We start from the raw sequence: 230,686 nt of genomic DNA on the forward strand, positions 1-230,686 counted from the left end.
TTGGCGACCATAGAGAGTTGGAACCACCTGATCCCTTGCCGAACTCAGAAGTGAAACGACTCATCGCCGATGGTAGTGTGGGGCTTCCCCATGTGAGAGTAGGTCATCGCCAAGCGCTTATTTAAAAAAGCTCACTATTTAGTGAGCTTTTTTTTTACGTTTTAATTATAAAAAGTTTATCCATACAAGCATTTGTTTGTATAATCCCACACCTCTAAATTTACTGGTTAATAAGATGAAAAAAATTATTGTTATTTTGGCTTTACTAATTCAAGCTGCCATTATCTCTGGTTGTTCAGTAGTTCAAGCAACGTCAGGCGAAACCAAAAAAGATCTATCCGTATTAGAAGTAGGTACTGACAGGTTTAAAGTTGTTTCTGAGCTGGGTTCTCCTGTATTTACAGAAAAGAATGAAGATGGAAAGACAACTGACCTATTCAAATTTATCCAAGGTAATAGTGCTGGTTCAAAAGCTGGTAAAGGTTTCTTATACGCGTTAGCAGCTGTTGGAACTTTAGGTTTGTCCGAACTTGTAACAAGCCCATTGGAAGGTGCTATTGGCGAAGGTGGCGAGATGCAAGTTAAAGTCAGCTATGATGAAAATAATAAGGTAGATGATGTATTAGTTTTAAGTGACGGTCGCTGGGTTAAAACAGGCGATTTAAAACAAGCTGACGAAGAAGAGAATAAATAACAGCATTGTTAATTTATAGCTAAGTGCTTCTTCTATAAAAAGGGCTCATCGAAAGGTGAGCCCTTTTTTATATTTATTACATTATAACTTTAGCTAGTTAGCATACTGTTGAAGATAATGTTATTTTATAGCTATTCAAAAATTAAAAAATAACCAAACATGGTAAAGCAAATTACTTCCGAAATTAGTTGGGAAGAGTCGGAGTTAGCCAAGCTTCCTACAGAAGATGGTTTTCGTATGCGAGGGTTAGAAACCACTCGATTAGACACTTTAATAGATGCTGGTTTTGCTTTTGTGTTAACGTTTCTGGCAATTTCGCAGGATACTCTTCCAACCTCTTTTACTGAGCTTAAAGAGAGCCTTAATTCGGTCCCTGCTTTATTTCTTAGTTTTTTAATCTTAATGATTTTTTGGTTAGATCATCGCCGTTGGAGCAGACGTTATGGGATTGAAACTAAAACCAGCATATATCTAAGTACGAGCCTGCTTTTTGCACTTTTAATTTATATTTTTCCTTTAAGAATGATATTCGAAAGTATGTTTGACTTCTTAACTGACGGAGCCTTGTCCTTCAACTTTACTATTGAAACAGATATGGATGCACGGCACTTTTTTGCTCTATACGCAGCAGGGTTTTTATTAATGTCTATAATTGTAGCGGCTTTGTATCGAGTAGCTATTGGAAGAAAGGACGCTTTAAGACTCAGTCAGAAAGAATTGCATGATACAAAGGGGATTTACCATCGGTGGTTGTTAGGGTGCCTATTTGCAATCATTTCATTAACTCTATCCTATACTTTGCCAATGCAATATATCAGTTTAGCAGGATTTATATTGCTAGGTTTATTTATAGCTCAATACATTTACACTGTTGTTCACCGTAAAATGGAACCAAGTTAATGATTCACTATCAGATCAAAGCGATCAATCCAAATGCTCACTTATTTGAAGTAACTCTCACCATTTCAAGTCCTACTCCCAGCGGTCAGGTTTGTCATTTGCCCAATTGGATACCTGGTAGTTACATGATCCGTGATTTTGCTAAACATCTTCAGTGGATTAGTGCGGAAGGAAATGGTAAAAAAATCCCCTATAAACAACTGGATAAGTCAACTTGGGAATTTGAGCCATGCGATGGGGAGTTAATCATCACTTATCAAGTGTATGCATGGGACTTGTCGGTTCGCGGTGCGCACTTGGATCAAACGCATGGATTTTTTAATGGCACTAGTGTTTTCTTAGCTGTTAAGGGGCAAGAAGAATCCGTCCATCAAGTTGAGATTATTAAACCGGATGGTGAGCAGTTTAAAAACTGGCGCGTGGCTACTGGTTTAGAAATCACAGGTGGTACTAAAGAATTCCAATTCGGAGTTTATCAAGCTAATAGTTATGATGAACTAATTGACTGTCCTGTAGAGATGGCTGACTTTGAAGTTATCAATTTTGATGCTTGTGGCGTTCCGCATCACATGGTGTTAACTGGACGTTTTGGGAAGCTCGATTCTGAACGATTAAAAAATGATCTGATCAAAATTTGCGAGCATCATATTCGATTTTTTGCTGAACCTGCGCCCATGAATCGGTATGTTTTTATGACTTATGTTTTAGGTAATGGTTTTGGTGGTTTGGAGCATCGAAACTCAACCGCTTTGCACTGTAGTCGTGAAGATTTGCCTTTGCTATTCGATAACCCGGATAAAGTTAAAAAAAATTATCAGACGTTTTTAGATTTATGTTCCCATGAATATTTCCATACTTGGAATATTAAGCGCATAAAACCAAGTGCTTTTGTGCCCTACGTTACAGAACAAGAATCCTATACAGATCTGCTATGGGCTTTTGAAGGGATCACTTCTTATTACGATAGCTTGGCTTGCGTACAAGCAGGTGTTATTAGCCCTGAAAATTATTTAACGGCACTCGCTAAGACTATAACTTCTGTAAGGCGTTCAAAAGGACGGTTGATCCAATCAGTTACAGACTCAAGTTTTAATGCCTGGACTAAGTATTATAAGCAAGATGAGAATGCGCCAAATGCCGTAATTAGTTATTACACTAAAGGCGCCTTAATTGCTTTTTGTTTGGACTTTTTAATTCGGCAGAAAACTGCTCACAAACAAACACTGCAAGATGTAATGCAGTATCTATGGTTTAACTTTGGGGCCAAAGGCATAGGTATTGAAAATGATACTATTCAAAATTATGTTCTAGAGCTTTGTGGTGCAGAAAACCAAAAAGGTATCATGGAATTTTTTGATAAAGCTTTATATTCTACCGAAGAGTTAGACCTTGAAACTCCACTTGCTGCGCTTGGTCTTAAGCTTAATTATCAAGCCAGAACAAAAAAAACTGACCGAGGTGGTTTTTCAGAAGAGTTTAAGGCCGCAAAAACAAAAGTAGGGTTAGGGATTGAGTACACTAGTGCAGCGCTGGGGATAAAGGTGAAAAATGTTTACCTAAATAGCTCTGCAAGCGATTCTGGTATCTCAGCGGGAGATCAGCTGATCAGTTTTCATGGTTTAAAAATTAACTCTTCGAATATTGAGCAAAATTTAAGCATGATGCAAGCTGGTGAAACAGTTGAGATTTTGGGCTTTAGGCGAGATGAATTGATGAAATATAATCTAAAGCTTGCGAAAGCAGAAGATGATACTGCCTATATCAGTTATAGTAACGGCAGTCCTAACGAATTATTAAAAAGCTGGTTAAATATAGATTCATGAAAATAGTAACCTTTAACATTAATAGTGTAAGAACTCGCGTTCATCAAATTGAAGCCTTAGTAGAAAAACATGATCCTGATATTATTTGTTTACAGGAAACTAAAGTACATGATGATATGTTTCCATTTGACGACTACAAACATCTGGGGTACCACATGGATATACATGGCGGCAAAGCACACTATGGAGTAGCAACTTTTAGTAAGCAAAAGCCGATTCAGGTTGAGAAGGGCTTCCCAAACGATCCAGATGATGCGCAGCGTAGAATGATCATTACAAGCTACCAATACGGTGACGAAAAATTAAAAGTTCTTAATGGTTATTTTCCACAAGGAGAGAATCGCTCCCACCCAACAAAATTTCCTTACAAAGAAAAGTTTTATGCGGATTTAAATCAATATTTAGATCAACATGATTTTAATACTCGTACTATCGTATTAGGCGATATCAATATTTCACCGACGGACATGGACATAGGAATTGGTGAGCCCAACCGAAAGCGTTGGCTAAGAGAAGGCAAGTCGAGTTTCTTACCTGAGGAAAGAGAGTGGTTGGCAACTATGATGTCAAAAGGTTTGATTGATACTTACCGCACCATTAATCCTGAGGTTGATGACAAATTTAGCTGGTTTGATTATCGTTCGAAAGGTTTTGATAGAGAGCCAAAACGGGGATTACGAATTGATTCTGTATTTGCTTGCGAATGGCTAAATCAAAGAGTTGTAGCATCTGATATAGATTACGAAATACGTGGAATGGAGCGTCCTTCTGATCATGCTCCTGTTTGGACCGAGTTCAAACTTTAGGCAATATTAGGCGCTAGCAATAGCGCCTTTATCAACACCCTCAAAGGCTTTAACTGTTATTTCTGAGTTAGGTTCTAAAAGTTTTATTTGTTTTGCAATATGATTGGCAATTAACTCAACCGTGGAATCATTCTTCATCAAGTGACAATTATCTTTGGCAATGGTCAAAGCAAAGAAGCCTTGTTCGCTATGGTAATCAAAGTGGTAGTAGTCTTTCCCTTCAATAGTTATTTCTTTAGTTAAATCTTCTTCCGTAGCAATATAAATATCAGTCCATTTCTCTGCCCAGATTTTTTCTAAATCAGCACTTCTGATATTGTCTTTGAATATTTGAATTTGCGAACGATGGCCATGAGCAATACGCTGACAGTCGCCCAAATGCTTCTTTAATCCATGAGCATAGTGGTAATAGGCACCATCAATAGCTTCAGTGGATAGATTAAGTTCAATCTTAGTGACATTTGTTGGAACTACTTCTTTACAAGCTTCAATTAAAACTTCCGAAACAGCATCCATGGTTACCGTTTGAGTATCAAGCAAAACTACAGCTTCCGGAGGAGACTGGTGTCTATACCAGCGATTATTTTGATCTTTAATTTCAAGAAGTAGTGAATCGCTTTCTTGGCTTCTATTGAAATTTTCATAATTTGCTGGCACTACGAATTTGTGATCAACGGAATTATCGATAGCGATCTTGATTTGCTTTTTGACATCGCCAAAATCAAAAACCATTCCTTGTTCATCCAGGTCGCCATGCAGCACTATATCGACGATCCAGCTTTCTCCAACAATACCCCGTTCAATATCAAAGTAGGCGAAGTCAATCACCGTTAATTGATCCACAAATAAAGCTGCCATAGTAAAAAGTTTGGCTAATGATTCATAATTGGCGATAATTATAGCATAATCGCTTTAAACCAAACGATGTTTATCGGACAGAAAAAAGCATGAATCAAAAATACCACGTTTTCTCTTTAGGCAATGCCTTAGTGGATGTTGAAATTGAAATTACTGCTAAAGAATTAGATCGCCTTTCAATAGAAAAAGGAGTGATGACCCTTGTTGAAGAAGAACGACATGACTATTTGTTGTCAGAACTTCATGGCAAAGCTCATCACAGAGCATCAGGAGGCTCGGCCGCTAATAGTATTTTTGCTTTAGCTCAATTAGGCGGCAAGGGTTATCACTGTTGTAAAGTTGCAAATGATGAGGCTGGGCAGTTTTATGCATCAGACCTAAATCAAGCAGGCGTTGATAATAATATTGCCACTTTAAAAGATAACACTGGTATTACCGGCAAATGTTTAGTGATGGTGACCCCGGATGCCGATAGAACTATGAATACTTATTTGGGTATTAGTAGCGAGCAGCAAGCTGATGATCTTGATACAGAGGCTCTAGCTAATAGTGAATTTTTATATATTGAAGGCTATTTAGTTACCAGTGAATCAAATCATAAAACGGCTCTTAAAGCTAAAGAAATTGCGCGAGAAAAAGGCGCTAAGATTGCTTACACCTTGTCGGATCCTAATATGGTTAAGTTCTTTAAGCCGCAAATTGAGCAGGTTTTAGATGGCGGTGTTGAGCTCCTATTCTGTAATGAGGATGAAGCGTTAGAATTCACTCAAACGAGTAGTTATTCTGAAGCTCTAGAGCAGCTTAAGAGTTTAGCCCAGCAAGTAGTGATTACTTTAGGAGAGCGTGGTGCAGTTTATTTTGATGGTAAAGAGTTACATCAAATTGATGCTTTTGAGGTTAAAGCAATTGATAGTAACGGCGCTGGTGATATGTTTGCAGGGGCTTTTTTGTATGCTTTAACTCAAGGCTATTCTGCAGCAAATTGCGGTAAACTAGCTAGCTTTTGCTCTTCTTATTTAGTAACTCAATTTGGTCCAAGATTAAAAGGCGGTGCTATTGAAACTATCCAAAACTTTAATCAAGAGTTACAAGCTAGTTAATGATTATAAGAATCATGCGTCATGGTGATGCCCCATTGATCAGTGGGCAAAGGCAACTGTCAGATACAGGTATAGCAGAAGCTGGTGCTATGGCGCAATGGTTAAGTTCGAGGCAGTCTTTTCAGGCAATGCTGGTCAGTCCATTATTAAGAGCGCAACAAACAGCCAATGAAATAGAGAGCGTTACTAAGTCTCAATACATAAGATTAGATGAAAATCTTTTAAAGCCAGAATCTGATCCTAGAATAGCTACCAGTTACTTCGAGGCCTTAGAGTATTCATCGATTTTATTGGTTAGTCATATGCCATTGGTGGTTAATTTATTAGAAGCTTGGCTGCCAGGGCAAGGTCGTTATTTCCCAACAGCTGCCGTCGCAGAATTAGAAATATCTGAACGAGGCGTTAAGCTATTGTCGTTTACCAGTCCTGCGAACATCGATAGTTCGCTTTAGACACTGGATATTTTTAGTTATTGAAGTTAGCATGATGCATCAAGAATAAAAGAATAAACCTTTTGCAAAAGCCAGTATTAAATCCTTCCGCTTCAAAATTTAGAATAATTCCAATTTTGATTTATTCATTCTGGGTTACCTTTGTAGGTTCTATCAAAACTGTATTTCATGGTGTTTTTCTTCATAGGAATAATATAACAAAATCTCGCCAGAAGATTGATGGAGTTACTACTCAGTGGGGAACTAGAATCATTAATTCTGCAAAAGTTGATTGGGAACTTATAGGCGATTTAGAATCACAAATTCCAAAGGATAGAGCTGTAATTTTGATGTGTAACCATGCTTGTGCCTATGATATTCCATTAGCTTTTGCATCCATTCCAGGTTCAATTCGGATGATTGCAAAAAAAGAGCTATTTAAAATCCCTATTTTATCAAGAGCTTTAAAATCTGGCGAATTTCTCTCCATCGATAGACAAAATCGATCTCAAGCGATTGAAGATTTGAAGTTTGCCCATGAAAAAATGAAAAGTGGCATTAGGATATGGATGTTTCCTGAAGGGACTCGTTCTGAAGATGGTTCTTTAAAACCTCTGAAAAAGGGTGGTATTCGATTAGCCATTGATACTAACGCAATTATTATTCCCATTGTAATGCAGGACATACAACATATATTACCTAATAAAAAATGGTTAAAAATGCGGCTTGGGCAAAAGGTTAAGATTAAGATTGGTGAAGCGATTGATTGTAAAGAATATAGCTCTGCCGATCGTCATAACTTGACCGAACTGGTGTATAATCGAATGAAACAACTGCTTGATGAGCGCTCTTAGTGTATTTAGCGGAGTCGCAAATACCTGAGTCAATGAGAAGCCGATGGATAAATATCAAAACGCCGCAAAAAATTTAAAAACCATTACAGACTTTATCCGCTTTGCTGCAAGTGAATTTGAAAAGTCAGAGCTATTTTTTGGTCATGGTACTGATAATGCTTGGGATGAGGCAGTAGCAATAGTATTACAAATGTTAGAACTGCCCAATGATTATCCCGTGGTTATGTTCGAAGCAAGGCTATTACAAGAAGAAAGAGAACATATAGCAAGCGCGATTAAGTCTAGAATAGAAGAGCGCAAGCCGCTGGCCTACATTACCAACAAAGGCTATTTTGCCGGCATTGAGTTTTATGTTGATGAGCGGGTATTAGTGCCGCGTTCTCCTATCGCTGAATTAGTAGAAGCTCAGTTTAACCCATGGTTGATTTCTGACGAACCTCGAATATTGGATCTGTGTTGTGGTAGCGGTTGTATTGGAATAGCTTGCGCCGCTTATATGCCTGATTCAGAAGTGGTTGTTTCAGACATTTCAGTTGATGCTTTGCAAGTGGCCCAGCAAAATATCGATCAGGCAGGTTTTTATCCTAGAGTTCAAGCACTTGAGTCAGATATATTCTCAGCTATGCGAGACATGAAGTTTGATTTAATTGTTTCTAACCCACCTTATGTTGATGAAGACGATTTATCAGATATGCCTGCTGAGTTTTTTCATGAACCAGAAATTGGTTTAGGTTCTGGCAGTGATGGTTTAGAACTTACTCGTAAGATCCTTCAGCAAGCTGCGGAGTTCTTAACTGAGCATGGTGTATTAATTGTAGAAGTCGGTAACAGTTGGCCGGCTCTGCAAGAACAGTTTTCTCAAGTTCCCTTTACTTGGTTAGAGTTTGAACGCGGTGGCGATGGTGTTTTTCTACTAACTAAACAACAATTGGAAGAGCATTTCAGTTAGCGATGTCAGAGCCTTGCGTCTATCAGTTAGCAGATGCCTTTAACGAGGAGTTTAGTTCGATACAGGTAGAGTTATCGCCCGGCGCTAACGAACCCTTTTATCGTGCTCCTATTAATAATAAAAATCAAACCAAGGCGACCATTTTTTCCAATCAAGATTTTTTTTCAAGTGCTCTGCACGAAATCGCTCATTGGTGTGTTGCAGGTGAAAAGAGGCGTTTGTTAGATGATTATGGTTACTGGTATGCTCCCGACGGTAGGAATGATGAGCAGCAAGCCGAATTCTTCGCGGTTGAAGTTAAACCGCAAGCATTAGAGTGGGCTTTTCATTTGGCGGCAAAGAAACCTTTTCAATTTAGTTTAGATAATTTAAATTCGACAGTATGTGAGCAACAAATTGTACAATTTAAACAAAATGTTCATGCTCAACTATCATGGTATTTTCAGAATCAATTTCCAACAAGAGCGTTGCAAATGATTCAATTGTTATGTCAAAAATATAATTCGAACCAACCCATAGTGTTACCAAAACAAATTCCAAATGGATAAAAGCACAAAACTAAGATTCGGTCTCCTTATCAATCCTTTTGCCGGTATTGGCGGTAAAGTGGGGTTAAAAGGCAGTGATGGAGATGCTATTCGTCAAGAAGCTTTTGATAAAGGTGCTGTTCCCCAGGCTGCTAATCGAGCAAAGTTAGCTTTAGAGTCAGTCACCAAATATAGTCATTTAATTGAATGGTTTACGGTTGATGGCGCTATGGGGGGGCTCACATTAGAGGCTCTAGGCTTCGAGTATACCAGCGTGCATCATGCCAATTTAATTTCCGAAGCCGCAGATACCCTTCAAGCAGTTACTGAGTTTAACCAATTGGACCTAGACTTGATTCTTTTTGCTGGAGGAGATGGTACTGCCAGAAATATATGCTCTGTGGTAAAAACCGAACAGGTGGTACTTGGTATACCTGCCGGTGTGAAAATTCACTCAGGTGTTTATGCGATTACCCCTAAAGCTGCAGCCATAGTCGTAGAAAGAATGATTAGGAACCAGCTGGTTTCTTTAATCGAGGCATCGGTGATGGATATTGATGAAGACGAATTTCGCGCGGGGACTGTTAAGGCCAAAAAGTATGGAGAAATGTTGGTGCCTGCTGAATATCAGTTTATTCAGTCAACCAAAATATCGTCATCCCAGTTAGCCAGTCAGAATGATCAACAGCAAGAAGTAAATCTGCAAAATGACATAGCTGAATATCTAGTGGAACATATGGAGGAGGATATTCATTACTTGATTGGTTCGGGAACCAGTTGTGCAGCTGTTATGAATGCGTTGGATTTGCCTAATTCCTTGCTTGGTATCGACTGGGTGCATCAAGAGCAATTGAAGCAATCAGATCTAACCGAATCGGATATCCTAAAAATTATAGAAGAGCATCCTACGAAAGTAAAAATCGTTATTACTATCATTGGCGGTCAAGGGCATATTCTTGGACGTGGTAATCATCAAATTAGCGCTAACGTCATGAGTCGACTTAAAAAAACGGATCTTATAATTATTGCCACTAAGAATAAAATCAGCCAACTCAATAATAAGCCATTAGTGGTAGACACAGATGACCCTTTAATTAACCAGAAACTTTCAGGGCTGGCACGAGTGATTTGCGGTTATGAGGATGAAATTTACTACCGAATAGGCTTAGAAGCTTAAGACATTGTCTTGTTTATTTGTGAGAAATCTCTTACAAACGATAGGGTTAATCTCCCTAATATTTGTTTGATAAAAGCTCACAATTAGCCATCCTGCTTTTAAGTCATTGATTTATATATTTTCCTTGTTCTATGGCTTTATCCTTTCTTTATATTGCCGGCCTAGGGGCTCTTGTTCTTAATCTCTATATTGTTACATTATCCACAGCAGATGGAGTCTGCTTTCTACTACTACTTATGGATTAATAATAACGGACAGAGCTGGGAAGGCCATTACAAAGGGAAGAGTGAGAAGGAGCAACGGTAACAGACTTGGATGGATTCTAAATAAGCGGCATTAGCCGCTTTTATTTTGCCAAATAACCGCTCCAGCATTTTATATTACAATAATTTCAAAGGCTTAGCTGTAATCTGCAACAAGCTGGTGTAAACTCAAATCAAGGTTACGAATCATTTGGAGCAAAGATAAAGAATGGCTAATCGAATATTAGTTAATTTTGCTCATCCTAGATTTGAATCTTCGGTAACTAATCGAGTGATGGTTTCCGCCATTAAAGATATCGAAGGCATTACTTTCAACGATTTGTATGAAGAATACCCTGATTTTCTGATTGATATTAAAAAAGAACAAAAACTCCTGCTTGAACATGATGTTGTTATTTTTCAGCATCCCTTTTATTGGTACAGCGTGCCAGCATTACTTAAAGAGTGGCAAGACGTAGTCCTAGAGTCAGGTTTTGCTTATGGTGAAGGCGGCTTCCAATTAAAAGGTAAATATTGGCTTAATGCCATGACAGTCGGAGGTACTGATGATAGTTATAGTAAGCGAGGCTATAACGGCTATCCATTTGATCAGTTTCTTAAACCTTTCGAACAAACCGCTGTTTTCTGCGGAATGAAGTTTTTTCAACCATTCGTTGTCTATGATGCTATTCGCATATCTAAAGAAGCTACCATTGATGCAGCTGAAAACTATCGAAAACTTATTATTGATCTGCAAAATCATCTGAACCTACGAACAGGAAAAATTCGCTGATGGATACAGAGAGCTTTTTATTCAAAGCCTTTATATTTTTAGTGGCAGCGGTGATAGGAGTGCCTATAGCAAAACGTTTGGGGCTTGGCTCAGTGCTAGGCTATTTAATCGCAGGAGTTTTAATTGGGCCTTTTGTTTTTGGTTTGGTTGGCCGTGATGTTGAAGATATCATGCATTTTGCCGAGTTTGGTGTGGTGATGATGCTATTTCTCGTTGGCCTCGAATTAGAACCGAAAAAATTATGGCGAATGCGTATGCCAATTCTTGGTCTTGGTGGTTTGCAGGTTTTGTTTACCGGCTTTTTATTTACCATTATAGCCATGCTTTTTGATCAAACATGGCAAGCAGCTTTGGCTATTGGCATGGTTTTGGCTTTGTCATCGACAGCTATTGTGCTGCAAACTTTAACAGAAAAGGGGTTGATGAAAACTGATTCAGGTCGTTCTTCGTTCTCCGTATTGCTGTTTCAAGATATTGCCATTATTCCAATGTTAGCTTTAATGCCATTATTGGCTAGCGCGCCAGTAGAAATTATTAATGATGATCATGGTTTAACTCAGTTGCAGGGTTGGCAGCAAACTCTAGCCGTTGTTGGTTCCATCGTATTTATCATCTTATTAGGTCGTTTTCTGATCCAGCCAATTTTTAATTTAATCGCACGTACTGGGTTAAAAGAAATTTTTATCGCCACTTCTTTGCTATTAGTCATCGGAATTACTTTAGTCATGCAATGGGTTGGTTTGTCGCCTGCATTAGGTGCTTTTTTAGCAGGTGTGGTATTAGCCGAAAGTGAATACCGACATGAATTGGAAGTTGGTTTAGGACCTTTTAAAAGCTTGCTCTTAGGTTTGTTCTTTATCACTGTTGGTGCCAGTATTAATCTAGATCTATTGATGCAAGACACTGCCAGTATTATCAGTCTAGTATTAGGTTTAATTATTATAAAAGTGATTGTTTTATTTCTATTAGCTAAGTTTTTTAAAATGCCGTTAATGGAAAACTTAATTTTTAGTTTTGCATTAGCCCAAGGTGGTGAGTTTGCTTTTGTTCTCTTTAGCTTTGCAGCTCAAAATGGCGTCTTAACAGAGCATATGATTTCGACCTTAACAGTTGTGGTAGCCTTAAGTATGGCCCTCACACCATTACTAATGATATTAAGTGAAAAGGTTTTGCAGCCGTTGTTTGATCGGCAGGAATTAAGTCGCGATTATGATGAAATAGATGATGGTGAAACGCCTGTTATCGTCGCTGGTTATGGGCGATTCGGACAAATCGTTTCAAGATTATTACGTTCACAAGGATTTCAAACTACTTTACTAGAATATGACGCAGTACAAATTGACTTGGTTAGAAAGTTTGGCACCAAAGCCTTCTATGGAGATGTGACTAATCTTGATTTATTAAAAGCAGCTGGCGCTGAAAACGCCAAGATGATTGTTTTATCAGTGGATAATGTTGATAAGGCTATAATTGTCACAGAGTTATGCAGAAAGAATTTTCCTGAACTGAAAATATTTGCCCGAGCCAAAGGCCGGCGTGAGGCCTATGAAATAAAAAAGGCTGGCGCACATTGTGTCATACGAGAAACCTTAGGCTCAGCATTATTGTTAGGTCGCGAGGCGTTAGTCGAGTTAGGTTATCGTAAGTACCAAGCTCAACGAGCAGCACAGACGTTCTTACACTATGACAATATGCATATGGAAGAGCTTACCGAATTATGGGGTGACGAAAAACAGTATATTTTAGCGGCAACCGAGAAAGCAGAGCTCTTGGAAGCTGTACTGAAGTCGGATATACAAGATAGAGCTCAAATCCAAAACCAAAGCTGGGATACTGATTCCAGAAGTCAAATAAACGATAATATAGATATAAAACAATCGCCCAATGAAGACTAGTTCAAACTTACCAAGCATCAGCTACTTTGAATTGATTTATCTTGTAATCCCGATTGTTGTGATTGGATTAATCATGCATTCTTGGAAAATTCAAACTAAGGACTATTGGATTGCAAATATAAGAATGTTTGTTCAATTAAGCTTAGTTGGCTTTATTTTGATTTACTTGTTTAAAGATAATAACTTATGGTTTGGCACTTTAGTAATGTCGCTGATGCTTTTATTTTCAGCGTGGATTTCCTTAAGACCATTAGCCAATAAGAATATACTCCACTTTTCTTATATTGTTCTAGGGATATTGATGGGGACCGGCTTGAGTATGTTATTAATTATTGGCTTCATTCTAAAGCCTAATCCGACCTATCAAGCGCAGCTTATTATTCCTTTAGTGGGCTTATTGCTCGGCAATACCATGAATACTATTAGTATTGCAGGGGAAAGGTTCAAGCATGAGGTAGATAATCATCATGATAAAATTAAAGCTCGAAATAGTGCATTCAATACTGCAATGATACCCAGAATAAATAGTTTGTTAGCGATGGGGTTAGTTGCTCTTCCAGGCACTATGACAGGGCAAATTATTTCTGGAGTTGAGCCTTCTGTAGCCGCTCGTTATCAAATCATGATCATGGCTGCTATACTAATTTCGAGTGCAATATCGATGATCGTTTATTTAACATTAAGAATGCAAAAAGACTAAAGTTATTATTTGAAATTATTAATCGGAGTTATCAATGAAAACCCGCGCCGCAGTTGCTTTTGAAGCAGGAAAACCTTTAGAAATCGTTGAAGTTGATCTACAGCCACCGCAGTACGGTGAAGTATTAATCGAGATGAAAGCAACCGGGGTATGTCATACCGATGCATTTACTTTATCTGGCGATGATCCTGAGGGAGCCTTTCCTGCAATTTTAGGGCATGAAGGTGCTGGAGTTGTGGTTGGACTCGGTGAAGGTGTTAAAAATCTAAAAGTTGGGGATCATGTTATTCCACTTTATACGCCAGAATGTCGAGAATGCGATTTTTGTTTAAATCCTAAAACAAACTTATGTCAGGCTATTCGTGAAACTCAAGGTCAAGGTTTCATGCCTGATGGCACTAGTCGTTTTTCTTATCAAGGCAAACCTATACTTCACTATATGGGCTGTTCTACTTTTGCAAATCATACGGTAATGCCCGAAATCGCTTTAGCTAAAATTCGCTCTGATGCGCCCTTCGACAAAGTTTGTTATATAGGTTGCGGTGTGACAACTGGCATTGGTGCTGTTATTTATACTATGAAAGTTGAGCAAGGCTCTACCGTGGCCGTTTTTGGTCTGGGCGGTATTGGTCTAAACGTTATTCAAGGAGCCAAGATGGCTGGGGCTGATAGGATTATTGGTGTTGATATCAATGCAGATAAAGTTGAACTGGCAAAGCAGTTTGGTATGACTGATTTTATCAATCCAGCTGAAATAAAAGATGTGACTAATGCCATTATTGAAATGACCAATGGCGGTGTCGATTACAGTTTTGAATGTATCGGTAATGTTAATACTATGCGTCAAGCCTTGGAATGCTGTCACAAAGGCTGGGGAGAGTCTTGTATTGTGGGTGTCGCAGGAGCGGGGCAAGAAATATCTACCAGGCCTTTTCAATTAGTGACTGGAAGAGTTTGGAAGGGTACTGCTTTTGGTGGTGCACGAGGCCGCACAGATGTGCCTAAAATTGTTGATTGGTATATGGATGGGAAAATAAATATTGACGATCTGATCACTCATAAGATGCCGCTTGAAGATATCAATAAGGCGTTTGATTTAATGCATGAAGGAAAGTCGATTCGTTCGGTTATCGAATTTTAAAGCGGAATCATTATGACACTCGAATTATTAAGTTCAGCAAAATGTTTTGCCGGTAAGCAACAGCGCTATCGGCATTATGCTGACAGTTTAAACTGCGCAATGAACTTTTCTATTTTTATGCCTGCTGAGGCTGAAAGTGAAAAAGTGCCAGTTTTATATTGGTTATCGGGTCTTACCTGTACCGACGAAAACTTCGTACAAAAAGCAGGTGCCCAGCAATTCGCCTCAAAATATAAAATTGCGATTGTGGCACCCGATACTAGTCCTCGTGGGAATAATGTAGCAGACGACCCTGCTGGACATTGGGATTTTGGACTGGGCGCAGGTTTTTATCTAAACGCAACGCAAGAGCCCTATAAAAAGCACTATCAAATGTACGATTACATCTTGGAACTTTTTGAGTTGATTTCGAGCAATTTCGCAATAGATGCAAAGCGTGCTGCTATTTCCGGTCACTCAATGGGTGGTCATGGCGCTATAACCATAGGTTTAAAGAACCAGGATAAGTTTAAATCAATCTCTGCATTCTCTCCAATAGTTGCGCCAATGCAGGTTCCTTGGGGCAAGAAAGCTTTTGCTTTATATCTTGGTGATAATCAGGACGAGTGGCGGCAATATGATTCATTATCGCTCTTAAATAAATCGAATAAAATTACGCCGATACTAATTGAGCAAGGCTTAGATGATGATTTTTTATCGGAACAACTGAGACCTGAATTATTAGAAGAGTTAATAAAAAATAAAAAGCATCAAAAAGAAGAGCTAGATATTCATCTCAATTTACGTGAAGGTTATGACCACAGTTATTTCTTTATCGCTAGCTTTATTGAGTCTCACATTAAATTTCATTGCGATAAGTTGAGTTAACGTTTTACTAAGAGCTTAAGCGTTTTGGGGTGAGCCGCTTAAGTAAGTTTTTGCTGATAGGTAAGGTTTGATTAATTAAGCTGGCTTTAATAATTTGCGCGCCCAGTAATGACAAGTTTAGACCGCGCGTACCATAACCATAATTTAACCAGATCGATTGCTGTTGCGTTTCACTGAACAAACCACAATAGGGGAAGCGATCATAAGTAGAAGCTCTTATTCCTGCGTAAGAACTTTTAATATTTGATGCTTCTATATCAATATCAAGCTTTTCCTTAGCTTGCCGAATATTATCTAAATCATCTTGAGCTCGTATCGAGTCATCTGTACGGGCATCAAAGGTTGCACCTATGTACCAAGAATGTTGATCTTGAAATAAATGACCTTCATGATTAATTGGCCTTTCGATTGAATAAAGTTTTTTGGTTTCTGTTAATTGACCTCGTAAGGGCATAATGCTTGGAAATAAGCTGCTATATACGTCGTTTAATAAAGTGCAATGTCCAGTGCAGATTATCACAGAATCATAATCTTTGAGCTGTTCTAGGGAATTAATTTCTGTATTGAAATGCATTTTCTTTGGAGGGATTTTGCTTAATAAATAATCACAATAACTGGGACCATTCAATTGGACTGCTGGAACAATCAGGCTTAGCTTTTTTGTAAAGTTAGTATCAATTGCCTTTTTTATGTTAGTGCCAAGTCTACTTTTATAAATTGAATAATATTGTTCTATATGAAATTCTGAGTACTTGTCGTTAGTAGTTACTAGTGCTTGCCATGCTTCAACTAGGTGCTCTTTTTGTCCCAATAAGTTTGTTAATGACTGCATGCCGGCAAAAGTTAACTGGCTAAAGGCATTATGATCTATAGAACAGTTCGGGGTCGCCAACATAGCTGGCATTTTTGACGCGCCTGAAGCAGGAGCAGTACTCTTATCATAGACATCTACTTCTAGCCCAGCTTTATTAAGCTCATAAGCACAAGCAGCTCCAGCCAATCCTGCACCAATGATGGCTATGCGTTTAGGAGTGTTTCTGGCAACGATATAATCGGTAAATAAATCGGGTTTAGGATTTGAAAGTTTTTTTTCCTCAAAACGAGCAGTTAGCATTTCACGCTTATAACCATAGCCTTTACGCTTTATCACTTCAAAACCATAATGTTGTAGCATTTTCCTAACCTCTGAGGCTGCGGTAAAGGTGGCTACGGTAGTTTTTTGTTTGGTATTATTAACTGCCTTCAGTGCCATGAAATGCCACAGGCCTTTGTGCCACATAGTCGGATTTTTGCTGGGCGCAAATCCATCTAAAAACCAGGCATCAATTTTTTCAGATTGGTTAATAGCAATTTCTTTCAGCCCTTTATCTAGAGGATAAAAAATTAAATACAAAGTAATGCATTCGCTTATTATCACTGGATGAATGCCTGGCAATATTGAAGGGTATTGTTCTAAAAGTGAATCGATCAAGGGGTTGTCTAGATTTAACTCCTTATAAATTTTTCGTAGATCTACAGGGGTTATTGGAAACTGCTCAACCGAGTAATAGTTCAGATGACCATTTGGATTGGTTTGTTGCCATAGCTTTGCGGCTAACAAGAAGTTTAAGCCGCTGCCAAAGCCAGTTTCAAAAATTGAAAATTGGCAAGGTTGTTGTAAAAAACGTTGCTCTAAATCATTACCTCGCAGAAATACATATTGTGATTCAGCAATGCCATCTTGAGTATTGAAATAAATATCATCGAAATTGGGGGAGTAGGGCGCGGAATAAGTCTTGCCATTTTTCTCTATTTCGCGCCATTCAATATTTGCCGGCTCTACCCCTAAGAAAGCCTGATGCATATTACTTACTGATCAGACTAATAAACTCGTTGCGGGTTTTTTCATCTTTACGAAATTGTCCTAACATCGTAGAGCTTGTCATGATCGAGTTTTGTTTTTCAACACCGCGCATCATCATACACATATGTTTGGCCTCAACAATAACGCCAACTCCGGATGCATCTGTGACTTCTTGTACCGCTTCCGCAATCTGTTTAGTTAGGTTCTCTTGAATTTGTAAGCGGCGAGCAAACATGTCCGTAATACGTGCTAGTTTTGAGAGCCCTAGAACTTTACCTGTAGGCAGGTAACCAATATGAACCTTGCCTACAAAAGGTAGCATATGATGTTCACACATTGAATAAAGCTCAATATCTTTGACGATAACCATAGAGTCATTATCAGATTCAAAAATGGCGTTATTTACCACTTCCTCTAAAGACTGCTCATAGCCCTTGGTCAAAAACTTCATGGCTTTAGCTGCTCGCTTTGGAGTATCTAAAATGCCATCTCTTTGGGTATCTTCGCCAATTTCTTCTAAGATATTGTGGTATAAACCGGCTAATTTGTCGCTCATGCGGATCCTTATTAATAATAACTAGCTTAAGTTTAAAGGAAGACGCTAAAATACCCAAATAAATATCCGCAAAATTTACTAATTGAGACTTATTTATGCTGACATTGCTTGCTGATGAAAATATGCCAATGGTTGATGAACTATTTGCAGACTTCTGTTGGATTGAGCGCAAGGCAGGTAGAGCTATTACGAATACTGACCTTCAAGATGTGGATATATTATTGGTTCGCTCTATTACTCAAGTTAATCAAGCTCTTTTGCAAAAGACGCCAGTTAAATTTGTTGGAACAGCAACAATTGGTACTGATCATATTGATCTAGATTATTTGCAACAATCTGAAATTGAATTTTCAGATGCCGCAGGCTGTAACGCTCAAGCGGTAGCTGAATACGTATTAGCCGCTATTGCTTATTGGTCGAATAATAAAAGATTAGATTTGTCTCAAGTGACAGTGGGGATTATTGGAGCAGGGAATGTAGGCACTAAGCTTAGCCGTCTGCTTGATCATATTGGCATAGATTATCTGCTGAATGATCCTTTGTTAGAAAGTACAGATGATGAGCGAGATTTCGTCTCGTTAGACACAGTCTCGCAATGCCAGATTGTGACTTGCCATGTACCTTTAAGTAAAGCTGGTGAACATCCTACTTATCATCTAATTGACAAAAGCTTTTTAGCAAAAATGCAGGATGATTCCTTATTGATTAACTCATCAAGAGGTGCTGTTCTCGATAATCTTGCGGCCTTAGAAACTGCAAGGAGTGAGAAATCCGTTGAGTTTGTATTAGATGTTTGGGAACAGGAACCTCGACTAAACCCTCAGTTGTTGGAAAAGTGCTTAATTGGTACTTCACATATCGCAGGCTATAGCTTAGAGGGTAAAATCCGCGGAACCTATTATTTGTATCAAGCGACAAGGAACTGGCTAGCTAAGGACTCTAGTGTTTCCTTAGAGTCATTGTTGCCCAATACTTTACTATGGCAAAAACCAAATCATTTGGCAGATTTACATGATTCCTTGAAGCCTTTTTATGATATTAAAGAAGATGACTTAGCTTTACGAAATATCTCCAGATTTGATAGTGAGCGGATAGCTAAAGAGTTTGATTTATTGAGAAAAAATTATAAAAATCGGTTAGAGTATTACCGTTAATAAAAATATTCAGTGGTATAAATTTTAAGGAGTGACTTATGGGCGCAGGCGGTACAAGAGGTGGTGAATGGCAATTTTTTGTGGGTTTAACCATGATGGTGATTGGTTTTTATTTGCTGCTTAATTCAATCCATATCTATTCACAATTTGGTTTTGGCACCCGCTTATACAGCTTTTCAGCCTTCGGTGGTTTTGGCGTCACTTCAGGCATGATTATGATCCCATTTGTTGCTGGTATTGTGGTGTTATTTTATAACCATCGAAACTATTTTGGCTGGTTTTTAACCGTAGGTTCTATATTAGCCTTAATATTTGGCGTTATCGCTTCAACCCAGTTTAGCTTTAGACCAATGAGCGCGTTTGATTTGATTGTGATCTTGGTGCTTTGCTTTGGTGGAATAGGCCTGTTTTTGAGATCGTTATTCCCCACTAAAGGTTAAGTGTAAAGTTAAAAACCGCCACCCGTTTTAAAGCCGCCACCGCCGCCAGAAGAAGAACCTCCGCCACCCCATCCAGAGGGAAAACGGATGCCGCGTGGAAACTTTATGCTTGGGCCGCGGTTATTGCTAGGGAAGTTAATGCCACCGGGAAGGCCAATACCACCATGCCTTTGGGTATAGCGACGTTTTTCAAATCTTTGGCTACGCTTAAAAATACGCCAAAGCTCTTTAGCGTTCACTTGATCACCAATAAACTGAGCTAAAATTCCCGATAAAATAACGCCGTCTTTAAATTTTGAATTATAAGCGTCGTAGTCAGAACGCTTAAACTTCCTACGAACTTCTTTCAAGTCTTCTAGTTTTCTATTCACGCTTTTATGAGCTAATTGAAGGGAAGAGATATTCTCTTCTAGTTGGGATTTATCTTCTTTTAATGATAACAGTTGATTAGTTAAATGATCATCTCTGGGGCTTTCAGTTTGCCTGGCTTCATACTGTAATTGGGAAATCGGCTCAGCTTTAAAGCTTTCCATAAGAATGCTAATGGCTTTAGCAATATATTTATCAGTTTCTAGGTTAAATGACTCGCGCTTTTTAATTAGGTTTTGGTAGGTTTCTTCTTCTGCAGTGAGCTTTTGATCAATAGCGGATAGTTTTTTTCTTTCTAGACCGACAGTGCTTTCTAATTGCTCTGCGCCTGCATCAATTTCAAAATCTCTTTGCATCTGCTGTAATTCTGCAAGCTCGTTCTGCGCTTGTTGCTGTAGATTTTCAGTATGCTCTGCTAGCTTCTTAGGTATATTGGTTAAGGTGAAATAATTGACTCGAGCTTTATCATAATCGATATGCTTAGCTAATTTTTTATCAAAAAACCGTGTGATGAAACCTGCATTATATTGACTGGTGCCATATTGGCGCTGCCATAAATACATGAAGATTTTATCAGCTCGATAAGGCGCACCTTTATCTTCTAATTCTTGTTCTGCTTGAGCGGTTTTATCATTGGCATTAGATGCCATATCTACTAAATCTTGCGCCGTTAGTTGCTGTTGTAAAAAGCTCTTATCTGATTCAAGTTTGCCATCAACCTTAGCTAAAAGATCTTCCAAAGCTTCCACAGCTTTATCGAGTTCAATCGCTTGTTGATTACGCTCTTGATCAAATTGTAATTGATTAGTTTGCGAGGTCTCTATTTTGTTAGCAATAATTTCGATTTGATCATTACGCTGAATTAATAACTGCGCAGCTTGTCGTTCGGCATAGTCGAGCTGTTCGGACAACTGGTTAGCTTGAATAGCATCAAGGCGCATCTTCGCCAATTGGCGGTAACTCTCGGATTCTTTTTGACGTATGCCTAATAGCTTTTGACCATAGCGTTCTAATTCATAGTCCGTTTGTGATAATTCTGAACGAATTTTTTGCAGACTTTGATCAATTTCATTTAATGCTTGACGACCGGAATACATAATTATGAGTTATCCTCTGGATGTATCGTCTGAATCTTCTTCATATTATTCACCATTGAGTAATTGCTTTGCCGTTCGTGGGAAAGCGATAATTTACCTCGAGCTCCCCATAAGCTTTATTCCCAAAAATATTGTTTTGCACGATACCGTCGTCTTGCTTGTCACGAGCAACTTGGTCATAGATAGGCTTTTCTACGCGCACTCCCCATTTGCTGACCCGTTGAACAGTACCGGTTTCTTCATTGATGACAGGAACTTGAATGGTTCTGTTATCTTTGCTGTGGGCTTCAACAATAATGTAGTAATTTCTAGCATTTCGATTAATTTCAGGCTGTCTCCAAACACCAGTGCGCTCACCATGTCTATAAACAATTTTTAATTGGTAATTAAGCTGCAAGTCATCAATTAGCTCCTTCAAATCGGTTGTAGCACCATTCGCGCTGGCGATATCCAACCCTTGAATTGCAGCTAATCCTTGCCGATAGAATTCTTTAGCTAGGCTTTTTGCTTTAGCAACTTTAGCAATCTCTATTGCTTGATTGCGCAAGTTTAATAATTCGTTTGGCAACAGATTTAACTGATGTAATTGCTTAATGCTAAGTTCGGCTTCGTTGAGTTTGTTTTCGGCTTTGGATAATTCCTGCTGCTGCCTTTCTAAAATCTGCAAAGAACCGCTCATTTTCGGATCAATTTCTTTAAAGTTTTGAGGGACAAAATTAGGTGCTAATCGAAGAGTACGAGCAGCATCAATATGAGTAGCAGAAGTTTTTAATAATTGAAACGCTGTTTGCTTTTGTCGATCAAACAAAGCAGTTAATTGAGGATCTTTTGGTTTTGTAGCGCGGTTAAGCTCTGCTACCAGCGAGTCTAAACGAGACTGTAAAGTTTCTTTATTCGTATTGGCCGTGACAATCGATTGATTAAAAGCCTGAGCTTTCTCATCTAGCTCTCTTTGCTGGGGCAGGGTAAATATAGCCCATGTGGCTGCCCAAGCTAAGCCCACAATTCCCCCAATAAAAGCTAAGCCTTTTCCCCATTTCTTTCTATTGATATAAGCGTGAGCAAACTTAGTAAACAAAGAGGTTTTAGGCGGTTTGTAAGCGAAGCGCTCATCTTCTATAGCTTCTATTGCCTCTTTAATAGTTGCGTCGCTAACTGCTATTCCTTGACTGGCATAGGTTGCTTTGACTTTTTCAAATAACGCTTTTTCACGTTCTTCGGCGGATAATTCTTTCTCAACGATCCGCTCTCGATGTCGAATGGTATCGGCAATATCCATCGCCAACATGACATCCGATAAAGGGATATCATGCTGTGGTTTAGTGTTTTTTGTCATTCAGTAACTTGTTGAATTAGGCATTAATAACTAAAGCATTACCGCGGCTAGCCAATTCTGCCAGACGACGTTTACCATCTTCAGCGGCCAAACGAACTTCCTCTGCATTACGAGTTGCTTGGTCACGCATTTCTTCTATTAAGCTCACTGAACGCTCTTGGAAGTTTACAATAGAGTCTACCAATTTTTTCACTGATTCAGCTTTAATTGTAGCGCCATAGCCTTCACGTAACGCTTCTTCTTGAACTTTATCACCAACTTCGCCTAATATTTCTAAGCTTTGATTGATGCCTTCTTTCATGCTTTTTAAGGTTTCTGTCGCTTCATGTAAACCATGCAAGCCAGTAAATGAGGCTGATAAAGCAGTAAAGACTGTTTCATTAGTGCCAAAGAAAGTAACTGATTGAGAATAAACGCGTTCTTTAGCATTGGTGGTCTGTAATAAACGGGCCATGACGGCTTCAGAGGTGTTATAGGATATAGTTAAGTTATCAGATAAGTCTTTGGTAATTTGGTAGCGGTCATCGGAATTTTGCAACTCGCGTAAACGCTCATCACGAGCTAACTCTAATCGTGCTATTTGTTCGCGATCTTCGCTAGTATTAGTTTCAATATCCTTTGCCGCATTACTCAAATTAGTTTTTGCTTGCTCAAGTTCTGCGTCGGCTTTCTTTAAAACATTTAAAGCTAAAACTTCAGATTCTTTTAAAGCGCCTCTAAAATCACGATAAGCATCCAGAATAATTTGTTCACGCTCAATTTGGTCTTTAGTATCTGCTGCAACTTCTAAATAAGTTTCGCGAATCTTTTGGAAGCGAGTAGGAATGTCACCACGAGTGACTTTCATCCATACATTACCAATGCGCTCCATGACGTCAATTTTGCCATCCTCTAACTGATCGACCATTTCTTTAGCATCATCACGTATAGAGTTAAATCGTTCGGTAATGCCTTCATAGCGCTCGCCAATACGCATAGCTTGAATTTGCTCGCGTACTACTTCGTTAAACAGCGAAGCTTGGTTTAACGTTCTTGCAATGGCGATAGTTTTTTCTTCATCTAAGTCAGAAATTTTATTGATCAGACTGATGACAGGAGCCTCATCTGTTTTTTCAGGCATCAATCCCAAGTCGCGTAACTTGTTCATTGCTTGATCCAAATATTTTAAAGGCATAGCGGTAATAGAAGTGCTAGACATGATTTTCTCCTGTGATCCATTTTAACGAACTGTAATTGTTTTGCGTTCTTACCTTTATATTATGATAAATAGCTTGGAATTCAAGGATTTATCTAACAGCAAGCGTTAAATCTTTGTTAAATCAGTATATTAGAGTAGGTTATTCAACGAATAGAGGCTAAATACTTATCAAGGTGATTGGCAAAAGACTGCCTGTCCGACTGAGATAGAGGCGGTGGCCCGCCACGGTTTTGACCCGAAGCCTCAAGGGTTTCTCGCATTGAGTCCATAAAATCACGCATATTAAGCCGCTGCCTAATATTCGATTTATCAAATAACTCTCCTCGAGCGCTCAATGCTATAGCGCCTTTATCGATAGCCTCTGCGGCTAACGGGATATCTGAAGTTATAACCAAGTCGTTTGCTTCGACTCGTTTAACAATCTCATCATCTGCCACATCAAATCCTTTTGGAACTTGTAATGACTTTATATTTTCGATTTTTGGGACAGGAACATAGTGATTAGCAATAAAAGTAAGACTTACCTTAGTTCGGATAGCGGCTTTTATTAGAATATCTCTAATCACAACAGGGCATGCATCAGCATCTACAAAAATCTGCATAGGGATAAAGTTTTATTTAGTTCTTAAAGGCTTAATTGGGCCGTCACTTAAACCGCCAAACTTCTTCTTTGGTTTGCTATTTGAAATGGTATCTTCTGGTTCCATTTTAGGCGTATTTTTCTTAGCTTGTTTTTTTTCTAAGCGTTTCTTTTCTCTGGCAGTTAGCTTTTTGCCACCGGAGCGCTTGCCTTTAGTTGCAGCTTTACCATTCGATTTGAGATTTTTTGGTCCTGTGTATTTTCCTAATAAAGATTGGATTAGGCGTTTTTCAAATTTGGTTTTAAGAAAATTCTCAATGGTCGCCATTAAATTCCATTCACGCGAGCTTATCAATGAAATGGCGGTTCCTGATTCTCCTGCACGGCCAGTCCTACCTATACGGTGAATATAGTCATCACCGTTTTGTGCCATATCAAAATTAATGACTAAATCTACTTCCTTGACATCCAACCCGCGAGCTGCGACGTCGGAAGCCACTAAAATATTAAATTTATTATCACGGAATTGCATCATGACTTGATTGCGAATTTCTTGCGAGTTATCACCATGCAAAGTACCAGTAGCATGCTTATGATACTTCAATAATCCCCCCAAACGATCTACCTGAGTTTTGGTGTTGCAAAAAATAATAGCCTTACGGTATTTTTCGTTTTTAAGTAGCCAATTGACTAGCTTTTCTTTGTGCTTTAAATCATCGGCGGGAATGATTTGCTGTTGGATCTGTTTCTGTTGCTCTTCAAAGCTGTTAAGTACCAGGTAACTCGGCTGATTAAGCATTTTCTCAATGACTGGTTTTACACCACGAGCATTTAAAGTCGCAGAGAATAATAATGTTTGACGTTGGTTATTACAAAACTCTGAAATGGCGGTAACGTCATCACTAAAGCCTAGGTCGAGCATTTTATCGGCTTCGTCTAATACTAAATACTCGAGATTTTTTAATTCAGTAGCACCGCCTTGACTATGATCTAAGATTCTTCCAGGAGTGGCTATCAACACTTCTGGATCTTTGCGTAGCATTGAGCGCTGAAATTGCATTGAAGCGCCACCAGTTAAAACACCTGCGGTTAAGCTAGTGAGATTAGCCAATTGTTCAAATTGTTTTTCTACTTGTCTAGCCAACTCGCGGGTCGGCACCAATATCAAGCAACGAGTTCCTGAGGTTTTAACGGGTTTGTTTAATAGCTTATCTAAAATAGGAAGCAAATAAGCTGCAGTTTTGCCTGAACCCGTTTCGGCACTAGCAGCTAAATCTTTACCGTCTAGGATTAATGGTAGAGCTTTGGCCTGAATTTCAGTTTCTTGTGTAAATTCAAGTTTCAGCAAAGTTTTTTGAAGCTTTTGGTGTAATAAATTAAACAAAGGATGTCACAGCTGTGATTTTATAGCTCAATTTTATCAATTATTAATAGCTATGTCTTAATTATGTCTTAATTTGAACTAGTTATTAGCCCTAGAGCTAAGCAGTGGCATAAATAAAGATTCTAGCCCATTGAGCTTAATTTCATAGATAAGTGCTAACTGTCGCCCGAGGCTGTTATTTGGAAAGCCTTCTTTGTTGAACCAAACCAAGTAGGGTTCTGGTAGTTCTAACAGCCTGCGTCCTTGGTACTTACCAAAGGGCATCACTTGGTTAATGGCTTTGATAATTTCATGTTGCTCTGCTGCTAGCATATGGTAATTCGTTTTAGATAATTCTATGATGATGTCAATTGTTCGATCTTAATGGGAATCTTGGCATATGAAAACATCTTTTACCACCAATCTATTAGCCGCTTCGATGATTTTAACTTTATTCGCTTGTCAACAGGAAGAAAAATCTAATGCGGCTCCTGCTAAAGAGTCGGTGAAAGTTATCGACAATATTGAAGCAAAGGTTAATAAAGCAATCGGCATAACTTCTTTGGCAGAAAAGGCTGAAAAAATTAGTAAAAAGTACATCATTGCTGATCTGCATGTCGACGTTCCTTATCGTTTAGAAAATAAATATGATGATATTTCTAAAGCTACCGACGGTGGAGACTTTGATTATCCTCGGGCAAAAGCTGGTGGTTTGTCAGCACCATTTATGTCAATTTATGTACCTGCATCGCTCGAATTTGAAGGTGGTGATAGTACGGCACTTGCTGATAAATTGATTGATAGTGTTGAAGCGATTGTTAGCAATGCTCCAGATAAATTTGCTTTGGCTTATTCTGTGGATCAAATGCAGGAAAATTTTAAACAAGGATTGATTTCTCTACCGATGGGAATGGAGAATGGATCGCCGATAGCGGGAAGCATCGAAAATCTTCAGCATTTTTATAAACGAGGTATTCGTTATATCACCTTGTCTCACTCTTTGAGCAATCATATTTCTGACTCTTCTTATGATGAAAAGCGTCCGAATAATGGGCTAAGCGATTTTGGTAAAGAGCTAGTAACCGCTATGAATGAGCTAGGCGTTATGATTGATGTATCTCATGTCTCCGACAAGGCTTTTTACGACGTAATGGAAGTTTCAAAAGTGCCTGCAATAGCATCTCACTCTTCAGCTCGACATTTTACGCCTGGCTTTGAGCGTAATATGTCAGACGATATGATAAAAAAGCTTGCAGAAAATGGTGGCGTTATTTTTATTAACTTTGGTTCAACTTTTGTTCACCAAGCATCGCGTGATAGTTATGGTGCTATTTCGGCTGCGGTATCTGAATTTATGCAGTCTGTAGAAATCGATGATTCTAATGACCCTAAAGTGGTTGAATGGCGTAAAAACTATATAAAAGAGAATCCATTCGTATTTGCTGATCTGGAAATTGTATTGGACCATTTCGATCATGTGATCAAACTGGTTGGAGTGGAACATGTAGGTATTGGCTCTGACTATGATGGGGTGGGTGACACATTACCAAACGGTTTGAAAGATGCAGCTAGCTTTCCAACACTTATCGAAGGATTCTTAAAGCGTGGCTATTCAGAGTCAGATATAGAGAAAATCATGTCTGGTAATTTGATTCGAGTTTGGAAGCAAGTTGAAGAATATTCCAAGAAATGATGCTTGATCCATTTTCTGCAATATCTAGCGGTAAATTAAAGCTCATAAGAAATAATAGCCATAGTCTAGTTTTAAGTCGCTCAAAAGTTGGAGCAGCCATTGGTGCGAGTCTTTCAATTATCGCTTTGATCTTTGTATTGCTGATGTTTAAGAAAGCACAAGCTCAAGATAAAACTTTTGTTTTTATTATGCTATTGGCTATAGCTTTGGCAACTGTCCCTTCTATTTATTTAAGTTTTGTTGCTATGATGAAAGGTGAGCAATATAAATTTCAGAAAAAACGTAGGCGTATCTATAAAAACAGAGAGAAGTGGTTTAAATTTTCTGAAATTGTTGGTATCCAAATAGTTCACCAATACGATAATGAAGACCATAAATGGAAATATGAGCTTTTATTGATTTCAATCGGAAAGCATAAATATAAATTAGATGCTCAGTATGATTTGGGTGAAATTAAGTTGTTAGCAGAGGCTATTGGTGAAGCTATGAATATAAGAGTTTTAAATGAATATGAATAAAAAAGCCTACTTAAAGTAGGCTTTTATAATGCCGGAAAACGATTAAGAGCCAGAACCACCAATCATCTTCTTAACGAAGCCTACGATACCAGCTACGATGCCACCGCCAGCAACACCGCCACCAATATTAGATAAGATACCAGTTAAATCCATCGCTGAAGCAGGGTCTGCTCCTGTAGCGCCTAGGATTAAACCAGAAAGGGTGGTACCGCCTAACCAGCCGCCTACAGCACCTGATATAGTGTTAATAAGACCACCAGCATTTAAGTTTTTCATTAGTTTTGGAATTAAGTTACCGCCTGCCGCGCCACTTACAACACTAATTATCATTGGAAGATATTCCATCATTTTGAGCCCCCTCGAGTCTTTTTATATGGTTTATTTATAAATAGTTATTATCACTATCGGAATTTAATATGCCATTAAACTCGTCTAAAATCTAATAAAAGCTCACGATTTTACAATTCGATACTTTGCTCTTTAATAAAAGTTTTTATACGTTTCTCTAGCTCTTTTTCGGGATCTAATGTTGGTATTAACTGAAACTGGGCAATAGAAGACTCTTTGTCATTCAGTTTCCACAAGATTTGACCCAATCTAAACCTTATCCAAGCTTCGGGAATTTGTGTTTGCTCAGAATCCATAAATGCATACAAATTCTTTTTGCCTTGCTCTAGTTTTATAGCTTTTTCAGCTGAGATTTTTGCTGATTGATATAAAGCCATCTCAGCCCAGTCTTTTTGTTGTTCGCTGGAATCTTCTTCTAGAGGTAATGATTGGATAGAATCCAACAGAGCAAAAGCTTTTGCGAATTGTTCCATATTTACTAAACGCATACCTTTAACATAAGTGAGGTCGATTGACTTGGGGTTTTTCTCAATGCCTTTGTCTAGTATGGTTAAACCTTTTTCGATGTCCTCATTGGCGAAAGCTTGTTGCGCAGATATAATTGAGTACCATTCAGAGTTCACAGTTTCTAATCGTTGCATTAATTGGGGGATTTGGTCTTCATCGCCACCAGCAATTCCAGGCGCCGCTCGATGAAATTGAATTAAGCCGATAATACCATCACGACTGTTAGGATAGTCTTTTAGTAATGACTCTAAAGATTTCTTGGCTTTTTTGGCGTAACCAAGTTTGCTAAAGATGCTCGACTCTTGGGCTTGAACGCCGTAAACCGAAGCGGCTAAAAGCCAGTGTTGTTCACTTAAACCTTTCATCTCAATTAAATCCTCAATGGCTTCTTCAGCATCATCATACCGTTTGTCACTAAGCAGTATTTGAGCCAGTTTAGACTGGTACTCCATTTGCTGTTCTTTTGTTTTAGCAGATTGGAGTAGGTTTTTAACTAATGACTCTGCCTCTTTAAGTTGCTCGTTTTTGATTAAGCTTTCTAACTCTTGATTTTTTTCAGCTGCTGTTAGTGTTGGAGATATAAACCATAAACTGAGACTGATAATAATGAACTTCAACATACCAAAGAACCTTGTAAATAATTGATGGGATTTAGCTTATCTGATAAAAGATGAATAATAGCTGACTTGTGAAAAAATATATCAGCAATAAGCGGCCTTAAGTTAATTAAAATGTAACATTTTAATTACTGCTGCTCTCAGCTTGAATTCAATATTATTGAAGTATAAATAGATCTATAATCCATTTAATATTAATTACTTGAAAGACTGAGTAGGCAGGTTTAGACTCAGTTTTTACTTATATACGAACCTTTTTATAATGCATAAAATAGTTAAAATCTTTGGGATAGTTTTCTTAGTCACTTTGCTCTCTTTCTTTTTTCATGAGCTTTTTCACTGGGTAGCTTATGAATTGCTTGGTTATAAAGCAGGTTTTTCTTTAAATTATGCAGCTGTAAAAGATAAAGAATTAATTTTATCTTATGGAGAAAAGCTAGTTTCTTCTGCGGCCGGACCTATATTCACTATATTGCAAGCTGTTATATGCTATTACTTATTAAAGAGCAAAGACTCTATAGTCTTATACATAATAATGTTTGCGGCATTTGTTCAAAGACTGATGGCAGGAATATTTAATATCTTTCAACCAAATGATGAAGGAAGAATCAGTTTAGCTTTGGGCTTGCCCTTATTTACCATTTCAACAGTTGTTGTATGCTTTTTATTCTATTTGGTTTATAAAACATCTAAAGAAAAGAAATATACGGTTAAAGATAACGCCTTATTTTTTATATATTCGATAGTGGCAATAACCACTATTGTATTTGTCGATAATCAATTTACCATCCAATTTGTTTAATTTAAGCGGTAACTTGTGATTTGGGGTTAAGCAAATCAATAAAAGCTCTAGCTGCATTGGATAGAGTTTTATTATTGCGATGTATGATTCCCATTTGACGAAGTGTTGTAGACTTTATATTTAATGCTATTAAAGGATCCTTAATAGCCGCAGCAGGTAAAATGGTCCAGCCCATTTTGCACTCTACAAGTTTAGCAATCACTTCTAAATAATTTGCAGTTTTAACTCTACCATGTTTAACATCCAGCTCTTTTAAATTGCGCTCAAACAATTCTCTTGGAAAGGTCTGTGCTGGCGGTAGTATAGCGTCATATTTGTTTAAAAAATTAAGAGGCTCTGCTACTTTAGTTAAAGCGTGATCTTTGTGGCAAGCGAGCAGCATTGATTCTTGCCATATGGGTATGTGATTAACTCTTTGGTCTTGATTGTACGGAAAAGTGACTAAAGCCAATTCGATGGCTCCTGATAATACTTGATTGTAGGCCATACCAGAATCGATGAAGTCGATTTGCAAATCGACGCTTGGATATTGGTCAATAAAACTTTTTAGATATTCAGGTAAGTAATTAAGGCCCAGATAGTGACTGGTTGCAAAGAGCAATTGGCCTGAAATTTTGCCTGAAAGATCGCGAATTTCTTGAATTGAATTATTTATGTCGCTGATGATTTGAGGGGCTTTATCTGATAGCAATGCCCCTGCAGGGGTTAAGGCTAGCTGGTTACCATCTCTATCGATTAAAGCTGAGCCAACAATAGACTCTAAACGTTTGATACGTTTAGTCAGTGCTGGTTGCGTTATCTCTAGCTCCTTTGCCGCAAGGGTAAAGGATTTTAACCGAACCAAAGCCAAGAAACTTCTTAATAAATCTAGATCCATACAATGATTCCTAGTTACAACCACTCATTCCTAAGAGGAATTGACATTATAAAAATAATGAATTTGAGTAATTCTAATCATAGGAGTAGCATAACGCCATTATTTTATTAGAAGTATTTGATACTTACTTTGTGAAAGACTTCTAATTTATTGTTTTTATTAATAATAAAGAGATTAATATGGCTAAAACCCTTTACGATAAATTATGGGATGATCATTTGGTTGCAGAGAATTCTGATGGTTCTGCGCTAATTTATATTGATCGTCAATTACTGCATGAAGTTACCTCACCGCAAGCATTTGAAGGCTTAAAAATTGCCGGCCGCCAACCTCGTCGTTTGGAAGCTAATTTGGCAACGCCTGATCACAATGTACCAACTACCAATAAGGAGCGTGAACAGGGGATTGATGGAATCGAGGATCCCATTTCCTTAATTCAGGTTAAGACCTTAGATGAAAATTGCGATGAGTTTGGCGTAACTCAATTTAATATTGATGATATTCGTCAAGGTATTGTTCACGTAGTAGGCCCAGAGCAAGGTTACACATTGCCAGGTTTAACCATGGTCTGCGGCGATTCACATACCGCAACCCACGGTGCTTTTGGTGCTATGGCCTTTGGCGTGGGTACTTCTGAAGTAGAACACGTATTAGCGACTCAATGTCTTCGCCAAAAGAAGATGAAGAATATGTTAGTTAAAGTTGACGGCAAGCTAGGTTATGGCGTTACTGCTAAAGATGTGGTTCTTGCTGTGATTGGCGAAATTGGTACCGCTGGCGGTAATGGTCATGCTATTGAATTTGCGGGTACTGCCATCGAAAGTTTATCGATGGAAGGTCGTATGACAATTTGTAATATGGCGATTGAAGCGGGAGCGCGTGTAGGACTAGTCGCTGTAGATGATAAAACGATTGAATATGTCAAAGGTCGACCTTTTGCACCACAGGGGGAGCATTGGGATTTAGCCGTTAAAGCTTGGAATGATTTACATTCTGATGCTGACGCTCATTTCGACACAGTGGTTGAGTTGAAAGCTGAAGATATTGCGCCGCAAGTTACTTGGGGCACTTCGCCAGAAATGGTCAAGCCAGTGACTGGTACTATTCCAAATCCTGCGCATGAAGATAATCCTGTGAAGAAAGAAGGTATTGAGCGTGCACTGGAATATATGGATTTAAAAGCGGATTCTGCGATTTCGTCAATTCCAGTGGATAAAGTATTTATTGGTTCTTGTACTAACTCGCGTATTGAAGATATGCGTGAAGCGGCGGAAGTGGCTAAAGGGCGTAAAGTCGCTGCCAGCGTTAAGTTGGCCATGGTGGTTCCTGGTTCTGGTTTGGTAAAAGAGCAAGCGGAAGCCGAAGGTCTAGATAAGATTTTTGTCGACGCTGGTTTTGAATGGCGCGAGCCGGGTTGTTCCATGTGTTTGGCTATGAACGCTGATCGTTTAGAGTCGGGTGAACACTGTGCTTCAACCTCAAATCGAAACTTTGAAGGTCGTCAAGGTCAAGGTGGACGTACCCATTTAGTCAGTCCTGCAATGGCTGCTGCTGCCGCAGTGTATGGGCATTTCACTGATGTTCGTGATATTGAGATTTCAAGGCTTTCTAGCACAGAGAATGGAGGAGATGCCTAATGGATGCTTTTACTCAACATAAAGGTTTAGTAGTACCTCTTGATCGCGCTAATGTGGATACTGATGCGATTATTCCGAAGCAATTTTTAAAGTCTATTAAGCGCAGCGGTTTTGGCCCTAACTTATTTGATGAATGGCGTTATATGGATCATGGTGAACCGGGCGTGGATAATTCAAAGCGCCCACTGAACCCTGATTTCGTCCTGAACTTCCCAAGATATGAAGGTGCTTCGGTATTATTAGCACGTGAAAACTTTGGTTGTGGTTCCAGCCGTGAGCACGCTCCATGGGCGTTAGAAGATTACGGATTTAAAGCAGTCATTGCGCCAAGTTATGCAGATATCTTCTTCAATAATTGCTTTAAAAATGGCATTTTACCCATCGTTTTAGATAACCAAACGATGGATGTTTTGTTTGCAGAAGCTGAAAGCCAAGAGGGTTACCAACTTTCGATTGATTTAGATTCACAAACTATCACTAGACCAAACGGCGAAACCATTAGTTTTGATGTAGAACCCGATCGTAAGCACTGTTTATACAATGGGCTTGATGATATTGGTATTACACTGCAGCAAGAAGCATCGATTACCGAATATGAAACAGCGCGTAAGCAAAGAGCGCCTTGGTTGTTTAATTAATTTAGAGAAAGACAATGACAAAGAAAATTTTAGTATTACCGGGTGACGGTATTGGTCCAGAAATCGTAGAGCAAGCGACCAAGGTTTTAGATGTATTAATCGCGCAAGGCTTAGATGTATCCTATGACAGCGCTTTAGTGGGTGGCTCTTCTTTTGATGCGCATCAGGTGCCATTAACTGATGAAGTGTTACAACAAGCGCGTGAAGCCGATGCGATTTTATTAGGTGCTGTCGGTGGTCCTAAGTGGGAAGGTTTTGATATTGCGGTCCGTCCAGAAAAAGCATTATTGAAATTGCGCTCAGAATTGGAACTGTTTGGAAACTTACGCCCAGCAATTTTATATCCGCAATTAGCCGATGCTTCAAGTTTAAAGCCAGAGCTGGTGGAAAACTTAGATTTAATGATTATTCGTGAATTAACGGGTGGTATTTATTTCGGCCAACCACGCGGTATCCGCACTTTAGATAATGGCGAGAAAGAAGGTTTTAACACTTACGTTTATTCGGAAAGCGAAGTAGAGCGGATTGCTCACGTTGCATTTCGTACCGCAATGATGCGTGATAAGCGCGTTTGTTCGGTGGATAAAGCTAACGTTTTAGAAGCGACTGAATTATGGCGTGAAGTGATGGAGCGCGTAGCTAAAGAATATCCAGAAGTCGAACTGACCCATATGTATGTGGATAACGCGGCGATGCAACTCGTTCGCGCACCAAAGCAATTTGATGTGATGGTAACGGGTAATATGTTTGGCGATATTTTATCCGATTGTGCTGCAATGCTTACCGGTTCTATTGGTATGTTGCCGTCAGCTAGTTTTGATATTAATGGCAAAGGTATGTACGAGCCAATTCATGGTAGTGCGCCTGATATTGCTGGTGAAAACAAAGCTAATCCGATTGCCACTATTTTGTCAGTATCGATGATGCTCCGCTATACCTTTGGAGAACAAGCTATTGCTGATAAAATCGATGCAGCTGTTAGTCACGTTTTAGATCAAGGATTACGTACCGCAGACATCCATACTGAAGGTGATAAATTGTTATCTACTTCGGAAATGGGTGATGCTATAATTTCTGCATTAAAATAAATCGATATATCAAAAGGTTAGTACTTTGAGTTCAAAACAATCTGAACCAAGTTCTTATAGCTCTTCTTGTTTAGAAGTCAAAGGGCTAACCATTTCCCGTAACGAGCAAGTCTTGCTCGAAAATATCGATTTAAGTTTTACATCTGGCAGCATTACTCACTTATTTGGTGAAAATGGTGCGGGTAAAACAAGCCTTATGCGAGCTTTGGCTGGCCTTTTAAACCACGACTCAGGTCAAATTTGTTGGCGTGGTTTTAAAACTAGCCATCCTGAAGCTAACTTTTCTCAAGACTTATTATTTTTGGCTCATAACTTAGCGATGAAGAGTGAATTAACCATTGCTGAGAATTTACAGTTTTACACAGACCTGCGTGGCAAGTCAGTGTCGCGAAGTGAGATTCAAACTGTCGCTTCCGAGCTTAGAATTGAAAGCTTGCTCGAAAGGCACTTTGCTGAACTTTCTGCAGGCCAGCAACATAAGGTTTCTTTATCTCGGTTGGTATTAGAAAGCGCTAAGTTATGGGTTTTGGATGAACCATTTGTCAACTTAGATGCACGAACCCGAGATTGGCTTTCTGACAAAATGATGAATTTCGCTAAAAAGGGTGGAGTAGTGATCTTTACTTCTCACCAAGCCATTGATGGTTTAAAGATCCATCAAAAGGTATCTTTGACTCATAAAGATAGGAATGAGCAAAGCGAGGCAGCCGCTTAATGTTTATAACCTTGCTCAAGCGTGAACTAATGTTGGCTCGTCGTAATTGGGTGGCAGTCTTAATACCATTATTTTTCTTTATCATGGTGGTGTCATTATTCCCATTTGCGGTTAGCCCTGAAGCCGAGTTTCTAAGACAAATAGCGCCAGGCGTGATTTGGGTGTCCGCTCTTTTAGCAACACTGCTATCGCTTGATTTTTTCTACCGTGGTGACTATCAAGATGGCTCTTTAGAGCAGTTATTGATTATGAGCAGTCCAACCCAAGTGGCATTGTCAAAAGTAGTAGCTCATTGGCTAGTCACAGGCTTGCCATTAGTCTTGGTTTCGCCTTTGTTGGCCGGCTTAATGCACTTAAATTATAGCCCGGATGGCATACTGCTTGAGCGTGGGCATACTCCAATCATGATGTTCTCCTTACTACTAGGAACTCCAAGTTTATGTTTACTAGGTGCAATAGGCATGAGCTTATCTTTAGGTGCGTCTCGTAATGGTATGTTAGTAGCGGTAATGATTTTACCGTTGTACGTACCAATTTTAATCTTTGGAAGTGCAGTTATTACAGCATCTTTAGGAAATAGTGGGTATAATGCGCAGCTGGCGATTTTAGCTGCAATTTTGCTCTTTGCGTTGACGCTGACACCCTTTGCAATAGGGCGAGCACTGAAAGTCGCGGTAAGCTAAATATTATCAATTTGCACAGAATTAAGAGATAAACAGTTAGATGGCAAACTCTTCTATGAGCTCCTGGCGCTGGTTTCATCAGTTAGGTTCTCCAAAATGGTTCTACCAAAAGTCGGCTAAATGGCTTCCTTGGTTATGGGCCATTACTACAATGCTATTAGCATTTGGCCTGTATTATTCTCTATATGCTTCGCCTGTAGATTATCAGCAGGGTAATAGCGTTCGTATTATGTATATTCATGTTCCTGCAGCAGCCTTATCCATGGTCGGTTATTTATCCATGGCGGTTTGTGCGGTTATTGGATTGGTTTGGAAAATGAAGATGTCATTTATGGCCATGCGAGCCATCGCACCTATTGGCGCTTTATTTACTCTAATCACCTTGTTTACAGGTTCCTTGTGGGGACTTCCAACTTGGGGTACTTGGTGGGAGTGGGATGCTCGCATGACTTCAGAGTTGGTTTTGCTTTTCTTATATTTAGGTTTTATTGCACTTCATAGTTCATTTTCTGACAGGAATAAAGCTGATCGCTCGGCTGCAATCTTGGCTATTGTCGGTGCTATAAATGTGCCAATTATTTATGGCTCGGTGAAATGGTGGAATACATTGCACCAAGCTTATTCGGTGACTAAAAAAGGAGCTATTGCTCCTGAAATGCAAACGCCACTATTTATTATGATCGGCGCTTTTTATTTGCTATTTGCCATTATGGTCATCGTTCGTTTGCGTCTTGAAATTATCAATCGTGAAGCTAAATCAAAGTGGTTGCAAGCGGAGATTACATTATGACTTTACAAGAGTTTTTTGCTATGGGAAATCATGGCTTTTACGTTTGGTGGAGTTATGGCTTAACTTTGTTAGTAATTGTTTTATTATTTATAGGCTTTGCTTGGTATAAAAAGCAGTTACTCAACAAGATTAAAAGTTTTAAGCGCGAAATTGGACAAAAGGCAAGAAGTGTTAAAACCGAAAAAATTTCTGACTAATTATCGGGTATAGATAGTCCTATGAAAGCTCATCGAAAGAAAAAATTGATAACTATTTTATCCTCGCTAGTACTGCTTAGTACTGCGGTGGGATTATTGCTATATGCCATTGGCGATTATGCCGATGCTTTTTACGAGCCTTCGCGTGTAGTGAATGGTGATGCTCCGCTGAATAAGACTATTCGGGTGGGCGGTTTGGTTACAACAGGCTCGGTTAAACGCGCAAAAGATAGTCTTTATGTTGAGTTTGACATCACTGATAATCAAGAAGTCATCACCATCACTTTTGATAAAAGCTTGCCAGATTTATTTCGCGAAGGGCAAGGCATTATGGCTGAGGGTAAGTTGGTCGATAGTAAAACGCTTAAAGCGACTAAAGTCTTAGCCAAGCATGATGAAAAATATATGCCACCTGAAATTGCTGAAACGCTTAAGAAAAGTCATAAAGATGGCGTCAAAAAAATGGAGCAGCAAGGCGAAAAGCAAAAGGGCAGTTATTAATGATCCCAGAGCTTGGTCACTTCTTTCTAATTTTAGCCTTAGTTAATGCAGTCATTTTAGGCACTTTGCCATTTTATGGTGCCCATACCCAGCACAATGGTTTAATGCGCTTAGCATCAAAGGCTGCCATAGGGCAATTTATCTTATTGTTAGCCAGCTATATCTGTTTAACGATTGCATTTGTACAAGATGATTTTTCAGTAGCCTATGTTGCCAATCATTCGAATACTTTATTGCCGCTACGCTATAAAGTAACCGCTGTTTGGGGTTCTCACGAAGGCTCTTTATTGCTTTGGATCATGATCCTAGCTGCTTGGATGGCGGCAGTGGCACTATTTAGTAAAGCTTTAACTTCGGTAATTAGAGCTAGAGTATTAGCAACTCTAGGGCTTATCTCCGTTGGCTTTGTAAGTTTTGCTTTATTTACATCAAACCCCTTTGAGCGGGTATTACCTTTTATCCCAATTGATGGCGCCGACTTAAACCCTTTATTACAAGATTTTGGCATGATCGTTCACCCGCCAATGTTGTATATGGGGTTTGTTGGTTTTTCGGTGGTGTTTGCTTTTGCCATCGCAGGATTATTACAAGGTGACTTAGATCAAAAGTGGGCAAAGTGGGCGCGCCCCTGGACCACGGTTGCTTGGATATTCTTAACCATTGGCATTGCACTTGGTAGCTGGTGGGCTTATTACGAATTAGGCTGGGGAGGCTGGTGGTTTTGGGATCCAGTTGAAAATGCTTCATTTATGCCTTGGCTTGCAGGAACTGCCTTATTGCATTCGTTGGCAGCAACAGAAAAACGCGGTGCTTATAAATCTTGGACGGTGTTACTGGCTATTCTGACTTTTTCACTGAGTTTATTAGGTACTTTTTTAGTTCGCTCAGGGGTGTTAACTTCAGTTCACGCCTTTGCTACTGATCCTGAAAGAGGTCTGTTTATTTTAACTTTCCTTGGCTTGGCCGTGGGCGGTGCTTTAGCGCTTTATGCATGGCAGTTTGATAAATTAAAGTCGAATAATAACTACACTTTGATTTCTAAAGAAATTGCTATTGTCTTAAACAATGTACTATTGTTTTCGAGCTTATTAGTAGTTTTACTTGGAACCTTATATCCATTATTAGCCGATTATTTGTGGGAACAGAAAGTTTCAATTGGCCCTCCATTTTTTGATCCTTACTTTTCTTTCTTTTTTGCATTTATTTTGTTCTTGATTCCCTTTGGGCAGCAAATGAATTGGAAGCAAGATAAACTATCTAAAATACTATTGCTACAGCTAGCATTACTAGGTTTAGCCGTCATACTATCTAGCTTGCTATTATCCTGGCTAGCCAGCGAATTATTGTTGTGGCCGCTAGTCGGGGTAAGCCTATCTTTATGGTTGACGCTGGCGTGCCTAGCTTACGTTGTCAAGTTATCGAAGAACGCTTCTTCTTTCTTGCAAGGCATTAAAAAAATTCGTAGAAGTTATTGGGGTATGTTATTAGCTCATACCGGACTTGCGGTGACGACCATTGGCGCTATTGTTACCACTTTTTATTCAATTGAAAAAGATGTGCGTATTGAACCGCAACAAACGGTAGCAGTTGGTGATTTAAATATCTATTTTGAAAAGTTTGATAATTTTACTTTTGAAAATTACATCAGTTCGCAAGCAACTTTGAAAGTATCTGAAGATGGTGATCACCTGGTGACTTTGAAGCCCGAGAAAAGACGCTATCGAGTTTCAGGTCAGTTGATGACTGAAGCGGCGATCCATCCTGGCTTATTTTCAGATTTGTATATTTCGCTGGCTCAGCCTTTAGAGCAGGGTGCTTGGGCTATTAAAGTCTATTATAAGCCTTTTGTACGCTGGGTATGGCTTGGGGCGCTTTTAATGGCATTAGGTGGGCTTCTAGCTGTATCTGATAAACGTTATAGGCAAAAGAAATTTACTAAGGCTAAAGGTGAGCGTAATGAAAGCTAAAAAAATAATCATTGCTGTAACCCCTTTGTTGATTTTCTTGGTGCTGGTTTTAGTCTTTAAATCATCCTTAAGCAATGACCCTCGTAAATTAGAAACCAAGTTGGTTGGCCAGAAGGTTCCTAGCTTTAAATTAGGTTCGGTAACAAATCCTGAGCAAGTTATTACCGATGCAGATTTACCTAAAGAAATATATCTGCTGAATGTTTGGGGCACCTGGTGTGTTTCTTGTTATGCCGAGCATCCTTATTTAATGGAGTTTTCAAAGACCTATCCTATTAAATGGGTTGGTATGAATTATAAAGATCAGCCAAAAGACGCTATTGATTATTTACAAAAATATGGCGATCCCTTTATTTATTCCATTGCTGATATTAGTGGTCAACTAGGCATTGATTTAGGCGTTTATGGGGCACCTGAAACTTTTATTGTCGATGCCGAAGGTTATATTAGAGATCGTCATGTGGGTGTGATCGATAACAGAGTGTGGAATAAGGTAATAGTCCCTAAGTTAGAAGCAATTGGCTGGGAGAATAAATTATGAAAACTTTTTTGATAACCCTTTGCTTATTAGTTTCCTTTACTAACTTAGCTAATGAAACTTATCAATTTGATAGTCCTGAACAAGAACGATTGTATCGAGAGATTGCCAACGAATTACGTTGTCCTAAATGCCAAAATCAATCGATAGCGGACTCTGATGCGCCTTTATCTGAAGATTTAAGATACCTTGTTTACCAAAAGTTGAAAGCAGGGGAAAATAAACAGCAAATTCTTCAGTATATGCAAGATCGTTATGGTGATTTTGTTTTATACGATCCTCCTATCTCGCCGAAAAATTATGTTCTTTGGTTTATGCCTTTGCTGGTATTTATCATTATCATTATTGCTTTGATAGCTAGAGTCGGACGTCGCGAGTTACAACCAGAAGATGAGGCTGAAGAGTAAGTGATAGTATCAGCAATCTTTATTTTAGTGGCGCTAAGTTGGGCCTTTTGGCTTTTTAGTAATACATTTCAAAATGGCAATTCGAAAGTTGTATTTCTGCTATTCAGCATGATAACAGTAATGACTAGTTATGGGATTTATCATCAATTAGGTGCCAATAAAGAAATCCAAGCACTTGCCGCACAGCATCAAGAATTAAAAAGCCGCTCGATTGAAGAGTTAGCGCAAATGGTAACCGATAAGAAAATTACCGTTAATCAATTGCTACATGAATTACGTTTAAGGCAAGAAGCAAATCCAGAGGATTCCGGGGCTTGGATGAAATTAGGCGAGCTGTTAACCTTAAGCGCCGCGGGTTCTACTAGCCCCCAAGAACCGCAAGCTGAGACTGACTCTATGCGTCAGTTGGCTAAGCAAGCATTTAATCGGGCTAGTCAAGTTGGTAACCAAGAACAACAAATTAATACCAGAATTGAGGTAGCCAAAACTTATTTAACTTACCGTGAATTTGATAGTGCATTAGAGCAGTTAAGTTTAGTTTTATTAAAGAATAATACTCATGAGGGCGCTTTAATGATGAAGGGCTTGACTGAATCTCGTTTAGAGAAACATCAAGCTGCCATTGATACTTGGAAGTTCTTAGCCAGTCGCCGCCAACAAGATAGTGAGTCCGCTCAGCTAATAAACAACCTTATAGAAAATGAACTAGAGCGTTTAGAATTCACTCAGTCACAATTTATTGAAATCACTATAAACAACTTTGCTAACCTAGATTTACAGAGTTTTACAAAAGCATTTGCTATTGTTCGACCGGTAGCTGGTGGAGCACCAATTGCAGTAAAATCGATAGATATTTCGGAACTAGAAGAAACCATTAAAGTGACCCCTGAAAACTTAATGTTTAGCACCGCAGATTTTTGGCAAGCTATTGATTTAAAAGTGGAAATTAGATTTTCTCAAACTGGTCTTGCTAAACCAGAAACTGGCGATATCTTCGGGCAGCTCTCACCAATTCAAGGACTTACCCCTACCCAAAATTACTCCCTGACTATTGATCAAGTTGTGAACTAGACTGCATTAATATTGCTACTATTTCTTTGACTTATATTTTCAGCGCAATTAATCTCGAATTATTAAGTGTTAGATGTAACAAACTTGCTGGACGTATGTCTAACTGCTTGATTATATTGTAAACATATTTAGGAGTAATCTAATGTTAAAGAAAGATAAAGCAAAGTTAGCCGTATTAGTATCAGCATCATTATCTGCATCTGTAGCAATGACTAGCGCAACTGCTAGCCCATTCTCAGTTAGCGATCTATCACAAGGCTATAACCTTGCTCAATTCGATGGCGAAGGCAAATGCGGTGAAGGCAAATGCGGCGAGTCTAAGAAAGATGGAAAAGAAGGCAAATGCGGCGAAGGTAAATGTGGCGAGTCTAAAGGCAAGAAAGGCAAAGAAGGCAAATGCGGCGAAGGTAAATGCGGCGAGTCTAAAGGCAAGAAAGGCAAAGAAGGCAAGTGCGGTGAAGGTAAATGCGGCGAGTCTAAAGGCAAGAAAGGCAAAGAAGGCAAGTGCGGCGAAGGTAAATGCGGCGAGTCTAAAGGCAAGAAAGGCAAAGAAGGCAAATGCGGCGAAGGTAAGTGCGGCGAGTCTAAAAAAGGTAAAGAAGGTAAATGCGGCGAAGGTAAGTGCGGCGGATAATTCTTTAGCTTGAAGAATAAAAAGTGGTAGCTTGCTGCCACTTTTTTATTTAAACATGTTGCAAATTAACATTAATTCATAAATTCGTTAGTAAAGGTTTTTTCAAATGAACCAGTTAGTTACAGGAGCAGGTCTAGGTTTAAGACGAGATTTTTCTGATCAGTTTGAAACTGTCAGCCAGTCTTGTGTTGATTTTATGGAAGTGGCGCCTGAAAATTGGATTCCATTTGGAGGGAAATTTACTAAACAATTTGAACAATACGCCGAGCGATTTCCGTTTGTCATTCATGGATTATCCTTGTCTATTGGTGGTCCAACCCCGTTAGATACCGACTTCGTTAAGCAGGTTGCTCAGTTCATTAAAAAATACAACATTAAGAGTTACAGTGAGCATTTAAGCTATTGCAGTGATGATGGGCATTTATATGATTTAATGCCAATTCCGTTTACTGAAGAAGCGGTGCATTATGTTGCCGATCGAATTAAGCAAGTGCAGGACATAATTGGTATGAAGCTGGCGATGGAAAATGTGTCTTATTATGCCGCTCCAGGTCAAGAGATGTCTGAACTAGAATTTTTATTGGCGGTGTTAGAAGAAGCTGATTGTGATTTACTGTTGGATATTAACAATATCTACGTTAATTCTATTAACCATAAGTATAATGCTGAAGAGTTTTTAAAGGCTTTACCTAAAGAGCGGATCGCCTATGCCCATATAGCTGGGCACTATGATGAAGCAGATGATTTAAAGGTGGATACTCATGGCGCCGACGTAAAATCTGATGTTTGGGCTTTATTAGAAACTGCTTACCAAGAGTTTGGTGTTTTCCCAACTTTGCTTGAGCGTGACTTTAACATTCCGCCACTCGCTGAATTATTCTCAGAAGTAGCACAGATCAAAACCATCCAGCAAAAGTATCTTGATAAAGATTTGTCTGGTAAAGCCATTGCTTAAGATAGCAGACTGGAGACTAATGAGTAGCCTACCTAAGTTTCAACAAGTACAGTTCGATTTTGCCGGGCATTTGCGTAACCCTGAACAGGTAAAGAAACCAACCAGCATTGAAGATAGACGTATGAAAGTCTATAGAGACTTGTTTTATAACAATGTTGAAAACTTTTGTAGTAATAGCTTTCCAATTTTACGTGAACTGACTAGCGATAAAAAATGGCACCAGATGGTTCGACAGTTTTTTATCGACTATCGGGCTCATAGCCCTTATTTTAGGGATATCTCTAAAGCCTTTCTGGATTACTTGAACGAGCATCGTCAACCAGAGGACGACGATTACCCCTTTATGACTGAATTGGCTCATTGGGAATGGATGGAGCTTAACGCGCTTTCTGATACCGGCGACATACGCCAGTTTCCTCACGACCGTAATGGCGATCTTTATTCACAAAAAGTAGTAATTTCGCCATTAGCTTGGCCATTGGTTTACCAATACCCTGTACATAGAATTGGTGATGCTTTTGTGCCAACTGAAAGCCCAGAACAGCCAACCTTTTTAATTATTTCTCGCAATCGTGAGCATCAAGTAGATTTTATGGAAACGAATGCAATTACTTATCGACTGCTTGAAATCTTCCAAGAATCTGAAGAAGAGGAAGGAAGCCAGTTGACTGGTTCTGAAGCTATTCAAAAGCTACAACAGGAAATTCAATTTCCAAATCCTGAACAGTTGATCGAAGGCGGCAAGAAAATTCTGCAGGACTTTTTAGAGCGAGATGTAATTCTTGGAGTAAATCTGTAACTCAGCTACACTTATTGCTACAATCATCAGTAGTTTCAATCATAAAAGTATTACTAAAGGTTTTGGGATGAAATCAAAATTACTTTCCATCATATTGCTTACGATCCTTCTTGCGGGCTGTGCATCTACAGGTAATAACCCTAAAGATCCTTACGAAGGGTTTAATCGTTCAGTTTGGAAATTCAATAAGGGGTTAGATACGGTTATTCTGAAGCCAGTAGCAAAAGGTTACAAAGCGGTAACCCCCGATGTGGTAGAAACGGGAGTATCTAATTTCTTTCAAAATATTGGCGAAGTACCAACTATCCTGAATGATATTTTGCAGTTTAAATTGGGCAAGGCGCTTAAAGATACCGGTCGCTTTTTAATAAATACGACCTTAGGAATTGGTGGACTATTCGATCCTGCCACCGAGTTTGGAATTGAACACCAACCAGAAGATTTCGGTCAAACATTGGCTGAGTGGGGCGTAGGGGACGGTTCTTACTTAATGCTGCCTTTCTTAGGACCCTCAACGACACGCGATGCCTTTGGCCAAGGTGTGGACAGTGTGGTTTTGTATAATCTCTATGATGAATTAGAAAACGATAGCCAAACGGAAATTGCTTTGCGTATCTTTGATATAGTGCAAACTCGAGCAGGCTTATTAAGTTTAGATGACCAATTAAATTCTGCACCTGATGACTATTCGTTAGTGCGTGACGTTTATTTGCAAAGAAGACAATTCTTAATTCACGACGGCAACCCGCCAATTGAAGATGAAGAATGCGAATTTGAAGAAGATTGTGAGGATTTTTAAAACTCCTCATGCCGATTGAGTTTAACGATACTCTAGTTATAGCAATTTCTTCGACCGCACTTTTTGATTTAGCGGACAGTCATCGTATTTATCTTGAAAAGGGTGTCGATAGTTATGCTCAATATCAAATCGATCATGAAGATGAATTATTAAAGCCTGGTGCAGCTTTTGGCTTAGTCAAAAAACTATTAGCTCTTAATGAAGGTGGGCTAGATAAGGTCCGAGTTGAAGTGATTCTGCTTTCTCGCAATAGCGCAGATACGGGGCTTAGAGTTTTTAACTCGATTGAAAATCATCAATTACAAATTACTCGAGCTGCTTTTACTTCCGGCAACAGCCCTTATCTGTATGCCTCAGCTTTTGGCGCACATTTGTTTTTATCGACCAATCCCTACGACGTTAAACAAGCCATTGATAATGGTATTGCTGCAGCAACTATTGTCGCGCCTAATAAAGCTCATAATGACGTAAATCATATTAAATTTGCCTTTGATGGTGACGCGGTGCTTTTTTCAGATGAAGCGGAAAAGGTATATCAACAAAGTGGTTTGGATGAGTTTACTAAACATGAAAAAGCGTCAGCTCAAAAACCATTAGAAGGTGGTCCTTTTAAAACCTTCTTAGCAGCCTTACATAAGATCCAAAAAGAATTCGGCACTGATGAATGCCCAATTCGAACCGCTTTAGTGACTGCGCGCTCTGCACCGGCTCATGAACGAGTTATTCGCACCCTGCGTTACTGGGATATCCGGATTGATGAAGCTTTATTTTTAGGCGGAATGGATAAAACTCAATTTTTAAAAGCTTTTGGCGCGGATGTGTTTTTCGATGATCAAGAAGGCCATATTGATCGGGCTAAAGATCATATCGCCAGTGGCCATGTCCCTAGTGGCGTGGTAAATAATTAATAGAAACATTTTGAAACAATAGCTATTTGATCTCTAAAGCTATTTGCATCAAGGTTTAGAAAACTTTCTCAGGGGTGAGCATGAAGCTAAATACTATTCTCTTACTATCCTTGGTTTTATTACCTTCGTATGCCAAGGCTTCTTATTTTCAGTTGAAACCCTCCGATAATGCTTATCAGCAGGTTAAACAGCTATTGCCATTGATTGGTTCCTGGTCTTGCCAAAGTAGTTCGCTCCAACCTGATGGTAACTGGCAGAAAACTTCCAACCGTTCTCAATGGGACTGGAAGTACATTTTAAATGGTCATGCTATTCAAGATTTTTGGTATCCAAATGAGTCTAATTTAGAAGCTCCTGGCGCAGGAACTAATTTGCGAACGTATGACCCTGTTAAAGATGCTTGGGAGATGGTTTGGACGTTTGATAAATACAGCCGTTTCCAAACGTTTAATGCAAGTTTCAAAGATAATAAATGGGTAATGCAAGGAGAATATCCTGCCAGTAAAACTAGGCCTGCTCATATGGCTCGAATAACTTTTTACAATATTTCAAATAAGTACTTCGATTGGTATTATGAATCATCAAACATTGGAGACGGAAAGAATTGGATGAAAGTAGCAAAAATAGCGTGTGATAAAAAACCATGATCAGACTATATATCTTAATAACACTGTTTCTTTTTGCAGATATTGTTAGTGCGCAAAGAACCTTTGATGCTCCTATTGTTTCTGAAGGTCAAGGTCCTTTTAATCGTTTAATTTTGAGAGGCGGAATTCTTATTAATGGTGAAGGTGCTCCGCCTACCGGTCCGGTTGACATTATCATTCAAGGTAACAAAATCTTATCAGTTCGTTCGGTGGGCGCGCCTGGAGTGCCTATTAAAGATTCTGCAAGGCCGCAAGCGAATAAAACAGATAAAGTAATAGATATCACAGGTCATTATGTGCTTCCTGGCTTTGTTGATTTACATGGACATATCGCAGGTAGTGTCGATGGCTTACCCGCGGAATACCCTTTTAAGCTGTGGCTAGCTCATGGTATTACTACGGTTCGTGAGCCAGGTAGCTTTAATGGTTTAGAGTGGACTCTTAAACAAAAAAAATTGAGTGATCAGAATAAAATTACTGCACCAAGAATTATCCCTTATATTGGTTTTGGTATGGGCTGGGATAAGCCCATAACGACTGTTGAGGAAACTCGACAATGGGTGCGCCATATGGCAAAAAAAGGGGCGAAAGGGATTAAGTTTTTTGGCATGCCAAAAGTTATGATGCAAGCTGCTTTAGATGAAGCAAAAAAACAAAAGCTAGGTACAGCCATGCATCACGCTCAACTGAATGTAGTAGGAACAAATGCTTTAGACTCTGCACGTTTAGGTTTAACCACTATGGAGCACTGGTATGGGTTACCAGAAGCCATGTTTGAAGATAAGGTGATTCAAGACTACCCCTTAAACTATAACTACAACGACGAATCGCATCGATTTACTGAAGCGGGCCGACTATGGCAGCAAGCCGCTGAAGAGGGCAGTGACACATGGAATGCTGTACGCGACGAATTAATTGAACTCGACTTCACCATTAATCCTACCATGACTATCTATGAAGCGAGTCGCGATGTGATGCGAGAGCGAAATGCCGAATGGCATCAAGATTATACTCACCCAAAGTTAAAAGCATTTTTTGAGCCTAATCGTGAATCTCATGGTTCATATTTTTTCGACTGGACGACTCAAAATGAAATTGACTGGAAAGCTAATTTTAATAAGTGGATGGCTTTTTTAAATGATTATAAAAATCATGGTGGAAGGGTCACTGTAGGCTCAGATGCGGGTTATATTTATAAAATTTTTGGTTTTGGTTATATACGAGAACTTGAGTTGCTTCAAGAAGCAGGTTTTCATCCGCTAGAAGTTATTCAGTCTGCAACATTAAACGGGGCGGAAGCTTTGGGAATGCAGGATAAAATTGGTTCTATATTACCTGGTAAACTTGCTGACTTAGTTATCGTAGAAGAAAATCCTATTGCTAACTTTAAAGTATTATATGGAACTGGCCATTACCGTTTAGGCTTAAATAACATTGCTAAAAGAGTTGGGGGTGTTAAATACACCATCAAAGATGGCATTCTTTATGATGCTAAGCAATTACGCGAAGACGTTAAAGCTATCGTTAAAAACGCAAAATAGAGCAAAGAGTTAAATTGGTAATTAGCGTGAATTCACTAAGTCGTTAAGTGCTTCAGTGAGGGTGGGGAACTTAAATTCAAATCCTGAATCTTGAAGCGCTTGGGGTATGACTTTCTGGCCTGTTAGTAACAAATCCGAAAACTGACCCACGGCTAGTTTTAAAGCAAAGCCAGGCACAGTAAATGGAGCTTTTTTACTTAATTTATTAGCTATATCATCGGTTAACTGTTTATTGGTAACTGGATTCGGGCTGGTTAGATTAAACACCCCAGACAAGGCTTCGTTGTTTACTAGGTGCATAATTCCTCTAACCTGATCTTGAATATGAATCCAAGAAAACCATTGATTACCAGTTCCGAGTTTGCCACCGACACCAAATTTAAAAGGTGTTAGCATTTTTGGTAAAGCACCATCGTCACCTAACACTACCCCAGTCCGGATATAGCAACTTCTAATACCTAGCTCTTCAGCTTTTTGCGCAGCCTGTTCCCACTTTTGACAGAGCTTGACTTGAAATTCGTTTTTTCCAGCTTGTGATGACTCGGTAATTATTTCGTCTTTTCGGTCGCCATAAAAACCAATCGCTGAGCCAGAAATAAAAGCTTTTGGTCGAACTTCTGAAGTTGCCATCCATTCAACTAATTCATTGGTTTGATCAATTCGGCTTTGATATATTTTTCTTTTCTGATTAACTGTCCATCGTTTATTAGCTAGATTTTCACCACAAAGGTTAATAACCAAATCGACCTCAGGAACTTCTTCTAATGAGCTGCAAAGGTTAGTGCTACGGAAAAAGAATTCTTCTTTATATTGTTCTGGGTTTCTTGATTTGATCCATACATCAAAGCTAGAACGCTCAAGATGGGATATAAGGTTTCGGCCAATAAAGCCGGTTCCACCAGTGATTAACGCTTTTTTTCGCATCATAAAATCCGTTTAGGGAATAACTAACTCAGCGAGTATACACATATCAATGAATTATTCCTATATTGATAAAGTTACAATATGTTTGCAAATTGGGGATATATACTTAGCATTCGATAATGTGAACGGCTAAACCGCCGCGAGCTGTTTCTTTATATTTTTTTCGCATGTCCATACCCGTATCCCACATGGTTTTGATGACCTTATCCAATGAAACCTTATGTTCACCGTCACCTCTTAAGGCTAAGCGACAAGCATTAATCGCTTTGATAGATGCCATAGCGTTGCGTTCAATACAAGGAACTTGAACTAAGCCACCTACGGGATCGCAAGTTAATCCTAAGTTGTGTTCCATGCCGATTTCAGCGGCATTTTCAACTTGCTGTGGAGTTCCACCTAAAACTTCCGTTAAAGCGCCTGCAGCCATCGAGCAAGCAACTCCAACTTCCCCCTGACAGCCAACCTCAGCGCCGGAAATAGAAGCATTTAATTTGTATAAAATTCCAATTGCTGCTGCGGTCAAAAGAAAGTCGATAATACCTTCTTCATCCGCACCTGCTTTAAATTTCATGTAATAGAATAACACTGCAGGGATAATTCCAGCTGCGCCATTGGTTGGTGCAGTAACCACCTGGCCACCAGCAGCGTTTTCTTCATTAACGGCTAATGCATACAAGTCAACCCAGTCCATCGCCGACAAAGTATCTGTTGTGCTGTGCGGGTCGGATTTTAGTTTCATATAAATGCCATGAGCGCGACGCTTTACTTTTAAACCGCCTGGTAAGATACCTTCTCGATCGCAGCCACGCTTGATACATTTTTTCATGACGTGCCAAATGTCTAATAATTTAGTTCTTACTTCTTCCTCACTGCGCCAAGCTTTTTCATTCTCCATCATTAAAGTGGAAATTTTTATGCCATTATTTTTACAATGTTCAATTAATTCTGCTGCGCTTGAGAATGGATATTTAACTTGAGTAGTATCTTCCATAATAGGGCTGTCAGCATCTAAATCATCATTGACTACGAAACCGCCACCTACCGAGTAATAGGTTTTTGAAACTAACAATTCGCCATTGTGATCGTAAGCGTTAAATATCATGCCATTAGCATGTTTAGGCAAACTCTTTCTCTTATAAAGAATGAGATCATCTTTTTCATTAAAATTTATTTGATGTGACCCGTTGAGCTTAATTGAAAAGTTTGTGCGTATCGCTTCTAAACGTTGCGGAATAATGTCAGGATCAACCTTATCTGGGCGCTCACCTTCAAGCCCTAAAAGAACGGCTTTATCAGAGCCGTGCCCCTTACCAGTAGCTCCAAGAGACCCGTATAACTCGCTGGTTACTCGACTAACGTTTAAGAGCTGGCTACTTTTTTCCAAACCATCTACAAAGCGTCGTGCCGCGCGCATGGGTCCAACGGTATGTGAACTAGAAGGTCCAATACCGATACTAAACATATCAAAAACACTAATGGCCAATGGGTAATTCTCTTTATTTTGTAATTGCTTGAATTGTACTTAGAAAATACGGGTGATACTAGCTATAGCTAATCTGACCAGATGCTAAATTAGCTTAATAATTTTGAAAAGCTCACAATGATTTGAGCAGTAGCTCCCCAAATATTACGGCCTTGATAAGGCATAGAATAAAGTGGGAATTTTATTCCTTGGAACTCGCGATATGATTTTTTTCGATTGGTAGGGTCAAAAAGAAAATCTAGCGGCACTTCAAATGCTTCATCAACCTCATCAGTGTTAACCGTAAATTGATAGTCATTCTTTACAATACCAACAACTGGCTGAATCATAAATTGAGTAATGGTCGGTTGTAAAGCAAGCTTACCGATGACTTCTATTTGATGTTCATAGATACCAACTTCTTCTTCCGTTTCACGTATTGCGGTATGAATAAGGTTTTTATCAGAATCATCCATACGACCACCTGGAAAACTAATTTGCCCAGGATGGTGTTTGAGGTGTTGCGCTCTCTGTGTAAGAATCAGCTGCAAACCATTTGCTCGCTCAACAAGCGGTACTAACACGGCGCTAGGTTGCAGCTGAGTGACCTTGGGAGCTCTATGATTGGCATTATCTAAAGCTGTTTGAATGGCTTTAATAGTAACCATTAATGTTTACCAGCTAAAATGGGCAATATGCGACTAAGCTTATGATAAGTTTCTTGGTATTCGCTAGCTGCTTCTGAATCAGCGACCAAGCCACCGCCACCCCAAGTATGAATCAGACCATCTTCGGTCACCAATGTTCTAATGGTAATACTCGAGTCCAGGATTCCTCGATAGTCCAAATACATAAAAGAACCACAATAAATACTGCGTCTATGTGGTTCTAGTTCTTCAATAATTTCCATCGCGCGAATTTTAGGCGCTCCTGTAATAGAGCCCCCAGGGAAACAATTTTCGAGTAAATCAAAAGCATCTTTATCTTCAGCTAAATCAGCTTCAACGGTACTCACCAGGTGATGAACAGAAATAAAACTTTGTAGTTCAAATAACTTAGATACAGTGACTGAGCCATACTCAGCGGTCCGGCCAATATCATTTCTCAATAGATCAACAATCATTAAATTTTCGGCGCGATCTTTTTCGCTGGATAACAACTCATCAGAGAAAGCTTTGTCTTCGAGTGGATCTTTACTGCGAGGACGAGTCCCTTTTATTGGTTGGGTTACAACATGACTTTTGCCATCTTGCTGCTTTATTTGTATAAAGCGCTCTGGCGATAGAGACAAAATCTGCTGTTGCCCCAAATTCATATAAGCAGAAAAAGGTGCTTGATTGTGCTCGGTTAATTCTAAATAAGCATCCCAAGCATGCCCATTAAATTCAGCACTAAATCTTTGCGCCAAATTGACTTGGTAACAGTCGCCGGCATGAATGTATTCATGAACTTGCTTGAACTTTGCTTTATAAGTTTGTTCGTCCATGTTGGATTGCCAGGGACTTGTTAGTGTAAAACTTGGGTAACTAGCAGTTTGCTTAGCAGAGGCATACTGTTTGAACTCTTCTATTAAAGATGCCCAAGTGCTTTCTTCCATGGCATTGAACTGTAGAAGGTAGGATTTTTGATGAGCATGATCACTTATAAAAGCCCACTCATAAAGTCCAAAAGCCATCTCAGGCAAATGAATGTCCACTTCAGCCACCTCAGGAATCTCTTCAATTGATCGACCTAGATCGTAACTGCAATAGCCAGCGATGCCTCCATGGAAGGGTATATGTGATAGCTCTTGAGGAAGCGGTGCGTAGTTCTTAAGACCTGACTGGTAGAAGGTTCTTAAATCTTCAAATGGGTTATGGCTTAAAGAGAAATCAAAACCATTTAGGTAGCTCTTGTCGTTTGAATAGCTTATATAAGCTTTTGGACGGGCAAATATTAAATCGAATTTGGCAGCTTTGTGAATAGTCTTGCCGCTATCGAGTAGCATTGCCCATTTTTCATCTGCAAAATATCCAAATAATTGGCGGATTCCTGCCGGATCTCGGTAAGGGAACTCAACATATGCTTGAATAGATTTGTTCATTTACACCTAAAATGCTCAAAAAATCGACAAAAACAACTGATCATCAATTAATTGGCGTCTAAAATTTGGGAAACGCCTGATCGAGCAGTTATACTAATGAGCTGATTTTAGAGTTTTATTGCCAGGTTGTATAGAAACAATCTTTGGCCTTTTGATTAGCAATTTGGAGTTTCATTTCCATGAGTGAGATAAAAGCGGAAGACTTTATTGAAAGTGTAGCAGATGCTTTCCAATACATTTCCTACTACCACCCGAAAGATTTTGTGCAAGCCATGACTGCGGCCTATGAAAAAGAAGAAAGTCCAGCGGCTAAAGATGCAATGAAGCAAATTTTAGTTAACTCGCGCATGTCTGCTATGGGACATCGTCCAGTTTGCCAAGATACGGGCATTGCTATGGCGATTGTGGAAATTGGTATGGATGCCCGGTTTGATACTGGCGATAGTGACATGACGGTTCAGGAGATGGTCGATGAAGGAGTCAGACGGGCTTATTTGAATCCTGAAAACCCTTTAAGAGCTTCTGTCTTATTAGATCCTGCTGGCAAGCGAACCAATTCAAAAGATAATACACCGTCTGTTGTGCATATTAAGATGGTAAAAGGCGATAAGGTTGATGTGACCGTTGCAGCAAAAGGCGGTGGCTCAGAAAATAAATCTAAGTTTGTGATGTTAAACCCATCAGACTCTATTGTAGATTGGGTGGTGGAAACAGTACCTAAAATGGGTGCAGGCTGGTGCCCGCCAGGAATTTTAGGTATAGGTGTTGGTGGTACTGCGGAAAAAGCCATGTTGCTTGCTAAGGAATCCTTAATGGATCCGATTGATATGCAAGAGCTATTAAAACGTGGCCCACAAAACCGCGTAGAAGAATTGCGTATCGAAATTTATGAAGCCGTTAATAAACTAGGTATTGGCGCGCAAGGTCTTGGTGGAATAACAACGGTTATGGATGTAAAAATTAACGACTGGCCAACACACGCAGCTTCAAAGCCAGTGGCTATGATCCCAAACTGTGCTGCTACGCGTCATATACATTTCACATTAGACGGCAATGGTCCTGCTAAGCTAACGCCACCATCGATTGAAGATTGGCCAGCTATGGATTATGAAGCTTCTGAAGAGGCAAAACGCGTTGATATTAACAATATCAGCAAAGAAGAAGTTGCCAGCTGGAAACCAGGTGATGTGTTATTACTTAATGGTAAGATTTTAACAGGTCGCGATGCAGCGCATAAGCGAATTAAAGACTTGCTTGATTCGGGTGAAGGTTTACCTGAGGGGTTAGATTTTAAAAATCGCTTTATCTACTACGTTGGCCCTGTTGATGCAGTCGGCGATGAAGCGGTGGGTCCTGCAGGCCCTACAACCGCTACTCGGATGGATAAGTTTACTGACATGATGTTAGAGCAAACAGGATTGCTTGGCATGATTGGTAAAGCCGAACGTGGGGACGTTGCGATTGAGTCAATTAAAAAACATCAGTCAACTTATTTGATGGCCGTAGGTGGAGCTGCTTATCTAGTATCAAAAGCGATTAAGAATTCGGAAGTTGTAGCTTTCCCAGAGTTAGGTATGGAAGCTGTGTACGAATTTGATGTAGTGGATATGCCGGTAACGGTTGCAGTCGACTCGAAAGGTGAGTCAGTTCATAAGACCGGTCCAGCTATTTGGAAAGTAAAACTTAATAGTTAATTTCAGGAGACTAAAGTGTTTAATAAGAGCTTAAGAATATCGTATTGGTGGACTGTTGTAGTTTCTATTTTCCTCGGTGTTGCCTTAGCTCAAATTTTGTTGAGCGATCCCATTAATTTCATCAGTGTTAATGGTTTGGTCTTGTTAGTGGCAGTTGGATTAGTAGCTTTAGCTGTTCATACGTTTTATAGAAAAGCAAAAGATAAATAAAACAATAAAGTTAAGGAAAATCATGATAAATAGCCAAAAAGCTGTAAATACAATTGGAATAATTATTTGTTTGTTGGGAATTGGAACATTAATCCCTGGCTATCTTGAAAAAGGTTTTGAAGGTATTAATTTGCCAGCGTTATCCGTTTTTGTCGTCTTAGGACTAGGGTTCGCTACAGGTATTTTTACAAAAGGTAATAAAGAATGAGTGCAGGTTTAAAATTTCGTCAAGCGGTTGCAGAAAATCATCCGCTACAATTAATGGGTACTATTACAGCTTATGCAGCACGTATGGCTGAAGCAGTCGGGCACAAAGCAGTTTATCTTTCAGGTGGCGGCGTTGCCGCTAACTCGTTGGGTATGCCAGATTTAGGTATTTCCACTGCTGAAGATTTATTAGTAGATATTCGTCGTATTACTGATGTGTGTTCTTTGCCTTTAATCGTAGATATCGATACAGGTTTTGGTGGCACCTTTAATATTGCTAGGACTACGCGAGCGCTAATTAAATCTGGCGCTGCAGGTTTTCACATGGAAGATCAAGTCGCCACTAAACGTTGCGGTCATAGACCGGGTAAAGAAATTGTGTCGTTACAAGAAATGGTTGATCGTATTAAGTCGGCGGTTGATGCACGTACCGATGAGAACTTTGTGATTATGGCGCGGACTGATGCACTGCAAGCTGAAGGAATGAATTCGGCTATCGACCGAGCTAATGCTTGTATTGAAGCTGGCGCAGATATGATATTCCCTGAAGCCGTTCAAACGCTTGAACAGTACAAAGAAATTCGTTCAAAAGTAGATGCACCTATTTTAGCGAACATTACTGAGTTTGGTGCTACGCCGTTATTCTCGTGTGAAGAGTTAGGCGATGTCGGCGTGGACATCGTTTTATATTGTTGTGGTGCATATCGTGCAATGAATCGTGCAGCAGAAACTTTTTATAAATCAGTATTAGCCAATGGGCATCAACGCGATGTTGTCGACATTATGCAAACTCGTGAAGAGTTATATGCGCACTTGGGCTACCACGATTATGAACAAAAATTAGATAACTTATTTTCCGAAGGCAAAGAGAAATAAACTAAAGAAAATAGGTCAAAAAAATTAGTAAAGAATTTTATTTTAGGAGTTAATAATGTCTGAGAGCAAATTACCAAAACCAAAAAAGTCAGTAGCACTTTCTGGTGTAGCAGCAGGTAACACAGAACTTTGTACAGTGGGTCGTACGGGTAACGATTTAAGCTATCGCGGTTACGATATTTTAGATTTAGCTGCAAACGCTGAGTTTGAAGAAGTCGCACACCTATTAATTCACGGTAAATTACCAAACGCTGCTGAATTAAAAAATTATAAGCGTAAATTAAAAGCGCTTCGTGGTTTACCAGCATTAGTTCAAGACGCATTAGAATTGATTCCTGCAAACGCACACCCAATGGATGTCTTGCGTACAGGTTGTTCAATGTTAGGCACTGTTCTTCCTGAAAGAGAAAGCCAGCCAATGAACGAAGCGAAAGATATTTCTGATCGCTTAATGGCTTCATTCCCATCAATGTTATTGTACTGGTACCACTTCTCGCACAATGGCGTTTGCATTGATTTAGAAACTGACGAAGACTCAATCGCTGGTCACTTCCTACACTTATTGCATGGTGAGAAATGTCCTGACTCTTGGGTTCGTGCGATGCAGATTTCATTGAACTTATATGCAGAGCATGAGTTCAACGCTTCGACTTTCACAAGCCGCGTAATCACGGGCACAGGTTCAGATATGTACTCAGCCATTTGTGGTGGTATTGGCGCACTTCGTGGTCCTAAGCACGGTGGTGCGAACGAAGTCGCTTTAGATATCCAAATGCGTTATGACTCAGCGGATCACGCTGAAGCTGATATTAAAGAACGTTTAGCGCGTAAAGAAATTGTGATTGGTTTCGGTCATCCAGTCTATACGGTTTCTGATCCACGTAATGAAGTGATTAAAGAAGTTGCTAAAGAACTTTCTGAAGAACAAGGTGACATGAAGTTATATGATGTTGCCGAGCGTTTAGAAACGATTATGTGGGACGAAAAGAAAATGTTCCCGAACTTAGATTGGTTCTCAGCAGTTTCGTACAACAAAATGGGTATTCCCACTTCAATGTTTACACCTATTTTTGTTTGCTCACGTATTACTGGTTGGGCAGCTCACGTTATGGAGCAAAGAGTTGATGGCAAGATTATCCGTCCTTCAGCAAATTACCATGGTCCTGATGACCAAGAATTTGTTCCTTTATCTGACAGATAATAATTTAACCCGCGGCTTGCCCGCGGGTTTTGTTTTAAACAGCAAAAGAATTTAAAAGTTAATTTATGAACACCAATTTCCGTAAAGCATTACCAAATAGTAATTTAGATTATTTCGATACCCGTGAAGCGATTGAAGCAATCGAGCCAGGCTCCTATGACAAGCTGCCTTATACATCTAAGGTGCTGGCTGAAAACTTAGTACGTCGTTGCAGTCCTGAGACTTTAACTGACTCACTTAAGCAAATTATTTATCGCAAAACCGATTTGGATTTTCCATGGTTTCCAGCGCGGGTAGTTTGTCATGATATTTTAGGCCAAACCGCTTTTGTAGATTTAGCCGGTTTACGTGATGCGATTGCGGAGAAGGGTGGTGACCCTGCGCAGATTAACCCTGTAGTCCCAACGCAATTGATTGTGGATCATTCATTAGCAGTTGAACACGCAGGTTACGAAGAAAATGCTTTCGAGAAAAACCGTGCGATTGAAGATCGCCGTAATGAAGATCGTTTCCACTTTATTAACTGGTGTAAAACAGCGTTTAAGAACGTTAACGTAGTTCCACCAGGTAACGGCATCATGCACCAAATTAATTTAGAGCGCATGTCGCCAGTAGTTCAGATAAAAGACAATGTGGCTTTTCCAGACACTTTAGTTGGCACTGATAGTCATACCCCAATGGTTGATGCGTTAGGTGTTATCTCAGTAGGTGTTGGTGGCCTTGAAGCAGAAAGCGTGATGCTAGGTCGTGCTTCTTATATGCGCCTTCCAGATATTATTGGTGTTGAGATGAAAGGCAAGCCACAACCGGGTATTACTTCGACCGATATCGTTTTAGCCTTAACCGAATTTTTACGAAACGAAAAAGTGGTATCGAGTTATTTAGAGTTCTTTGGCGAAGGTGCCAATGCTTTAACATTAGGCGACCGCGCAACCATTTCCAACATGACTCCAGAATTTGGCGCAACCGCCGCCATGTTCTATATCGATCAGCAAACCATTGATTACTTAACGCTAACCGGTCGCGATGCCGATCAAGTTAAGCTAGTAGAAAACTATGCTAAAGAAACAGGCCTTTGGGCTGATGATATGATTAAGGCTGAATACGAACGCGTATTAACTTTTGATTTAGGCGCTGTGGGTATGAATATTGCAGGCCCATCAAATCCGCATGCACGTGTTGCAGTAAAAGATTTAGCAGATAAAGGTATTGCTCTTGAAAATGGTGACGGCGTTTACTCTTCAGAAGATGGTCTAATGCCTGACGGCGCTTGTATTATTGCAGCCATTACCAGTTGTACCAATACTTCAAATCCACGCAACATGATCGCCGCTGGATTAATAGCGCGTAACGCAAATAAACATGGCCTAACTCGTAAGCCATGGGTTAAGACTTCTTTAGCACCAGGCTCTAAAGCGGTAACTCTATATTTAGAAGAAGCCAATTTATTACCAGAACTTGAGCAGTTAGGTTTTGGCGTTGTAGCTTATGCCTGTACTTCTTGTAACGGTATGAGTGGTGCGCTGGATCCAAAAATTAAGCAAGAAATTATCGACCGCGATTTATATTCGACGGCGGTGCTTTCTGGTAACCGCAACTTTGATGGTCGTATACATCCGCATGCTGACCAAGCTTTCTTAGCCTCGCCGCCATTAGTGGTGGCTTATGCCATCGCGGGTTCGATTCGTTTTGATATTGAAAAAGATCCACTAGGTCATGACGCCAATGGTAAGCCAGTAACCTTAAAAGATATTTGGCCTACCGATGAAGAAATTAACGCAGTAATTAAGCAAAGCGTTAAGCCAGAACATTTCGCCAAAGTCTATGAGCCAATGTTTAATGTTGAAGTGGATATGGGTGAGAAGTCGAATCCATTATACGACTGGCGCGAAATGAGTACCTACATTCGTCGTCCGCCTTATTGGGAAGGTGCACTAGCAGGCGAGCGAACTATGAAAGGTATGCGCCCGTTAGCAGTATTAGGTGACAACATCACCACGGATCATTTATCACCATCGAACGCTATTCAAAAAGCCAGTGCCGCAGGTGCTTACTTGGATAAGATGGGCTTGCCAGAAGAAGACTATAATTCTTATGCAACCCACCGGGGCGATCACTTAACAGCTCAGCGTGCGACTTTTGCTAACCCGAAACTACTAAACGAAATGGTTTTAGATGATGAAGGGAATATCAAACAAGGTTCACTTGCACGTCTTGAGCCAGAAGGTACTGAAGGTCGCATGTGGGAAACCATTGAGACCTATATGGAACGTAAACAGCCGCTAATCATTGTTGCGGGCGCAGACTATGGTCAAGGCTCTTCACGCGACTGGGCAGCCAAAGGCGTGCGTCTAGCAGGGGTAGAAGTGATTGTCGCTGAAGGCTTTGAACGTATCCACCGTACTAACCTAATCGGTATGGGTGTTTTACCACTTGAGTTTACTAATGGCGAGACTCGTAAAGATTACGGCATTGACGGCACTGAAACTTTCGACGTAGAAGGCGAAATCAGCCCAGGCTCTGAAATGACTGTGGTAGTTACGCGTAAGAACGGTGAGCAAGTTAAGATCCCTGTGAAGTCACGTTTAGATACAGCAGAAGAAGTATCTATTTATGACGCTGGTGGTGTTTTACAGCGCTTTGCTAATGATTTCTTAGCGTCTAACGGTTAAGGAGTAAGACAATGAGTTTTGCTCCTCAAATCAAAGTCCCTGCCACCTATATGCGTGGTGGTACTTCTAAAGGTGTTTTCTTTAAGTTAACGGATTTGCCAGAAGCAGCGCAGGTCGCTGGCGAAGCGCGCGATAGATTGTTGCTTCGTGTGATTGGTAGTCCTGATCCTTATGGTAAGCAAACCGATGGTATGGGCGGGGCGACTTCCAGTACCAGTAAAACGGTGATTGTTTCTAAAGCTTCGGTTGCCGATCACGATGTGGATTATTTATTCGGTCAGGTGTCGATTGATAAGCCTTTTGTGGATTGGAGCGGTAACTGCGGTAACTTAACCGCGGCAGTTGGCTCTTTTGCTATTAGTAGTGGTTTAGTGGATGCGACACGTATTCCTGAGAATGGCATTTGCGTGGTGCGTATTTGGCAAGCCAATATCAAGAAAACCATTATTGCTCATGTGCCTATAACAAACGGTGAAGTCCAAGAGACAGGTGATTTTGAGCTCGACGGCGTAACTTTCCCCGCAGCGGAAGTGAAAATTGAATTCGTTGAGCCAGTATCAGGCGATACGCCCATGTTCCCAACGGGCAATTTAGTGGATGATTTAGAAGTTCCTGGTGTAGGTACTTTTAAAGCCACCATGATTACAGCAGGTATTCCAACCATTTTCTTAAATGCTGATGAAATCCCAAACATGCAAGGCAATGGTACTGACGGCGCTTTTAATGGCACTGAACTACAAAGCAATATTAATGGCGATGAAAAAGCACTCGCCATGTTCGAAACCATTCGAGCTTATGGCGCTATCAAGATGGGCTTGATTACTGATATTGAAGAAGCAAAAACACGCCAACACACGCCTAAAGTGGCCTTTGTTGCGCCAGCAAAGTCTTATACTTCCTCTAGCGGTAAAGACATTGCTGAAAACGATATCGACTTAAACGTACGCGCACTTTCTATGGGCTTACTACACCACGCCATGATGGGTACAGCCGCAGTCGCTATAGCAACCGCTTCAGCAATTCCTGGAACGCTGGTTAATTTAGCAGCAGGCGGCGGCAATAGAAATGAAGTCAGATTTGGCCATCCATCGGGTACGCTAAAAGTTGGCGCAGAAGTTGCGCAAGTCGAAGGCCAGTGGAAAGCTAAAAAGGTGATTATGAGCAGAAGCGCAAGAGTCTTAATGGAAGGTAATGTTCGAGTTCCATTTGAATAAATGCTTATAACAATATGATTTTAATGCAAATTTGCATTGTAAAAGCCGCTTGAATAGCGGCTTTTTTTATGGGATAAATATATTAGGAATTAAATATATATTAGGGATGAAATGGCAGAAATAAATGAAAGGCAGCGAAAAGAAAAAATATCACTTTATTTAATTAGAGATAACACCCTTGATGATGAAAAGTTCATAAAATTTGAAAAAGTTCAGGTGCCAGCTGCAAATTTAGAAATGCCCGATGATGTTAAAGCAACGCTCTATATCAAGAAAAACCCAAGAGATACTTTACCTAGTTGGACAAAGTTTCTCACTAATGATCAAAACCTAAGTAATACTGTTTTTTATCCTCCTAAAAGCTTATCAGCAGTTGTAGTGGTAAGAGCAAATAAAAATATTTTTGTATTAAGTTTTGGGATGGGGTTTCATCTCTTCAAAAGTCATTATATAGAAAGAGATTTCGGATTAAGGGTTACTTTGAACTCTGTTGAGCCAGAGCAATTAAGAAGTATAGATAAATCTAATTTTAGTGAAAACCCGCTACACTCCAGGACGCAAAGTACGAAGGCTGTTGATGCGTTTGAATTGTTGATTGATAGTGAAAGCGATCTAATGTATGCAATTACGGGCACCTCAAAAATTAAAGAATTTGGAAGTATCGTCACAGGAAGGGATGCACTAGTATTTAATACTAATAAAGAGTTTAAACAGATAGTTCCTATTCTTACAAAGGCAATAACATTATATAAATCAAAGCTTCCAAAAGAGTTTTCTTGGTTTGATGATATCAAAAGAGTGAAGTCGCCAGATTTAGTAAATAGTCTTGTGACAGAGTTAATTCAAAAACTCAATAAGAATAAGCTTTCTGATGTTTGGCTTGGAGAGCAAGGCATCGTAGACTGGGAAGAGCAGGTAGGATATTCCTTCTATTTGCGTGGGAATTTCGTTATTCATGAAACTTTAAATATAGAAGATCTATTAAAGTATTTAAAAGACTGTGGTAGAGATATATCTTACGAAAATTTAGAAAAACAAAACATACATATTATTGGGCCTGATCATAAGTCTGTTCAATCTTGGCGTGCTTATAATTGCTTATATGCAGAATTGAAATACGAAGATAAAATTTATATTTTAAGGGCTGGAGTTTGGTATGAAATAGAAACTAATTTCTTAAAAGTAATAAATGAATATATAGCCAAGATCCCTCTATACAATAAAAAGCTACCAATTTATGACTGTATGACAGAGAAAGAATACAATAATAAATTTAAAAAAATAGTTGGTTATGAGCATATGGATGCTAAAAATATTTCTTACGGAGGAGGCCAAAGTAAAATAGAGTTTTGTGATGTTATTTATAATAAATCTGAATGGATTCACGTTAAATATTATAGAGGGTCTTCTTGCTTGAGCCATCTTTTTTCTCAAGGGCAAGTAGCGTCAGAAACATTTATTAAAGAAGAGGCTTTTAGGGAAAAACTAAATGATAAACTCCCCCCGAAACTTCAGATTAAGGATGTAACTATCAAACCTAATGCTTCAAATTATACTATCATTTTTGCAATTGCGACTAATAAAAACATCCCTGAAGAACTCCCTTTCTTTTCAAAAATAACATTAAAAAATGCTTTTAAAAATTTAGATGCTCTTGGTTTTAAAGTAAACTTGTTAAGTATTGACATTGATCCTATTATCTTAACGAAGAAAAAAAATAAGCCATCTAAGAATAAAAAACAAACTACCGCAAGACCGTAAGTAAGAAAGTTTGTAATGATTGGGTTAGAGTTACTATTTAACGATTAATAATAGGATTTATTACTGTAATGGAAAATACCAAAGCTAGCTTGAAAGCTACTATTCTTAAATCATTAGATATTAAAACTAGTTTGGCAATATTAGTGGGTGTTATTGCCCCCTTTTTTTATTTTGTGGGTTGGCAGTATTCTAATGCATTTTATTTTGGTTTTGGCTCTAGTTATACAAAGGGTAGCCGTTCATTTCCTGAGTATATTGCTTTAGGAGTGCAAAAGTTTTTTGAGGCCTTTTTAGTGGGGTTTGCCTGGCTAAAGGGTTTTGTTTTAAGTTATGGATGGTGGTTACTTCTTGGCTTAGTAATTTTCACAATGGTGCAGTTGTTGTTACTGAATACCTTTGAGGATAAAGATGGAAAGGGAGCTTGGAAGAACTTAAGGAAATGGCTTGGAAAAGCATTCAATAATAAATGGCTCCACTATACTATTATTCCAGTTTTAACTTCCGGAGTAATGACCACTGCTTTAGCAGCCATCCTATTTATTGGTTTGTTTTTAGCTTCTGTTTTCTTTTTTGGTTACCAGTTTGGTACTTATAGCGTTAAAGAAGCAAAAGCTAATTATCAACCCTGTGTTGAGTCTATGCCTAACTCTAACCAAAACTGTACTTTTCTCTATAAGGATAAAAAGTTAATTCTAGCTGGCTTGTTCGTTGGTCAGTCGGATTCTCACATCAGTATTTATAACGGTAAGACTGAAACTATCGAGTTGGAAGGGATTAGGATAGTGCATCAGTTTAAATCTGAATAAGTTTTTTGTAAAAGAGTAGAGCAAATTTGTTTGCTCTACTAATTGATATTTTTTTATATTATAAATATTGATCTATATTCACTTTTCGACTTTTATTATTCGCCTCTTTAACTGCTTCTAACATGGCATCCAGTTTTTGACGATTAAAAGTTTTGCCATTAAGAATTACCGTGTCAATGGTTTGAGTATTTTTAATATCCATCAGTGGATTTTTATTTAGAATTACTAAGTCTGCACGTTTTCCTGCTTCGATGATTCCTGCGTCACTTTTCATTAACTCTGCTGGGTTGCTTGTAGCTGTTGCTAGCGCTTGTGTTGGAGTCATACCGCCATTGTTTAGTGACTGGATTTCTTTGTGTAGGGCAAAACCTGGTACTACAAGGAAACCGCCTGTATCTGAGCCTGCAACGATTTTTACGTTACGTTCTATCATGGCTTCTAATAGAATATGGTGCGCTTTTTCGCGAGCTGTCCAATAGACGTCGTATTCTTTGTAGTCTTGTTCATGCGAATGACTGGTGGCTTCGAATTGGTTGAAACCTGGTAACCAGCCGACCTTAAATCCAGGGATTAAATTAGTGCCTTCTACCAGCGCTGGGTTTACATACTCAATCGGTACACTTCTTAGCTTGCCTTCTAAATCGCTGAATTGGTCATGGATATTTTCCATATAAAGCAACACTGAGTTTACAGTTATATCTTTTGCTAATATATCGTCGATAATTTCTTGGCTACGATCTTGAACGTGCTTGTAGAAATTATCGCTACCTTTTTTGTTGATGGAACCAAACTCACGAATTAATACGCTGACGATTTCTTCTAGGTGAGCTAATTCGCGTTGCTGTGTCACCTTTAGTTCATCCAAGGTAAAGTCTAATGGGAAGTGACCAACGGTATGGGCTCCGAGCTCGGCAGCTAACTTGTTCACCGCACGGTAGCTTGGCATATCTAAATGATAAGTTTTAATAGCGTCATAACCGGCATCGACATAGTCTCGGATCTTGTCTTCGGCTTGCTCTAGGGTTTGAACTGCTTCATGGTGCGAGAAAAATTCAAATCCCTTGCCTTCGATATAGTCTTTGATATTAATCGGCGGAGAGGCGACGTACAATTTTGGGCCGATACGACCTTGTTCGATTTCCTCACGATAGTCTAGGCTTTCTGGGAAGCCGCCCATTTCTCGAATATGAGTGACTCCATTAGCAACGTATAGCAAGAGATCGTTAGGGCTTTTGTGCAAGTGGATATGCGAATCCACTAAGCCAGGAATAACGTATTTACCTTGGCCATCAATCATTTTGGCATTGGCTGGTATCTCAGCGTTATTGCCAACTGAGATAATCTTGCCCTTATCAAGGACGATGGTTTGATTAAGCAGCATGCTTTGGCCATCAGGTGATAGCACGTTGGCATTGGTAATGGCGGTTAGCTGTTGCGGTGTGGCAAAGGCCTTGTGATCGACTAATTCAGTATCTTCGCCATAGGTAGCGTTAATAGCGCCTTTGTACCAGATTAAGAAGCTTATGGTTAGAACTGTTAAGCCAGCTAGGATGTATAGGAACCATTTAGTGATTGTTTTTAACATTGTGAAACTCCATCAGTTGTTTTGATGGGTTAATTTCAACAGTTCGGCAGAGAGAGGGCGTCCAATAGGTTAATATTGGACGTCCAAGATTATAATTTGGGAGTGCGATATTTATTAAGCTATTGATTTTATTGCTTATTCGTCATTCCCACGAAAGTGGAAATCTTCTAGAGTTTAGTGCAATACTCCGCAGGATTCCCGTTTGCACGGGAATGACGGCAGTAACTTTTAGGCTATTTCTTGACGATAAACGCTTGGTGTCTTGCCAGTGAGCTTCTTAAAAGTTGCGTTAAAGCTACTTTTTGAGGAAAAACCAGCATCTAAGGCTAGGTCAATCAGCTTACGATCGCTTTGTTGCTTGAGCCAGTCACACACTTCAGCAACTCGGTATTCATTAATAAACTGATTAAAGTTTTTACCGCCTTGCTGATTGATGGTTTCTGAAAGGTGATGAATGCTAACCCCAACTTCTTCTGCCAAGCTTGCCAAAGTCAATTCGCTATTACGGTACAAAGACTGCTCTTTGACTTGTTGTTGAACCGTTTGCAAGATGCTTGAACGTATCTCTTGATCCAATAAGCCTTCGGAAGCGTCTTGGCTGGCTTTTATTTCGGGTTGCTTTTCCAACTTTTTGATATGGAATATGCCCGGGTTTCGCCATTGAACAAAGCCAATGAAATACACCATTAAGACCATGGTAGCGTAGGTTATTACGTTAATACTTGGAATTCTGCTGATGTAATTAAAGAAGATTGAGAGCCCCCAAGAAAAAACGGCAAATGCCATCAGGCTCCAAAGCCATTTGAATATGTCAGGATTGTAGGAAGACAAAGTTTGCTTTGCTTTCTTTTGGTAATAGACAATCATACTGATTGTAAGAATTATATAGACTACAATTTGAGCGAAAATAATTGCTGCTGTAATAGCTTTGATTAAAGTGGCATCATTAGGCATTGCCAAGAACTCTAACGCTTTTTCAGTCGAAAACAATATTTCATAATTCAACAGATAACAAATGACTAAAGGAATCAAATGGAGTAAGTCTAATAGCTTTAGAGGTGAGCCTGTAATAGCGGTTCGACAGTACAAATAGGTAACGCCACCATAGCAAGCCGGCAAAAAGACCATTGGTGCAATTAGCCAAGCTAAAGGACCATTCCCTGCATCAAAAATCAAAGGCAGGGCAAAGGTGCTCGCAATCATTAGACAGAATACGCCTAAAAGTTTACTGGCGTAATTAACTCGCTTATCGCTTATTAGAAGTACGAATAGTACTAGTCCCTGAAAAGCGCCAATGGCAAAGATGAAGGTTAGTAGTTGTGACATCTTGGTTTTTTTCTACGGCTTTTGTATGTCCTAATCTATGGGTAGGAAGAGTAGCAAGGACTTGTGGCAAAGTCGACTTAGCTTTATTCTTTTATAGGTAGCAAGATTGGTTAATAATCAAGCATAAAGCTTTTGGATAGCACTTGGATAGAGAAATCATATATGAATATAAAAACGTTATTACTCCTTTTGCTGGTAGCCTTTATTGCGTCGGCCAGCGACCTGAAAGCGCAAGAAAATCCGTGCCTACATAAAGAACATAATCTTTATGGCAAAGTGCGGTTTGTTGAATATGCATCCAGTGCGGATATAAAAATTAAAGTGGTGGAAGCGCATGAAGACTTAAGGGTCAAGTTAGTTGAAAGCTTCGCAAATAAATGTGGCTTATGGCAAGCGGTTGATAGCTTTCCAGATTTGAAAGTCTATATCACACCTTTTGAAGCGGATTTAAAAGTGAAGTTTGTCAGTAGTTTTCCAGGGCTAAGAAAATAAGCGTTTCATAGCAGCTTTTTCCAGCTATTCACTCTTACAGATATGAGCTATATTTTTCCTTAGGTTAGGAGGAGTTTTTATTATAAAAGTTCAAATTTATTTGTTTTTTATTTTAAGTAAATGACTGAACTAAATAAAAGTGACTCGCTCCAATCTGCTAACTTAAATAGTTAGACAGGTTTTATGAAAAAAGTAATTAACATTTCCGCATTAGCATTGGTTTTAATCTCTCTTCCTTCGAAATCTAAGGATATTAGTTATGATTATTTTGAGTTTGGTTATGAATTTATTAGTGTTGGTGAGTTTGAGTCAGCTAGTGGTGAGGTAAGACTTAAATTTCCTGATAGATCGAGTCAAGGGTTAGTTCTTGAGTGGTCCAATTCTTTAGATGACAACTATTTTATCTATGCTGATTTCGACTTTACGAACCTGAATTTAGGTACTGATATCGCTAACTTTCTGGCGGACTTAGGTAATGTCTCTAGTATTAGTCCTGATGTAACTATTAATACTCAAGTCTTTGGTCTTGGCTTTCATACCCAAGGCGACATGCAGTTTGTCTCTAAACTTGGTGTCTTAAGACAAAAAATAGACTCTGATTTTGTCAAAGAGGGCACCTTTGGCTATGAGCTAGAGTTAGGTGGCCGTGGCTTATTCACTAATAACCTAGAATGGGAAGCCAACTTGGTTTATTTTGATCCTGATTTAAATATGGGCGCTAGCGGTAAGTTAGGCGCTAATGCCAGTCTTCGTTATCATTTCAATAGTAATTTCTCTACAGATGTTACTACTTCATTTAAAGAGAATGAAACGACCTATGGTTTGAACTTTAGGTATAATTTTGATTAGGAAAAAATAAATTAAACCATTTGGGCCTTCTCAGCGTCTTAATTATAAAGAACACATTTCATATAATTATAATGCTTGAGAAGGAATCATTATGTTTAAAAACCTTGTTATATCCCTAGTTGCTCTATATTCATTCACGTCTTCATCAATTTCTTATGCTGATAAATCAGAATCTGTAAAATCTGATCAGCCTATTCAAGTCATGATTATTGGCACGGAACATTTCGCTAACCCTGGTCAGGATTTGATTAATAAAAAAGTGGATAGTGTTTTAACTCCAAAGAAGCAACAGGAGTTACAGGATATATCTAATAGCCTAATGCGCTTTAAACCCACCTTGGTGGCGGTAGAAGAACAAGCTCTTGAACCTGCGTATGTAAGCAAAGACTACTATCAATTTACTAAGGCTGATTTGTTAAAAGAACCAAATGAAACTGTACAAGTAGGCTATCGATTGGCAAAGATGGCTAACTTAAAACATGTTTATGGAATTGATGAGCAGCCTTCAGACGGTGAGCCTGATTATTTTCCTGCTGATAAATTTTTTAAACACCTAGCTGATACAAAACAGCAAGAAGCGTTTAACCTTGCATTCGCCAATATCAAAAATGAACTAGATGGTTTCTTCGCTAAGCATAAAAAAGAGCATTTGGGAAATTACTTGGCTCAGTTAAATTCTAAAGGTAGCCCCGTCATTTCATTATCCTTTTATCTTGAGATGCTGAAATACGATCAAGGTGAGAAACAACCGGGTGCCGAGGTCTTTGCTTATTATATGATGCGAAATACCAAGATTGCTTCTAAATTACTGGATGTGGCAAAACCAGGTGATAGGGTCGTAGTGGTTTATGGTGCAGGTCATAAAGCATGGCTCGATTTTATCTTTAATAATATGCAGGGCGTTGAACTAGTTGATCCAGTTCCGTATTTAGCTATTCAATAAAGGTTTTTAGACCTAAAGAGTAGACAACGGCTTTATTGAGCTTTTTAATAGGCAAAAACAAATTTTATCTACAATGACAAATCCTATTTTAAAGCTCATGCTCGATCCCACTGGGCAGATCAATAAGTTCTACTATCTCATTGGTATTATTTTATTGACGGTTTTAATAGGGCTGAGCAGCTCTTTAATGATGACTTTTTTCATCGTCAACTTTGCAGCTGGAGAGCTGGGGGCTGAAAAACTAGCTGAGATAGCTGTCTTAAGAAATTTGTTATCAGGGTTCCTACCGACTTTAATACCACTACAGTTTTTAATGTTATGGTGCAGCATTAGCTTAACCAAGAAGCGCGTCAAGGCTTTGGAATTCAACAAAGTGGCATTGTTTGTGTGTATTTTGATTAACTTTATGTTTTTCAATATATTGGCGAATGGCGTCACGGTGTTTAGTTATATGCAAGGGGCATTTGATCATTCCTATTCGCGCTATCTTATTGAGCCAGAGTCCGTAAAGTGGTTTGTATCAACCTTTATGGTCCTTGGATTATTAGTCAACGGATATTTCCTGGTCGCTCAAGCCTCTCAAGAAGATCGCCTTGCTAATAAGCCTTTAAAAAGCACTAATGGCTTTAATCAATACGATTTTAGTTTGTATATAGGTAAGTTAATATTGGTTAACTTCATAATCATGTTAACACTAGCTGTGTTGGCTTACTTTGCCTTAAAAGATCTAGCTTATATTATTCGTTCTGATTGGTTTTTAATCGCTGCAATTATCTATCAGTTAATAGTCTTAGGTTTTTATCTTTACGGCGTACATCAACGCGTTAAAGATTCCGGCTTTAGCAGCTTATATTGGATAGTTGCCGTACTTTTTGTTATTGGATTATTTACTTCAGCCGTCTATTTGATACAACTCAATAATGATTATTCCCTCTATGTATTGGCATTTCTTCCTTTTCTTGTCAGTATTTCCGGCGTATTACACTTGTGTCCATTTAGTTTAAAAAGCCGAGAGAAAACGAGAATTATAACTAGCTAGCTATATATCAGATTAGGCTGTTCTCCTGGCTTATCTTAATCGATGTAATTTGAGTTTTAGTGTGCAGTTTTTATACTTATATGGCATAATCCGCGCCAATTTTAGCCTGATTTATGAGTTTCGCTCAGTCGGGCTTTTTATATTTCGTTAATTTATCTCTAAATCGGACATTCACAGTGCTTTCTACTTCTAATATCACCATGCAGTTTGGCGAGAAGCCATTATTTGAAAACGTATCGGTTAAATTCGGTAACGGTAATCGTTATGGCTTAATAGGTGCCAATGGTTGCGGTAAGTCGACCTTTATGAAAATTTTAGGCGGTGAGTTAGAGCCTTCTTCCGGTAACGTGTCGCTGGATCAGAACGTACGTATTGGTCGTTTGAAGCAGGATCAGTTTGCTTACGAAGAATATAGCGTTTTAGATACGGTTATTATGGGGCATGAAGAATTGTGGGCGGTTAAATCTGAACGCGATGCGATATACGCCAAAGCTGAGATGAGCGAAGAAGATGGCATGCGAGCTGGTGATTTAGAGGCTCAGTTCGCAGAAATGGATGGTTATACGGCTGAAGCCCGTGCTGGTGAATTGCTATTAGGTGTTGGAATTCCTATCGAGCAACATTGGGGACCTATGAGCGAAGTTGCACCAGGCTGGAAGCTGCGTGTCTTATTAACTCAAGTATTGTTCTCTGAGCCAGATATCATGCTTCTAGATGAGCCAACCAATAACTTGGATATTAATACTATTCGTTGGTTGGAAGAGGTTTTAAACGCGCGTAACTGCACTATGATTATTATTTCGCACGATAGACACTTCTTAAATAGTGTTTGTAGTCATATGGCGGATTTAGATTACGGAGAGATTAAAATCTTCCCAGGTAACTATGATCAGTACATGACCGCGGCGACTATGATCCAAGAGCGTATGCAGTCAGAAAATGCAAAAAAGAAAGCGCAAATTGCTGAATTGAAATCTTTTGTTAGTCGTTTCTCAGCAAATGCATCTAAGTCGAAACAAGCAACTTCACGCGCTAAACAGATCGATAAAATTGTTTTAGATGATATTAAGCCTTCGACTAGACAAAACCCTTTTATTCGATTTGAGCAATCAAAAAAGCTTTATCGTTTAGCATTAGAAGTGGAAAACTTAAGCAAGAGTTTTGAAACTGAATTATTTAGTGATTTCAACATTAACTTAGAGGTTGGCGAGCGATTAGCCATTATTGGCCAAAGTGGCATTGGTAAAACGAGTATGTTGCGCTGTTTGTTAAATGAATATCAGCCAGAAACTGGAATGGTTAAATGGTCAGAAAATTCGCAAATTGGTTACTACGCGCAAGATCATGCTGCTGACTTTGAACAAACCATGGACTTATTCCAATGGATGGATCAATGGGGCAAAGAGACTGACGACGATTTAGCTATTCGCGGTATTTTAGGACGCTTATTATTCAGCCAACATGACATTAAGAAAAAAGTTCAAGTGTTATCGGGTGGAGAGAAAGGCCGCATGCTGTTTGGTAAACTTATGTTGCAACAGCCTAATATCATTATTATGGATGAACCTACTAATCACATGGATATGGAATCCATTGAATCTCTAAACTTAGCTTTGGCTAACTATCCTGGCACTTTGATTTTTGTCAGCCATGATCGTGAATTTGTGTCTTCATTGGCGACTCGTATTATTGATATGACCCCAAATGGTGTTGTTGATTTTCGTGGAACCTATGATGAGTATTTAGCTAAGCAAGACGGCTAAATCAAGTGTTAACTCGCTTTTGAATGTTAGTGGTTTATTAGTGATAGGATCATTAAAGCTCAGTTCATTAGCGAGTAACTGTAAGGGGTTTTTATAATCTTCTTCAGTTTTGGCTCGCAGCTCTGGGTAAAATTTATCATTCAAAATGGGATAACCAATCGACTGCATATGGATTCTTAACTGATGAGTTTTGCCAGTGATGGGTTTTAATTCAAATAAAGAATGGCTTGAGTATTGTTTAGCGCACTTGATTATAGAGAGAGAATTAAATTCGCTAGCTTGAGCCTTTGAGTCGATTTGCATTAAAAAGCTGGGTTTTGCTTTAATCATCTTATTTTTCACAGTCCATTCCTTATCTTGCAATTCCGCTTTTGAAGATGTCTCGGCAATCGCCAAATAAGTTTTTGTAATTTTTTTCTCTGCAAAGAGGGCATGGTACTGTGAGCGAGATTCAGGATTAACCGAAAACATAACAAGCCCTGCAGTTTCTCTATCAAGTCTGTGTAAAGCTTGTAACTGCTCTATGCCCGTTGCTTTCCGCAAGCGATGTTGCAAACATTCATTAACGTATTGGCCTCCTGGGGTTACCGGAAGAAAGTGCGGTTTATCAGTTACAAGTATGTGTTCATTTTGAAAAAGAATAGAGTGTTGAAATGGTATTTCAGGTTCTTTCGGTACCTCTCGATAATAAAATACACTTCTTTGTGCTTGATAAGGTGTGTCATGATGAATTAAGCTTTTGTCAGCCCAGTGAACTTTGCCTTCATTTATCCTTTGTAGCCAAATAGATTTGTCGATAGCAGAAAAATGCTCTGCTAAAAAATCTAATACAGTTGTCCAGCCTTGGTTAACTTGCGGCAAGCTGACTTTAGAAGGGTATTTAGAGATCGACATTCAAGTTAAAGGACGGGTAAAAGTAATAAAAGTATAATTCAATCGCAGCGGTTACTCTATACTCAATGACAACTAAGTAAATCTTTTAAGCACAAACATGAAAATTATTATTAACAATAATCTGTTTATCAACTCAGAAGAGATTGAGCTTGCAGCTATTCGAGCGCAGGGCGCAGGTGGTCAGAATGTTAATAAAGTATCGAGTGCCATACATTTAAGGTGGAACATCAAAGATTCATCAATCCCTGATGTTTTTAAAAGTAAGCTTCTATCAGTTAAAGATAGCCGCCTAACCTCTGATGGCGAGTTGATTATTAAAGCTCAAAACCATAGGACACAGCAGCGTAATAAAGATGATGCCATAGAGCGTTTGAAGCGCTTTGTTTTAGCGGCCATAAAAGAGAAAAAGGCGCGTCTTAAGACGCGCCCAACTCTAGGTTCAAAGAAACGTCGCTTAGATAATAAAAAGCGTAACCAGCAAAAAAAGTCTCTCCGAGGAAAGATTTCCTACTGAGTCACTTATCGATTAATACGCCAAGTACACTTAGCTTCTTTAGTAATTAACCAATGACTCTTTTTATCACTATCATTACACAAGTATTGCTTGGGCTTGTATTCGCTACGAATGTTCACTTTATCGCCATAGCGAATATAGTTGTCAGCACATTTTTTAGGGCATACTTTGGTAAAGACCCAGTTTTGTTTGGAGCTTTTGTCAGAAGCCAGATAGGAGGCGTACTTCTTACCGGACCAAGCACCAAGGATAGTTTTCTTGTCTAAGTTTTTCCCTCCAGCTTTTGTTTCTGTTGTGCTAAACCGGATATTAGTCCCGCTAGTGAGAGCTTGTTTATTGCCTCTCAACAAAAGTTTAACAGGACTAAGTTGTAGCGTAGGGTAGGGTCTTTTACCTTCTAACCCTACTTGGAACCACTCGGCTTTAGACAAGTAACGGTTATCACCGCCGCCAACATATTGTAAGGTAAACTTAGCATTTTTAGTGATTGCTGGAGTTTCAGCTTTCTTGCAATTTTTTTCTGAATAACTGGTAGTTTCTGCAACTGCAGCTTGCACGTCTCTAGCGAGCGTTTTAAGTTGATAACTGATAGGCACAGCGGTTGTTAGTGGCGCAGCATCATCTGAAAAGTAGTCTTTGATTGAAGCACTTCGAATTAAGCGAGCGGCATCTTGCCAAGCTCCGCCATATGGCACTATGTTAATCTCAGCAGAAGAAAGTATTTTATCGTATTTAGCTTTGACTTTTGCATCTACCTCTGCGGCACCTTTATAGGCGTAATCAAGGGATGCTTGTATATCGCTTGACGAAGCATTAGAGGTGAAGGTAAACAACAATAAACGCCCGTAGGTGATGCTAGAGACATATAGCGGAGGGTTTTCTGGAGATATTTTACCTAACTGTTGTTGATCCTTTAAATACTCTAGACTGATGTCACTAAAGTAATTGCTAGGGGTCGTAGGCGAAGGGACACTAACCGTAAACATATTCTGGACAAAGTATGCAGAGATAGTTTTAGTTTCAGTCTTTTTATCAATGCTTAATGCAGCCTTGGCTGTTTGACCAGCGTATTTTGCGGATAAATTAAAGTCTAGTAATAGCTGTTCTGTAGAATAGGCTTCCTTAAAATTATAAGAAGCTTTCGCCGGTAAAGGAGTGCCTTGCGCTCTATTGACTAAGGTACTGATTGCTTTTTGAATAGATGCATTACTTGGGTTATCAACCAATACGGAAGGCTCTGCGATAGAAAGGTTTATTGTTACATCCATTGCTGCTAATTTAGCCGGAAGTTGTTGAAACTTTCCGTCAAGATAAGGTTGTGATTGTAAAAGAGAACCTAGCCATAAATCTCCAGCAGAGTCACCAAGCAAAACAATTGAGTCTGGAGTTTTAGTCAAGCTGTAGTCTTGGGTGGTGCAAATATAATCGCCTTCTTTTATAGGTTTGGAAGGATCTCCTTGTTTTGTTCCTGGATCGTCAGGCTTTACTGGAGAAATATTTTTCCATTCGTTTAAGCATAAAAAATATTCATCAACTGGTGATAACTTCATACGACCATTTTTCTGGTACTCAATATTACACTCTGATGTGACGATAGGGGTGGGTTCTTGCTCTTCTTCTTTATTACAACTAACGATACTAATAGTTATTAATAATGAAAAAAAGAAATAGATTTTTTTTGTGTCCATTTAACTGCTCCTTGTAAAATAACTGAGACCAAAGCTAACATAAATTACAAGTTATATATATTTAGCAAGTCGCAACTTTATAACTTTACATAAGTCATATTTGCATTGAACAAAGTCACACTTAAAGTTAAATGGATTTGATATATTGGTGATTATTAATATTTTCAAAGGACGAAAGTATGTACTTTATTACCAACCGACAAATGGAATCCTCTAAGAAAGGTTTCAATAAATTTTCGAAGCACACGAATCATTTAGGACCAAATGAATTGACGGCTGTTGAAGTTGTTGGCGTTAGAAAGCCTAAGGTAACGATTTTACAGGATCAGGTGTCACCTAAGTCTGTTAAACATCTAAAAATTAAATTTAGCTTAGATATCGATGATTCTGAACCTCACTATGTTCCCTTGCAAATAGCATGCGATACTTTTGCAGAAGCTAGAAAAGAGTGTAAAAACATACTGATTTTTGTGCATGGTTATAACAATGATGTTAAAGATGTTTATAACACAGCTCGTGAATTAGAACGACTTTATAATCTTATTGTGATCCCTTTTACATGGCCGGCTAATGGCGGTGGCGCCTTATCCGGCAGTATGTCCTACCTCGCTGATAAGCGTGATGCTAGAGCCTCTGAGGATGCATTAAATCGGTTTATTGACAGTGTAGGTCATTATTATCAATTGTTAACAGAGGCCGCTCGTCGCGAGTTATCTGTTAAAGCAGCAAAGCGCCACCCGGATAATCCCACCAAACAACGTGAGTTATTAGCTAAGTTACTTGAGAAAGAGTGCAATTTAAATGTTTCGCTTTTATGCCATAGCATGGGGAATTATGTGTTTAAACATGCACTAACTAGTAGTTTAGCTGAGTCACGAAAGTTAATTTTCGATAATGTTATTTTGGCTGCAGCTGATACCAATAATTTAGATCATCGCTTGTGGGTAGAGTCCATTAGAGCACGCAAAGGCGTTTATGTGTTAATTAACGAAAAAGATTATGCGCTGTCTTGGTCACGCCGAAAACCAGGCGAAGAACAGCGCGCGAGACTGGGCCATTATCTAAGGAAATTAAATGCTGGGAATGCCCATTATATCAATTTCACCGATATAAAAGGTGTAGGTACTAGTCATTCGTATTTTAATGCAATATCGGCTAATAAAAATGCTACTTTAAAACGTTTTTTCAAGAAGGTTTTTGCAGCAGAATATCTATTACCTTATTTAGAATATTTTCCACATAACAACACCTATAAGCCTAAATAAAACTATTTTGGCATCATAAAATATGATACTTATGATTGAGTTTTAGTATTTAATCTCTAGTATGGTAGTGAAGACTATTTAGTTAAGGATACATTATGTCAATCGATGTTAAATATACCACTTCCGCAATTGCTACTGGTGGTCGTGATGGTACTGCAAGAACTTTAGATGACTCTTTTTCAATCATTATGTCTACGCCGAAAGAATTAGGCGGTGCAGGTGGCGAAGGTAATAACCCAGAACAACTTTTTGCTGCAGGTTACGCTGCTTGCTTTATAGGTGCTATGAAATTTGTGCAATCTCAAAACCCCGAATTAAAAGTTTCTAGCGATGCGACAGTTACTGCTAAGGTTGGTATCGGTCCGCGAGCTGCAGGTGGCTTTGGCTTAACGGTCGCCTTAATTGTCAGCGTGCCAGGTTTAGATAGAGAACAAGCGAAAGAGTTAGTTCATAAGGCGCATGAAGTTTGTCCTTATTCAAATGCTACAAGAAACAATATTGATGTAAAATTAGATGTTGTTTAATTTAACGTTATTGTTTTAAAAAAAGCACCTCAAGGTGCTTTTTTTAATGTGTGGTTTTCATGAATTCGAAAGGTATTACTGTTTCAATGTCAACGCTTAGCAATTCTAAACTTGGGAAACGTTGACTAATTTTACGAGTGTAAGCTTCAACGTCATATTCTTTTAAATCAATCATCAATAAATGGTTTCCATTATCAATTTTTCCATGAAATGGTTTTAATTTATGGTTAATAGATTCGAGTCCCAGTAGGCCTCCCATCCAAGTGCCAAAGCCAGTAAGAACTATGGCCGTACAGATAAAACCAAAAGCTCCGTATAAGCCATCTAGCGCCTGCATTTTCAATAAAGAATAAGATACCATAAGTCCTAGCAATAACCCTATAGAAAAGCCTTTCAGGGCGCCGTTGAGAACATTGGTCTTGTACCAAAAGTTAGCAGAATTTAAGCCTCGCCTGAGAATTTTGCCTTGTTTGTTACTAACCACGTGTAAGTGCTTTTCTTTTAACCCTTGCTGCTTTAAGTAATCATAACAACCCTGCAAGCTAGCAAAGTCTTTAACTTTGAATAATATTCTACTCATGATTATGCTCCTAGCTGATATGTCACTCTAAGCTAGCAAAAGTGCTGTGAAAATGCTGTTAGGCTACTACCATTGAATAGTTGATCCATCCCAAGCATAAAAGGAGCCAGAATTTTCTGGTTGAATAGTCTCTATTATGTTTAGTAAACACTTCGCGACAAATCTCGCTGTGAATAATTTCTTCGGTGGAATGTTCTTTTGAAAAGGCTTTGACAAATTAGAATCGGTTGTGCCTGGATGTAGAGCAACAAATACGGCGTTAGGTTTTTTAAATTTGAATTCAATCGACAAGGTTTTTAAGATCTGGTTTAAAGCTGCTTTGCTAGCACGATAAGAATACCAACCGCCTAGTTGGTTATCAGAAATACTTCCTATGCGGGCGGACAAAACTGCAAATACGGACTTAGTATTCTTGTTAAATAATGGTAGCAAATGTTTAGCAATTAATGCAGTCAGTAGGGTATTAGCCTTGATGATTTCGACAAATGCATTTGGATTCAGTTGAATGATTGTTTTTTCAGGTGAAATATCTTTTGTATGAAGAATGCCTGCACAGTTAATGATACGGTTAATCTGATACTCTTTTAAGAGAGTGGCTAGTTGAAGTAGCTCTTGTTCTTTGTAAACATCTAAATAATATTTATGACAATTAGGAGTGGTGGCTTCGTGTTTAAAGTTGTTGCTCCTAAAAATTTGGTGCACTTGATGTCCATTAATTAGGCATTGATTTGTTATAGCCTGACCGATTGCACCACTGGCACCAAATATCAAATAGTTATTCATAGCATCAAGTTAAGAGTATTCCTTCAAAGCTCCTTAAAAAACAAGCGCCATAAAGGCGCTTTACAATTACAACAGTTGGGGCATGTCATCATCCATGAAAACAACATAAGCAAACGTCGGGGTATTGACTGAATTGTTTGCTTAGAAAGAAATATAGAACTGGTGATGTGAAAAAGGTGTGATTTTATTTTTCTGCGAGTTAGGTTCTTTTAAATTCAATGCCTTATGGTTATTATATCCAGCATAGCATGATGAGGCTCATCTTCAGCAATACAGTTAACTACCAAGGAATATAATGATTGAACGGTTAAAATTTAGCGGAGTACTGGCATTTTTTGTTTGCTTAACCGCATGTACAACGGGTATCAAGTCTGGGAATGATACCTTAAATCAATTAACGGATTGGATGTCTGGCAGTTTTAATAGCAATAAACAATCAATCGTGGATGAAGAATATTTCGACATTAATCTAGAGATGCATCCCATATGGCAAGATAGAAAAGATGGGGTATGGCTTTACGTAGAGCAGGCTGTATCTAAATCTTTAGATAAACCTTATAGACAAAGGGTTTATCAGGTGACTCAAATAACTACTAATAATTTTGAGAGTAAAGTCTACAGCTTAAAAGAGCCCAAAAAGTTTATCGGTGGGCAAAACAATAAGCAATTATTTAATTCCATTGGTCCGGATGATTTAGTGGAACGAGAAGGTTGCTCTGTATTTTTAAAGTACGACGGTAATCAATTTTCAGGCTCTACTGACAACAAATCCTGTAAGAGTAATCTGCGCGGTGCAGCTTATGCAACTTCAATTGTTACTGTGACGGGAGATAAGATTGAAAGTTGGGACCAAGGTTTTGATGCTAATGATAAACAAGTATGGGGAGCTGTGAAGGGCGCTTATATTTTTGATAGAAAGTAAACGCAGATTTATTATGACCATTCAAACTAAAATTCGACTAAAAAAGTATTCATTCATTCTGTTTTATTCTACTTTGCTAGTGCCGTTCATTTCTTTTTGGCTGGCGGGCTTTGATGGTTTTAAAGAGCTGGCGCCTTATTTTGCTTTGCTTTATTTTTTTGTGTTGATCCCTGTTTTAGATGCAGCGCTAGGTAAAGACTCTTTAAATATTCCAGTCGACGATACCAAGCATGTTTCGGAACAAATCTTTTATAAGGTTATCAGCTTAAGCTGTTTCCCCTTGATGGTTTTGATTGTCTATTTTGGTGCGCAACAGTTTGTCAATGAGGAGTTGGGAATAGTAGGGAAAATTGGCTGGATTATTAATACGGGTATTATTGGGGGGGTTATTTCAATCAATGTCGCCCATGAACTTATTCATAAAAATGAATCTATTGAAAAAAACAGTGGTGGATTATTACTGAGTTTAGTGACTTATGGCGGCTTTAAAATTGAACACGTCAGAGGCCATCATGTTGATGTCTCCACTCCGAAAGATGCCTCTTCGGCGAAATACAATCAATCGCTCTATCATTTTTTACCAAGAGCATACTTCCATAATCTAGTGAATGCTTGGCGCCTTGAGAAAAAAGTTTTGAATCGTGATGGTAAAACTGCTTGGCATTATTCTAATGAGCTTTTTATTTGGTATGGCTTTAGTTTGTTGTGGTTATTGATATTAACCTTGCTTTTTGGATGGCTGGGCGCTGTTTTTTTTATTGGTCAAAGTTTTGTCGCCTTTACGTTATTAGAAATTATTAATTACATCGAGCACTATGGATTGCGCAGAAATCAACAATCCAATGGTCGTTATGAAAGAGTGACCCATCATCATTCTTGGAATTCTAATTATTTTTTAACGAATATTTTATTGCTTCATTTGCAAAGGCACTCGGATCATCACGCTTTTCCTAGAAGGCGATACCAAGTCTTGAGGCATTATGATGATAGCCCACAGCTACCTGCTGGCTATGCGACTATGGTTTTATTGGCTTTGTTTCCGCCTTTATGGAAAAAGATCATGAACCCTATAGTGGATAAATATTATTTGAAGTCAGAAAATGGGAACGGCGAGGTAGACGCTGGCTAATCAATAGCCAGCAGCCTGTCCATCTTTACGAGATTCGGATGCACCATAATACACTTTGTTCTTTTGATCCCACATAATGGCCTGGTAGCCGCCGAAGCCGCCATTACCTGCACGTATGTCATGCCCTAATTGTTTTAAAGCTCTGACCGTTGCTTGTGGGACGGTTGACTCCAATTCGACATGGCCGCCATCAACTAAATACTTAGCTTGCGACTCTGTGGGTTCAGTTGAGCCAAGATGTTGCCAACGGGCAACATCGCCAGCTTCTTGCAAGCCCATGCCATAGTCCAACATATTAACTAATACTTGCACGTGACCTTGTGGCTGCATTGCGCCACCCATAACGCCGTAACTCATAAAAGGCTTGCCATCTTTAGTGATAAATGCCGGGATAATGGTTTGGAACGGTCTTTTTCCTGGTTCATAAGCATTGGCATGAGTTTTATCCATGGAGAAAAGTTGCCCACGATCTTGAAAGCCAAAGCCTAGGCCCGGAACAACTACGCCTGAACCCATGCCGCGGTAATTACTTTGAATGAGAGAAACCATATTACCTTCAGAATCGGCAGTGGTCAGATAGATGGTATCGCCTTCTAACAGGTTTTTATTGCCGGCCTCTACACGTCTAGCAGCGCGCATGCCAATCAATTTGGCACGCTCTTTACCATACTTTTTTGAGATGAGTTGCTTGATTGGTTGTTCAGAGAAATCCATATCAGCATAAAACTTTGCTCTGTCTTCAAACGCTAACTTTTTTGCTTCGATCATAGTGTGCAAAGACTCAGGCGAATTAAAGCCCATAGATTTCAAATCAAAGTTTTTTAATATTTGTAGCATTTGTAATGCTGCTATTCCTTGACCATTAGGAGGTAGTTCCCAAAGAGTATGGCCTTTGTATTCAACACCAAGTGGTTCAACCCAAGTAGAAGTGTGTGTAGCCATATCTTCATAACGTAAATAACCGCCATTGGTTTGCATGAACTTGTCAATTTGATTGGCGATTAATCCTTTATAAAAAATATCCCGTCCTTTTTCAGCTAATAATTTATAGGTGTTAGCAAGTTCAGGGTTTTTGAAGATTTGTCCTTTTTGGGGAGCTTTACCATTTAAGGTAAAAGTGTTTTTAAAAGAGCCGACTTGTGGACTCAAGCGAGGGACACTGAGATTCCAGTAGTAAGCAATTAACTCAGAGACCGGGAAACCGTTCTCTGCGTAGGATATGGATGGTTGCAAAATTTTTTCCATGGGCAACTTGCCAAATTTATTATGCAGTTCAAACCAGCCATCTACTGCGCCAGGAACAGAGATGGGTAATAGCCCGTAAGGAGGAATATCTTCTCTGCCCAATTCAGCAATTTCTTTAGACAGCTGCGCATGACTTAAGCCCATCGGCGATCGACCGGAAGCATTTAATCCGTGTAGTTTTTGAGATTTTGCGTCCCAGACAATGGCATATAAATCGCCACCAATACCACAGCCTGTGGGCTCCATTAATCCTAACGCTGCATTTGCAGCGATAGCAGCATCAATGGCATTACCGCCAGCTTTCATGATGTCTAAGGCAATTTGTGTTGCCAAGGGTTGGCTGGTGGCCGCCATAGCATTGGCCGCTATGACTTCAGAGCGAGTTGCTTCTGGGTGTCCAGTAATTCGATCGGCGGCAATAGCAGATAAGCTGAACATACTGATTGCGCTGACACCGATTGCTCTAACAAGGAGTGGTTTTATGATTTTATGCATGATTATCCCCATTGATTTTTAAATTACTCTAGCAAATTGAGCTGTTCTTTGTACAATCAAAAATAATCTATCGACTGTGAGTATAGTATGAAAAAAATAATTTTAATCTTTTCACTCTTTTTTAGCCTTAATTTAAGTGCAAAAGAATTGCCACATAATGCTGCTGATTTTTTATATCGAGTGGATCTGGTAAGAGCGACACCTGGAAAGCTTGAATCTGTGATTTCTAGCGCTAAAAGTTATCAAGATGAAAAATCTAGATCGCCTTATTTGATGAGGCATAGCCAAGGTGATCATTGGGATCTGATGATCGTATGGCCAGTGATTTCTTATCAAAAACTACACAGTGATAACAATTACTCTAGGCTTAATAAATTCTATAAAGATTTAGCGGAAGATATTAATTTTTTAGAATCTACTTATATGCACGGCCCTGACAATAGTCTTTTTGCAAAGTGGTATAAGGCCAATAAATTATTCCATATTGAAATGTTTGTAGCCTTACCAGAACAAAAAGAAGCTTTGCTAACTGAAAGGAAAATGGAGAGTCAGTATTTAATCAATATTGATAGAAAACCAAATTTACTTTTTAGAAAAGAGCAGGGCGCGAATTGGGATGCTATGACCATCGGTTTTTATGGCTCACTTAAAGAATTTGCTACTATGGGCGATATTCCGTTAGCAGTTGATGATAAGGCTGCGATTGATGCTGGCTTTAAAGGCGTCGGTGATATTGGCTATTATTTAAGAAGTTTATTGCAACGTCATAACGATACATTGGCCAAGAAGCCTTAACTAGCATGCATTAATCAAAAAGCGCTAAATTGTTAGCGCTTTTATATAGATTTATCTTGTATGTTAGTTTTAATGACTGGTTTGAAATGTCTCAAAAGGAACGAGAGTGTCAATATCTGCTGAAAGGAATTTTAGTTGATGATGATTAACTCTAATACTTTGCTTAATATTATCTACATCTTTACCGCGAGCATCGATTAGCAATAAGTATTTTCCGTCATCCACATACTGGTAGTATTTCTTTAACTGATGATTCCTTGATTGCAGTCCTAAAAAACCACCTAACCAAGCTCCAAATCCAATACCTAAGAGCATGGTTAGAATAAAGCCACTGGTTCCATAGTTACCTTCAAAAAAGTTGCTATAAGTCAGGACAACAGATAAAAGCAGTCCTGCAAGAATACCAATATAAAGGCCGTTGATAGCACCATGCACTAAATTAGTCTTATACCAAAAGTTAGCCGCATTCAAGCCGTGCCTGAGGACTTTGCCTTGTTGTTTTGCAAAAACATGCAAATCTTTATCTTCGATACCATGCCTTTTCAGATCATTATAAGTTTCTTCTAAGTGAATAAATTCATCCGATTCGTAGAGTAATTGTCCCATACCTGTGCCCTCCAAATGGCTCAAAACGTATAATTAGTAGACAACGAAACTTCAATATAATTCAATATTTAATCAACTATTACAACTAGTTAAGCTCTTCATCTTGCCAGAATTTAGTACCATCAATGGTTGCCTCGACGGATAATCCAGCTTGCGTGATTTGGTAAGTCTTAATATCAAAATCTATGGATTTGGAAGCATTAACATGTCCTCCTTGATCCGATGATTGCGCTGAAGCTCCTGCCTGACCAGACAGATCCCAGCCATTATCAATAAAATTCTCCAAATCATGGGCTTTATTGAAAATCATAATCAAGCGCATATCCCTGACTCCCGCTCCTAACCCAACGCCAAAACCAGCCATTTTCATAAAGGTTTGATGTCGACTAGCGTTATTAGTGGCAATGCCATATCCGCCACTGGTAGTTATAAAAATAATGTTGGTATTAATATTACTAAAGATCGCATAACCTGCTGATCCAGTAATTTCTGAGCGCGCTTCCGGATGTTTTTGATAAAGTTGAGCGAGCGTTTCCTGCTGCATGTTAGTGACGTAGCTTCTCTTTTCAGCAACGGTGGAGCCTTTTATAGTGGAGCAGGCTGACAAGATAGATGCTAGAGAAACCAGTAATAGCAGATTGATAATTTTTTTCACAATGTTCCCCTTATTTGCGAATCTCTAATCGTTTATATACTTTGTTGAAAGTAAATTGAACCCTGTTTTAGTAATAATTAGCTTAATCGACTTCACATTTTGGTTAATTTCCTATCAGAGTTACAAATATTTACAAAAGTTATAGAACTTGGAAATATTATCTGTGTCATATTTCTATAAGTTAGTGAAAGCTAACAGCTTAAAGTGATATGGAAAATAATGGGATGGGTGGCAATATATGACAGAACGAGCAAACGAGGGGCATGCTGGTAAAGGAGCTAGTGACGAAGCAAATAAGCAAGCAGCGGAAGAATCTGCACAATCGGAAAATAAAGCAGAACAAAACGATTCACTTTTTTTCAAAATCATTTCATTCTTGTCTCTTACCGATTCTCAGGTATTAGCTGATTGTGGGAAATACGATCGTATGTTGGCGTATGCCATGGTGGGGCGCCAATTAGTAACTTTCGCTTTTACCTTTATGCTTTTTTCCTACGGTGTTTCTTTATTTTTAGGAACAACTGCCGCCATAGTTATAGGCTTTATTTTTGCGCTAACTTTATTTTTCCTTGACCAAGCTATTATTGGTTCTGATTGGGCTTTACGTAATCCTTTTAAAAATGGATTGCCAGTAAGAACTCTAGTGGGGCTAATTCCTAGAATTATTTATTCTTTAATTATTGCTATTGGATTGGCAACTTTAGCGGAAATCAGCCTGCAGTCGACCGCTATTGACGAGCAAATTCAAAAAGATTCTAATCAAAATAATCGAGAATATTTTTCCCGGCTTAATGACTATGAAAAAGAGCTCGATACTGCCATAGATGTGGATAAAAGAAGAATAGCTGACTTACAAATTCAGATTGAACAGTTACGTAATAATATTAATAATTATAAAGCTACTGAACAATCATCTGATCCTGATGTACTTAAGAACAACTTAAATGTAAAGCAGACCAATTTAAGCGAGCTACAGAAATCTCAACAAGTATTAATTTCAGAAATCGCAGCCCTTAACCAAAGGATTGCAGACTCGCGCAAAGAATATGATTATTGGTTTAATGAAGCTTTATTAGAAAGAACAGGAAAAGATGGCCGTGCACCTACAGAAGGCCCTAAGTATCAAAGAGCAGTTAAAACCTATACCGACCTAGAGCAGCAAATAGTTATTTTAGAAACACGTTTAACTGATTCAAAGTCAAGGTTGGATGCTTTATCTCCGCAGGTTGTTGCCGCCACAGATGGTGTTAATGAAGTTCAAAAAGAGTCTAACTTAGTCGCTCGGGGGGCTGTACTGTTTGAATCTAATAGCACTACATTAGCAAACCTTGAAACGAGTATATTAGAAGCCAAAACACAGTTGGACCAACAGATTGAGAAAAAACAGCAAAAATTAGAAGAGTATAGAGTTACGCTAGTTAATGATGGTTTATTCTATGAGGTGAAGACAGGCTTTCTTCGACGTTATTTAGGATTACAAAGTATTCACAATGATCCTGAGATTGGTCAAGCGGCTATCCTATTTAGCTGGTTACTCAAAATATTCTTTATTGCTATAGAGTTAATGCCTGTGATAATTAAGTTGTTTTTCAGTCCTTTTAGTTTTTATTCATTGAAGATGTATCGAAAAATGAACATTGCACTAATGGAAGAAAAAACCTTAATGGAAGTTGCAGAAGAAGAGCATCGTCAATCGCGAGAGGAGCGCTTATCCAAAGCTCGCGAGATGGAAACGGTATCATTCTAGTGAACTATAGTATTTAACAATTTGCTCCTGAATAGATGACAATGAATAGACGACAATTTACTAAATCAATTTCATTGCTAACCGCTGCCACTATGGCGCCGTTGGCTTTTTCTAACACAAAATCTAAGAAAGATTTAGCAGCAGGAGCGGTTCTTGGAAAAGGAAATATCTTAACTAATAAGATACCTTCTTCCGGTCAATCTATTCCGCTGATTGGTTTTGGTACCAGTCGTAATATCAGCCTGGATTTAACTCCAGAAAACATAACAAAGTGTACCGCCTTGATTGAAACCTTTTTTAAGCTTGGCGGAACTATGATTGATTCTTCCCCCATGTATGGAACCTCTGAGCAAATGATCGGACATTGCTTGAAGAATTTAGATTATCCTAAGGAACTCTTTTCAACCACTAAGGTTTGGACTCGTGGAAAGCAAGAAGGCATAGAGCAGATGCGCCAGTCCATGAAACTTTGGGGAATAAAAAAATTCGACTTAATGCAAATCCACAATCTTGTGGACTGGCAACTACATCTAGATACTTTAAGAAACTGGCAAGAAGAGGGCATTGTTAAACATATAGGTATTACTACTTCTCATGGCCGAAGTCATGCTGAACTGGAAAAGATACTAGCCACTGTCCCATTAGACTTTGTCCAATTAACTTATAATGTTAAAGACAGAGCTGTTGAGAATCGACTACTGCCATTAGCACTAGATAGAGGGATCGCAGTAATCGTAAACCGTCCTTTTAATGGCTTGTTTGGCTATAGTAAAAATCAAGAGTTGCCTGAGTACATGCAAGAATTAGGCTGTAAGTCATGGGCGCAGTTTTATCTAAAGTTCGTTATATCTCATCCAGCAGTCACTTGCGCTATTCCTGCTACCAGCAAAGCAAAGCACCTGAAAGATAATATGCTTGCTGGCTATGGTGAACTCCCAGATAAAAAAACACGCCAATTGATGGTAGAATCCTTTAAAAAATTAATATAATTTTCTTTTATGGATTCGGGACATCGTGTTCGCGTTTTTTCAAACGCAGATACGCAAGCTAAACCTGCTCAAAACCCATCGGCACTGCTCGAAGGAACTTGTGCGGATGTCTATGTCTTATCAAAGCCTTTAGATGATAGGCAAATGCAATGTGTAGCAGCTGAAAGCTCTGCCAATGCGACGGTTTTCCACCTTATCAATAACATCAGTACAGATAAAACCTGTAATACAAGGATATTTAACCAGACTCATGAAATCCAAGTTTGTGGTCATGGATTATTAGCTCTGCTGAATATTTTAAAAATAAAGCGGTTGTTAACGATAGGATATCACCTGGAACTACCATCAATGCAGGTTGATTTTAATATTTCTGAACAAATCTGGTTAGGGTTTGCTCCTGTGCCTATTTCAAATGGTGTTGATAATAGAGTAGAGCTAGATTGCAAATACCCTTGGTTGAAAAATGCCTTTAGCGAAATTCCAAATAAAGTCACAGTAGTGGGAGATAGTAATGGCTATTTAATAGCGGAGTGGCCAGTGGCTAAAGATTTGAAAGGGCTTGAAGTTAATTTAGAGCGATTACAAAAAAATACTTCTCGAGCTTTAATTGCTACTCAAGGAGCTAATGCCCACAGTGATTTTAATTTACGTTATTTCGCCCCACAGCACGGTGTAGATGAAGATCCTGCAACAGGCTCTGCGGTTCGTGTTTTAACTAGCTATTGGCATCCTAAACTTAAAAAATCAAGTTATAAGGCCTTGCAGTTATCAAATCAAGGTGGACTTATTTATTCAAAAGCTGCCGAGAATAAAATTTGGATAAGTGGTAACCTTGAAATAATGTCTGAATTAGGAGTTTTGTTTGAGTTCTGAAGTACGTTTTAGTCTTGCTAATAAGCAGCAGTTAATCGCGCAATTTTTAAAAGTAAGGCAGCATAGTGAAATTTATTGTCAGCCCCTAGAAATAGAAGACTATGGTCTGCAAGCTATCGCAGATACTAGTCCTGTAAAGTGGCATTTAGCCCATACCAGTTGGTTTTTTGAAACCTTTATTTTAAAAACCACTGAAATAAATTTTATACCTTTTAATAAGCACTATGAGTATTTATTTAACTCTTATTACAACGGTGTTGGTGAGCAATTTTTAAGAGCTAAGCGCTCTTTACTATCTCGCCCTACGGTTAAAGAGGTGTATGAATATCGAGCAAATATCAATACTCGTATCGTGAAGTTGATCGAGTCTTTTGATCAAGTGCCTGATGAAGTAGCATCTTTGCTGATTTTAGGCATTAACCATGAGCAGCAGCACCAAGAGCTATTTTTTACAGATCTTTTATACAATTGGTATCAAAACCCTTTGTTACCGTCATACCAAGCTCAGACTGCCGATAAAATTAACCAAGGAAGAAGCCCACAAATTGCTCCTATAAAGTGGATTGCGTATCCGGAACAAATGACCACTCTTGGGGTAAATAATACAGACAAATTTTTTGTTTTTGATAATGAAACCCCGCAGCACAAGGTCTATCTACAAGCATTCGAAATTGCTGATCGACTGGTAACTAATGCAGACTTTTTACAGTTTATTGAAGCTAATGGCTATGTCTCGTCCGACTATTGGTTAAGTGATGGCTGGACTACAGTAAAATCTAATGGCTGGAAATGTCCTTTGTATTGGTTTAAGCGTGATGGTGATTGGTATCAATACGGACTCAATGGTGTGCAGCCATTAAATTTGGGTGCTCCAGTATCACATGTTAGTGCTTACGAAGCTGACGCTTTTGCAAGGTGGAGTAACGCTCGTTTGCCCACTGAAGCGGAGTGGGAGCATGTCGCGAGTAAATTTGAGATTAAAGGTAACTTTGTTGAGTCTGGACGTTTGCAGACTGAGAAGAATGAACAGCCTTTGGAAGTAAAACAGTTGTATGGTGATGTCTGGGAGTGGACTTCTACAGCATACGGCCCTCATCCAGGTTTTAATCCTGCAAAAGGTGCAGTCGGAGAATATAACGGTAAATTTATGTGTAATCAGCAGGTATTAAAAGGAGGTTCTTGTGTAACATCTAGCGAGCATATTCGTTCTAGTTACAGAAACTTTTTTTATCCGGACGCTAGATGGCAATTCTCCGGGATACGATTAGCAAGAGATTTATAAAATACAATGAAAACAACTGAACTAGAATTAAACCTTGAAGAGCTAGAGCTCTTGAATGGGTTAACCAAAAAGCAAAAAAGTCTTAACCCAAAGTATTTCTATGACAAGAAAGGTTCTCAGCTTTTTGAAAAAATCACTGCTGTAGAAGAGTATTATCCGACTCGTACTGAAATAGAAATTTTAAAAAACAACACCGCTGAAATTGCTTCTTATTTAGGGCAAGGTATTGTTTTAATTGAGCCAGGGGCGGGCAATTGCTCAAAAGTACGCTTAATATTGGATGAGTTAAAACCTAAGGCTTTTTTCCCTCAAGATGTATCTAGGCGTTTTTTGAATCAAGCAGCAGATGAACTAAAGCAAGATTTTCCATGGCTCAATGTCCAGCCTATCGTTAGCGACTTCTCAAAACCGATAGTGTTACCGGAAAACATGGCTAATGAACCTAAGTTTGTTTTTTATCCAGGTTCTACCATTGGGAATTTTGAACCAGAAAACGCCATTAAATTTTTAAAAAATATGCGTAAGTTAGTTGGCGATGATGGAGGTATCTTAATTGGTATGGATTTACATAAAGCTAAGTCAATTTTAGAGCCTGCCTATAATGATTCTAGGCAAATCACCGCCGCATTTAACTTGAATATGTTATTTAATTTAAATGAAAAGTTTAATGCTGACTTTGATATAAGTGAATTTTCACATAGAGCATTTTATAATGATTCGCTAAGGCGGATTGAAATGCATTTAATCAGTAACAGCCCGCAAACTGTGAGGTTATTGGGGCAAACCATTAGATTCGAGCAAAGTGAAACGATTCATACCGAGAACTCTTATAAATTTACTGAAGAAGATATTATCAATATGGCTAACAAATCTGGTTTTAAATTGATAAAATCTTGGTTCGATAAAGATCGACTTTTTAGCGTAAATTATTTTAAATCGATAAACGACTAGTCAACGCAATAAAACTTATCTAAAAAAACAGGGAGCTTATGGGGCCAAAAAAAGCCAGATTAGTGCTTGCCAGTGTGATGGTCATATCCTTACTGGGCACTGCAGGTATTGCTATGCCATACCCTGTGTTGGCACCATACTTCCTAGATCAAATTCCAAATGATCTTACTAACTTTCTAGGGATCCACCCCAAGGTATTACTTGGTTTTTCATTAGCGATTTACCCACTAGGTTTACTTATAGGAAGTATTTTTGTTGGAGCCTTGTCAGATCATTATGGCCGTCGCAAAGTTTTATTACTTACTTTATTTGGTAGTTTTATTGGCTATTTACTAACAGCCCTAGCGGTCATTTATGAGTCCTTTATAGCCTTTACCTTAGCAAGGTTAGTCACGGGCATTTGCGAGGGTAATATTTCTATCGCTCGAGCTATTGGTGCCGAATTGCACCCTCATATAGAACGTACTAAAGCAATATCGCTTGTTTATGCATCGACCTATGCAGGTTGGTTGATTGGACCACTCATCGGTGGTTTCTTAATGATTTATGGGGTTGCCAATGTATTTAATATTGCTGCCGTGGGTATTGGCATTGCTTTTGTTATGGTCTACTTCACCATTGAAGCTCGCCAGAAAAGTACTAAAAAACCAGCTAGTCAAGACAAGCTTGAGTTTTGGCAGCTGATCCGAAAAAACAATTCGTTAACAGTATTAAAGCATAAAGAAGTATTGCCAATATTCTGGTTTTATTTTTTGTATTCGATGGGCCTAAATGCTTTTTATGATTTTTATCCCGTTTGGTTTGTCGATAACTTGCAGTTTGATAGTCGGGGTATTGCTTGGGCAACCGTCGCTTTGACTGCCTGCATGATTCTTGTCAGTAGTTTTGTAGTTGATAAAGTCAATTTCAAATATGGCGAAATCAAGTCAATGATTATAGGTGGTGCCGCTTTGGTTATCCTGTTTGCTATTCAGCCATTTTCTAATGAAGTGTATATCTATCCAATTTTCTTCTTAATCGGAGGTTGGATTGCTATTGCTAACGGTATGGTGCCAACTTACTTGTCAAAGTACTTTGGTCATTTAGGCCAGGGAAAGGTTATGGGTTTGCAAACTTCAGTTTTTTGCATCACCAACGTCATTATATCAATTGTCGGCGGTCCTCTGAGCGTAATCAGTGCTACTCTAGTTATTCTAATCGGAGCAGTTTTAGTTATGGCCTCGGTTATCTTGATGCTAGCTACTAGAAAGCAACAAGCCTTAATGATCAAACAGTCCCAAGACAACGAACAAAAGTTAGAACAGCCAGCAATGTGATTTCAATTTCATAAATTGTTACATAAAGTTGGTCTGATAAGACCAGTAAAATTCAATAACTTAAATAAATATAGACAGAAATGACTGTTTTTTTCAGTTATTTATGTTATTAAATGCACTACTAAAATTAATATAAACCACGAGTATTTAGCAAATGAATAAACTAGCTATTAGCTTTGCTGTTTCTGCGGTGTTTTTAACTGCATGCGACAAAGGCGGCGAATCAGTAAAAAAGGAAGAAGCCAAAACGGCTAAAGTTGAACAAACTACGGTTAAAGTGCAAGACGACATGAAGAAAACGCCAGTGAAGCCAGACAGAATAGAAGGTGGAAATCCATTCTTTATGGTTTGGGAAACCCCTTTTGGTATTCCTCCATTCGATAAAATTGAAAATAAACATTATAAAGAAGCATTTGACGTTGCTATCAAAAAAGCCAAAGAAGAAATTGAAATGGCTGCTAATAGTACTAGCGAAGCTACCTTTGCTAATACCATTGAGGCATTAGAATATGGTGGTAAAGATTTAACACGAGTAGCCAATGTATTCTTTAACTTGACTTCAGCTCACACTAATTCTGAGCTGCAAGGTATCTCTAGAAAGGTAGGTCCATTATTGTCATCATTAAATGACGATATTAATTTAAATCCGAAACTGTTTGCTCGGGTGAAAGCTGTTTATGATAAACGCAACGAACTAGGTTTGCGTGCAGATCAAATGAAGCTTTTGGAAGATCGATATAAGGGTTTTGTTCGTGGTGGTGCAGAGTTATCTGAAGAGCAAAAAGGCAAGCTGCGAGAACTGAATCAGAAACTTTCAGAGTTAACTATCCAGTTTGGCGAGAATGTACTTGCTGAAAATAATAACTGGGAGATGGTTCTTGAAAACAAAAAAGACTTAGTTGGCCTACCACAGAATGTTATTGATGCTGCTGCAGAAACGGCTAAAAAACGTGGGCATGAAGGTAAATGGGTTTTTACAACGCATAGACCGTCTAAAAACCCTTTCTTGATTTACTCTACTAATCGCGACTTAAGAGAAAGAATTTATCAGGGTTATATTAATCGTGGTGATAATGATAATGCCAACGATAATAAAGAAGTAGCAGCTAAGATTGCAGCTCTGCGTTCGCAAAAAGCCACTTTGATGGGTTATAAAAATCACGCTGATTTTATTCTTGAATCACGAGTTGCTAAGAACGCCGATAATGTTTACAAATTATTGGATCAAATTTGGCCAGCTGCTATTAAGCAAGCTCAAAATGAAGTGGCCTTAATGCAAAAAATGATTGATGAAGAGGGAGGCGACTTTAAATTTAGAGCTTCTGATTGGCGTCATTACTCAGAAAAAATCCTAAAAGCAGATTATCAAATCGATCAAGAAATCGTGAAACCTTATTTCTCCTTAGAAAACTCACTACAAGGTGTTTTCTATATTGCGAACAAGCTTTATGGTATGAACTTTAAGGAACGTTTCGATCTTCCGACTTACCATGAAGATGTTCGCACATTTGAAGTACGAGACCCTCAAGGTGAATTAATCGGTATCTATTTAACTGATTTCTATGTTCGTGAGAGTAAACGAGGTGGCGCATGGATGAACTCTTATCGTAAGCAATACGTTGATCAAAATGGTAAATTCCATAAGCCAATTATTGTGAACGTTTTAAATTATCCGCGTCCAGTGGGTGATGAACCTACCTTGTTAACTTTTGATCAAGCTAGTACTTTGTTCCACGAGTTTGGTCATGCTGCGCACGGTTTTTTGTCTAATGGTGTTTATCCATCACAAACCGGCACTTCTGTCCCGCGTGACTTTGTAGAGTTTCCATCACAAGTTCACGAGAACTGGATGACTGAACCTGAAGTATTGGCGCAATTTGCTAAACACTACAAAACAGGCGAAGTGATCCCGCAAGAGTTAGTAGAAAAGATTCAAGCCGCAAGCAAGTTTAATCAAGGCTTTGCCACTACAGAATATATGGCAGCTACTCTATTAGATTTAGCATGGCATACTATCGATGATGGTGAAATCCGTGATGCTGATGCTTTTGAAAACAAAGTACTAGAAAAGTACGGTCTTATTAGTGAAATTGCTCCTCGATATCGTACGACTTATTTCTCGCATATTTTCTCTGGGGGTTACTCTGCCGGATATTACAGTTATATTTGGTCTGATATTTTTGGTGCAGATGCTTATCAAGCCTTCCGTGAGAATGGTATTTTTGATGAAAAAACAGCAAAAGCTTTTGTCGATAATGTTTTATCAAAAGGCGGCACTGAAGATCCCTTAACTTTATATAAAAAGTTCAGAGGTAAAGAAGCCGATCCTAAATACCTACTTAAAAGTCGTGGTCTAATTGACTAGCGCATTAATTAGTGATGGTGTTATTTTATAAAAAGCCGCTGAATGCGGCTTTTTTATTGTCCTTATCAAATGAATTGGGTATAACAATAAAAAAGGAGAATATATGTCCATTAGTAACGAATTACTTGAAGAAATACGCTTGCTTGCAATGTTTAATCTAGATACCACTCAACAAGGTATAAAAATTCATTCAAATGCATCTCAAGAAAGTATCCAAGCTGCGCAGAGCTTATTCGACAAAGGCATCACAAGCTTACCAGATGGCGGCTATTTAACGGATATGGGGCATGAGGCAGCAGAGCATGCTCAAATGCTATTGTCATTATTAAAACAATAATTCTTCTCATTAATCAGCTTATCAACTAAATTGCTCATTTCTTTTTGACTATAGATTCACATGGGTTTTGCTAACTTAACTCAAAACCTGTGGAATTTTGTGGTCAATGTTTAAAAACATCAGTTTGAAAAAAGTGCGTGCTGTTGGCATTGCTTCTTTGGGAGCAATGATTCTATCCTCTTGCAGCAGTTTACCGCCGATCCGCACTGAAGCTAAAGTGGATCTAGAACGCTTTATGGGTGATTGGTACGTTATCGCCAATATACCAACTTATATCGAAAAAGGCGCTCACAATGCCGTCGAATCCTATAAGTTAGATGAAGATGGCGACATTCTCACTCAATTTCGTTTCAATCAAGGCTCTTTTGATGGGGAGTATAAAGTCTATAACCCCAAAGGTTTTATATGGGACCATGAGAGTAATGCCGTATGGGGAATGCAGTTTATTTGGCCTATAGAAATGGAATACCGCATTGTTTACTTGGATACCGACTACAGTGAAACAATTATAGGACGTAGTGATAGAGATTATGTTTGGATCATGGCAAGAACGCCTATAATCACAAACGCCCGATACCAAAAATTGGTCAATATCATCCAGCAAGAAGGTTATGATATCACCGAGCTGCAGAAAGTACCGCAACAGCCTTTAGGCATTAGAAAATCTAATTAATGGTATTAGAATTCATCTTGTGAATTTGTCTTAATATTGTCATAAAACAGGCGTAAAATTCGTTGCGTGTTATGGCAATGGCTGTTGAGCCGAAGGAGACTGTAATGAGCGAGTATCTAGAAAATGCTTTAGAGGTGATTGTTATCTCAGTAGTATTCGCAACTGTAGCTTTTACCCTTATATAATTGTTTTTGTTAGTCTTATCATACCCCAAAAATTACTCCTAAGTAATTTTTTAGCCAAGCTTCGTGCTTGGCTTTTTTTTTGAAAATTGATTTGTAGTTTTATCAAGCGAGCTTTAAGCTAATACTATAGACTTTGTTGTAGTATATCTTCGTATGATATTTATCCCACAGACAAGCATTAGTAATATTGGTTGTGAAAACTGGCCTGATACTACCAATCCTTTAGTCAGCTATGAGTTTTTGAAGCTATTTGAAACTTCTGGTGTCGTTACGCCGGATAATGGTTGGCAAGCCTTGCATCTTTGTTTATATGAGGAAAAGAATGCAACCAACCCGACTTTAAAAGCGGTTATTCCAAGCTATATCAAAAGCCATTCATATGGCGAATATGTATTTGATTGGGCATGGGCTGATTTTTATCACAGGAGAGGCTTGGACTACTATCCAAAGCTCTTAAGCGCGACTCCCGTAACGCCATGTTTGGCTCCTAAAATTATTGGTGCATTATCTTTTGAAGAACAGCAAAGCTGGTTTGAAACTATTTGTGACTGGTGTGAGCAGAGTCAATTGAGTGGTTGGCATATTAATTTTGATGATCAAATGTCAGACTCTTTAAAGCAGCTAACCTTAATTAAGGACGCAGCATTATTTGAACGAACGGATCTACAATTTCATTGGCATAATCAAGGTTTTCAAGATTTTGAAGAATTCCTGATGTGCCTTAAACCTAAAAAACGTAAAAACATTCGTCAAGAAAGAGCTAAAGTACAGCAAGCTGGTTGGAGCTTTGAGCGCGTCAAAGCAAAAGATGCGACTAAAGAGCAATGGCTGCTGTTTTATCAGCTATATAGCCATACTTTTGCTAAAAAGTCAGGCTGGGCTCAATTAAATAAAGAGTTCTTTCTTGGGTTGTCGAAAGCTTTGCCTGATAACTGTTTGCTATTGTTTGCTCGAAAAGGCGACACCGTTTTAGCCGGGGCATTATTTTTTTACTCGAATTCTCATTTATACGGTCGTTATTGGGGGGCTTTTGAAGACTCGTCAGGGTTACACTTTGAAACTTGCTACTATCAAGGTATCGAGTTTGCCATTGAAAATAAATTACGCGTGTTTGAACCTGGTGCGCAAGGTGAACATAAGCTCGCGCGCGGATTTGAACCAATCCTTACCAAATCTTATCATCACATTTCGGATCAGGAATCGAGAGTCGCAATAGAGCAATCCGTTATTTCTGAAAAGCAGCTTATCCTTCAAAGAAGGCAATATTATATTAAGCATAGTGCTTATAAGAAGCAGTTATAAGTTGTACTTATTAAGGCAGCTTAACAGCTATCTCGCATTTTTGGCTTGAGTGCTAAATGCCCAAACCCACTAGTTAAGCAATAAAAATTCTTGGTTTCCCTAGTTTATACGTCATTAAGTGCGTAAAATGCGCGCCATCTTTGCCTTTGGCATTATATTGAGAGTTTCATGATTGATTTAATACGAAATACCACCGCTAGTGCGAAAAATGATGTTTTGTCTGGTTTAACCGTGGCATTAGCTTTAGTCCCTGAAGCGGTAGCATTTGCCTTCGTAGCAGGTGTTGAACCACTGGTTGGTTTATATGCGGCATTTATGGTGGGTCTGATTACTTCTATCTTTGGCGGTCGCCCAGGTATGATCTCCGGTGCGACGGGTGCAATGGCCGTCGTGATGGTGGCTTTAGTTGCAGAGCATGATGTACAGTATTTATTTGCAGCAGTGGTGCTAACAGGGGTTATTCAAATGCTTGCTGGTTGGCTAAAACTTGGTAAATTTATTCGTATGGTGCCACACCCCGTAATGCTGGGTTTTGTCAATGGCTTAGCGATAGTAATTCTATTAGCGCAAATTCCTAGCTTGCAGTCCTTTACCCCAGAAGGAAAGTGGGGCTGGCTAGACGGAACTTGGTTACAAGGTGAATCTTTGTGGCTAATGATTGGTTTGATTATTGCTACTATGGTGATAATTCAATTTTTGCCAAAATTAACTAAAGCTATTCCTTCATCGTTAGCGGCAATTTTAATTGTTTCACTTGTCGCTATTGGGTTTAGCTTACCGAGTAAAACTGTGGGTGATGTAGCTTCAATTGCCGGCGGTTTCCCTGAATTTAGCATTCCAAGTGTTCCATTTAATATGGAAACCTTAAAGATTATTTTCCCATACTCCATTATTTTAGCGGCAATTGGCTTAATTGAATCATTACTAACTTTACGATTGATTGATGAAATTACTGAAACACGTGGTCAAGGTAATCGCGAATGTTTTGCTCAAGGAATGGCTAATACTGCTACAGGTTTCTTTGGTGGTATGGGCGGTTGTGCCATGATTGGTCAATCCATGATTAACGTTAATTCTGGTGGTCGTGGCCGTTTGTCAGGTATTACTGCAGCAATTGCTTTATTAATTTTTATTTTATTTGCTTCTCCATTAATTGAGATGATTCCTGTTGCCGCCTTAGTGGGTGTCATGTTTATTGTTGTTATCGGAACCTTTGAGTGGTCTAGCTTTAGAATTATGCGCAAAATTCCATTAACAGATGCACTTGTTTTGGTCACCGTGTCAGTGGTTACTGTGTTGACGGATTTAGCAGTAGCGGTTTTTGTAGGTGTTATCTTGTCAGCACTAGTGTTTGCATGGCAAAGCGCCAAACGAGTTCGTGTTCGTCGCCAAGAAAAAAATGGAAAAGCTTACTACACGGTTCGTGGTCCCTTATTCTTTGGCTCAACTACTCATTTCTCAGAACAATTTTCCGCAAGAACTGATTTAGATGAAGTGTATGTAGATTTTGCGGACTCAAGAGTTTGGGACCATTCCGGTCTTGAAGTTATTGATGCATTAGCTGTTCGTTATCAGAGTGCCGGCAAAAAAATTCATCTATTACATTTAAGTCCTGATTGTCAGAAATTATTAACCAAAGCTGGCGCTGCCGTAGAAGTTGATACTAAGCGCGATCCAAAATACTTTGTAGCCGATGACGAACTCGGGTAACCGTTACTATCCAAGCGATGAGCTTTTATCAAATGATGACAGCTCATCTCATCCTTTTGAACAGCTCACTCCTGACTTTATCCTCGACAGTATTGATGCTCTGGGGTATATGACCGATGGCAGGATTTTAACCCTTAATAGCTATGAAAATAGGGTCTACCAGATAGGTCTTGAAGACCGACAGCCTATTATCGCCAAATTTTATCGTCCCGAGCGTTGGTCTCCTGAGCAAATAACTGAAGAGCATAGTTTTTGCTTTGAGTTGGCTGAGGCAGAGTTACCTGTAGTTCCACCAATAGCAATCGACGGACAATCACTTTTTAAAGCTGGCGATTTTAGTTTGTCAGTGTTTGAACGAAAGGGTGGTCATGCCCCAGAGTTAGACAACCTTGATAATTTATTTACTCTTGGTAGGTTTCTAGGAAGAATTCATGCCGTTGGTAAAGCTAAGCCTTTTGTTTATAGACCACAACTGAATACTCAAACTTTTGGTTTTGAGAAGGCTCAGTTTGTAAGTGAAAAAGCGATTCCTTTCGAATTGAAAACCGCTTATTCAAGTTTAGTTAATGATGTTTTAAAAGTCGTAGATCGCCAGTGGGAAAGTCTGGATAAAATTGAATTTATAAGGACTCAAGGTGACTGTCACCCGGGTAATATTTTGTGGCGAGATGATAATCCGCATTTTATTGATTTTGATGATGCGAGGATGGCGCCAGCAATTCAAGATCTTTGGATGCTGTTATCCGGTGATAGAACTAATCGGATCAAGCTGCTTTCAGAAGTCGTCGAAGGCTATCAGGAATTTTGTGATTTCGATTATTCGCAAATAGCTTTGATTGAACCATTAAGGGCTTTACGCATGATTCAACATACTGCATGGATCGCTGAGCGTTGGTCAGATCCAGCTTTCCCTCAAGCGTTCCCTCAGTTTGCTTCTGTAAATTATTGGGAGCAGCATGTCTTAGATCTAAGAGCGCAATTTTCTGAGTTACAAGAGATAGCAGAGAATCCTTTAAAATTATTTTAACGGTTTGGTATTATAGGTTTCTGTTTAGTGTAAATTCAGTTTTCTCGTGTTAGTCTCTAGCTATGCACAAACTTAGTTATAAAACTATAATTCTATCCAGCGCCGCTTTGTTGCTTTCGGCCTGTGGTTCCGACTCAAGGCAAGCTAGTTCACAGAGCTCTCAACATCCTGTGTCCTCCCGCTATATTAAATACGATGCTAAAAAAGCCAACGCTATTGTCTCAATGGCGAAAAGGATGCTTGGTCAGCCTTATCGCTACGGAGGCTCTAATCCGTTAGAGGGATTTGACTGCAGCGGTTTAGTTTTGTTTACTCATAGCCAAGTATCAAAGGGAATGCCAAGAGTGTCTAAAGCCCAGTATGCGCAGTCTAAAACCGTGAGTTTAAAAGATTTACGTCCAGGAGATTTATTGTTTTACAAAACCAGCTCAACTCCAACCCATGTGACGATTTATATTGGCGATAGGAAATTTATTCACGCGCCTTCTAGCGGTAAAGAAGTTAAAGTAGCTTCTATGGATAACCCTTATTTTAAGCCACGCTTAGTAAAAGCAGGGCGGCTGTACCGATGACTGATGACAAAGGCTGGCATCTCTACATTTTACGTTGTCGTGAAGGGCAGCTTTATACGGGCATCACTTTGGATTTAGAAAGGCGTTTTGAAGAGCATCAATCTAATGGGCCAAAATGCGCTAAGTATCTTAGGGGGAAACAGCCTTTAACTATGATTTATCACCATGCCTTTGCCGATAAATCTTTGGCCTTAAAAGCAGAGATGAAAGTCAAAAAGTTAACCGCCGAGCAAAAAAAATTATTGGCTTGTGGTCATTTAGTTATTAACGAAATCACTTGATTTATATTTCATGATTAAAGCACCGTTTTCTGAATCGTCAGATATCAACTTTTTTATTACTCGATCTAAACGTAAAACGGTCGCGATCCATATTGATAATAACTCGGTAGAAATACGAGCACCACACAGAACTCCAATGGCTTTTATTAATGATTTTGTAGCAGAAAAACGCCAATGGATATTGAATAAACTGGTTGAGCAAGAAGAGAAGCAGGCTGAGGTAATAAAGATTCAAGATGGAGCAATAATTCCTTTTATGGGTTATGAAATAACTCTGGAATTGCAAAGTGCTAAGCGTAATGGCTCTAAGTTGACTGGTTCTAATCTATTGTTAAAACTGTCCGAACAAAGCCAAGAAAATACCCTTAAAGTTATGGACCGGTGGCTTATTAAACAAGCCAATGTAGAAATACCTGAATTAGTTGAGCTATTTGCTAAAGAGATGCAACTTTGGGATAAGGTCTCAGCGATTAAGTTTCGTAAAACTAAGACTAAGTGGGGACACTGTACTGCGACAGGTGTTTTACAGTTTAATCCACTAATTTTATTGGCACCGGAATTTGTTATGAACTATCTGATAGTGCATGAACTGTGTCATCTAGTGCATCAAAATCACTCAAGTTCCTTCTGGCATCTAGTGTTGCATTACGATAAGCATTATCAAGAAGCTGAGAAATGGCTTAAACACAATGGCCATAAACTTTGGTATTACTAAGTTTGTCTATGCTTATTATTGATCCTGCCAAAACCTATTCCGAACCTTGTAACAAACAGCTTAGTTAAGAGACTAAATGACATATTCATTTAAACTGATATGTCCAATAACTATGAAATATTTACTCGCTCTGATCCTATTGATTTTCACTGCAACTGCTAGCGCTAAAGAGGCTGCTAAAAAAGCAGTGGAAGCTGAGGATAAATATCCTGGAATTGAATGGACTCTAAAAAACTTCAAAGGGCAAAATATTTCGATTAAAGACTATAAGGGAAAGCCGGTATTGCTGGTCTTTTGGGCCACCTGGTGTCCTTATTGCAAAAAGTTATTTCCAGGCGTTAATAGAGTGTATGAAAAATATAAAGACCAAGGCTTTACTGTTATAGCAATGAATGTCCGCGAAGACGGGGACCCTGCGGCCTATATGAAAGAAAGAGGCTATCAATTTGAGGTAGCGCTTGATGCAGATGAGATCGGGCAAGAATATGGCATTCGCGGAACTCCCACCTTAGCTTTTATTAGCACAGAGGGTGAGGTTTTAGGCCTTGGTAACTTCTCTAACCCAGATCATCCGGCATTAGAATATTTCGCTAAGGAACAACTGGGTTTATTAGACGACTCTGCTGAGTAAAACTTAGCTTTAGCTTTAAACCGATGATGAGTCATCTTGAGTGTTTAAATAATGGTGCTCAAGATTGACTCCTAATAGTTAATTTCCTACAATTCGCTCGAATTTTAATCGAATAAGCACTGGTTTTACGTTCCAGTAGGCGAGGAAGTTAATGACTATTTCTAAATCTGTTGCCGCAGATGACTCTGTTGTACCTAATCAAAAATCCAATAATACCCAATCAAATCAAGTGGTTGTCTCTGCTTTATATAAATTTGTTACCCTAGAGAATTTTGAAGCTATCCGCCAGCCGTTACTGGATGTCATGCTTGCGAATGAGGTTAAAGGTACTCTATTGCTCGCGCAAGAAGGCATTAATGGTACAGTAGCCGGTAGTCGCAAAGCTATCAATACGATTTTAAATTGGCTAAAGCAAGATGAGCGCTTAGCCGATCTAGTGCATAAAGAATCTTATGATGAAACTATGCCGTTTTACCGCACTAAGGTAAAACTCAAAAAAGAAATCGTTACTATGGGAGTTGAAGGAATCGATCCTAAAGAAGTGGTTGGCACCTACGTTAAACCCAAAGAGTGGAATGCTTTAATATCCGATCCAGATGTGGTTCTGGTTGATACTCGTAACGACTATGAAGTAGCGATTGGAACCTTTAAGAATGCGCTCGATCCTGAAACTGAAACCTTTCGTGAATTTCCAGAGTATGTAGAAAAGAATTTAGACAAAGCTCAACATAAAAAAGTCGCTATGTTTTGTACTGGCGGTATTCGTTGTGAAAAATCTACCGCTTACCTAAAAGAGCAGGGCTTTGAAGAAGTTTATCATCTAGAAGGCGGAATCTTAAAATATTTAGAGGAAGTACCAAAAGAAGAATCCTTGTGGGAAGGTGAGTGCTTTGTTTTTGATAACCGAGTTGCGGTTAATCATGATTTAGAAAAAGGCCAATATGATCAGTGCCATGCTTGCCGAATGCCAATTCTCGAAGAAGACAAACAACACGAGAAATACGCCAAAGGGGTGAGTTGTCATCATTGCTACGACAAACAAACCCCAGAGCAGCGTCAACGTTATTCTGAGCGCGAACGCCAAATGCAACTGGCAAAGCAGCGTGGCGAAGAGCACCTAGGCTCAGAGGTTAAAACGGCGATAGCCTCGAGAAAGCAAAAGAAGCAAGAAACTAAAGAGCAACAGCGTGGTGGAAAGTAACTTTGATCAATTTAACTACAAAATACCACTATTATTAAATAATGTATAAGTAATGACTAGATATAAAAGTTTGCTTTTCACGCATTCAATTTATATTGCAGCAATAATCAGTTTTGCTGTTATAAATTTAATAGGTGAAGATCATTTATGGAAAGCTATTATTATTATTGGGATATACAACTTTATCCTTTCTATAATGTTAGTTTTGTATACTAAAGAGTTAGTTTTTTTTAGAGTAAACGTAGCCACCGTTACTATTTTTTTAGTATGGCTTTCTTTTTATTGGGCTCAAAATGACGGGTTTAGTAATTTTGGTTTAGGTCTTATGCTTTTAGCTATTGGTTTTTCTTTATTATATCTTGTATGGGGAACATTTGACTTTGATGTACTCCTGGATAGGTTTTCACTGTCAACAGGCTACGAGTTTATGCTTTCAATTATTTGTAGAGTCACACTCTTATTTGGCTCCATTTTAACGGGTTATGAATTAATTAAATCCATGTTTAATGGATTCGATGTCCTATCATTTTGATTTTAAAAAATGCAAGCGTAATAAATAAGTGAGTCAGAGTTACTTCCCTAATAATTTACAAAAAAGCCTGCAATTGCAGGCTTTTTTATGTTTACTTTTTAGCTTTACGCTTATGAGCGTTTGAACGTTTCCCTTTATGCCTGTTGGGCTTTCCTGCTGAAGCTTTAGATTCTGTATCCATATCGCCAATTCTCGACATACTCATAGCTCTGCCAGCAACACGAGCGCTTTTAAGGATGTTTAAAATCTCGTCCGGCATGTCGGCTGGTAAGTCAACGGTTGAGAACTCTTCGTATAATTCGATCTGGCCAATATATTGGCTTTCGATATCGGCTTCATTCGCAATGGCGCCAACAATATTACCGACTTTAACATTGTGCTTGTGACCAGCGTCAAGGCGATAACGTTCCATCTTAATATCAGGATGTTCTTTAAGTGGCTGAGCTTTTGGTGAAAAGACTTTGTCTTTAGCTTTGCGACGAGGTCTATCGTCTAGGTCTTTATCCCACTCTTTGCTTTTAGTTTTCTTTTTAAGGTTTTCTTTTAATAAAAGCTCTTCTTCGCCCTGAACCATTTTTGCTAATGCCGCCGCTAATAGTTGTGGGTCATGTTCGTTTTGTTCTTGGAAACTCTTGATTAATTGTAGGTAAAACTCTAAGTCGCCATTGGCAATCGTATCACTGATTTGATTTTTAAAGCGATTAACACGTTGCTCGTTAATATAGTTGATGGTTGGCATTTCCATCTTTTCAATCGGCTGCTTTGTAGCTCTTTCGATCGCTTGCAGCATACGACGTTCGCGATGGGCTACGAATAAAATCGCATTACCCGTACGACCAGCACGACCGGTTCTGCCGATACGGTGAACATAGGATTCAGTATCGTAAGGAATATCGTAATTAATCACGTGACTAATTCGCTCTACGTCTAATCCACGAGCGGCGACGTCAGTAGCTAAAAGAATATCGATTTTACCGCTTTTTAATTTACCAACGATACGCTCACGGGCTGATTGTTGAATATCGCCATTAAGTGCTTCTGCGTTAAAGCCACGAGCATTTAGCTTGTCAGCAATTTCAATGGTTGCCATTTTGGTTCTAACGAAAATAATGACACCATCATAGGTTTCGCTTTCTAAAATTCGCGTTAATGCATCCAGTTTATGCAGACCACTGACAGGCCAATAACGCTGGTGAATTGTAGTAGCGGTGGATGTCTTAGACTGAATTTTAATGTGTTCAGGATTATCTAAATGCTTTTCTGCTACCTTCTTGATTTCTTTTGGCATAGTCGCAGAGAAGAGGGCGATCTGACGGTCTTGTGGGGTATGTTCTAATACCCACTCAACGTCATCAATAAAGCCCATGCGAAGCATTTCATCGGCTTCATCTAAAACTAAAGTCGTCAGGTTATCTAACTTTAACGTTTTACGACGGATATGATCCATAACGCGACCAGGGGTACCGACGACCACTTGCGCACCGCGTTTTAGTTGACGCAACTGGATGTCATAACTTTGACCGCCATAAATGGGCAATACATTAAAACCTGGTAAATGTTTAGCATAACTTTGACAAGCTTCGGCTACTTGAATCGCTAGCTCACGAGTAGGTGCTAATACCAATATTTGGGTGTGCTTTGATTTAACATCAACTTTAGATAACAGTGGCAGGGCAAATGCTGCGGTTTTACCAGTACCAGTTTGGGCTTGGCCAATAATGTCTTTGCCTGTTAGTAGGACAGGAATACTGGCTTGTTGAATTGGCGAGGCCAGCTCGTAGCCAACGTCTTTTACGGCTTTTAGAATAGGCGCAGAAAGGCCTAAGTCATCAAACGATGCTTGTTCAGAAGTAGTCATATTGTAGTTCACCTGTGGAGATCACTCTTTTCGAGTATCTCTATAAATTAAGCACTGGGTCACTAACACTTCTCACGACTATCTTGGACCTGATGCTATCGAGCGGCGATTATACACGTCATTTCTGCATAAACCTATGCGATAAATGCCTTTAAAAGCAAAAAGACGACTAAAAGCCGCCTTTTTACAACATTTATATAAATATTACTCTTTACCGATGAACTTATATATAAATGCACCAATTGCAGCACCTACGATTGGAGCTAACCAGAATAGCCATAATTGACTGATAGCCCAGTCACCAACATACAGCGCCACTCCTGTACTGCGAGCAGGGTTTACCGATGTGTTTGTGACTGGAATACTGATTAAATGAATCAGTGTTAAGCATAAACCAATAGCAATCGGTGCGAAGCCTGCAGGTGCACGTTTATCAGTGGCACCTAAGATAACAATCAAGAAAAAGGCTGTCATGACAACTTCGCAGATTAAAGCTGCCGTCATGCTATAACCACCAGGTGAGTGTTCGCCATAGCCATTCGAAGCAAATCCGGCTGCAGTACTAAAGCCATCCTGGCCTGAAGCGATCAGGTATAAGATTCCTCCAGCTGCAATGCCACCTAAAACTTGCACTACAATATAAGGCAATAATTCTTTAGTTTCGAAACGCCCACCTAGCCACAAGCCTACAGAGACAGCAGGGTTTAAGTGACAACCAGAAATGTGGCCAATGGCATAGGCCATAGTTAAAACGGTTAAACCAAAGGCTAACGAAACGCCCAATAGACCAATACCAACGTCTGGAAATCCTGCCGCTAATACAGCACTACCACAGCCGCCTAAAACCAACCAAAATGTGCCAATAAATTCGGCAATTAATTTCTTTTGCATATGTTTCCCCCATACTTTTTTTGATAAGGTTACAGTAAATCTAATCTAACTTAGCAGTTTTCGTGCTAAGCAAATGTAAAACATTGTAGGTAATTGGAATGTCAGGATTAAAGCGTTCAAAAGCAAATAAAATGATTGGTGGCGTATGCGGTGGCTTGGCAAAGCGCTTTGACATTGATCCAACCATGATGAGGATTATTTATGTTATTGCATCCTTGTTAACAGCTACTGTAGGAGCTTTTTTGTATATTATTTTATGGTTAGTCATTCCTGAGGAGTGATAATAATTGATGATTGCTAATACTCCCAAACCTCCATACTACTGTGTGGTTTTCACTTCTTTAGTTTCCAATAATATCAGTGGCTATGGTGAGATGGCGCAGCAAATGCTTGAGTTGGCAGCGATACAACCGGGTTACTTAGGAATTGAGTCCGCAAGAGAAAAAGTAGGGATTACTGTTTCCTATTGGAAAGACCTTGAGTCCATTAAAAACTGGAAAGCCAATTCAAAGCATTTAGTGGCGCAAAAGTACGGTAAAGAAAAATGGTATTCAGACTTTTCAGTTCGGATTGCTAAAGTTGAGCATGATTATTCAAAAAATAACTAATTAGCCTTCAGAGCTAAAATCACAATATCTTCACTGAAGCTTAGCTATAACCTTCGAATAAATAGTTAGCAAAAGGTTATATCCATGAAGAAACTTCTTTTTATTCCACTGGTGCTTTCGCTTGTTTCATGTAGTGTAGCTCCGACAGATTTACCTGTGGTACAAAACTTTCAATTGAATAAGTACTTAGGCACCTGGTACGAAATTGCGAGATTACCTAATCGCTTTGAAAAGGATTTACATAAGGTTACAGCAAATTATTCTCTAAAATCTGATGGTGGTGTGAAAGTCCTTAACAAAGGATTTAATATTTCATCGAAAGAGTGGGAAGAGGCTGAAGGTAAAGCCTATTTCACAAGCAATGAAAATGTGGCCGCGTTAAAAGTAAGCTTTTTTGGTCCTTTTTATGGTGGTTATAATGTTATTGAATTAGATGCAGATAATTATCAGTATGCTTTGGTTGCAGGTCCTAAAAGAGAATACTTATGGATTTTAGCGCGTGATCCCAATATTGATAAATCAATAGTTAATGATTTAGTAAGCAAAGCTCAATCAAAAGGCTTTCCAACCAACAAGTTAGAGTTTATTAACCATAATTAATAAAGGCGCTTAAAAGCGCCTTTTATAAATGATCATTAAAATTTGTGTCTGGTTTATGATTTTCCAGGTCTATTCAAGTAGGCAAGAACAGCGCTAGATACCCAAGCAATACAAGCCATAATAAATAAAACACCGCCATCAGTATTGCCAGCATCATCGATTGTCCGAACCACGCCTAGTGGTGTAAATAAGTGGAAAAATATTGCGCCACTCATAAGGCCTAGTCCTAATAAAGCACCATAAAAACGCGTTTTAGGAAGTAACAATAAAATTACTGCAACCAATTCTAAAGAACCAATGAGATAGCCGCCGTATTGGCCAAATAGTTCACCTATGCTTGATAGCCCTAGACCATTCATCCACTCACCAATGGTCATAAATATAATTTTAGTTTCTGCGTGACCAGAAAACTTATATGGCAAAGATTGCAAAAAAATAAAAGCAACGATAGCAATTAAAACCCATGGTAAAAAGCGTGATACTTTAGAATCTGACATTGTATGAACCCCTTCAAATTAATAACAAAGCTTGCTTAAAAGATAGTATTAATGGATTAATGTTACAGCAAACATTATCATTTATCTTAGAATATATTTTGGAGATTTAAAAATGATTAATATCAATGAGCAAATTCCTAACGTAACACTTAAAGTCATGGGGCAAGATGGGCCGTTAGATATCGATACACGAGATTTATTTAATAATAAAAAAGTAATCTTGTTTTCGGTGCCTGGTGCTTTTACACCAACCTGTTCGGCTGCTCACTTACCAGGCTTTGTAGTGAATGCAGATAAGTTTAAATCGAAGGGTATTGATGAAATAGTTTGTATGTCAGTCAATGATGTTTTTGTTATGGATGCCTGGGGTAAGTCTTCTAATGCTGAAGAAATCACCATGTTAGCGGATGGCAATGGCGAATTTGCTAAAGCTCTAGGTTTAGAAGTTGATGGTACAGCTTGGGGAATGGGTTTGCGCTCTAAACGTTTTGCCATGATTGTTGATGATGGCGAAGTAAAACAGATAGCTGTTGATGACAAAGGTTTAGAAAAAAGCTCCGCAGAAGCCGTTTTAGCAATGCTATAAGTGAGCTAGATGTAAAAAAGCCAGCATATGCTGGCTTTTATTTACTGAAATTTTAAACGTTTAGGTTTCATCAGTAATTTTGGTTGCTTCTGCAGCTCTAGCGTTTTCTTCTGCTAATTTCTGCAAAGTTGCCTCTATACCAATGGCTTTGATTTGATCGCGGTATTGGCTAGCATAGCTTTTTGCCATACTAACGCCTTCAATAATCACATCGGTAATTAACCATGAATCATCAGCTTGCACTTTCAATCGGTAATCGATCAAAATAGGTGAGTCATCAGTTTCAATGCTAGAGCGCACATTAGCAGTTTTACCAGATTTAGAATAAGCAGTGTCAGAATAACTTATTTTTTGGCCACTATAGCTAGCTAATCCTTTGGCATAGCTGTTAAGCAATAATCCAATAAATTCATTGGTAAAAGTCTTGCGTTGCACTTCAGTTGCTTCAGTCCAGTAGGTCTTACCTAAGATACGTTTTGTCATATACTCAGTATCAACTTCTGGAAGTAGGTGATCTTGAATAAGAGATTTGGCGTAGTCTGAATCAGCTTTAATTCGATCTTTATTGGCTAAAATCTCGCTAGACATTTTAGCGGTTACTTGCTCCATACGAACTTTTGGATCTGCGGCAGTGGCAGAATAAGTAAATAGCACTGCTATTGCTACAGCAAGAAGTTGGATACTTAATTTTTTCATTGTTTGTCCCACATGACATTATTAATTAAGGTGATTTTACCTTTGACGCTATTGTCTAACAACTAAACTTAACGGAAACTTAACAGCTATTACAAGTCAAATATGCATTTAATTTATGAATGCAATAGTATCAGTTATATGATTAAATAATTTTGAATATATTACACTTTATTGTTAGATGATACGGATATTTCTTTTTATACTATTGTGCCTTGTTCACTTTTCAGTAAGTGCCGTCACTATAACTCAAACCTATACCAACAATACCAACGCTGATGTTGACCCCAATAGTACCAGTCCTGTTTTTAGAGATATCGTAATTCCAGCTGCAGATTTCCCAACGGGGACAGCTATAACCGATGTTAATGTACAGATACGATTTGATAAAAGAGATGAGGGTGCTGCCAATGATGGAGTTTGCCGAAATCATCAGGGTGGAGGTGTCTTTAACAATGAAATTGGGTTTGTAGTAACAGCGCCAGATGGAACTTCGGTGAATATTGTAACCGCAAATTCTGGGTATTATTCCGGGGCGACGCGCCCAGGTGTAATAGTTGTTAATTATGATGATGAAGGCGCTGTATTTACAGGAACCACACCGACGGCGGGCACTTTTCAGCCTGAGGGGAATTTATCAGACTTTGATCAATCTACCAATATTGGTGGAACATGGCGTTTAACTATGAGTGATAGTGCGGGGCAAGATCCGCTTTGCTTTAGAAGGTTTAGGCTGACCGTTGAAGCCAGTAATGAAGCTGATATTTCTGTAACGAAAAATGATAGCACAACAATTTATACTCCAGGCGGGACTAGTAGCTATACTATTGTAGTTAGTAATGGTGGCCCGATCGATGTGACGGGTTTACAAGTTTCTGACCCGATACCTACAGGAGTTTCATTAATGTCTTGGAGTTGTACTCCATCGGCCGGAGCAAGTTGTACCGCTGCTGGAACTGGTGCTATTAATCAACTAGTTGATATTCCGGACGGTGGTACTGTTACTTACACTGTCAATGTAACTTATTCAACTACACCATGAGGCCTTAGATTAATAATTAAATACATCTCGCAGGTTTTGGTAAACCTGCAATTTTAGTGGCTTGTTTTGCTGGTCCTTCAGGAAATAATAAAGCAAGATAAATACTATTACCTTTTTCTTTTGACCACTCTTGTTGAAGGTATTTAACTAATGGCCTGATAGAGGGGCTGGTATTAAATTCTTCGTAGAAATTTCTAACATAATGAATAACTTGCCAATGGTCCTCGTTTAAATCGAGATCTTCATCATCTGCTATTGCTCGCGCGACTTGCTCACTCCACTGTTCAGAGTTTAGAAGGTAGCCTTCTTTGTCTCTTTTAAGATCTTCTAGTTTAGTCATCAGAGCCAAGTAACACTTTTATCGAAAGTTAAAGTTAGCTCAACAAATTTGGCATAATTAATAAGCTGCCAACTAGGGTCTGTGTGATTAACGCCTCTAGCGGTTACATCTTCGTTGAGTGCCTGTAAACTGATCTCTTTTCGCTCTATATTTTTACGCGTTAGAATAACGGCATCTTCAATTAATAATAATCCATCATCCTTAGCCATAGCTTCAAGACAGGTAGTTAGTTTTGAGGGATTATTGAGTATAAATAAAGTTTTCATAAGCTATAGCATGATACTGAAATCAGTATTTTGAATGACATTTTGAATAATTTTGCTGTTGGCTATTTCTCCAATATTCAAAATATTCTCAGTTACCAGTTGGTGCTTTTCTAAGCCCGCAGCATCAATTAAAACCGTTTCCACACCATAAAGTTTCAACGCTTTAAAAGTTTTACTGTAGTTTTTTATATTGAGTATATCTGGCTGCTGATTTTCTATTAGTTGTAATACGCCATCGCCTTGAAAGATTACAGTGATTGGCATTTCAAAAGCGCTGCACATTAAACAAATATCAAGGAGTTCCTTACCGGATTCTTGGCCGTAAGGAGGTTTATTAAAGATAAAGCAAACAGATTTCATCAGCTTTATCCAAAAGTAACCAAGCGATCGGATGCAAGCATGGCTTCAGTGAGTTGCCCTAAGCCTGATAACTCAAAAGCGGGGTCAATACTCTCACTCGTTAAAGCGTTTCTTTCAGCTTCAGCCTGATTGACTATGCCACGTTTTAAAGCAGCAGTTACGCAAACGGTTAGTTCAATATCTTTTTCAATAGCCAGTTTTGCCCAAGATTTTGTTAAGTTCAGTTCGTCAGCGGGCGGACAGTTTAATCTATTGGCCACTAATACACCGTCTGCATAAAAAAATATACGCTTAATAATATGCCCAGCCTCTAGAACTGCTTTGGTAAATTTCAAAGCAGAGTATTGTCCTTGATTTGAATAAGGATTGGCTGTTATTAATAATGAAAAAGTGGCCATTAAATTTTACAAAAATATACAAATTACAATTAGTTATGTGTTATTTTAAAGGATAATAAGAATTAATGTTAGATCTAATTTCATATAGCTAAATAGGGATAAATGTCTTTGAAACATATAGTTTTAAGCATCGGCTTAATTACTTGCTTGTTTTTTTGCTCTCTTACAAGAGCAGGAGCTTTCTTTGAGACAGGATCATCAGACGTTGATGTAGGTGTTTGGCTTACAGTAACAACGCAAAAAACCTATACGGATCCTGTGGTTATTGCTGGTCCTATTACGCACAATAATGATAACAGTTTAAGCGTAAGAATTCGTAACGCTTCTGGTAATAGTTTTCAGATACAAGTTCAAAGCCCCTGTACTAGCCTTAATGAATTTAATAGTAACTCGCCACCTCCAGCAAATACCTGTCCGTCTTCTGCTTGGCAAACTGAAACTGTGCAATGGTTAGTGGTAGAGCGGGGAACTTGGGTCATACCTAATGGCACAGGCTTTACCAAAATTGAAGCCTACTTACACAGTACCAATACTGTTCGAGGCGGTGGCACTAATGGCGACGTTATTAACTTTAGTCATACTTATGCAACTGCTCCTGCCGTTTTGCACACCATCAACACTTTTAATGATCCTGAATGGATAACCACGACTGTCTTTGCACCTGTTGGTGATAAAGAAAACCCTCCAACCACTACTGGTTTTCGAATTGCATTAGAAGGAGCCGAAGCTGTTAACTCGCATCCTACAGAAACCATAGGCTGGGTTGCTATTGAACGAGGTAGCGGAACATACAACGGTAATAATTTTGCCGCTGGTCGCACCGGAGGAAGAGATGTCGATAGACATCAAGATGAATGTCAAAACATTGCTTATGGCAATACTTTTACTGGAGCTCCCAATGTCGTTGTAAAACACAATAGTATGGATGGTGGCAACGGTGGTTGGGTAAGGCTCTGTGGCTCAGGCGTAGAAGCAACTCAATTCAATGTTCATATAGATGAAGATCAAGTGAACGATACTGAGCGAACCGGTATTCCTGAGTTTGTGGCATGGTTTGCTTTTCAAGCTAACTCAGTTGGGGCTTTAGAGTTTATTACAGCTTCAAAATCATTTACAGATGCTAGTGGCGACAACCAAGTGGGGCCGGGCGAACTGGTAACCTTTAATGTAGTATTGACTAATTTACAAAATGATTTTGCTCAAGCAAATAATGCCGGCAACGAGTTTGTAGATACTCTTGATAGCAACTTTGTTTTTGATTCTATTATTAATGATGGTGGTGGAGGTTTAACCAATAGCGGTCAGGATATGCTTTGGAACGGCTCAATCCCAGCTTCTGGGACGGTTAATTTAAGTTATAGAGTGAGAGTTGCAGACAGTTCAACTGTTTGTACTTCTACGAATATCTCTAATCAAGCCCAAGTTAATATGGACCCTATTGATAATGCTATACAAACGGGTGATACGGATAACGTAAATTCAATTGTAGAATTAAGTGACGATACTAGTACGGATGATGCTGTTGACTCGGACTTGGATGGTTTAACTAATGATGATGATCCGACTTTAGTGCCGGTAAATTGCCGTTCGAATGTTAGTGTTGTCAAGACGGATGGAGCAGGGAGCACGACTTATACACCTGGCCAAGATACTGAATACACCATCACGATTACTAATGATGGCCCTCATAATTTGATTGGTGCCGTGATAAATGATGTTTTACCTGCAAATGCTTCTAATAATGGCGACTGGACTTGCGATCCTGCAGAATCCCCTGGAGATGGTTCTGCGTCTTGTGTTAGTGGTTCTGCAGCAGGGACAACGCAAGCAGGAACTGGTAATGTAACACTTACTGTTGATATACCTAATGGTAAAAGTCTTGTGATAAAGGTTCCAATATCGTATTCAGAAAGCCCTTAACAAGTTAGGATAAGTAAAAAGTACTTAATGATTTAGGTATGAAATTTGAAAAGGAATAATTTATTTATAGCTGCACTTATTACTACTGGCTTTATATCAAGCCAAACTGCTAATTCAGCAGTTGTAATTAACGAAGTGCTTTTTGATCAAACAGGAGGGGCAGGAGCTTCTGTTAACGATGAGTTTATTGAACTATATAATAATGGTTCTACTAATATTGATATTTCTAACTATGTCTTAGCTGACGGTTCTATAAGTCCTAATACTACAGATGGCCTAAATTTTACTTTTCCTGCTAGCACAGTGATACCTGCTTACGGTTATTTAGTTGTATGGGTCGGCGTATCTACTAATCCTGATAACAATGCACCTAGTGCTGATTTACAGTTATGGTTAGGGTTGAGCGCTCAATTAAATAATACTGCCGATGATGTGCGGCTATATGATTCTTCTGGGAGCCTTATTGATTTTGTTGGTTATGGTTCTACTAGTGCCAGCGCTTATGATGGAGTGGCTGCTAGTATTTGGAATACAGCAATTAATACTACTTTGGATAATACAGCAAAAGGCCGTTCAATAAGTTTAACTCCTAATGGCGTAGATTCAAATGATAGTCGCTGTTGGACAAGAACAACTGGAAGTGATGCGATTGTGGCTTGTCCAAATGTGAATACACTTGATACGGATCCTGTTTTTAATGGCTCTAATCAAAGAGTGAGTTCAGTGGGCCGTAATAATAACCAAGCTTCAGATATTTCGGTAATTAAAACTGATTCTTCAACTTCGTACACGCCGGGAAGCTCTTCTACTTATCAATTGCAAGTTACTAATGATGGTCCAGATGATGTTACTGGCTTGTTAATAGAGGACACTTTACCTAATGGAGTAAGTTTCAATGGAGCGATTTCTTGCACTCCGGTTGTCGCCTGTTCCTTGCCAGCGACCAATCCGCCAACCGGACAAACCTTAAGTTTTAGTCTAGATGTAACTAACGGCCAAACAGTGATAGTCTCGGTGCCGATTGTATATTCTATTAATCCATCAGACTATTGAGCAGTCGCTTATGAAAAAGGCGCTAGAAGCGCCTTTGTATTTGTAAATAAGATTATAAACTAGATTCCTAAAATTGCTTTTCCTTGTTTGAAAGTAACATCAACAGGAATTTGCTTTTCTTCTAATAATTTTAAATCACTAGCTAACTGTTCACTAATAACTCCTTGAGTGTCTAACAACATTTTAACACCGTCATAATCGCCATTACCTTGAAGCGTTAAGATTAAATTCGACAGTGAATTCATAGCATCCGTCATCTTTTTAAAGTTAACACTATAGTGACCAGTTGTAGGGTCGTAGTTAAATGCACCTTCTTTTTTGAAGTAATTAAAACGTACCATGTTTGCTTTACCGTGAGCACTTGTGGCCCCAAAACGAACTGAACGGAAAATACCCGCTAGGAAAGTTACATAGTTGTCCATCACTTCGCCTTCAGCAATTTCGCCTTTCTTAAACAATTCACTGATCATGTATAAGCCAAGAATATCAGCTTTGCCTTCCTCAAGAGCCGATGCTGTTTCTTTTAAAGCTGCGCGTACGGTTCCTTTACCATCTAAGGTATTTTTAATGCCTAAGCCATGAGCGACTTCATGGAACATGGTGTTACCAAAAAATGCGTCAAAGGTAATGTGCTTGCGTTGTTCGGGCGCAATTAATTGCTCGGAAATTGGAACTAAAATTTTATCAAACTTCGCTTGCATTGCATTTTTAAGTTGTAAGCGACGAGTGCCTTTGGCTAATTGTACCTCTTCGTCATTGGGTAAATTAATAGCGATGGTTTTAGAGCCTGCATTGCTATCGCCTGCGTAGAAGACTACATCATAAGCATTAAGATCACTGTCGGTTCCAGGCATTTCACGTTTGTATTGTGGCTCTACAGGCAATCCTTTTTGTAATTCCGGTAAGAAAGCAGCGTATTTAGAAAGTTTCTTGCTCCATTCCAAATCCTTAATTAATACATAGGTAGAAAAGGCTGCACGATAACCAAAAAGTTGATCTTCATAGGTTTCGATAGGGCCAATCACCACTTCTACCGGATTGGTTTTCATGTCCATCCAAGCCATATCAGAAGCTTGATATTGATCAGTAATTAATGCTTCTGCTCTTAGCTCTAGATATTTTTTAAATTCAGGGTTGTCAGCCAATTGCGCTGCTTGTTTTAAGAGTTTGCTAGCTTGGGTTAACTCATCCTTGAAGACTACAGAATAGGGTTGCAGCTGTAATTTACCAGATTCGTCACGGCGTACTAAAGAGTAAAGGCCGTCTTTGCCTTCTTGTTCCCAAGCTTCGAACTCTTCTTTAGTCATATCCGCTGGATAGTAGGAAGCACCAGGACTTTTGGCGACAGTTCCTTCTATAAACGGTTTATTCGCAGCTAAACGATCCCAAGGACCGTAATTAATTACGGCAAACTTGCGAGCTTTAGGGGCATCAATCGAGTTTAATAGCTTGTCCTTATCGCCGTATGCAACTTTCCAAAACAGGTCATCCATTATTTTACCTGCATCAATCAATAGACCTATCATCTCCTTTTGATTGCTGGATAAATGGCTTAAGTTGCTGGTTAAAGTAAAAGGTGCGTAAATATCAAAACGACTGTATTGATCGGTTTGCGTAGTATTATGGTTCTCTACTTTTAATATAGGCATTTCTTGTGCAGCAGATGTCTTGTCGTCGACGGACTTTTTAAGTTCAGGCTCATTACAAGCGGCTAAAACAGCTGCAAGACTTATGGCTACGGTAAGCTTGGTTTTATTCATAATCTTCCCCCTAAATTCTCTATTAAATTTTTGATTAGATTTTTTATCTAGTCCTTATCATTAAAATTTGCTAAAAACGTACTTTTCACGTTTTACCTGTTTAACCCCAAAATCTAAATCTTTCAGCATGCTAAAAACATCATCCACCATATTAGGGTTACCGCATAAGTAAACCAGATCGGTTTCGGGGTTAGGTTTTAAGTCTTCAAGCTTGGCTTGGACATATCCTTTAAAAGCGCCTTCTTGTTCTTCACGACTTAAACAAGGATAAAAGTTAATATTTTGATGCTCCTGAGCAGTTGAAAAATCATCGGTGTAGAATAAATCTTGAGCTTTTTGAGCGCCAAATAAAATATTAAATTGATGTTGTGGCAATTCAGGAAGCTGTTTTAACATTGAGCGGTAAGGCGCCATTCCGGTGCCTGTACCAATTAAAAAGACTCGCTCAGGTATTTCAGAACCAAGAATCAACAAGCCCACGGGCCCGCTAATCTCGAATGTGTCGTCTTCTTTTGCATCAAAGAAAATTCTAGTGGCACGTCCATGCTCAACATAAGAGATGACAATTTCCAAATAGTCTGTCGTGACCAAGCCTTCAGAGTTAGGCATTTCTAAGTTAGCTATGGAATAGCTGCGTTTAAGTGGCTTCTCATCATGCTCAAGTAAGAAGGATACAAATTGACCGGGACGGTAAGTAAAACTGCTAGGCTCAATGAATTTAAAGCGCAATTTTCGAACGTTGGGCGTAATGGCTTCGTTGGATTCAAGTTGTATTTGATAGCTAGGAAGTGGCATGGATAACTTATGTAATATCTAATGTAGCCAGCATTATATAGGCTTAAGACAAAAATACCATTAAGTTCAGGATCGGTTCAGATAGGTTTTGTTTAACTATGCTTAAAGTTGCTAAATAGATTTCTTTTAACAGAAATCCAATTGTTAAGTATTTAGCTTACGAGTATTAAGTTTTAGGGAGAACCAAGATGTTTTCAAAAAAATTATTAACGCTATCTATATCAAGCATATTGGCTATGAGTGCTTCAATGGCTTTTGCTAATGAATCTGCAGAGGGTGACAAGCAAGCTAGTCAAGAAGTGCGTATTGGTAAAAAACTAGCCACTACAAATATCGTTGGTGAAATCCAAGAGCCATCTATTGTTAAGTCCACAACAGATAGCAAAGCCCAGTACTCTTCTAGTCAAACGAAAGAGAACTTAGATGCGCAATACAAGGCCAACATCAGCTTAGATAAATCAGCTCTAAATAGCGAAAAGCAAAGAAGCCCGCAGCGTTTGGCAAAAAGTGCCAGTCACTTGTTTATATATGATGCTGCTGTGCTATTAAAATCAGATATTGATGGCGATGGCTATTATAGTGAAATTCGTGTGGACTTTGATGTAGATGCATCAGTTGCGGCTTATTATGATGTATATGCTGAATTATATATCCGTGAGCAAGGCACTTTACAGTGGACGCATTATTTTACGACTGATATTTTTGAGATTTACTTTGATGATTCAGGCGATGATTATCATGTGACCACAAGCTTTAATGACGGCTTTCCACCTGGAAATTATGAAATTGCGATTGACCTATTTGAGTATGGCTATAGCGGAACAGTTGATTTTTTAGATGCTACATATGATGGCGATTTGGGCAACTTACCAATTGAAGATATCAGTTTTGAACAAACCCAACCTGATACTAATGTTTCTATCAGCACTGTTAAAACAGAAATCTTTACAGATAATGATAACGATGGTTATTATCAAGATTTCAAGATAAGTTTTGATGCGGATGTGACTTCTGGTCAAAGAGACATCGTCGCGAGACTTTATCAAAAGACCGGTAATGGTACTTGGCAATTTGAAACAGAGTCCGCGGCTTACACCATTGTTGGCACCAATACGGATGACACCATTGCTTTTGAAGCAACATGGCAGTCAGGGTACGCAACCAGTTTGTATGATTTTAAAATTGAGTTATATGACTCAGCAACAAACGAGTTCTTAGCAAGCGCCTCTAATGATTTTGGACCTTTGGTAGATGTACCATTAGAAGATGCAGGAAAAGATCAAACTCCTGGGGGCTCTGGAAGCGGTGGTTCAGGATCATCAGGTAACCCATCGACATCAAGTTCTGGTTCAGGAGGTGGCAGCTGGAATATACTTGGTCTACTAATATTAGCTGTTGCAGCTTGGAGAAGAAGACAATAACCAGACGGCAAATAAGCCCGCTTAGCGGGCTTTTTCATATTTTGTAACATATCTATTTTAAAAAATGACAGTCCTAGTAAACCATATTCTTTATAATCGCATCTAATAAAAAACAGTTTGGGTATGGAGCTTTAATGCTTGTTAAAATGGTAGGGAAAATCGTTGCTGGTGCTGTCTTGTCTTTATTCGTGTTGTGCGGCGTGGTTGATGCAAAGCAAACTCCAATTACTATCCCCAAAGTAAAAGCGGAAATCACTGTTGATGGCGAATTAACGGAAGATTTTTGGCAACAGGCTACTAAGGTGGATCTAACCTATGAAACACGGCCAGGCGAAAATATAACCGCAAAAATAAAAACTTCTGCCTATATTGCCGAAAATGGCAGTTCTTTGTTAATCGCTTTAATTGCCGAAGATCCTTCGCCAGAAAAAATCCAAGCTTCGTTGAAAGATAGAGATACCGTATGGGCGGATGATTTGCTTGGTTTTAAAGTAGATACTTTTAATGATGAGCGAAAGGCTTATAATTTTTTTGTAAATCCATTGGGGATTCAAATGGATTCAATTGAAGATGATGTCGCTGGTAATGAAGATTCGTCCTGGAATGCAATTTGGTATAGCGAGGGTAAGATTACCGAATCAGGTTATCAAGTAGAGATTGAAATACCCTTTGAGATTTTACGTTTCCCGAATCAATCAGATATTAAAACCTGGGGCATTGATTTTGTAAGGATGTACCCGAGAGACTATGGATATCGATTTGCTTTTAATAAAGTAAAGCGCGATCAAAGTTGCCGCGTCTGCCAAATTGGTAAAGTGACAGGGTTTAAGGATATCGAAAGTGGCCAAAATTTAGAGGTTACTCCTTATGTTTCGGCCCAACGTAGTGATACTCGAAGCCCTCCTACTGAGACTCAATGGCAAAATGGTGATTTTGAATTTGATACAGGCGTAGATGTTCGCTGGGGAGTAACAGACAACTCAGTTTTAAACGCCACTATAAACCCAGATTTTTCTCAGGTTGAAGCAGACTCAGTACAACTCAATGTTAATCAAACGTTCGCTTTATTTTTCCAAGAGCGAAGACCTTTTTTCTTAGAGGGCTCCGATTATTTCAAAACCAGCTTTCTAAACTTTTTGCATACACGAAATATTGCCGATCCAGACTGGGGCTTAAAATATACGGGTAAGTCGGGTAAGCATTCGTATGGCGTGTTAGCAGCAACAGATAATAGTACTGCGTATTTAATTCCTGGCGCACAAGCCTCTGGTATACAAGACGATGCCTCGTTAGAATCCGAGGCTTTTGCAGGTCGATATTCCTACGACATGGGAGATAAATCGCAAGTAGGCGCTATGTTAACGCATCGCTCAACAGACGATTATGAAAATACTGCAGCATCGATTGATGGAAAGTACTATTTTACTGATGAAGATGTATTGCGTTATCAAGCCGTCTATTCAAAAACAGATGACCCCTCTACACCAAACCCTGATACCAATGAAGATTATGATAAAGGGTATGGATATGCCATAGCCTATAACCACAATGGCCGAAATTGGAACTGGCGTGCTTCACGTTTTGATTTCAACGAGGATTTTAGAGCTGATTTAGGCTTTATTAACCAGAATGGTTTTAGTCGTGATGTGATTGGTGGCGGCTATACTTGGCATGGTGAAGATGGCGACACCTTTAACCGCATTCACTGGGGTGGTGATGTTGATCAAACCAAAGATTACACAGGGCAAGTTTTAGAAGAAGAAGCTGAATTCTGGGTTAATATAAATGGCCCTTACCAATCCTTTATAGGCTTTGGTTCGGGAGTAAGAGATGTTTGGTATTCCAATGAAACTACTCGCATAGATTCAACAATGCCCGATTGTCCAAGAGATTCAGGTGGTTGCGAATTCGATCAAACTTTTTATTGGTTTTCTGCAAATTTTAGACCCATCACCAGCTTGCAGTTGGGCATGAATTATAATGGTGGTGATGCAGTAGATTTTGTCACGGGTATTAAAGCTGCCGATCGTCGTAATTATAGCGCTTTTGCTAATTGGCAAGCTACTAGACATTTCTATATTTCGGGCGACTATGGTATTTCTAAAATATGGAGAAATGAAGGCGATATTTTTCGCTCGAATACCATTAATTTGAATTCCACATATCAATTCGATAAAGAACAATATTTAAGGTTAACCATTCGTTACAGTGATATTGATTTTAATCAATCACTACAAGATTTATCTACTAGAAGTGACGCTAAGAGTATTGGCAGGCAGCTACTTTACGCTTATAAAGTTAATCCAAGAACTGTCTTTTTCTTAGGTTATTCAGATAATGGATTTGAAGATGATACGGTTAACTCCTTTGAAAAAACTGGTCGCTCAGTCTTTAGCAAATTTAGCTATGCGTTTCAGCTATAAACAAACGTGAGTACAATTTAATTCTTTTAATAAGTTTCTCTTTTTGCTATAAAACTTTATAGCTGATGGAGAAATAAATGCATAAAAATAAATACTTAAAGCCCTTGTTAGGGCTTTATTTGTTAATCTTTTCAATAATGGCGTATGCCAATGAAACGATCCCCCAAATTTTTCAAACCGTTAAAGTTGATGGCAAACTGGATGAGTCTGTTTGGTCAAATGCAAAAATTATAGACTTACAATACGAAATTTATCCTGCTGAGAACATTCCTGCCAAATTCAAAACCACTGCCTATTTATATGAAGATAATGAGTATTTATATGTTGGATTTATTGCCGAAGATAGTGAGGTCAATAAACTGCGAGCATCTTATAGAGATAGAGACGACATTTCAGACGAAGACCTGGTTGGAATTAAAATCGATACTTTTAATGATCAAAGGCGGACTTACAACTTTTTCGTAAATCCATTAGGCATTCAAGAAGACTCTATTAGTGATGATATCTTAGATAGAAATGACTTCTCTTGGGATGCTATCTGGTATTCAGCAGGTATTATTACCGAACAGGGTTATAGTGTTGAGCTTAAAATACCTTTTAAAGCATTGCGCTTTGCTAACAAAAAAGGCACGAAAGAATGGGCAATTGACTTATTAAGAATGGCTCCAAAAGATTTTGAATACGAATTTTCTTCAAGCTTATTGGATCGAAATATTAACTGTACTATATGCCAATATAAAAAATATAAGGGCTTCGCAAATATCGATACGGGACAAAACCTAGAAGTCGTTCCTTACGTTATTGCAAATCAAACTGAGTTTCGTGATCCGTTATCAAACGAACCATGGCAAGGTGATTCAGCCGACTTTGAAGCTGGTATAGATTTGCGCTGGGCTGTAAGTGACAATTCTGTCTTGAATGCTACAGTTAATCCTGACTTCTCTCAGGTAGGATCTGATACAGCGCAGCTGGATGTTAATACTCGCTTTGCCTTGTTTTTCGACGAACAAAGGCCATTTTTTCTTGATGGTGCAGATTATTTTAATACTATGCTGACTGTTTATTACAGTCGCAATATAGCCGACCCTGATGCAGGTATTAAATACACTTCGAAGCTCAACAGTGGTTCTTTAGGGATTTTAGTTGCTCGGGATAATAATACCAATATTATAATACCTAATAGCCAAGGCTCTAGTTTGGCGTCTCTTGACGAAGAGAGTAATTCGGCAGTGGTAAGGTATGCGCATGATATTTCTGATGACACTTTACTAGGTGTTACTTTGACCCATAGAGACGCGGGAGACTACTCAAACGACTTAATAAGCTTTGATGGTAAACATCAATTAACTGATTCAGATGTGTTTCGATATCAGGTTATTCATACCGAAACTAATAATTCGGAAGCTTTACAAAGTAACTTTAATCGCGATGCTAGTGAAAATGGTTCTGCTTACCGTTTGAATTATAACCATAATGATCGTGACTGGAGTTGGTTTTTATCTCATAACCACTTTGATGAAAATTTCCGTGCAGACTTAGGTTTTCTTTCTAGAAGCGGTTATCGCAAAACTATCGTCGGTGGTGGTCGCCGCTGGTATGGCGATGATACTGATTTTTTTTCCAGAGTACAGTTACGTGGTGATTGGGATACGACAGTTCAGTATGATGGACAAAAACTAGAAACCGAGTCAGAAGCAACTTTAAGTTTAGAGGGAAGAGGGCAGTCAGAGGTTGACTTTGTTTTTGGTACTCGAGAAGTGTTTTTTGACGAACGATGGTTTAACCAAGATTTTTATGCTCTCTCAGCATCCTATAAACCCTTTGCTGATATTCGAGTCGGTATTGAAGCCTCTTATTCGGACGATATTGACTTTTTAAGTGACCAGGCAAGATCAGGTGAGGTAACTGAATATGAGTTTTACTTTGATTGGCAGTTAACTAAACATTTAAATATTTTTGTAGAGTATGTACAACAAGACTTTGACCTACCGCAAGGACGCTTTTTTGAACAAGAAGTGATTAATTCAAATTTCATCTATCAATTTGATCAAAAAAGCTTTTTACGACTACTGTTTCGTTATCAAGATGTTAACTTCACCAACGATCCTATTTTATTAGGGAGTTTAGCGGTTAATCAAAAGAATCTCAGTGTCGCAAGACAACTGCTATATGTTTATAAGTTTGACGCTAAAAGTGTTTTATATTTAGGTTATTCGGATAATGCCGTTGAGAATGATTTAATACGCTCTCTAAGGAAAGATATAAAAACTTTGTTTGCAAAATTTAGTTACGCCTTTCAGTTATAAAAAAGCAGGCTAAGCCTGCTTTTTTATTGGAAAAATCTTTGATTAGCTTCATCAGGAAGCTCAATCCCAGTCAAATGAGCTCTTTGCAATAACTGCCAGAAGTAACGATAAGTAGCTCTGTCATGTAGCTCACCATCATACTGGATAGGTCCCCAATGATTATCTTGCGCAGCAATTAAGATGTTTACACCATCTTGTACTTCGGAATAATCAGGCTTCATCGCATTAACGATAGCTTCAATTTGAGTGGGGTATATACTCCACATACGCAAGAAACCAAATTCTTTACGGGCACGGGTGGCATCCGAGTTGGTTTGCTCAGGATTTTTTAAATCTAATGTTACGTTGTGTGCAGGAACAACACCGTTTGCAAGTGCCGCAGCAACCATTTCAGTTTTTGCTCTTGCCAGTAAGGCGTTATCAAATTGTCCGGGACTGCGCATGCAGGCTGCAGGAATAGCGCCATTATGGCCAGATACAAAATCCATCATGCCAAAATCTAAAACTTGCACCCAGTCAATTTCAGCAATCTTCCAAACGTCTTTTAAAGCGCCGTGAGTTTCGATTAATACATGAATAGGGATTTCACGATCAATGGTATTGGCTTTAGCTACCTTTTTAATATAGCGAACCATTTTCTTGATTTGCTTGGCCTTAGTACACTTTGGCAAAGTTAAGTAAGCGACTTTATCACCAATCGCTGGCACTAGAATATCAACATCTTTTTGCCAATGTGCATGGCTGTAATCGTGAATACGAACGCCTGCCATTTGATGAGTGTTGGCATCGCTTGCTAACACTCTTGCGACCATTTCTGCATGCTCTTGCTCTTTGCCAGCTTGTGCGCCATCTTCGCAATCGCAAGTAATATCAAAAATAGGTCCTAATTTCGTCTGCATTTCGAGCGCTTTCAGAATTAACTTTTCGCTTCCAGCAAAGTGTTCGCAACTCGGAATTATTGGAAAAGGTTTCTCTCCCTCAAACAATGCCTCATTTGGGTGGGTTAGAGCGTTTAAGTTTGCAGGTTCCACAAAATTCCCCTTATATCAATTCTTTATCTAACTAAATTCAATCTAATACTAAACTAGAATTCGTTTTTTAATAACTAATTACTACATAATAACTTTAAATTTATTCAAACAAACATTTGAAATGATTGTATGAATAAGGCATAGTTATCTTATAGAACTGGTCGGATTAGTCAAGATGATGCAAGAACATTCCTTTTTGGAAAGCGTAGATGAACAAGTAGTACTGGGTGGCTTTTGGCCCGGGATTCAATTGTATTACCCACCTGTGAAATATTCACCAGCTGATGGTGTCTATGAAAGTATGGAACAGGCCTCTGCTCGAATGCGCAAGTATGCCCATAATACCAAAGCACATACCTTACTTTTTGATTTAGAAGACGGTTGTCGCCAAAAGATGTTAAGTCGGGAATTGCTACGTCAAGAATTACCATTGTTTGACAATAAAAGTTTTCAAATTGCCTTAAGAATTAATCCGTTTAGAACAGAAGAGTACGAAGAAGATCTAAAACTTATTCGCGATATGCACCCTTACATTGATGCCATTGTATTGGCAAAAGCAGGTGAGGTTTATGGTGCTGCCGAAATTCGTGACTTATCAGCTTGGTTAGTAGGGGTTGACCCAACTATCGAAATACAGCCGATTATTGAGCATCCACGCTCTTTAAAATTAGCCCCAGAATTGATGCAATATTCAACCGTGCGCCATGTGGTTTTTGGAATTCATGACTTCTCAAAAGCGATGGCTATTCATTTAACGCCAGAAGGTTGGATTGATGAATTAAAAACCTACCTAAGAATGCTGTTGATGGAAGCAAGAATTGCAGGTAAGGGGGTTATTGGTGGGGTAGAAGTATTAATCAATAAGATTCCAATGCCGGAAAACTGTATTGAGCCAAATGAAGTACGTCGTTGGTTAGATTTACACGGTGAAAATGAATCTCATGTGGTTCACCAGCATGCGCTCGTTGAGGCACAAATGGGATTAACCGGTAAACAAGTTATCCATCCCTATCATATACATCTTTGTAAAATGGCTTTTACACCGTCGCCTATGCAAATTCAACGTAATGTTGATGTATTGCAAGCAGCGATCGACGCTGACGCTTTGTTAGGTGGTGCTATTAAGTTTGAAGGTGAAATGCTAGATCCGCCTATGTTTGGTAAAGCCCTGCAAACCTTATTACGCGCTTATGCATTGCATTCGCTGAATGAAACAGACAAAGCTTTTGCTATGGATGTGATTAAACGATTGCCAGTACACGTCATCCGTGAAAACTGGCCGTATGGTATGATTTAAGGATACAGGTATTATTTTATGAAGTATTCTTTTGATACTGTGTTAAAGCAGCGAAAAGGTGAATGGTATTGGGATATTCCAGAGTATTTTAATATTGCCGATGCATGTGTTGATCAGCATAGTCAAACAGCCGTCGCTAACAACACCGCCTTGATTATAGAAGATGACCAAAAAGGTCAGAGTGACATCAGTTATGCAAGTCTTAAGGCTAAGACTTCACAATTTGCAAACGTCCTAAAATCTCATGGTATTGATAAAGGTGAACGAGTCTTAATTCGATTACCCAACCAGCTTGAGTACCCCATCGCCTTTTTTGGCACCATTAAATATGGTGGCATAGCCGTTCCTACATCGACTTTGTTAGCTGCTTCAGAAGTAGCCTATTTAGCAAAAGATTCTGCAGCTAAGGTGTTAGTGACGGCTGAATCTATGTGGTCCGAATTGTCGCAAGAATTGGTTGGCACTAACATTGAAAAAGTTATCTTAACGGGTAATAGTGCTACAGGTTCGGAAGCAGAGCAGAGCATTCAAGTTTTAAACTTCAATCAAGAAATTGAAAAAAGTTCCGTGGATTTTAGTTGTCACGAAAGTAAATCGGATGATGCGGCTTATTTAGTTTATACCTCCGGCACCACTGGTTACCCTAAAGGTGTATTGCATGCCCATAGAGCACTATTAGGAAGATTGCCAGCAAGTAAATACTGGTTTGATTTAAGCGAAACTAAATCTGAACGAATTATGCACTCAGGTAAATTTAACTGGACTTACGTATTAGGCTCAGCTTTGATGGATCCTTTGTTGCATGGTCATACGGTTATTGCCTACGAAGGTAAAAATGATGCTACTACCTGGCCTAACTTAATTCAGAAACATCAATGCAGTATTTTTATTGGCGTACCCACTATCTATCGTCAAATTATTCAAAAGACTGAATTTAATTATCAAGACTTACCAAGCCTTAAGCATTGCATGAGTGCCGGCGAACATTTATCTGATGAGATGCAAGAAGCTTGGGAAAAGCGCTTCAATAAGCCTATTTATGAGGCGATTGGCATGTCAGAAGTTTCTTACTACATTTCTCAGCATAAAGATGCCGAGGTGAAACCAGGCGCTGCTGGCTTTGTGCAACCGGGGCATTATGTTGAGTTACTGAATGAATCTTTAAAGCCCGTTGGCGCTATGGATGAGGGCATGATTTCTATTCGAGAAGATGATCCTGGCTTGTTTATAGAGTACTGGCAGCAGCCAGAAGAAACCGCCAGAGCAAAACACGACGGTTGGTTTTTTACTGGCGATTATGCCAAACGTGATGCACAAGATTACATTTGGTTTTTAGGCCGTAAAGACGACATCATTAATAGCTTCGGCTATCGTATTTCGCCACACGAAATAGAAAGAGTGATTAAAACGCATAACGATGTGGCTGATTGTGTTGCTTTGGGTGAAGATATTGAAGGTGGTAAAACATTAGTCGTTATTTGCGTTATACCAAGCAAAGATTCACAGCTTACAGAACAGGAGTTACTAACTTTTGGCCAAGCCAATTTGGCGAAGTATAAAGCTCCGAAAAAAGTTTATTTAATGCAAGATTTTCCTAGAACAAAGAATGGTAAGGTTTTGCGTAAACAAATGATCCAACAGCTTACAAATAGCTCTAGCTAATAAATAAGGAACTCTTATGAATTATCGTCCTCGTCGCACAATGTTGTATGTGCCAAACCATGTATCAAAATATATGGAAAAAGCTAGAGGTATAGAAGCAGATAGTATTATTTTTGATCTGCAAGAATCAGTTCCACCAGAATATAAAATTCAAGCTCGGGAATTGCTAGTCAAAGCTTTTGAAGAGTCATCAAAGTTTGGCCATTCGGAAAAAGTTGTTCGTATTAACTCATTGCAAAGCCCTTGGGGTATGGATGATCTTAAAGCCATTGCAAAGTTGGATATTGATGCAGTTTTATTACCAAGGATCGAGTCTGCAGCTGAACTATTGAACGCGATTCAGGCGATTGATGAAAGCCGAGACGATAAATTATCTATAATGATTAATATTGAGAGTCCATTAGGCGTTTTAAATGCTAAAGAAATCTGTTCTGCAAGTGATCGCCTAAAAGCGATCGTAATGGGCACGACAGATTTAGCCAATGAACTAAAAATCACGCCTACTTATGACAGAGCAGGCTTATTAACCAGCTTATCATTGGTGATGTTAGCAGCAAGAGCATTTAAAAAATGTGTTATCGACGGCCCGCATTTCGACTTAAAAAATGTCGAAGCCTGTGAGTTTTCTTGTCGCCAAGCTCGTGATTTAGGCTTTGATGGTAAAGCAGTAGTCCACCCAGTTCAGTTGGACTACACCAATGATGCATTTACTCCAAAGCAAAAAGACATTCAAAGAGCTAAAGATGTGATTGCTGCAATCGAACAAGCAAACCTTGATGGCCGAAATGTTGCCGTGATTGAAGACCGCTTAATTGAGCCTTCATTAAAAGAGTGGGCAGAGCGAGTGATTTCTTTATATAATCGAGTCAAAGATTTAGGACAAAACGAGCTAATCGGATCATAAGTATGTCAAACAAGTCATCGGCTGGACGTTTTTTTGAGGATTTTTCTTTAGGCGAAGCTATTTATCATGCTACGCCTAGAACTGTCACAGAAGCTGATGCTGCTTTATATTTAGGGCTAACCGGTAGTCGTTATAGTCTTTATTGCAATCAAGAGTTTGCAACACGACTTGGTTTTGCGCAAACCCCTATCGATAATTTCTTGGTTTTTCATATAGCTTTTGGGAAAACGGTTAATGACATTTCTTTAAATGCTGTTGCAAATTTAGGTTATGCTGAATTGCAGTTTTATCTGCCAACTTATCCAGGCGATACTTTAAATGTAATGTCCGAAGTTATTGGCCTTAAGGAAAACTCAAATGGCAAAACGGGCATTGTTTATGTCAATTCTAAAGCCTTAAATCAAGACGGCCATATTGTTTTAAGTTGGAAGCGCTGGGTGATGGTGCGTAAACGTCAACAACAAATGCTTAATAGCTTCGAAGTTAAGCCTCATCTAGAAGATGCCGTTAGTATGGAATTATTGAATGTTCCGGCATCTTTTTCTGCCAATCATTATGACCCGCAAATCAGCGGTGAGAATTATTTGCTTAACGATTATGAACTAGGTGAATGGATCGATCATATTGATGGCATTACCATTGATAATACTCAGCATACATTAGCGACTAATTTATACCAGAATAATGCCAAGGTTCACTTTAATCATCATCAAATGAACTCAAGCAAGCATGGGCAACGTTTAGTTTATGGCGGCCATGTTATTTCTTTGTGCCGTACCGTATCGCACAATGGTTTAGCCAATGCTCAATGGTTGGCAGCTATTAATTCTGGCGCTCATGTAAACCCTAGTTATGAAGGCGATACTATTTATGCCGCCTCTCAAGTGCTGGATAAAAAGGCACTGGGCAATGGCGTAGGCGCTTTAAATATTAGAACTATTGGTTATAAAAATAGCAGCTGGGATGAAATGCAAAACCTATTTTTAATGACGTTAGACGGCAAAAACAAATATCACCCGCAAGTAGTCTTGGACTTAAATTATACACTTTTGGTTCCTGCTTAATTAGCACCTTCAAGGCTAGCTGTTCTTTTGTAGCTATGCTATTTTAGCAACACAAATTATTATAAAAATCTTGTCATGGGTCTTGGCGAAATTCTTTCCTTAGCGTGTGCGGTTTGCTGGGCAATAGGCGTCGTTTTATTTAAGCATTCTGGTGAATCATTAAGTGCTAATAGCTTAAATTTGTTTAAGAACTTTGTGGCCACGCTGCTCATTATTCCAACAGCCTTAATTATTGAAGGCTTCAATATTCCTGCGTTAAGTTTAAAAGAGTGGCTGATAGTGATAATAAGTGGCTACTTCGGTATAGCAATTGCAGACAACTGGTATTTTCAGGCACTGCGTAAGATAGGGGCAGGGCGTACTGCTATTGTAGCTAGCCTCTATAGTCCTTTTGTTATTCTTTTATCAATATTATATTTAAATGAAACATTAGAGTTATGGCAATGGCTTGGCTTTGTGCTAGTTTTGTCAGGAATTCTAATGGTAGTTTATCAGCGTAAATATCAAGAAGTTGACACAAATCAACTCTATCGAGGTGTGGCTTATGCTGCCGCATCGGTATTCCTAACTGCATTTGGCGTAGTGTTGGTTAAGCCGGTATTAGACAGCGGTGAGCATGGTTTCTACTGGATAGTAATGTTGAGATTACTCGCTGGTATAGCGGGCATGTTGTTGTTTATGACGCTCAAAAGACAATTGGCAAAAACTAAAGAAGAGTTTCGAGCCGGTAATCACAATTGGCCTGTTCTTATCACCGCCAGTATTTTTGCCACCTATTTAGCTATGCTTATGTGGCTTGGCGGATTTAAGTATACGGACGCTTCAACTGCATCAGTCTTAAATGAAACTGCAAATATTTTTATTGTGTTACTGGCCTGGTTATTCTTAAAAGAAGAGCTCAAAGCAAGAAAGCTAGCAGGGATTTTACTAGCTTTTGTTGGAGTGGTTATTTTTATCGGGATAGTTTAGAAACGGCTAGTTAACTTCACCAACCTTGACAATTTTCATGGCATTAGTACCGCCTAAGGCTCCCATAGAATCGCCCTTTGTAATAATCACAAGATCTCCATCTTGAACATAGTCTCGACTTTTAAGCTCTTCTACTGCTAAACGATTAACATCATGTCGTCCTAACGCTGTAGGATCGAAATTAATCGGTTCAACACCACGGTAAAGTGCTACCTTTCTTAAGGTTTCGATGCTTCTGCTTAATGCATAAATTGGCATGCCTGAGCGGATACGTGAAAGCCATAAAGCGGTTGAGCCTGATTCGGTGAGCGATATGATTGCCTTAACACCTTTTAAATGATTTGCGGTATACATAGTAGCCATGGCAATGGCTTCATCGATAGATTCAAAGTTAATATCGACCCGGTGGTTAGAGGTTTTGGCAAGCTTTTGACCTTCTGCACCCACACAAACATTAGCCATCGCTTGTACGGTTTTTGCAGGGTTGTCACCAGTGGCTGTTTCTGCGCTTAACATTACTGCATCTGTGCCGTCTAAAATAGCATTGGCAACATCAAAAATCTCCGCGCGTGTTGGAATAGGGTTATGAATCATGGATTCCATCATCTGGGTGGCGGTTATCACCACTCGGTTTAGTTCTCGGGTACGATTGATGATGTGTTTTTGTACACCGATTAATTGCGCATCGCCAATCTCAACACCTAAATCGCCGCGCGCTACCATGACGGCATCTGAAGCAAGAATAATTGAATCTAGTACATCATGGTCATTAACCGTTTCTGCACGCTCAATCTTTGCCACCAAGGCAGAATCGCCGCCAGCTTCTTTAAGCAATTTTCTAGCCAGTTCAATATCTTCAGCTGATCGCGGAAAGGAGACTGCTAAATAGTCGATACCAATTTTAGCAGCCGTGACTATATCCTTTTTATCTTTGTCTGTTAACGCCGGTGCGGAAAGGCCACCGCCCTTGAGGTTAATGCCTTTGTTGTTACTTAAATCGCCGCCCACTAAGACTTTTGTAATCACTTGAGTAGTATTAGTGGCAATAATTTCTAATTGAATACGGCCATCATCTAGCATGAGTTGATCGCCTGATTTAACTTCTTTTGGTAGTGTATTGTAGCTGGTGCCTACTATCGAGGAATTACCAGCTTCTCTATCATGACTAACATCAATAATAAACTCAGCATTTTTTGCTAAAACTATTTTACCTTCAGCAAAGCGGGCGACTCGAATTTTAGGGCCTTGCAAATCCCCTAAGATAGCAATGTAGGTATTGAGCTCTTTGGCTATATCTCGAATTTTTTCTGCTCTTTTAATGTGGTCTTCAGATTCACCATGGGAGAAATTTAAGCGAAAAACATTAGCGCCAGCTTCAATTAACGATTTAATGGATTCTCTTGAATCAGTCGCAGGACCTAGAGTAGCAACAATTTTAGTTCTTTTAAGCATATTAAATTGATACTTAATTTGGATAAGTTAAGTGTATTCTTAAACTAATAGAATACAACTACAATTTTATGAAATTCTGATTTTTCAGCAGTGGTTTGACCAACTATAAAAAAAGAGCCTTGAGGCTCTTTTTTCAGTTAGGTAAAAATTACGCATTTTCCAAAGCTGCTTGTCGGGCTAAACTTTTTGGATCACGTTTTAAGAACCAGTCTTTAGCATTGCCCATCATGATGTATAAACATGGGATCCACACTAAAGTAATTAAAGTCGCAAATACGATACCAAAACCTAAGGATACGGCCATAGGTATTACCAATTGAGCTTGCAAACTGGTTTCTAAAGTAATGGGTAACAATCCAAAGAATGTCGTTAATGAAGTCAAAACAATAGCTCTAAACCTTCTAGTACCTGCATTGATAGCAGCTTCCTTACGCGACATACCTTCTGCGCGACCACGATTAATGAAATCTACCATCAATAAGCTATCATTCACCACTACGCCGGATAGGGCGATGATACCAAATAGTGAGAACATACTCAGTGAAATGCCCATCAATAAATGCCCGACCATGGCGCCAATCATACCGAAAGGAATTGCTGACATTACTACTAGTGGCTTGATATATGATTTAAGTGGAATAGCCAGTAATATGAAAATTAACGCCATACCAATTAAAAATCCAGAAACGAGCTCATTAACTAACGTTTGCTGATTTTTACTTGGACCACCAGGAACCAATTTAACACTTGGATATTGTGCTAATAAACTGGGCAAGAACTCTGCTTTAATAGCAGCATCGATTTCATTTGAGGAAATCGGCGCTTCAGGGCTAACATCAGCAGACAAACGGTTCGCTCTTACACCGTCGATTCTAGAAATAGTTGAGAAGCCTTCAGAGATTTCGAAATTAGCAACATCACTGAAAGTAACGTAATCACCATCATTAGTTCTTACTGGCATACTTTCTAAATTGCCAATAGAACTCCGCTCTGAGAGAGGGTAGCGCACATAGACGCGTATTTCCTCGTTATCGCGTTGGAATCTTTGTGCTTCCGCACCAAAGAAAGCATTCCGTACTTGGCGCGATAAATCAGAAACAGTTAAACCGAGGTTTGTTGCTTCAGGCTTTAACTCGATAATGATTTCTTCTTTACCGCCAGATAGGCTATCGCTAATATCATAAACGCCTTCATAGGTAGCGAGTTTATTCTTAATCTCATCAGAAACCAATTTCAACTCATCCATGTTTTCACCAATTAAGCGATAACCAACGCCACCGCCACCAGGGCCGCCACCGCCACCAAAGCTTACTTCTTTAACGCCAGCCACTTGACCAATTTTGTCTCGCCACAAATCATTAATTTTAAATTGATTTATCGGCAAATTTTCTGATTTATGGAACTCAACCCACATAAAGGCAGCTGTGTTATTATTGGTCCATGAAATTGAGTGAGCTTTGATAGGCTTACCATACTCTTCTTGAACCTCTGCATCCAATTCGATTAATTTTGATTCCACAAACTCTACTGCTTCAATAGTTTTTTCAGCAGTGGAGCCTTCAGCCATCTGTATTTCTACAAAGGTGCCATCGTTAGGGATGCTAGGGAATAGTTCTGCTTTGACCCAGCCGCCGCCAATAAAGCCAAAAGTTGATATACAAAATAGGCACACAAAACTTAGAATAACTAGCCCTCGAACTTTGATTAATGACTCTAACTTTGGCTTATAAACATTTTCGATAAATCTTTTTAGAGAACTTGCTACTTTTCTTCGAATTCCAGTAAAAAATAATTTACCTTTTCTTAAAGTATCGTTTTTAGTTTCTTCTGGCTTAGTCAGTTTCATGTGAGCTAAGTGGGCAGGTAAAATCAATTTTGATTCAATTAGTGAAAAAATCAAACAAAACATAACCACTAAACCGATAGATGCCATGGCATTACTAAATGCGCCAGATACATTCATCATTGGATAGAAGGCTGCGATAGTGGTTAAAACACCAAAAGTTGCAGGTAAGGCTACTCGCCTAGCACCTTCAATAACACTATCTTTACTATGGCCTTTTTCTTCAATGCTAGCCCAGGAGCTTTCCGCAATAATAATGGCATCATCAACCACGATTCCCAGTACTAAGATAAAGGCAAAGAGGCTTATCATGTTTATTGTCATTGGGAAGCCTGGGTACAAGAGCATTAGGGTAAACGCACCTGCAAAACAAATTGGAATACCAATAGCTACCCAAAAAGCTAATTTAAACCTTAAAAATAATGCCAAAACAATGAAAACTAATGCTAAACCTGCAATCATGTTACCTTGCATTAACTCTAAACGGCCCTTCAGATAATAAGTGCCATCTCCCCAGGCATCAATGGCGATAGAGTCGGGCAAGTTAGGTCGCTTCTTATCTAAATAATCATAAACCGCAGCAGAAGTGGCTAGGTCGTCTGATTCTAAACTTGATTTTACGCGCAGATTAACCGCGTCTTTACCGTCAAATCTTGAGATAAATTGATACTCAGCAAATCCATCATCAATAGAAGCAACATCTGAGACTAATAATCGTGTTCCATCTGTTCTTGTAATTAACGGGATTTGGGCGAAGTCAAAGCCATTATAAGCTTGTTCTTTTGTTCGAACGAGAATATCGCCACCTTCGGTTTTGATCGTTCCGCTTGGCAAATCCAAAGAAGATAGACGGATGGCTTGCGCTACTTGATTGATAGTCAATCCGTATTCTCTAAGCTTTTGGTCAGTAACTTGAATACCCACTTCGTAGGGACGTACGCCATTAACTTCTACCGTGCTGATATCTTCTTTAGCAACTAGCTCATCTTTAATTTCGGTAGCAATTTCTTTTAACGTTCTTTCGTCGGCATCGCCATAGACACTTACCCACATTACATCTCTTTGGAATTTTCGCTCGTAAACAACTGGCCGCTCCGCAGAGTCTGGTAACTGTGGTACTACGGTGTCTACTTGGACTTTGACTTCGTCCATAACATCCGTAACCGCATACCCTTGCTTAATCTCAATGGTAATATTGGCAGAACCTTCTCGTGCGAATGAAGTTATCTTTTCAATACCATCGATTTCTTTAATGTTTTCTTCGATCTTGGTAACAATACCTTCTTCAACTTCTTGAGGTGCTGCGCCCGGATAGGCAACGCGCACAGAAATTGAGTTGGTAATTAAATCAGGAAAAACTTGTTGTCTTAAGTTTAAGATTCCAATGAAGCCAGCAATAAAAATTGCGCCCATTAATAGGTTTGCTGCAACAGAGTTGCGAGTAAACCAAGCGATAATTCCGGAATGTGTATCGTATTGTTTGACCATTCTTAGGCTCCTATTGGCTTACTGCAACTGAGTTATCATTTTCTGGTGTGGCTTCTTCTTCTTTTTTACTTTTCTCAGCTGCCTTTTCTGCTTCAGCGTCACTTACTCGCTTAACCAACATGCCATTGATAGGGTTTTCAATTGGGGTGATAATAATTTCTGCGCCATCAGTAATACCACCATTGACATAAATGATGTCTTTGTCACCTTTAACAATGTCTACTGTAATGATAGAAATTTTGCTTTCATCGGAAATTTGCAGTACTTGGTCCTTATTAATTAACGCTGAGCGTGGAAGCACGATTAAATTATCTTGCGTTATCCCCTCAATCTCTGCATTGACAAAAGTACCAAAACGTAACGGCGTTGAAGCGTTTTGTTTATTCGCTAAACCGTAAGGATCTTTTATTTCAGCAACTAAATAGGTTAAGCGATTATTTTCCTCTACTACACCTTCTGTTCGAACGACTTTTCCTTGCCATGCTTGAGGTTTGCCTGCATAAATTCCACTTAAAATCACGTTTGGGTAAGATGCTTCAATACCTTGCTGCGGCAACTGTAAAAAAGCTAATTCACGATCTGCAAGAGGTAATCTAACTTCTGCGGCTTCGGTGCCAAATAAATTAGCTACCGTAAATCCAACATTGACATACTGACCTAAATCAACTTGTTTGCTTTTAATTAAGGCGCTATAAGGTGCTTTTACATTGGTTCTTGATAAATCTCTTTGTGCACGCAAAAGATTGGCTTCAGCTGATTGGACGTTCGCTTTAGCTTGGTTAAGCTGAGGTACTCTAAGAACTAAGTCATTAGCTTTGCCTCGACCAATTTTTTCCCAATCTTTTCTAGCTTGATCCGAGCGAGCTTTTGCGTCTTGATAGCCTGCTTTAGCTTGAGCTAGCGATGCTTCCGCTGAGCGTAAGTTAGCAATGTAGTTCGCCTTATCAATAGTGAACAGTGTTTCACCTTGATTTACGAAGGCGCCAACTCTAAAGTTCTTGGATACGTCACTAACACGACCGCTAACTTCAGCGACAATATTACTGGTTAGCTTTGGCTTTACAGGCCCTTGGCTATCGACAGTAAACTGCTGAATATCAGACTGTACAATGAGTGTTTCAACTAAAGGAGTAGGTGGTAACTGTACTCTTTGTGGTGGTTTGGTTTTTGTAGCAATAGCAAAAACAATAAATGCTACTGTAAGACCGACAAACATTAAGCCAACTAAAATGCGCTTTGTCATATTCCTTCTCTCTTATATTTGAATCGATTTGTACACTTATGTAGCAATTATATAGGAGGCCTATCCGCTAACCTAATGTTATGTAATGACAAAAAGTTAGAAAATGTTTCAAAATTCACAATACTACATCTATACATTATTGCTTTTATTAAGGAATTTTATGTGAAAATTTAAGATCTTAGAGAATATTAAAATCGTATTGACAGGTTTTAAAGCCGTGCTAAAATGCGCGCCACTACTTTGAGTAGTTTTGTTAAAAGTAGGGGCTATAGCTCAGCTGGGAGAGCGCTACACTGGCAGTGTAGAGGTCAGCGGTTCGATCCCGCTTAGCTCCACCATTTTCATTATGCTTTGTTGAGTTAATCGTCTAAAGCAATAAATGATTTTAACAATGTCCCGTTCGTCTAGAGGCCTAGGACACCGCCCTTTCACGGCGGTAACAGGGGTTCGACTCCCCTACGGGATGCCAATTATAAAAGCCTGCTTTTTGCAGGCTTTTTTGTATCCAGTAGTTTTTTTATTAAGCTCAAGCGAGTAGGGCATGCAGAAGCCTTGTAAATTAGACACTACATTCTATTTACTTAAGCTATAAATCATTCGAATTCAATAACTCGAATACTTAAGCCGGGTTTTTCATGCTAAAGTTCGATTATCAGTAAATTCTTAATGTAAATGTTAACAATCATGCTAGAAAACATTATTAATCGCGTATCGTGCGGCCGATTAACAGCACCAGAACCTTCAGCCGAGCAATTAGAGTTATTATTTCAAGCCGCACTTAGAGCTCCGGATCACAAAGGTATTAAACCTTGGCAATACATTGTTTTTAGCGGAGAAGAGCAATTAAACCAACTAGCGGATTTATATCTGCAGGCTAGCTTATTAGTAGAACCTGACCTCGAGGAGAGTAAAAGAGTAAGGATTTTATCGCTGCCTCATCGAGCGCCAATGGTTATCGTCGCTGTAGCAAAAAGTCGCAACCATGAAAAAGTCCCGCATATTGAAGAGGTTTTATCTGCAGGAGCTGGAGTGCAAAACTTATTGTTAGGCGCCTATGATTTAGGATATGGCGCTTATTGGCGTTCAGGCCCTTTATGTTTCAATCCTCATCTAAAGACGCTCTTAGGGCTTGAACAAGAAGATACCATGGTTGGTTTTATATACTTGGGTACTCCATCGATAGCGCTAAAAGCAAAGCCAGTTCCAGAAGTAAAAGATTTTGTTAGGTTTGGTTTAGATTAATGATGCAAATGGTCGAGGTACCGTTTTGGTTGCTAGTCATTATTTTAGTACTAGCGCTTTTTTTAGTGCTTGACCGAATTTTACTGCCAAGCGTTCGTTGGTTTTTTCGTCGAAAGGTCAACAAAATCCTCCACGATGTCAGTGACAAACTTTCTATACAGATCCGCTCTTTCCAGTTGACCCGTAAGCAAGTATTAGTTGATCGTTTAGTGTTTGACGAGCAAGTTTTTCGTGCTATCCGTGACTATGCTGAAGAGAATGATATGCCCATGGAAGTAGCGCAAGAAAAAGCCTATCAATACGCCAAAGAAATAGTGCCTAAATTTAATGCTTATATGTATTTTAAATTCGGCCATTGGTTATCTAAATCTATCACTCGATTGATCTATAGGATGAAAGTAGGCTTTTACGATGATCATGAATTATCAAAAATTGATCCTAAATCGAGCGTAGTCTTTGTGATGAATCATCGCTCTAATATGGACTATGTGGTGGTTTCATTTTTAGTGATGAATCGTACTGCATTGTCGTATGCAGTAGGTGAATGGGCTAGAGTATGGCCATTAGCGCCTTTAATCCGCTCAATGGGTGCGTTTTTTGTGCGCAGAAACTCAAATAACCCCTTATATCGAAAAGTGCTAGAACGTTATGTTCATTATTCTACTCGAGCTGGGGTAAGTCAGGCGGTATATCCTGAAGGTGGTTTAAGCAAAGATGGATATTTAAAACAGCCTAAACTTGGGTTTATTGACTATTTATTGCGAGACTTTGACCCCTCTAAAGATCGTGACATTATTTTTATTCCGGTAGGGTTAAATTATGATCGCGTGGTAGAGGATAAAAGTTTAAATCGCAGTTTGGACAAACACCTACCTAAACAAAGCAAGTGGTTTGTCTTTAAAACCAGCAGTAAGTTTTTTTTGAAAACATTATTCACCAAAAGAAAAAAACGCTGGAAACGATTCGGTTATGCAGGTGTTAATTTTGCAAAACCAGTGTCTGCAAAAGCTTATTTTTCTAAACTTTCAGAGCCATTAAATCAGCTAACTACAGAGCAACGCAAAAGTGAAGTAAAGATATTTGGTAATGACATGATGCAAAAGGTTGCCAGTGTCATACCAGTATTGCCAGTACCATTAATTTCCTTGGTTTTAAAGAAAAATGATTACCGAGATATTAGTCGAGAACAATTGTTGGCTGCTTGTAATCAGAAGTTAGTCTATTTGAAGCAACAAGATGCGCCAGTAAAAATTGACGAAATTCGTTTTGACGGAATTCTAACTAAAACTTTAGAGTTACTGACTAATAGAAACCTGATCACCTATAAAGAAGGTGAAGTAAAAATTGCGGAATCAGCTAAGCCAATATTGGATTATTATGCAAATTCATTAGCTCATTGGTAAAGCAAATACTAAATCTTAATATCCATTTCAAAATAAGCGTGTATTGGACAAAAAGCTAAACCCTTAACGCAGTTTTTATCACATGATTTCCAGCGGCAGCTATCAAAAGATAATCCCCCATGATTATTGACCATCAATTGAACTCTAGTTTGCGTCATATCTAGCTTTAGCCACTCTTCTTTTGAATTCACTTTGACACACAAGCCAACTTGATTATTTTTAGCGATATCGATATGCCATAACTGTTTGCAATCAGAGCACTGATTTAAGGTGGCCCAGCGTTCTGGATCCCATTCAAGTTCATCTAAAGCCTTAAATGGATGGCTTTCATCGGTTCCTAGAATGATAGATTCTAATTGATTGCAATTACACATAGTTATTTTAGAGTTCTCTTCCGCCAGAAATTATTATATTTTTTATTTGCTCTACAATGGCTTTTTCTGCTTTCGGATCAAAGCCCTGAATACGAGGTGTATGTAAATGCCCAATGGCAATTTTAGAATTTAACTTACGAGCTAAATTGATACTGCGATAGGATATTTCGTTGGATAAATATCCGCCGCCAGAACCGGAGACTGAAGTTTTATCCAATAGTTCTTTCAAAGATTGCGCATCGAAAGTTTTATCAGTTGTAGAGACGGTCCGTCTATCATTCACTTTGTAAGGTGTTTTAATAGACTGCATTGCTTCGACTGGCAAACTAAATTCAACAAACTCTGGGCCTTGCAATGTGTTCTCTCCAACTTTTGGTACTAATGGATTGATTTTGGTAGCCCCGGTATAAACATTTAAATTATCTGGTGCTTCAGCTGATCGCCTAAGTGCAGGAAAGCGCTCTAGGTCAAAGTGATCTCTACCCATACTAATAGTGACGATCATATCTACAGCATTATTTGACAGGTAGGGTTCTAAAAAACGCTCCACTTCTCCATGATCGAAATCTGCAAAACGCACTGGAAAAATAGCGCTTTCAATTTGGATAAGCTCATCATCAATTTGATAAGTTTTTCCATCAAGCATTAGAGCGGCTAGACCAGAGGGGTTACTTTGCCCAATATTTCTATCAAGGAAAAAAGGATCAAAACCAGTAATAAGAATCTTCTTTGTAGCTTTGTCAGAAAAGTTTATATCATTTTGACCGCGGGAAGCTCTTTCCATTTCCCAAAAAATAGGCTCTTTAATATTAGATACTTGCTTGATAGCTGCTGATAATTTTAGCCTTGCCCAATAGAGACTCCTATCGTCATAAGTCGAACTGTTTGATTGAACATCTGCCACTGAGTTAAGCCATAAGTTATTGGCATAATTTAAAGACAGCTGAGACAGATCTTCTTTTGAAAGCTTTGAGGCGACCTGGTTAAAATTATTTAGCAATAAACTATACCGGCTGGCTGTTGCTTTCAAGGCTTGATTAGCTTTGTTAATTCGAGCTTCTTCAACATTTATCTCTGAAGCAGTTAATACAGCGCTTCGTAAAAGGATAATCAGTAATAATAGGTATCTTTTATATGTCATAACGATATGTTCGGGTGGGTTATTCCCTTATAAAGAATGCTAACATTGAATTGGTAGTGGCGAACAATAATCTTGTAGCTCAATCACCTGAGACGGCAGCTGATGTAGTTTATTAGAATGTTCATACTCATTTGAATAAATTGAGATGATTACATCATCACCTTCGTAAGTGCTTTGGTAAGTGGTGCTTTCAATTAAACCTTGTGAATATTTATAATTAATTTCTTGATAAGGATTTCTAGCTATATATTGATATTTAACAAGCTGATCTGCATCCCACTCATATGAAAATACCTCCAGAGGACTTGTCAATAATGAGTTTTCTACACGCTCTAATTGATTGAATTCATTATAGAAGTAATCAAGACTCCCTGCTAAAACAGTGTTTCCGCTTATAATCTCTTGAGAACTGCTTTTGATGAGGTTCCATGTGTTGTATTCATTATTCTTTTTAATTGTTTGATCTGGATAAACTTGTTCTTCAAAGGAGGGTAACCCATAATCATTATACAAAAAGCTAAAGGACAAAAGGGTTTGCATATCCTGAGTGTTTACTTTTATAGACGATCTAAGGCCTAGCGAATATTCTCTATCAGTTACTGTTTTATTTCCTTGGGTATCTTCTCTTACGCTCTGTACGATAAGGCCGTTTTCTATAGTATTGCGGGTAGAGGATGTTGGAGTAGTAGTGTCATTAGCAGAGAAAACATTTGTTTGTAAAATGTTTCCGTAAATATCATGATTGCTAATACTTTTCTGTAAGTTACTATCGGTAATGATAGTTTCGACTAAAATACCATTGGTGTATTTATACTCCGTACTATCTAAATCAGTCGATACTTTTGTTAACAAACCATTATCATATTCTCTATCGATAGTATAAGAAGTATTATCAACTTGGTCGCTAACTATAGTAGTTACTAAATTATCATCGGAATCATAAATATACTCATAGGTAGTATCATGATTATAATCAAACGTGTTTACCATATCTTTATACTGGTAAGTTTGTTTGTAGGTATTGAGAAGAGAATTTAACCAGCCTTGTTCTATATATTTATTCAGTACAGAAATATTATCTATCACAGGTGCTTCTATGCTATTAGTCGCTAAAATGTAAGCTGGGGGTTGTCTCATAAAGTAAGCAAACGTTGGAGCGCTAATAGCTAAAGTAGCAGGTAACTCAATTCCATCAGATAAATCTTGGTTGATATCTAAATGATAGAAGTGTGATAGGAGCTTAATCAGCTCACTTGTGCGTAATTCTTTTAATGATTTTGTATACTCTATTTCAGCGGATCCAAATTCTTCGATAGCCTCAAGTATTTGTATTTGAGTCAATGATTGTAAATCGAATAGTTGTGTGAGACTGATTTCTTCATCGGCTGAAAGCGTCGCTATCTCTAATCCCTGATAGCTGAATGTAATGTCGTCATTTGAGCGGAACTGGAAAAAACCATCAACTAAGGTTCCAGATAAATTACTAGAGGTATTATAAGTTAAGTTAGTTATAGGAAGACCAAATTTTCCTTGCTTTATAGTATTGGCTTCCGTATTGCTTGAGGAGCCACATGAAAGTAGTAAACCAAGGAAAAAAAGTACTGTTAGAGTTTTCATGAATCCTCCATTGTTTTTTTTAAAGTAACTTATAATAAACCGACCTGTGTATAGGCAGAAAAGTTACGCTTAACTTAAAAGCCTTCCCATAGCTTTGACTTTTTCTCATCGTACTCAGGGTTGTCGCGCTTTTCATTGATTTGCGCATACTTGTCTTTTTCAGCTTGGCGCGATTTTGAATCAGGTTTTATTTCTTCATCAAGTTGTTTTAAAAACTGAGTGATCTCGCTGGTGTGGTTGCTTTTACTCATAATGTTTGAAAAATTATTTACTATTATTTAAGCATATAAAAAAAGAGCCGCTGATGCGACTCTTTTAAATGTTTTAGCTTTATAACTTATCTGTCTTAGAACTTAACGTTATTAGGTACTCGTGGGAATGGAATAACGTCACGGATATTTTGTACGCCAGTAACATAAGATACACAGCGATCAAAGCCTAAACCAAATCCTGCGTGAGGGACGGTGCCATAACGACGCAAGTCGCGATACCACCAGTAATGCTCTTTAGGTAAACCCATTTCATCAATGCGGGCGTCTAACACATCTAAACGCTCCTCACGTTGCGAACCGCCAATGATTTCACCTATACCGGGGGCTAAAACATCCATTGCAGCGACGGTTTTTCCGTCGTCGTTCATACGCATGTAGAAAGCTTTAATATCTTTAGGGTAATCGGTGACAACGGTAGGGCGCCCTACGTATTCTTCGGCAATGAAACGTTCGTGCTCAGATTGGAGATCAATTCCCCATTTAACGTCGAATTCGAATTTTTTGTTTGATTTCTCTAAGGTAGAAATGACGTCGGTATAGGTCATGCGCTCGAAATTATTGTTGATAACGTTCTCTAAACGGTTAATACAGTCTTTATCAACCCGCTGTTGGAAGAAAGCCATATCATCGCCACACTCGTCTAAAACGGCTTTAAAAATATAACGCATCATTGCTTCTGCCAAATCCGCATCTTGAGACAAATCAGCAAAGGCAATCTCTGGTTCAACCATCCAAAATTCTGCTAGATGACGACTGGTATTTGAGTTTTCTGCGCGGAAGGTAGGGCCAAAGGTATAAACCTTAGACATAGCCATACAATAACTTTCAACGTTTAATTGGCCTGAAACTGTTAAAAAGGATTCCTGGCCAAAGAAATCTTTAGAATAATCAATTTCACCTTTATCGGTCATTGGTAAGTTGGTTTGATCCAAAGTGCTCACGCGGAACATTTCACCAGCGCCTTCGGCATCCGAAGCAGTGATGATGGGTGTGTGGATCCAGTTAAAACCGTTTTCATGCATAAAACGATGAATCGCCTGTGCCAGACAATTACGAACACGGGTAACGGCACCAATAAGGTTAGTGCGAGGGCGTAAATGGGCATGTTTACGTAAATGTTCAACAGTGTGCGGCTTCATTGGCATTGGGTAGGTATCAGGATCGTCGACCCAACCTAAAACTTCTACTGCAGTAGCTTGAATTTCAAAAGTCTGCCCTTTACCTTGTGAAGGAACTAAAGTACCGGTTACGCGAACAGAGCAACCAGTGGTCAATTTAGTGACTTCAGACTCATAATTATTAACATTATTATCGACCACTGCTTGGATTGGATTAAAGCAGCTACCATCGTGAATATTGACAAAGGAAAGACCAGCTTTCGAGTCACGACGAGTACGTACCCAACCTTGAACGGTGACTTCTTCACCTTCGGCAGGTTTGCCCGCAAGGGCGTCGACAATAGAAACTAACATTAGATATATCTCTTAAGTTATTGATTGTAAATGAAATAGAGTGCTAAAACTTTATTTTACCTTCGAGCTTTAGTCTAAGATTAATCGCTTTTTTCTGATCATCAGAAAAAGTATGCCAATTTAAAACTTCATCAAAACTTCTACCGCATCCACGACAAACCTCATCACCTAAAACGGTACTGCAGGTGCCAATACAGGGTGAATCAGTGGGTTTGCGCTCACGAGTCTTAGGAGTAATTTTAAATTTATTGGACAAGCCAAAACCTCAGGCTAACGCTATCAAGCAAAACAACGCCGTATGTTACCGCGAGAGTCCTTTTATGGCTAGTGGTATTAAGAATAAAACTACACAATATAGTGTGTAAATCAAAGGGAAACATTTGTGTAATAAAGCGTTGTTTTTACCGTCTAGCTTGGATACATTAGCCCAATGAAGGAAAAGAATTTTAGCCATGTTTGAATTAGACCAGTCACAGATCCAAGAGTATCAAAAAGATAAACCAGAATATTATCGTCAGTTGGCTATGCAGCTTGAGTCACTGCTATCGGAAGATACTAACTGGGTGACCAACTTATCGCAGACGTCGGCTTTTGTGTATCAAATGCTGCCAGACTTGAATTGGGTCGGCTTTTACTTAGTTAACTCAAAAGATCCTAATGCGCTGATTCTTGGCCCTTATCAAGGAAAGGTGGCTTGCGTACACATTCCTTTTGGACGAGGAGTGTGTGGTACCGCAGCTGAAACACTCGAACCCCAATTGGTTGCCGACGTACATGCTTTTGATGGCCATATTGCTTGTGATGGCGATACCAATAGTGAAGTTGTGATTCCTATGATGGCTAATGGCAAGATAGCAGGGGTATTCGATATTGATAGTCCAGTACATAATCGTTTTGATCAAGAGGATGCAGATGGATTGACTGTATTACTGAAAACTCTTCTTGCTAGCACCGAATTTTGAATTTTGTAGTTAAGCAGATCCTTTGCTACTGATTTTAAAGTGATTGCATGAGTTTTAAGAAGGTATCAAGTAAGGATTTTGATTCTCTACGCTCTAAAGGGTTGTTTGATACTGATAGCGCGCGTAACCAATCTATCCAACCCAATAAGGAAATGAAAGCAAACCTTCGCTATTTAAGGTTGTATTTAAATATTCTATTCTTGCCTGCTTTTGAGTTTATTAAGTGGTATCTTTTTAAAGGCTTTTTACTTAAAGGAATTGATGGTTTTGTTTTTGCTGTCCAGCAGTCGTATTCAAAATTCCTAATACAGGCAAAATCTTTTGAGTATTTTTACGCAGAACCTATTGATGTTAATCGTTTTAGCAAAGCGGATACTTCAATCAAAAGCTCTCATCTCAGTATTTATATGATTGTTAAAAATGAAGAGCAAACGATCGAAACTGCATTAAGTACCACTTTGTGGGCTGATGAGGTTGTGGTTGTAGACTCAGGCAGTAGTGATTCCACAGTAGACAAAGCAAAAGAGCTTGGCGCTACCGTATTATTTAATGCTTGGCAGGGTTTTCCACATCAAAAGCAATATGCATTAGAGCAATGCCATAATGACTGGGTATACAGTATGGATGCAGATGAATGGATTACTTTAGACCTGCAGTCTGAAATAATCAAAACTATGCAGCAGGATCAGTACACGTCATTACGATGTCTTAGAAATGATTTGTTTATGGGTAAACCCTTATCTGGCCTGTGTAAGTTGCCGCATAATAATAGGCTGTTTATTCGAAATTCAGGTAAGTATGATCTAACTGAACTATCTCATGAAAACCCTAAGGTACATGGCAGAGAAAGGAAAACTTCAGCTTTTTTCTACCATACTGGTTATAACCAAATTACTAAATTAGTGGATAAACTTTCACTTTATGCAAACCTAAAAGCTAAAGAGCGGCACTTGGCTAACAAAAAATATAGTAAGCTGAAGATTATTATTAAGTTCCCAGTCATGCTGCTTAAAAATTTAATAATTAATCGATACATTGTTATGGGTATGAGAGGCTTTGTTTTCTCTGCTATCTACGCTTACTATGCTTTTCAAAAAGAATACATGCTTTTTGAAAACTATTTTACTAATCGAGATTAAACCATGCTTAGACCTTTCCATTTAGCAATACCAGTACACGATTTAGAGCTTGCTAGAAGTTTTTATGGTCTAGTTTTAGATTTTGAAGAGGGACGATCAAGTGATCATTGGATTGATTACAATTTTTATGGTCATCAGTTAGTCGTTCACTTTGATGAGAATATGAAACTTAATACTGATAAATCGATAAATGCAGTGGATGGGCATAATGTCCCAGTGCCTCACTTTGGAGTAGTTTTGGATATGTCAAATTGGCAACTGCTTGCGGATAAATTAAAAGAAAAGGGTGTTGAGTTTGTTATCGAGCCTTATATTCGCTTTAAAGGTAAGGCAGGCGAACAAGCCACTATGTTTTTTTATGACCCGTCTGGTAATGCGTTAGAATTTAAGGGCTTTAATGATTTAAGTGGTTTGTTTGAGAAATAGTTTATTCTGAGCAAGCTTGGGTTATTTCTTTTTTATAGAACTTGGAATCTAAAGTGAAATAATACATCAAATATTTATAGTCATAATCCAAATAAAATTCTTTTTGGCACTCAACTTCTGACCCAAAAGGAATTTGGAGTAATATCGTAGAAGGAGAGTTGTAAGGGGTCTCGCCACCTATTCTAAGCCCTCCATTATAAAAAAGTTGAATTCCATTTAAGTCAGCATCAGTTATTTCATTAAGATTAGGTACTGCGAAATTTTTTCCATCAAAATTAAAGTCTAGTATTTCTATATTTCCAGTATCTAAATTCTTTTTAATGTGAAAGCTGTAATACTTGATATTTTCTAACTCAATATACCCTTCATATTTGATTTCACTTCTTGTCAGCGGTGTTGTTATGCTGGCAGTAATGCTAGGTGAAATAAAGAGACATAACATGAGGAAAAAATACTTCACGACTACTTCCCAAAACTCATAGCATCAATCACTTCTTTTGGTAACTCTGGTAAAGCCGATCGGGGTATTAAAAAAGTGGTGATATTCATTAAATCTCTAAAGAACTTATTGTTCATGGTGGTTTGACGTAAGTAGTCATGGCCAGACGATCCGCCAGTACCGATTTTGTTACCAATCATCCGCATCACCATATCCACATGGCGTGAGCGCCAGAGAGTAAAGTTTACATCTAACTCGACTAACGCTTGCAGAAGACGGAATGGGGCGGTTAACATCGGCTGTTCACGATAAAGATTAATAAAAATTGCGCTAAGGGTAGCTTCTTGACTCATTCTAAAAACACCTTGCTGCTTCATTTCTTGATATTTTTCTTTATCAAATAATGCGGCAAAGTTTGCCCGAGTATTATTTAAATCATTCAGTTGAAAACGCTTTTCGCCATCGGATAAATAATCCGCTTCTTTGAGTGTTTCTTCATCGTGGTCGAGCATGCTTTTTACAGAGGCTTGATATTGTTCCCAAAAATTAAAGTCGCCAAATTCTAAAAATGGCATTCTAGCCAGCCAGTTTTCCACCGCGTCATATAAACTAGGAGCTTCTTCCAGTGCCATAAGGTGAGTGCGATCCACTTCATTTAAACGGCTATAAAAAGATTCTTTATCGAAATTAATTCTAAATTCTGATTTCAAACCAAGAATAATTTCAATTTCCTTAAATTGAATCGACTGAAAACCCGAGGCTGGAATTAGATAATCTCTAAAGTCTAAAAAGTCGAGAGGGGTCATTGTTTCCAGAATATCAATTTGGTCGACCATGACTTCTTGAATTTTATGGATACGCTCTAAGCGCAGGTTAATGGTACTTAATTCTTTTTCAGGAACAGATCTTTGTGATAGCACAGGAAGTATCGCGTTTACTTCGTGTAAAATTTGTTTAAACCATAGTTCATAGGCTTGATGCACCATGATAAAAAGCATTTCATCGTGCGCCTCTTTACCATACTTTTTACTTTCTGGATGTTGCGCATCTAACAGTTTGTCCAGCTGTAAATATTCACTGTAATAGCATGGTTTTATGTTTTTTTGCATTCTATTGTTCCATAAATGGTGGCCATTAAAAAAGGAGTGTTATTGCTAACGCTCCTTTTTGATTATAGACATTTAGAAAAAATAATGTCAGCAGAAATTTCGTATAAGCTTATATTTATTAACGAGTCACTCTTTTAGCAAAGCTATCTAAGCATTGCTGTCCCTTCGAATTCAATTTGGATTTTTCATGCATTGAATATGCACTGTCCATGGTTTTTGCATGGTACTCAAAACCGAAGAAATATTGTTTAGTAAAATTGAAACCGTTTGAGTAGGCTTTACATGTATAGAATATAAAGTCAGGTGTTAGATACACGGGTAAATCCTGGTTTACTATAGTTGAAATTCCAATAAGCCATTCTTTCACAGGTTCTTGAGCATGATTTTTAATTTTTCCAATCGACTGTAATTGATTTAAATCCTTATTATTATTGATGCCGTAAAATTTTTTAATAACAGCAGAGTAATACAGATCAAACACTTCTGAGCTATTATTATGCTTTGCCGCATAGCTAATCTTATTATTCCCTCTAAGTCTGGTTGCTTCTGTGTCTGAAGTTCCAAGATGTTGACCGTTAACGTATATCGACTTCAGATTTTTTTTGAATTGATTTTCTAAAAGTAAAGATCTAAACAATGCTATATGGTTTAAACCGTCCAGCTCTAAGGCTTTCCGGTAGTGGTTCTGAGCACGGTTATAATCAGAAGTATCTTTAGCATCTTTTAAAATACTAGGTGCCCAGTAAGCTGCTACGTTTAAATATTTATAATCGTAGGTAATGGCCAAGAGAGTGTGCTGTCTAGAGTTTAAAGGCTTAACTTTTAAAAGTGCTTTCTGCGCATCGGCAAAAAGGCCTTTAAAAAATAACTCTTCACCATCCTGAGGGTCAGCGAATACTTTTGTAGATATTAAAGCTAGTAGTGAAGTTATAATTAAAGCCAAATTTTTCATGTGTAAAACGCTCCTTTATTAAAAAAGGAGCATTTAAGCTCCTTTAATATAGTAAACAATTTCGCTTACCTTTTCGAAATTTCCACATAATCCCTTGCAGTTTCGCCTGTGTACAACTGGCGAGGACGACCAATCTTACGATTAGGTTCACCAATCATTTCATTCCACTGAGATACCCAGCCTACGGTTCTTGCTAAAGCAAAGATTACAGTGAACATATTCGTTGGAATGCCGATTGCATCTAAGATAACACCAGAGTAGAAATCAACATTAGGATACAGTTTCTTTTCAACGAAATAAGGATCTTCTAATGCAATTTTTTCTAGCTCTAATGCAACCTTGAAAGTTGGATCGTCATGCTTACCTAGTAACTCTAGAACTTGATATGCCGAATCGCGCATCACTTTTGCACGCGGATCGAAGTTTTTGTAGACGCGGTGACCGAAGCCCATTAAACGGAATGGATCAGATTTGTCTTTGGCGCGAGCAATAAATTCTGGAATACGCTCTACATCACCAATTTCACGTAGCATGTTCAAGCAGGCTTCGTTGGCACCGCCGTGTGCTGGTCCCCATAAGCAAGCAATACCTGAAGCAATCGCAGCGAAAGGGTTAGCTCCTGAAGAGCCTGCTAAACGTACTGTTGAAGTTGAAGCATTTTGCTCGTGATCGGCATGCAAAGTGAAAATCTTATCCATTGCATCTACTAAAATTGGATCCGGCTCCCAGTCCATAGTTGGCTGACTGAACATCATGTTTAGGAAGTTCCAAGCTAAGCTTTTGTCATTATTCGGATAAACGAAAGGGTGTCCCACTGTATAGCGGTAGCACATAGCCGCAATCGTCGGAACCTTAGCGATTAAACGCATTGCGCTAATTTCACGATGTTGTGGGTCGTTAATGTCCAAAGAATCATGATAGAAAGCAGAAAGAGCGCCAACTACAGCGATCATAATCGCCATCGGGTGCGCATCACGACGGAAACCATTAAAGAAGTTCATCATTTGCTGATGAACCATGGTGTGGTTATTTATTTTAGCCACAAACGCATCGTATTCTTCTTGGTTAGGTAGTTCGCCATTTAGCAGTAAATAAGCCACTTCTTCGAAAGTCGCTTCATCGGCTAACTGCTCGATTGGGTAGCCTCTGTACAATAATTGGCCTTTGCCACCGTCGATAAAAGTGATCTTAGATTCACAAGCACCTGTTGAAACGTAACCAGGGTCATACGTGAAATAGCCTGCTTTTCCTAAAGCGCGGACGTCGATAACGTCTTTTCCCATAGTAGGGCTTAAAACATTTAAATCTAACGTTTCGCCATTGGGAAGGCTTAGTTTTGCTGTTTTATCCGACATGAAGTCTCCTTAGACTTTATTGAATACAGAAATTTATTTCCTAGATAGCCGTTCATTCTACAAAATTTTCATGACTTTTCTAAGACATTTTTATAACAACCGTTTGAAATAAGTTAAATTGTTGGCTTTTTAAACAGCATTGGATGCTTTTTATTCAAGAATGCTACAGCTTTTATTTTTTAAAAGCTTTTATAGCGATTTGTTTGTAATCAGCATCAAGCACTTATATAATTCTCTGCCTATCAGTTTGTATCACTGGGGACGTCTTCCAAACTGCATTTATTAGGTCGAAAATGCAATAATTTCAATGGCACATATTGTTTTAACCATTGAGAGACTTAAGGTTTGAAGACATCTTTTTGTAACGCCACCGACCTGGGCATAAAAATAGATACTAATCGTGAAGCATAACAGACCTAAAAACTTGAATCTTATGACAGTAAGATTCCCTGTGACGGCAATCTCTTCGATTTTGCACCGCATCACAGGCGTTATTCTATTCATCGCAATACCTATTCTTCTTTGGGCTTTGCAAAAATCATTCAACCCGGCAGGTTTTGCAGAATTACAAACCAGTCTTAACGACAATTTCATTTGTCAGTTTGTATTTTGGGCAATCTTGACCGCTTTAGCATTCCACATTATTGCTGGTGTTCGTCACTTGTTAATGGATGCTGGTATTGGTGAGTCATTAGAAGGCGGTAAACGCGGCGCTTGGATAGTGTTAATCCTATCTGCAATTGTCGCAGTCGCATTAGGAGTGTGGGTATGGTAGCAACAGTCACTAGTTTAGGTCGTTCAGGCTTACACGATTGGATTATCCAACGTTTGTCAGCAGTAATTATGTTGGCTTATACGTTGTATTTAACGTATTTCGTCATTAGTACCGGTGATGTGACAGCTGCTGCATGGCAAGCTTTGTTTGCAACCACCTTTATGAAAGTTTTTTCACTATTAGCCTTAGGTTCAATAGTGATGCATGCTTGGATTGGTTTATGGATTGTGTCTACTGACTATATGCCTAAACTAGCTATCCGAATGGCTTTCCAAGCGTTTGTGATTATTATGTGTCTTGCCTTGATGATTTGGGGCATTCAAATTTTGTGGAGCATTTAATTAATGTCTATTCCAACTTATACATTTGATGCCGTAATCGTAGGTGGCGGTGGCGCAGGTATGCGTGCTTCGCTACAGCTGGCAAAAAGCGGTCAAAAGGTCGCTTTAATTTCAAAAGTTTTCCCAACTCGTTCGCACACAGTATCAGCTCAAGGTGGTATTACTGTTGCACTAGGTAACAGTCATGATGACGATTGGCGCTGGCATATGTTTGATACCGTTAAAGGTTCAGATTATATCGGTGATCAGGATGCGATCGAATATATGTGTGAAAATGGTCCTGCAGCTATATATGAGCTTGAGCATATGGGCTTACCATTTTCTCGTTTAGATAATGGCAAAATCTACCAAAGACCTTTTGGCGGTCAATCTAAAGATTTTGGTGGTGAGCAGGCAGCTCGTACTGCAGCTGCGGCCGATAGAACAGGACATGCTTTATTACACACTTTATACCAAGCGAACTTAGCGGCTAACACTCAGTTCTTTAATGAGTGGTATGCAATGGACTTGGTTCGTAACGAAGATGGCGACGTTTGTGGTGTCACAGCTATGTCGATTGAAACTGGCGAAATTGCTATGTTTAAATCGCGTGCGACAGTATTTGCCACAGGTGGAGCTGGTCGTATATATGCTTCAACGACTAATGCATTAATTAACACTGGAGACGGTGTTGGTATGGCATTGCGCGCAGGTCTGCCGGTTCAAGATATGGAAATGTGGCAGTTCCACCCAACGGGTATTGCTGGCGCAGGCGTATTAGTAACCGAAGGTTGTCGTGGTGAAGGTGGTTATCTGATCAATAAAGATGGCGAGCGTTTTATGGAGCGTTATGCACCGAATGCTAAAGATTTAGCATCGCGTGACGTAGTTGCTCGTTCTATGACAAAAGAAATTTTAGCGGGTAATGGTTGTGGACCTAATGGCGACCATGTGATGCTAAAGCTTGATCATTTAGGTGAAGAAGTTCTTAACAAACGTTTACCTGGCATTTTAGAGTTGGCTCGTACTTTCGGGCATGTTGATCCGACCAAGGAACCCATTCCAGTAGTACCAACTTGTCACTATATGATGGGTGGTATTCCGACCAATAAACATGGTCAAGTGATTGACCGTAACCCTGATGGTAGTGAGAATATCGTTAAAGGCTTCTATGCGGTTGGTGAAATTGCTTGTGTATCAGTGCACGGTGCAAATCGTCTTGGTGGTAACTCGCTATTAGACTTAGTCGTATTTGGTCGCGCAGCAGGTATGCACATAGAAGAGTCTTTACGTGAAGGTCTAACTTTCTCAGAATTATCAGAAAGTGATGCAGATAATGCGATGAAGCGTTACAACCGTTGGGATCAGTCTTCAGCAGAAGATAAAGGTGCTGTTGACCCAGTAGAGCTTCGTAAAGAGCTACAGACAGTAATGCAAAATCACTTTGGTGTATTCCGCACCGGTGATTTAATGAAAGTGGGCTTGGCTAAAATTAAAGAGCTTCGTGAGCGTCTTAAGCATGGCTACCTTAAAGATAAGTCTAAAGCCTTTAATACTGAACGTATTGAATGCTTAGAGTTAGAGAATTTAATGGAAGTGGCTTATGCAACTGCGATGTCTGCTGAATATCGAACAGAATCTCGTGGTGCACATTCACGTGAAGATTATTTAGATCGTGATGATGAAAACTGGTTAGTACACTCAGTTTATTACCCTGAAACAGAAGAAATGGGTAAGCGCGACGTTAATATGCAACCAGAAAAAGTTGATGCTTTCCCGCCGAAAGCACGTACTTATTAATTCTCCATAAAAGAGAACGGAGAAATAAATTATGAAATTTAGTATTTATCGCTATAACCCTGAGACTGACAAGAAGCCTTACATGCAAGAGTTTGATCTGGAGGTGCCAGAAGGCTCTGACATGATGTTACTTGATGCTATGTTATTGCTAAAAGATCAAGACGCAACTTTATCTTTCCGTCGTTCTTGTCGTGAAGGTGTTTGTGGATCTGACGGTATGAGCATTAATGGCAAAAATGGTCTAGCTTGTATTACACCACTTTCTAGTCTGAAAACGCCGATCGTTGTTCGCCCCTTACCTGGCTTACCAGTAGTGCGCGACCTAGTCGTTGATATGACTCAGTTCTATAAGCAGTATGAAAAAATTAAGCCTTATTTAATTACCAATGATGAGCCACCTGCAAAAGAGCGCCTTCAATCACCAGAAGAGCGCGCAAAGTTAGACGGTTTATATGAATGTATCTTGTGTGCTTGTTGTTCAACTTCATGTCCATCATTCTGGTGGAACCCAGATAAATTCGTGGGTCCTTCTGGCTTGTTGCAGGCTTATCGTTTCTTAATCGATAGTCGTGACACCGAAACCGATGAGCGTTTAGCGGATTTAGATGATGCCTACAGCGTATTCCGTTGTCGTGGCATTATGAACTGTGTCGATGTCTGCCCTAAGGGGTTAAACCCTACTCAGGCTATTGGACATATTCGTTCTATGCTGCTTAAGCGCGGGGTATAATTTAAAGGATTTAGTCTCCTTTAAAGTGGTTTTATACAATTTTACAGCGAGCTAAGCTGTATATTTTGTAAAATACCATTCAGAACAAAGAGTTAATACCCGAACTTAAAGAAGCCCTTTTATAATTAAAAGGGCTTTTACTGTGTTAAGACGGGCAAAAATTAGTTATCATATGCGACTTGGATTCTCTGAGGCAAAATGCTTAGCCTAATTCAGAGAGCTTAAACGATAAAAAGGTAAAACCTTAAAATGAAAAATGGGTTAGAGGCGATGTTCGAGAGCGCCTACCTGTCAGGTGGAAGCGCGGCCTATTTAGAAGAATTGTACGAACAGTACTTAGCAGATCCTCAATCAGTTGATGCTGATTGGCGAGCTAAATTCGACGAATACTCGAAGGTCAACCAGAAAAAGGAAGTGGGGCATGGAGCAATTCGTGAGCATTTCCGTCAAATCGGTTTAAACCGTCAGAAAATAGCATTCTCTCAAGGGTCGGGTTCATTAGCGGCTGATCCCAAGCAAGTTAAGGTTTTACACCTAATCGAGTCTTATCGTGCTCGTGGTCACCACCATGCTGAAATTGATCCGCTAGGCATGTGGCAACATCCTTATCCTACCGATTTATCGCTTGAAAGCTTCGAGCTTTCTGATTCAGATCTAAATACGAAGTTCTCAGTCGGTAATCTTGCAGGGCCAGATGAACAGCCTCTATCGGAAATCTTAGAGCGATTAAAAACTACCTATTCAAGTTCAATCGGCGCAGAATTCTTACACATGAATTCGCTTGAAGAACGCCGCTGGATCCAGGAAAAATTAGAAGCGGTTAATGCTTCGCATGCTTTCAGAAAGGAAACCCAAGAAAAGATTCTTGAAGGTTTGTCGGCTGCTGAAGGCCTAGAGAAATATTTAGGCGCAAAATTCCCAGGAGCTAAACGCTTTTCGCTAGAAGGTGGTGATAGCTTAGTACCAATGATGCGCGACATGATCAATCAAGCAGGTGTCGCCGGAACTAAAGAAATTGTTATCGGTATGGCTCACCGGGGCCGTCTGAATGTTCTAGTTAATGTCATGGGCAAAAATCCAAGCATCTTATTTAATGAATTTGCTGGTAATGGCGATGTGGTGGGGACCTCGGGTGATGTTAAATACCACATGGGCTATTCATCAGATGTAGAAACCGAAGGTGGCCCAGTACATTTGGCATTGGCGTTCAATCCATCGCATTTGGAAATTGTTAGCCCTGTAGTTATTGGTTCAGTACGTGCTCGTCAAGAGCGTCGCAAAGATGATAGCCATCAGCAAGTTTTACCAGTATTGATTCATGGCGATTCTGCCTTTACCGGTCAAGGCGTTGTGATGGAGACATTTAATATGTCTCAAGCTCGCGGTTTTGAGGTGGGCGGCTCCGTTCATATTGTTATCAATAACCAAGTTGGCTTTACCACCTCTAAACCAACCGATGTTCGTTCAACAGCCTACTGTACTGATGTTGCGAAAATGGTGGAAGCTCCTATTTTCCACGTCAATGGTGATGATCCTGAAGCTGTATTATTCGTAACTCGCTTGGCATTAGAGTTTAGAAATAAATTCAAAAAAGACGTGGTGATTGATTTAGTTTGTTACCGTCGACATGGCCACAATGAAGCGGATGAGCCGAATGCCACTCAGCCGTTGATGTATCAAAAAATTAAGAAGCATCCAACACCACGTAAACTTTATGAAGATAGTTTGATTTCGCGTGGCGTCTTTGAAGCTGTCCAAGCTAAAGCGGTTTTAGATGGTTATAGAAATTCATTGGATAATGGTGAAAGCACGGTTAAAAATCTATTACCCGTGCAAGAAAGTGAATTCAATGTTGATTGGTCACCGTATTTTGACCAAACTTGGCAGTCGCCAGCGAATACCAATATTACAAAGAAAGATTTTAAGCAATTAGCAGAGCGTATTTGTTACTACCCTGAAGATCATCCTTTGCAGTCTCGAGTTAAGAAACTGATGGGCGATCGCAAAAAGATGGCTTCTGGTGAAGTTGCTATGGACTGGGGTTTCGCTGAAACCATGGCTTACGCGGGCTTATTAAACGATGGCTACGAAGTTCGTTTATGTGGTCAAGATTCTGGTCGCGGAACTTTCTTCCATCGCCATGCTGTGTTACACGACCAAAATGATGCCGAAGTTTATGTTCCATTGCAGAACATTAAAGAAGAACAGCCAAAGTTTGAAGTAATCGATTCTGTCTTATCTGAAGAAGCCGTGCTTGCTTTTGAATATGGTTACTCTTCAAATGAGCCGCGTTCGATGGTTATTTGGGAAGCACAGTTTGGTGACTTTGTGAATGGTGCGCAGGTCGTTATTGATCAATTTATTAGTTCTGGTGAACAAAAGTGGGCAAGGCTTTCTGGACTTTCTATGTTCTTGCCGCACGGTTATGAAGGCCAAGGTCCAGAACACAGTTCAGCACGTTTAGAGCGTTTCTTGCAGTTGGCTGCTGAACATAATATTCAAGTATTGGTTCCATCAACTCCGGCGCAAGCATTCCATATGATCCGTCGTCAGATGATTCGCCCTTTGCGCAAGCCGTTGATTGTGATGACACCTAAAAGCTTATTGAGACATAAGCTGGCAGTTTCTGATATTAGCGATTTGACTGATGGTAAATTCCATAATGCGATTCCAGAAGTAGATGCACTTGAGGCTAAAAAAGTTACTCGTATAGTGATGTGTTCTGGTAAAGTTTATTACGATTTGTTAGAAAAGCGTCGTGAAGAAAAATTAGAAAATGTAGCTATCATCCGTATCGAGCAGTTGTATCCATTCCCGCATGAGGAAGTTGAGGCTATCTTAGCTCAATACAAGAATGCTAAAGAGTTTATTTGGTGTCAAGAAGAACCAAAAAATCAAGGTGCCTGGTATTGTACTCGCCATAATTTAGATGATGCGGTGATGAAAATCGATACTCAGTACCGAGTATTGTTTGCTGGCCGAACAGCGTCGGCAGCTCCAGCGGTGGGTTATGCTGGATTACATAATGAACAACAAGCACAGCTCGTCAATGACGCGCTTGGCTTATAATAGATTAATTTTAATTTAAGAGAAATAGGTTAGGACAATGGGTATTGAAATCAAAGTTCCTGTGTTACCTGAATCGGTTGCCGATGCAACGATTGCTACTTGGCACGTACAACCAGGTGAAGCAGTTTCGCGCGATCAAAACTTAGTGGATATTGAAACCGATAAAGTGGTTTTAGAAGTGGTTGCGCCAGAAGATGGTTCAATCTCTGAAATTATAAAGCAAGAAGGCGATACGGTTTTGCAAGAAGAATTGATTGCAAATTTTGTTGCTGGTGCAGCTGCAGCTGCAGCTCCTGCCACAAAAGAAGCGCCGAAAGCAGAGGCCACTCCAGCCGTTGAGGCTGCTCCAGTTGCAGCTGCTGATTTGGATGTGTTATCTCCAGCGGTACGTCGCTTGGTTGCAGAGCACAATTTAGATCCTAAGCAAATTCCAGCCTCTGGTAAGCGTTTATCTAAAGAAGATGTCGAAGCTTTTATTAAAAATGGTAAAGCAAGTGGCGCGAAAGCAGCTCCTGTTACTAGCGGTTCTGCACCTTTAGCAGCTGGTCTACGAGAAGAAAAGCGTGTGCCAATGACTCGTCTTCGTAAGCGTATTGCTGAGCGTTTATTAGAAGCACAGCACAGCGCAGCTATTTTAACGACCTTCAATGATGTCAATATGAAGGAAGTGGTTGAATTACGTGCTCGTTATAAAGAACAATTTGAAAAAGTACATGGCACTCGTCTAGGTTTCATGTCTTTCTTCGTGAAAGCTACCGTTGAAGCACTAAAACGCTTCCCAGATGTTAATGCATCCATAGATGGCGATGATATTGTTTATCATGGTTATTATGATGTAGGGGTTGCGGTATCTTCACCTCGTGGTTTGGTAGTACCCATTTTACGTGATGCAGATACTATGTCTTTGGCCGAAATAGAAGCGAAAATTCGTGAGTTTGGGGCTAAAGCTCGTGATAACAAGTTAACCGTTGAAGATATGACCGGCGGAACTTTTACTATCTCTAATGGCGGTGTGTTTGGCTCATTAATGGCAACTCCAATTATTAATCCTCCACAGTCTGCAATTTTAGGCATGAACCGTATGGAAGATCGTCCAGTGGTTGTTAATGGCGAAATCGTGATCCGTCCTATGATGAATGTGGCGTTATCTTATGATCATAGAATTATTGATGGTCGTGAGTCAGTTGGTTTCTTAAAAACCATTAAAGAGTTTATAGAAGATCCTGCACGTCTTTTATTAGACCTATAGGATAAGTATTTGATTTATGATGCCGAACATTAGTTCGGCATTTTGTGTTTTAGTATTTTAGTTTTTTTAATTTTAGATTTATTCAAATAGGATTCTTATTATGAATTTGCATGAATATCAAGGTAAGCAACTTTTTAGAGAGTATGGTTTACCAGTGTCAGAAGGGTATGCAGTTGATAACCCACAAGCAGCTTTTGAAGCGGCAGGTAGCATCGGCGGTGATATGTGGGTGGTAAAAGCTCAAGTTCACGCGGGTGGTCGTGGTAAAGCTGGTGGCGTAAAAGTTACGGGTGATAAAAACGAGATCAAAGAGTTTGCTCAAAAGTGGTTGGGGAAGAACTTAGTAACTTATCAAACGGATGCAAATGGCCAACCAGTCAGTAAGATCTTAGTTGAGACTTGCACAGATATTGCTGAAGAGTTATATCTTGGAGCGGTAGTCGATCGTTCAAGTCGTCGCGTGGTATTTATGGCTTCAACTGAAGGCGGCGTTGAAATTGAAACAGTTGCTCATGAAACTCCAGAAAAAATCTTGAAAGCGACTATCGATCCATTAGTTGGCGCTCAGCCGTACCAAGGACGCGACTTAGCTTTCCGTTTGGGTTTAAAGGGTAAGCAAGTTAAGCAGTTTACGCATATCTTTATGCAATTAGCGAAAATGTTTACCGAAAAAGATTTGGCGCTTTTAGAAATTAATCCTTTAGTCATTAAAGAAGATGGTGACTTACATTGTTTGGATGCAAAAATTGGCATCGATTCTAATGCTTTATACCGTCACCCAAAATTACGTGAAATGCACGATCCGTCTCAAGAAGATGAGCGTGAATCTCATGCTGCCAAGTTTGAATTAAACTATGTTGCACTAGATGGCACTATTGGTTGTATGGTTAATGGTGCTGGTCTTGCGATGGGCACTATGGATATCATTAAATTACACGGTGGCGAGCCGGCAAACTTCTTAGATGTTGGTGGCGGGGCGACTAAAGAGCGTGTTACCGAAGCTTTTAAAATAATTCTTTCGGATGAAAATGTTAAAGCAGTATTGGTAAATATTTTCGGCGGTATCGTACGTTGCGATCTAATTGCTGAAGGTATTATCGGTGCGGTTAAAGAAGTGGGAATCGAAGATCCAGTGGTTGTACGTTTAGAAGGTAACAATGCTGAATTAGGTTCAAAAGTATTGGCAGATTCAGGTTTGAATATTATCGCTGCTACCAGTTTAAGAGATGCTGCTGAGAAAGTTGTAGCTGCAGCTGAGGGAGCTAAATAATGAGTATTTTAATCAACAAAAACACTAAAGTTATCTGCCAAGGCATCACTGGCTCGCAAGGTACTTTCCATACCGAGCAAGCTATTGAATACGGCACTAACATGGTTGGCGGTGTGACTCCAGGTAAGGGTGGTCAAGAACATTTAGGCTTACCAGTTTTTAATACTGTAGCTGAAGCAGTTGAGCAAACAGGCGCAGAAGCGTCGGTAATTTATGTGCCAGCACCATTTTGTAAAGACTCTATTTTAGAAGCTGCTAATGCGGGTATTAAATTAGTAGTTTGTATCACTGAAGGCATTCCAACAATGGATATGCTGGATGCCAAAATTGTGTGTGATAATTTAGGCGTACAATTAATTGGCCCTAACTGCCCAGGCGTTATTACTCCAGGCGAATGTAAAATTGGCATTATGCCAGGTCATATTCACTTGCCGGGTAAAGTAGGTATTGTTTCTCGCTCGGGTACATTAACCTATGAAGCGGTCAAGCAAACAACCGACGCAGGCTTTGGTCAATCTACCTGTGTGGGTATTGGTGGCGACCCAATTCCTGGTTCAAACTTCATTGATATTTTGAAGATGTTCCAAGAAGACCCTGCAACTGAGGCTATCGTAATGATTGGTGAGATTGGTGGTTCAGCTGAAGAAGAAGCAGCTGCATTTATTAAAGCTAACGTTACTAAGCCAGTGGTTTCTTACATTGCAGGTGTTACAGCGCCTCCAGGCAAGCGTATGGGCCACGCCGGTGCAATTATCGCTGGTGGTAAAGGTACTGCAGCCGAAAAATTTGCCGCGCTTGAAGATGCAGGTGTAAAAACTGTACGTTCATTAGCAGATATCGGTAAAGGTTTAAAAGAGATTACGGGTTGGTAAAAGTTAACCCTTTAACAAAAGCCGCTCTTGTAGCGGCTTTTTTAATGCTATTTTTAGTGAAATTTAGTGTAACTTACTTTATATTGAGAGTGTCATATGGCTAACAAATAACAGGCTTTATATGTCTTTTTCAAAGAGATTACCAACAAAAGTAATAATCAAGGCGCAGAAAGGCGATAAATTCGCTTTAACCACTATTTATCAGGAATTTAAGGTTCCAGTATTTAACTTAGCCTACAAAGTTACATTAAATACGGCTGCATCTGAAGATATCCTGCAGCAAGTTTTTGAAAAAGTTATCAATAAGATTATATTTCTTGATAATCCCAGCACATTCAATGGCTGGATTAAGACCATTACATATAGAGCCTCAATTGACTACATTAACAAAAAGAAACTTCACGTAGATTTAAGTCTTGTTGAAAGTGGCAATGTTGATTACGAGAAACTGTTATTTTCAATTAATGAAGAGTCTCTTGATATTGAGAAGTATTTAAAGAATCTAGCGGACCGAGAAAGAGTGGTCTTAATATTGTTTGTAGTCGAAGGTTATTCGCATAGAGAAATCGGAAATCTTTTAGATATAACAGAAGGTAATTCTAAGCAAATTTACAAAAGGCTCTTAGCTAAGCTCTCTAAAGTATCAAATCTTGCTGGTTACAGCGGAAAACAGAAAAGCTTATAGGTTTTATATATGAATTTAGATAACCATTCAGAAAAGAAATTTTTTGCCGTAATCAATCATGAAATTGAGCAGTTACAAGCACCTAATATAAATGAAAGTTGTGACGATAAGATTTTAGAATTAATAAATTCTGGCTCCAACAACAATAACATCAGAGCTAAGTATTTTGCTAATTGGAACAAAAAGGCTCTGGCATCTGCTGTATGTGTAATAGCCTTCAGTTTGTTATTTTTTATTCCTAATCAAATAAAGCAAGGCAAAATAAATACCGCTATTGCTGATTCAAAAGCTTTGGAAAATAAAATAAGTCAAATCAAGTCTAATGATCTTGACCCTTTGATATACTTGGCTGCACAAAGAGTTAATAATGAGATCAATAATATTGATCGGGTTATTTTTGAAATTTATAACTCTAATCAATTCTATGAGAGCCAAGAAGAAGAAACCATAGAACTGTGGAATCAAAGAATTAAAAAGCTATCAGAATTACAATATATTTACGAGAACGGTCTTGCGGCTAATAAAATCTAAGGGTTTCATGTGAGAGTTATAGTTTTAGGGATTGTTATGCTTCTTGTCCCATCACCATCATTTGCTCAAGAGCTCAAAAGCCAAAAATCTAAGATGTTGGCCAAAGAGCTAAAAGAAACTATTAATGATGCAATCACAAGAATCATTAGGTATGAAAAGGAAATTTCGCCGGAAGCAAAAATTGAGTTTAACTTAATTCAAGACAATGAAGAAACTCAATCCTTTGGTTTGATTCTCAAGAAAGACAGCACAAGTGTCATCTTAGTAACTCCTGGTAGTAATGCTGAAAAATTTGGTATTAAATCTGGTGATGTGATTGATAGTTTTCGTGTCAATGGGCTTGATGTTGATTTAAGGAAACCTGTCTTATTCAAAAATGGAGATAGAATTAAAGCCACTCTGACGAGAGGGGCGACAAAAGTAGAAATCTCTGATTACTTTCAATTACCTCAGTTACCTGCCTGGGAGCTAACCCTAGTTGATACTATCAATATATCTGATGAACTGAGTCAGCCGAAGCCAGAGTATGCAGCGAATAGTTGTGGGCATATATCGACTTATTTTAGACCACCTCCGTCAAAATCAATCTACCCAGCATCAATAGATAGAGTAAATGAACAAAAACTGAGAACTGAAGACAGAATTATAAAAGTTAAACCAGGTAAGTATACTCTTATGATTAAAGAGTTAATCCCTTATCGTGAGACTGTACATATTAGAAGGTTTAATAAAGCTGAAAAACCTTTACAACTTGAGATTACAGTTGAACCTAATAAAGATTATTATATTGGTGCAAAGTTTGATATGGCTCAAAGGTATGCTAAAGCAGGTTCTGAATTTTGGCAGCCTGTGATTTGGAAAATTGCTGATAAAGACTGTGAATTTTGATTTATGTATTCAAAGAAAACTTTTGATTTCTTAGAGCAACTCAAGCTAAACAACAATAGAGAATGGTTTAATGATAATAAAGAAATATATGAAGACATCATCCGTACTCCTACTTTGCATTTGATCGAATCTTTTAAGCCTTACTTAAATAGCTTAACACCACAATTTGTTGCCATTCCCAAAAAGATTGGTGGCTCAATGATGCGACCTTATCGAGACACTCGTTTCTCAAAAGATAAAACGCCCTATAAAACTAATGTAGGTGTTCAATTTCGTCATCAATTGGGAAAAAATGTTCATGCGCCAGGATACTATTTCCATATTAGCCCTGACGATTGCTTTATTGGAGCGGGTATTTGGCACCCAGAATCAAAAGCTTTACGAAATATTAGGGAGTTGATCGATCAAGCACCCGGTGCATGGAATAAAATAAAGAAAAATAAATTCCTGAGTAATGACTTTGAATTTGTTGGTAGTGTATTAACTAACCCACCAAGAGGTTACCCAAAGGATCATCCGAATATTGATGATCTAAAACGCAAAGATTTTATTGTGATAAAAAACGTTAAAAGAAAAGAACTTTATTCAAAAGACTTACCGCAGATCCTGCATAAAGAATATAAGAAAACAGAACCATTAATGCGCTTTTTATGCGAAGCACAAAACCTTAATTTCTAGTGACGTATTTCCTTTATTTAAGAAAATCTTTAGCGGTGTTAATGAGTTGGTTTTTATTAAATATAAAATGACGTTTCTTGCCGCCTACCTGACGCCATAATACAGCACTTCTGATAGCACCCAATAATAAGGCTCTAATTAAATGTTGGTTATTAGACTGCTCTAAATATTTACTGTTGCCTGTAACCTGGATCTTGGTGGGTAAAGTCGAGATACTATCTTTATAAGTTCCAGCTAGCTGCTCAATAGTAGAAAAATGTATTTCTTCATCAGTATCTTTATAGTCTACTAAACGATTAGCTTGCGATATTCTACCAGCGATTAATTCTAATAGTTGTGGCTTGCTAGCTAGTTGCTTCTCTAAAGTAATAACATTAATCAAGTAACGCCCAAAGTCAGGCTCCGTTTTGCTACCGGAGAGTTGCGCAAGAATTGATTTAAAACCAGTATTTAAATTATTAATGTCACCGAAAATTGCTTCGGTAGACTCTGCTTCTAGTTTTAAAGATGCCTCGAATAAAGTCTGCATATCTTCTTTATTGGCCTGTCCATTGCGAGCGATAGATTGTACGCAGTCGATCGCTTGACAGACTCCGGCTAGCGCTATGGTAATTTCTTTAAAGTTATCGTTCGAGTTAAAAAACATATTAGATTCTATTTATTTGATCGATGATACCACCGCCAAGGCAAGTGTCATCTTGATAAAAAACTACAGATTGCCCCGGCGTTGCAGCACGCTCGGGTTGCGCAAACTCTACTAGCCATGAGTCATCGTCAATGCGACTGACTGTGCAAGCAACATCTTCCTGTCGATAACGATTTTTTGCCGTACAACTGAAATTAGTATCTGGGGCTGTACCTGCGATCCAATCTAATTTCTTTGCTATTAAAGAGTTACTCATTAAAAGAGGGTGCTCATGGCCTTGTGCCACAATTAAAACATTTCTTTCTAAATCTTTATCTACACTAAACCAAGGGTCTTCACTGGCATTAGCAAGACCACCAATCCCCAGCCCTTTTCTTTGGCCAAGAGTGTGATACATCAAACCATTATGTTTACCAATGACCTTGCCGTCTGGTGTTTCTATGTCTCCAGGTTGAGCAGGTAAATATTGCTGTAAAAAATCACTAAACTTTCTTTCACCAATGAAACAAATCCCTGTTGAATCTTTTTTCTTGGCAGTAATTAAATCTTGTTCTTCAGCTATTTTTCTTACATCAGGCTTATCAAGTTCGCCCACTGGAAATAACGTTTTACCTATCTTGTCATGGCTCACTGCATACAAGAAATAGGATTGGTCTTTATTGGGATCTAAGCCACGCATTAAAGTGGCTTTGCCATCTTTTTCTCCACGTCGAACATAGTGGCCCGTGGCAATATAATCTGCTCCTAGTAATTGCGCATAATCTAAAAAAGCTTTAAATTTTATTTCTTTATTACACATAATATCTGGATTGGGTGTTCGTCCAGCACGATATTCTTCTAAGAAATATTCAAAAACATTATCCCAGTATTCAGCAGCAAAATTGATCGTTTTAAGAGGAATATCTAGTTTGTCACAAACAGCTTGCGCGTCGGCTAGATCTTCTGCTGCGGTACAATATTCGGTATCGTCATCTTCTTCCCAATTTTTCATAAACAAGCCAGTGACTTGATAGCCTTGTTTTTTCAATAAGTATGCTGAGACTGAAGAGTCAACACCGCCTGACATGCCGACGATAACTTTAGTTTCAGAAGTTGGTTTTTTATGCTGTTGTTGGTTCATAATTGATAATTATTCAGGAAGCTAATTCCAGTCGATTGAAGAAGTTCTTCATTATTGCTGAAGGCCAAAGACTCTAATGGTGTTCTTTTGCCTAAGAGGTAATCTTTTAAACAGTCGACAATTAAACCACTTCTATGTTGTGGCAGAATATCTAGTATTTGTTCTTTGCTCATCCAATGGGCGGCAATAATATCGGCATCTTGAGGTTCAGGTTTCTTATCTCCAGAGATATAGCCTGTAAAGCAAAATCTCAAGTAGTAATGGTTATTCGCTGCTGGATTCAATAAATAGGTACCGACTAAAGCTGTTGGTTTAAAATCTAAACCAGTTTCTTCTGCAACTTCTCTAATAATAGCGTCTTTTATAGATTCATTTTCTTCTAAATGACCGGCAGGTTGATTGAAGACGATTTCGCCATTGGAAGCGTGTTCTTCTACCATTAAATACTTACCTTGATTTTCTCCACGGCCCTCAATAACAGCCGCTACAGTGACATGAACAGGTAACATATATGAATTCTTATTGAATAGTGACGCTATTTTAGCCTATTTGATCTTTTAGCTAAACCTTTAGCGAGCTTGTGTGAGCTATTCTTTTGTCCATTTCTAACTTTGCTTGGTAAACGCCTACGTTTACTGTTGTTTTCACTAGGCACATCCACTTCGATCGACTTATGTTCTCCAATTGTTAAATCATCCAAATGCCATTCGCCAATAGCAGCTCGAATAAGACGTAAGGTAGGAAAGCCGATGGCTGCCGTCATACGACGAACTTGTCTGTTTTTTCCTTCTTTAATTTTAATTTCTAACCAGCTTGTAGGAATGTTTTTACGTTCTCTAATTGGCGGATTCCTGGGCCAAACAGTAGGTGGGTCAATAACCTTAACTCTGGCTGGTTTAGTTATATAATCTTGAATTTCGACACCATGCCTTAAATCTTCTAAATCACTATTAAAAGGCACACCTTCAACTTGCACCCAGTAGGTTTTTTCCATTTTATTTTTTGGGTTAGCGATCTGGTGTTGCAGCAGGCCGTTATCGGTCAATAGCAGCAAACCCTCTGAGTCTTTATCCAAGCGACCGGCAGCATACACATTCGGTATTTTAACGAAATCAGCAAGGGTAGAATCACCATCCTCGCCAGTAAACTGACAAAGCGTATTAAAGGGCTTATTGAACAGTATTAACTGTGCTGTTTGAGACCTATTAGAGTTATTTCTGCTCAAGTTTTAGACAGGTGCATATGTGTTGGGCTCATTGTAACTCTATTTTCAAAATTTTACAGGCTTGATAGGTCGGTTAGCGGTGCAGATGGCATCATTTTGACGTATAATGCGCGCCATTAAATCACTTGGATTTGTCAAAACCGTCATATCCAACTTCAAGAAGCAGAACACAGGATAAAGTATGTCTAAAATTATCTATACGATTACTGATGAAGCTCCAGCGCTAGCCACTCAATCATTTTTACCCATTGTAAAAGCTTTCACAGCTGCCGCGGGAATTGAAGTCGAAACTAGCGACATTTCTTTAGCTGGACGTGTTTTAGCGGTTTTCCCGGATTATCTTAAAGAAGAACAGCGTATTGTGGACGCATTAGCTGAATTAGGCGTATTGGTTAAACAACCAGAAGCAAACATCATTAAGCTGCCAAATATCAGCGCTTCTATTCCTCAGTTAAAAGCCACAATCCAAGAATTACAAAGTGATGGCTTTGCGGTACCAAATTATCCAGATAACCCTGCTAATGATGAAGAAAAAGACATCAAAGCTCGTTATGACAAAATTAAAGGTTCTGCGGTAAACCCTGTATTGCGCGAAGGTAACTCGGATCGTCGTGCGCCAAAAGCCGTCAAAAATTATGCGAAAAATAACCCACACCGTATGGGTGAATGGTCGTCAGATTCACAATCTCATGTAGCCAGTATGACGGCAGGGGATTTCCGTAGTAATGAACAATCGGTAACGGTTTCAGAAGCAACGGATACTCGTATTGAATTAGTGGCTAACGATGGTTCTGTTACTGTATTAAAAGATTCGGTGCCTTTGCAGGCAGACGAAGTGATGGATTCAACTTTTATGAGCGTTAAAGCTTTAAATGACTTCTTAACAAAGGAAGTGGCAGATGCTCGCGAATCTGGTGTTTTGTTCTCTTTGCATATGAAAGCGACCATGATGAAAGTTTCGGATCCAATTATTTTTGGTCATGGTGTTCGCGCTTATTTTGCTGAATTGTTTGCTAAGCATGGCGATACCTTCAAAGAGCTAGACGTTAACGTTAATAACGGCTTTGGTAACTTAGTGGGTAAATTAGAGCAGCTTTCTGCAGAGAAACGCGCTGAAATAGAAGCTGACATCAAAGCCATTTATGAGTCTAATCCTGACCTAGCGATGGTAAATTCAGATAAAGGTATTACTAATTTACACGTGCCTTCTGACGTAATCATTGATGCTTCTATGCCAGCCATGATTCGTACCTCTGGTCGTATGTGGGGGCCTGATGGCAATCCTCGTGATACTAAAGCTGTCATTCCTGATAGCTGTTATTCGGGTTTATATGAAGCGACCATTAATTTCTGTAAGAAGCATGGCGCTTTTGATCCTACTACTATGGGTACAGTGCCTAACGTTGGATTAATGGCGCAAAAAGCTGAAGAGTATGGCTCGCACGACAAAACTTTTGAAATTCCAACAGACGGAACGGTAAGAGTAGTTGATGGCAATGGTAATGTTCTAATGTCGCATCAGGTTGAATCTGGTGATATTTGGAGAGCTTGCCAAGTTAAAGATGCGCCAATTCAAGACTGGGTTAAATTAGCCGTTAATCGTTCACGCTTATCAAATACACCAGTAGTTTTCTGGTTAGATAAAGACCGAGCTCATGATGCGCAAATCATCAAAAAAGTAGAACAGTATTTACCTGAGCATAATACGGACGGTTTAGAAATTCATATTATGGCGCCTATCCAAGCGACTGAGTTTACTTTAGCTCGCGTTAAAGATGGCAAAGATACCATTTCTGCTACCGGTAATGTATTGCGTGATTACTTAACGGACTTATTCCCAATCTTAGAGTTAGGGACTTCTGCGAAGATGTTATCCATCGTGCCATTAATGAATGGTGGCGGCTTGTTTGAAACGGGTGCGGGTGGTTCAGCGCCTAAACACGTTCAACAGTTTGAAGAAGAAAATCACTTACGTTGGGATTCATTGGGTGAGTTCTTAGCTTTAGCGGTTTCACTAGAGCATATGTCACAAACTACCGGCAATAAGAAAGCTCAGGTATTGGCTGATGCTTTAGATAATGCGACAGAAGCTTTATTGCTTAACGGTAAATCACCATCACGTAAAGTGAATGAGCTTGATAACCGTGGTAGTCATTTCTACTTAGCCATGTATTGGGCACAAGAATTAGCTAAGCAAACCGACGATGCTGATTTAGCTACTCAATTTGCGCCATTGGCAGAAGCTTTAACTAACAACGAAGCTAAAATCGTTGAAGAGTTAAACTCAGTACAAGGTCAAGCAATGGATATTGATGGTTATTATTCGCCGAGCATTGAGTTGATGGCGAAAGCGATGAGGCCGAGTGCAACTCTTAACTATGCGTTAGCTGCTCTATAAGATTATTTATCTTGTTCAAAAGGCACCTTAGGGTGCCTTTTTTGTACATGGTTTTTCTTCATTCCCGCGCATGCGGTAATCTTGTTGAGATTGAGCTTTGCTCACCTAAATATTAAGGGACAATTATCGCGGATTCTAAACTTCGACTGTTATCAGCCCAAAACTTCAAAGCTCTTCTTGAGCTTTCTTTGTCAAACTGATTACCTCTAAGAGAAATATAATTTAAGAAATTAATAATAGAGTTTCTTTGCGCAAAATTTATCTTTTTATATTTATTGAAAGTAAAGCCTTTGAAAGAAAGGTTTGTTTCTAATGGGTCTAAATGGAAGATCACAGAAGTGGTTATAATATCTACTGATAAGTCTAAATGCTTAATTGAATATCTCATATAGGCGGGAAGATAATATAGAAACTCACCAGATTCCATATGTGCTAGAACACATTCACTTATTTTTAATCCTTTATCAGTTAACTCTGTCCAGTGTTTATCTGTTCGGTTGACTTTGGCTAGAAATCACTCTTCATCGGTAATTTCTCCAGCCATACCTTTTTCATATGTTAGAACAAATTGTGCTAGTGATGTTTCTGGCTTAGTGACGCCCCAAAAGTTTTTTCTATCTGTTTTATTACTTCAGCAGCATACATATTTTAAATTTATAGCTTTTATTTGTATAGATTAAGTTTTCATTATATCTTGAGGCTCATTAATAACAATATTCAATCTACTTTGATGAAAGCAATTGATTTAAGAAGCGATACAGTAACGCAACCCACTGAGGGTATGCGCAAGGTAATGGCTGCGGCGGCGGTTGGTGATGATGTTTTTCAAGACGATCCGACGGTTAAGAAGCTTGAAGATAAATTGGCGGAGATGTCGGGTAAGGCGGATGCTTTGTTTGTTCCGTCGGGAACCATGTCGAATCTGGTGGCTTTATTAAGTCATTGTCAGCGCGGTGAAGAGTACATTGTAGGGCAGGGTTACCATACCTATTTGTATGAAGCGGGTGGGGCGCCGGTTTTGGGAAGCGTTATTCCGCAAACTTTGCCTGTAGAAAAAGACGGTACCTTAGATTTAGATAAGGTGGCATCAGTGATTAAAGTAGATGATGTGCATTTTGCACGTTCAAAACTCTTGTGCCTTGAAAATACCCATAACGGTAAAGTGATTTCTTTGGAGTATATGCAAAAGGCTTATGACTTTGCCAAGTCAAAAGGTTTGTCAGTTCATTTAGATGGTGCGCGTGCTTTTAACGCCATTACTGAATTAAACTGTGAGTTAAGCGACTTAGCGCAACACGCAGATTCAGTGTCTATTTGTTTATCTAAAGGTTTGGGCGCGCCAGTGGGTTCTGTGTTATGCGCTGATAAAGAAATTATTCAATGGGCACGTCGTTGGCGAAAAATGGTTGGCGGTGGAATGCGTCAATCAGGCGTCTTAGCCGCTGCTGGAATTTACGCACTTGATGAGCATGTGCAAAGATTAGCGATTGATCATGCCAACGCTAAAGTGTTAGCGGAGCGTTTACTAGGTATTCCTCAACTGTCGATTAATAAAGATTTAGTGCAAACCAATATGCTGTTTGTGAAAACGGATATGGAAACTGCAACCAGCCTTGCAAATCATTTAAAGCAGCACAATATTATTATTATTCCATCGGAAACTATGCGCTGGGTTATGCACTTAGATGTCAGCAGTTCTGATGTAAAGTTTGTGTCTGAAAAAGTGAAGGAGTTTTTTGCATGATTGTTTATTTTGCTGGCTTGTTAGTAGTAGGCTTAATCTTTATGTATTTATCCAATAAACGCGCTAGCCCGGACTTTAAGCAAAATGAATTAACCGGCGTTAGAACTGTAGAAACTCTTGCTGATGAAGACATTTGGCGTAAAGTTAATTTGCGCGCGGCCTTATATTACAAGCATTGCGGCTTAAGTTTTATCGCTCTGGCATTTGCCTCATTAGTTTTTGCGCGAGGTATTCTTGCTTTGTTAGTTTTTGTAGCTGCGGTAATTTTTATTGTGATTTTAATGTGGCGCCATGAGTATTTAAAGGAATATGCCAAAGAGCTCTATGCTGAAAAATATCCTGAAGCAATTGAAGATGATAAAAATAATTCTGAAGATGAAGAATAATTAGGGAATAAAAGCCTGACTTTATCGTTAAGTCTATAAAGGAGGCTGTTATGCAAAACATTATTACTTTATCGTTTATCGCTTTTTCAGTGTTGTTAATCTTGTTGTCTTTGCCATTAATGTTTAACAAAATAAAACCAAACTGGTGGTACGGTTTTAGAACTCCCGCCAGCTTGAACAACCCTGAAATTTGGTATTCCGTTAATCAAACCGCCGCCAAGCAAAGTATCGTGCTTGGTATTTTAATGATAATTGTGTCATTAGGCCTTTATTCCATGGGTGACATGACGGTGGATGCTTCGTTAATTATTAATTCGTTAGTAGCCACAACTGGCTTGTTGGTCATCGCTATTAAGGGAGTGGCGACCATCAGAAAGCTTTCGAGCAAATAATGTTAACCGACTAGAAATGCTAGTCGGTTTTCTTTTTTATACGCCTATTAATTAGTCTTCAAATTCAGCAATAGTTTGTCTTTGTCTGTTGACTATTAATTGGGTTACATCGGGTCTTGAATAATGGCCGGTAACGTCAATTAAGGAGCGCTCTTTTCGTACCTCATGGTGATCAATCTCTACAATGAAAATACCTTCTTTGCCAACTTGCGGTTCCAACAACCACTCGCCATTTGGCTTCGCAACACATGAAGCGCCGTTGGCCATTGAATCGGGCATTAAATCAATTATCTTATCGTAAAAAGGTAAATCTTTTGGTATCTGTTCTTTGATTAAAAATCCTGAAACCGATACAGCATAGCTTCGTGATTCCTTGGCTACAAAACGAGTAATATCATGTGTGTTGTGATCGCCACCTGGCCAAACTGCCACGTGTAAATCTTCGCCTTGAGCGTATAAAGAAGTTCTGGCTAAAGGTAGCCAGTTTTCCCAACAGTTAAGTCCGCCAAGGGTAAATGCCTCTAGAGCGTGAGTTCTTAAGCCATGCCCATCGCCATTAGACCAAACTAGACGTTCCTCATAGGTTGGAACTAGCTTACGGTGGTTTGAGCCTATAGCACCGTTTTTATCAATATAAATAAGCGAACAATAAAGACTATGGCCTGAGCGGTCATGGGCTCGTTCGATAATTCCTAAATAACAGGCAATGTTATGATGTTTACAAGCGGCTTGAATGCTACTTAGATCACCAGCTTTGATGTTAACGGCTTGAGAAGAATAGTAGGCAAACAGAGACTTTTGAAAGTCATCATTGAATTTTGCGCCACCAGTATTTTCCACCCAAAAAGGGTAGCCAGGTAATAAAGACTCTCCAAAACAAACCAGATCTGAGCTTTTTTCCGCAGCCTGCTTGATTGAGTCTATTACTTTATCGATAGTGGCTTCTTTGTTTAGCCACACTGGTGCTATTTGCGCTAATGCTACCGTTATTTTCTCATTCATGGATTTATCCTTTGCTTTGGTTTTGATACAAGGCTACAGCCCCTACTGCAATAAATTGGAGTTGTTTTTTGAGTCGTTGTTGCAGTTCGTTTTGTTTTTGTTTTGATAAATCCAGTGCATCAGCACCAGAGTTAAAAACTAAGGTAACTAAACCTTCTGCTAAGGGGTAGGCATGTTCTTGTGTATAACTATTTTCGGCAATGAGATAATCTGTCAGTTCATCTTTAAAGTGATTAATTTCTCGCGCTACCGCATCTCTAAAAGCTGGTGAAGTGCCTGAGCGCTCCCTGAGTAGTAATCTAAAAATATTCGGATTCTTCTGCACAAACTCCATAAAGGTATCAACGGATGTATTGATGACACTGCCTTTCTTTTCAATACGTTTCCGGGCTTTGCGCATTAATTGACGAAGGGTGACACCACATTCATCAACTAAAGTTAGTCCTAATTCCTCCATATCCGCAAAATGCCGGTAAAAAGAGGTTGGAGCAATACCAGCTTCTCGAGCAACTTCACGCAAGCTTAAGTTGCTAAAGCCGTGTTCAGCAGTTAGTTGAGTAAGCGCCGCATCAATGATTGCCTGCCGCGTTTTTTCTTTTTGTAAAGCTCGTGTTTCTGCCATAATCATCCCCGGTTGATTCTTGAACAGTATAAAAAACAATTAGTTAAGTGTACAGGTGTTCGCTGAATTGCCTTTATCAAAATTAATGGTATACTAGCTTCTAATTTAAGCGTACATGTGTACGCTCAATAGCGATTTAATAGGGTTGTCAGTAATATGCAAAAGTCTAAATCTATTTTGGTTTGGAAAAATATCATATTTTTTAGTGTGAGCTTTTTAGTAGCCATTACCATAGTGCCTTGGTATGGATTCGCTTATGGTTTTGATTTATCACCATGGATTTGGGGAACAGTACTGTGGTTGTTCTCCAGTACCGCAATTTCTATGGGTTACCACCGTTTATGGTCACATAGAGCTTATGAAGCTAATCCAGTGTTACGTGCGATATTAGCTTTTGGTGGTTGTTTGGCCTTACAAAATAGTGCGTTACATTGGTCTTCTGATCATCGTATCCATCACAAGCATGTCGATCATGATCATAAAGATCCTTACTCAGCAAGCCGTGGTTTTTGGCATTCGCACATTGGTTGGTTGCTTAAGCGCGAAAACCAAGACAAGCGTTATGATGAACAGTACGATCGTTGCCCTGATTTAAAGCGCGATCCCATTGTGATGTTTCAACACAAATACTATTGGAAGATAGCTATTTGGGGAAATATTCTAGTGCCAGTGGTGTTGGGTTTAATTCACGGTAATGTCGTTCAGATGGTATTAATTGCTGGCGTATTTAGATTGGTGTGGTCACATCACTTAACCTTTTTTATTAATTCTCTAGCTCACATTTGGGGAACTCGTCCTTATACGGAAGAGAACTCTGCTCGCGATAATATTGTATTGGCAGTTTTAACCGGTGGCGAAGGTTATCATAATTACCACCACAAATTTCAATACGATTACCGCAATGGTGTTCGTTGGTGGCACTTTGATCCATCAAAGTGGTGGATTAAAGCTTTAAGTTGGATTGGAGTTACTAAAAACTTGAAAGTGGTTTCAAAAGACAAAATTGAAAAAGCAAAAGCAGAAACATTGTTGTTAAAAGCGAAGGAAAAAACGGCTCATTTACACAATGCAGAAGAAATCATGCAAATGCTGCAGTCTGAATATGAAGAATTAGTGGCGAAGCTGAATGAAGTTTACGTAGCTAGAAAACAATGGGTTGAAGCGAAAAGAGATAAGTTGTCAGAAACTTATGAGAATTTAGATTTAAGAAAAGAATACCAACAACTCAAAAGGAAATTTGAATTACAAAAGGCAATTTGGTTACAGCTTGCAAAACAATACGCATAACCAATCACCTTTATAAAAGCTCCTTAGGGAGCTTTTTTATTGCCATTGAATTGTAAGTAAATGCAATAGTCGCTTGTTTATTTTGCTTTTAATTTATAAGCTTTAGAAAGTTTAGTTATGGGGACTAGTATGAAAACAGATATTAAATTCAATAAATTATCTTTAGCGGTGGTTCTATCGCTTGGCTTAACTTTAACTGCCTGCGATAAGGATTCACAAAAGACTGAAACGATAGCTGATAAAACGGCGGCACCAGTTGCTGAGTCTATGCCGATTACTGAGTCAAGCTCCAAAGCTACCCAAGAGAAAAATCAATCGGAAGTCACTTACAACATTTGGAATAAAGAAGATTCTGCTGGTGATTTAAAAGTTAAGCAAGATGGTAATTTTTATAACGCCAAACTCAAAATGGGCTGGAACAATCGACGTATCGAAACAGAAGAAACGATTGAGGTTAATGAGCAAGGTTTTATTGTTAACCAAGAGATTAAAGGTATTTCAGCTTTTGGTGCTCCAATTGATGAGAAGTTTTCTTATACCGATGGTAAGTCGGTTTGGAAAAGTTTAAATGAATCTGGGCAGGCTGAATCTAACGGCGATCAGTTTTATGTACCTATTGATGGCACTGGCGTTTCAAATTCTCTTTTAGTCAAAGCACTGGCAAAAGACCCAGACAATAAAATTGAGTTATTACCAGCGGGCACAGCTAGTTTAGTTAAGCTGGATACCGTGACTTTAAGTAATGGCACAGAGAAAAAAGATGTTCATTTGATTGGTATTGCGGGTTTTGGATTTACTCCTAATTTTGCTTGGTATGACGATGACTATAATTTCTTTGCAACTGATGGCGGCGGATGGTTTGGAATTATTCCTGATGGCTGGGGTAGGGAGCATCTAGAACAGTTAAGTAATATTCAAAAGAAAGCTGATAATGATTACCTAAAAGATTTAGCACAAAAACACACTCATACCGTTAATGATCCGATTTTAATTATTAACGCTAATTATGTGGATGTAAATTCTGGCGAGTTAGTAGAAGGTCAAAATATCATGCTCGCTGACGGCAAGATTTCAATGATTGGCAAATCAGTGCCTAAACTTGCTGCTGATTCTCCTTTGAAAACTATCGATGCTAAAGGCAAAACATTGATCCCAGGTCTATGGGATATGCATGGCCATTTGTCTAAAAGCGATGGGTTATTAAATATGCCAGCGGGTGTTACTAACGTACGTGATATGGGTAATACTCATGACAATATTACCGCTATTGAGCGCATGAGTGAGGCGAATGAAATTATAGGCGCCGATGTTTATCGTTCAGGCTTTATGGATCGTGAAAGCCCTTATGCTATGAAAATGGGTAAGACGGTCGATTCTTTAGAGTCCGCTAAAGCAGCTGTTGACTGGTATGCGGAAAATGATTACCCACAAATTAAAACATACAGCTCAATGGAGCCTCAATGGGTCAAACCCTTGGCTGAGCACATCCATAGCAAGGGTATGCGCTTAAGTGGCCACATTCCGGCCTTTATGACCGCGGAAGAGGCAGTGGATGCCGGCTTTGATGAAATTCAGCACATTAACATGCTGTTTTTGAATTTCTTAGGCAAGAACGTCGATACTCGTCAACGCTTACGTTTTACTATGGTTGGCGAGAAAGCCGGTGAGCTAGACTTGGATTCTAAGGAAGTCACAGACTTTATCGCTAAGCTTAAAGAAAAGGGTACCGTTATTGATCCGACTCTTATGGTTTTCCGTTGGTTGTTACAAGCCAAAGCTGGCGTAGTGAACCCTGAAATGCAGGATATTTATGAGCATTTGCCAGTAACCGTGTCGCGGGGTTTTAAAACCGCTGTGTTAGATATTAAAGATCATGAAAGAGACGCATACAATAAGTCCACCGAAGCTTTAAGTGCTATGGTAAAAAAGTTACATGACGGCGGTGTACAAATTGTTCCCGGTACCGATAACATTGCAGGCTTTTCTTTGCATCGAGAATTGATCACCTATGCTGATGCGGGCATTTCAAATGCGGATGTTTTAAAGCTTGGCACTATTGATTCTGCTCGAGTAGTTGGTGCAGATAAAACCAATGGTTCTATTGAACAAGGTAAGCAAGCTGACTTAGTGTTTATTGATGGTAATCCTTTAGAAGATATGAACCATTTGCGCAAAGTATCTTTAGTGATTAAAGGTAAAAATCTTTATAAGCCGGATGAAATCTATCAAGCAATTGGTGTTAAGCCATTTACTACTTCAATCGAGCTTCCTTAATACCATGTTAACCCAAGTATAAAATACTAGCGCTGCTGGTATTTTTATATGTTTGAATAAGTTTATTAATATTCATAAAACTGTATTCAAGTTGTCATCTGAACGTCGTGTGCTGAAATTATAATTTCAGCACACATTTAAGGCACTTGTTAGTAGGCAAGGTGGGTTTAGAAATGGCAGGTAAAAAATTGTTTATCATGCGGCATGGCAAGTCTGATTGGAATGCCCAATTTAAGCGTGATCATGAGCGTCCTTTAGCAGCGCGTGGAGTTGAGGCTGCGGCTTTGATGGGAAAACATCTGCAATCTATTCGTCAGGTTCCTGAGTTGGTTATTAGCTCGAATGCAAAAAGAACCGCTGATACTATCGATATTGCTATTTCACATGGAACTTGGGAAGCCCAGTTAAAGAAAAAGCGCGAACTGTATCTTGCCAGTGCAGGAGAAATATCTGAAATTATTCAGCAAGTTTCAAATACAGTCAAAACTTTAATGTTGGTGGGGCACGAACCAATGTGCTCAAGTCTTATTGCTGAGTTGTGTATGGGAGCACATGTTAAGTTTCCAACTGCCGCAGTGGCAAGAATCAATCTTAATATTGATTCTTGGTCGGAATTAGCCAGTGACACCGGGCGATTAGATTGGTTGTTAACCCCTAAAGCACTGCAGCAGATTTAAATGGAAGCGGTATTCAGAGTTGTATCAAAATAAGCGACTCAATACGGCTCCTAAGAGAAGTCCAATTACAAATGCAATGATAGGGTTTCTAAAACTGAATGGATTTGGACTCTCGTCTCGTATAATAATTACAGGGTCGAGTTGAGTATCAGTATCTGCTGTTGAAATATTGTAGTTTATAATTCTTTCTTCATCGGCGGTTGCGCCATTAACAGTGGTTTCAACCTCACTCTTTGCCGATAATTTAGTATTATTTGATTTGCCATCGAATGAGACGTCTGAATCGATAGTGATATCCGAATTATTATCGTACTTCCACTTAATGATATCGCCGTTAAAAGCAATAATAGTTTTCTGAGATTTATCCTTTAGTTCAGGTATTGAATCTCCTTTCTTCAATTTTTTCGATTTTACATTAACGATGATAGTGCTCATAGATTACTCCTTGTAGTGTTAACCTTGTAAATGAAGCGCTTTGATAAAAGGTGATGCATTGATAACGCTTTGTGGGAACCCTAATTGTTTAGAACTTTTAAGATGAGATTTCGCTTGTTCGATATTGCCAAGAGCTGTAAAAACCTTGGCCGCCATAAATAAAATATTGGGGTCATTTGGACTAAGCTGCAAAGCGTTTTCAGCCTGCTCAAATGCTAAGCTTTTATTTCCGACTTGAGAGTAACACCAAGCTATATACATTCTAGCTTCAGCATTGTTTGGGTTTACTTCAATAATCTTTAAAGCCAGCTCTAGTGCGTGTTGATAGTGCGCGGCAGTTTCAGATGGTGAGCTGCTGGTTTGGCTGACAGAGTCACCTAAGTTCAGCCACAGTCGGTAATCATTTGGAGTGATTTGCACTGCCTGCATATAGTAGTTTGAAGCTTTAAGGTAGTCGCCATGGTAAAACCACATTGTTGCTGTATTAGATAGCGCCACTTCACTTCTTTGAATCGCCAGGGACTGTTCGTAAGCTAACGCAGCCTCATCGAATTGGCCCATAAAAAAATAACTGGTTCCTAAGTTATCATATCCATGGGTATCATTCGGAATTAAAGAAATCACTCTTTTGAACGCAGTGGCAGCTTGCTGCCAGTTTCCCGAAATCAGATAACTATGTCCAAGCTCTTGATAGAGGCGCCAATAGCCGGGTTCTAAATCTATAGCTTGATTTAAAAGCGTCATAGCTTCTTTAGATTTGCTTTGAGCTTTTTTTAATTTTGAAGAAACGTAAATTAGCTCTACGTCACTTGGGTTGATGGTTTCTGCAATACTAATAAAATTGGCTGCTGACTGAAAATCACCTTTTTTAGTATGAAGCATTGTCAGCGCTATTAAGATATCGATATTAGCTTCTTGGTTTTTATATACGTTTGAACACAGCTCTTCTGCTAAATCAAATTGTTCTGGTTTAAATTGCAACGAGTACATTAAATAGTAAGCCTTACATAGCCCTGCTTTGGCGGGGGCAAAATTAGGCTGTTTAGAAGTTATTTCTTTAAAGATAATTTCGACCTCATCTAGTCTGTTCATAGTTGGAGGTTGTTTTAATATTCCTTTAGCTTGGAGGTACTTAACGTAAAGTTCGTTATCGAGGCGTCCTGAAACTTTAGTCGCTGCAACGGTATCAACCGGTTTATCTAGAAAGGAAGAAATAGATGCCAGAATTTGTCTATTGCCTATTAATAAATCATTGGACGATAAATTAAAAATTTGATTCCATTGCTCTAAGCCTGATTTGCTATCAGTGATCCATATAGACACTCTGATATTGTCGTTAATTCGATTGATAGAGCCTTCTAAAACCCAATCAGCATTCAATATACTGCCTATTTCTTTGATGCTTAAATCGCTATTGGTGATAGCTTGCGATGATCGACGAGAGGTGATGTTAAGATTTGGGATCTTAGAAATATTAAAGAATATATCTTCACTTAAACCATTAACAAAGTTGTCATGGTTTTTATCCACACTAGTATTTTTAAAAGGAAGAATTGATAAGGTAATGTTGTCGCTGCGCTCTAACGTTGGAATAAAACTCCATAAAATTGCGCCAATAACCGATAGAAATACTAACGCCGCGAGCTTTAAGGTCATTGGCGTCTTTACATAAAGAACTGTATCTGAATATTGATTTAGTGCCTGATTCACTTGTTGGATTTTAGTGGGGTTAATAATATATTCAGTTTGCTCAATAGCACTTCGATGTATATCAATAGGGCTGAAAGCTTGTTCTACGCTCTCTATTCCACGATTCTTAATGGCCTCTTTAACCGCTTTAGTCGATAGAATAGCGCCAACTTTGGCATCTACGGCTAGGGTTCTTGCTCGAACAATCTCTTCCGCCTCTGAAAAATTATTACTGTAATCTTTGGGGGCCTCGATGACAGAAATTTTTAGGGGTAGGTCTAGAGATAAAGAATGATTTTGGATCTTGATCGCATAACGTAAAGCATCTATAGAATTTTCAAACAGAATAAGGCATTCATTGTCATATACTTCATTGCGTTCAGCGCGATAATCTTCTGACCATAAAATATAATCTCTAATTCTTTCTGCACATTTCTCTGAAGGGATGTTATCAGGAAAGGTTGCGTGAAAGATAATTGGTATTGATTTAATGTCTAGAGAGTTAGGGTGGGGAAGCTCTTTAGTTTTGACAATCCCGCCTTGTTTGATATCAAAAATCCAAGCAAGGATAGCGGTAACGGGTAAGCCGATAATTAAGGTTAAAAATAATGCTTTTAAAAACCAGTTTGGTGTTTCGAAAGTATCAACTAAGACATCGCCAACTTGGATTATTAGCCAGGCGAACGCAACATAAGCAATAATAACTTGAACAACTTTACGTCGCTTTAATTCCCTGAAAAATGTTTGCCATCGGTTATTGCTAATTTTCATGCTATATCCGTAACATCTAATTGCAAAATATAAACAATACTCAGGAGCGACTTTGATATTTTGACACGATAGTTTATAGGTTTCACATCATTCCTTTGACGCTGCATTGATGTACAAAAAACATACTAGCATGGATTTATGGAAAAAAAAGATTTTAAAGTCAAACCTGCATCAAGTGACATTTATTGAAAAGATCGTCAATTCAATGACTTATATTGGTTTCTAGGATAAAAATATGGTTTATCTAGCTTATATTAAGGCTTGAATAACTTCCCTTTAACCCCATTTTAGTTTCATAATAGAAGTCAGTAAAAAGAAAGAATTAAATTAGTCATGAGTCAAAACGGCAATTTAGATAATGAGCGCGATAACGGTTTAGCAGTAGCAGAAGCTAAACCCAAAGTGAAACAACCACCGATGTATAAGGTCATATTATTAAATGATGACTATACGCCTATGGATTTTGTGGTTGAAGTATTGCGAAAGTTTTTTGCATTGCATGAAGAAGATGCTACGCGAGTTATGTTGCAAGTGCACCATGATGGCAAAGGTGTCTGCGGTATTTTTACTGCTGATATTGCCGAAACTAAAGTAGTGCAAGTGAACGAGTTTTCAAGAAATAATGAACATCCGTTAATGTGTACTATGGAACCCAATGATTAAGGTTAAAATGACGACATTAAAGAGACTATAGTCAAATAACTCAAAAAGCTAAGATAAAAGAACCCTGTGTTATTCAAAAGAGGTAGCCAATGTTAGATAAAGAGCTCGAACAATCACTGAATAAAGCGTTTCACAAAGCTCGTGAAAAGCGTCATGAGTTTATTACCATCGAACATTTGATGCTGGCTTTGTTAGATAACAAAGATTCTTTAGAAGTTTTAAAAGCCTGTGAAATTGATTTGACAACATTAAGAGCCGACCTTGAGTCTTTTGTCGATAAAACAACGCCGCTTTTTGCTGAGGAAGATACCGACTTTGAAATTCAACCAACCATTGGTTTTCAGCGCGTTTTACAAAGAGCAGTATTTCACGTTCAATCATCAGGCCGTGATGCTGTTACTGGTGCTAACGTTTTGGTGGCTATTTTTAGCGAGCCAGAAAGCCAGGCAGTGTATCTTTTATCAAAACAAGATATTTCAAGACTTGATGTGGTTAATTATATTTCTCATGGCATCGGCAAAGCAGAAGAAGAGTTCCAACTAGGTCATGACGATGATGAAGAGCAAGACTCTGAAGCGGTTGAAGAAGCTCGCCCACTTGATCAATATGCGATTAACTTAAATAAGTTAGCCGAAGAAGGGAAAATTGATCCTTTGATTGGTCGAGCTTATGAAATTGAACGAGTGGTACAAATTTTAAGTCGGCGCCGCAAGAATAACCCTCTATTGGTTGGAGAAGCTGGTGTTGGTAAAACAGCTATTGCGGAAGGTTTAGCGAAACGAATTATTGATCAAGATGTACCTGAAGTGATTTCCGACGCGGTTGTGTATAGCTTAGATCTGGGTGTTCTTTTAGCAGGTACAAAATACCGTGGCGATTTTGAGAAGCGATTAAAAGCGGTATTGGCTCAGTTGAAAAAAGAAACAAACGTCATACTCTTTATCGATGAAATTCATACTATTATTGGAGCAGGCGCAGCTTCTGGTGGGTCGATGGATGCTTCGAATTTAATCAAACCAGTGCTTGCTAATGGTGATTTACGTTGTATCGGCTCAACCACCTATCAGGAATACCGTGGTATTTTTGAAAAAGATCACGCATTAGCACGTCGCTTTCAAAAAATTGACATAAAAGAACCCACTATTGATGAAACCATTCAAATTCTAGAAGGGTTGCAAGACCGTTATGAAAAGCATCATGGTGTTAAGTATCAGGCCGCGGCTTTAAAATCAGCTGCTGAGCTGAGCGCAAAATATATTACCGACAGACAGTTACCGGATAAGGCAATTGATCTAATCGATGAAGCCGGTGCGAGACAAAGGGTTGTGCCTGAAGCAGAACGAAAATCAACCATTACTTCATATGAAATTGAACAGGTCGTAGCTAAAGTTGCTCGAATTCCGGAAAAAACGGTTTCAACATCAGATAAAGAATTGCTGAAAAACCTTGAGCGCAATTTGAAGATGGTGGTATTTGGTCAAAATGCAGCGATAAGCACTTTATCTGAAGCCATCAAACTTTCTCGTGCAGGCTTAGGACAAGAGAATAAGCCGGTGGGCTCCTTCTTATTTGCAGGTCCTACTGGAGTTGGTAAAACTGAAGTGACGAAACAGTTATCTCGCTTAATGGGCGTAGAGTTAATTCGTTTTGATATGTCTGAATATATGGAACGGCATACTGTATCTCGCTTGATTGGCGCGCCTCCTGGTTATGTTGGCTATGATCAAGGTGGTTTATTGACAGAAGCGGTCAATAAAAATCCGCATGCAGTTTTACTGCTGGATGAAATTGAGAAAGCACACCCTGATGTTTTCAATTTGTTATTACAAGTTATGGATAATGGCACCTTGACAGACAATAACGGACGTAAAGCGGACTTTAGGAACGTTGTGATTGTGATGACCTCAAATGCGGGCGCGCAAGAATTGTCCAAAGGCTCGATAGGATTTAAGGGTCAAGATGATTTTTCACGAGAAAATATCGAAGCCATTAACAAAACCTTCTCACCAGAGTTTAGAAATCGCTTGGATTCGATTGTTTGGTTTAAGGCATTGCCACCGAAAGTTATTTTATCTATTGTCGATAAGTTCCTAACCGAGTTGCAAGGTCAATTAGATGAGAAGCAGGTGAATCTTCATGTGAATGATGAAGCGCGTCAACATTTAGCTAATATTGGTTATGATGTTCGTATGGGGGCCAGACCCATGGAGCGTATCATTAGTGAAAATATTCGTAAGCCTCTAGCTAATGAGTTACTGTTTGGAGATCTAGTTCAAGGTGGTGATGTATACGTTACTTTGATAAATGAACAGCTGGATATTCGAATTGAGCCTCATCGCGAAAAGCTTCCAGCTGCAGCTGATTAAGCCGTTACAGAAATATAAAAAAGGCACTCAATCGAGTGCCTTTTTGTTAATGAATAATCTATGATTTTCTGATTAGTTCATTTTAGCTAAGAAGTATTAACGCGCGCGGAAGGTAATTCTACCTTTTGATAAGTCGTAAGGACTGATTTCTACAGTCACAGTATCGCCGGTTAAAATACGAATGTAGTTTTTTCGCATCTTTCCTGAGATATGCGCGGTAACTACGTGACCATTTTCAAGTTCAACTCGAAACATGGTGTTTGGTAGAGTATCAAGCACTTTGCCTTCTAACTCAATTACATCTTCTTTTGCCATATAAATTCAATACCTGTGTTGCCTAACAATGGGTTTCATAACCTAATTATGAAACTGACTATGTGTTCAAAAAACGCGCGTATAATGCACTATTTGAGCAATAATCGCAAAGCATTTTAACTAAAATAGCTGAATATAGCCTGAATTGCTTGGATTTAGCTAAGCTTTATCTCTTAATCCAGTAATTCCCAGCGATTATTGATAAAAGCTTCAGCGGGCTTAAAGTTTCTTTTATAACTCATTTTATTGCAGTTCTCTACGTAGTAGCCTAAATAACAATAGGGCAGTTGTTGTCTTTGGCAAAGCATAATGCTTTGTAGGATAAGGTAAGTCCCGAGGCTTTTGTAATGGCTCTCAGGATTAAAAAAAGAATAAACTGCAGAAAGCCCATCATCTAAAATATCCAATGCCATGATGGCTTGGGTTTTACCGCTGGGATCATAAGCTTTTAATAAAATCATGTCGCACCATTTGGAAAATAGAAAATCATCATATTGTTCAAACGATGGTGGGAACATATCGCCGTCTTGATGGCGAAAAGAAATATACTTCTCATATAGTTCGTAATCTTCTGCAGTTGCTTCCGGAGGAGCTAATTTTATTTTTAATTCTAAATTAGCTTTTAAAATACGTCTATGGGATTTGCTTAGCTTTAGCTGCGAAACTAATACGCGATAGGCCCAACAGGCATTGCATGACGGACATTGGGGACGATAAACATGGTTACCGCTACGGCGAAAGCCTAAACGGCTTAACGCCGAGTAGATAGTGTTATCAAATTCAATAGTTGGATCTGCAAAAACAGAAACAGAGTTTTGCTCTTCAAGATAGCCGCAAGCATGCTCAGGTCCAGCATACAATTTTATATGTTGCGTATCTTTTTGCTTATCGCTCATCTAGCTTAGTTTACGCCAACTGAGTTTTTTATTCATCTCAAAAAGGTTCTGCGGCTGCTCTGTTTTAGCATGTTTCGACAATAACCGTAAAAAGTTATCGCGACTGATATCGACCGCGCCTAATGAGTAAAGGTGCTCATTGGGAACTTGACAATCAATTAAAATAAAATGCGCTCGTTTAAGGTAAGCTGCAAGATGAGCCAAAGCAATTTTTGAAGCGTCGGGTTTTGTGCTAAACATGGATTCACCAAAAAAGAACTTACCTAAACTGACACCATATAAACCGCCAATTAAATTAGATTCTTCATCGTAAACCTCCACTGAATGGGCAATTTTCGCCTGGTGCAGTGCTAAGTATGCTGACTGCATTTCTGGTAAAATCCATGTGTCAGGCTGTTTGGAACGGGGCATAGAGCAGCTTTGAATAACCGTTTTAAAGTCATTATTAATAACGACTTGATAATTGTCTTTTTTTAATCTTCTTCTTAGCGATTTAGAAATATGAATAGGGTTTTCATCGGTTAAATTAAATACGCACCGAGGATCGGGAGACCACCAAAGGATAGGCTCATCTTCGCAATACCAAGGAAAGATGCCATTTTGATAGGCTTTGGTTAGACGTACTACCGATAAGTCACCTCCTACTGCTAATAAACCATTCGGCTCTTCTTGCGCTAGGTCGGCAGAAGGAAAATAAGGTGAATCATCTAGAAAAATAAGTGGCTGACTCATTAGTCTTAGTAACCAATAAAGCATATAATGATTGTGATAATATCAGAAGTTAAATAAAGCTGAATTATTTTTGCACTTCCTAACCACTTCCTTTTGAGAATTTTAGATGAATTTTAAAGATATTGGCTTAATCCCTGAGTTATTGGAAACCGTTCAAGCCGAAGGTTATAGCACACCCTCGCCAATCCAACAAAAAGCCATTCCAGAAATTTTGAGAGGAAAGGATTTAATGGGTGCAGCCCAAACAGGGACTGGCAAAACTGCTGGCTTTACCTTACCAATTTTGCAGATGCTAGCGGAATCAACACAACAAGAGCCTACCCAAGGGAATGCAGCTAGAGCATTAATTTTAGCGCCTACCCGTGAGCTAGCTGCGCAAGTAGCAAAAAGTGTTGAAACCTATGGCAAAAAATTAAGATTAAGCTCCATGGTGGTATTTGGTGGTGTAAAAATTAACCCACAAATGATGCGCTTACGCAAAGGAGTAGATATCTTAATTGCTACACCGGGACGCTTATTGGATCTGTATGAAAAAAATGCTATTAAGTTTCATCAATTAGAAGTTCTAGTGTTAGATGAAGCTGATCGAATGCTCGATATGGGTTTTATTCACGATATTAAACGCGTATTAAAAATTTTACCAAGCAAACGCCAAAATTTAATGTTTTCGGCTACATTTTCTGAATCCATTCGAGCTTTGGCTAAGACCATAGTTAGTAACCCAGTAGAAGTTTCAGTTAGTCCGCCGAATGCGACTGCTAAAAGTGTTAAGCAATGGCTACATCCAGTTGATAAAAAGAAGAAGGCATCTTTATTGACTCACCTGATTATTGAGAGTAAGTGGCATCAAGTTTTAGTTTTTGTCCGCACTAAACATGGTGCTAATAAATTGGTCAAACAGTTAAATGCAGCAAGAATAAAAAGCTTGGCAATCCATGGTAATAAAAGCCAAGGCGCGAGAACCAAAGCGTTAGCGGACTTTAAAGCCAATAAAGTTCAAGTGCTAGTCGCAACTGATATTGCCGCTCGTGGTATTGATATCCACCAGCTGCCGCAAGTTGTCAATTTTGACTTGCCGAATGTGGCGGAAGACTATGTGCATCGGATCGGTCGAACGGGCAGAGCTAGCTCTTCAGGTCACGCTGTTTCATTAGTTAGTGCGGATGAATTCAAACAGTTACAAGATATAGAGCAATTGATTCAAAAGCCACTTGAGCGTGAATATGTAGGGGGATTTGAGCCAGATCATGAAGTACCTGCTTCTAAGCCAATTAAACCTATAAAAGCAAAGAAACCAAAAAAACCTAAAAAGACCAAGCAACAGCTTTCTAACGAAAGTACTCAATCAAGATCAACAAAGCAGAACTCCAATAAAAAACCAAATAAAAATGCACAAGAAGGAAAAGCGAATAATAACACGGCTAAGAATAGCGCTAGTAAAAAAGGTAAGTTAGTTAAAAACAAAAGTAAAACTAAGCCACGCAACTCAGGAAATGATCAAGTTTGGTCTCGCTCAAGTAAAAGCAAGAAAAGCGCAGGTAAGACTTAATGGCTAAGGTTGCTGTGTTTGTCGATGTGCAAAATATCTATTATACCTGCAGAGATGCATTTGCTCGGCCATTCAACTATAGACACTTCTGGCAGAAAATTAACCTTTCAGAAGAAATTATTCTAGCGAATGCTTACGCCATAAAATCGAACCAAGATAGCCAAATCAAATTCCAAGATGCGCTTAAATATATTGGCTTTAATGTGAAGTTGAAACCCTTTATTCAGCGTTCAGACGGTTCGGCAAAAGGTGATTGGGATGTGGGCATTACTATCGACATTATGCGAGCAGCTGCAAATCCTGAGATAAAAAAAATCATTCTTTTATCAGGCGACGGTGATTTTGAATTGCTATTAAAAGCAGTTCGTGAAGATTATAAAATAACGACAGAGGTTTACGGTGTGAAAGATTTAACCGCACAATCTCTTATCGACGCCAGTGATTACTTTTATCCTATCGATCCTACCTATTTAATCAGCTAATTCGCTTTACTCGATATTTCCGACCTTTAATTTTGCCATCCGTTAATTGTCGAAAAGCGTTGTCGACAAACTTTCGCGTTACAGCGATATATGACCAATTAGCTGCGACCTTTATTTTTCCTAAGTCATCACCAGTTATTTCTTTTGATTGAGTTAAAGCTCCGACAATATCACCTGGCCGTATTTTGTTCTTCTTGCCACCGCTAATTTGTAAAGTGGCCATTGGCGCTTTGTAGCCTGGCTGTTTTAAGAGGGATAAGTCCGGTAGTTTTTCAGCTTCGATTTTAAAGCCCAAATGTTCACCAAGGCGATTGATTTTAAAATGCTCTTTCTCAGAAAATAATGAGCAAGCGATACCTTGATTTCCTGCACGACCCGTTCGGCCAATTCTATGTACATGAGTTTCCGGATCGCTGGCAGTGTGGTAATTGATGACTAGATCTAATGCTTCAATATCCAGCCCACGGCCAGCAACATCCGTAGCGACTAGAATTGAGGTGCTTTTATTGGCAAATTGAACTAACGCTTGATCGCGGTCAATTTGATCTAAGTCGCCATGCAAAGCGATGACACTAAAGCCAAAGCGCTTTAACTCCCCGGCGACTTCTTTAACGTCTTTTTTGGTGTTACAGAAAATAACCGTTGAGTCAGGTCGACTTTCTAACAGCAGCAACCTGGTTGCGGTAAGTCGATGGGTATCGTCATTGACTTTATAAAATTTTTGCGCAATATCTGAATCAATATGATCAGACTCAATTTGAACATGCTTAGGGTTGCGCATAACTCGTTTCGAAATAGATTCAATTTCTTTGGGAAAAGTTGCACTGAAAATTAAGGTTTGGCGTTTGCTAGGAGTATATTGCATTATGGCATCAATGGATGGTTGAAAGCCCATGTCGAGCATTCTGTCAGCTTCATCCAGCACCAACATGCTTAGATCGTCGAGCTTTAATGTCTGCTGTTCTAAATGCTCTTCCACTCTGCCTGGCGTTCCAATAACAATATGGATCCCGCTTGCTAATGAATTTGTTTGTAGTTTTTTAGGGATACCGCCGCAAATCACTAAAACTTTTATGTTAGGTAAAGTTCTTGCCAAAGCCCTAATGTCTTCGGCTACTTGCTCTGCTAGTTCGCGAGTAGGGCATAAGACTAACGATTGGACATTAAAGTTTTTCACGTCTAACTTTTGCAAAATCCCTAAGCCAAATGCCGCAGTTTTTCCAGAACCTGTTTTGGCTTGGCCAATTAAGTCTTGTCCTTCCAAAATTGATGGTAGTGCAGCTTCTTGAATAGGCGTCATGGCGCTATAGCCCAAACTTTCGATATTTTGTTGTAAGGCGGAATTTAAGGCAATATTTTGGAAGTTAGACTTTGGCATGAGTTATCTCATAAGAGCGGGTGCTGCATTATGACTCTATTTGTCTTAAATATACAGACACCATTGATGATTAAGTTATCAGGCAACAAAAAAGGGCGGTGAAACCGCCCTTAACACATTAACTCAGAGAGAATTACTGGTCTAAATATTTTTCAGCATCAAGTGCTGCCATACATCCCGTACCAGCAGAAGTAATGGCTTGGCGATAGATATGATCTGATACATCACCAGCAGCAAATACACCTTCAACGCTAGTCGCGGTAGCATTACCTTCAAGGCCTGATTTAACGATGATATAGCCATCTTTCATTTTCAATTGATCTTGGAAAATGTCGGTATTAGGTTTATGACCAATGGCGATAAAGCAACCTTGTAATTCTAAGTCTTCGACGGAATCATCTTGGGTCGACTTAATGCGAATACCGGTTACGCCCATATCATCACCAACCACTTCTTCAAGTGTGCGATGTAAGTGTAGCGTGATGTTGCCATTTTCGGCTTTTGCACGCAGTTTATCTTCTAAAATTTTCTCAGAACGGAACTCGTCTCGACGATGGATAACATGAACTTCTGCAGCAATATTGGATAAATACAGAGCCTCTTCAACAGCGGTGTTACCACCGCCAACAACGGCCACTTTTTGATTACGGTAGAAGAAACCGTCACAAGTAGCACAAGCCGAAACACCTTTACCCATAAAGGCTTCTTCTGATGGCAAACCCAGGTATTTGGCTGATGCGCCTGTACAAATGATCAATGCATCACAGGTGTAGGTACCAGCATCGCCAGTTAAGGTATAAGGCTTTTGTTTCAAGTCTACCGTGTGAATATGGTCAAAAACTATCTCTGTACCAAAGCGCTCGGCATGTTTTTGCATGCGGATCATAAGGTCGGGACCTTGAACGCCTTCATTATCACCAGGCCAATTATCAACGTCAGTCGTGGTAGTTAATTGACCACCCTGTTGCATCCCAGTAATAACTACCGGTTCAAGGTTGGCACGTGCCGCGTAAACTGCTGCACTGTATCCTGCTGGGCCTGAGCCTAAAATTAGGCATCGAATATGACGAGCGTCGCTCATAGAAAGATCTCCGAACTAGAACTGAATTATTTTGATGGAGTGATTGTATGGGCTTGGGCACTAAAAATAAACCCAAGCATAGGGATTAATTGTGACTATAGTAAATATCAATGACTTTAATAGTCATCTCGAGGGCCAATTTAACAAGCCGACTGTTGTTCTTTAACGTATTCGGCAGACTCTTTAATTACCTGTCTTAAGATATCTTCATCAACATCTTCTAATTTATTGATGTATAAGCAAGCTACGCTTGTTTTACATTTACCAATTTTATCCAACAATTCTGGACGTTTCTTAAAGCCATCCATAATGTATAGAGTTAAATTCTGCTTTCTTGGTGAAAAGCCGGTATAAAACCACTCGCCAGAACGACCAGACTTGTAGTTATAGGTAAATTGTCCAAAGCCAATAATGGAGTCGCCCCACATAACGGGTTTCTCGCCGGTGATCTCAGTCATCATTTCGAGCATGATGAAACTATCTTCGCGACGCTTTTTGTGTTCAACAGCATTTAAAAAAGCTTTAACATCGCCATTATTGGGTTGGGTTTTATTTGCTGTAGCCATTAGATTCTCCTATCCATAAGTCATATATGAATTAGCTTTCTTACTATAAGTTAGCAAGAGTGACTAAAATTGTCTAACCAGTTGAATATTAGAGCATTATTACTTTACTTTTAGACAGAATACTGTATCGTTCTACTTGCTGGTTAATGTAACAGCTATAAAAGATTTTAATGTTCGACGGTACTACCCCAAGCAAGTCTGTTTTAGCAATAAACTGATTTACTAGAGTTTAGTAGCACAAGCTTAAATATCGTAATAGTAGTGTCATTAGTGTTCAGTACAATATGCCGACTTTGGCAACAGATTTAAATAAGCATTATGCTTGGAGATATATTATGGCAGCAATCACTGGTACCGTTAAATGGTTTAACGATTCAAAAGGTTTTGGTTTCATCGAACAAGAAGGCGGCGAAGACGTATTTGTACACTTCCGCGCTATTCAAGGCGACGGCTTCAAAAGCTTAAACGAAGGCGAAAAAGTGTCTTTCGAAATCGAGCAAGGCCCTAAAGGCGCTCAAGCTGCAAACGTTACTAAGCTATAATTTGATAGTTTAATAAAGTTTCAAGAAAAGCCGCTCATTGAGCGGCTTTTTTGTAATTATAATAGTTGATTACACTTTGCCTCATTTGAAATAATTGTGGCTCTTCTTTACAAGCAAGGTCAAAGTTTTCAATCAACCTATTGAATATGCTATCTAGGTCTTCTTCAAAATCGCATTTGAAATTGAGGTCACTTTTGCTATCTAAATGCTTCAAATGATTTCTGGTATTTACTAAAAGCTTTTTCTTTTAATTTATTATCTTTATAGCCAAGCTTCAATTAAATTTTATGCATAAAACTAGAATCCCTTTGCAGGTAGTTTTGTAACCATTATATTCACGATATTTGCCTAAAATTTCCTGGCTGCTCCAGCTAGATGAAAAGCCGCATATGCATTTCTCATATATCTATACTAACAAAAAAACGCCACATTGAGTGGCGTTTTTAATGTATAGCATAACTACAACTTAAAGCCCTAAAGCTTCCTTAGGATCTACGAAATCAAATCCTAAGTTTTGCGCAACGGATTGTTCAGTGACTTTACCGCGGTAAACGTTTAAGCCATTGAGTAAATGCTCATCGTCAGCTAAGGCTTTTTTATAGCCTTTGTTGGCTAAGTTAATGATAAATGGCAAAGTTGCATTGTTCAGTGCAAAAGTTGAAGTTCTTGGAACTGCGCCAGGCATATTAGCAACACAGTAATGAACTACATCATCAACCATAAAAGTTGGTTCAGCATGAGTAGTAGCATGTGAAGTTTCAAAACAACCACCTTGGTCGATTGCAACATCCACTAATACCGCGCCAGGCTTCATATTTTTAACCATTTCGGCAGTCACTAATTTTGGCGCTGCAGCACCAGGAATTAATACGCCGCCAATGACTAAGTCAGCAGAAGTGACATGGCGCTCTAAAGAATCATGACTTGAGTAAATAGTTTCTACTTGAGTGCCAAACTCAGCATCGATACGACGAAGCACGTCTACATTGCGATCCAGTACGATAACTCTAGCGCCCATACCTACCGCCATCTTAATAGCGTTAGTTCCGACTACACCACCACCAATTACCGTTACTTTCGCCGGAGCTACGCCAGGAACACCACCTAATAACATACCTCGGCCACCAGATGATTTTTCAAGACATTCAGCGCCTGCTTGGATCGACATGCGACCAGCCACTTCTGACATTGGTGCTAGCAAAGGTAACCCGCCAGTGCGACTGGTAACGGTTTCATAAGCAATACAAACTGCGCCAGATTTCACTAGATCTTCAGTTTGCGGCATATCTGGAGCTAAGTGTAAGTAGGTAAATAAGATCTGACCTTCACGAAGGCGAGCACGTTCTTCAGCTAATGGCTCTTTTACTTTGACGATCATATCGGCTTGAGCAAAAACCTCATCAGCAGAGTTTACAACGGTTGCGCCAACAGTTTCATAGTCAGCATCTGTAAAACCTATACCACTACCAGCATTGTGTTGCACAATCACTTGATGGCCGTGAGCAATTAACTCGCGAACACTACCAGGAACCATACCGACACGGTATTCATGATTTTTTATTTCTTTGGGTACGCCTATTAACATGGTCCAGATCTCCTACTTAAAGTTTGAACATAGCGGTAATTATAGAAATATCTCTTAAGATAATCGCGCTATTATAGTGTGCTTTAATTAGTTTTATTTGCTAAATACGGTTTAAATGCAGTGTAAATGACTGTATATTGAAAATAATCAGATGTATAAACTTTTTGCGATGGCGGCTCATGAAAACACAAAATGCCAGTAAACAAATACTTGATCGGATAGATTTACGAATTTTGAATGAATTGCAGATTAATGGTCGTATTTCCAATGTAGAATTAGCGAAAAAAGTTGGATTAAGTGCCACGCCTTGCTTGGAGCGAGTCAAACGCTTAGAAAGCAATGGGTTTATTGAGGGCTATTCAGCTCGCCTGAACCCAATGAAACTTTCTGCTTCATTGCTGGTATTTGTGGAAATACGTCTTTCTAGGACCTCTCCTGATGTGTTTGAAGATTTTAAATCAGCAGTGACAGATTTGTCGATGATTTTAGAGTGCCATTTGGTATCAGGTGATTTTGACTACTTACTGAAAGCTCGCGTGGCAGATATGAAAGCCTATAGAAAGCTTCTGGGTGAAACCTTATTAACCTTGCCAGGGGTTAGCGCTTCTCGCTCTTATATGGTGATGGAAGAGGTCAAAGAGAGTTTTAATTTACCGATAACTATCTAAGGGCTGCAATTAGTTTTTATATTCTGGATTATAACGAGTAGAATGACCTAAAAATAAAGGTATTATATTAGTGACACAAGCAACCAAAAAAGCAAAACAAGAACAAGACTCTAAGGCATTACTAAGAAAGCGTTTGAGTGAAGGCGGTATGATATTACTGGTCACTCTAGCGGTGTTCTTTTTACTAGCGTTGATTTCTTATAACTATAATGATCCAGCGGCATTTACCAATGGTAATGGACAGAAAGTACAGAATTTAGCAGGCAAATCAGGTGCATGGTTTTCAGATTTCTTTTTGCATCTATTTGGCTATTTAGCTTACTTGGTTCCTTTGATTATTGGCTATGTGGGTTACTTAGTTTATAGCGGACGTAAAATAGAAAACTCGCACCCTAAAAGTTTTTGGTTAGTTAAAGCTGCAGGTCTTTTTATGGCAATTTTAGCTGGAGCAGGTTTATCCAGTTTGCATTTTTTCGATCCTGCACTACAACCAAGTTACTCATCTGGTGGCATCCTTGGTGAGTTTCTAATTTCCGGAATTTTAGAAGGGTTAGGTTTGTATGGAACAACTTTAATTCTGTTGGCGATATTTTTATCGGGTTTAACCTTATTTACCGGTATTTCTTGGCTTAAATTAATGGACCGTACGGGGCAGTTTACCATTCAAGGATGGAATAAATTTAAAGCTTGGTTAGCAGCATTTAAAGAGCAAAGAGCAGAGAAAAAAGAAGTTAAGCAAGTAGTTGTTAAACGACAAGAAGCTCTCGTTCTAGAAAAAGCTAAAACTGAAGCGCGTAAGCCAGTTAAAATTGAACCAAAACTTGCACCTTTAACACCTAGTAAAAAAGTTCAAAAAGCTCAAGCTAAGAAGCAACAAAAGCCGCTTAATCTTGGGAAGGAATTTGATGGCCCAGTAACGCCTATGCCGGAAGTGGAATTACTGGATGCGCCTGAACCGCCAAAGTATTCTGTTTCGGCCGAGTCGTTAGAGGCTATGTCACGGTTATTAGAGTTAAAGCTGAAAGATTTTGGTGTGGATGTACAAGTTATGGAGGTGCATCCCGGGCCAGTAATTACACGTTTTGAAATTGATTTGGCGCCCGGTGTTAAAGTCAGCAAAATTACTAATCTGGCACAAGATCTTGCCCGCTCTTTATCGACAATGTCTGTACGAGTGGTTGAAGTCATTCCAGGTAAAACCTACGTAGGCATCGAAATTCCAAACGAAAATCGTGAGATCGTTCGGTTAAGAGAAGTGATTGCCTCGGAAGCGTTTGATAAGTCAAAAGCACCACTATCAATGGCTTTGGGTAAAGACATTGCGGGTAACCCAGTGGTGGTGAATATGGCGAAAATGCCGCACTTGATGGTAGCGGGTACCACTGGTTCAGGTAAATCGGTTGGTGTGAATGCCATGATTATCAGTATGCTGTATAAAGCAACGCCTGAAGATTTACGCTTGATTATGATCGATCCAAAAATGCTCGAGCTGAGTGTTTATGAAGGGATCCCGCATTTGTTATGTGAAGTGGTTACCGACATGAAAGATGCTGCCAATGCTTTACGTTGGTCAGTGGGAGAAATGGAGCGTCGCTACCGATTGATGTCTGCCATGGGTGTAAGAAATTTAGCCGGTTTTAATAAAAAGGTTTTAGATGCCATCGAAAAGGGTGAGCCAATTTCAGATCCTTTGTGGCAACCCACTGACGGTTTAGAAGAAGAGCCGCCAACTTTAGAAAAACTACCTTCAATAGTGGTGGTCATTGACGAGCTCGCCGACATGATGATGATTGTGGGTAAGAAAGTTGAAGAGTTAATTGCGCGTATTGCACAAAAAGCTCGTGCCGCGGGTATTCACTTGATCCTGGCAACCCAAAGACCTTCAGTGGATGTTATTACAGGTTTAATTAAAGCGAATATTCCATCCCGAATGGCCTTCCAAGTGTCTTCAAAAATTGATTCTCGAACCATTCTTGATCAAACGGGTGCTGAACAATTATTAGGTATGGGTGATATGTTGTACTTGCCTGGTGGAACTAGTATCCCAACTCGTGTGCATGGTGCTTTTGTCGATGATGATGAAGTTCATCGCGTGGTCGAAGATTGGAAACGACGCGGAGAGCCAGATTACTTAGAAGCTATTATTCAAGGAACTAGCGAGGTTCCAGTTCCGGGAATGCCTGGAATGGCAGGAGAAGAGGACAGCGAACAAGATGAACTCTTTGATCAAGCTGTTGCCTTAGTTACTGAGTCAAGACGCGCCTCAATTTCAGGTATCCAGCGTCGTCTGAAAATCGGTTATAACCGTGCAGCGAGAATGGTGGAAGCGATGGAAGCGGCGGGCATTGTGAGTGAGATGGGATCTAACGGAACGAGGGAGGTTCTGGCACCTCCACCTATTAAGGACTAGTTCAGTTAAATAACGGTATAAAATAGATAAGAATAGTAATAGCCGATGGTATTTGGTTAAGGTTGTGAAATGACAAAAAGTTTTTTTAAGGTTCTATTAATAGGTTTAAGTTTTGTATCGGCGAGTTTGTTTGCTGATGCGGCGAATGATTTAAAGCAGAAGTTGTTGAAGCTTGAATCTATGCAGGCTAATTTTTCACAGATTGTGATTGATGAGTTGGGTTCTGAGTTGGATCGATCGTCAGGCAGTTTTCAAATTCAACGACCAAAGAAGTTTAAATGGTTGGTATCTGAGCCCTATGAGCAAGAGATAATTTCTGATGGGGTTAACCTTTGGCAATTTGATAAAGATATCGAGCAAGTAAATGTTTCTAATTTGGACGAGTCCTTTGAAAGCTCTCCAGCGGCTTTATTAAGTAATGCCGATGATACTTTAGTCAACGATTACATCATTACTCGGGTGCAAGACGAAACTCAAAGCAGTGAAAAGCTGAGCCTATTATTTCACTTACGCCCTAAGTCTGAAGAGGCCTTGTTTGAGTCAATGTTGATGGAGTTTAAGGGCGACGACTTTGTTGCTTTTCAGGTAAAAGACAACCTTGGTCAAGCGACCATAGTTGAGTTCAGTGAACAGCAATACAATCAAGGTTTTGATGAATCTGTGTTTAACTTTTCTCTACCAAAGGGAATAGACTTTATTGATTCGAGAAATCAACAAACTGAGCTGACGAGACCGCCAATGCCGGTTGATAGAACTGAGCAATAACAGTTTTCGATTCTAATCAAATGAGCCAGCAATCAAACCTTTTTAAGCAATCTAATATTCACATTCCGTTGGCCGATCGAATGCGACCAACATCATTAGAAGGTTATGTTGGACAGGAGCATTTGCTGGCGGAAGGTAAACCTCTACGTCAGGCGATTGATTCCCAAAGACCTTTTTCATTAATTTTCTGGGGGCCTCCAGGAACGGGTAAAACAACCTTAGCTCGCTTGATTGCGCATAACTCTAATGCACACTTTATTACTATATCTGCTGTATTAGCTGGGGTTAAGGATATTCGTGCGGCAGTAGAAGAAGCCAAGCAATATCAATCTCAAGGCAAACAAACGATTTTATTTGTGGATGAAGTACATCGATTTAATAAAGCCCAGCAAGATGCTTTTTTACCTTATGTAGAAGATGGCACTGTCACTTTTATTGGTGCTACCACTGAAAACCCATCGTTTGAGTTAAACAATGCTTTGCTTTCAAGGGCTCGTGTTTTTGTTTTGAAAAATTTATCTACTACTGCGCTTTCTGAGTTAATTGACCATGCCCTAAACGATAAAGACAAGGGTTTAGGCGAATTCGATTTGAAAATGGAGAATAACTGTAAAGATATTCTTATTGAAGCTGCCGATGGAGATGGTCGAAGATTATTAAATTTCCTTGAAATTGCCAGTGAAATGGCCATGGCTAGAGATAAGTCTGAAGACGATTTTTGGGTTATAGATAAAAGGGTTTTAGAAGAAACATTAACTCAATCTTTGCGCCGTTTTGATAAAGGCGGAGAGCACTTTTATGATCAAATCTCTGCATTGCATAAATCAGTTCGTGGCTCTAATCCTGATGCGGCTTTGTATTGGTTTTGTCGTATGCTTGATGGTGGCGTGGATCCGCTATACGTTGCCCGCCGTGTGGTGAGAATGGCTAGTGAAGATATTGGCAATGCCGATCCGCGGGGTTTAAACATTGCCTTAAATGCATGGGATGTTCAAGAACGATTAGGAAGTCCAGAAGGTGAGCTAGCCATCGCTCAAGCTTTGACTTATCTTGCTTGTGCTGCAAAAAGTAATGCAGTCTATACCAGCTATAAAGCCGCCATGACAGATGTGAAGTCCGATCCAACCTATGAAGTTCCGATGCATATTCGTAATGCACCAACGAAGCTGATGAAAGATTTAGATTATGGCAGTGGTTACCGCTATGATCACGAAGAGCCCGAGGCTCATTCAGCTGGGCAAACTTACTTTCCAGAAGAGAAAGGTGAAACTGAATATTATCAGCCTGTCGATCGAGGTTTGGAAAAGAAAATTGCAGACAAGCTGGCATGGATCAGACAAAGAAATCAGGAGCGCCAATAATGTGGGGGCTAATAGTAACTATCGGCATTGGTGGAGCTTTGGGAGCTTTGACAAGATTCCAAATTAAAGAGTGGTCATTGGCAAAGTTTGGTGATGAGGTATATTGGGGAACCTTAATAGCCAATGTGATTGGCTGCTTTGTTGCCGGCTTTTTATTAACTTTCTGGCAAGAATCCAACATTTCTCTAAACCTTAAGCAAGGGGTGATGATCGGTTTTCTAGGGGCCTTAACTACCTTTTCTAGTTTCTCTGTTGAAGCACTCTTATTATTTCAACAGCAGCAATATCAAAAAGCTTTGCTTTATATCGGTGGAAACCTTCTGATTTGTCTATTTATGGTCTTTGTTGGCGCTTGGCTTGGTGATAGAATAGCCAGCTAATTTTGTCATTGTGACTAGCAACGCTGGTCTTATAAAGAAGAAACTCATGCTTGATCCAAAACTACTTAGAACTGATATTGACTCTGTTGCAGCTAATCTTGCCAAACGCGGTTATGCGTTAGATATAGATGCCTACAAAAAGCTTGAAGAAGAACGTAAACAAATCCAAGTTGAAACTCAAGAATTGCAAAATACACGTAATTCCAGTTCTAAATCTATTGGTCAAGCCAAAGCTCGTGGCGAAGATATTCAGCCTTTATTGGATCAAGTGGCTGACTTGGGCGCTAAGCTGGATGCGGCAAAAGCTCGCTTGTCAGAAGTTATGACTCAACTGGACGATATTCATTATGGCATGCCTAATTTATTAGATGATTCTGTACCTGAAGGTAAAGATGAAAGTGATAATGTGGAAGTGCGTACATGGGGCAGTCCTCGAGAATTTGACTTCGAACCTAAAGATCATGTTGAAGTGGGCGAAGCTATTGGCGGTTTAGATTTTGCTAATGCCGCAAAAATTGCTGCTAGCCGTTTTATCATTAAAAAGGGTTTAGTGGCAAAGTTGCATCGCGCCTTAACTCAATTCATGCTTGATTTGCATACAGAAGAACATGGTTACCAAGAAGTTTATGTGCCCTATATGGTTAACGCTGAGTCTTTGACCGGTACGGGACAATTACCAAAGTTCGAAGAAGACTTATTTAAAGCGCAAGGCAAAAATCAAGACGGTCGTCAGTTATATATGATCCCAACGGCAGAAGTGCCAGTGACCAATATGGTTCGTGACGAGATTTTGGAAGAAGATACCCTACCTTTGCAGTTTGCAGGACATACCCCTTGCTTTAGAAGTGAAGCTGGCTCTTATGGGCGTGATGTTCGCGGTTTGATCCGCATGCATCAATTTGAAAAAGTTGAGTTAGTACACATCACTAAGCCTGAAGATTCCATGGATGCGTTAGAGCGACTGGTGTCCCATGCCGAGAAAGTTTTACAGCTATTAGAATTGCCTTATCGAGTAGTTAACCTGTGTGCTGGTGATATAGGTTTTGGTGCAACAAAAACTTATGACATCGAAGTTTGGTTGCCAAGCCAAAAGACTTATCGCGAGATCTCTTCTTGCAGTAATACCAATGATTTCCAAGCTCGCCGTATGCAGGCGCGTTGGAGAAACCCTGTAACGGGCAAGCCTGAGCTGGTGCATACTTTGAATGGTTCAGGTCTTGCGGTAGGTCGAACTTTAGTAGCGATATTAGAGAATTACCAACAAGCAGATGGCAGTATCGAAATTCCAGCAGTATTGAAGAAGTATTTCACATAATAATGTTAAACTTTTATTAAAGTGTAATTAATTGTAACTAACCACTAGCACCCATTGTCGTTAAGTAGTAACTTACTGAAAAATTAATTGAGGACATCAAAATGTTAAAAAAACTACTTCTTATAAGTGCTATTTCACTATCAATTACAGCCTGTGCGACTAGCTCTAATAAGCAAGCGTCTTTAAAAAGTGATGCTACAAAAGTGGCTGCTGTAGAGAAAGATTCTAAAGTTATCTGTCGTACTGTGAAAAAAGTTGGATCTAATTTCCCTAAAAAAGTTTGTTATACACGTGATGACATATTGAAGACTCAAGAAAATTTCAGAAATATTACTAATAAAACTGGAAGAACAAACGAACAATAAAAAAGCGGCTTAGCCGCTTTTTTTACGCCGCTACGTTAGTTGATTCAAAAATCTTATCAGCGCTTGCGGCCACAAAACCTTGGTAAAGCTCGCCATTTTGCATCGCAAAGCGTTCGGCAAATTCATAAAAGCATGAACGAATAGGGTAGTTACCATCTTCAAATGCCCAGTCCACAATGCTAGCCATGGTAGAACTTTGCTTTAAGCAAACCTCTTCAGAGCCTTTAATTTCAGAGCCGCTAGTATTTAGTTCAAAGCCTGCTTCTTTTACAAATTGGTTAACCGACTCGATTGAATTCAATGTTTCTAGATGGTTAATAGATACGGTGAAGTGATTCGCTCTTAATCCAAAAGCGGCTAACCATGCGGCATACTCACTTTCTTCTAGCAATCGCTCATAAGCTTCACGACTGATCTTTCCCCAATGACGTTCTGGCAACTGTAGGCCATTGTTCTTAATTTTCCAGTTTGCTTGAGCAATTAAGCCCCGGCAAAACATTTGCAGTTCAGCTGAAAACTCTTCTAATAACAACTCACTGACAAAGATCTTGGGAGCATTTTTGTCAGTTTTATGCGCAAAATGCTTTGCGTATAGTTTCTTTTCTTTGAAGTGGTATTCGCCAGCTTCTGCATAACCATGCTTTGCTAAGTATTCGCCAATATGCTTTAAGCTAATTAAGCCATCATTAAAGGTTCTTAATGCGATATGATCATTAACAATAGGTTTGCTGGATAAGTTACTGAATTTGTTATGAATAGTTAAAGCATCCGGAGTGATTGCAACATAATCATTCCATAAGTTTTCGAAAAGAGTCGTCATGATATCTGCCTAAGTAGCACTTAACTGGTAAGAGGACAAACCAATTATCTCAAAGGTTTGTCCTAATATCTACAAAATTTGGCGGACCGGCTAAAATTTAAAGATCTTTTACAAGCTGCATAAACTGCTTAAAGACGTGTGGGTTGGCGGCCATAATACTTTTGGATTTAGCGGTAAAAGGGTTGCCTTTAACATCACCAACCAAACCGCCAGCTTCTTTAACGATCAATACGCCTGCGGCAGTGTCCCATTCAGACAGACCAAACTCCCAAAAGCCATTTACTCGACCGCAGGCAAGATAAGCCAAATCTAAAGCCGCAGAGCCTGCACGACGCATATCGCTGCATTCTGGCAATAGTCTGCCAAAATACTCAAGATAAGTATCGACACTATCTTTAGCGCGGAATGGGAAGCCTGTCGCTAGAATAGACTTATCTAGTTTTTTTTCTGCTGCAACACGAATGCGGGATTGGTTTAACTGAGCGCCAGAGCCATTGGCGGCACTAAACATTTCATCGCGCATAGGATCGAAAATAACGGCGGCTACAGTTTTGCCTTTTTGTTTTACCGCAATAGATATCGAAAAGTGAGGATTACCATCGATAAAGTTACGAGTACCGTCAAGTGGGTCAATGATCCAAACGGTATCCTTGTCCGCACCTTCTTTTAGGCCAGATTCTTCGCCAAGAATGGAGTGATCAGGGTAGGCTGCTTTGATAGTATCAATGATTAAATATTCAGACTGCTGGTCTACATTCGTTACATAATCGTTTAGATCTTTTTTACGCGAGATCACTCGATCGCGGTCGTTAAACGCTTTAACAATAAAATCGCCGGCAAGATTAGCCGCGCGGATCGCAATAGTACGGTACGCATTCATATTAATCACCAATTATCAAAGAACAAGACGCCAGCAAACAAGCTAATCGTCGAATGCGCGCATTCTATCAAAAACTTCCTATAAGTTAAAAGTCTTTATTCTGCCTTTCTCCTCCTGCAACAAGTCACTAATCAACCCCTTAAATCTGTCATTAGCTTTAGTGCTAGGGTTATTAGTTAAGCTTTGATATGATCAGCATAACTTATTGATTCAGTTACTTAATCACGCAAATGCTCGATCAAATTAAAATTATCTTATGCTTCACTAGCCATCCTGGAAACATTGGCGCGGCCGCGCGAGCTATGAAAACAATGGGTTTAAGTCAATTAGTTTTGGTGAGCCCGAAAGATTTTCCATCTGAAGAAGCTTCTGCGCGATCTTCTGGTGCGCTGGATATTTTAGACAATGCAATAGTGGTAGATTCGGTCGAAGAGGCGATTAAAGACTGTAAACTAGTGATAGGAACCAGTTCACGAAGTAGAGCGCTGCCTTGGCCTCTGGTTGAGCCGCGTGAAATGGTGCAAATCATTAACGAAAAACCGCAAGCAAGACCTGTTGCTATTTTGTTTGGTCGAGAAAGCGTAGGTTTATTAAATGAAGAGTTACAGCTTTGTAACTATCACGTTAATATTCCAGCTAATCCTGAGTATATGTCCTTAAATTTAGCTTCTGCGGTTCAAATTATAAGCTACGAGTTACGACTCCAATTTTTAAATGAAAGCCCTTTAAAAGAAGAAGCGTTTGAGCAAAAAGATTCAGAAACAACTGCAACATCTGAGCAAGTGGAAGGTCTTTATCAACATATAGAACAAACGATGATGACTACTGATTTTTTTGATCCGGAAAATCCAAAACTGCTTTCTGCTAGAATGCGCAGGCTTTTTGCCAAAAGCCAATTAAATCAAGGCGAAGTGAATATACTTCGAGGGTTTTTGGCTTCAATAGAAAAATACATTAAACGCAAAACGTCTTGATGTGACTTTCGCTATTTAGAGAGTCGCAATTAAAGAATGGAACCATAACTGAATGTTTGAACGAATTAAAGAAGATATCAAAAGTGTTTATCATCGTGATCCGTCGGCGAGAAATAACTTTGAAGTGCTAACACTTTATCCTGGCTTGCATGCTATCTGGTGGTACCGCCTGACTAATAAGTTATGGCGTAAAAATTGGAAATGGCTTGCTCGCGCCATTATGACTTTTGCTCGCTTTTTAACGGGCATCGAAATTCACCCGGGAGCTACTATTGGTCGCCGCTTCTTTATCGATCATGGCTTAGGTGTTGTGATTGGAGAAACCGCGGAAATTGGCGATGATTGCATGCTATACCATGGTGTAACTCTCGGCGGTACCAGTCTAGCTAAAGGCAAACGCCATCCAACTTTGAAAAACAATGTGGTGGTTGGTGCTGGAGCAAAAATTCTAGGCCCCGTTATTTTAAATGATAATGCCAAGGTGGGCGGCAATGCGGTGGTCGTTAAAGATGTCGCTGAAAATGCTACCGTCATTGGTATCCCTGCTCGCGAAGCTTCTGAAACTGATCCTAAGGGCAAGCATAATTTCCAAGCTTTTGGTGTTACATCTGATCAAATTGATCCATTAGTGGTTGCTCTACAAAACATGTTTGAACACTCCAATGCTTTAGAGCATGAGTTAAAAGGTCTTAAAGACCAATTAAAAGAAAAGGGCATAGAAACTAAAGATATCGATATACCAGAGCTGGATTGTTCAGGTGTGTTGAATGGAGAGTCAGAAAAAAGTTAAGACTAGTGGAGTGACTCTATAGTAATTTCTGCGTGTTAAATCCATTGTTACAAACTAGCCCTAATTCTTTACAAGCTTGTTTTGTATGATGTATCTATGCATCAGAGAAGGGATAAATATTTAATGAAAAATTCAGCCACCAAAATCTTTTTAATATTCCTTTGTATAGTATTTCCAATCCATATCGTATCAGCTAAAACAGCTTCATCATCAGCAGATCAATTGGAAGTGGAGTTCAAGACAAATGAAGTTCATGGGCTTTATAATTTCGTTCAAGGTATCGCAGGTGGTCCGGGCGGCACTTCTCCAACTTTGACAGAATTGTTTGAAGGCAGTGAATACAACAACGATAAAAATCAAGCACTGATTGAACGTTATAGAAAGATCAATATTTCTTATGATTATGCGTTTTCAGAAGATGTGGCTCATAGACACAACAAGCGTCAAGTGACACAGCTTTTAGTGATGGCCTCTACCCAAGCATCGAATATTGATGACTTCACGCAACGTATCATGGGCTTGTTAACTAATTCTGATTTAATGGTATTAGTCGAGACTTTGAATGCTTTTAGGCCTATTTATAAAGAGTTAATTTGGGACAAGTCCCAGCCTCAACTTAAAAGAAATATTCAAATTCTAACTGAGCGCGCTAAAGAGGTAGACTTTGCAGGACGTTTCGCTAAGGCTTCCAAATTTTATAAAGCCAATTGGAAAGCTGAGATCCCATTTAAGGTTTATCTAGCACCGATACCACAAAAGGGTGGTTTTACCACAGCCACCCCTCAGGGCAATATCATTTCTTATATTATTAGTGATTTTGATGATGCTGATGGAGTATTAGCGGTCGTGTTCCATGAATTGGCGCACCTGTTATACTCTAGTCAATCCATCGAGCTTCAAGCACAACTTGAAAAAAGTTTTTTAGAACACGACTCTTACCATAAAGCACATTCTTACCAACTCTTGAATGAAGCTTTGGCGACGGCTATAGGTAATGGTTGGTTCTACAAAGAAACCAATGGGAGCTTAGATGCAAAAGATTGGTACCACTCTAAATATATCAATCAACAGGCAAAAGCTATTTATCCCTTAGTAGAACAGTATCTTTTATCAGAAAAATCAATAGATGCTGATTTCGTTGACGACTATATCGATCAATATGCCAAGAATTTTCCTAAAGGTTACTTACAGCCAGAAAGTTTTTTAGCCAACGTTTCCTTCTTAGCAGATAAAGATTTTCACGAACACAATAAGTTGTTTCAGTTGTTTTTTGAGCACCAGCGAACTGTCAGAAGTTTAAATGTCCAAACCCCTTTCTTTAATGAAGAGGCCATGAGTAAGTTTAATGGCGCTATTAATGCCAAAATGATTCTTATCACTGACAAGCATAAAGAAAATTTTACTAAGTTCATCGAGTACTACCCAGGGTTAGAAAAAGCTAAGCTCCCTGATGGTGAGTTTGTTTTGCATAGTTTAATTCCAGATGGCACCATGTTATTGATAGTGAGTATTAATAGCTTGGACTCTTTTGGCAAAGCTATGAAAGCACTTACCGATAAAGAAGTGTTGGATGAATATATTCGGATTATTGAACTTTAGCATGGGCTTTCTTAACTGGTTACCTGTAACCTGTTTTTAACCTAGGGTTAATCAAGCTGTCATATTGCATCATTACTATAAATTTACTTTAATAAATTCTTGTTAAGAGGAATAACATGAAATCTGTAAATTTATTCGCAATAGGACTTGGTATTTTAATTTCTGCAAATACAGCGTCGGCCTCCATTGCGATAGTGTCTAATGGAAATGATAATGGTGCGGGTTCATTAAGAGCGGCTTTAGAAAGTGGTGCCAATGTCATTCGTATTAATCCCAAAGTGCAAATGATCAACCTTACTCAGCCTTTGAGTTATGAGAACCCGTATAAACTACACATTGTTGGTAAGGGTCAAACGATCAATGCCATGGCGTTAGAGCCTAACGCTGATATTTTAAGTATCAACGGAGCAGGGGATTTATTGATTTCAAATCTGAAATTTATCGGTAGTTACGATACTGTTAATCAAAACCCTGCGCTTCCAGTCAGCGGCAAGGGCATTGAAATCAATGTTCCTGCGAATGCTACTGGCTCTGTTAATGTCGAGTTTAAGAATATATTTTTAACCAAAGTTGGACATCATGGTATCCATATTTCTGATTGCAGTTTTGGTGATGATTGTGGCGGTGGTAGCGGTGGCGGCGGCAATGGCTCTGCTGCTTCTGTAAAAGTGAAGATCATTAATAGTGAAATTAATAATGTTGGTTTCGGTCGCGCGGATGCTGATGGCGTTAGAGTCGATGAACGCGGTTTAGGTAATATCTATTTCACCGCAAAAGATTCTACTTTTACCAATGTTGGCGCGGACGGTGTGGAACTAGATGAAGGTAACCAAGGCGATGTCATTAGTAATGTCAGCGGCAGTTTGTTTATTCGAAATGGTGAATATTGCAACCTAGTTGAGAATTTTGCAGGCGGTCCTTGCGATGATGATGGTGACCGAGATGTCGATGATGGTTTTGATATTGATGAAGCGGGTGATGGTAATTTAATTAGTCGCGTGACCAATAGCCAAGTCAATAACAACTTCGACGAAGGTTTGGATTTCGACGAAGAAGATAATGGCAACTTAAAATCTATCGTCGTTGATACGGTTGGGTTTGGAAATCAGGACGAAGCTTTCAAAATGTCTGAAGAAGGTAATGGCCATTTGAATGTAAGGCTCAAGAAAATATCTACTTTCGACAATAATGGCTCTAAAGAGGGCATCGAATTGGAAGAGGCCGATGCGGGCAACGTCGATGTCCAAGTTAGCAAAAGCTTAATGATTGGTGGCGACGATGAGTTACTAAAAATTGAGCAAGAAGATGCAGGTAAAGGAAAAGTCAAAATCAGTAACTCCACTTTAGGCGGATTAGACTTGAAGAATATTGAGCAAAAATAATTTAGCGCCTTTATAAAATATGTTTTATATTCACTAGCCTTAGTTTTACTAAGGCTAGTTTTATTTATAATATCTTCTCTAAGATTATCGTTCGAATATGCTATTCCCCAGAGCTTAGCTAATTTTTACAGTAACTATTACAAATTTCTGCCAAAGAATCACCTTGTTACAAAAGCTAACTAAATTTTAGCTCTTATATGAGTACAATAACTCCAACCCTGATTAATAAAAAATCTAAACATGCACTTTATATTTAAATTCCTTATTGGTTTTGTTGTTGTTGCCTTGGTAATAGTTATTATTGGACTTGTTATTTTAAAGTATGTAACACCTGATAAATTAAAGTTGCCAAAAGGTGCAACCAGGGATGAAAAAGTTGCAATGCTAGATGAATGGTTAAACAATCTTCACTCAACCAATCAATTCAATGGCTCTGTTTTAATAGCTAGAGATGGAGATATAATTCTTAATAAATCATACGGGTATGCAGATTTAGCAAAGAAACAGCCCCTCAGTCAACAATCATCTTTTAACTTAGCTTCATTATCCAAGCCTTTTACAGCACTAGGGGTATTGATGTTAGTTGAAGAAGGTAAGCTTACATTAGATGAGTCAGTGGTTACCTATTTGCCATCGATAAATTATCCCCAAATAACCATAAGGCATTTACTCAATCATAATTCTGGTTTACCTGATTATATGGAGCTTGCCAGTCAACACTGGGAAGATAAAAATGTAGTTTTTAAGAGCTCAGATTTATTGGATTTATATAGTCAACATCAGCCTGAGCTACTTTTTAAACCTGGTGATAAGCACAAATATAGCAATACCGGTTACGTGGTTTTAGCGGCCTTAATTGAAGAGGTTTCAGGAATGTCATTTGAAGATTATATGGATAAAAAGGTATTTATCCCCGTAGGTATGAATGATACTTCGGTGTTTAATTTGTTGTCGGACGAAAACAAACTCGAAAACAGAGTATGGGGAACTGATGGTGAAGAGCTAAACGATCTTATGTATTTAGATGGGGTGGCTGGCGATGGTGGGATTTATTCTACTACCCATGATTTATTAAAATGGACTATAGCTTTAGATAGCGAAAAGCTTATTTCTAAAGAGTTACTAGAAGAGGCTTATTCTCCAGGAAAGCTTAATTCTGGTAAAAGTACCGATTACGGATTTGGCTGGATTGTAGAAGATAAAAATGTCTATTGGCACAATGGGGGTTGGGTAGGCTTTTCTAGTCTATTGAGAAAAGATTTAAACACTGATTCCACGGTGATATTTTTAGACAGCGGCTCAAATTCACTGTCATCATTATACATTGAAGGAACTCTTGTAAAATTTATAAAAAAATTCTAACAGTGATTAATTTATGCACAGTTATATGATCTTTAGTTTTTGTGTTGATACTTGGCCCAAGGGTTGTTTTTTTGCCCTGAGCTATTTTTTATCTGGCTTAGAGTTTTCTTCTTAATGGCGGGGCTTTTGTCAAATTCAGCAGCTTTTTGAGCGTTTTGTTCGCGAAAGAGTTCGGCGTCTTCTAGCGTTAATTCTATTGGTTCGCCGGGTATTTGATCATCTGGAATGATGCGATCTCTTGGAGGTACTTGCTGTTGCTTGTATGAAGGACTTGGTAAATTTTTATATTGATATAAATAAAACCCTTCGACCTTTTCACGAGCCCACTCTGTCTTTTTTAGGAAGTTAACGCTAGAAGGGATGCTTGGATTCGACTTAAAACAATTAAGATTTAAATAGGCGTGAAGTATCTCATAGCCGTAATGCTCAACAATTTCGGTGATTAACTGCTTAAGACCGACGCCATTGAGAGGGTTGCTTTTATAATTAAGTTCGTTATCCAAAGAAATAGCCTGATTTGTAGTTTTAGAATGATATTTGCGGATATTGTATCAAAGTAAAGACCGAGAGTATCTATAAAGCTTTTTGTAGAGTGGGAAGTGATCTTACTAAATATTATCGAGCTATTGTAAATCGTTTTTATCAATTCTAATTTCAGCCTCACTCAGTAGGGCCGCACGTAATTAAAGGTTAGAAAACAATCCACTCTATAAATCTTGACTAAATTAGTCGGAATTGAGATAATTTGTCTATTGAAACGCCCCTTAATTTAGTTTTTGTAACCTGAAAGACATCTAATCATGAAATTAAGTACAAAAGGCCGTTATGCGGTGACAGCGATGCTTGATTTGGCACTTCATTCTGGAAGTGGGCCTATTAGTTTGTCTGAGATTTCGGGACGCCAAGATATTTCCTTATCTTACTTAGAACAGCTGTTTTCTAAGTTGCGCAAAGCGAATTTAGTCGATAGTATTCGCGGCCCTGGTGGCGGTTATGAGCTGCAACGTCCGTCCAATAGAATTACTATTGTTGATGTGGTTTTGGCAGTCGATGAGCCGATTGATGCGACTCGTTGTAAAGGTAAGGGCGGTTGTCAGGATGGTGAGCATTGTTTGTCTCATCAGTTATGGGCGGAATTATCCGACCAAATTTATCAGTTTTTAAGTGGCATTAGTCTTGAACAAGTCGTTGAGCGCCGTTTCGTAAAGAAAGTCGCGGGAAGACAAGATGCTGCGAACGAGATGAAAATTAGCGAAGAAGAGTTGATTTTCTTAAGTTGAATTTATTCTATTTAAAGTGAAGAGAAGAAAATGAAGTTACCCATCTATTTTGATTATGCTGCTACTACGCCAATTGATCCGCGAGTTGTAGAGAAGATGGTTCAGTTTATGGGCGTCGAAGGGATTTATGGTAATCCTGCATCGCGTTCGCATAAATTCGGTTGGGCGGCAGAAGAAGCTGTGGATGATGCGCGTGCGCATGTTGCCGATCTTATTAATGCTGATCCACGTGAAATCGTTTGGACTTCGGGCGCAACTGAATCAAACAATTTGGCGATTAAAGGCGTAGCTCATTTCTATCACAAGAAAGGTAAGCACATCATTACCGTAAAAACTGAACATAAGGCGGTTTTAGATACGGCCCGTCAGCTTGAGCGTGAAGGTTATGAAGTTACCTATATGGATGTGCAAGAAGATGGTTTGTTGGATTTAGCAGCTTTGGAAGCTGCTATGCGTGAGGATACAGTTTTAGTGAGTGTGATGCATGTAAACAATGAAACTGGCGTTGTTCAAGATATAGATGCGATAGGCGAAATGTGTCGCTCTCGCAAAATCATGTTTCATGTAGATGCTGCACAATCGGCGGGTAAGCTGCCAATTGATATTACTAAGACCAAAGTCGATTTATTATCTATGTCTGGTCATAAAATGTATGGGCCAAAAGGCATTGGTACTTTATATGTTCGTCGTAAGCCACGCGTTCGCCTAGAAGCGCAAATGCATGGTGGCGGTCATGAGCGTGGTATGCGTTCCGGTACTCTAGCGACCCACCAAATTGTTGGCATGGGTGAAGCTGCTCGTATCGCTAAGTTGGATATGGAAAAAGATAATGCGCGTATTATTAAATTACGCGAGCGTTTATGGAATGGCGTGAAAGATATGGAAGAAGTCTATCTTAATGGCCATGAAACTCAGCGCGTAGCGGGTATTATCAACATCAGCTTTAACTTTGTTGAAGGTGAGTCCCTTATCATGGCATTGAAGGATTTAGCGGTTTCTTCTGGCTCGGCTTGTACTTCAGCCAGTTTGGAACCATCTTATGTATTAAGAGCATTAGGTCGAGACGATGAATTAGCGCACAGCTCGATTCGTTTCACCATTGGCCGTTTCACTACTGAAGAAGAAGTGGATTACGCCCTAACACAAATTAACGACGGCATCGGCCGTTTACGTGAGTTGTCTCCGCTTTGGGATATGTACAAAGACGGAATCGACTTGTCACAAGTTGAGTGGACAGCTCATTAATCAGTTCTTGTAAAAGAACAGGAGAAATATTATGGCTTATAGCGAAAAAGTAATTGACCATTATGAAAACCCACGCAACGTTGGTTCTTTCGATAAGGAAGAAGAGGGCGTTGGTACTGGTATGGTTGGCGCGCCTGCTTGTGGCGACGTGATGAAGTTGCAAATTAAAGTAAGCGAAGATGGCATTATCCAAGATGCAAAATTTAAAACTTACGGTTGTGGTTCTGCGATTGCCTCCAGCTCATTGATTACTGAATGGGTAAAAGGTAAAAGTGTCGATGAAGCGCAAGCAATTAAAAATACCGACATTGCTGAGGAGCTTGCATTACCACCAGTGAAAATTCATTGCTCAGTGTTAGCGGAAGATGCGATTAAAGCTGCTGTTTCAGATTATAAAGAAAAGAACGTTAAGTAATCGAAATCGAATAAAGAGTAACTTATGGCAATTACTTTATCAGAAGCCGCCGCAGAGCGGGTAAAAAGCTTTTTGGCTAGTCGTGGCAAAGGTTTAGGCTTGCGTTTAGGTGTGACCACAACTGGCTGCTCGGGATTGGCTTATGTACTTGAGTTTGTTGATGAGCTAACAGAAGGCGATAAAGTTTATGAAGATAAAGGCATAAAAATTATCGTTGATGCCAAAAGCCAAGTGTATTTAGATGGTACTCATTTGGAGTTTAAGAAAGAAGGCTTGAATGAGGGTTTTGAATTCACCAATCCTAACGTGAAAGGTGAGTGCGGTTGCGGCGAGAGTTTTACAGTTTAGCTGCTAAAATTTGCGATTGCGCGGCAGAATTTTTTTTAGCTAAATAGATTGTGCGCTTGATAAATAATTTAAGAGGCTGATTTGAAGAATCCATTTGAACTATTCGGCCTTGAGCCGAATTTTTTATTAGATGAACAGGAACTTTCGCAGAAGCTGCGCAATATGCTGCAGTCTGTGCACCCTGATCGTTTTGCTTCAGGAAGCGATCAAGAACAACTAGCAGCAATGCAAAAAACCACTCAAATTAATGATGCTTATGGCGTTTTAAAAAGTCCCGTGCGTCGTGCTCAAGCCTTACTTCAATTAAAAGCTGGACTTGATGGATCTAAGGAAGTAACGGTCAAAGATCCTGTTTTCTTGATGCAGCAATTAGAGTTGAGAGAAGAGTTAGAAACTCTAAGCGCAAAGAAGGATATGGGCGGTTTAATGGATTTTGCTGAAACGATTGAGTCGATGGAAGATGCGCAAATAGCTTCTATTAATGAGTTGTTTCAACAGGAAGGTGAGAATCAATTGCTTGAATCTGATAAAATTCTCACTGAAATATATAAGCTACAATTTTTGCGTAAGACTTTAATGGATATTGAAGCGGCAGAAGAAAAAATACTCGGCTAATGAAAGGCTATAACCAATAAGATGGCTTTATTACAAATCGCAGAACCAGGTCAATCAACTAAACCGCATGAGCATCGCTATGCGGCTGGCATCGATCTGGGTACCACAAATTCATTAATCGCGACGGTTCGTAGTGGCGTCGCCGAAACATTACCTGATTTAGAAGGCAATCACTTATTACCTTCGATTGTGCATTATGCAAAAGATGGAACTGTTTCAGTTGGTCACTCAGCAAAAATATTCCAATGCAGTGATTCAGAAAATACCATTAGCTCGGTGAAGCGATTAATGGGTCGGGGTTTAGCTGATGTTCAAGCGATAAAAGCATTCACCGCTAATCAGTTGACCGCATCTGGTATTGGCGAAAAAGGAATGCCAGCGATTCAAGTTTTTGATCAAATAAAAAACCCGATAGAAATCTCGGGAGAAATTTTAAAAGTGCTAGCCCAGCGCGCAGAGAGTGCACTAGGCTTGCAAAAAGATGAGCAGTTAGGCGGCGTTGTGATAACCGTTCCAGCTTACTTTGACGATGCCCAGCGTCAAGCCACTAAAGATGCGGCCCAACTTGCTGGCCTAAATGTTTTGAGGTTAATCAATGAGCCAACTGCAGCAGCGGTTGCTTATGGTTTAGATACTGGTAATGAGGGTATTCATGCTATCTATGATTTGGGTGGCGGTACCTTTGATATATCAATTCTACGTTTAGAAAAAGGCGTCTATGAAGTACTGTCAACCGGCGGTGATTCAGCATTAGGCGGCGACGATTTTGACCGCGCTATTGCAACTCACTTAGTGGAACTTGCCGAAGTAGATTCAGATGATCGTCAAGCTTACCAAATGGCGATGCTTAAGGCTCGTGAGGTCAAAGAAGCTTTGACAGATCATGAGTCTATTGATGTCCATTTTATGAATTGGAATGGTCAAATTGCTCGTGAGCTAATTAATGAGCTTATGACTCCAATTATTGATAAAACTCTATTGGCTTGTCGTCGAACCATTAAAGATGCCGGTTTAAAGCCAGCTGATATTAAAGAAATTGTGATGGTTGGTGGTTCTACTCGTGTGCCATTGGTACAAGAAAAAGTTGGCCAATATTTTAAACAAGAACCAATGACCTCGATAGATCCTGATAAGGTAGTGGCAATTGGCGCAGCAATTCAAGCTGATATTTTGATTGGAAATAAATCTAATGATCAGTTGCTGTTGTTGGATGTGTTACCCCTGTCCTTAGGTGTAGAAACTATGGGAGGTTTGGTTGAGAAAATTATTCCTCGTAATACACCAATTCCAATTGCTAGAGCACAAGAATTTACCACTTTTAAAGATGGCCAAACAGCGATGGCAATCCATGTAGTGCAGGGTGAGCGTGAGTTAGTTGATGATTGTCGTTCGCTTGCTAGGTTCGAGTTGCGTGGAATTCCGCCAATGGTTGCTGGAGCGGCTCGAATAAAAGTTACTTACCAAGTGGATGCCGATGGTTTGTTAAATGTTTTTGCAGAAGAAACCACTTCTGGCGTTCAAGCTGAAATTCAAGTGAAGCCTTCTTACGGTTTAACCGATAGCCAAGTTACAGAAATGCTTAAAAGCTCTATCGAAAAAGCAAAAGAAGATATGCAGCTGCGTATGTTACGCGAAGAACAAGTAGAAGCTTCGCGAGTTATAGAAGCAGTTAGAGCGGCGCTTGATGATAATGGCAAATTGCTGTTATCACAAGATGAGTATGAAGCAATAGAATCTTCAGTTATACAGCTTGAAATTATCGCTCAGGGCACCGATATAGAGGCTATTAAAGAAGCGATCAAGATAGTTGATACCAATAGCAAAGAATTTGCATCTAAACGTATGGATGCCAGTATTGCTAAAGCCTTAGTGGGCAGCGAAATCGACGACATTTAGCAATAGATAATTTAGAAAGAAAAGGTTTAGAGAAACATATGCCAAAGATCGTATTTTTACCCAATGAAGACTTATGTCCTGAAGGTGCTGTAGTTGAAGCGGAAGAAGGGCAAACGGTTTTAGAAGCCGCTAAAGCTAACAATATTGATATTGAACATGCTTGCGAGATGTCTTGTGCCTGTACTACTTGTCATGTGGTCATTCGAGAAGGATTTGATTCATTAGAAGAAAGCGATGAGTTAGAAGATGATATGCTAGATAAAGCATGGGGTTTAGAGCCCGAGTCACGCTTAAGTTGTCAGGCCCTTGTGACTAAAGAAGATTTAGTTGTCGAGATCCCTAAATACACTTTAAATCATGCAAAAGAGAATCATTAAGAGTTAAATTGATATTCGTTATAAATTGGATTTAAAAAGCGTAAGATATTATTAATTTAGGCTTGTTTTTTTCGCCAAAAACAGTATTATACACGCCTCAACGAGAGTGACTCTCGTAAGCAGATAAGCTTTAAAAATCACGTTGAAAAACAATGGGTTGCTAGCTCAGTCGGTAGAGCATCTGACTTTTAATCAGGTGGTCACAGGTTCGATTCCTGTGCAACCCACCATATTCTTCTCGTAAGAGCTAAAAAGCCGCATCATTTGATGCGGCTTTTTTATGTTTTATTCATTGGATTTGTCCGAATGCTCCGTCTCGAAAGTCTCTTAGAGCTTGCTCTATTTCTTCCCTCGAGTTCATCACAAAAGGCCCGTATCCTACAATGGGCTCATTGATTGGTTCACCGCTTAATATTAATAGCTTAGTGTTTTTATTCGCTTTTAAGTCTATATAGTCACCATCATTACTGAGTATCGCCATTTGATGCTCGCTAACGGTTTTATTGCTATTAATCTCGACCTTTCCTTGGAGTACAACCACTGCAGCATTCCAGGTGGCATTTAAATCTACGCGAACTGATGCTTCATCGGTATAGATTAGGTCCATAACCTGAAGTGGTGTGAAGGTCGATGCTGGTCCAGTGTTATCCAAATATTGTCCTGCGATAAGTCTTAATTCAGCTGAGTCATTACCCAAAGATAGGGTTGGGATAGAGCTAGCCTTAATATCCTGATATTTTGGCTCCGCCATTTTATCTTTAGCTGACAAATTAACCCAGAGCTGAACCATCTCCATCTGACCACCTGTTTTCGCGAATCTACTGGAGTGAAACTCTTGGTGCATAATACCTCTTCCTGCGGTCATCCATTGCACATCACCGGCTTTAATAACGCCGCCAGCGCCAGTGGAGTCTTGATGTTCAACTTCACCCGCATAAACTAAAGTGATCGTTTCTATACCGCGATGCGGATGTTCACCCACACCGAGTTTTCTCGTTGTAGCTGGAAACTGTTCAGGAGACGCATGATCTAGTAATAGAAAAGGGCTTAAGGATTTTCCATGGGAATTATAAGAAAATAAAGAGCTCACATGAAAACCATCGCCGACCCAGTGTTTTGGCGGGGCTAACTGAATGCTGACAACATCTTTCATAAAGGTGTTTCCATAAGTTATATAGTTTCTATTTTGCGACTAAAGGTGTTAAATTCAAGTGAGCAAAATAACCATTAAAATCACTTGTTTTTTATTTTTTTACAGGTATTATACGCGCCGTTGAATCATTCAGTTTTTCAACGATGGGTTGCTAGCTCAGTCGGTAGAGCATCTGACTTTTAATCAGGTGGTCACAGGTTCGATTCCTGTGCAACCCACCATTATTCTTCTCTTAAAGAGAGTAAAAAGCCGCTATATTTCTATAGCGGCTTTTTTTATTGTGCGTATAAAATTAAAAAGGGCGCTTAATGCACCCTTAAATACTAATCGCTGATTATTTAAGTTGATCTGCAAGGTATGTATATACCAATGCATTTAGGCTAGCAGCTTGCTTGTTGTTGGATGCGCCGCCGTGACCACCTTCTGTGTTTTCATAATACAAAACATCGTGCCCTTGTGATTGCATCAAGGCAACCATTTTCCTTGCATGACCTGGATGAACACGATCATCACGAGTTGAAGTCGTGAAGAAAATTTTAGGATAATCCGTGTCTTTATCAACGTTGTGATAAGGCGAGTAAGTCTTAATATATTCCCATTCGTCTTCGTTATCTGGATTGCCGTATTCGCCCATCCAGCTAGCGCCCGCTAACAATTGATTAAAGCGCTTCATATCAAGCAAAGGTACTTGGCATACAACTGCATTGAATAGATCAGGTCGCATAGTAGCAACCGTACCTACTAACAAACCACCATTTGAACCGCCACGAATACCTAAGTGTTTTGGTGAAGTGATTTTGCTGGCTACTAAGTCTTCACCAACGGTTATAAAATCAGTAAAAGCAATATGACGATTTTTCTTTAAGGCCGCTTGATGCCATCTTGGACCATATTCGCCGCCACCTCGAATATTGGCAACAGCATATACACCACCTTGTTCTAACCAATCAATACCAACGGTAGATGAATAAGAAGGGCGCAAGGATATTTCAAAGCCGCCATAGCCATATAGTAACGTAGGGTTCTTACCATTAAACTCTATGTCTTTTCTCATGATTAAGAAGTAAGGTATTTTGGTACCATCTTTCGCCGCGGCAAATTTTTGCTCAACTTTATAAGGAGTAGCATCAAAAAAAGCGGGCAAGCTTTTTAGTACTGATGCTTTGTTAGTTTGGCTGTCGAAATAATACAGGCTGCTAGGAGTTAGGTGGTTGTTATAATTCACAAAGAAATTATTGTGTTGATCACTAACGCCTGTCACCGAAATAGAGCCTAGTGCCGGCATATCAATCATTTCGCGAGACCAGTTACCACCTTTATACTGATAACGGTATAGCTCACTAGCGACGTCTTTTAATGTATTGACCAATATATAATCTTTAGTAGTAGATACCCCTGATAATGAAGTGTTTGCATCAGGAACTATTACTTCTGTGAAATTGGTTTTTCCATCAATATAATCTTTGATATCAATCGATAATAACGCTGCCTGTGGATAGGTTTTGCCACCAACGGTCCAGTCAGACTTTAATTCCAAAAGTAACTGTCCATTAGTAATTCCACTCAATGAACTGTCTTTAGGTCGATTGAACTTTTTTAATCCAGAGTCAGTAACGAAAAACACATCTGAAGTATAAAAAGTTAAGCCCTGATAAATCATTTTATAAGACTTATCTTTATCGTGAGTTACAAAAGCAGCTACCCACACATTAGATTTTTCACCTTCAAAAATAGTTTTGGCCTTTGCAAGCGGTTCACCACGCTTCCATTCTTTAACAATTCTGGAATAACCTGAGTCAGTCATACTACCTTCGCCAAAGTCTGTGCCAACATAGAGCGTATCCATATCGATCCAGCTTATATTCGATTTGGCTTCAGGTAATGAAAAACCATCTTTAACAAAAGATTTACTGGGGATATCAAATTCACGTACTACAGTAGCATCAGCACCGCCGCGTGATAAGTTTAATAAACAGCGTTTATATTCTGGATATAAACAGTTAGAACCTTTATAGACCCAGTTTTCACCTTCAGTTTCTGCTAATTTATCTAAGTCTAAAACGGTTTCCCACTTAGGATTGTCTTTCTTATATTCGGCTAAGGTTGTACGGCGCCATAAACCTTTTTGGTTATTAGCATCACGCCAAAAATTATAAAAATAATCACCCATTTGACTAACATAAGGAATACGTTCGTCGGAGTCATAAACTGCTAAATTTTTCTCGTACAAGTCATTATAAAGGGGTTTGGATTTTAAATAGCCTAATGACTTTTTATTATTCTCTTCTACCCAAGCAAGCGCTTTTTCTCCTTCAACTTCTTCTAACCAGATGAAAGGATCTTGCTCATTAGAAACATTATCTTTAACAAGTTCTGATGTTTTTGGTTTTGCATCTTGCTTAGCTTCCTGAACAACTTTAACTTCAGGTTTTGCGGGAGCTTGTGATTGTTCTGCATTATCACAACCAGCTAAAGCCAGTGTTATAGCAGAAACTAACGAAAGGAGTTTTAGATTCATAATTATACCCATTAGTAGAAAAACCTATTGAGAATATCAAAGCTAGAAACAATGCACTAGAGAACAATTGTTTCAAAACATAAAAAAAGCGCAATCTGTTACCAGTTGCGCTTTTTTGCTAAGTTTTAAGGCTTAGTGAGCTTTCTGCAAATCTTCTAAAACAGCAGCTAGGAATCTTGCTGCTTCACCGCCAGTACAGGCGCGGTGATCAAAAGTTAATGAAAGCGGAAGCATTTTTGCATTTTGAATACCATTTTCAGTTAACTTAAGTTCTTTCCGGAAGCGACCAGTGCCCATAATGGCCACTTGCGGCGGAGAAACGACTGGCGTGCCATATCGGCCTGCAATAGAACCGAAATTTGATAGGGTGATGGTAGCATCTTGTTGATCTTCTTGCTTCAGAGTTTTACTTTCGATCTTTTGACGTAAATCTTGTACACGAGCTCTCACTCCAGCCATTCCCATTTCGTCAGCTTTGTGGACTACTGGGACATATAAGCCCGCTTCAGAATCAACAGCGATCCCAACGTTCACAGAAGCGTGCATGGTACGCTCGTATTTTTCGCCATCAAACCAAGCGTTTAGAGCCGGTACTTGTTTAGCTGCAACCACCAAAGCTCGTACATAGCGCGCTAGTGAATCAGTGCCTTTAGGCCATGCCGTAATATCGACGTCTTCTACTAGAGTTGTCGGTACGATAGTTGCGTGAGCATGTGACATACCCATTGCCATAGCTCGGCGTACACCGCGAACAGTTTCAGTTTCTCCATTAACTAGCGTAGAGTAACCTTTAGCTAGAGGCGAATTTAAGTCAGCTTGCGATAAAACAGGCTGGCTTGACACTGATGAAGCAACAGAAGAACTGCTTTGTGATGCAAGTGTCACATCATCACGGGTAATGGAGCCTTTGCGGCCTGATGCTGAACATGCTCCTAAATCCACACCTAATTTTCGTGCTAAAGCGCGAACGGCAGGTGATGCTTTGTATGCTAAAGGATTGCTGGTGTCTGTGCCGACAACTGGAGCAACCGTTGCAGAAACGGCCTTAGCAGATCCATTTTTAGCGGCGGTTTTAACATCTTTTTGAGTTATAGCGCCATTAGTACCAGTACCTTTAACTGAAGCCAAATCTACTTTTAGTTTGCGTGCTAAAGCTTTAACAACTGCGCTAGAGGTTTCAGCGACTACTGTATTACCAACTTCAACTGCGCCAACAACCGTGCCACTGTCTTCACGACCGGCATCAGCTTTTTCTTCTTTCGCTGGAGCTGATGTTACAGCGCCAACGGTGCCACCAAACTCAACGAGAGGAGCTCCAACGTCAATGACATCGCCAGCTTGGCCGTGTAATTTACTCACAATACCAGCAACAGGAGAAGGAACTTCAACGACAGCTTTAGCCGTTTCCATTTCAACCATTGGTTGGTCGACAGCAACCGTATCGCCTTCGTTAACCAACCAGCGAACGACCTCAGCATCAGGCAAACCTTCGCCTAAATCAGGTAATTTAAATACTTCTGAATCACCTGAGACAGCATTGTCAGCCACAGTAGGTGTTGCTGGGGTGGCTGGCTCATGTTTAACTTCATCTTTAGGCTCATCTACAGGAATTTCTTCTCCTACTTCGCCAAAAGATACTAAAACAGCTCCTACATCGATGACATCACCAGGTTGGCCGTGTAATTTTGCAATGCGGCCTGCGTATGGAGAAGGGACCTCAACTACGGCTTTGGCAGTTTCCATCTCAACCATTGGCTGATCAACAGCAACTTCATCACCTTCGTTCACTAACCAGCGGACTACTTCCGCATCTGGTAAGCCTTCACCTAAGTCGGGTAAATTAAACTGTCTCATTTGTACTCCATGATTTTACGCGCTTCATCTAAGATGCGATCAACCGTTGGCATATATTGCTTTTCAAGTTTGTAATAAGGCATCACCGTATCATAACCTGAAACACGACCAATCGGAGCCAATAAACTCATAATGGCATGCTCTGCAATTTCAGCAGCGATTTCTGAACCCACTGCGCCGGACTTGGGCGCTTCTTGCACGATACAAACGCGCCCAGTTTTGCGAGCTGATTCTAAAATGGTATCCATATCAATTGGACTAACTGTAGCAACATCAATGACTTCGGCATCAATACCTTCAGCTGCTAGTTTTTCTGCTGCGATGTTGGTTTCATGCATCATAGCGCCCCAAGATATTAATGTGATGTCTGAACCTTCGCGGTCAACAAAACATGCTTCCAATGGGTACTCTTCACCATTATCTTCAACTTCGTGCTTAACAATTCGATAAACACGTTTTGGTTCTAAGAATATTACCGGATCTGGATCACGAATGGCAGCTAACATAAGACCATAAGCGCGACTTGGATTCGAAGGGATAACCACTTTCAGACCAGGAATATGCGCAAATAAAGCTTCTGTCGATTCTGAGTGGTGCTCAGGTGCATGGATACCGCCACCAAATGGTGCTCGAATTACCATAGGCATGGTCAAACGGCCACGGGTACGGTGACGCATACGAGCAGCTTGCCCGAAAATTTGATCCACAGCGGGAAAAATAAAGCCCATAAATTGCATCTCTGCAACTGGCTTTAAGCCTTGCGCCGCCATACCGACTGCTAGACCTGCAATCATCGATTCTGCTAGTGGGGAGTCGATAACTCGATCTTCACCATATTTTTTTTGTAAGCCATCGGTTGCACGGAAAACACCGCCATTTTTACCAACGTCTTCACCGAATAAAACCACATCTTGGTCGTGTTCTAATTCGTAAGCAAGAGCAGCATTAACTGCTTCAATTAAAGTAATTGCAGCCATTATTTTGCTCCTTTTGTTTGAAGCGCAAGCGCTGCTTCTCGTTGCGGTTTAGTCATCTCTGGGAGCTCTGCATATAAGTGATCGAACATCAATTCAGCACCAGGTTTTGGATGAGCTTCATATTCTTTAACTGCGGAATCAACTTCGGCTGCAATCTCAGCTTTCATGGAGTCTTCGTCAACTTCAGTCCAAGCGTTGTTAGCTTCAAGATATTTGCGCAAACGAACCATAGGCTCATTTTTCCAAGCTTCTTCTTTTACCGTAGGGTCATCATAACGAGACGCATCATCCGCTGTGGTGTGATCACACAAGCGATAAGTAATTGCTTCTATTAAAGTAGGGCCGCCGCCATTTCGCGCTTTTTCAAAAGCGTATTCGGCCATTTGCTTAACAGCAATAATGTCGTTGCCATCGACTTGAACACCTTCGATACCCGCTGCAATAGCTTTTTGGGCGTAAGTTTCACAAGCAGTTTGAATTTCAGTAGGTACTGAGATAGCCCATTGGTTATTGTTAACCATAAAGACGCAACCTAGATTCCAAATTCCAGCCACATTGATGCCTTCGTAGAAATCACCTTCAGAGGTACCGCCTTCACCAATCTCAGTTGCCGCAGCACGCTTTTCACCGCGCATTTGCATCGCTTTAGCGACACCGGCGCAATGAATGATTTGATTCGCGATTGGAACACAGATGGGGAAATCTTCTTTTGCCACTGCGTAGTCAGAGCCATCTTCGTTACCACCCCAGTAAAGCAAGATTTCTTTCATGCTAACGCCATGTTTTAACAAGGCCCCTGTAGAGCGGTAATAGGGGACTAAGACATCTTTTTCAGTCATGGCATCGCCATAACCAATACCGATAGCTTCTTGACCTAATGAAGCTGGGAAGGTGCCCATTTTACCGGTACGCTGAAGAGCGTAAGCTTTTGCATCGAATGCGCGTAACAAAGCCATGTCACGATAAAGTGAGCGCATCTTATCCATATCTTTAGCAAAAGCTGGTAATTCTTGAGTTGCTTTACCATCAGCATCTAGGTACTGATGATACTTAATCTCGAAAGAAGCAGTGGTTCTAGTCGTCAAGGCTAGATCTCCTTTAATTAAGAAGGGGGATTTATGCTTTTCAGCTATTTTTCAGTAACTTAGGTACTGAATTTAAACTAACCCCTAAATTTAAATAGATTCAATTTCGGGCGCGATTCTACGCAATTTCAGCCCATTTGTATAGTGGCATTTACGTTAACGTAAAGCTGTTTAAGTAAAGTTAATCTCTATCGCTTATCACATTAATAAATTTAATGATTATTCAGCAAATATAATTTCTCCGTCGCCTTAAAATAAGTGTTGATAGTCGAATTTTAGGGCTTTATCTACTTTTGCAAGTAATAGAAGTTTGAGTTGCTAATATTATAAATACATATTTATTAGGATGATGATTTTATGAAATTTCTTTTAATAATAGCCGCGGTGTTGATGTTCAAGCCAGTTGACGTTTTGAGCAAAGTGATAGTAACTGAATTAACACTTACTGAGATTTTGGATTCAAAGGAAAGATATCCCAAAGATAAAGTTAGAGATTTAGATCGTAAGCCAGCAAAAGTTCTAAAGTTTTCTGGTGTATCAATAGGTCATAATATCCTCGATATTTATTCGGGAGGAGGCTGGTATAGTGAGTTATTTTCAAAAGCAGTAGGTAAAAATGGCAATGTCTTTGCTCATAATGATGAATTAACATGGAGGTTTGGCGGTAACGAAATGAAAAAACGCACTAGCAATAACCGCTTAGAAAATATAATAAGAATCGATCAAGTGCCTATAGCTGATATTAACTTGCCTGCAAAATCCATTGATATAGCCTTCATGGCCATTAATTATCATGATCTATTTTTTACAAGTAGGATAAAAAATGGCGAAAAAGAACTCATGAGAAACGAGGTGGTTGATTATCAAAAAGCTTTTACGAATGTTAAGCGTTTATTAAAGGACAACGGAGTTTTAATTGTAACTGACCACATTGCTCAGAAAGGCTCGGGTTATCAGGCTGCTAACGAACTTCATCGAATAGATCCTAATATTGTTATTCATCAACTCAATCAAGTAGGTTTTCAATTAGTAGAAGAGGCATTTTACTTACGCAATCCAAAAGATGAGCTTAATTTGCTGGTTTTTGATGAGAAAATAAGAGGAAAGACCAGTCGCTTTATATATAAATTTGCCAAACCCTCTAATAGACATGGCATTTAAATAAAGCTAAGTTTCTGTAAACTTTAGGCAATTTAAATTATAGAACTAACTAGAACCGTTAAACTTCACCACGCAGTTTCTTTAGAGTAGTATAAGCGTAAATTAATAAAAACTTAAAAGATATGATAAGCGATGAAAGTATCCAATAAATCGTTCCAAGATCAAATGCCAAACAATCATTGTTTTGGTTGTGGCACCTTAAATAACAATGGGTTGGGAATCAAAAGCTATTGGCAAAACGGAAAAGAGGGTGAGGAATCAGTATGCGAGTTCGTACCTCAAGCACATCACAATGCTGGTCCTGAACATGTCCTTAATGGCGGTATAATCTCTACAATCATAGATTGTCACTGTGTTTGCACCGCTTTTGCTAAAGCTTATGAGATGGATGAAAGGCCTATAGGAGATACTGACAATGGAGAATTCTTATGGTTTGCAACTGGGACTTTAGAGATCAGGTTTAACCGTCCAGTACCCATAGATACTCCAGTTGTCCTAAAAGCCAAAGTAGTTCAAGCAAAACCTAAGAAAATTACTTTAGAATGTACCCTTGAATCTAATGGTGAAATTTGTAACGAAGCAAAACTTATTGCTGTTAAAGTGCCAAAAAGCTTTTTAGAAAAGTAACCAATTACTAATAAATACAACTATGAATAAAACAATAACCTTTTTGATGCTTACACTGAGCTTGGTATTGTCCGCCCAATCCCTAGTGGCAAAGCCCGCTAAAAATATCATTGATGACAAAGTCATAGTGCCTATCGGCGAAAAATCGATTTTAAGCATATCTCAGCGTAGTATAAAAGCTATGCCTGAAAGTAAAAATCGGGTAAAAATCTCACTGGGCGACATCACTGCTGGACAGGTTATGACCAGCATATATTCCGTGCAAAAAGATAGTGATGGCATATCAAAACACAATACACTAATGCATCAGACATCACTGAGAAGAGGTGACAAGCGCGTTATTGAGTTTCAAGGTAATCATTATCAAATCCATCTAAAGGATTTACATAACGCTCTACTGGGTAATGACAAAGCGATATTTGTTGTACAAAAGGTGGTTATAAAGCCTGCTAGTAAAAAGAGTGATCGCGCCTAATTCTCGGTTAAAAAGTAGACAGCCCTCGTGTTGCATTATATGAATGTGGGTGAATGACTTATAGTCATGCATATTACAGTGGCTTCGCGAATGATTGACTGTATAATGTTTTAAGTTTTGCATTATTCACCAAATAGGTAAGTCAATGACTCTTGAAGAGTTAAAAATAAAATGGCAAGAAGCCTCTTTAGCCAACCAAAATGAAGATTATGTAAGAGCTACGGACATATGTAGAAACATCGTTGCTCATCATAGTAAATTTCCCCAAGCTTGGTATTTGCTGGCTGCAATTAGTGTTAAATTCAAACAAAATGTTGTTGCGACAGAGTATCTGGAAACCGTTACTCCATTGATAGGCAAGAACTATGATCTTCAACTTGAAGTTGCTAGGTTATGGTATCTAGTAGAGAATTATACAAATGCCAAAAAGCTCTACACAACTCTTCCTAATGGCGACTCGTCTCCGACTGTATTAAGTGAGTTAGGTAAATGTTTGTGGAAGTTAGGTGATTATGCCATTTCCATACAAGTCTTAGAGCAAGCAAATGCTCTAGGTGAACAGTTGTCAATTTACTCTATTCCTTTGATAAAAGCCTATTTAAGTTTTGGCGATAAAGAGCTTGCTAAAAAAGTTTGTGCCGAGGCTTTAGAAAAGCATCAAGATGATAAAGAACTGTTCTTATACTACCTACTTATTTTGTGGGATAGGGGGATGCATACACAAGTTTTAGAAAAACTTCCCAATGATCCCGAGCAAAACTCTCATGAAATGAATTTCTTTTGCGGCTTTGTTTGCTTAGTAAATAGTCAAGATTTACGTTCAGAAGAATTTTTTCACCCTACATTGCAAGATGCGAATTTCAGAGCAAAAGTACGGTCGCTGAAGGAAGTCTATAGCCGAGTTGGCAATAAAGATAGCTTCTTTTTAACATTTAATGCTGATGTTTTTAAACTTGCGGCTGGCCAATGTAGTGATGGTGATATTTATGAGTTCGGTACTTATCGCGGCAGAAGCACCATTATATTGTCTCAACTTTTTCCTGAGAAAAAAATATATTCATTTGATAGTTTTGAAGGACTTCCGGAACAGTGGACTCCATCTGAAGGTCCAGGTTCTTATTCTACTAAAGGAGAGATGCCTTTAGTTAGTTTATCCAATGTTAAATATGTTAAAGGTTGGTATAAAGATACTTTACCTGAGTTTTTCTCTACACAAAGAACTATGGCTTCTCTTATACATATTGATTGCGATTTATATAGTTCAACGATTCAAGCTCTTGAGGAATTAAAGCCAGTTATTCAAAAAGGGACCTTAATAATTTTCGATGACTTTTATGGTTATGATGGTTATGAAAAGCATGAATATAAAGCTTTTTACGAGTTTGTTGATAAATACAATGTTAAATCTGAAATGATTGGTTTTGCAATAACTGGCCGAGAAGTATTATTTAGAATTACAGAAATTTGATTCTCTTTAGTTATGAGTGAATTAGTTAAATATCGAAAAGACTACCAAGTTTCTAATTTTTTAATTACTGACGTACGTTTAATCGTTCAACTCTTTGACGGGTATGCATTAGTTAAGTCGAATTTAGGGCTAGCCAAAAACCCAAACCTATCAACCGTCGGCGCATTTGATACCACTCTTAAGCTCGATGGTGTTGATTTAGAGTTAGTTTCAATAGAGCTTGATGGCCAAAAATTAGTTTCAGAAAGATATCATCAAACGAATGAACATTTGTTTGTCTACGATTGTCCAGAAAGTTTTCAATTAACTACTCAAGTTAAGATTTATCCAGAAAAAAATACTTCGCTAGAAGGGTTATATCAATCGAGTGATAAATATTGTACTCAATGTGAAGCAGAAGGGTTTCGCAAGATCACTTTTTATCTTGATAGACCTGATGTTATGGCTTCATTTGAGGTGCGGATTGAAGCCGATAAAAATCAATACCCGTACTTACTTTCTAATGGTAACAATGTCGATAGCGGTGATCTAGATATAGAAAGGCATTATGCTGTTTGGCGTGACCCTCATAAAAAGCCAAGTTATTTATTTGCTTTGTGTGCTGGTAAATACGACTTGCTTGAAAGTGAGTTTATTACTCAGTCAGGACGTAAAGTCTTACTGCAAATTTTTGTGGACGAAGGCAAATTAGAACAATGCCATCATGCTATGGAGTCTCTTAAGAAGTCTATGCGCTGGGATGAGCAAGTTTTCGGCTTAGAGTATGATCTTGATATTTACATGATTGTGGCCGTTGGCGACTTCAACATGGGGGCTATGGAAAATAAGGGGTTAAATGTATTTAACACAAAGTACGTTTTGGCTTCTCAGGCCACAGCGACTGATCAAGATTTTGAAGATGTCGAGGCCGTTATCGCGCATGAGTACTTCCACAACTGGACTGGTAATCGAGTGACTTGTAGGGATTGGTTCCAGCTAAGCTTGAAAGAAGGATTAACGGTTTTTCGCGACCAACAATTCACTGCCGATCAAACGGATGCTGCAGTAAAAAGAATTGAAGATGTTAAAGTTATTCGTGCTCATCAATTTGCTGAAGATGCTGGGCCAATGGCTCATCCTATCCGCCCAGATTCCTATATTGAGATGAATAATTTTTATACAGTGACTGTCTATAATAAGGGCGCTGAAGTGATCAGGATGTATCATACTTTACTGGGAGCTGATGGCTTTAGAAAGGGCATGGATGTTTATTTCAAGCGCCATGATGGCCAGGCTGTTACTTGCGAAGATTTTGTTTTGGCGATGGAGGATGCCAATGACTATTCGTTCAAGCAATTTAGAAACTGGTATTCACAAGCTGGCACACCAATGGTTAAAGCCAATTCTGTTTACGATGCTGTTAAAAAAGAGTTTACTCTAAATTTATCTCAGACCACCCAAGCAACACCAGGTCAGGAACATAAAACACCTTTTCATATTCCTATCAAAATGGGATTACTTAGCGAGGAAGGTGTTGATATGGCTTTGCAACTTATTACAGAAGAGCATTTGCAAGATGATATTTTGCATTTCACTAAAAAAGAACAAAGTTTCACTTTCAAGAATGTTATTAGTAAGCCGATAGTATCATTACTTCGCAACTTTTCAGCTCCGATAAAGCTTGAGTACGATTATTCCAATAAAGAATTAAGCTTCTTGCTTGCTAATGATCGCGATGCATTTAATCGCTGGGAAGCAGGACAAAGGTTATACACTAATGTTATTTGGCAGCTCTATGATGACTCCGTTAGTGGTAGTGAGTTAAAGCTACCTGAAACTCTAATCTCTGTGGTTCGTAAAGTCCTAAATAATGATGACCTAGAGCACCGTTTTAAAGCTTTGGCATTAACTATACCGGATGTTAAAACCTTAATTGAAAGCAGAGATTCTTTGCAATTCGATCACCTGCTGCAAGCGCATGATTATCTATCCAAACAGATGGCTATAAACTTAGAACATGACTGGTATCAGCACTACCTTCAATCTGCTCCAGGTAAGGATTTTAGCCAAACTAAGGAGTCAGTTGGTCAAAGGGCTTTGAAGGCTAAGTGTTTAGATTATCTATTGAAACTGCAAAAGAAAGAGTATTTTGACTTAGCTACAAAACAGTTATCTGAAGCGAATAATATGACCGATGCTATCAGTGCCTTTAAGCTATTGATGCATTCTAGCTACGTTAAAAAAGATTTGATAGCTGAAAGTTTTTATCAACGGTGGAAAAGCGAGGACCTGGTGATTGATAAATGGTTAACAGTTCTTGCAACAGATCCCAGCGATGCTTGTATTTCAATGGTGAAAGGCTTGCAAACTCATGAAGCATTTGAAATAACTAATCCGAATAAAGTTAGGGCACTCATTGGTGGCTTTTCAAATGCCAACATGCGTCAATTTCATCGACCGGATGGTTTAGGTTATCAGTTTTTAACGCAGCAAATTATAAGTTTGTATGCCGTAAATCCACAGATTGCCGCTAGACTTACCGGCGCTTTCAACCGGTGGAAGAAATTTGATGAGGAAAGGCAAAAGTTGATGAAGCAGCAATTAGAAGCAATATTGTCTCAACCTAAACTCTCTAAAGATGTTTACGAAATTGCTAGTAAAGCATTAAAATAACCAAAATTTAAACGAAGGTAACTGAATGGCCATTGTTAATTGCAGAGTATGCAACAAAAGAATTTCTAGTCGCGCAGAATCATGTAGTCATTGTGGAGCTTTGTTTTCTGACGAAGGTGAAATTACCAACTTAGAAACTACTCAAATGATTCAAAAGATGCGTAAAAGATCACGTATTCAAACGTTATCCTTTTTAGCCATTATCGTTTTTTTAATTGGCGCGCTACTGTGGTTGTTTCGAGTAGATATCACTTTCTATCTAAATCAACAGTTTGGTCTTGGTTACACTTCTGATAATCAAATCATGGAAGTCGCTAAATATACTCTTGCATTAGGCTTTGTGGGTTACATTGCTGCAAGAATTATGATTTATATCAACAAAAAGAAATAGTTATTAACGTATATTAAATTAGAACTTTAATCATAAGGTATCCTTATAAGTGAAAAAATATAACTTAGCCATCGTTGGATCTACTGGCGCTGTAGGCGTCACTATTAGAGAGATCCTTGAGCAAAGACAATTTCCAGTTAATGAGTTGCACCTTTTAGCGAGTGAACGATCTGCAGGAGAGCGCGTAAGCTTTAATGGCAAAAATATCCTCGTTAAAGACTTAGCAGAGTTTGATTTTTCAAATGTAGATATAGCTTTGTTTTCTGCTGGTGGCCAAGTATCTAAGCTATATGCTCCAAAAGCAGCTGCCGCAGGTGCTGTAGTCATCGATAACACCTCTGAATTTCGTTATGAAGATGATATTCCATTAGTAGTCTCTGAGGTAAATCCGGAAAGAGTTGCTGAACATACTAATAGAGGCATCATTGCCAATCCAAATTGCTCAACGATGCAGTTAATGGTGGCACTAAAACCTATTCAAGACGCCGTTGGGATCGAACATATCAATATTGCGACCTATCAAGCGGTTTCTGGCTCAGGGCAGAAGGCAGTAGAAGAATTGGCACAACAAACTGCGCAACTGCTTAATGCGCGGGAAGTTACATCTAAAGTATATGATAAGCAGATTGCTTTTAATGTTTTGCCAAATATCGATGTTTTGCTAGAAAATGGCTATACCAAAGAAGAAATGAAAATGGTCTGGGAAACCCATAAAATCCTCGATGACTCATCTATTGGTGTTAGCCCAACTGCTGTACGAGTTCCAGTCTTTTACGGGCACTCCGAAGCAGTACATTTAAAAACTCGTTCGGATATAACGGTAGCCGAAGTTAGAGAACTTTTAAATAAGGCAGAAGGTGTGGAGCTGGTAGATGACATGCAAGAGCTAGATTATGCGACTCCAGTAACTCATGCTAGTGGTAAAGATGGGGTTTTTGTAAGTCGGGTAAGAAAAGATGTAGGTATGGAGCGAGGTATCGCCTTTTGGGTGGTATCCGATAATGTTCGCAAAGGCGCGGCTTTGAATAGCGTGCAAATTGCCGAAATACTTGTAAAAGATTACCTATAACCGCACAATAAACCGTAATTATTTTTTAGACTTATCTGCAAGCTATAGAAAATACAATATGTTCATGGAAGAGTAATTAGGAATTTATTATGAAGCATCAAAAAAAGTTAATAAAAATCGCCATAAGCTCTATTCTGGGGAGCGCTTTAATTTCGCCTTTGGCTTGGAGCTTGGGATTAGGTGAAATTGAATCAAAAACTCAGCTTAATCAGCCTTTAACAGCAAAGATTAAACTTTTGTCTGCCAATGAGTTCACTAATGACGATATGAGCGCGAGAATTGCTTCATTTGAGGCTTACAATAAGTTTGGTGTTAATCGAGAAGCTATCCACAGCCAATTAAGTTTTGAAATTCAAACTAACGCTGATGGCTCTAAATACATTCAAGTTTCAACATCGAGACCAATCAAAGAGCCGTTTTTAAATTTCTTAGTAGAGTTTAGTTGGCCTCAAGGAAGATTGTTCCGTGAATATACCGTATTACTCGATCCACCTGCAATTTCTAATAATAAGGCGCAAGTTATAGCTACGCCTGTTACTAGACCTGCTGCTAATTCAGAGACTCTAACATCAGCCGATCCAATTAAGCGAAATACTGGTGTCACACAGCAAGATTCATCATCAGAAACTGTAGCAACAACACCAGCGCCAGTACCGCAAAAGTCTAAAAGAACGCCTGGGAAAACTACTCCTAGAGTTAAGTTTTCTGAAGATGGTTTGCGTGTTAATCGTGGAGATACTTTATGGAGTATCGCGACCCGAGTCAGGCCGGAAGGTGCTTCAGTTAGTCAAACCTTAGCGGCGCTTTATCGCAATAACCCAAATGCCTTTATCAATAATGATATTGATAGGTTAAGAGCTGGTGTTTCATTGCAGGTACCACCTTCGAGTCAGGTGCAGGCAATTGAATCATCCATTAGCTATAAGGATTTAAAAAATAAGAACTCGAATGATGCACCTTTGGATGTACGAAAAACGATCACTGAAACAGCAATTGCTAATAATGAGTCAACAGCTGGTAGGTTAACTATTAGCAGTGTGACAGAATCGGATTTGACGGATACCTCTGGTGCTAATGTTGAAGAAGGAGCTACTGGTGATAATAGTCAGGGTACTGAGCAGGAATTAATAAAAACCGTAGAATCCTTGCGATTAGAAAATGAACAATTGAAGCAGCAGCTTGAATCTGTCGCCTCTGATAATGAGCAAGGTTTGGCTCTAGAAGATGAGACCCTATCAGTGATTGCTGGCTCTGCTCAGGCCGTGGATGATGAAGATGAAGCATTACAATCATTGGCAGCTAAGACTGAAGAAGCGATCAAAGCAGTACAAGCTCAAAACGATGAAAACTCTACCATTCCAGATAGTGCAGTTGTAAATACCGGCAGTAAGCCTATCGAAACTAGCTCTAATAAACCGGCCGCGATTGCTGGCAAATCTTTTTGGCAGCAAGAGGGTTTTTGGAAATGGCCTTTGATTATAATTGCAGCTTTACTGTCTTTATTGGGCTTAGGTTTTTTCTTGAAAAAACGCCAAAGCGAATTGGATACTGAGTTATTCGTTGAAGAAAGCAATATTGGAAGTAAACTAAAACGGACTCAACCTTCGTTTAAACCTTCTGAAAAGTCTGGTCTTGAGGTAGATACAGATCCGTTAGATGAAGCTGATATTCTAATTGCTCGTGGCGAATTGCAAGAGGTTGAAACTTTGCTGTTGTCAGTATTAGAAACTGATTCTGATAATCATGCAGTTAGAGTTAAATTGATGGAAGTTTATGCTTCTAATGATGATAAGGATGGATTGAAAGAGCAGTACCAGCAGCTTGGTAGCTCTTTTGATCATGACTCAGGTTTAGGCTTAAAAGTTGCCAGCTTAATGCAATTAACTGCAGAGCAAGTAGCGCCAATTACAGATGTAGAAGTGGCTGAAGGTCTATTCGTTACAGAAGATGAAGTATTTGCCTCGGATAGCTCAGATAATTCAAATAGCTCGGATGAACATTATTCAGATGAAAGTGACTCAGTTGCCTCAGAGATAGATTTCTCCGATGAAATGGACGATATTCTTGACAAAAGAATAGAAGAAGCTGTTGCGACTGGCGATGACGTTGAGTTTGATTTATCCGACGAAGAAGCTGAAACTAAGCTTGAACTGGCTAAAGCTTATATTTCGATGGGTGATGAAGAGTCAGCTTCTGAAATTTTAAAAGAAGTGGAAGCGGGCGCTAGTCCACAACAAAGAGATGTAGCTTTAGACCTTATGAAAAGTTTATAAGCTTAATAAGTAAAAGCACCGGCAAATGCCGGTGCTTTTTTATATGACAAAGTATACCCATGAATAACATTGCTTTAGGAATTGAATATTTAGGTAGTCGCTATTGTGGTTGGCAACGGCAAAAGCACTCTAATTCAGTTCAACAAGAACTAGAGAAAGTGCTTTCTGAAATTGCAGATGAACTGGTTCAAGTCCATTGCGCCGGGCGCACTGATACCGGTGTTCATGCTACAGGTCAAGTTGTAAATTTTAAGTCTGCAAAAGAACGTCCAGATAAAGCGTGGATATTAGGTGCCAATACACAGCTGCCTGATGATATCGCTGTCCGCTGGGTGCAGTCGGTTCCTGAAAACTTTCATGCAAGATTTAGTGCAATCGCTCGGCGCTACCGTTACATTATCGTTAACTCTAAAGCAAAACCGGCTATTTTAAATTCAGGCTTAACTTGGATCAGACAATCATTGGATCTTGATGCCATGAATGCTGCTTGCGAAACCTTTATTGGCGAGCAAAACTTCTCTTCATTTCAAGCGGCTTCTTGTCAGTCGCGAACTGCTATGCGCAATATTCATCATCTTTATGTTAAGCCAGCGGGCAATTATTTGGTTATAGATATTCAAGCAAATGCTTTTTTGCATCATATGGTAAGGAATATTGCTGGTACCTTGATAGAGATAGGTAAGGGCGTAAAAGACCCTGGTTGGACTAGTGAGTTAATAAGTTTGAAAGATAGAACTCAAGCTGCTGCAACGGCAAGCCCCAATGGGCTTTATTTAGTGGATGTTGCTTACCCTGAGGAATTTAAAATTCCTCGAGTGAACCTAGGCCCATTATTTTTAGAAAACCAGTCTGGTTTTACCAGCTAGATTGCGATATTTTTTAGCTATACCCATCAGCTAGAATCCTGTTAAAATAGTCGTAATTAAATAAATTTAGTATTCCTATGAGCTGGTTAGAAAGATTATTACCTAAAAGAAACCCAGAAGGCGAACGTAAAAAATCCATACCGGAAGGTGTTTGGAGTAAATGCACTAGTTGCGAAGCCGTTTTGTATTATGCGGAATTAACACGAAACCAAGGTGTTTGCCCTAAATGTGATCATCACATGCGTATGAATGCTCGTGAGCGATTAGAGTTGTTTTTAGATGCAGAAGGGCGTATCGAAATTGCTCCAAATATGAAACCGGTGGATCTTTTAAAGTTTCGTGATTCAAAAAAATATAAAGATAGAATCAGTAGTGCGCAAAAATCTACTGATGAAAATGATGCACTAGTAGCTTACCGTGGCACTTTGCATGGTGTGCCCATGGTTGCCTGCGCATTTAACTTTAAATTTATGGGTGGCTCTATGGGGTCGGTAGTGGGCGAGAAGTTCGTTCGCGCTGTTGAGCAAGCTATCAAAACCCGTTCAGTATTAGTCTGTTTTAGTGCTAGCGGCGGTGCTCGAATGCAAGAGGCTTTGGTGTCATTAATGCAGATGGCTAAAACCAGTGCTGCGCTTGCAAAGTTAACCGATAATGGATTGCCTTTTATTTCTATTTTAACTGATCCAACGATGGGTGGTGTAACTGCTAGTTTGGCAATGTTGGGCGATATTCACATTGCAGAACCTAATGCTTTAATTGGTTTTGCTGGTCAGCGAGTTATTGAGCAGACTATCCGGGAAACTTTACCTGAAGGTTTTCGTTTAAGTGAGTTTTGGTTAGAACATGGTGCGGTAGATATGATTGTAGATCGCAGGAATATGCGAGACAAAGTTGCAAAAATCTCGGCGAAGTTACTAAATTTACCCGAGCCTGTGATTGCTTAATTTCATTTTAACTTGATCTCAAATTTGATCCGATTTGAAACTTTATCTCAATGGTTGCGATGGCTAGAAGCTAGCCATCCACAATCTGATATTGAGCTGGGC

223 protein-coding genes, 4 tRNA genes, 1 rRNA gene and 1 pseudogene (1 of these 229 cut by a window edge) are annotated in these 230,686 nt (G+C 39.1%); 156 read left to right on the forward strand and 73 right to left on the reverse strand.

Features of this window, described 5'->3' with window-relative positions; genetic code table 11:
* The 5 genes from rrf (at position 1) to xthA (ending at position 4,223) form a co-directional block, all read left to right on the forward strand.
* Positions 1-115, forward strand: a 5S ribosomal RNA gene (gene rrf, locus GJS41_RS00005).
* A 120-nt stretch (positions 116-235) separates the two neighbouring features.
* Complete coding sequence (locus tag GJS41_RS00010) at positions 236-694, forward strand: hypothetical protein (RefSeq protein WP_154245297.1); 459 nt, start codon at positions 236-238, stop codon at positions 692-694.
* Positions 695-853: 159 nt separating this feature from the next.
* Positions 854-1,594, forward strand: a complete 741-nt coding sequence (locus GJS41_RS00015) for a TMEM175 family protein (protein ID WP_154245298.1) — start codon at positions 854-856, stop codon at positions 1,592-1,594.
* Positions 1,594-3,417, forward strand: a complete 1,824-nt coding sequence (locus tag GJS41_RS00020; RefSeq protein WP_154245299.1) for a M61 family metallopeptidase — start codon at positions 1,594-1,596, stop codon at positions 3,415-3,417. The genes GJS41_RS00015 and GJS41_RS00020 overlap by 1 nt, the downstream gene beginning before the upstream one ends.
* Positions 3,414-4,223: an exodeoxyribonuclease III gene (gene xthA / locus GJS41_RS00025; RefSeq protein ID WP_154245300.1), complete on the forward strand. Its 810-nt coding sequence runs from the start codon at positions 3,414-3,416 to the stop codon at positions 4,221-4,223. The genes GJS41_RS00020 and xthA overlap by 4 nt, the downstream gene beginning before the upstream one ends.
* 6 nt (positions 4,224-4,229) lie before the next feature.
* On the opposite strand, the gene GJS41_RS00030 is transcribed toward xthA, so the two are convergent.
* Positions 4,230-5,081: a 6-carboxytetrahydropterin synthase gene (locus tag GJS41_RS00030; RefSeq protein ID WP_154245301.1), complete on the reverse strand. Its 852-nt coding sequence runs from the start codon at positions 5,079-5,081 to the stop codon at positions 4,230-4,232.
* A gap of 89 nt (positions 5,082-5,170) precedes the next feature.
* On the opposite strand from GJS41_RS00030, the gene GJS41_RS00035 reads away from it, so the two are divergent.
* From GJS41_RS00035 to fghA, 11 genes are all read left to right on the forward strand, one after another.
* Positions 5,171-6,181 carry an adenosine kinase gene (locus GJS41_RS00035; protein ID WP_154245302.1) on the forward strand — a complete coding sequence of 337 codons (1,011 nt, stop codon included), beginning with the start codon at positions 5,171-5,173 and terminating at the stop codon, positions 6,179-6,181.
* Entirely contained in the window at positions 6,181-6,633 is a 453-nt protein-coding gene (gene sixA, locus GJS41_RS00040) for a phosphohistidine phosphatase SixA (RefSeq protein ID WP_154245303.1), read from the forward strand. Before GJS41_RS00035 ends, sixA begins: the two co-directional genes overlap by 1 nt.
* Before the next feature lie 62 nt (positions 6,634-6,695).
* Positions 6,696-7,466, forward strand: coding sequence for a 1-acyl-sn-glycerol-3-phosphate acyltransferase (locus GJS41_RS00045; protein WP_154245304.1), 771 nt, complete (start codon positions 6,696-6,698; stop codon positions 7,464-7,466).
* 43 nt (positions 7,467-7,509) lie between these two features.
* A complete protein-coding gene (gene prmB, locus GJS41_RS00050) occupies positions 7,510-8,415 on the forward strand; it encodes a 50S ribosomal protein L3 N(5)-glutamine methyltransferase (RefSeq protein ID WP_154245305.1) in 906 nt (301 codons plus the stop codon).
* Between the two features lie 2 nt (positions 8,416-8,417).
* Positions 8,418-8,963: an elongation factor P hydroxylase gene (locus GJS41_RS00055; protein ID WP_154245306.1), complete on the forward strand. Its 546-nt coding sequence runs from the start codon at positions 8,418-8,420 to the stop codon at positions 8,961-8,963.
* On the forward strand, positions 8,956-10,119 hold the full coding sequence (locus GJS41_RS00060) for an ATP-NAD kinase family protein (protein WP_154245307.1): 1,164 nt from the start codon (positions 8,956-8,958) through the stop codon (positions 10,117-10,119). The genes GJS41_RS00055 and GJS41_RS00060 overlap by 8 nt, the downstream gene beginning before the upstream one ends.
* Before the next feature lie 471 nt (positions 10,120-10,590).
* Positions 10,591-11,154, forward strand: coding sequence for an NAD(P)H-dependent oxidoreductase (locus GJS41_RS00065; RefSeq protein ID WP_154245308.1), 564 nt, complete (start codon positions 10,591-10,593; stop codon positions 11,152-11,154).
* Positions 11,154-13,049, forward strand: a complete 1,896-nt coding sequence (locus GJS41_RS00070) for a monovalent cation:proton antiporter-2 (CPA2) family protein (RefSeq protein WP_154245309.1) — start codon at positions 11,154-11,156, stop codon at positions 13,047-13,049. The genes GJS41_RS00065 and GJS41_RS00070 overlap by 1 nt, the downstream gene beginning before the upstream one ends.
* Complete coding sequence (locus GJS41_RS00075) at positions 13,039-13,749, forward strand: ABC transporter permease (protein ID WP_154245310.1); 711 nt, start codon at positions 13,039-13,041, stop codon at positions 13,747-13,749. Before GJS41_RS00070 ends, GJS41_RS00075 begins: the two co-directional genes overlap by 11 nt.
* Positions 13,750-13,783: 34 nt before the next feature.
* Positions 13,784-14,890 (forward strand): S-(hydroxymethyl)glutathione dehydrogenase/class III alcohol dehydrogenase, encoded by a 1,107-nt coding sequence (locus GJS41_RS00080; RefSeq protein ID WP_154245311.1) that lies wholly within the window; start codon positions 13,784-13,786, stop codon positions 14,888-14,890.
* Between the two features lie 12 nt (positions 14,891-14,902).
* Positions 14,903-15,757 (forward strand): S-formylglutathione hydrolase, encoded by an 855-nt coding sequence (gene fghA, locus GJS41_RS00085; RefSeq protein ID WP_154245312.1) that lies wholly within the window; start codon positions 14,903-14,905, stop codon positions 15,755-15,757.
* A gap of 7 nt (positions 15,758-15,764) precedes the next feature.
* Here fghA and mnmD read toward each other — a convergent pair whose 3' ends face one another.
* On the reverse strand, positions 15,765-17,600 hold the full coding sequence (gene mnmD / locus GJS41_RS00090; RefSeq protein WP_154245313.1) for a tRNA (5-methylaminomethyl-2-thiouridine)(34)-methyltransferase MnmD: 1,836 nt from the start codon (positions 17,598-17,600) through the stop codon (positions 15,765-15,767).
* Between the two features lies 1 nt (position 17,601).
* Positions 17,602-18,156, reverse strand: coding sequence for a GTP cyclohydrolase I FolE (gene folE / locus GJS41_RS00095; RefSeq protein ID WP_154245314.1), 555 nt, complete (start codon positions 18,154-18,156; stop codon positions 17,602-17,604).
* 95 nt (positions 18,157-18,251) lie between these two features.
* Here folE and GJS41_RS00100 point away from each other — a divergent pair, with 95 nt between their 5' ends.
* Together GJS41_RS00100 and GJS41_RS00105 are read left to right on the forward strand one after the other, a co-directional pair.
* Entirely contained in the window at positions 18,252-19,310 is a 1,059-nt protein-coding gene (locus GJS41_RS00100; protein ID WP_227551213.1) for a 4-phosphoerythronate dehydrogenase, read from the forward strand.
* A gap of 38 nt (positions 19,311-19,348) precedes the next feature.
* On the forward strand, positions 19,349-19,750 hold the full coding sequence (locus tag GJS41_RS00105) for a hypothetical protein (RefSeq protein ID WP_154245315.1): 402 nt from the start codon (positions 19,349-19,351) through the stop codon (positions 19,748-19,750).
* Between the two features lie 8 nt (positions 19,751-19,758).
* Here GJS41_RS00105 and GJS41_RS00110 read toward each other — a convergent pair whose 3' ends face one another.
* From GJS41_RS00110 to GJS41_RS00135, 6 genes are all read right to left on the reverse strand, one after another.
* Positions 19,759-21,216 (reverse strand): hypothetical protein, encoded by a 1,458-nt coding sequence (locus GJS41_RS00110; protein WP_154245316.1) that lies wholly within the window; start codon positions 21,214-21,216, stop codon positions 19,759-19,761.
* Between the two features lie 49 nt (positions 21,217-21,265).
* Positions 21,266-22,552 carry a DUF6384 family protein gene (locus GJS41_RS00115; RefSeq protein ID WP_154245317.1) on the reverse strand — a complete coding sequence of 429 codons (1,287 nt, stop codon included), beginning with the start codon at positions 22,550-22,552 and terminating at the stop codon, positions 21,266-21,268.
* Positions 22,553-22,568: 16 nt separating this feature from the next.
* On the reverse strand, positions 22,569-23,750 hold the full coding sequence (locus GJS41_RS00120) for a cell surface protein (RefSeq protein ID WP_154245318.1): 1,182 nt from the start codon (positions 23,748-23,750) through the stop codon (positions 22,569-22,571).
* Between the two features lie 143 nt (positions 23,751-23,893).
* Complete coding sequence (locus tag GJS41_RS00125; RefSeq protein ID WP_154245319.1) at positions 23,894-24,352, reverse strand: YaiI/YqxD family protein; 459 nt, start codon at positions 24,350-24,352, stop codon at positions 23,894-23,896.
* Positions 24,353-24,364: 12 nt separating this feature from the next.
* Positions 24,365-25,714, reverse strand: coding sequence for a DEAD/DEAH box helicase (locus GJS41_RS00130; RefSeq protein WP_154245320.1), 1,350 nt, complete (start codon positions 25,712-25,714; stop codon positions 24,365-24,367).
* Positions 25,715-25,792: 78 nt separating this feature from the next.
* Positions 25,793-26,026, reverse strand: coding sequence for a DUF3820 family protein (locus GJS41_RS00135; protein WP_154245321.1), 234 nt, complete (start codon positions 26,024-26,026; stop codon positions 25,793-25,795).
* A gap of 67 nt (positions 26,027-26,093) precedes the next feature.
* Between GJS41_RS00135 and GJS41_RS00140 the strand changes: the two genes are divergently transcribed.
* Together GJS41_RS00140 and GJS41_RS00145 are read left to right on the forward strand one after the other, a co-directional pair.
* A complete protein-coding gene (locus GJS41_RS00140) occupies positions 26,094-27,386 on the forward strand; it encodes a dipeptidase (RefSeq protein ID WP_154245322.1) in 1,293 nt (430 codons plus the stop codon).
* Positions 27,383-27,904, forward strand: coding sequence for a hypothetical protein (locus GJS41_RS00145; protein ID WP_154245323.1), 522 nt, complete (start codon positions 27,383-27,385; stop codon positions 27,902-27,904). Before GJS41_RS00140 ends, GJS41_RS00145 begins: the two co-directional genes overlap by 4 nt.
* A 42-nt stretch (positions 27,905-27,946) precedes the next feature.
* Here GJS41_RS00145 and GJS41_RS00150 read toward each other — a convergent pair whose 3' ends face one another.
* Positions 27,947-28,252: a hypothetical protein gene (locus GJS41_RS00150; RefSeq protein ID WP_154245324.1), complete on the reverse strand. Its 306-nt coding sequence runs from the start codon at positions 28,250-28,252 to the stop codon at positions 27,947-27,949.
* A 110-nt stretch (positions 28,253-28,362) separates the two neighbouring features.
* Complete coding sequence (locus GJS41_RS00155) at positions 28,363-29,379, reverse strand: tetratricopeptide repeat protein (protein ID WP_154245325.1); 1,017 nt, start codon at positions 29,377-29,379, stop codon at positions 28,363-28,365.
* Positions 29,380-29,638: 259 nt separating this feature from the next.
* On the opposite strand from GJS41_RS00155, the gene GJS41_RS00160 reads away from it, so the two are divergent.
* Complete coding sequence (locus GJS41_RS00160) at positions 29,639-30,178, forward strand: hypothetical protein (protein ID WP_154245326.1); 540 nt, start codon at positions 29,639-29,641, stop codon at positions 30,176-30,178.
* A 1-nt stretch (position 30,179) separates the two neighbouring features.
* Here the strand turns inward: GJS41_RS00160 and GJS41_RS00165 are convergent, their stop codons facing one another.
* The gene (locus GJS41_RS00165; protein ID WP_154245327.1) at positions 30,180-31,055 is read right to left on the reverse strand and encodes a LysR family transcriptional regulator; all 876 of its coding nucleotides are present in this window, start codon (positions 31,053-31,055) and stop codon (positions 30,180-30,182) included.
* Between the two features lie 179 nt (positions 31,056-31,234).
* On the opposite strand from GJS41_RS00165, the gene leuC reads away from it, so the two are divergent.
* The 19 genes from leuC to GJS41_RS00260 all read left to right on the forward strand — a co-directional run bounded on the left by leuC (position 31,235) and on the right by GJS41_RS00260 (position 47,570).
* Positions 31,235-32,692 (forward strand): 3-isopropylmalate dehydratase large subunit, encoded by a 1,458-nt coding sequence (gene leuC, locus GJS41_RS00170; protein WP_154245328.1) that lies wholly within the window; start codon positions 31,235-31,237, stop codon positions 32,690-32,692.
* Positions 32,692-33,330, forward strand: coding sequence for a 3-isopropylmalate dehydratase small subunit (gene leuD, locus GJS41_RS00175; RefSeq protein ID WP_154245329.1), 639 nt, complete (start codon positions 32,692-32,694; stop codon positions 33,328-33,330). Before leuC ends, leuD begins: the two co-directional genes overlap by 1 nt.
* Before the next feature lie 14 nt (positions 33,331-33,344).
* Positions 33,345-34,418 carry a 3-isopropylmalate dehydrogenase gene (gene leuB / locus GJS41_RS00180; RefSeq protein WP_154245330.1) on the forward strand — a complete coding sequence of 358 codons (1,074 nt, stop codon included), beginning with the start codon at positions 33,345-33,347 and terminating at the stop codon, positions 34,416-34,418.
* Between the two features lie 25 nt (positions 34,419-34,443).
* On the forward strand, positions 34,444-35,133 hold the full coding sequence (ccmA, locus tag GJS41_RS00185) for a heme ABC exporter ATP-binding protein CcmA (protein ID WP_154245331.1): 690 nt from the start codon (positions 34,444-34,446) through the stop codon (positions 35,131-35,133).
* The gene (gene ccmB / locus GJS41_RS00190) at positions 35,133-35,816 is read left to right on the forward strand and encodes a heme exporter protein CcmB (RefSeq protein ID WP_154245332.1); all 684 of its coding nucleotides are present in this window, start codon (positions 35,133-35,135) and stop codon (positions 35,814-35,816) included. Before ccmA ends, ccmB begins: the two co-directional genes overlap by 1 nt.
* Positions 35,817-35,856: 40 nt before the next feature.
* Positions 35,857-36,606: a heme ABC transporter permease gene (locus GJS41_RS00195; protein WP_227551214.1), complete on the forward strand. Its 750-nt coding sequence runs from the start codon at positions 35,857-35,859 to the stop codon at positions 36,604-36,606.
* Positions 36,603-36,803: a heme exporter protein CcmD gene (gene ccmD / locus GJS41_RS00200; protein ID WP_154245333.1), complete on the forward strand. Its 201-nt coding sequence runs from the start codon at positions 36,603-36,605 to the stop codon at positions 36,801-36,803. The genes GJS41_RS00195 and ccmD overlap by 4 nt, the downstream gene beginning before the upstream one ends.
* 21 nt (positions 36,804-36,824) lie before the next feature.
* Complete coding sequence (gene ccmE, locus GJS41_RS00205; protein ID WP_154245334.1) at positions 36,825-37,304, forward strand: cytochrome c maturation protein CcmE; 480 nt, start codon at positions 36,825-36,827, stop codon at positions 37,302-37,304.
* Positions 37,304-39,271, forward strand: coding sequence for a heme lyase CcmF/NrfE family subunit (locus GJS41_RS00210; protein ID WP_154245335.1), 1,968 nt, complete (start codon positions 37,304-37,306; stop codon positions 39,269-39,271). Before ccmE ends, GJS41_RS00210 begins: the two co-directional genes overlap by 1 nt.
* Entirely contained in the window at positions 39,261-39,812 is a 552-nt protein-coding gene (locus GJS41_RS00215) for a DsbE family thiol:disulfide interchange protein (protein WP_154245336.1), read from the forward strand. Before GJS41_RS00210 ends, GJS41_RS00215 begins: the two co-directional genes overlap by 11 nt.
* Positions 39,809-40,216 carry a cytochrome c-type biogenesis protein gene (locus GJS41_RS00220; protein WP_154245337.1) on the forward strand — a complete coding sequence of 136 codons (408 nt, stop codon included), beginning with the start codon at positions 39,809-39,811 and terminating at the stop codon, positions 40,214-40,216. Before GJS41_RS00215 ends, GJS41_RS00220 begins: the two co-directional genes overlap by 4 nt.
* Before the next feature lie 108 nt (positions 40,217-40,324).
* A complete protein-coding gene (locus GJS41_RS00225; protein WP_154245338.1) occupies positions 40,325-41,287 on the forward strand; it encodes a hypothetical protein in 963 nt (320 codons plus the stop codon).
* Between the two features lie 142 nt (positions 41,288-41,429).
* Positions 41,430-41,921 carry a hypothetical protein gene (locus tag GJS41_RS00230; RefSeq protein WP_154245339.1) on the forward strand — a complete coding sequence of 164 codons (492 nt, stop codon included), beginning with the start codon at positions 41,430-41,432 and terminating at the stop codon, positions 41,919-41,921.
* Positions 41,922-42,027: 106 nt separating this feature from the next.
* A complete protein-coding gene (locus tag GJS41_RS00235; RefSeq protein WP_154245340.1) occupies positions 42,028-42,876 on the forward strand; it encodes a DUF692 domain-containing protein in 849 nt (282 codons plus the stop codon).
* A 19-nt stretch (positions 42,877-42,895) separates the two neighbouring features.
* Positions 42,896-43,675: a DUF2063 domain-containing protein gene (locus GJS41_RS00240; RefSeq protein WP_154245341.1), complete on the forward strand. Its 780-nt coding sequence runs from the start codon at positions 42,896-42,898 to the stop codon at positions 43,673-43,675.
* Positions 43,676-43,742: 67 nt separating this feature from the next.
* Positions 43,743-44,474 carry a VacJ family lipoprotein gene (locus GJS41_RS00245; protein WP_154245342.1) on the forward strand — a complete coding sequence of 244 codons (732 nt, stop codon included), beginning with the start codon at positions 43,743-43,745 and terminating at the stop codon, positions 44,472-44,474.
* An 8-nt stretch (positions 44,475-44,482) separates the two neighbouring features.
* Positions 44,483-45,382, forward strand: coding sequence for a 5'-nucleotidase (locus tag GJS41_RS00250; protein ID WP_154245343.1), 900 nt, complete (start codon positions 44,483-44,485; stop codon positions 45,380-45,382).
* A gap of 80 nt (positions 45,383-45,462) precedes the next feature.
* Complete coding sequence (locus GJS41_RS00255) at positions 45,463-46,029, forward strand: hypothetical protein (RefSeq protein WP_154245344.1); 567 nt, start codon at positions 45,463-45,465, stop codon at positions 46,027-46,029.
* The gene (locus tag GJS41_RS00260) at positions 46,026-47,570 is read left to right on the forward strand and encodes an amidohydrolase family protein (RefSeq protein WP_154245345.1); all 1,545 of its coding nucleotides are present in this window, start codon (positions 46,026-46,028) and stop codon (positions 47,568-47,570) included. Before GJS41_RS00255 ends, GJS41_RS00260 begins: the two co-directional genes overlap by 4 nt.
* A 21-nt stretch (positions 47,571-47,591) precedes the next feature.
* Here the strand turns inward: GJS41_RS00260 and GJS41_RS00265 are convergent, their stop codons facing one another.
* The 4 genes from GJS41_RS00265 to pabB form a co-directional block, all read right to left on the reverse strand.
* Entirely contained in the window at positions 47,592-48,497 is a 906-nt protein-coding gene (locus GJS41_RS00265; RefSeq protein ID WP_227551215.1) for a TIGR01777 family oxidoreductase, read from the reverse strand.
* A 103-nt stretch (positions 48,498-48,600) separates the two neighbouring features.
* Positions 48,601-49,977 (reverse strand): L-serine ammonia-lyase, encoded by a 1,377-nt coding sequence (locus GJS41_RS00270; protein WP_154245346.1) that lies wholly within the window; start codon positions 49,975-49,977, stop codon positions 48,601-48,603.
* A gap of 89 nt (positions 49,978-50,066) precedes the next feature.
* A complete protein-coding gene (locus GJS41_RS00275; RefSeq protein WP_154245347.1) occupies positions 50,067-50,624 on the reverse strand; it encodes a CoA pyrophosphatase in 558 nt (185 codons plus the stop codon).
* Complete coding sequence (pabB, locus tag GJS41_RS00280) at positions 50,624-52,039, reverse strand: aminodeoxychorismate synthase component I (RefSeq protein ID WP_154245348.1); 1,416 nt, start codon at positions 52,037-52,039, stop codon at positions 50,624-50,626. The genes GJS41_RS00275 and pabB overlap by 1 nt, the downstream gene beginning before the upstream one ends.
* A gap of 179 nt (positions 52,040-52,218) precedes the next feature.
* Here pabB and GJS41_RS00285 point away from each other — a divergent pair, with 179 nt between their 5' ends.
* From GJS41_RS00285 to GJS41_RS00325, 9 genes are all read left to right on the forward strand, one after another.
* Positions 52,219-53,733, forward strand: coding sequence for a fumarate hydratase (locus GJS41_RS00285; protein ID WP_154245349.1), 1,515 nt, complete (start codon positions 52,219-52,221; stop codon positions 53,731-53,733).
* Positions 53,734-53,748: 15 nt separating this feature from the next.
* Positions 53,749-53,943, forward strand: coding sequence for a hypothetical protein (locus GJS41_RS00290; RefSeq protein ID WP_154245350.1), 195 nt, complete (start codon positions 53,749-53,751; stop codon positions 53,941-53,943).
* A 22-nt stretch (positions 53,944-53,965) separates the two neighbouring features.
* Positions 53,966-54,151 (forward strand): hypothetical protein, encoded by a 186-nt coding sequence (locus tag GJS41_RS00295; RefSeq protein WP_154245351.1) that lies wholly within the window; start codon positions 53,966-53,968, stop codon positions 54,149-54,151.
* Entirely contained in the window at positions 54,148-55,026 is an 879-nt protein-coding gene (gene prpB, locus GJS41_RS00300) for a methylisocitrate lyase (protein WP_154245352.1), read from the forward strand. Before GJS41_RS00295 ends, prpB begins: the two co-directional genes overlap by 4 nt.
* Positions 55,027-55,081: 55 nt before the next feature.
* A complete protein-coding gene (gene prpC / locus GJS41_RS00305) occupies positions 55,082-56,227 on the forward strand; it encodes a 2-methylcitrate synthase (protein ID WP_154245353.1) in 1,146 nt (381 codons plus the stop codon).
* 65 nt (positions 56,228-56,292) lie between these two features.
* A complete protein-coding gene (acnD, locus tag GJS41_RS00310) occupies positions 56,293-58,899 on the forward strand; it encodes a Fe/S-dependent 2-methylisocitrate dehydratase AcnD (protein ID WP_154245354.1) in 2,607 nt (868 codons plus the stop codon).
* Between the two features lie 11 nt (positions 58,900-58,910).
* Positions 58,911-60,113, forward strand: a complete 1,203-nt coding sequence (prpF, locus tag GJS41_RS00315) for a 2-methylaconitate cis-trans isomerase PrpF (RefSeq protein ID WP_154245355.1) — start codon at positions 58,911-58,913, stop codon at positions 60,111-60,113.
* A 111-nt stretch (positions 60,114-60,224) separates the two neighbouring features.
* On the forward strand, positions 60,225-61,874 hold the full coding sequence (locus GJS41_RS00320) for a TIGR04141 family sporadically distributed protein (protein ID WP_154245356.1): 1,650 nt from the start codon (positions 60,225-60,227) through the stop codon (positions 61,872-61,874).
* Positions 61,875-61,942: 68 nt separating this feature from the next.
* The gene (locus tag GJS41_RS00325) at positions 61,943-62,680 is read left to right on the forward strand and encodes a hypothetical protein (RefSeq protein WP_154245357.1); all 738 of its coding nucleotides are present in this window, start codon (positions 61,943-61,945) and stop codon (positions 62,678-62,680) included.
* Between the two features lie 58 nt (positions 62,681-62,738).
* On the opposite strand, the gene GJS41_RS00330 is transcribed toward GJS41_RS00325, so the two are convergent.
* A complete protein-coding gene (locus GJS41_RS00330) occupies positions 62,739-64,265 on the reverse strand; it encodes an amidohydrolase family protein (RefSeq protein ID WP_154245358.1) in 1,527 nt (508 codons plus the stop codon).
* A gap of 228 nt (positions 64,266-64,493) precedes the next feature.
* Complete coding sequence (locus GJS41_RS00335; protein WP_154245359.1) at positions 64,494-65,591, reverse strand: AraC family transcriptional regulator; 1,098 nt, start codon at positions 65,589-65,591, stop codon at positions 64,494-64,496.
* A 162-nt stretch (positions 65,592-65,753) separates the two neighbouring features.
* On the opposite strand from GJS41_RS00335, the gene GJS41_RS00340 reads away from it, so the two are divergent.
* From GJS41_RS00340 to GJS41_RS00360, 5 genes are all read left to right on the forward strand, one after another.
* Positions 65,754-66,083, forward strand: coding sequence for a hypothetical protein (locus tag GJS41_RS00340; protein ID WP_154245360.1), 330 nt, complete (start codon positions 65,754-65,756; stop codon positions 66,081-66,083).
* Between the two features lie 183 nt (positions 66,084-66,266).
* Positions 66,267-66,932: a hypothetical protein gene (locus GJS41_RS00345; protein ID WP_154245361.1), complete on the forward strand. Its 666-nt coding sequence runs from the start codon at positions 66,267-66,269 to the stop codon at positions 66,930-66,932.
* 91 nt (positions 66,933-67,023) lie between these two features.
* On the forward strand, positions 67,024-67,875 hold the full coding sequence (locus tag GJS41_RS00350) for a DUF5694 domain-containing protein (protein WP_154245362.1): 852 nt from the start codon (positions 67,024-67,026) through the stop codon (positions 67,873-67,875).
* Between the two features lie 73 nt (positions 67,876-67,948).
* On the forward strand, positions 67,949-68,914 hold the full coding sequence (locus GJS41_RS00355; RefSeq protein WP_154245363.1) for a hypothetical protein: 966 nt from the start codon (positions 67,949-67,951) through the stop codon (positions 68,912-68,914).
* A 176-nt stretch (positions 68,915-69,090) separates the two neighbouring features.
* Positions 69,091-70,677, forward strand: coding sequence for an ABC-F family ATPase (locus GJS41_RS00360; protein WP_370515665.1), 1,587 nt, complete (start codon positions 69,091-69,093; stop codon positions 70,675-70,677).
* Here GJS41_RS00360 and GJS41_RS00365 read toward each other — a convergent pair.
* Positions 70,657-71,571: a pseudouridine synthase gene (locus GJS41_RS00365; protein WP_154245365.1), complete on the reverse strand. Its 915-nt coding sequence runs from the start codon at positions 71,569-71,571 to the stop codon at positions 70,657-70,659. The genes GJS41_RS00360 and GJS41_RS00365 overlap by 21 nt on opposite strands.
* 97 nt (positions 71,572-71,668) lie before the next feature.
* Between GJS41_RS00365 and arfB the strand changes: the two genes are divergently transcribed.
* Positions 71,669-72,085 (forward strand): alternative ribosome rescue aminoacyl-tRNA hydrolase ArfB, encoded by a 417-nt coding sequence (arfB, locus tag GJS41_RS00370; RefSeq protein ID WP_154245366.1) that lies wholly within the window; start codon positions 71,669-71,671, stop codon positions 72,083-72,085.
* 5 nt (positions 72,086-72,090) lie between these two features.
* Here the strand turns inward: arfB and GJS41_RS00375 are convergent, their stop codons facing one another.
* Entirely contained in the window at positions 72,091-73,773 is a 1,683-nt protein-coding gene (locus tag GJS41_RS00375; protein ID WP_154245367.1) for a thiol-activated cytolysin family protein, read from the reverse strand.
* A gap of 179 nt (positions 73,774-73,952) precedes the next feature.
* Between GJS41_RS00375 and GJS41_RS00380 the strand changes: the two genes are divergently transcribed.
* Entirely contained in the window at positions 73,953-75,038 is a 1,086-nt protein-coding gene (locus GJS41_RS00380; protein WP_154245368.1) for an alpha/beta hydrolase, read from the forward strand.
* A gap of 95 nt (positions 75,039-75,133) precedes the next feature.
* Positions 75,134-75,562 (forward strand): organic hydroperoxide resistance protein, encoded by a 429-nt coding sequence (locus GJS41_RS00385; RefSeq protein ID WP_154245369.1) that lies wholly within the window; start codon positions 75,134-75,136, stop codon positions 75,560-75,562.
* 43 nt (positions 75,563-75,605) lie between these two features.
* Here the strand turns inward: GJS41_RS00385 and GJS41_RS00390 are convergent, their stop codons facing one another.
* A complete protein-coding gene (locus GJS41_RS00390) occupies positions 75,606-76,142 on the reverse strand; it encodes a hypothetical protein (protein ID WP_154245370.1) in 537 nt (178 codons plus the stop codon).
* A 66-nt stretch (positions 76,143-76,208) separates the two neighbouring features.
* Positions 76,209-76,925, reverse strand: coding sequence for an SDR family NAD(P)-dependent oxidoreductase (locus GJS41_RS00395; RefSeq protein WP_154245371.1), 717 nt, complete (start codon positions 76,923-76,925; stop codon positions 76,209-76,211).
* A gap of 295 nt (positions 76,926-77,220) precedes the next feature.
* On the opposite strand from GJS41_RS00395, the gene GJS41_RS00400 reads away from it, so the two are divergent.
* The gene (locus GJS41_RS00400) at positions 77,221-77,847 is read left to right on the forward strand and encodes a chromophore lyase CpcT/CpeT (protein WP_154245372.1); all 627 of its coding nucleotides are present in this window, start codon (positions 77,221-77,223) and stop codon (positions 77,845-77,847) included.
* Positions 77,848-77,860: 13 nt separating this feature from the next.
* Positions 77,861-78,976, forward strand: coding sequence for an alkane 1-monooxygenase (locus GJS41_RS00405; RefSeq protein ID WP_154245373.1), 1,116 nt, complete (start codon positions 77,861-77,863; stop codon positions 78,974-78,976).
* On the opposite strand, the gene ggt is transcribed toward GJS41_RS00405, so the two are convergent.
* Positions 78,977-80,716, reverse strand: a complete 1,740-nt coding sequence (ggt, locus tag GJS41_RS00410; protein WP_154245374.1) for a gamma-glutamyltransferase — start codon at positions 80,714-80,716, stop codon at positions 78,977-78,979.
* Positions 80,717-80,803: 87 nt separating this feature from the next.
* On the opposite strand from ggt, the gene GJS41_RS00415 reads away from it, so the two are divergent.
* Complete coding sequence (locus tag GJS41_RS00415) at positions 80,804-81,511, forward strand: hypothetical protein (RefSeq protein WP_154245375.1); 708 nt, start codon at positions 80,804-80,806, stop codon at positions 81,509-81,511.
* 69 nt (positions 81,512-81,580) lie between these two features.
* Here GJS41_RS00415 and GJS41_RS00420 read toward each other — a convergent pair whose 3' ends face one another.
* Together GJS41_RS00420 and GJS41_RS11625 are read right to left on the reverse strand one after the other, a co-directional pair.
* Positions 81,581-82,117 carry a GlsB/YeaQ/YmgE family stress response membrane protein gene (locus tag GJS41_RS00420; RefSeq protein WP_154245376.1) on the reverse strand — a complete coding sequence of 179 codons (537 nt, stop codon included), beginning with the start codon at positions 82,115-82,117 and terminating at the stop codon, positions 81,581-81,583.
* An 85-nt stretch (positions 82,118-82,202) separates the two neighbouring features.
* Positions 82,203-82,772 carry a YSC84-related protein gene (locus GJS41_RS11625; RefSeq protein WP_154245377.1) on the reverse strand — a complete coding sequence of 190 codons (570 nt, stop codon included), beginning with the start codon at positions 82,770-82,772 and terminating at the stop codon, positions 82,203-82,205.
* Positions 82,773-83,010: 238 nt separating this feature from the next.
* On the opposite strand from GJS41_RS11625, the gene GJS41_RS00430 reads away from it, so the two are divergent.
* The 18 genes from GJS41_RS00430 (at position 83,011) to GJS41_RS00515 (ending at position 101,461) form a co-directional block, all read left to right on the forward strand.
* Positions 83,011-84,519 (forward strand): DUF4407 domain-containing protein, encoded by a 1,509-nt coding sequence (locus GJS41_RS00430; protein ID WP_154245378.1) that lies wholly within the window; start codon positions 83,011-83,013, stop codon positions 84,517-84,519.
* Between the two features lie 41 nt (positions 84,520-84,560).
* The gene (locus GJS41_RS00435) at positions 84,561-85,508 is read left to right on the forward strand and encodes an aldo/keto reductase (RefSeq protein ID WP_227551216.1); all 948 of its coding nucleotides are present in this window, start codon (positions 84,561-84,563) and stop codon (positions 85,506-85,508) included.
* A 9-nt stretch (positions 85,509-85,517) separates the two neighbouring features.
* Positions 85,518-86,381, forward strand: a complete 864-nt coding sequence (locus tag GJS41_RS00440; RefSeq protein WP_154245379.1) for a PhzF family phenazine biosynthesis protein — start codon at positions 85,518-85,520, stop codon at positions 86,379-86,381.
* Entirely contained in the window at positions 86,371-87,663 is a 1,293-nt protein-coding gene (egtB, locus tag GJS41_RS00445; protein ID WP_154245380.1) for an ergothioneine biosynthesis protein EgtB, read from the forward strand. Before GJS41_RS00440 ends, egtB begins: the two co-directional genes overlap by 11 nt.
* Before the next feature lie 6 nt (positions 87,664-87,669).
* Positions 87,670-88,614, forward strand: coding sequence for an L-histidine N(alpha)-methyltransferase (gene egtD / locus GJS41_RS00450; RefSeq protein ID WP_154245381.1), 945 nt, complete (start codon positions 87,670-87,672; stop codon positions 88,612-88,614).
* 38 nt (positions 88,615-88,652) lie between these two features.
* Positions 88,653-89,930, forward strand: a complete 1,278-nt coding sequence (locus GJS41_RS00455; RefSeq protein WP_154245382.1) for an MFS transporter — start codon at positions 88,653-88,655, stop codon at positions 89,928-89,930.
* A 154-nt stretch (positions 89,931-90,084) separates the two neighbouring features.
* Complete coding sequence (locus GJS41_RS00460; protein WP_154245383.1) at positions 90,085-92,295, forward strand: M3 family metallopeptidase; 2,211 nt, start codon at positions 90,085-90,087, stop codon at positions 92,293-92,295.
* A 103-nt stretch (positions 92,296-92,398) separates the two neighbouring features.
* A complete protein-coding gene (locus GJS41_RS00465; protein WP_154245384.1) occupies positions 92,399-92,632 on the forward strand; it encodes a TIGR02647 family protein in 234 nt (77 codons plus the stop codon).
* Between the two features lie 106 nt (positions 92,633-92,738).
* Positions 92,739-93,305, forward strand: a complete 567-nt coding sequence (locus tag GJS41_RS00470; protein ID WP_154245385.1) for a lipocalin family protein — start codon at positions 92,739-92,741, stop codon at positions 93,303-93,305.
* A 338-nt stretch (positions 93,306-93,643) separates the two neighbouring features.
* Complete coding sequence (locus GJS41_RS00475; protein ID WP_154245386.1) at positions 93,644-94,792, forward strand: GNAT family N-acetyltransferase; 1,149 nt, start codon at positions 93,644-93,646, stop codon at positions 94,790-94,792.
* 168 nt (positions 94,793-94,960) lie between these two features.
* Positions 94,961-96,502, forward strand: a complete 1,542-nt coding sequence (locus tag GJS41_RS00480) for a SulP family inorganic anion transporter (RefSeq protein WP_154245387.1) — start codon at positions 94,961-94,963, stop codon at positions 96,500-96,502.
* Complete coding sequence (locus GJS41_RS00485) at positions 96,486-97,529, forward strand: serine/threonine protein kinase (RefSeq protein ID WP_154245388.1); 1,044 nt, start codon at positions 96,486-96,488, stop codon at positions 97,527-97,529. The genes GJS41_RS00480 and GJS41_RS00485 overlap by 17 nt, the downstream gene beginning before the upstream one ends.
* 62 nt (positions 97,530-97,591) lie before the next feature.
* Complete coding sequence (locus GJS41_RS00490; RefSeq protein ID WP_154245389.1) at positions 97,592-98,101, forward strand: C40 family peptidase; 510 nt, start codon at positions 97,592-97,594, stop codon at positions 98,099-98,101.
* Entirely contained in the window at positions 98,098-98,382 is a 285-nt protein-coding gene (locus tag GJS41_RS00495; protein WP_154245390.1) for a GIY-YIG nuclease family protein, read from the forward strand. The genes GJS41_RS00490 and GJS41_RS00495 overlap by 4 nt, the downstream gene beginning before the upstream one ends.
* Positions 98,383-98,392: 10 nt before the next feature.
* The gene (locus GJS41_RS00500; protein WP_154245391.1) at positions 98,393-99,097 is read left to right on the forward strand and encodes a M48 family metallopeptidase; all 705 of its coding nucleotides are present in this window, start codon (positions 98,393-98,395) and stop codon (positions 99,095-99,097) included.
* A 76-nt stretch (positions 99,098-99,173) separates the two neighbouring features.
* A complete protein-coding gene (locus GJS41_RS00505) occupies positions 99,174-99,728 on the forward strand; it encodes a TlpA disulfide reductase family protein (protein ID WP_154245392.1) in 555 nt (184 codons plus the stop codon).
* A gap of 151 nt (positions 99,729-99,879) precedes the next feature.
* Positions 99,880-100,929, forward strand: coding sequence for a rhodanese-related sulfurtransferase (locus tag GJS41_RS00510; protein ID WP_154245393.1), 1,050 nt, complete (start codon positions 99,880-99,882; stop codon positions 100,927-100,929).
* 52 nt (positions 100,930-100,981) lie between these two features.
* On the forward strand, positions 100,982-101,461 hold the full coding sequence (locus GJS41_RS00515) for a hypothetical protein (RefSeq protein WP_154245394.1): 480 nt from the start codon (positions 100,982-100,984) through the stop codon (positions 101,459-101,461).
* Between the two features lie 91 nt (positions 101,462-101,552).
* Here GJS41_RS00515 and GJS41_RS00520 read toward each other — a convergent pair whose 3' ends face one another.
* Together GJS41_RS00520 and aqpZ are read right to left on the reverse strand one after the other, a co-directional pair.
* Positions 101,553-103,319, reverse strand: coding sequence for a DEAD/DEAH box helicase (locus GJS41_RS00520; RefSeq protein WP_154245395.1), 1,767 nt, complete (start codon positions 103,317-103,319; stop codon positions 101,553-101,555).
* Positions 103,320-103,523: 204 nt separating this feature from the next.
* A complete protein-coding gene (aqpZ, locus tag GJS41_RS00525; RefSeq protein ID WP_154245396.1) occupies positions 103,524-104,210 on the reverse strand; it encodes an aquaporin Z in 687 nt (228 codons plus the stop codon).
* A gap of 98 nt (positions 104,211-104,308) precedes the next feature.
* Here aqpZ and GJS41_RS00530 point away from each other — a divergent pair, with 98 nt between their 5' ends.
* The 3 genes from GJS41_RS00530 (at position 104,309) to GJS41_RS00540 (ending at position 105,418) form a co-directional block, all read left to right on the forward strand.
* The gene (locus GJS41_RS00530; RefSeq protein WP_154245397.1) at positions 104,309-104,491 is read left to right on the forward strand and encodes a PspC domain-containing protein; all 183 of its coding nucleotides are present in this window, start codon (positions 104,309-104,311) and stop codon (positions 104,489-104,491) included.
* A 9-nt stretch (positions 104,492-104,500) separates the two neighbouring features.
* On the forward strand, positions 104,501-104,818 hold the full coding sequence (locus GJS41_RS00535; protein WP_154245398.1) for an antibiotic biosynthesis monooxygenase: 318 nt from the start codon (positions 104,501-104,503) through the stop codon (positions 104,816-104,818).
* Positions 104,819-104,902: 84 nt separating this feature from the next.
* A complete protein-coding gene (locus GJS41_RS00540) occupies positions 104,903-105,418 on the forward strand; it encodes a lipocalin family protein (protein ID WP_154245399.1) in 516 nt (171 codons plus the stop codon).
* A 53-nt stretch (positions 105,419-105,471) separates the two neighbouring features.
* Here the strand turns inward: GJS41_RS00540 and GJS41_RS00545 are convergent, their stop codons facing one another.
* Positions 105,472-105,915: a hypothetical protein gene (locus GJS41_RS00545; protein ID WP_154245400.1), complete on the reverse strand. Its 444-nt coding sequence runs from the start codon at positions 105,913-105,915 to the stop codon at positions 105,472-105,474.
* 112 nt (positions 105,916-106,027) lie between these two features.
* Between GJS41_RS00545 and GJS41_RS00550 the strand changes: the two genes are divergently transcribed.
* The gene (locus GJS41_RS00550) at positions 106,028-106,501 is read left to right on the forward strand and encodes a peroxiredoxin (RefSeq protein ID WP_154245401.1); all 474 of its coding nucleotides are present in this window, start codon (positions 106,028-106,030) and stop codon (positions 106,499-106,501) included.
* 60 nt (positions 106,502-106,561) lie between these two features.
* Here the strand turns inward: GJS41_RS00550 and GJS41_RS00555 are convergent, their stop codons facing one another.
* Positions 106,562-107,197: a phospholipid-binding protein MlaC gene (locus GJS41_RS00555; protein WP_154245402.1), complete on the reverse strand. Its 636-nt coding sequence runs from the start codon at positions 107,195-107,197 to the stop codon at positions 106,562-106,564.
* 178 nt (positions 107,198-107,375) lie between these two features.
* Between GJS41_RS00555 and GJS41_RS00560 the strand changes: the two genes are divergently transcribed.
* The gene (locus tag GJS41_RS00560) at positions 107,376-108,236 is read left to right on the forward strand and encodes a DUF11 domain-containing protein (protein WP_154245403.1); all 861 of its coding nucleotides are present in this window, start codon (positions 107,376-107,378) and stop codon (positions 108,234-108,236) included.
* 16 nt (positions 108,237-108,252) lie between these two features.
* On the opposite strand, the gene GJS41_RS00565 is transcribed toward GJS41_RS00560, so the two are convergent.
* From GJS41_RS00565 to tusD, 4 genes are read right to left on the reverse strand one after another with little or no spacing between them, the layout of a single operon-like run.
* The gene (locus tag GJS41_RS00565) at positions 108,253-108,576 is read right to left on the reverse strand and encodes a TusE/DsrC/DsvC family sulfur relay protein (RefSeq protein WP_154245404.1); all 324 of its coding nucleotides are present in this window, start codon (positions 108,574-108,576) and stop codon (positions 108,253-108,255) included.
* Positions 108,576-108,842 carry a sulfurtransferase complex subunit TusB gene (gene tusB, locus GJS41_RS00570; protein WP_154245405.1) on the reverse strand — a complete coding sequence of 89 codons (267 nt, stop codon included), beginning with the start codon at positions 108,840-108,842 and terminating at the stop codon, positions 108,576-108,578. Before tusB ends, GJS41_RS00565 begins: the two co-directional genes overlap by 1 nt.
* A 3-nt stretch (positions 108,843-108,845) precedes the next feature.
* Positions 108,846-109,202, reverse strand: coding sequence for a sulfurtransferase complex subunit TusC (tusC, locus tag GJS41_RS00575; RefSeq protein WP_227551217.1), 357 nt, complete (start codon positions 109,200-109,202; stop codon positions 108,846-108,848).
* Positions 109,203-109,207: 5 nt separating this feature from the next.
* On the reverse strand, positions 109,208-109,600 hold the full coding sequence (gene tusD, locus GJS41_RS00580; protein ID WP_154245407.1) for a sulfurtransferase complex subunit TusD: 393 nt from the start codon (positions 109,598-109,600) through the stop codon (positions 109,208-109,210).
* Between the two features lie 102 nt (positions 109,601-109,702).
* Here tusD and GJS41_RS00585 point away from each other — a divergent pair, with 102 nt between their 5' ends.
* Together GJS41_RS00585 and GJS41_RS00590 are read left to right on the forward strand one after the other, a co-directional pair.
* A complete protein-coding gene (locus GJS41_RS00585) occupies positions 109,703-111,520 on the forward strand; it encodes a DUF11 domain-containing protein (protein WP_154245408.1) in 1,818 nt (605 codons plus the stop codon).
* A gap of 45 nt (positions 111,521-111,565) precedes the next feature.
* The gene (locus GJS41_RS00590) at positions 111,566-112,573 is read left to right on the forward strand and encodes a lamin tail domain-containing protein (protein WP_154245409.1); all 1,008 of its coding nucleotides are present in this window, start codon (positions 111,566-111,568) and stop codon (positions 112,571-112,573) included.
* Positions 112,574-112,632: 59 nt separating this feature from the next.
* Here GJS41_RS00590 and GJS41_RS00595 read toward each other — a convergent pair whose 3' ends face one another.
* Both GJS41_RS00595 and GJS41_RS00600 read right to left on the reverse strand, forming a co-directional pair.
* The gene (locus GJS41_RS00595) at positions 112,633-114,333 is read right to left on the reverse strand and encodes a Zn-dependent hydrolase (RefSeq protein ID WP_154245410.1); all 1,701 of its coding nucleotides are present in this window, start codon (positions 114,331-114,333) and stop codon (positions 112,633-112,635) included.
* 60 nt (positions 114,334-114,393) lie between these two features.
* On the reverse strand, positions 114,394-115,128 hold the full coding sequence (locus GJS41_RS00600; protein ID WP_154245411.1) for an FAD-binding oxidoreductase: 735 nt from the start codon (positions 115,126-115,128) through the stop codon (positions 114,394-114,396).
* A 188-nt stretch (positions 115,129-115,316) separates the two neighbouring features.
* On the opposite strand from GJS41_RS00600, the gene GJS41_RS00605 reads away from it, so the two are divergent.
* The 3 genes from GJS41_RS00605 (at position 115,317) to GJS41_RS00615 (ending at position 121,278) form a co-directional block, all read left to right on the forward strand.
* The gene (locus GJS41_RS00605) at positions 115,317-116,549 is read left to right on the forward strand and encodes a choice-of-anchor H family protein (protein ID WP_154245412.1); all 1,233 of its coding nucleotides are present in this window, start codon (positions 115,317-115,319) and stop codon (positions 116,547-116,549) included.
* Positions 116,550-116,683: 134 nt separating this feature from the next.
* Positions 116,684-118,972, forward strand: a complete 2,289-nt coding sequence (locus GJS41_RS00610; RefSeq protein ID WP_154245413.1) for a carbohydrate binding family 9 domain-containing protein — start codon at positions 116,684-116,686, stop codon at positions 118,970-118,972.
* 77 nt (positions 118,973-119,049) lie between these two features.
* Positions 119,050-121,278, forward strand: coding sequence for a carbohydrate binding family 9 domain-containing protein (locus GJS41_RS00615; RefSeq protein WP_154245414.1), 2,229 nt, complete (start codon positions 119,050-119,052; stop codon positions 121,276-121,278).
* 23 nt (positions 121,279-121,301) lie between these two features.
* On the opposite strand, the gene GJS41_RS00620 is transcribed toward GJS41_RS00615, so the two are convergent.
* Positions 121,302-122,309, reverse strand: a complete 1,008-nt coding sequence (locus GJS41_RS00620; protein WP_370515585.1) for a CoA ester lyase — start codon at positions 122,307-122,309, stop codon at positions 121,302-121,304.
* A gap of 175 nt (positions 122,310-122,484) precedes the next feature.
* On the opposite strand from GJS41_RS00620, the gene GJS41_RS00625 reads away from it, so the two are divergent.
* The 5 genes from GJS41_RS00625 to GJS41_RS00645 all read left to right on the forward strand — a co-directional run bounded on the left by GJS41_RS00625 (position 122,485) and on the right by GJS41_RS00645 (position 128,205).
* A complete protein-coding gene (locus tag GJS41_RS00625) occupies positions 122,485-123,606 on the forward strand; it encodes a CoA ester lyase (RefSeq protein WP_154245415.1) in 1,122 nt (373 codons plus the stop codon).
* Positions 123,607-123,624: 18 nt separating this feature from the next.
* Positions 123,625-125,268, forward strand: a complete 1,644-nt coding sequence (locus tag GJS41_RS00630; protein ID WP_154245416.1) for an acyl-CoA synthetase — start codon at positions 123,625-123,627, stop codon at positions 125,266-125,268.
* Between the two features lie 16 nt (positions 125,269-125,284).
* On the forward strand, positions 125,285-126,172 hold the full coding sequence (locus GJS41_RS00635; protein ID WP_154245417.1) for a CoA ester lyase: 888 nt from the start codon (positions 125,285-125,287) through the stop codon (positions 126,170-126,172).
* A gap of 2 nt (positions 126,173-126,174) precedes the next feature.
* On the forward strand, positions 126,175-127,236 hold the full coding sequence (locus tag GJS41_RS00640; protein ID WP_154245418.1) for a MaoC family dehydratase: 1,062 nt from the start codon (positions 126,175-126,177) through the stop codon (positions 127,234-127,236).
* 75 nt (positions 127,237-127,311) lie between these two features.
* A complete protein-coding gene (locus GJS41_RS00645) occupies positions 127,312-128,205 on the forward strand; it encodes a DMT family transporter (RefSeq protein WP_154245419.1) in 894 nt (297 codons plus the stop codon).
* Between the two features lie 6 nt (positions 128,206-128,211).
* Here GJS41_RS00645 and pyk read toward each other — a convergent pair whose 3' ends face one another.
* The 3 genes from pyk to GJS41_RS00660 all read right to left on the reverse strand — a co-directional run bounded on the left by pyk (position 128,212) and on the right by GJS41_RS00660 (position 134,231).
* The gene (pyk, locus tag GJS41_RS00650) at positions 128,212-129,657 is read right to left on the reverse strand and encodes a pyruvate kinase (RefSeq protein ID WP_154245420.1); all 1,446 of its coding nucleotides are present in this window, start codon (positions 129,655-129,657) and stop codon (positions 128,212-128,214) included.
* 148 nt (positions 129,658-129,805) lie between these two features.
* Positions 129,806-132,988 (reverse strand): efflux RND transporter permease subunit, encoded by a 3,183-nt coding sequence (locus GJS41_RS00655; protein ID WP_154245421.1) that lies wholly within the window; start codon positions 132,986-132,988, stop codon positions 129,806-129,808.
* Positions 132,989-132,998: 10 nt separating this feature from the next.
* Positions 132,999-134,231, reverse strand: a complete 1,233-nt coding sequence (locus GJS41_RS00660) for an efflux RND transporter periplasmic adaptor subunit (RefSeq protein ID WP_154245422.1) — start codon at positions 134,229-134,231, stop codon at positions 132,999-133,001.
* Positions 134,232-134,493: 262 nt separating this feature from the next.
* On the opposite strand from GJS41_RS00660, the gene GJS41_RS00665 reads away from it, so the two are divergent.
* The 4 genes from GJS41_RS00665 to GJS41_RS00680 all read left to right on the forward strand — a co-directional run bounded on the left by GJS41_RS00665 (position 134,494) and on the right by GJS41_RS00680 (position 136,876).
* Positions 134,494-134,569: transfer RNA gene (locus GJS41_RS00665), tRNA-Ala, on the forward strand.
* A 55-nt stretch (positions 134,570-134,624) separates the two neighbouring features.
* A tRNA-Glu gene (locus tag GJS41_RS00670) sits at positions 134,625-134,700 on the forward strand.
* A gap of 215 nt (positions 134,701-134,915) precedes the next feature.
* Positions 134,916-135,473: a nitroreductase gene (locus tag GJS41_RS00675; RefSeq protein WP_154245423.1), complete on the forward strand. Its 558-nt coding sequence runs from the start codon at positions 134,916-134,918 to the stop codon at positions 135,471-135,473.
* Positions 135,473-136,876, forward strand: coding sequence for a 1-acyl-sn-glycerol-3-phosphate acyltransferase (locus GJS41_RS00680; protein WP_154245424.1), 1,404 nt, complete (start codon positions 135,473-135,475; stop codon positions 136,874-136,876). The genes GJS41_RS00675 and GJS41_RS00680 overlap by 1 nt, the downstream gene beginning before the upstream one ends.
* Positions 136,877-136,884: 8 nt before the next feature.
* On the opposite strand, the gene GJS41_RS00685 is transcribed toward GJS41_RS00680, so the two are convergent.
* The 6 genes from GJS41_RS00685 to GJS41_RS00705 form a co-directional block, all read right to left on the reverse strand.
* Entirely contained in the window at positions 136,885-137,250 is a 366-nt protein-coding gene (locus GJS41_RS00685) for a metal-binding protein (RefSeq protein WP_154245425.1), read from the reverse strand.
* Between the two features lie 7 nt (positions 137,251-137,257).
* Positions 137,258-138,391, reverse strand: coding sequence for a hypothetical protein (locus tag GJS41_RS00690; RefSeq protein ID WP_154245426.1), 1,134 nt, complete (start codon positions 138,389-138,391; stop codon positions 137,258-137,260).
* Between the two features lie 39 nt (positions 138,392-138,430).
* Positions 138,431-140,008, reverse strand: coding sequence for a hypothetical protein (locus GJS41_RS00695; RefSeq protein WP_154245427.1), 1,578 nt, complete (start codon positions 140,006-140,008; stop codon positions 138,431-138,433).
* Between the two features lie 74 nt (positions 140,009-140,082).
* The gene (locus GJS41_RS11380) at positions 140,083-140,259 is read right to left on the reverse strand and encodes a CBU_0585 family protein (RefSeq protein WP_195758307.1); all 177 of its coding nucleotides are present in this window, start codon (positions 140,257-140,259) and stop codon (positions 140,083-140,085) included.
* A 95-nt stretch (positions 140,260-140,354) separates the two neighbouring features.
* Positions 140,355-141,752, reverse strand: coding sequence for an asparagine--tRNA ligase (gene asnS, locus GJS41_RS00700; RefSeq protein ID WP_154245428.1), 1,398 nt, complete (start codon positions 141,750-141,752; stop codon positions 140,355-140,357).
* A 43-nt stretch (positions 141,753-141,795) separates the two neighbouring features.
* On the reverse strand, positions 141,796-142,008 hold the full coding sequence (locus tag GJS41_RS00705; RefSeq protein WP_154245429.1) for a DUF1289 domain-containing protein: 213 nt from the start codon (positions 142,006-142,008) through the stop codon (positions 141,796-141,798).
* A gap of 196 nt (positions 142,009-142,204) precedes the next feature.
* Between GJS41_RS00705 and GJS41_RS00710 the strand changes: the two genes are divergently transcribed.
* The 3 genes from GJS41_RS00710 to GJS41_RS00720 are packed head-to-tail and all read left to right on the forward strand — an operon-like array spanning position 142,205 to position 144,279.
* Positions 142,205-142,714: a GAF domain-containing protein gene (locus GJS41_RS00710; RefSeq protein WP_154245430.1), complete on the forward strand. Its 510-nt coding sequence runs from the start codon at positions 142,205-142,207 to the stop codon at positions 142,712-142,714.
* A 47-nt stretch (positions 142,715-142,761) separates the two neighbouring features.
* The gene (locus GJS41_RS00715) at positions 142,762-143,853 is read left to right on the forward strand and encodes a glycosyltransferase family 2 protein (protein ID WP_154245431.1); all 1,092 of its coding nucleotides are present in this window, start codon (positions 142,762-142,764) and stop codon (positions 143,851-143,853) included.
* 3 nt (positions 143,854-143,856) lie between these two features.
* Positions 143,857-144,279, forward strand: coding sequence for a VOC family protein (locus GJS41_RS00720; RefSeq protein ID WP_154245432.1), 423 nt, complete (start codon positions 143,857-143,859; stop codon positions 144,277-144,279).
* Between the two features lies 1 nt (position 144,280).
* Here GJS41_RS00720 and GJS41_RS00725 read toward each other — a convergent pair whose 3' ends face one another.
* From GJS41_RS00725 to gltA, 4 genes are all read right to left on the reverse strand, one after another.
* Positions 144,281-144,739, reverse strand: coding sequence for a hypothetical protein (locus GJS41_RS00725; protein ID WP_154245433.1), 459 nt, complete (start codon positions 144,737-144,739; stop codon positions 144,281-144,283).
* Between the two features lie 2 nt (positions 144,740-144,741).
* The gene (locus GJS41_RS00730) at positions 144,742-145,827 is read right to left on the reverse strand and encodes a tryptophan 2,3-dioxygenase family protein (protein ID WP_154245434.1); all 1,086 of its coding nucleotides are present in this window, start codon (positions 145,825-145,827) and stop codon (positions 144,742-144,744) included.
* Between the two features lie 118 nt (positions 145,828-145,945).
* Entirely contained in the window at positions 145,946-146,779 is an 834-nt protein-coding gene (locus tag GJS41_RS00735) for a hypothetical protein (protein ID WP_154245435.1), read from the reverse strand.
* Positions 146,780-146,844: 65 nt separating this feature from the next.
* Positions 146,845-148,134, reverse strand: a complete 1,290-nt coding sequence (gene gltA, locus GJS41_RS00740; RefSeq protein WP_154245436.1) for a citrate synthase — start codon at positions 148,132-148,134, stop codon at positions 146,845-146,847.
* Positions 148,135-148,534: 400 nt separating this feature from the next.
* Between gltA and sdhC the strand changes: the two genes are divergently transcribed.
* The 12 genes from sdhC to GJS41_RS00800 all read left to right on the forward strand — a co-directional run bounded on the left by sdhC (position 148,535) and on the right by GJS41_RS00800 (position 161,001).
* Positions 148,535-148,909, forward strand: coding sequence for a succinate dehydrogenase, cytochrome b556 subunit (gene sdhC, locus GJS41_RS00745; protein WP_370515586.1), 375 nt, complete (start codon positions 148,535-148,537; stop codon positions 148,907-148,909).
* Complete coding sequence (gene sdhD, locus GJS41_RS00750; RefSeq protein ID WP_154245438.1) at positions 148,903-149,250, forward strand: succinate dehydrogenase, hydrophobic membrane anchor protein; 348 nt, start codon at positions 148,903-148,905, stop codon at positions 149,248-149,250. Before sdhC ends, sdhD begins: the two co-directional genes overlap by 7 nt.
* 3 nt (positions 149,251-149,253) lie before the next feature.
* Entirely contained in the window at positions 149,254-151,029 is a 1,776-nt protein-coding gene (gene sdhA, locus GJS41_RS00755) for a succinate dehydrogenase flavoprotein subunit (protein ID WP_154245439.1), read from the forward strand.
* Between the two features lie 31 nt (positions 151,030-151,060).
* On the forward strand, positions 151,061-151,759 hold the full coding sequence (locus GJS41_RS00760) for a succinate dehydrogenase iron-sulfur subunit (RefSeq protein ID WP_154245440.1): 699 nt from the start codon (positions 151,061-151,063) through the stop codon (positions 151,757-151,759).
* A 249-nt stretch (positions 151,760-152,008) separates the two neighbouring features.
* Entirely contained in the window at positions 152,009-154,828 is a 2,820-nt protein-coding gene (locus GJS41_RS00765; protein WP_154245441.1) for a 2-oxoglutarate dehydrogenase E1 component, read from the forward strand.
* Positions 154,829-154,865: 37 nt separating this feature from the next.
* On the forward strand, positions 154,866-156,077 hold the full coding sequence (odhB, locus tag GJS41_RS00770; RefSeq protein ID WP_154245442.1) for a 2-oxoglutarate dehydrogenase complex dihydrolipoyllysine-residue succinyltransferase: 1,212 nt from the start codon (positions 154,866-154,868) through the stop codon (positions 156,075-156,077).
* Between the two features lie 100 nt (positions 156,078-156,177).
* Positions 156,178-157,347 (forward strand): ADP-forming succinate--CoA ligase subunit beta, encoded by a 1,170-nt coding sequence (gene sucC / locus GJS41_RS00775; RefSeq protein WP_154245443.1) that lies wholly within the window; start codon positions 156,178-156,180, stop codon positions 157,345-157,347.
* A complete protein-coding gene (gene sucD / locus GJS41_RS00780) occupies positions 157,347-158,219 on the forward strand; it encodes a succinate--CoA ligase subunit alpha (RefSeq protein WP_154245444.1) in 873 nt (290 codons plus the stop codon). The genes sucC and sucD overlap by 1 nt, the downstream gene beginning before the upstream one ends.
* A gap of 121 nt (positions 158,220-158,340) precedes the next feature.
* The gene (locus tag GJS41_RS00785; RefSeq protein WP_154245445.1) at positions 158,341-158,904 is read left to right on the forward strand and encodes an RNA polymerase sigma factor; all 564 of its coding nucleotides are present in this window, start codon (positions 158,341-158,343) and stop codon (positions 158,902-158,904) included.
* Positions 158,905-158,913: 9 nt separating this feature from the next.
* Complete coding sequence (locus GJS41_RS00790) at positions 158,914-159,435, forward strand: hypothetical protein (RefSeq protein ID WP_154245446.1); 522 nt, start codon at positions 158,914-158,916, stop codon at positions 159,433-159,435.
* A 9-nt stretch (positions 159,436-159,444) separates the two neighbouring features.
* Entirely contained in the window at positions 159,445-160,323 is an 879-nt protein-coding gene (locus GJS41_RS00795) for a hypothetical protein (RefSeq protein WP_154245447.1), read from the forward strand.
* A 3-nt stretch (positions 160,324-160,326) separates the two neighbouring features.
* Complete coding sequence (locus GJS41_RS00800; RefSeq protein WP_154245448.1) at positions 160,327-161,001, forward strand: DUF2461 domain-containing protein; 675 nt, start codon at positions 160,327-160,329, stop codon at positions 160,999-161,001.
* Positions 161,002-161,014: 13 nt separating this feature from the next.
* Here the strand turns inward: GJS41_RS00800 and hflD are convergent, their stop codons facing one another.
* From hflD to GJS41_RS00820, 4 genes are read right to left on the reverse strand one after another with little or no spacing between them, the layout of a single operon-like run.
* Complete coding sequence (gene hflD, locus GJS41_RS00805) at positions 161,015-161,647, reverse strand: high frequency lysogenization protein HflD (protein ID WP_154245449.1); 633 nt, start codon at positions 161,645-161,647, stop codon at positions 161,015-161,017.
* Position 161,648: 1 nt separating this feature from the next.
* Positions 161,649-162,767 carry a tRNA 2-thiouridine(34) synthase MnmA gene (gene mnmA / locus GJS41_RS00810; RefSeq protein WP_154245450.1) on the reverse strand — a complete coding sequence of 373 codons (1,119 nt, stop codon included), beginning with the start codon at positions 162,765-162,767 and terminating at the stop codon, positions 161,649-161,651.
* Positions 162,764-163,276: an NUDIX hydrolase gene (locus GJS41_RS00815; RefSeq protein ID WP_154245451.1), complete on the reverse strand. Its 513-nt coding sequence runs from the start codon at positions 163,274-163,276 to the stop codon at positions 162,764-162,766. The genes mnmA and GJS41_RS00815 overlap by 4 nt, the downstream gene beginning before the upstream one ends.
* Before the next feature lie 26 nt (positions 163,277-163,302).
* On the reverse strand, positions 163,303-163,992 hold the full coding sequence (locus GJS41_RS00820; RefSeq protein WP_154245452.1) for a pseudouridine synthase: 690 nt from the start codon (positions 163,990-163,992) through the stop codon (positions 163,303-163,305).
* A 181-nt stretch (positions 163,993-164,173) separates the two neighbouring features.
* On the opposite strand from GJS41_RS00820, the gene GJS41_RS00825 reads away from it, so the two are divergent.
* Positions 164,174-166,390, forward strand: coding sequence for an NADP-dependent isocitrate dehydrogenase (locus GJS41_RS00825; protein WP_154245453.1), 2,217 nt, complete (start codon positions 164,174-164,176; stop codon positions 166,388-166,390).
* Positions 166,391-166,502: 112 nt separating this feature from the next.
* Here GJS41_RS00825 and GJS41_RS11630 read toward each other — a convergent pair.
* A pseudogene (locus GJS41_RS11630) lies at positions 166,503-166,874 on the reverse strand (DUF6714 family protein); the annotation flags it as partial.
* Positions 166,875-167,120: 246 nt separating this feature from the next.
* On the opposite strand from GJS41_RS11630, the gene ltaE reads away from it, so the two are divergent.
* The 3 genes from ltaE to GJS41_RS00840 are packed head-to-tail and all read left to right on the forward strand — an operon-like array spanning position 167,121 to position 168,912.
* A complete protein-coding gene (ltaE, locus tag GJS41_RS00830) occupies positions 167,121-168,134 on the forward strand; it encodes a low-specificity L-threonine aldolase (RefSeq protein WP_154245454.1) in 1,014 nt (337 codons plus the stop codon).
* Entirely contained in the window at positions 168,131-168,520 is a 390-nt protein-coding gene (locus GJS41_RS00835; protein WP_154245455.1) for an SdpI family protein, read from the forward strand. Before ltaE ends, GJS41_RS00835 begins: the two co-directional genes overlap by 4 nt.
* Positions 168,521-168,570: 50 nt before the next feature.
* Positions 168,571-168,912, forward strand: coding sequence for an SdpI family protein (locus tag GJS41_RS00840; protein WP_154245456.1), 342 nt, complete (start codon positions 168,571-168,573; stop codon positions 168,910-168,912).
* Between the two features lie 51 nt (positions 168,913-168,963).
* Here the strand turns inward: GJS41_RS00840 and GJS41_RS00845 are convergent, their stop codons facing one another.
* On the reverse strand, positions 168,964-169,914 hold the full coding sequence (locus GJS41_RS00845) for a carbon-nitrogen hydrolase family protein (protein ID WP_154245457.1): 951 nt from the start codon (positions 169,912-169,914) through the stop codon (positions 168,964-168,966).
* A gap of 4 nt (positions 169,915-169,918) precedes the next feature.
* Positions 169,919-170,536 (reverse strand): HTH-type transcriptional repressor FabR, encoded by a 618-nt coding sequence (gene fabR, locus GJS41_RS00850; protein WP_154245458.1) that lies wholly within the window; start codon positions 170,534-170,536, stop codon positions 169,919-169,921.
* A 156-nt stretch (positions 170,537-170,692) separates the two neighbouring features.
* Between fabR and GJS41_RS00855 the strand changes: the two genes are divergently transcribed.
* The 3 genes from GJS41_RS00855 (at position 170,693) to GJS41_RS00865 (ending at position 174,774) form a co-directional block, all read left to right on the forward strand.
* Positions 170,693-171,823 (forward strand): fatty acid desaturase, encoded by a 1,131-nt coding sequence (locus GJS41_RS00855; protein ID WP_154245459.1) that lies wholly within the window; start codon positions 170,693-170,695, stop codon positions 171,821-171,823.
* Positions 171,824-171,952: 129 nt separating this feature from the next.
* Positions 171,953-174,097: an amidohydrolase family protein gene (locus tag GJS41_RS00860; RefSeq protein WP_154245460.1), complete on the forward strand. Its 2,145-nt coding sequence runs from the start codon at positions 171,953-171,955 to the stop codon at positions 174,095-174,097.
* A gap of 173 nt (positions 174,098-174,270) precedes the next feature.
* The gene (locus GJS41_RS00865) at positions 174,271-174,774 is read left to right on the forward strand and encodes a histidine phosphatase family protein (protein WP_154245461.1); all 504 of its coding nucleotides are present in this window, start codon (positions 174,271-174,273) and stop codon (positions 174,772-174,774) included.
* A 24-nt stretch (positions 174,775-174,798) separates the two neighbouring features.
* Here GJS41_RS00865 and GJS41_RS00870 read toward each other — a convergent pair whose 3' ends face one another.
* Together GJS41_RS00870 and GJS41_RS00875 are read right to left on the reverse strand one after the other, a co-directional pair.
* Positions 174,799-175,209 (reverse strand): hypothetical protein, encoded by a 411-nt coding sequence (locus GJS41_RS00870; protein WP_154245462.1) that lies wholly within the window; start codon positions 175,207-175,209, stop codon positions 174,799-174,801.
* A gap of 18 nt (positions 175,210-175,227) precedes the next feature.
* Entirely contained in the window at positions 175,228-177,669 is a 2,442-nt protein-coding gene (locus tag GJS41_RS00875; protein WP_154245464.1) for a tetratricopeptide repeat protein, read from the reverse strand.
* Positions 177,670-178,002: 333 nt separating this feature from the next.
* On the opposite strand from GJS41_RS00875, the gene clpS reads away from it, so the two are divergent.
* Complete coding sequence (clpS, locus tag GJS41_RS00880; protein ID WP_154245465.1) at positions 178,003-178,332, forward strand: ATP-dependent Clp protease adapter ClpS; 330 nt, start codon at positions 178,003-178,005, stop codon at positions 178,330-178,332.
* An 89-nt stretch (positions 178,333-178,421) separates the two neighbouring features.
* Positions 178,422-180,698, forward strand: a complete 2,277-nt coding sequence (gene clpA, locus GJS41_RS00885) for an ATP-dependent Clp protease ATP-binding subunit ClpA (RefSeq protein WP_154245466.1) — start codon at positions 178,422-178,424, stop codon at positions 180,696-180,698.
* A gap of 96 nt (positions 180,699-180,794) precedes the next feature.
* On the opposite strand, the gene infA is transcribed toward clpA, so the two are convergent.
* The 3 genes from infA to aat all read right to left on the reverse strand — a co-directional run bounded on the left by infA (position 180,795) and on the right by aat (position 182,641).
* Positions 180,795-181,013: a translation initiation factor IF-1 gene (gene infA / locus GJS41_RS00890; RefSeq protein WP_154245467.1), complete on the reverse strand. Its 219-nt coding sequence runs from the start codon at positions 181,011-181,013 to the stop codon at positions 180,795-180,797.
* 173 nt (positions 181,014-181,186) lie between these two features.
* Positions 181,187-181,909 (reverse strand): arginyltransferase, encoded by a 723-nt coding sequence (locus GJS41_RS00895; RefSeq protein WP_154245468.1) that lies wholly within the window; start codon positions 181,907-181,909, stop codon positions 181,187-181,189.
* The gene (gene aat, locus GJS41_RS00900; RefSeq protein WP_154245469.1) at positions 181,910-182,641 is read right to left on the reverse strand and encodes a leucyl/phenylalanyl-tRNA--protein transferase; all 732 of its coding nucleotides are present in this window, start codon (positions 182,639-182,641) and stop codon (positions 181,910-181,912) included.
* Between the two features lie 106 nt (positions 182,642-182,747).
* Between aat and GJS41_RS00905 the strand changes: the two genes are divergently transcribed.
* Together GJS41_RS00905 and GJS41_RS00910 are read left to right on the forward strand one after the other, a co-directional pair.
* A complete protein-coding gene (locus GJS41_RS00905; RefSeq protein ID WP_154245470.1) occupies positions 182,748-184,190 on the forward strand; it encodes a DEAD/DEAH box helicase in 1,443 nt (480 codons plus the stop codon).
* Positions 184,190-184,672 (forward strand): NYN domain-containing protein, encoded by a 483-nt coding sequence (locus GJS41_RS00910; protein ID WP_154245471.1) that lies wholly within the window; start codon positions 184,190-184,192, stop codon positions 184,670-184,672. Before GJS41_RS00905 ends, GJS41_RS00910 begins: the two co-directional genes overlap by 1 nt.
* Here GJS41_RS00910 and dbpA read toward each other — a convergent pair.
* The 3 genes from dbpA to GJS41_RS00925 form a co-directional block, all read right to left on the reverse strand.
* Positions 184,665-186,050, reverse strand: a complete 1,386-nt coding sequence (gene dbpA, locus GJS41_RS00915) for an ATP-dependent RNA helicase DbpA (RefSeq protein ID WP_154245472.1) — start codon at positions 186,048-186,050, stop codon at positions 184,665-184,667. The genes GJS41_RS00910 and dbpA overlap by 8 nt on opposite strands.
* Before the next feature lie 133 nt (positions 186,051-186,183).
* Positions 186,184-187,131, reverse strand: a complete 948-nt coding sequence (gene trxB, locus GJS41_RS00920) for a thioredoxin-disulfide reductase (RefSeq protein WP_154245473.1) — start codon at positions 187,129-187,131, stop codon at positions 186,184-186,186.
* A gap of 140 nt (positions 187,132-187,271) precedes the next feature.
* A complete protein-coding gene (locus tag GJS41_RS00925; RefSeq protein ID WP_154245474.1) occupies positions 187,272-187,697 on the reverse strand; it encodes a DUF1801 domain-containing protein in 426 nt (141 codons plus the stop codon).
* Positions 187,698-188,032: 335 nt separating this feature from the next.
* On the opposite strand from GJS41_RS00925, the gene GJS41_RS00930 reads away from it, so the two are divergent.
* Positions 188,033-188,239, forward strand: coding sequence for a cold-shock protein (locus tag GJS41_RS00930; protein WP_154245475.1), 207 nt, complete (start codon positions 188,033-188,035; stop codon positions 188,237-188,239).
* A gap of 466 nt (positions 188,240-188,705) precedes the next feature.
* On the opposite strand, the gene ald is transcribed toward GJS41_RS00930, so the two are convergent.
* On the reverse strand, positions 188,706-189,824 hold the full coding sequence (gene ald / locus GJS41_RS00935; RefSeq protein WP_154245476.1) for an alanine dehydrogenase: 1,119 nt from the start codon (positions 189,822-189,824) through the stop codon (positions 188,706-188,708).
* 179 nt (positions 189,825-190,003) lie between these two features.
* On the opposite strand from ald, the gene lrp reads away from it, so the two are divergent.
* The 7 genes from lrp (at position 190,004) to GJS41_RS00970 (ending at position 197,088) form a co-directional block, all read left to right on the forward strand.
* Positions 190,004-190,492 carry a leucine-responsive transcriptional regulator Lrp gene (lrp, locus tag GJS41_RS00940; RefSeq protein WP_154245477.1) on the forward strand — a complete coding sequence of 163 codons (489 nt, stop codon included), beginning with the start codon at positions 190,004-190,006 and terminating at the stop codon, positions 190,490-190,492.
* 70 nt (positions 190,493-190,562) lie between these two features.
* Entirely contained in the window at positions 190,563-192,902 is a 2,340-nt protein-coding gene (locus tag GJS41_RS00945) for a DNA translocase FtsK (protein WP_370515587.1), read from the forward strand.
* Between the two features lie 69 nt (positions 192,903-192,971).
* The gene (gene lolA, locus GJS41_RS00950) at positions 192,972-193,667 is read left to right on the forward strand and encodes an outer membrane lipoprotein chaperone LolA (RefSeq protein WP_154245478.1); all 696 of its coding nucleotides are present in this window, start codon (positions 192,972-192,974) and stop codon (positions 193,665-193,667) included.
* A 20-nt stretch (positions 193,668-193,687) separates the two neighbouring features.
* Complete coding sequence (locus GJS41_RS00955) at positions 193,688-195,028, forward strand: replication-associated recombination protein A (protein WP_154245479.1); 1,341 nt, start codon at positions 193,688-193,690, stop codon at positions 195,026-195,028.
* On the forward strand, positions 195,028-195,408 hold the full coding sequence (gene crcB, locus GJS41_RS00960; protein ID WP_227551218.1) for a fluoride efflux transporter CrcB: 381 nt from the start codon (positions 195,028-195,030) through the stop codon (positions 195,406-195,408). The genes GJS41_RS00955 and crcB overlap by 1 nt, the downstream gene beginning before the upstream one ends.
* Before the next feature lie 46 nt (positions 195,409-195,454).
* Complete coding sequence (gene serS / locus GJS41_RS00965) at positions 195,455-196,723, forward strand: serine--tRNA ligase (RefSeq protein WP_154245481.1); 1,269 nt, start codon at positions 195,455-195,457, stop codon at positions 196,721-196,723.
* A 101-nt stretch (positions 196,724-196,824) separates the two neighbouring features.
* Positions 196,825-197,088 carry a hypothetical protein gene (locus tag GJS41_RS00970; RefSeq protein ID WP_154245482.1) on the forward strand — a complete coding sequence of 88 codons (264 nt, stop codon included), beginning with the start codon at positions 196,825-196,827 and terminating at the stop codon, positions 197,086-197,088.
* Between the two features lie 22 nt (positions 197,089-197,110).
* Here GJS41_RS00970 and GJS41_RS00975 read toward each other — a convergent pair whose 3' ends face one another.
* Together GJS41_RS00975 and GJS41_RS00980 are read right to left on the reverse strand one after the other, a co-directional pair.
* The gene (locus tag GJS41_RS00975) at positions 197,111-197,908 is read right to left on the reverse strand and encodes a DUF1338 domain-containing protein (RefSeq protein ID WP_154245483.1); all 798 of its coding nucleotides are present in this window, start codon (positions 197,906-197,908) and stop codon (positions 197,111-197,113) included.
* 97 nt (positions 197,909-198,005) lie between these two features.
* Positions 198,006-198,788 carry an inositol monophosphatase family protein gene (locus tag GJS41_RS00980; protein ID WP_154245484.1) on the reverse strand — a complete coding sequence of 261 codons (783 nt, stop codon included), beginning with the start codon at positions 198,786-198,788 and terminating at the stop codon, positions 198,006-198,008.
* Between the two features lie 230 nt (positions 198,789-199,018).
* Here GJS41_RS00980 and trmJ point away from each other — a divergent pair, with 230 nt between their 5' ends.
* The 5 genes from trmJ to GJS41_RS01005 all read left to right on the forward strand — a co-directional run bounded on the left by trmJ (position 199,019) and on the right by GJS41_RS01005 (position 204,895).
* A complete protein-coding gene (trmJ, locus tag GJS41_RS00985; RefSeq protein WP_154245485.1) occupies positions 199,019-199,762 on the forward strand; it encodes a tRNA (cytosine(32)/uridine(32)-2'-O)-methyltransferase TrmJ in 744 nt (247 codons plus the stop codon).
* A 52-nt stretch (positions 199,763-199,814) separates the two neighbouring features.
* Entirely contained in the window at positions 199,815-200,552 is a 738-nt protein-coding gene (gene cysE / locus GJS41_RS00990; RefSeq protein ID WP_154245486.1) for a serine O-acetyltransferase, read from the forward strand.
* Between the two features lie 123 nt (positions 200,553-200,675).
* Positions 200,676-202,151 (forward strand): hypothetical protein, encoded by a 1,476-nt coding sequence (locus tag GJS41_RS00995; RefSeq protein WP_154245487.1) that lies wholly within the window; start codon positions 200,676-200,678, stop codon positions 202,149-202,151.
* Between the two features lie 116 nt (positions 202,152-202,267).
* Positions 202,268-203,533 (forward strand): hypothetical protein, encoded by a 1,266-nt coding sequence (locus tag GJS41_RS01000; RefSeq protein ID WP_154245488.1) that lies wholly within the window; start codon positions 202,268-202,270, stop codon positions 203,531-203,533.
* Positions 203,534-203,773: 240 nt separating this feature from the next.
* Positions 203,774-204,895, forward strand: a complete 1,122-nt coding sequence (locus GJS41_RS01005) for a serine hydrolase (protein ID WP_154245489.1) — start codon at positions 203,774-203,776, stop codon at positions 204,893-204,895.
* A 32-nt stretch (positions 204,896-204,927) separates the two neighbouring features.
* On the opposite strand, the gene GJS41_RS01010 is transcribed toward GJS41_RS01005, so the two are convergent.
* Complete coding sequence (locus tag GJS41_RS01010) at positions 204,928-205,398, reverse strand: VF530 family DNA-binding protein (protein ID WP_154245490.1); 471 nt, start codon at positions 205,396-205,398, stop codon at positions 204,928-204,930.
* Positions 205,399-205,695: 297 nt separating this feature from the next.
* Between GJS41_RS01010 and GJS41_RS01015 the strand changes: the two genes are divergently transcribed.
* From GJS41_RS01015 to GJS41_RS01050, 8 genes are all read left to right on the forward strand, one after another.
* On the forward strand, positions 205,696-206,175 hold the full coding sequence (locus GJS41_RS01015; protein WP_154245491.1) for an Rrf2 family transcriptional regulator: 480 nt from the start codon (positions 205,696-205,698) through the stop codon (positions 206,173-206,175).
* A 30-nt stretch (positions 206,176-206,205) separates the two neighbouring features.
* The gene (locus GJS41_RS01020; protein ID WP_154245492.1) at positions 206,206-207,420 is read left to right on the forward strand and encodes an IscS subfamily cysteine desulfurase; all 1,215 of its coding nucleotides are present in this window, start codon (positions 206,206-206,208) and stop codon (positions 207,418-207,420) included.
* A 31-nt stretch (positions 207,421-207,451) separates the two neighbouring features.
* Positions 207,452-207,835 (forward strand): Fe-S cluster assembly scaffold IscU, encoded by a 384-nt coding sequence (iscU, locus tag GJS41_RS01025; protein ID WP_154245493.1) that lies wholly within the window; start codon positions 207,452-207,454, stop codon positions 207,833-207,835.
* Between the two features lie 24 nt (positions 207,836-207,859).
* The gene (gene iscA, locus GJS41_RS01030) at positions 207,860-208,183 is read left to right on the forward strand and encodes an iron-sulfur cluster assembly protein IscA (RefSeq protein WP_154245494.1); all 324 of its coding nucleotides are present in this window, start codon (positions 207,860-207,862) and stop codon (positions 208,181-208,183) included.
* Between the two features lie 81 nt (positions 208,184-208,264).
* Positions 208,265-208,798 (forward strand): Fe-S protein assembly co-chaperone HscB, encoded by a 534-nt coding sequence (gene hscB, locus GJS41_RS01035; protein WP_154245495.1) that lies wholly within the window; start codon positions 208,265-208,267, stop codon positions 208,796-208,798.
* 21 nt (positions 208,799-208,819) lie between these two features.
* The gene (gene hscA, locus GJS41_RS01040; RefSeq protein ID WP_154245496.1) at positions 208,820-210,694 is read left to right on the forward strand and encodes a Fe-S protein assembly chaperone HscA; all 1,875 of its coding nucleotides are present in this window, start codon (positions 208,820-208,822) and stop codon (positions 210,692-210,694) included.
* A 38-nt stretch (positions 210,695-210,732) separates the two neighbouring features.
* Entirely contained in the window at positions 210,733-211,071 is a 339-nt protein-coding gene (gene fdx / locus GJS41_RS01045) for an ISC system 2Fe-2S type ferredoxin (RefSeq protein WP_154245497.1), read from the forward strand.
* A gap of 154 nt (positions 211,072-211,225) precedes the next feature.
* Positions 211,226-211,301: transfer RNA gene (locus GJS41_RS01050), tRNA-Lys, on the forward strand.
* Between the two features lie 59 nt (positions 211,302-211,360).
* On the opposite strand, the gene GJS41_RS01055 is transcribed toward GJS41_RS01050, so the two are convergent.
* Positions 211,361-212,224 carry a pirin family protein gene (locus tag GJS41_RS01055; protein WP_154245498.1) on the reverse strand — a complete coding sequence of 288 codons (864 nt, stop codon included), beginning with the start codon at positions 212,222-212,224 and terminating at the stop codon, positions 211,361-211,363.
* Positions 212,225-212,369: 145 nt separating this feature from the next.
* Between GJS41_RS01055 and GJS41_RS01060 the strand changes: the two genes are divergently transcribed.
* Positions 212,370-212,445: transfer RNA gene (locus tag GJS41_RS01060), tRNA-Lys, on the forward strand.
* Positions 212,446-212,558: 113 nt separating this feature from the next.
* Here GJS41_RS01060 and GJS41_RS01065 read toward each other — a convergent pair.
* From GJS41_RS01065 to pdhA, 4 genes are all read right to left on the reverse strand, one after another.
* Complete coding sequence (locus GJS41_RS01065; RefSeq protein ID WP_154245499.1) at positions 212,559-214,742, reverse strand: prolyl oligopeptidase family protein; 2,184 nt, start codon at positions 214,740-214,742, stop codon at positions 212,559-212,561.
* 132 nt (positions 214,743-214,874) lie between these two features.
* Positions 214,875-216,596: a 2-oxo acid dehydrogenase subunit E2 gene (locus tag GJS41_RS01070; protein ID WP_154245500.1), complete on the reverse strand. Its 1,722-nt coding sequence runs from the start codon at positions 216,594-216,596 to the stop codon at positions 214,875-214,877.
* Complete coding sequence (locus tag GJS41_RS01075) at positions 216,593-217,573, reverse strand: alpha-ketoacid dehydrogenase subunit beta (RefSeq protein ID WP_154245501.1); 981 nt, start codon at positions 217,571-217,573, stop codon at positions 216,593-216,595. The genes GJS41_RS01070 and GJS41_RS01075 overlap by 4 nt, the downstream gene beginning before the upstream one ends.
* Positions 217,573-218,658, reverse strand: coding sequence for a pyruvate dehydrogenase (acetyl-transferring) E1 component subunit alpha (gene pdhA / locus GJS41_RS01080; RefSeq protein WP_154245502.1), 1,086 nt, complete (start codon positions 218,656-218,658; stop codon positions 217,573-217,575). Before pdhA ends, GJS41_RS01075 begins: the two co-directional genes overlap by 1 nt.
* 357 nt (positions 218,659-219,015) lie before the next feature.
* On the opposite strand from pdhA, the gene GJS41_RS01085 reads away from it, so the two are divergent.
* From GJS41_RS01085 to folC, 11 genes are all read left to right on the forward strand, one after another.
* Complete coding sequence (locus GJS41_RS01085; RefSeq protein ID WP_154245503.1) at positions 219,016-219,819, forward strand: class I SAM-dependent methyltransferase; 804 nt, start codon at positions 219,016-219,018, stop codon at positions 219,817-219,819.
* A 132-nt stretch (positions 219,820-219,951) separates the two neighbouring features.
* Positions 219,952-220,446: a PaaI family thioesterase gene (locus tag GJS41_RS01090; protein ID WP_154245504.1), complete on the forward strand. Its 495-nt coding sequence runs from the start codon at positions 219,952-219,954 to the stop codon at positions 220,444-220,446.
* A gap of 22 nt (positions 220,447-220,468) precedes the next feature.
* A complete protein-coding gene (locus GJS41_RS01095) occupies positions 220,469-220,921 on the forward strand; it encodes a hypothetical protein (protein ID WP_154245505.1) in 453 nt (150 codons plus the stop codon).
* Positions 220,922-221,066: 145 nt separating this feature from the next.
* Entirely contained in the window at positions 221,067-222,389 is a 1,323-nt protein-coding gene (locus GJS41_RS01100) for a TylF/MycF/NovP-related O-methyltransferase (protein ID WP_154245506.1), read from the forward strand.
* 12 nt (positions 222,390-222,401) lie between these two features.
* Positions 222,402-225,041: an aminopeptidase N gene (gene pepN, locus GJS41_RS01105; protein WP_154245507.1), complete on the forward strand. Its 2,640-nt coding sequence runs from the start codon at positions 222,402-222,404 to the stop codon at positions 225,039-225,041.
* Between the two features lie 25 nt (positions 225,042-225,066).
* Positions 225,067-225,432 carry a hypothetical protein gene (locus tag GJS41_RS01110; protein ID WP_154245508.1) on the forward strand — a complete coding sequence of 122 codons (366 nt, stop codon included), beginning with the start codon at positions 225,067-225,069 and terminating at the stop codon, positions 225,430-225,432.
* A 49-nt stretch (positions 225,433-225,481) separates the two neighbouring features.
* On the forward strand, positions 225,482-226,501 hold the full coding sequence (locus GJS41_RS01115; RefSeq protein ID WP_370515588.1) for an aspartate-semialdehyde dehydrogenase: 1,020 nt from the start codon (positions 225,482-225,484) through the stop codon (positions 226,499-226,501).
* An 89-nt stretch (positions 226,502-226,590) separates the two neighbouring features.
* Positions 226,591-228,774: a FimV/HubP family polar landmark protein gene (locus GJS41_RS01120; protein WP_154245509.1), complete on the forward strand. Its 2,184-nt coding sequence runs from the start codon at positions 226,591-226,593 to the stop codon at positions 228,772-228,774.
* 59 nt (positions 228,775-228,833) lie between these two features.
* On the forward strand, positions 228,834-229,640 hold the full coding sequence (truA, locus tag GJS41_RS01125; RefSeq protein ID WP_154245510.1) for a tRNA pseudouridine(38-40) synthase TruA: 807 nt from the start codon (positions 228,834-228,836) through the stop codon (positions 229,638-229,640).
* Between the two features lie 77 nt (positions 229,641-229,717).
* Positions 229,718-230,584: an acetyl-CoA carboxylase, carboxyltransferase subunit beta gene (gene accD, locus GJS41_RS01130; protein WP_154245511.1), complete on the forward strand. Its 867-nt coding sequence runs from the start codon at positions 229,718-229,720 to the stop codon at positions 230,582-230,584.
* A gap of 24 nt (positions 230,585-230,608) precedes the next feature.
* On the forward strand, positions 230,609-230,686 hold the start of the coding sequence (gene folC / locus GJS41_RS01135; protein ID WP_154245512.1) for a bifunctional tetrahydrofolate synthase/dihydrofolate synthase. Its footprint extends 1,209 nt past the window's final position; 78 of the gene's 1,287 nt are visible here — the first part of the coding sequence; its start codon is at positions 230,609-230,611; its stop codon lies off the right edge, out of view.

The sequence above is a fragment of the Kangiella sp. HZ709 genome, assembly GCF_009674675.1.
In the GTDB taxonomy this organism is placed as follows: Bacteria; Pseudomonadota; Gammaproteobacteria; order Enterobacterales; family Kangiellaceae; genus Kangiella.

Bases quoted from the DNA above. Each gene is read 5' to 3' on its own strand.
- GJS41_RS00010 (WP_154245297.1), top strand. From the start codon at position 236: ATGAAAAAAATTATTGTTATTTTGGCTTTACTAATTCAAGCTGCCATT.
- GJS41_RS00015 (WP_154245298.1), top strand. From the start codon at position 854: ATGGTAAAGCAAATTACTTCCGAAATTAGTTGGGAAGAGTCGGAGTTA.
- GJS41_RS00020 (WP_154245299.1), top strand. From the start codon at position 1,594: ATGATTCACTATCAGATCAAAGCGATCAATCCAAATGCTCACTTATTT.
- xthA (WP_154245300.1), top strand. From the start codon at position 3,414: ATGAAAATAGTAACCTTTAACATTAATAGTGTAAGAACTCGCGTTCAT.
- GJS41_RS00030 (WP_154245301.1), bottom strand. From the start codon at position 5,081: ATGGCAGCTTTATTTGTGGATCAATTAACGGTGATTGACTTCGCCTAC.
- GJS41_RS00035 (WP_154245302.1), top strand. From the start codon at position 5,171: ATGAATCAAAAATACCACGTTTTCTCTTTAGGCAATGCCTTAGTGGAT.
- sixA (WP_154245303.1), top strand. From the start codon at position 6,181: ATGATTATAAGAATCATGCGTCATGGTGATGCCCCATTGATCAGTGGG.
- prmB (WP_154245305.1), top strand. From the start codon at position 7,510: ATGGATAAATATCAAAACGCCGCAAAAAATTTAAAAACCATTACAGAC.
- GJS41_RS00055 (WP_154245306.1), top strand. From the start codon at position 8,418: ATGTCAGAGCCTTGCGTCTATCAGTTAGCAGATGCCTTTAACGAGGAG.
- GJS41_RS00060 (WP_154245307.1), top strand. From the start codon at position 8,956: ATGGATAAAAGCACAAAACTAAGATTCGGTCTCCTTATCAATCCTTTT.
- GJS41_RS00065 (WP_154245308.1), top strand. From the start codon at position 10,591: ATGGCTAATCGAATATTAGTTAATTTTGCTCATCCTAGATTTGAATCT.
- GJS41_RS00070 (WP_154245309.1), top strand. From the start codon at position 11,154: ATGGATACAGAGAGCTTTTTATTCAAAGCCTTTATATTTTTAGTGGCA.
- GJS41_RS00075 (WP_154245310.1), top strand. From the start codon at position 13,039: ATGAAGACTAGTTCAAACTTACCAAGCATCAGCTACTTTGAATTGATT.
- GJS41_RS00080 (WP_154245311.1), top strand. From the start codon at position 13,784: ATGAAAACCCGCGCCGCAGTTGCTTTTGAAGCAGGAAAACCTTTAGAA.
- fghA (WP_154245312.1), top strand. From the start codon at position 14,903: ATGACACTCGAATTATTAAGTTCAGCAAAATGTTTTGCCGGTAAGCAA.
- mnmD (WP_154245313.1), bottom strand. From the start codon at position 17,600: ATGCATCAGGCTTTCTTAGGGGTAGAGCCGGCAAATATTGAATGGCGC.
- folE (WP_154245314.1), bottom strand. From the start codon at position 18,156: ATGAGCGACAAATTAGCCGGTTTATACCACAATATCTTAGAAGAAATT.
- GJS41_RS00100 (WP_227551213.1), top strand. From the start codon at position 18,252: ATGCTGACATTGCTTGCTGATGAAAATATGCCAATGGTTGATGAACTA.
- GJS41_RS00105 (WP_154245315.1), top strand. From the start codon at position 19,349: ATGGGCGCAGGCGGTACAAGAGGTGGTGAATGGCAATTTTTTGTGGGT.
- GJS41_RS00110 (WP_154245316.1), bottom strand. From the start codon at position 21,216: ATGTATTCCGGTCGTCAAGCATTAAATGAAATTGATCAAAGTCTGCAA.
- GJS41_RS00115 (WP_154245317.1), bottom strand. From the start codon at position 22,552: ATGACAAAAAACACTAAACCACAGCATGATATCCCTTTATCGGATGTC.
- GJS41_RS00120 (WP_154245318.1), bottom strand. From the start codon at position 23,750: ATGTCTAGCACTTCTATTACCGCTATGCCTTTAAAATATTTGGATCAA.
- GJS41_RS00125 (WP_154245319.1), bottom strand. From the start codon at position 24,352: ATGCAGATTTTTGTAGATGCTGATGCATGCCCTGTTGTGATTAGAGAT.
- GJS41_RS00135 (WP_154245321.1), bottom strand. From the start codon at position 26,026: ATGCTAGCAGCAGAGCAACATGAAATTATCAAAGCCATTAACCAAGTG.
- GJS41_RS00140 (WP_154245322.1), top strand. From the start codon at position 26,094: ATGAAAACATCTTTTACCACCAATCTATTAGCCGCTTCGATGATTTTA.
- GJS41_RS00145 (WP_154245323.1), top strand. From the start codon at position 27,383: ATGATGCTTGATCCATTTTCTGCAATATCTAGCGGTAAATTAAAGCTC.
- GJS41_RS00150 (WP_154245324.1), bottom strand. From the start codon at position 28,252: ATGATGGAATATCTTCCAATGATAATTAGTGTTGTAAGTGGCGCGGCA.
- GJS41_RS00155 (WP_154245325.1), bottom strand. From the start codon at position 29,379: ATGTTGAAGTTCATTATTATCAGTCTCAGTTTATGGTTTATATCTCCA.
- GJS41_RS00160 (WP_154245326.1), top strand. From the start codon at position 29,639: ATGCATAAAATAGTTAAAATCTTTGGGATAGTTTTCTTAGTCACTTTG.
- GJS41_RS00165 (WP_154245327.1), bottom strand. From the start codon at position 31,055: ATGGATCTAGATTTATTAAGAAGTTTCTTGGCTTTGGTTCGGTTAAAA.
- leuC (WP_154245328.1), top strand. From the start codon at position 31,235: ATGGCTAAAACCCTTTACGATAAATTATGGGATGATCATTTGGTTGCA.
- leuD (WP_154245329.1), top strand. From the start codon at position 32,692: ATGGATGCTTTTACTCAACATAAAGGTTTAGTAGTACCTCTTGATCGC.
- leuB (WP_154245330.1), top strand. From the start codon at position 33,345: ATGACAAAGAAAATTTTAGTATTACCGGGTGACGGTATTGGTCCAGAA.
- ccmB (WP_154245332.1), top strand. From the start codon at position 35,133: ATGTTTATAACCTTGCTCAAGCGTGAACTAATGTTGGCTCGTCGTAAT.
- GJS41_RS00195 (WP_227551214.1), top strand. From the start codon at position 35,857: ATGGCAAACTCTTCTATGAGCTCCTGGCGCTGGTTTCATCAGTTAGGT.
- ccmD (WP_154245333.1), top strand. From the start codon at position 36,603: ATGACTTTACAAGAGTTTTTTGCTATGGGAAATCATGGCTTTTACGTT.
- ccmE (WP_154245334.1), top strand. From the start codon at position 36,825: ATGAAAGCTCATCGAAAGAAAAAATTGATAACTATTTTATCCTCGCTA.
- GJS41_RS00210 (WP_154245335.1), top strand. From the start codon at position 37,304: ATGATCCCAGAGCTTGGTCACTTCTTTCTAATTTTAGCCTTAGTTAAT.
- GJS41_RS00215 (WP_154245336.1), top strand. From the start codon at position 39,261: ATGAAAGCTAAAAAAATAATCATTGCTGTAACCCCTTTGTTGATTTTC.
- GJS41_RS00220 (WP_154245337.1), top strand. From the start codon at position 39,809: ATGAAAACTTTTTTGATAACCCTTTGCTTATTAGTTTCCTTTACTAAC.
- GJS41_RS00225 (WP_154245338.1), top strand. From the start codon at position 40,325: ATGATAACAGTAATGACTAGTTATGGGATTTATCATCAATTAGGTGCC.
- GJS41_RS00230 (WP_154245339.1), top strand. From the start codon at position 41,430: ATGTTAAAGAAAGATAAAGCAAAGTTAGCCGTATTAGTATCAGCATCA.
- GJS41_RS00235 (WP_154245340.1), top strand. From the start codon at position 42,028: ATGAACCAGTTAGTTACAGGAGCAGGTCTAGGTTTAAGACGAGATTTT.
- GJS41_RS00240 (WP_154245341.1), top strand. From the start codon at position 42,896: ATGAGTAGCCTACCTAAGTTTCAACAAGTACAGTTCGATTTTGCCGGG.
- GJS41_RS00245 (WP_154245342.1), top strand. From the start codon at position 43,743: ATGAAATCAAAATTACTTTCCATCATATTGCTTACGATCCTTCTTGCG.
- GJS41_RS00250 (WP_154245343.1), top strand. From the start codon at position 44,483: ATGCCGATTGAGTTTAACGATACTCTAGTTATAGCAATTTCTTCGACC.
- GJS41_RS00255 (WP_154245344.1), top strand. From the start codon at position 45,463: ATGAAGCTAAATACTATTCTCTTACTATCCTTGGTTTTATTACCTTCG.
- GJS41_RS00260 (WP_154245345.1), top strand. From the start codon at position 46,026: ATGATCAGACTATATATCTTAATAACACTGTTTCTTTTTGCAGATATT.
- GJS41_RS00265 (WP_227551215.1), bottom strand. From the start codon at position 48,497: ATGATGCGAAAAAAAGCGTTAATCACTGGTGGAACCGGCTTTATTGGC.
- GJS41_RS00275 (WP_154245347.1), bottom strand. From the start codon at position 50,624: ATGGTTACTATTAAAGCCATTCAAACAGCTTTAGATAATGCCAATCAT.
- pabB (WP_154245348.1), bottom strand. From the start codon at position 52,039: ATGAACAAATCTATTCAAGCATATGTTGAGTTCCCTTACCGAGATCCG.
- GJS41_RS00285 (WP_154245349.1), top strand. From the start codon at position 52,219: ATGAGTGAGATAAAAGCGGAAGACTTTATTGAAAGTGTAGCAGATGCT.
- GJS41_RS00295 (WP_154245351.1), top strand. From the start codon at position 53,966: ATGATAAATAGCCAAAAAGCTGTAAATACAATTGGAATAATTATTTGT.
- prpB (WP_154245352.1), top strand. From the start codon at position 54,148: ATGAGTGCAGGTTTAAAATTTCGTCAAGCGGTTGCAGAAAATCATCCG.
- prpC (WP_154245353.1), top strand. From the start codon at position 55,082: ATGTCTGAGAGCAAATTACCAAAACCAAAAAAGTCAGTAGCACTTTCT.
- acnD (WP_154245354.1), top strand. From the start codon at position 56,293: ATGAACACCAATTTCCGTAAAGCATTACCAAATAGTAATTTAGATTAT.
- prpF (WP_154245355.1), top strand. From the start codon at position 58,911: ATGAGTTTTGCTCCTCAAATCAAAGTCCCTGCCACCTATATGCGTGGT.
- GJS41_RS00320 (WP_154245356.1), top strand. From the start codon at position 60,225: ATGGCAGAAATAAATGAAAGGCAGCGAAAAGAAAAAATATCACTTTAT.
- GJS41_RS00325 (WP_154245357.1), top strand. From the start codon at position 61,943: ATGGAAAATACCAAAGCTAGCTTGAAAGCTACTATTCTTAAATCATTA.
- GJS41_RS00330 (WP_154245358.1), bottom strand. From the start codon at position 64,265: ATGTTAAAAACAATCACTAAATGGTTCCTATACATCCTAGCTGGCTTA.
- GJS41_RS00335 (WP_154245359.1), bottom strand. From the start codon at position 65,591: ATGTCACAACTACTAACCTTCATCTTTGCCATTGGCGCTTTTCAGGGA.
- GJS41_RS00340 (WP_154245360.1), top strand. From the start codon at position 65,754: ATGAATATAAAAACGTTATTACTCCTTTTGCTGGTAGCCTTTATTGCG.
- GJS41_RS00345 (WP_154245361.1), top strand. From the start codon at position 66,267: ATGAAAAAAGTAATTAACATTTCCGCATTAGCATTGGTTTTAATCTCT.
- GJS41_RS00350 (WP_154245362.1), top strand. From the start codon at position 67,024: ATGTTTAAAAACCTTGTTATATCCCTAGTTGCTCTATATTCATTCACG.
- GJS41_RS00355 (WP_154245363.1), top strand. From the start codon at position 67,949: ATGACAAATCCTATTTTAAAGCTCATGCTCGATCCCACTGGGCAGATC.
- GJS41_RS00365 (WP_154245365.1), bottom strand. From the start codon at position 71,571: ATGTCGATCTCTAAATACCCTTCTAAAGTCAGCTTGCCGCAAGTTAAC.
- arfB (WP_154245366.1), top strand. From the start codon at position 71,669: ATGAAAATTATTATTAACAATAATCTGTTTATCAACTCAGAAGAGATT.
- GJS41_RS00375 (WP_154245367.1), bottom strand. From the start codon at position 73,773: ATGGACACAAAAAAAATCTATTTCTTTTTTTCATTATTAATAACTATT.
- GJS41_RS00380 (WP_154245368.1), top strand. From the start codon at position 73,953: ATGTACTTTATTACCAACCGACAAATGGAATCCTCTAAGAAAGGTTTC.
- GJS41_RS00385 (WP_154245369.1), top strand. From the start codon at position 75,134: ATGTCAATCGATGTTAAATATACCACTTCCGCAATTGCTACTGGTGGT.
- GJS41_RS00390 (WP_154245370.1), bottom strand. From the start codon at position 76,142: ATGAGTAGAATATTATTCAAAGTTAAAGACTTTGCTAGCTTGCAGGGT.
- GJS41_RS00395 (WP_154245371.1), bottom strand. From the start codon at position 76,925: ATGAATAACTATTTGATATTTGGTGCCAGTGGTGCAATCGGTCAGGCT.
- GJS41_RS00400 (WP_154245372.1), top strand. From the start codon at position 77,221: ATGATTGAACGGTTAAAATTTAGCGGAGTACTGGCATTTTTTGTTTGC.
- GJS41_RS00405 (WP_154245373.1), top strand. From the start codon at position 77,861: ATGACCATTCAAACTAAAATTCGACTAAAAAAGTATTCATTCATTCTG.
- ggt (WP_154245374.1), bottom strand. From the start codon at position 80,716: ATGCATAAAATCATAAAACCACTCCTTGTTAGAGCAATCGGTGTCAGC.
- GJS41_RS00415 (WP_154245375.1), top strand. From the start codon at position 80,804: ATGAAAAAAATAATTTTAATCTTTTCACTCTTTTTTAGCCTTAATTTA.
- GJS41_RS00420 (WP_154245376.1), bottom strand. From the start codon at position 82,117: ATGGGACAATTACTCTACGAATCGGATGAATTTATTCACTTAGAAGAA.
- GJS41_RS00430 (WP_154245378.1), top strand. From the start codon at position 83,011: ATGACAGAACGAGCAAACGAGGGGCATGCTGGTAAAGGAGCTAGTGAC.
- GJS41_RS00435 (WP_227551216.1), top strand. From the start codon at position 84,561: ATGAATAGACGACAATTTACTAAATCAATTTCATTGCTAACCGCTGCC.
- GJS41_RS00440 (WP_154245379.1), top strand. From the start codon at position 85,518: ATGGATTCGGGACATCGTGTTCGCGTTTTTTCAAACGCAGATACGCAA.
- egtD (WP_154245381.1), top strand. From the start codon at position 87,670: ATGAAAACAACTGAACTAGAATTAAACCTTGAAGAGCTAGAGCTCTTG.
- GJS41_RS00455 (WP_154245382.1), top strand. From the start codon at position 88,653: ATGGGGCCAAAAAAAGCCAGATTAGTGCTTGCCAGTGTGATGGTCATA.
- GJS41_RS00460 (WP_154245383.1), top strand. From the start codon at position 90,085: ATGAATAAACTAGCTATTAGCTTTGCTGTTTCTGCGGTGTTTTTAACT.
- GJS41_RS00465 (WP_154245384.1), top strand. From the start codon at position 92,399: ATGTCCATTAGTAACGAATTACTTGAAGAAATACGCTTGCTTGCAATG.
- GJS41_RS00470 (WP_154245385.1), top strand. From the start codon at position 92,739: ATGTTTAAAAACATCAGTTTGAAAAAAGTGCGTGCTGTTGGCATTGCT.
- GJS41_RS00475 (WP_154245386.1), top strand. From the start codon at position 93,644: ATGATATTTATCCCACAGACAAGCATTAGTAATATTGGTTGTGAAAAC.
- GJS41_RS00480 (WP_154245387.1), top strand. From the start codon at position 94,961: ATGATTGATTTAATACGAAATACCACCGCTAGTGCGAAAAATGATGTT.
- GJS41_RS00485 (WP_154245388.1), top strand. From the start codon at position 96,486: ATGACGAACTCGGGTAACCGTTACTATCCAAGCGATGAGCTTTTATCA.
- GJS41_RS00490 (WP_154245389.1), top strand. From the start codon at position 97,592: ATGCACAAACTTAGTTATAAAACTATAATTCTATCCAGCGCCGCTTTG.
- GJS41_RS00495 (WP_154245390.1), top strand. From the start codon at position 98,098: ATGACTGATGACAAAGGCTGGCATCTCTACATTTTACGTTGTCGTGAA.
- GJS41_RS00500 (WP_154245391.1), top strand. From the start codon at position 98,393: ATGATTAAAGCACCGTTTTCTGAATCGTCAGATATCAACTTTTTTATT.
- GJS41_RS00505 (WP_154245392.1), top strand. From the start codon at position 99,174: ATGACATATTCATTTAAACTGATATGTCCAATAACTATGAAATATTTA.
- GJS41_RS00510 (WP_154245393.1), top strand. From the start codon at position 99,880: ATGACTATTTCTAAATCTGTTGCCGCAGATGACTCTGTTGTACCTAAT.
- GJS41_RS00515 (WP_154245394.1), top strand. From the start codon at position 100,982: ATGACTAGATATAAAAGTTTGCTTTTCACGCATTCAATTTATATTGCA.
- GJS41_RS00520 (WP_154245395.1), bottom strand. From the start codon at position 103,319: ATGACTACTTCTGAACAAGCATCGTTTGATGACTTAGGCCTTTCTGCG.
- aqpZ (WP_154245396.1), bottom strand. From the start codon at position 104,210: ATGCAAAAGAAATTAATTGCCGAATTTATTGGCACATTTTGGTTGGTT.
- GJS41_RS00530 (WP_154245397.1), top strand. From the start codon at position 104,309: ATGTCAGGATTAAAGCGTTCAAAAGCAAATAAAATGATTGGTGGCGTA.
- GJS41_RS00535 (WP_154245398.1), top strand. From the start codon at position 104,501: ATGATTGCTAATACTCCCAAACCTCCATACTACTGTGTGGTTTTCACT.
- GJS41_RS00540 (WP_154245399.1), top strand. From the start codon at position 104,903: ATGAAGAAACTTCTTTTTATTCCACTGGTGCTTTCGCTTGTTTCATGT.
- GJS41_RS00545 (WP_154245400.1), bottom strand. From the start codon at position 105,915: ATGTCAGATTCTAAAGTATCACGCTTTTTACCATGGGTTTTAATTGCT.
- GJS41_RS00550 (WP_154245401.1), top strand. From the start codon at position 106,028: ATGATTAATATCAATGAGCAAATTCCTAACGTAACACTTAAAGTCATG.
- GJS41_RS00555 (WP_154245402.1), bottom strand. From the start codon at position 107,197: ATGAAAAAATTAAGTATCCAACTTCTTGCTGTAGCAATAGCAGTGCTA.
- GJS41_RS00560 (WP_154245403.1), top strand. From the start codon at position 107,376: ATGATACGGATATTTCTTTTTATACTATTGTGCCTTGTTCACTTTTCA.
- GJS41_RS00565 (WP_154245404.1), bottom strand. From the start codon at position 108,576: ATGACTAAACTAGAAGATCTTAAAAGAGACAAAGAAGGCTACCTTCTA.
- tusB (WP_154245405.1), bottom strand. From the start codon at position 108,842: ATGAAAACTTTATTTATACTCAATAATCCCTCAAAACTAACTACCTGT.
- tusC (WP_227551217.1), bottom strand. From the start codon at position 109,202: ATGAAATCTGTTTGCTTTATCTTTAATAAACCTCCTTACGGCCAAGAA.
- tusD (WP_154245407.1), bottom strand. From the start codon at position 109,600: ATGGCCACTTTTTCATTATTAATAACAGCCAATCCTTATTCAAATCAA.
- GJS41_RS00585 (WP_154245408.1), top strand. From the start codon at position 109,703: ATGTCTTTGAAACATATAGTTTTAAGCATCGGCTTAATTACTTGCTTG.
- GJS41_RS00595 (WP_154245410.1), bottom strand. From the start codon at position 114,333: ATGAATAAAACCAAGCTTACCGTAGCCATAAGTCTTGCAGCTGTTTTA.
- GJS41_RS00600 (WP_154245411.1), bottom strand. From the start codon at position 115,128: ATGCCACTTCCTAGCTATCAAATACAACTTGAATCCAACGAAGCCATT.
- GJS41_RS00605 (WP_154245412.1), top strand. From the start codon at position 115,317: ATGTTTTCAAAAAAATTATTAACGCTATCTATATCAAGCATATTGGCT.
- GJS41_RS00610 (WP_154245413.1), top strand. From the start codon at position 116,684: ATGCTTGTTAAAATGGTAGGGAAAATCGTTGCTGGTGCTGTCTTGTCT.
- GJS41_RS00615 (WP_154245414.1), top strand. From the start codon at position 119,050: ATGCATAAAAATAAATACTTAAAGCCCTTGTTAGGGCTTTATTTGTTA.
- GJS41_RS00625 (WP_154245415.1), top strand. From the start codon at position 122,485: ATGATGCAAGAACATTCCTTTTTGGAAAGCGTAGATGAACAAGTAGTA.
- GJS41_RS00630 (WP_154245416.1), top strand. From the start codon at position 123,625: ATGAAGTATTCTTTTGATACTGTGTTAAAGCAGCGAAAAGGTGAATGG.
- GJS41_RS00635 (WP_154245417.1), top strand. From the start codon at position 125,285: ATGAATTATCGTCCTCGTCGCACAATGTTGTATGTGCCAAACCATGTA.
- GJS41_RS00640 (WP_154245418.1), top strand. From the start codon at position 126,175: ATGTCAAACAAGTCATCGGCTGGACGTTTTTTTGAGGATTTTTCTTTA.
- GJS41_RS00645 (WP_154245419.1), top strand. From the start codon at position 127,312: ATGGGTCTTGGCGAAATTCTTTCCTTAGCGTGTGCGGTTTGCTGGGCA.
- pyk (WP_154245420.1), bottom strand. From the start codon at position 129,657: ATGCTTAAAAGAACTAAAATTGTTGCTACTCTAGGTCCTGCGACTGAT.
- GJS41_RS00655 (WP_154245421.1), bottom strand. From the start codon at position 132,988: ATGGTCAAACAATACGATACACATTCCGGAATTATCGCTTGGTTTACT.
- GJS41_RS00660 (WP_154245422.1), bottom strand. From the start codon at position 134,231: ATGACAAAGCGCATTTTAGTTGGCTTAATGTTTGTCGGTCTTACAGTA.
- GJS41_RS00675 (WP_154245423.1), top strand. From the start codon at position 134,916: ATGCTAGAAAACATTATTAATCGCGTATCGTGCGGCCGATTAACAGCA.
- GJS41_RS00680 (WP_154245424.1), top strand. From the start codon at position 135,473: ATGATGCAAATGGTCGAGGTACCGTTTTGGTTGCTAGTCATTATTTTA.
- GJS41_RS00685 (WP_154245425.1), bottom strand. From the start codon at position 137,250: ATGTGTAATTGCAATCAATTAGAATCTATCATTCTAGGAACCGATGAA.
- GJS41_RS00690 (WP_154245426.1), bottom strand. From the start codon at position 138,391: ATGACATATAAAAGATACCTATTATTACTGATTATCCTTTTACGAAGC.
- GJS41_RS00695 (WP_154245427.1), bottom strand. From the start codon at position 140,008: ATGAAAACTCTAACAGTACTTTTTTTCCTTGGTTTACTACTTTCATGT.
- GJS41_RS11380 (WP_195758307.1), bottom strand. From the start codon at position 140,259: ATGAGTAAAAGCAACCACACCAGCGAGATCACTCAGTTTTTAAAACAA.
- asnS (WP_154245428.1), bottom strand. From the start codon at position 141,752: ATGTTAGTTTCTATTGTCGACGCCCTTGCGGGCAAACCTGCCGAAGGT.
- GJS41_RS00710 (WP_154245430.1), top strand. From the start codon at position 142,205: ATGTTTGAATTAGACCAGTCACAGATCCAAGAGTATCAAAAAGATAAA.
- GJS41_RS00715 (WP_154245431.1), top strand. From the start codon at position 142,762: ATGAGTTTTAAGAAGGTATCAAGTAAGGATTTTGATTCTCTACGCTCT.
- GJS41_RS00720 (WP_154245432.1), top strand. From the start codon at position 143,857: ATGCTTAGACCTTTCCATTTAGCAATACCAGTACACGATTTAGAGCTT.
- GJS41_RS00730 (WP_154245434.1), bottom strand. From the start codon at position 145,827: ATGCAAAAAAACATAAAACCATGCTATTACAGTGAATATTTACAGCTG.
- GJS41_RS00735 (WP_154245435.1), bottom strand. From the start codon at position 146,779: ATGAAAAATTTGGCTTTAATTATAACTTCACTACTAGCTTTAATATCT.
- gltA (WP_154245436.1), bottom strand. From the start codon at position 148,134: ATGTCGGATAAAACAGCAAAACTAAGCCTTCCCAATGGCGAAACGTTA.
- sdhD (WP_154245438.1), top strand. From the start codon at position 148,903: ATGGTAGCAACAGTCACTAGTTTAGGTCGTTCAGGCTTACACGATTGG.
- sdhA (WP_154245439.1), top strand. From the start codon at position 149,254: ATGTCTATTCCAACTTATACATTTGATGCCGTAATCGTAGGTGGCGGT.
- GJS41_RS00760 (WP_154245440.1), top strand. From the start codon at position 151,061: ATGAAATTTAGTATTTATCGCTATAACCCTGAGACTGACAAGAAGCCT.
- GJS41_RS00765 (WP_154245441.1), top strand. From the start codon at position 152,009: ATGAAAAATGGGTTAGAGGCGATGTTCGAGAGCGCCTACCTGTCAGGT.
- odhB (WP_154245442.1), top strand. From the start codon at position 154,866: ATGGGTATTGAAATCAAAGTTCCTGTGTTACCTGAATCGGTTGCCGAT.
- sucC (WP_154245443.1), top strand. From the start codon at position 156,178: ATGAATTTGCATGAATATCAAGGTAAGCAACTTTTTAGAGAGTATGGT.
- sucD (WP_154245444.1), top strand. From the start codon at position 157,347: ATGAGTATTTTAATCAACAAAAACACTAAAGTTATCTGCCAAGGCATC.
- GJS41_RS00785 (WP_154245445.1), top strand. From the start codon at position 158,341: ATGTCTTTTTCAAAGAGATTACCAACAAAAGTAATAATCAAGGCGCAG.
- GJS41_RS00790 (WP_154245446.1), top strand. From the start codon at position 158,914: ATGAATTTAGATAACCATTCAGAAAAGAAATTTTTTGCCGTAATCAAT.
- GJS41_RS00800 (WP_154245448.1), top strand. From the start codon at position 160,327: ATGTATTCAAAGAAAACTTTTGATTTCTTAGAGCAACTCAAGCTAAAC.
- hflD (WP_154245449.1), bottom strand. From the start codon at position 161,647: ATGTTTTTTAACTCGAACGATAACTTTAAAGAAATTACCATAGCGCTA.
- mnmA (WP_154245450.1), bottom strand. From the start codon at position 162,767: ATGAACCAACAACAGCATAAAAAACCAACTTCTGAAACTAAAGTTATC.
- GJS41_RS00815 (WP_154245451.1), bottom strand. From the start codon at position 163,276: ATGTTACCTGTTCATGTCACTGTAGCGGCTGTTATTGAGGGCCGTGGA.
- GJS41_RS00825 (WP_154245453.1), top strand. From the start codon at position 164,174: ATGTCTAAAATTATCTATACGATTACTGATGAAGCTCCAGCGCTAGCC.
- ltaE (WP_154245454.1), top strand. From the start codon at position 167,121: ATGAAAGCAATTGATTTAAGAAGCGATACAGTAACGCAACCCACTGAG.
- GJS41_RS00835 (WP_154245455.1), top strand. From the start codon at position 168,131: ATGATTGTTTATTTTGCTGGCTTGTTAGTAGTAGGCTTAATCTTTATG.
- GJS41_RS00840 (WP_154245456.1), top strand. From the start codon at position 168,571: ATGCAAAACATTATTACTTTATCGTTTATCGCTTTTTCAGTGTTGTTA.
- GJS41_RS00845 (WP_154245457.1), bottom strand. From the start codon at position 169,914: ATGAATGAGAAAATAACGGTAGCATTAGCGCAAATAGCACCAGTGTGG.
- fabR (WP_154245458.1), bottom strand. From the start codon at position 170,536: ATGGCAGAAACACGAGCTTTACAAAAAGAAAAAACGCGGCAGGCAATC.
- GJS41_RS00855 (WP_154245459.1), top strand. From the start codon at position 170,693: ATGCAAAAGTCTAAATCTATTTTGGTTTGGAAAAATATCATATTTTTT.
- GJS41_RS00860 (WP_154245460.1), top strand. From the start codon at position 171,953: ATGAAAACAGATATTAAATTCAATAAATTATCTTTAGCGGTGGTTCTA.
- GJS41_RS00865 (WP_154245461.1), top strand. From the start codon at position 174,271: ATGGCAGGTAAAAAATTGTTTATCATGCGGCATGGCAAGTCTGATTGG.
- GJS41_RS00870 (WP_154245462.1), bottom strand. From the start codon at position 175,209: ATGAGCACTATCATCGTTAATGTAAAATCGAAAAAATTGAAGAAAGGA.
- GJS41_RS00875 (WP_154245464.1), bottom strand. From the start codon at position 177,669: ATGAAAATTAGCAATAACCGATGGCAAACATTTTTCAGGGAATTAAAG.
- clpS (WP_154245465.1), top strand. From the start codon at position 178,003: ATGAGTCAAAACGGCAATTTAGATAATGAGCGCGATAACGGTTTAGCA.
- clpA (WP_154245466.1), top strand. From the start codon at position 178,422: ATGTTAGATAAAGAGCTCGAACAATCACTGAATAAAGCGTTTCACAAA.
- infA (WP_154245467.1), bottom strand. From the start codon at position 181,013: ATGGCAAAAGAAGATGTAATTGAGTTAGAAGGCAAAGTGCTTGATACT.
- GJS41_RS00895 (WP_154245468.1), bottom strand. From the start codon at position 181,909: ATGAGCGATAAGCAAAAAGATACGCAACATATAAAATTGTATGCTGGA.
- aat (WP_154245469.1), bottom strand. From the start codon at position 182,641: ATGAGTCAGCCACTTATTTTTCTAGATGATTCACCTTATTTTCCTTCT.
- GJS41_RS00905 (WP_154245470.1), top strand. From the start codon at position 182,748: ATGAATTTTAAAGATATTGGCTTAATCCCTGAGTTATTGGAAACCGTT.
- GJS41_RS00910 (WP_154245471.1), top strand. From the start codon at position 184,190: ATGGCTAAGGTTGCTGTGTTTGTCGATGTGCAAAATATCTATTATACC.
- dbpA (WP_154245472.1), bottom strand. From the start codon at position 186,050: ATGCCAAAGTCTAACTTCCAAAATATTGCCTTAAATTCCGCCTTACAA.
- trxB (WP_154245473.1), bottom strand. From the start codon at position 187,131: ATGAGCGACGCTCGTCATATTCGATGCCTAATTTTAGGCTCAGGCCCA.
- GJS41_RS00925 (WP_154245474.1), bottom strand. From the start codon at position 187,697: ATGGCTACAGCAAATAAAACCCAACCCAATAATGGCGATGTTAAAGCT.
- GJS41_RS00930 (WP_154245475.1), top strand. From the start codon at position 188,033: ATGGCAGCAATCACTGGTACCGTTAAATGGTTTAACGATTCAAAAGGT.
- ald (WP_154245476.1), bottom strand. From the start codon at position 189,824: ATGTTAATAGGCGTACCCAAAGAAATAAAAAATCATGAATACCGTGTC.
- lrp (WP_154245477.1), top strand. From the start codon at position 190,004: ATGAAAACACAAAATGCCAGTAAACAAATACTTGATCGGATAGATTTA.
- lolA (WP_154245478.1), top strand. From the start codon at position 192,972: ATGACAAAAAGTTTTTTTAAGGTTCTATTAATAGGTTTAAGTTTTGTA.
- GJS41_RS00955 (WP_154245479.1), top strand. From the start codon at position 193,688: ATGAGCCAGCAATCAAACCTTTTTAAGCAATCTAATATTCACATTCCG.
- crcB (WP_227551218.1), top strand. From the start codon at position 195,028: ATGTGGGGGCTAATAGTAACTATCGGCATTGGTGGAGCTTTGGGAGCT.
- serS (WP_154245481.1), top strand. From the start codon at position 195,455: ATGCTTGATCCAAAACTACTTAGAACTGATATTGACTCTGTTGCAGCT.
- GJS41_RS00970 (WP_154245482.1), top strand. From the start codon at position 196,825: ATGTTAAAAAAACTACTTCTTATAAGTGCTATTTCACTATCAATTACA.
- GJS41_RS00975 (WP_154245483.1), bottom strand. From the start codon at position 197,908: ATGACGACTCTTTTCGAAAACTTATGGAATGATTATGTTGCAATCACT.
- GJS41_RS00980 (WP_154245484.1), bottom strand. From the start codon at position 198,788: ATGAATGCGTACCGTACTATTGCGATCCGCGCGGCTAATCTTGCCGGC.
- trmJ (WP_154245485.1), top strand. From the start codon at position 199,019: ATGCTCGATCAAATTAAAATTATCTTATGCTTCACTAGCCATCCTGGA.
- cysE (WP_154245486.1), top strand. From the start codon at position 199,815: ATGTTTGAACGAATTAAAGAAGATATCAAAAGTGTTTATCATCGTGAT.
- GJS41_RS00995 (WP_154245487.1), top strand. From the start codon at position 200,676: ATGAAAAATTCAGCCACCAAAATCTTTTTAATATTCCTTTGTATAGTA.
- GJS41_RS01000 (WP_154245488.1), top strand. From the start codon at position 202,268: ATGAAATCTGTAAATTTATTCGCAATAGGACTTGGTATTTTAATTTCT.
- GJS41_RS01005 (WP_154245489.1), top strand. From the start codon at position 203,774: ATGCACTTTATATTTAAATTCCTTATTGGTTTTGTTGTTGTTGCCTTG.
- GJS41_RS01015 (WP_154245491.1), top strand. From the start codon at position 205,696: ATGAAATTAAGTACAAAAGGCCGTTATGCGGTGACAGCGATGCTTGAT.
- GJS41_RS01020 (WP_154245492.1), top strand. From the start codon at position 206,206: ATGAAGTTACCCATCTATTTTGATTATGCTGCTACTACGCCAATTGAT.
- iscU (WP_154245493.1), top strand. From the start codon at position 207,452: ATGGCTTATAGCGAAAAAGTAATTGACCATTATGAAAACCCACGCAAC.
- iscA (WP_154245494.1), top strand. From the start codon at position 207,860: ATGGCAATTACTTTATCAGAAGCCGCCGCAGAGCGGGTAAAAAGCTTT.
- hscA (WP_154245496.1), top strand. From the start codon at position 208,820: ATGGCTTTATTACAAATCGCAGAACCAGGTCAATCAACTAAACCGCAT.
- fdx (WP_154245497.1), top strand. From the start codon at position 210,733: ATGCCAAAGATCGTATTTTTACCCAATGAAGACTTATGTCCTGAAGGT.
- GJS41_RS01055 (WP_154245498.1), bottom strand. From the start codon at position 212,224: ATGAAAGATGTTGTCAGCATTCAGTTAGCCCCGCCAAAACACTGGGTC.
- GJS41_RS01065 (WP_154245499.1), bottom strand. From the start codon at position 214,742: ATGAATCTAAAACTCCTTTCGTTAGTTTCTGCTATAACACTGGCTTTA.
- GJS41_RS01070 (WP_154245500.1), bottom strand. From the start codon at position 216,596: ATGAGACAGTTTAATTTACCCGACTTAGGTGAAGGCTTACCAGATGCG.
- GJS41_RS01075 (WP_154245501.1), bottom strand. From the start codon at position 217,573: ATGGCTGCAATTACTTTAATTGAAGCAGTTAATGCTGCTCTTGCTTAC.
- GJS41_RS01085 (WP_154245503.1), top strand. From the start codon at position 219,016: ATGAAATTTCTTTTAATAATAGCCGCGGTGTTGATGTTCAAGCCAGTT.
- GJS41_RS01090 (WP_154245504.1), top strand. From the start codon at position 219,952: ATGAAAGTATCCAATAAATCGTTCCAAGATCAAATGCCAAACAATCAT.
- GJS41_RS01095 (WP_154245505.1), top strand. From the start codon at position 220,469: ATGAATAAAACAATAACCTTTTTGATGCTTACACTGAGCTTGGTATTG.
- GJS41_RS01100 (WP_154245506.1), top strand. From the start codon at position 221,067: ATGACTCTTGAAGAGTTAAAAATAAAATGGCAAGAAGCCTCTTTAGCC.
- pepN (WP_154245507.1), top strand. From the start codon at position 222,402: ATGAGTGAATTAGTTAAATATCGAAAAGACTACCAAGTTTCTAATTTT.
- GJS41_RS01110 (WP_154245508.1), top strand. From the start codon at position 225,067: ATGGCCATTGTTAATTGCAGAGTATGCAACAAAAGAATTTCTAGTCGC.
- GJS41_RS01120 (WP_154245509.1), top strand. From the start codon at position 226,591: ATGAAGCATCAAAAAAAGTTAATAAAAATCGCCATAAGCTCTATTCTG.
- truA (WP_154245510.1), top strand. From the start codon at position 228,834: ATGAATAACATTGCTTTAGGAATTGAATATTTAGGTAGTCGCTATTGT.
- accD (WP_154245511.1), top strand. From the start codon at position 229,718: ATGAGCTGGTTAGAAAGATTATTACCTAAAAGAAACCCAGAAGGCGAA.